The organism is Vibrio fortis (assembly GCF_024347475.1).
GTDB classification, from domain to species: domain Bacteria; phylum Pseudomonadota; class Gammaproteobacteria; order Enterobacterales; family Vibrionaceae; genus Vibrio; species Vibrio fortis.
The window spans coordinates 1730144-1960829 of record NZ_AP025487.1; the positions used below are offsets into that span (position 1 = coordinate 1730144).

196 protein-coding genes, 2 tRNA genes and 1 pseudogene (2 of these 199 cut by a window edge) are annotated in these 230686 nt (G+C 44.3%); 81 read left to right on the top strand and 118 right to left on the bottom strand.

The genetic code is table 11. The features are described 5' to 3' along the window. A protein-coding gene (locus tag OCV50_RS07425) for an arylsulfatase (RefSeq protein WP_390905071.1) crosses the window boundary here: on the bottom strand, positions 1-386 show its beginning. It extends 1195 nt beyond the left edge of the window; only the first 386 of its 1581 coding nucleotides appear in the window; it begins with the start codon at positions 384-386; its stop codon lies off the left edge, out of view. Positions 387-600: 214 nt separating this feature from the next. Here OCV50_RS07425 and OCV50_RS07430 point away from each other — a divergent pair, with 214 nt between their 5' ends. The 5 genes from OCV50_RS07430 to OCV50_RS07450 all read left to right on the top strand — a co-directional run bounded on the left by OCV50_RS07430 (position 601) and on the right by OCV50_RS07450 (position 5659). After that, a complete protein-coding gene (locus OCV50_RS07430; protein WP_261902632.1) occupies positions 601-1380 on the top strand; it encodes a response regulator transcription factor in 780 nt (259 codons plus the stop codon). A 230-nt stretch (positions 1381-1610) separates the two neighbouring features. Continuing rightward, entirely contained in the window at positions 1611-2438 is an 828-nt protein-coding gene (locus tag OCV50_RS07435) for an SDR family NAD(P)-dependent oxidoreductase (protein WP_261902633.1), read from the top strand. 233 nt (positions 2439-2671) lie between these two features. Then, on the top strand, positions 2672-2995 hold the full coding sequence (locus tag OCV50_RS07440; protein WP_239840961.1) for an MFS transporter: 324 nt from the start codon (positions 2672-2674) through the stop codon (positions 2993-2995). A gap of 2 nt (positions 2996-2997) precedes the next feature. Further along, positions 2998-4221, top strand: a complete 1224-nt coding sequence (locus OCV50_RS07445; protein ID WP_239840962.1) for an HlyD family secretion protein — start codon at positions 2998-3000, stop codon at positions 4219-4221. Positions 4222-4468: 247 nt separating this feature from the next. Further along, entirely contained in the window at positions 4469-5659 is a 1191-nt protein-coding gene (locus tag OCV50_RS07450) for an OmpP1/FadL family transporter (protein WP_239840963.1), read from the top strand. A gap of 49 nt (positions 5660-5708) precedes the next feature. Here OCV50_RS07450 and OCV50_RS07455 read toward each other — a convergent pair whose 3' ends face one another. Beyond that, positions 5709-6530: a hypothetical protein gene (locus OCV50_RS07455; protein WP_261902634.1), complete on the bottom strand. Its 822-nt coding sequence runs from the start codon at positions 6528-6530 to the stop codon at positions 5709-5711. A 148-nt stretch (positions 6531-6678) separates the two neighbouring features. Between OCV50_RS07455 and OCV50_RS07460 the strand changes: the two genes are divergently transcribed. After that, positions 6679-7632 carry a LysR family transcriptional regulator gene (locus OCV50_RS07460; RefSeq protein WP_239840965.1) on the top strand — a complete coding sequence of 318 codons (954 nt, stop codon included), beginning with the start codon at positions 6679-6681 and terminating at the stop codon, positions 7630-7632. A 243-nt stretch (positions 7633-7875) separates the two neighbouring features. Then, complete coding sequence (locus OCV50_RS07465; RefSeq protein WP_239840966.1) at positions 7876-8286, top strand: hypothetical protein; 411 nt, start codon at positions 7876-7878, stop codon at positions 8284-8286. Between the two features lie 136 nt (positions 8287-8422). Here the strand turns inward: OCV50_RS07465 and OCV50_RS07470 are convergent, their stop codons facing one another. Further along, positions 8423-10612: an immunoglobulin-like domain-containing protein gene (locus OCV50_RS07470; RefSeq protein ID WP_261902635.1), complete on the bottom strand. Its 2190-nt coding sequence runs from the start codon at positions 10610-10612 to the stop codon at positions 8423-8425. 619 nt (positions 10613-11231) lie between these two features. Here OCV50_RS07470 and OCV50_RS07475 point away from each other — a divergent pair. Then, complete coding sequence (locus OCV50_RS07475; RefSeq protein ID WP_261902636.1) at positions 11232-12797, top strand: EAL domain-containing protein; 1566 nt, start codon at positions 11232-11234, stop codon at positions 12795-12797. A 122-nt stretch (positions 12798-12919) separates the two neighbouring features. On the opposite strand, the gene OCV50_RS07480 is transcribed toward OCV50_RS07475, so the two are convergent. The 5 genes from OCV50_RS07480 to OCV50_RS07500 all read right to left on the bottom strand — a co-directional run bounded on the left by OCV50_RS07480 (position 12920) and on the right by OCV50_RS07500 (position 18181). Then, positions 12920-13345, bottom strand: coding sequence for a universal stress protein (locus OCV50_RS07480; RefSeq protein ID WP_261902637.1), 426 nt, complete (start codon positions 13343-13345; stop codon positions 12920-12922). 1 nt (position 13346) lies between these two features. Beyond that, on the bottom strand, positions 13347-14669 hold the full coding sequence (locus OCV50_RS07485) for a TRAP transporter large permease (protein ID WP_261902638.1): 1323 nt from the start codon (positions 14667-14669) through the stop codon (positions 13347-13349). Beyond that, on the bottom strand, positions 14666-15244 hold the full coding sequence (locus OCV50_RS07490; protein WP_261902639.1) for a TRAP transporter small permease subunit: 579 nt from the start codon (positions 15242-15244) through the stop codon (positions 14666-14668). The genes OCV50_RS07485 and OCV50_RS07490 overlap by 4 nt, the downstream gene beginning before the upstream one ends. Before the next feature lie 111 nt (positions 15245-15355). Further along, positions 15356-16390, bottom strand: coding sequence for a TRAP transporter substrate-binding protein (locus tag OCV50_RS07495; protein WP_261902640.1), 1035 nt, complete (start codon positions 16388-16390; stop codon positions 15356-15358). 345 nt (positions 16391-16735) lie between these two features. Further along, positions 16736-18181 carry an NAD-dependent succinate-semialdehyde dehydrogenase gene (locus tag OCV50_RS07500; RefSeq protein ID WP_261902641.1) on the bottom strand — a complete coding sequence of 482 codons (1446 nt, stop codon included), beginning with the start codon at positions 18179-18181 and terminating at the stop codon, positions 16736-16738. A 153-nt stretch (positions 18182-18334) separates the two neighbouring features. Between OCV50_RS07500 and OCV50_RS07505 the strand changes: the two genes are divergently transcribed. Further along, a complete protein-coding gene (locus OCV50_RS07505) occupies positions 18335-19279 on the top strand; it encodes a LysR family transcriptional regulator (RefSeq protein WP_261902642.1) in 945 nt (314 codons plus the stop codon). 80 nt (positions 19280-19359) lie between these two features. Here OCV50_RS07505 and lhgO read toward each other — a convergent pair whose 3' ends face one another. Both lhgO and glaH read right to left on the bottom strand, forming a co-directional pair. Then, positions 19360-20634 (bottom strand): L-2-hydroxyglutarate oxidase, encoded by a 1275-nt coding sequence (gene lhgO / locus OCV50_RS07510; protein ID WP_261902643.1) that lies wholly within the window; start codon positions 20632-20634, stop codon positions 19360-19362. 115 nt (positions 20635-20749) lie between these two features. Further along, positions 20750-21709 carry a glutarate dioxygenase GlaH gene (glaH, locus tag OCV50_RS07515; protein ID WP_261902644.1) on the bottom strand — a complete coding sequence of 320 codons (960 nt, stop codon included), beginning with the start codon at positions 21707-21709 and terminating at the stop codon, positions 20750-20752. A 195-nt stretch (positions 21710-21904) separates the two neighbouring features. Here glaH and OCV50_RS07520 point away from each other — a divergent pair, with 195 nt between their 5' ends. Then, positions 21905-22792 (top strand): LysR family transcriptional regulator, encoded by an 888-nt coding sequence (locus tag OCV50_RS07520; protein ID WP_261902645.1) that lies wholly within the window; start codon positions 21905-21907, stop codon positions 22790-22792. A gap of 103 nt (positions 22793-22895) precedes the next feature. Beyond that, positions 22896-24209, top strand: a complete 1314-nt coding sequence (locus OCV50_RS07525) for an aspartate aminotransferase family protein (RefSeq protein WP_261902646.1) — start codon at positions 22896-22898, stop codon at positions 24207-24209. A 68-nt stretch (positions 24210-24277) separates the two neighbouring features. Here the strand turns inward: OCV50_RS07525 and OCV50_RS07530 are convergent. The 4 genes from OCV50_RS07530 to OCV50_RS07545 form a co-directional block, all read right to left on the bottom strand. Further along, positions 24278-24354, bottom strand: a tRNA-Val gene (locus OCV50_RS07530). A 75-nt stretch (positions 24355-24429) separates the two neighbouring features. Then, positions 24430-24506, bottom strand: a tRNA-Val gene (locus tag OCV50_RS07535). Positions 24507-24814: 308 nt separating this feature from the next. Next, positions 24815-25315: a hypothetical protein gene (locus OCV50_RS07540; RefSeq protein WP_261902647.1), complete on the bottom strand. Its 501-nt coding sequence runs from the start codon at positions 25313-25315 to the stop codon at positions 24815-24817. Between the two features lie 869 nt (positions 25316-26184). Beyond that, entirely contained in the window at positions 26185-26847 is a 663-nt protein-coding gene (locus OCV50_RS07545) for a DUF2726 domain-containing protein (protein WP_239841998.1), read from the bottom strand. Positions 26848-27097: 250 nt separating this feature from the next. Here OCV50_RS07545 and OCV50_RS07550 point away from each other — a divergent pair, with 250 nt between their 5' ends. Both OCV50_RS07550 and OCV50_RS07555 read left to right on the top strand, forming a co-directional pair. Further along, positions 27098-27283, top strand: a complete 186-nt coding sequence (locus OCV50_RS07550; protein WP_239841999.1) for a hypothetical protein — start codon at positions 27098-27100, stop codon at positions 27281-27283. A gap of 436 nt (positions 27284-27719) precedes the next feature. Continuing rightward, entirely contained in the window at positions 27720-28829 is a 1110-nt protein-coding gene (locus OCV50_RS07555; RefSeq protein ID WP_261902648.1) for a M20/M25/M40 family metallo-hydrolase, read from the top strand. 73 nt (positions 28830-28902) lie between these two features. Here OCV50_RS07555 and OCV50_RS07560 read toward each other — a convergent pair whose 3' ends face one another. The 4 genes from OCV50_RS07560 to OCV50_RS07575 all read right to left on the bottom strand — a co-directional run bounded on the left by OCV50_RS07560 (position 28903) and on the right by OCV50_RS07575 (position 31931). Next, the gene (locus tag OCV50_RS07560; protein WP_261902649.1) at positions 28903-29922 is read right to left on the bottom strand and encodes a DUF4382 domain-containing protein; all 1020 of its coding nucleotides are present in this window, start codon (positions 29920-29922) and stop codon (positions 28903-28905) included. Positions 29923-30172: 250 nt separating this feature from the next. Next, positions 30173-30430, bottom strand: a complete 258-nt coding sequence (locus OCV50_RS07565; RefSeq protein WP_239842002.1) for a hypothetical protein — start codon at positions 30428-30430, stop codon at positions 30173-30175. 623 nt (positions 30431-31053) lie between these two features. Further along, positions 31054-31476, bottom strand: a complete 423-nt coding sequence (locus OCV50_RS07570) for a DUF3859 domain-containing protein (protein ID WP_261902650.1) — start codon at positions 31474-31476, stop codon at positions 31054-31056. 86 nt (positions 31477-31562) lie between these two features. Continuing rightward, entirely contained in the window at positions 31563-31931 is a 369-nt protein-coding gene (locus OCV50_RS07575; protein ID WP_261902651.1) for an ATP-binding protein, read from the bottom strand. 286 nt (positions 31932-32217) lie between these two features. Between OCV50_RS07575 and metA the strand changes: the two genes are divergently transcribed. Next, positions 32218-33159 (top strand): homoserine O-acetyltransferase MetA, encoded by a 942-nt coding sequence (metA, locus tag OCV50_RS07580; protein WP_239842005.1) that lies wholly within the window; start codon positions 32218-32220, stop codon positions 33157-33159. Positions 33160-33334: 175 nt separating this feature from the next. Beyond that, positions 33335-34069, top strand: a complete 735-nt coding sequence (gene pilW / locus OCV50_RS07585; protein ID WP_261902652.1) for a type IV pilus biogenesis/stability protein PilW — start codon at positions 33335-33337, stop codon at positions 34067-34069. A 124-nt stretch (positions 34070-34193) separates the two neighbouring features. Here pilW and rlmF read toward each other — a convergent pair whose 3' ends face one another. Continuing rightward, entirely contained in the window at positions 34194-35378 is a 1185-nt protein-coding gene (gene rlmF / locus OCV50_RS07590) for a 23S rRNA (adenine(1618)-N(6))-methyltransferase RlmF (protein ID WP_261902653.1), read from the bottom strand. A gap of 3 nt (positions 35379-35381) precedes the next feature. After that, the gene (locus OCV50_RS07595) at positions 35382-35879 is read right to left on the bottom strand and encodes a YgjP-like metallopeptidase domain-containing protein (protein WP_261902654.1); all 498 of its coding nucleotides are present in this window, start codon (positions 35877-35879) and stop codon (positions 35382-35384) included. Between the two features lie 127 nt (positions 35880-36006). Between OCV50_RS07595 and OCV50_RS07600 the strand changes: the two genes are divergently transcribed. Beyond that, entirely contained in the window at positions 36007-36243 is a 237-nt protein-coding gene (locus OCV50_RS07600; protein WP_032549688.1) for a glutaredoxin family protein, read from the top strand. 451 nt (positions 36244-36694) lie between these two features. Here the strand turns inward: OCV50_RS07600 and OCV50_RS07605 are convergent, their stop codons facing one another. Then, complete coding sequence (locus OCV50_RS07605; protein WP_261902655.1) at positions 36695-37567, bottom strand: LysR family transcriptional regulator; 873 nt, start codon at positions 37565-37567, stop codon at positions 36695-36697. A 108-nt stretch (positions 37568-37675) separates the two neighbouring features. Here OCV50_RS07605 and OCV50_RS07610 point away from each other — a divergent pair, with 108 nt between their 5' ends. Both OCV50_RS07610 and OCV50_RS07615 read left to right on the top strand, forming a co-directional pair. Beyond that, complete coding sequence (locus tag OCV50_RS07610) at positions 37676-38881, top strand: MFS transporter (protein WP_261902656.1); 1206 nt, start codon at positions 37676-37678, stop codon at positions 38879-38881. A 95-nt stretch (positions 38882-38976) separates the two neighbouring features. Beyond that, a complete protein-coding gene (locus tag OCV50_RS07615; protein ID WP_261902657.1) occupies positions 38977-39549 on the top strand; it encodes a DUF1415 domain-containing protein in 573 nt (190 codons plus the stop codon). On the opposite strand, the gene OCV50_RS07620 is transcribed toward OCV50_RS07615, so the two are convergent. Further along, entirely contained in the window at positions 39542-40621 is a 1080-nt protein-coding gene (locus tag OCV50_RS07620; RefSeq protein WP_261902658.1) for a sensor domain-containing diguanylate cyclase, read from the bottom strand. The two genes, OCV50_RS07615 and OCV50_RS07620, sit on opposite strands and share 8 nt — an antisense overlap. Positions 40622-40831: 210 nt before the next feature. Between OCV50_RS07620 and OCV50_RS07625 the strand changes: the two genes are divergently transcribed. Further along, positions 40832-41407 carry a nucleoside triphosphate pyrophosphohydrolase family protein gene (locus OCV50_RS07625; protein WP_032548874.1) on the top strand — a complete coding sequence of 192 codons (576 nt, stop codon included), beginning with the start codon at positions 40832-40834 and terminating at the stop codon, positions 41405-41407. Positions 41408-41498: 91 nt separating this feature from the next. Here OCV50_RS07625 and OCV50_RS07630 read toward each other — a convergent pair whose 3' ends face one another. The 10 genes from OCV50_RS07630 to OCV50_RS07675 form a co-directional block, all read right to left on the bottom strand. Next, the gene (locus OCV50_RS07630) at positions 41499-41993 is read right to left on the bottom strand and encodes a GNAT family N-acetyltransferase (RefSeq protein WP_261902659.1); all 495 of its coding nucleotides are present in this window, start codon (positions 41991-41993) and stop codon (positions 41499-41501) included. Positions 41994-42236: 243 nt separating this feature from the next. Then, positions 42237-42995, bottom strand: a complete 759-nt coding sequence (gene btuD / locus OCV50_RS07635; RefSeq protein ID WP_261902660.1) for a vitamin B12 ABC transporter ATP-binding protein BtuD — start codon at positions 42993-42995, stop codon at positions 42237-42239. Then, the gene (btuC, locus tag OCV50_RS07640) at positions 42982-43977 is read right to left on the bottom strand and encodes a vitamin B12 ABC transporter permease BtuC (protein ID WP_261902661.1); all 996 of its coding nucleotides are present in this window, start codon (positions 43975-43977) and stop codon (positions 42982-42984) included. The genes btuD and btuC overlap by 14 nt, the downstream gene beginning before the upstream one ends. Positions 43978-44094: 117 nt before the next feature. After that, positions 44095-45123: a succinylglutamate desuccinylase gene (locus tag OCV50_RS07645; protein ID WP_261902662.1), complete on the bottom strand. Its 1029-nt coding sequence runs from the start codon at positions 45121-45123 to the stop codon at positions 44095-44097. Between the two features lie 240 nt (positions 45124-45363). Continuing rightward, positions 45364-47160: a M3 family oligoendopeptidase gene (locus tag OCV50_RS07650; protein WP_261902663.1), complete on the bottom strand. Its 1797-nt coding sequence runs from the start codon at positions 47158-47160 to the stop codon at positions 45364-45366. Between the two features lie 76 nt (positions 47161-47236). Then, positions 47237-47860, bottom strand: a complete 624-nt coding sequence (gene cobC, locus OCV50_RS07655) for an alpha-ribazole phosphatase family protein (RefSeq protein WP_261902664.1) — start codon at positions 47858-47860, stop codon at positions 47237-47239. Positions 47861-47870: 10 nt separating this feature from the next. After that, complete coding sequence (gene cobU, locus OCV50_RS07660; RefSeq protein WP_261902665.1) at positions 47871-48425, bottom strand: bifunctional adenosylcobinamide kinase/adenosylcobinamide-phosphate guanylyltransferase; 555 nt, start codon at positions 48423-48425, stop codon at positions 47871-47873. Between the two features lie 9 nt (positions 48426-48434). After that, positions 48435-49244, bottom strand: coding sequence for an adenosylcobinamide-GDP ribazoletransferase (locus OCV50_RS07665; RefSeq protein WP_261902666.1), 810 nt, complete (start codon positions 49242-49244; stop codon positions 48435-48437). After that, entirely contained in the window at positions 49244-50290 is a 1047-nt protein-coding gene (cobT, locus tag OCV50_RS07670; RefSeq protein WP_261902667.1) for a nicotinate-nucleotide--dimethylbenzimidazole phosphoribosyltransferase, read from the bottom strand. Before cobT ends, OCV50_RS07665 begins: the two co-directional genes overlap by 1 nt. Positions 50291-50412: 122 nt before the next feature. Further along, complete coding sequence (locus OCV50_RS07675; RefSeq protein WP_261902668.1) at positions 50413-51024, bottom strand: flavin reductase family protein; 612 nt, start codon at positions 51022-51024, stop codon at positions 50413-50415. A 676-nt stretch (positions 51025-51700) separates the two neighbouring features. On the opposite strand from OCV50_RS07675, the gene OCV50_RS07680 reads away from it, so the two are divergent. Continuing rightward, on the top strand, positions 51701-52396 hold the full coding sequence (locus OCV50_RS07680) for an NAD(P)H-binding protein (RefSeq protein WP_261902669.1): 696 nt from the start codon (positions 51701-51703) through the stop codon (positions 52394-52396). A 185-nt stretch (positions 52397-52581) separates the two neighbouring features. After that, positions 52582-53955, top strand: coding sequence for an L-cystine transporter (locus tag OCV50_RS07685; protein ID WP_261902670.1), 1374 nt, complete (start codon positions 52582-52584; stop codon positions 53953-53955). 107 nt (positions 53956-54062) lie between these two features. Here the strand turns inward: OCV50_RS07685 and OCV50_RS07690 are convergent, their stop codons facing one another. Then, entirely contained in the window at positions 54063-54458 is a 396-nt protein-coding gene (locus OCV50_RS07690) for a GlcG/HbpS family heme-binding protein (protein ID WP_239842026.1), read from the bottom strand. Positions 54459-54467: 9 nt separating this feature from the next. Then, entirely contained in the window at positions 54468-55442 is a 975-nt protein-coding gene (locus tag OCV50_RS07695; protein ID WP_390905073.1) for an aldo/keto reductase, read from the bottom strand. A 121-nt stretch (positions 55443-55563) separates the two neighbouring features. On the opposite strand from OCV50_RS07695, the gene OCV50_RS07700 reads away from it, so the two are divergent. Next, entirely contained in the window at positions 55564-56454 is an 891-nt protein-coding gene (locus tag OCV50_RS07700) for a LysR family transcriptional regulator (RefSeq protein WP_261902671.1), read from the top strand. Between the two features lie 279 nt (positions 56455-56733). Continuing rightward, positions 56734-56922 (top strand): hypothetical protein, encoded by a 189-nt coding sequence (locus tag OCV50_RS07705; RefSeq protein WP_261902672.1) that lies wholly within the window; start codon positions 56734-56736, stop codon positions 56920-56922. 206 nt (positions 56923-57128) lie between these two features. Here the strand turns inward: OCV50_RS07705 and OCV50_RS07710 are convergent, their stop codons facing one another. The 3 genes from OCV50_RS07710 to OCV50_RS07720 form a co-directional block, all read right to left on the bottom strand. Continuing rightward, on the bottom strand, positions 57129-58733 hold the full coding sequence (locus OCV50_RS07710; protein WP_239842029.1) for a BCCT family transporter: 1605 nt from the start codon (positions 58731-58733) through the stop codon (positions 57129-57131). Between the two features lie 424 nt (positions 58734-59157). Then, positions 59158-59679: a DUF2058 domain-containing protein gene (locus OCV50_RS07715; RefSeq protein WP_239842030.1), complete on the bottom strand. Its 522-nt coding sequence runs from the start codon at positions 59677-59679 to the stop codon at positions 59158-59160. Positions 59680-59787: 108 nt separating this feature from the next. Then, positions 59788-60849 (bottom strand): AraC family transcriptional regulator, encoded by a 1062-nt coding sequence (locus OCV50_RS07720; RefSeq protein WP_261902673.1) that lies wholly within the window; start codon positions 60847-60849, stop codon positions 59788-59790. A gap of 196 nt (positions 60850-61045) precedes the next feature. Between OCV50_RS07720 and OCV50_RS07725 the strand changes: the two genes are divergently transcribed. The 7 genes from OCV50_RS07725 (at position 61046) to purT (ending at position 68284) form a co-directional block, all read left to right on the top strand. Next, complete coding sequence (locus OCV50_RS07725; protein WP_261902674.1) at positions 61046-62083, top strand: DUF2804 domain-containing protein; 1038 nt, start codon at positions 61046-61048, stop codon at positions 62081-62083. A gap of 64 nt (positions 62084-62147) precedes the next feature. Next, positions 62148-62996, top strand: coding sequence for a sterol desaturase family protein (locus OCV50_RS07730; protein WP_261902675.1), 849 nt, complete (start codon positions 62148-62150; stop codon positions 62994-62996). 198 nt (positions 62997-63194) lie between these two features. Then, positions 63195-64619 (top strand): exodeoxyribonuclease I, encoded by a 1425-nt coding sequence (gene sbcB / locus OCV50_RS07735; RefSeq protein WP_261902676.1) that lies wholly within the window; start codon positions 63195-63197, stop codon positions 64617-64619. A gap of 46 nt (positions 64620-64665) precedes the next feature. After that, positions 64666-65037, top strand: coding sequence for a CidA/LrgA family protein (locus tag OCV50_RS07740; RefSeq protein WP_261902677.1), 372 nt, complete (start codon positions 64666-64668; stop codon positions 65035-65037). 1 nt (position 65038) lies between these two features. Beyond that, entirely contained in the window at positions 65039-65716 is a 678-nt protein-coding gene (locus OCV50_RS07745; RefSeq protein ID WP_239842037.1) for a CidB/LrgB family autolysis modulator, read from the top strand. A gap of 336 nt (positions 65717-66052) precedes the next feature. Beyond that, complete coding sequence (gene cdd, locus OCV50_RS07750; RefSeq protein ID WP_239842038.1) at positions 66053-66940, top strand: cytidine deaminase; 888 nt, start codon at positions 66053-66055, stop codon at positions 66938-66940. A gap of 168 nt (positions 66941-67108) precedes the next feature. Further along, complete coding sequence (purT, locus tag OCV50_RS07755) at positions 67109-68284, top strand: formate-dependent phosphoribosylglycinamide formyltransferase (RefSeq protein WP_261902678.1); 1176 nt, start codon at positions 67109-67111, stop codon at positions 68282-68284. A 111-nt stretch (positions 68285-68395) separates the two neighbouring features. Here purT and OCV50_RS07760 read toward each other — a convergent pair whose 3' ends face one another. Continuing rightward, on the bottom strand, positions 68396-69049 hold the full coding sequence (locus OCV50_RS07760) for a thiopurine S-methyltransferase (RefSeq protein ID WP_261902679.1): 654 nt from the start codon (positions 69047-69049) through the stop codon (positions 68396-68398). Positions 69050-69328: 279 nt separating this feature from the next. Here OCV50_RS07760 and OCV50_RS07765 point away from each other — a divergent pair, with 279 nt between their 5' ends. Further along, complete coding sequence (locus OCV50_RS07765; RefSeq protein WP_239842041.1) at positions 69329-70102, top strand: RelA/SpoT domain-containing protein; 774 nt, start codon at positions 69329-69331, stop codon at positions 70100-70102. A 140-nt stretch (positions 70103-70242) separates the two neighbouring features. Here OCV50_RS07765 and ihfA read toward each other — a convergent pair whose 3' ends face one another. From ihfA to OCV50_RS07790, 5 genes are all read right to left on the bottom strand, one after another. Further along, a complete protein-coding gene (gene ihfA / locus OCV50_RS07770; protein ID WP_004734853.1) occupies positions 70243-70539 on the bottom strand; it encodes an integration host factor subunit alpha in 297 nt (98 codons plus the stop codon). A 409-nt stretch (positions 70540-70948) separates the two neighbouring features. Then, positions 70949-73090 (bottom strand): diguanylate cyclase domain-containing protein, encoded by a 2142-nt coding sequence (locus OCV50_RS07775; protein ID WP_261902680.1) that lies wholly within the window; start codon positions 73088-73090, stop codon positions 70949-70951. Positions 73091-73243: 153 nt separating this feature from the next. Further along, on the bottom strand, positions 73244-73663 hold the full coding sequence (locus tag OCV50_RS07780; protein ID WP_261902681.1) for a hypothetical protein: 420 nt from the start codon (positions 73661-73663) through the stop codon (positions 73244-73246). A 299-nt stretch (positions 73664-73962) separates the two neighbouring features. Further along, a complete protein-coding gene (locus OCV50_RS07785) occupies positions 73963-75378 on the bottom strand; it encodes a sensor histidine kinase (RefSeq protein ID WP_261902682.1) in 1416 nt (471 codons plus the stop codon). After that, positions 75362-76036: a response regulator transcription factor gene (locus OCV50_RS07790; protein WP_261902683.1), complete on the bottom strand. Its 675-nt coding sequence runs from the start codon at positions 76034-76036 to the stop codon at positions 75362-75364. The genes OCV50_RS07785 and OCV50_RS07790 overlap by 17 nt, the downstream gene beginning before the upstream one ends. Before the next feature lie 209 nt (positions 76037-76245). Between OCV50_RS07790 and OCV50_RS07795 the strand changes: the two genes are divergently transcribed. Beyond that, a complete protein-coding gene (locus OCV50_RS07795) occupies positions 76246-76743 on the top strand; it encodes a GlcG/HbpS family heme-binding protein (RefSeq protein ID WP_261902684.1) in 498 nt (165 codons plus the stop codon). An 86-nt stretch (positions 76744-76829) separates the two neighbouring features. Here OCV50_RS07795 and OCV50_RS07800 read toward each other — a convergent pair whose 3' ends face one another. The 5 genes from OCV50_RS07800 to OCV50_RS07820 all read right to left on the bottom strand — a co-directional run bounded on the left by OCV50_RS07800 (position 76830) and on the right by OCV50_RS07820 (position 82667). After that, positions 76830-77672: a metal ABC transporter permease gene (locus tag OCV50_RS07800; protein ID WP_261902685.1), complete on the bottom strand. Its 843-nt coding sequence runs from the start codon at positions 77670-77672 to the stop codon at positions 76830-76832. Between the two features lies 1 nt (position 77673). Beyond that, positions 77674-78594 carry a metal ABC transporter permease gene (locus OCV50_RS07805; RefSeq protein ID WP_315974643.1) on the bottom strand — a complete coding sequence of 307 codons (921 nt, stop codon included), beginning with the start codon at positions 78592-78594 and terminating at the stop codon, positions 77674-77676. Further along, positions 78594-79475, bottom strand: a complete 882-nt coding sequence (locus OCV50_RS07810) for a manganese/iron ABC transporter ATP-binding protein (RefSeq protein WP_261902687.1) — start codon at positions 79473-79475, stop codon at positions 78594-78596. Before OCV50_RS07810 ends, OCV50_RS07805 begins: the two co-directional genes overlap by 1 nt. Positions 79476-79537: 62 nt before the next feature. Further along, positions 79538-80431: a metal ABC transporter substrate-binding protein gene (locus OCV50_RS07815; RefSeq protein ID WP_261902688.1), complete on the bottom strand. Its 894-nt coding sequence runs from the start codon at positions 80429-80431 to the stop codon at positions 79538-79540. A gap of 319 nt (positions 80432-80750) precedes the next feature. Continuing rightward, entirely contained in the window at positions 80751-82667 is a 1917-nt protein-coding gene (locus OCV50_RS07820; RefSeq protein ID WP_261902689.1) for a methyl-accepting chemotaxis protein, read from the bottom strand. Between the two features lie 409 nt (positions 82668-83076). Here OCV50_RS07820 and OCV50_RS07825 point away from each other — a divergent pair, with 409 nt between their 5' ends. Then, complete coding sequence (locus OCV50_RS07825; RefSeq protein WP_261902690.1) at positions 83077-83571, top strand: YcxB family protein; 495 nt, start codon at positions 83077-83079, stop codon at positions 83569-83571. A gap of 62 nt (positions 83572-83633) precedes the next feature. Continuing rightward, positions 83634-84359: a metallophosphoesterase family protein gene (locus tag OCV50_RS07830; RefSeq protein ID WP_261902691.1), complete on the top strand. Its 726-nt coding sequence runs from the start codon at positions 83634-83636 to the stop codon at positions 84357-84359. Here the strand turns inward: OCV50_RS07830 and OCV50_RS07835 are convergent. Beyond that, a complete protein-coding gene (locus OCV50_RS07835) occupies positions 84350-85255 on the bottom strand; it encodes a LysR family transcriptional regulator (RefSeq protein ID WP_261902692.1) in 906 nt (301 codons plus the stop codon). The two genes, OCV50_RS07830 and OCV50_RS07835, sit on opposite strands and share 10 nt — an antisense overlap. A gap of 125 nt (positions 85256-85380) precedes the next feature. Between OCV50_RS07835 and accD the strand changes: the two genes are divergently transcribed. Then, positions 85381-86241, top strand: a complete 861-nt coding sequence (gene accD / locus OCV50_RS07840) for an acetyl-CoA carboxylase, carboxyltransferase subunit beta (protein WP_261902693.1) — start codon at positions 85381-85383, stop codon at positions 86239-86241. Positions 86242-86267: 26 nt separating this feature from the next. Here accD and OCV50_RS07845 read toward each other — a convergent pair whose 3' ends face one another. After that, positions 86268-86885, bottom strand: a complete 618-nt coding sequence (locus OCV50_RS07845; RefSeq protein ID WP_261902694.1) for a LysE family translocator — start codon at positions 86883-86885, stop codon at positions 86268-86270. Positions 86886-86999: 114 nt separating this feature from the next. Between OCV50_RS07845 and OCV50_RS07850 the strand changes: the two genes are divergently transcribed. Continuing rightward, the gene (locus OCV50_RS07850; RefSeq protein WP_261902695.1) at positions 87000-87986 is read left to right on the top strand and encodes a GlxA family transcriptional regulator; all 987 of its coding nucleotides are present in this window, start codon (positions 87000-87002) and stop codon (positions 87984-87986) included. An 80-nt stretch (positions 87987-88066) separates the two neighbouring features. Here the strand turns inward: OCV50_RS07850 and OCV50_RS07855 are convergent, their stop codons facing one another. Then, a complete protein-coding gene (locus OCV50_RS07855; RefSeq protein WP_261902696.1) occupies positions 88067-89878 on the bottom strand; it encodes a trans-sulfuration enzyme family protein in 1812 nt (603 codons plus the stop codon). Between the two features lie 142 nt (positions 89879-90020). On the opposite strand from OCV50_RS07855, the gene OCV50_RS07860 reads away from it, so the two are divergent. Both OCV50_RS07860 and OCV50_RS07865 read left to right on the top strand, forming a co-directional pair. After that, positions 90021-90476: an Lrp/AsnC family transcriptional regulator gene (locus tag OCV50_RS07860; RefSeq protein ID WP_032548816.1), complete on the top strand. Its 456-nt coding sequence runs from the start codon at positions 90021-90023 to the stop codon at positions 90474-90476. 113 nt (positions 90477-90589) lie between these two features. Beyond that, positions 90590-90925 (top strand): hypothetical protein, encoded by a 336-nt coding sequence (locus OCV50_RS07865; RefSeq protein ID WP_261902697.1) that lies wholly within the window; start codon positions 90590-90592, stop codon positions 90923-90925. A gap of 76 nt (positions 90926-91001) precedes the next feature. Here OCV50_RS07865 and OCV50_RS07870 read toward each other — a convergent pair whose 3' ends face one another. From OCV50_RS07870 to OCV50_RS07880, 3 genes are all read right to left on the bottom strand, one after another. Continuing rightward, positions 91002-91358 (bottom strand): hypothetical protein, encoded by a 357-nt coding sequence (locus tag OCV50_RS07870; protein ID WP_261902698.1) that lies wholly within the window; start codon positions 91356-91358, stop codon positions 91002-91004. Between the two features lie 33 nt (positions 91359-91391). Continuing rightward, on the bottom strand, positions 91392-92264 hold the full coding sequence (locus OCV50_RS07875; RefSeq protein WP_261902699.1) for a patatin-like phospholipase family protein: 873 nt from the start codon (positions 92262-92264) through the stop codon (positions 91392-91394). Positions 92265-92535: 271 nt separating this feature from the next. Further along, positions 92536-93090, bottom strand: a complete 555-nt coding sequence (locus tag OCV50_RS07880) for a hypothetical protein (protein ID WP_261902700.1) — start codon at positions 93088-93090, stop codon at positions 92536-92538. A gap of 631 nt (positions 93091-93721) precedes the next feature. On the opposite strand from OCV50_RS07880, the gene OCV50_RS07885 reads away from it, so the two are divergent. Further along, positions 93722-95230 carry a DUF3360 domain-containing protein gene (locus tag OCV50_RS07885; protein WP_261902701.1) on the top strand — a complete coding sequence of 503 codons (1509 nt, stop codon included), beginning with the start codon at positions 93722-93724 and terminating at the stop codon, positions 95228-95230. 84 nt (positions 95231-95314) lie between these two features. On the opposite strand, the gene OCV50_RS07890 is transcribed toward OCV50_RS07885, so the two are convergent. Both OCV50_RS07890 and OCV50_RS07895 read right to left on the bottom strand, forming a co-directional pair. Then, on the bottom strand, positions 95315-96241 hold the full coding sequence (locus OCV50_RS07890) for a hypothetical protein (RefSeq protein WP_261902702.1): 927 nt from the start codon (positions 96239-96241) through the stop codon (positions 95315-95317). 299 nt (positions 96242-96540) lie between these two features. Continuing rightward, positions 96541-96879, bottom strand: coding sequence for a hypothetical protein (locus tag OCV50_RS07895; RefSeq protein WP_032548803.1), 339 nt, complete (start codon positions 96877-96879; stop codon positions 96541-96543). A 191-nt stretch (positions 96880-97070) separates the two neighbouring features. On the opposite strand from OCV50_RS07895, the gene OCV50_RS07900 reads away from it, so the two are divergent. From OCV50_RS07900 to OCV50_RS07910, 3 genes are all read left to right on the top strand, one after another. Then, on the top strand, positions 97071-98309 hold the full coding sequence (locus OCV50_RS07900) for a ferredoxin reductase family protein (RefSeq protein ID WP_261902703.1): 1239 nt from the start codon (positions 97071-97073) through the stop codon (positions 98307-98309). An 81-nt stretch (positions 98310-98390) separates the two neighbouring features. Continuing rightward, positions 98391-98540: a hypothetical protein gene (locus OCV50_RS07905; RefSeq protein WP_261902704.1), complete on the top strand. Its 150-nt coding sequence runs from the start codon at positions 98391-98393 to the stop codon at positions 98538-98540. A 60-nt stretch (positions 98541-98600) separates the two neighbouring features. After that, a complete protein-coding gene (locus OCV50_RS07910) occupies positions 98601-98723 on the top strand; it encodes a hypothetical protein (protein WP_009846997.1) in 123 nt (40 codons plus the stop codon). A gap of 101 nt (positions 98724-98824) precedes the next feature. Here the strand turns inward: OCV50_RS07910 and OCV50_RS07915 are convergent, their stop codons facing one another. Further along, a complete protein-coding gene (locus OCV50_RS07915) occupies positions 98825-99697 on the bottom strand; it encodes an alpha/beta fold hydrolase (protein ID WP_261902705.1) in 873 nt (290 codons plus the stop codon). Between the two features lie 454 nt (positions 99698-100151). Here OCV50_RS07915 and OCV50_RS07920 point away from each other — a divergent pair, with 454 nt between their 5' ends. Together OCV50_RS07920 and OCV50_RS07925 are read left to right on the top strand one after the other, a co-directional pair. Next, on the top strand, positions 100152-101210 hold the full coding sequence (locus OCV50_RS07920) for an AAA family ATPase (protein ID WP_261902706.1): 1059 nt from the start codon (positions 100152-100154) through the stop codon (positions 101208-101210). Continuing rightward, positions 101211-102218 carry a DUF4435 domain-containing protein gene (locus OCV50_RS07925; RefSeq protein ID WP_261902707.1) on the top strand — a complete coding sequence of 336 codons (1008 nt, stop codon included), beginning with the start codon at positions 101211-101213 and terminating at the stop codon, positions 102216-102218. Positions 102219-102777: 559 nt separating this feature from the next. Here the strand turns inward: OCV50_RS07925 and pheT are convergent. From pheT to OCV50_RS07965, 7 genes are all read right to left on the bottom strand, one after another. After that, positions 102778-105165, bottom strand: a complete 2388-nt coding sequence (gene pheT, locus OCV50_RS07935) for a phenylalanine--tRNA ligase subunit beta (protein ID WP_261902708.1) — start codon at positions 105163-105165, stop codon at positions 102778-102780. 18 nt (positions 105166-105183) lie between these two features. Continuing rightward, positions 105184-106167, bottom strand: coding sequence for a phenylalanine--tRNA ligase subunit alpha (pheS, locus tag OCV50_RS07940; RefSeq protein ID WP_032548794.1), 984 nt, complete (start codon positions 106165-106167; stop codon positions 105184-105186). Positions 106168-106453: 286 nt separating this feature from the next. After that, on the bottom strand, positions 106454-107563 hold the full coding sequence (locus OCV50_RS07945; protein ID WP_261902709.1) for a GGDEF domain-containing protein: 1110 nt from the start codon (positions 107561-107563) through the stop codon (positions 106454-106456). 202 nt (positions 107564-107765) lie between these two features. Then, entirely contained in the window at positions 107766-108962 is a 1197-nt protein-coding gene (locus OCV50_RS07950; protein ID WP_261902710.1) for a hypothetical protein, read from the bottom strand. Positions 108963-108971: 9 nt separating this feature from the next. Continuing rightward, positions 108972-109745 carry an outer membrane lipoprotein-sorting protein gene (locus OCV50_RS07955; protein WP_390905147.1) on the bottom strand — a complete coding sequence of 258 codons (774 nt, stop codon included), beginning with the start codon at positions 109743-109745 and terminating at the stop codon, positions 108972-108974. Between the two features lie 136 nt (positions 109746-109881). Beyond that, entirely contained in the window at positions 109882-112275 is a 2394-nt protein-coding gene (locus OCV50_RS07960; RefSeq protein WP_390905076.1) for an efflux RND transporter permease subunit, read from the bottom strand. Positions 112276-112463: 188 nt separating this feature from the next. Continuing rightward, positions 112464-113252 carry a TetR/AcrR family transcriptional regulator gene (locus tag OCV50_RS07965; RefSeq protein ID WP_239842070.1) on the bottom strand — a complete coding sequence of 263 codons (789 nt, stop codon included), beginning with the start codon at positions 113250-113252 and terminating at the stop codon, positions 112464-112466. A 479-nt stretch (positions 113253-113731) separates the two neighbouring features. Here OCV50_RS07965 and OCV50_RS07970 point away from each other — a divergent pair, with 479 nt between their 5' ends. Continuing rightward, on the top strand, positions 113732-114505 hold the full coding sequence (locus OCV50_RS07970; protein ID WP_261904140.1) for a hypothetical protein: 774 nt from the start codon (positions 113732-113734) through the stop codon (positions 114503-114505). Beyond that, complete coding sequence (locus OCV50_RS07975; RefSeq protein WP_261902712.1) at positions 114426-115184, top strand: hypothetical protein; 759 nt, start codon at positions 114426-114428, stop codon at positions 115182-115184. Before OCV50_RS07970 ends, OCV50_RS07975 begins: the two co-directional genes overlap by 80 nt. A 220-nt stretch (positions 115185-115404) precedes the next feature. Here OCV50_RS07975 and OCV50_RS07980 read toward each other — a convergent pair whose 3' ends face one another. Beyond that, complete coding sequence (locus OCV50_RS07980; protein WP_239842072.1) at positions 115405-115899, bottom strand: outer membrane beta-barrel protein; 495 nt, start codon at positions 115897-115899, stop codon at positions 115405-115407. A 136-nt stretch (positions 115900-116035) separates the two neighbouring features. Continuing rightward, positions 116036-120037, bottom strand: a complete 4002-nt coding sequence (gene hrpA / locus OCV50_RS07985) for an ATP-dependent RNA helicase HrpA (protein ID WP_261904141.1) — start codon at positions 120035-120037, stop codon at positions 116036-116038. Positions 120038-120233: 196 nt separating this feature from the next. Between hrpA and OCV50_RS07990 the strand changes: the two genes are divergently transcribed. Further along, positions 120234-120818: an FMN-dependent NADH-azoreductase gene (locus OCV50_RS07990; protein ID WP_261902713.1), complete on the top strand. Its 585-nt coding sequence runs from the start codon at positions 120234-120236 to the stop codon at positions 120816-120818. Between the two features lie 121 nt (positions 120819-120939). On the opposite strand, the gene OCV50_RS07995 is transcribed toward OCV50_RS07990, so the two are convergent. From OCV50_RS07995 to OCV50_RS08045, 11 genes are all read right to left on the bottom strand, one after another. After that, entirely contained in the window at positions 120940-123096 is a 2157-nt protein-coding gene (locus OCV50_RS07995) for a glycoside hydrolase family 3 N-terminal domain-containing protein (protein WP_261902714.1), read from the bottom strand. A gap of 3 nt (positions 123097-123099) precedes the next feature. Then, positions 123100-123585 carry a hypothetical protein gene (locus OCV50_RS08000; protein ID WP_261902715.1) on the bottom strand — a complete coding sequence of 162 codons (486 nt, stop codon included), beginning with the start codon at positions 123583-123585 and terminating at the stop codon, positions 123100-123102. Continuing rightward, complete coding sequence (locus tag OCV50_RS08005) at positions 123585-124406, bottom strand: carbohydrate ABC transporter permease (RefSeq protein WP_261902716.1); 822 nt, start codon at positions 124404-124406, stop codon at positions 123585-123587. The genes OCV50_RS08000 and OCV50_RS08005 overlap by 1 nt, the downstream gene beginning before the upstream one ends. A 2-nt stretch (positions 124407-124408) precedes the next feature. Continuing rightward, positions 124409-125284 (bottom strand): carbohydrate ABC transporter permease, encoded by an 876-nt coding sequence (locus tag OCV50_RS08010; RefSeq protein ID WP_261902717.1) that lies wholly within the window; start codon positions 125282-125284, stop codon positions 124409-124411. Positions 125285-125306: 22 nt separating this feature from the next. Continuing rightward, positions 125307-126554 (bottom strand): extracellular solute-binding protein, encoded by a 1248-nt coding sequence (locus OCV50_RS08015; protein ID WP_261902718.1) that lies wholly within the window; start codon positions 126552-126554, stop codon positions 125307-125309. 7 nt (positions 126555-126561) lie between these two features. Continuing rightward, positions 126562-127551 (bottom strand): LacI family DNA-binding transcriptional regulator, encoded by a 990-nt coding sequence (locus tag OCV50_RS08020; protein ID WP_261902719.1) that lies wholly within the window; start codon positions 127549-127551, stop codon positions 126562-126564. A gap of 96 nt (positions 127552-127647) precedes the next feature. Further along, positions 127648-131019 (bottom strand): GH36-type glycosyl hydrolase domain-containing protein, encoded by a 3372-nt coding sequence (locus OCV50_RS08025; RefSeq protein WP_261902720.1) that lies wholly within the window; start codon positions 131017-131019, stop codon positions 127648-127650. Between the two features lie 17 nt (positions 131020-131036). Further along, positions 131037-132161 (bottom strand): ABC transporter ATP-binding protein, encoded by a 1125-nt coding sequence (locus OCV50_RS08030; RefSeq protein WP_261902721.1) that lies wholly within the window; start codon positions 132159-132161, stop codon positions 131037-131039. A gap of 154 nt (positions 132162-132315) precedes the next feature. Continuing rightward, entirely contained in the window at positions 132316-133290 is a 975-nt protein-coding gene (locus tag OCV50_RS08035) for a hypothetical protein (RefSeq protein WP_261902722.1), read from the bottom strand. Between the two features lie 14 nt (positions 133291-133304). After that, positions 133305-134606, bottom strand: a complete 1302-nt coding sequence (locus tag OCV50_RS08040; protein ID WP_261902723.1) for a hypothetical protein — start codon at positions 134604-134606, stop codon at positions 133305-133307. A 347-nt stretch (positions 134607-134953) separates the two neighbouring features. Continuing rightward, on the bottom strand, positions 134954-136252 hold the full coding sequence (locus tag OCV50_RS08045) for a MipA/OmpV family protein (RefSeq protein WP_261902724.1): 1299 nt from the start codon (positions 136250-136252) through the stop codon (positions 134954-134956). 98 nt (positions 136253-136350) lie between these two features. Between OCV50_RS08045 and OCV50_RS08050 the strand changes: the two are divergent. The 3 genes and pseudogenes from OCV50_RS08050 to OCV50_RS08060 all read left to right on the top strand — a co-directional run. Then, a pseudogene (locus OCV50_RS08050) lies at positions 136351-136756 on the top strand (VC1380 family protein); the annotation flags it as partial. Positions 136757-136805: 49 nt separating this feature from the next. Continuing rightward, positions 136806-138761, top strand: coding sequence for a metallophosphoesterase family protein (locus OCV50_RS08055; RefSeq protein WP_261902725.1), 1956 nt, complete (start codon positions 136806-136808; stop codon positions 138759-138761). Positions 138762-138930: 169 nt separating this feature from the next. Further along, entirely contained in the window at positions 138931-139380 is a 450-nt protein-coding gene (locus OCV50_RS08060) for a tellurite resistance TerB family protein (protein ID WP_261902726.1), read from the top strand. A 59-nt stretch (positions 139381-139439) separates the two neighbouring features. Here OCV50_RS08060 and OCV50_RS08065 read toward each other — a convergent pair whose 3' ends face one another. The 4 genes from OCV50_RS08065 to OCV50_RS08080 all read right to left on the bottom strand — a co-directional run bounded on the left by OCV50_RS08065 (position 139440) and on the right by OCV50_RS08080 (position 141750). Further along, a complete protein-coding gene (locus OCV50_RS08065; RefSeq protein ID WP_239842078.1) occupies positions 139440-139880 on the bottom strand; it encodes a hypothetical protein in 441 nt (146 codons plus the stop codon). Between the two features lies 1 nt (position 139881). Next, positions 139882-140631 (bottom strand): transcriptional regulator, encoded by a 750-nt coding sequence (locus tag OCV50_RS08070; RefSeq protein WP_261902727.1) that lies wholly within the window; start codon positions 140629-140631, stop codon positions 139882-139884. A 63-nt stretch (positions 140632-140694) separates the two neighbouring features. Continuing rightward, positions 140695-141375, bottom strand: a complete 681-nt coding sequence (locus OCV50_RS08075) for a hypothetical protein (protein ID WP_261902728.1) — start codon at positions 141373-141375, stop codon at positions 140695-140697. Between the two features lie 12 nt (positions 141376-141387). Beyond that, positions 141388-141750, bottom strand: a complete 363-nt coding sequence (locus OCV50_RS08080) for an antibiotic biosynthesis monooxygenase family protein (RefSeq protein WP_261904142.1) — start codon at positions 141748-141750, stop codon at positions 141388-141390. A 310-nt stretch (positions 141751-142060) separates the two neighbouring features. On the opposite strand from OCV50_RS08080, the gene OCV50_RS08085 reads away from it, so the two are divergent. Together OCV50_RS08085 and OCV50_RS08090 are read left to right on the top strand one after the other, a co-directional pair. Then, a complete protein-coding gene (locus OCV50_RS08085) occupies positions 142061-142531 on the top strand; it encodes a hypothetical protein (RefSeq protein WP_261902729.1) in 471 nt (156 codons plus the stop codon). 12 nt (positions 142532-142543) lie between these two features. Further along, on the top strand, positions 142544-144229 hold the full coding sequence (locus OCV50_RS08090) for an LruC domain-containing protein (protein WP_261902730.1): 1686 nt from the start codon (positions 142544-142546) through the stop codon (positions 144227-144229). Between the two features lie 89 nt (positions 144230-144318). Here OCV50_RS08090 and OCV50_RS08095 read toward each other — a convergent pair whose 3' ends face one another. After that, positions 144319-144849, bottom strand: a complete 531-nt coding sequence (locus tag OCV50_RS08095; protein ID WP_032548762.1) for a 3'-5' exonuclease — start codon at positions 144847-144849, stop codon at positions 144319-144321. Between the two features lie 79 nt (positions 144850-144928). After that, a complete protein-coding gene (locus OCV50_RS08100; protein WP_261902731.1) occupies positions 144929-146479 on the bottom strand; it encodes a sensor domain-containing diguanylate cyclase in 1551 nt (516 codons plus the stop codon). Between the two features lie 348 nt (positions 146480-146827). Here OCV50_RS08100 and OCV50_RS08105 point away from each other — a divergent pair, with 348 nt between their 5' ends. From OCV50_RS08105 to OCV50_RS08115, 3 genes are all read left to right on the top strand, one after another. Then, complete coding sequence (locus OCV50_RS08105; RefSeq protein WP_239842084.1) at positions 146828-147460, top strand: DUF2760 domain-containing protein; 633 nt, start codon at positions 146828-146830, stop codon at positions 147458-147460. Continuing rightward, on the top strand, positions 147460-149412 hold the full coding sequence (locus tag OCV50_RS08110) for an Hsp70 family protein (protein ID WP_261902732.1): 1953 nt from the start codon (positions 147460-147462) through the stop codon (positions 149410-149412). Before OCV50_RS08105 ends, OCV50_RS08110 begins: the two co-directional genes overlap by 1 nt. 242 nt (positions 149413-149654) lie before the next feature. Next, positions 149655-152492: an Hsp70 family protein gene (locus OCV50_RS08115; protein WP_261902733.1), complete on the top strand. Its 2838-nt coding sequence runs from the start codon at positions 149655-149657 to the stop codon at positions 152490-152492. A 125-nt stretch (positions 152493-152617) separates the two neighbouring features. Here OCV50_RS08115 and OCV50_RS08120 read toward each other — a convergent pair whose 3' ends face one another. From OCV50_RS08120 to OCV50_RS08155, 8 genes are all read right to left on the bottom strand, one after another. After that, a complete protein-coding gene (locus OCV50_RS08120) occupies positions 152618-152833 on the bottom strand; it encodes a hypothetical protein (RefSeq protein WP_261902734.1) in 216 nt (71 codons plus the stop codon). Positions 152834-153029: 196 nt separating this feature from the next. Next, positions 153030-153506, bottom strand: a complete 477-nt coding sequence (locus tag OCV50_RS08125) for a DUF2947 domain-containing protein (protein ID WP_239842088.1) — start codon at positions 153504-153506, stop codon at positions 153030-153032. Between the two features lie 99 nt (positions 153507-153605). Continuing rightward, the gene (rimJ, locus tag OCV50_RS08130) at positions 153606-154184 is read right to left on the bottom strand and encodes a ribosomal protein S5-alanine N-acetyltransferase (protein ID WP_261902735.1); all 579 of its coding nucleotides are present in this window, start codon (positions 154182-154184) and stop codon (positions 153606-153608) included. 9 nt (positions 154185-154193) lie between these two features. Beyond that, on the bottom strand, positions 154194-155738 hold the full coding sequence (gene tyrR / locus OCV50_RS08135) for a transcriptional regulator TyrR (protein ID WP_261902736.1): 1545 nt from the start codon (positions 155736-155738) through the stop codon (positions 154194-154196). A gap of 105 nt (positions 155739-155843) precedes the next feature. Next, positions 155844-156896, bottom strand: a complete 1053-nt coding sequence (locus OCV50_RS08140; protein WP_261902737.1) for a YcjF family protein — start codon at positions 156894-156896, stop codon at positions 155844-155846. A gap of 11 nt (positions 156897-156907) precedes the next feature. Beyond that, positions 156908-158281 carry a YcjX family GTP-binding protein gene (locus tag OCV50_RS08145; protein WP_261902738.1) on the bottom strand — a complete coding sequence of 458 codons (1374 nt, stop codon included), beginning with the start codon at positions 158279-158281 and terminating at the stop codon, positions 156908-156910. A 206-nt stretch (positions 158282-158487) separates the two neighbouring features. Beyond that, positions 158488-158673, bottom strand: coding sequence for a hypothetical protein (locus OCV50_RS08150; RefSeq protein ID WP_032548748.1), 186 nt, complete (start codon positions 158671-158673; stop codon positions 158488-158490). A gap of 140 nt (positions 158674-158813) precedes the next feature. Further along, positions 158814-160325, bottom strand: a complete 1512-nt coding sequence (locus OCV50_RS08155; RefSeq protein ID WP_261902739.1) for a fumarate hydratase — start codon at positions 160323-160325, stop codon at positions 158814-158816. Positions 160326-160592: 267 nt separating this feature from the next. Between OCV50_RS08155 and pabB the strand changes: the two genes are divergently transcribed. Continuing rightward, positions 160593-161963, top strand: coding sequence for an aminodeoxychorismate synthase component 1 (pabB, locus tag OCV50_RS08160; protein ID WP_261902740.1), 1371 nt, complete (start codon positions 160593-160595; stop codon positions 161961-161963). Between the two features lie 122 nt (positions 161964-162085). Next, positions 162086-163290 (top strand): IS3 family transposase gene (locus tag OCV50_RS08165; RefSeq protein WP_261902741.1). Its coding sequence is split into 2 segments (ribosomal slippage): positions 162086-162455 and positions 162455-163290, totalling 1206 coding nucleotides; the frame shifts between segments, so codons are not numbered across the junction. Between the two features lie 83 nt (positions 163291-163373). Here OCV50_RS08165 and OCV50_RS08170 read toward each other — a convergent pair. Together OCV50_RS08170 and OCV50_RS08175 are read right to left on the bottom strand one after the other, a co-directional pair. Then, positions 163374-165089: an ATP-binding protein gene (locus tag OCV50_RS08170; RefSeq protein ID WP_261902742.1), complete on the bottom strand. Its 1716-nt coding sequence runs from the start codon at positions 165087-165089 to the stop codon at positions 163374-163376. 4 nt (positions 165090-165093) lie between these two features. After that, positions 165094-165633, bottom strand: a complete 540-nt coding sequence (locus OCV50_RS08175) for a heme NO-binding domain-containing protein (protein ID WP_261902743.1) — start codon at positions 165631-165633, stop codon at positions 165094-165096. Between the two features lie 340 nt (positions 165634-165973). Between OCV50_RS08175 and OCV50_RS08180 the strand changes: the two genes are divergently transcribed. The 3 genes from OCV50_RS08180 to OCV50_RS08190 all read left to right on the top strand — a co-directional run bounded on the left by OCV50_RS08180 (position 165974) and on the right by OCV50_RS08190 (position 169631). Further along, positions 165974-166573, top strand: a complete 600-nt coding sequence (locus OCV50_RS08180) for a CoA pyrophosphatase (RefSeq protein ID WP_239842097.1) — start codon at positions 165974-165976, stop codon at positions 166571-166573. Positions 166574-166882: 309 nt separating this feature from the next. Then, positions 166883-168136, top strand: coding sequence for an aromatic amino acid transport family protein (locus OCV50_RS08185; RefSeq protein WP_239842098.1), 1254 nt, complete (start codon positions 166883-166885; stop codon positions 168134-168136). Between the two features lie 133 nt (positions 168137-168269). Further along, complete coding sequence (locus OCV50_RS08190; RefSeq protein ID WP_032548739.1) at positions 168270-169631, top strand: L-serine ammonia-lyase; 1362 nt, start codon at positions 168270-168272, stop codon at positions 169629-169631. Positions 169632-169718: 87 nt separating this feature from the next. Here the strand turns inward: OCV50_RS08190 and OCV50_RS08195 are convergent, their stop codons facing one another. Beyond that, positions 169719-170873 (bottom strand): amino acid permease, encoded by a 1155-nt coding sequence (locus OCV50_RS08195; RefSeq protein WP_261902744.1) that lies wholly within the window; start codon positions 170871-170873, stop codon positions 169719-169721. Between the two features lie 87 nt (positions 170874-170960). After that, complete coding sequence (locus OCV50_RS08200; protein ID WP_261902745.1) at positions 170961-171134, bottom strand: hypothetical protein; 174 nt, start codon at positions 171132-171134, stop codon at positions 170961-170963. A 524-nt stretch (positions 171135-171658) separates the two neighbouring features. Here OCV50_RS08200 and OCV50_RS08205 point away from each other — a divergent pair. Next, the gene (locus tag OCV50_RS08205; RefSeq protein ID WP_261902746.1) at positions 171659-173281 is read left to right on the top strand and encodes a methyl-accepting chemotaxis protein; all 1623 of its coding nucleotides are present in this window, start codon (positions 171659-171661) and stop codon (positions 173279-173281) included. A gap of 267 nt (positions 173282-173548) precedes the next feature. Continuing rightward, positions 173549-174949, top strand: a complete 1401-nt coding sequence (gene asnS, locus OCV50_RS08210) for an asparagine--tRNA ligase (RefSeq protein WP_239842102.1) — start codon at positions 173549-173551, stop codon at positions 174947-174949. A gap of 83 nt (positions 174950-175032) precedes the next feature. Here the strand turns inward: asnS and OCV50_RS08215 are convergent, their stop codons facing one another. The 4 genes from OCV50_RS08215 to OCV50_RS08230 form a co-directional block, all read right to left on the bottom strand. Then, positions 175033-176211, bottom strand: coding sequence for a trypsin-like serine peptidase (locus OCV50_RS08215; protein ID WP_261902747.1), 1179 nt, complete (start codon positions 176209-176211; stop codon positions 175033-175035). A gap of 2 nt (positions 176212-176213) precedes the next feature. Next, positions 176214-176903 carry a hypothetical protein gene (locus OCV50_RS08220; protein ID WP_261904143.1) on the bottom strand — a complete coding sequence of 230 codons (690 nt, stop codon included), beginning with the start codon at positions 176901-176903 and terminating at the stop codon, positions 176214-176216. A 376-nt stretch (positions 176904-177279) separates the two neighbouring features. Beyond that, positions 177280-177486, bottom strand: coding sequence for a hypothetical protein (locus OCV50_RS08225; protein ID WP_239842104.1), 207 nt, complete (start codon positions 177484-177486; stop codon positions 177280-177282). A 106-nt stretch (positions 177487-177592) separates the two neighbouring features. Continuing rightward, complete coding sequence (locus OCV50_RS08230; RefSeq protein ID WP_239842105.1) at positions 177593-178999, bottom strand: aminotransferase-like domain-containing protein; 1407 nt, start codon at positions 178997-178999, stop codon at positions 177593-177595. 211 nt (positions 179000-179210) lie between these two features. On the opposite strand from OCV50_RS08230, the gene OCV50_RS08235 reads away from it, so the two are divergent. The 3 genes from OCV50_RS08235 to OCV50_RS08245 all read left to right on the top strand — a co-directional run bounded on the left by OCV50_RS08235 (position 179211) and on the right by OCV50_RS08245 (position 182682). Next, positions 179211-179510: an SMI1/KNR4 family protein gene (locus OCV50_RS08235; protein ID WP_261902748.1), complete on the top strand. Its 300-nt coding sequence runs from the start codon at positions 179211-179213 to the stop codon at positions 179508-179510. 252 nt (positions 179511-179762) lie between these two features. Beyond that, positions 179763-181265: an HD-GYP domain-containing protein gene (locus OCV50_RS08240; protein WP_261902749.1), complete on the top strand. Its 1503-nt coding sequence runs from the start codon at positions 179763-179765 to the stop codon at positions 181263-181265. Positions 181266-181491: 226 nt separating this feature from the next. Next, complete coding sequence (locus OCV50_RS08245) at positions 181492-182682, top strand: amino acid aminotransferase (protein ID WP_261902750.1); 1191 nt, start codon at positions 181492-181494, stop codon at positions 182680-182682. 106 nt (positions 182683-182788) lie between these two features. Here OCV50_RS08245 and OCV50_RS08250 read toward each other — a convergent pair whose 3' ends face one another. Next, on the bottom strand, positions 182789-183430 hold the full coding sequence (locus OCV50_RS08250) for a porin family protein (RefSeq protein WP_261902751.1): 642 nt from the start codon (positions 183428-183430) through the stop codon (positions 182789-182791). Positions 183431-183579: 149 nt separating this feature from the next. On the opposite strand from OCV50_RS08250, the gene OCV50_RS08255 reads away from it, so the two are divergent. Together OCV50_RS08255 and OCV50_RS08260 are read left to right on the top strand one after the other, a co-directional pair. Then, positions 183580-185469 (top strand): DUF294 nucleotidyltransferase-like domain-containing protein, encoded by a 1890-nt coding sequence (locus OCV50_RS08255; RefSeq protein ID WP_261902752.1) that lies wholly within the window; start codon positions 183580-183582, stop codon positions 185467-185469. 5 nt (positions 185470-185474) lie between these two features. Further along, on the top strand, positions 185475-186191 hold the full coding sequence (locus OCV50_RS08260) for a 3'-5' exonuclease (RefSeq protein WP_239842109.1): 717 nt from the start codon (positions 185475-185477) through the stop codon (positions 186189-186191). A gap of 121 nt (positions 186192-186312) precedes the next feature. Here the strand turns inward: OCV50_RS08260 and OCV50_RS08265 are convergent, their stop codons facing one another. The 4 genes from OCV50_RS08265 to OCV50_RS08280 form a co-directional block, all read right to left on the bottom strand. Continuing rightward, on the bottom strand, positions 186313-188250 hold the full coding sequence (locus OCV50_RS08265; protein WP_261904144.1) for a GGDEF domain-containing protein: 1938 nt from the start codon (positions 188248-188250) through the stop codon (positions 186313-186315). 23 nt (positions 188251-188273) lie between these two features. Further along, positions 188274-189473, bottom strand: coding sequence for a sugar ABC transporter substrate-binding protein (locus OCV50_RS08270; RefSeq protein ID WP_261902753.1), 1200 nt, complete (start codon positions 189471-189473; stop codon positions 188274-188276). A 302-nt stretch (positions 189474-189775) separates the two neighbouring features. After that, entirely contained in the window at positions 189776-190870 is a 1095-nt protein-coding gene (serC, locus tag OCV50_RS08275) for a 3-phosphoserine/phosphohydroxythreonine transaminase (protein ID WP_261902754.1), read from the bottom strand. A gap of 211 nt (positions 190871-191081) precedes the next feature. Continuing rightward, on the bottom strand, positions 191082-192344 hold the full coding sequence (locus tag OCV50_RS08280; RefSeq protein ID WP_261902755.1) for a YdgA family protein: 1263 nt from the start codon (positions 192342-192344) through the stop codon (positions 191082-191084). Between the two features lie 185 nt (positions 192345-192529). On the opposite strand from OCV50_RS08280, the gene OCV50_RS08285 reads away from it, so the two are divergent. The 3 genes from OCV50_RS08285 (at position 192530) to OCV50_RS08295 (ending at position 195693) form a co-directional block, all read left to right on the top strand. After that, positions 192530-194473 carry an ATP-binding protein gene (locus tag OCV50_RS08285; RefSeq protein ID WP_261902756.1) on the top strand — a complete coding sequence of 648 codons (1944 nt, stop codon included), beginning with the start codon at positions 192530-192532 and terminating at the stop codon, positions 194471-194473. Beyond that, the gene (locus OCV50_RS08290; protein ID WP_261902757.1) at positions 194466-194963 is read left to right on the top strand and encodes a response regulator; all 498 of its coding nucleotides are present in this window, start codon (positions 194466-194468) and stop codon (positions 194961-194963) included. Before OCV50_RS08285 ends, OCV50_RS08290 begins: the two co-directional genes overlap by 8 nt. Before the next feature lie 187 nt (positions 194964-195150). Next, a complete protein-coding gene (locus OCV50_RS08295) occupies positions 195151-195693 on the top strand; it encodes a hypothetical protein (RefSeq protein ID WP_032548717.1) in 543 nt (180 codons plus the stop codon). A gap of 116 nt (positions 195694-195809) precedes the next feature. Here the strand turns inward: OCV50_RS08295 and OCV50_RS08300 are convergent, their stop codons facing one another. Beyond that, on the bottom strand, positions 195810-196391 hold the full coding sequence (locus OCV50_RS08300) for a TfoX/Sxy family DNA transformation protein (protein ID WP_150868835.1): 582 nt from the start codon (positions 196389-196391) through the stop codon (positions 195810-195812). Positions 196392-196755: 364 nt separating this feature from the next. Here OCV50_RS08300 and OCV50_RS08305 point away from each other — a divergent pair, with 364 nt between their 5' ends. From OCV50_RS08305 to OCV50_RS08325, 5 genes are all read left to right on the top strand, one after another. Beyond that, a complete protein-coding gene (locus OCV50_RS08305; RefSeq protein WP_261902758.1) occupies positions 196756-197676 on the top strand; it encodes an HDOD domain-containing protein in 921 nt (306 codons plus the stop codon). 34 nt (positions 197677-197710) lie between these two features. After that, positions 197711-198616: a lysine exporter LysO family protein gene (locus OCV50_RS08310; RefSeq protein WP_261902759.1), complete on the top strand. Its 906-nt coding sequence runs from the start codon at positions 197711-197713 to the stop codon at positions 198614-198616. Between the two features lie 207 nt (positions 198617-198823). After that, positions 198824-199351, top strand: coding sequence for a hypothetical protein (locus OCV50_RS08315; protein WP_261902760.1), 528 nt, complete (start codon positions 198824-198826; stop codon positions 199349-199351). A gap of 133 nt (positions 199352-199484) precedes the next feature. Continuing rightward, positions 199485-201128: a pyridoxal-dependent aspartate 1-decarboxylase PanP gene (panP, locus tag OCV50_RS08320; RefSeq protein ID WP_261902761.1), complete on the top strand. Its 1644-nt coding sequence runs from the start codon at positions 199485-199487 to the stop codon at positions 201126-201128. 371 nt (positions 201129-201499) lie between these two features. After that, positions 201500-202354, top strand: coding sequence for a MurR/RpiR family transcriptional regulator (locus OCV50_RS08325; RefSeq protein ID WP_261902762.1), 855 nt, complete (start codon positions 201500-201502; stop codon positions 202352-202354). 73 nt (positions 202355-202427) lie between these two features. Here OCV50_RS08325 and OCV50_RS08330 read toward each other — a convergent pair whose 3' ends face one another. Continuing rightward, on the bottom strand, positions 202428-203708 hold the full coding sequence (locus OCV50_RS08330; RefSeq protein WP_261902763.1) for an iron-containing alcohol dehydrogenase: 1281 nt from the start codon (positions 203706-203708) through the stop codon (positions 202428-202430). A 438-nt stretch (positions 203709-204146) separates the two neighbouring features. Between OCV50_RS08330 and OCV50_RS08335 the strand changes: the two genes are divergently transcribed. After that, entirely contained in the window at positions 204147-204410 is a 264-nt protein-coding gene (locus tag OCV50_RS08335) for a GrxA family glutaredoxin (RefSeq protein WP_239842121.1), read from the top strand. Between the two features lie 232 nt (positions 204411-204642). Then, positions 204643-206325, top strand: a complete 1683-nt coding sequence (locus OCV50_RS08340; RefSeq protein ID WP_150894274.1) for an aspartate:alanine antiporter — start codon at positions 204643-204645, stop codon at positions 206323-206325. A gap of 340 nt (positions 206326-206665) precedes the next feature. Here the strand turns inward: OCV50_RS08340 and fabV are convergent, their stop codons facing one another. From fabV to OCV50_RS08360, 4 genes are all read right to left on the bottom strand, one after another. Then, the gene (fabV, locus tag OCV50_RS08345) at positions 206666-207868 is read right to left on the bottom strand and encodes an enoyl-ACP reductase FabV (RefSeq protein WP_239842122.1); all 1203 of its coding nucleotides are present in this window, start codon (positions 207866-207868) and stop codon (positions 206666-206668) included. A 209-nt stretch (positions 207869-208077) separates the two neighbouring features. Further along, a complete protein-coding gene (locus tag OCV50_RS08350; RefSeq protein WP_261902764.1) occupies positions 208078-210360 on the bottom strand; it encodes an acyl-CoA dehydrogenase in 2283 nt (760 codons plus the stop codon). A 55-nt stretch (positions 210361-210415) separates the two neighbouring features. Further along, the gene (locus OCV50_RS08355; RefSeq protein WP_239842124.1) at positions 210416-211045 is read right to left on the bottom strand and encodes a TetR/AcrR family transcriptional regulator; all 630 of its coding nucleotides are present in this window, start codon (positions 211043-211045) and stop codon (positions 210416-210418) included. A gap of 429 nt (positions 211046-211474) precedes the next feature. Then, on the bottom strand, positions 211475-216340 hold the full coding sequence (locus OCV50_RS08360; RefSeq protein ID WP_261902765.1) for a VCBS domain-containing protein: 4866 nt from the start codon (positions 216338-216340) through the stop codon (positions 211475-211477). A 285-nt stretch (positions 216341-216625) separates the two neighbouring features. Here OCV50_RS08360 and OCV50_RS08365 point away from each other — a divergent pair, with 285 nt between their 5' ends. Further along, positions 216626-217933 (top strand): TolC family outer membrane protein, encoded by a 1308-nt coding sequence (locus tag OCV50_RS08365; protein ID WP_239842126.1) that lies wholly within the window; start codon positions 216626-216628, stop codon positions 217931-217933. Then, positions 217933-218541 (top strand): OmpA family protein, encoded by a 609-nt coding sequence (locus tag OCV50_RS08370; RefSeq protein ID WP_239842127.1) that lies wholly within the window; start codon positions 217933-217935, stop codon positions 218539-218541. The genes OCV50_RS08365 and OCV50_RS08370 overlap by 1 nt, the downstream gene beginning before the upstream one ends. Before the next feature lie 157 nt (positions 218542-218698). Here OCV50_RS08370 and nhaA read toward each other — a convergent pair whose 3' ends face one another. From nhaA to OCV50_RS08395, 5 genes are all read right to left on the bottom strand, one after another. After that, on the bottom strand, positions 218699-219862 hold the full coding sequence (gene nhaA, locus OCV50_RS08375; protein WP_261902766.1) for a Na+/H+ antiporter NhaA: 1164 nt from the start codon (positions 219860-219862) through the stop codon (positions 218699-218701). 275 nt (positions 219863-220137) lie between these two features. Continuing rightward, positions 220138-221274 carry a lipocalin-like domain-containing protein gene (locus tag OCV50_RS08380; protein WP_261902767.1) on the bottom strand — a complete coding sequence of 379 codons (1137 nt, stop codon included), beginning with the start codon at positions 221272-221274 and terminating at the stop codon, positions 220138-220140. Beyond that, positions 221275-223728, bottom strand: a complete 2454-nt coding sequence (locus tag OCV50_RS08385; RefSeq protein WP_239842130.1) for an ABC transporter permease — start codon at positions 223726-223728, stop codon at positions 221275-221277. It abuts the gene before it with no gap. After that, complete coding sequence (locus OCV50_RS08390) at positions 223709-224380, bottom strand: ABC transporter ATP-binding protein (protein WP_239842131.1); 672 nt, start codon at positions 224378-224380, stop codon at positions 223709-223711. Before OCV50_RS08390 ends, OCV50_RS08385 begins: the two co-directional genes overlap by 20 nt. Positions 224381-224502: 122 nt before the next feature. Then, positions 224503-225876 carry an MATE family efflux transporter gene (locus tag OCV50_RS08395; protein WP_261902768.1) on the bottom strand — a complete coding sequence of 458 codons (1374 nt, stop codon included), beginning with the start codon at positions 225874-225876 and terminating at the stop codon, positions 224503-224505. A 264-nt stretch (positions 225877-226140) separates the two neighbouring features. On the opposite strand from OCV50_RS08395, the gene OCV50_RS08400 reads away from it, so the two are divergent. Then, positions 226141-227619: an SDR family oxidoreductase gene (locus tag OCV50_RS08400; RefSeq protein ID WP_261902769.1), complete on the top strand. Its 1479-nt coding sequence runs from the start codon at positions 226141-226143 to the stop codon at positions 227617-227619. A 205-nt stretch (positions 227620-227824) separates the two neighbouring features. Here the strand turns inward: OCV50_RS08400 and OCV50_RS08405 are convergent, their stop codons facing one another. From OCV50_RS08405 to rsuA, 3 genes are all read right to left on the bottom strand, one after another. Next, the gene (locus tag OCV50_RS08405; RefSeq protein ID WP_261902770.1) at positions 227825-228487 is read right to left on the bottom strand and encodes a DUF2913 family protein; all 663 of its coding nucleotides are present in this window, start codon (positions 228485-228487) and stop codon (positions 227825-227827) included. Next, positions 228487-229698, bottom strand: coding sequence for a Bcr/CflA family multidrug efflux MFS transporter (locus OCV50_RS08410; RefSeq protein WP_239842135.1), 1212 nt, complete (start codon positions 229696-229698; stop codon positions 228487-228489). The genes OCV50_RS08405 and OCV50_RS08410 overlap by 1 nt, the downstream gene beginning before the upstream one ends. Positions 229699-229823: 125 nt before the next feature. Further along, a complete protein-coding gene (rsuA, locus tag OCV50_RS08415; RefSeq protein ID WP_239842136.1) occupies positions 229824-230519 on the bottom strand; it encodes a 16S rRNA pseudouridine(516) synthase RsuA in 696 nt (231 codons plus the stop codon). A 95-nt stretch (positions 230520-230614) separates the two neighbouring features. On the opposite strand from rsuA, the gene OCV50_RS08420 reads away from it, so the two are divergent. Then, on the top strand, positions 230615-230686 hold the start of the coding sequence (locus OCV50_RS08420; protein WP_261902771.1) for a DEAD/DEAH box helicase. Its footprint extends 1671 nt past the window's final position; only the first 72 of its 1743 coding nucleotides appear in the window; the start codon lies at positions 230615-230617; the stop codon falls past the right edge of the window.

The window sequence follows — 230686 nt, forward strand, 5'->3', positions numbered from 1 at the left end:
GTCATGTAGCCTTTTTCTTTAAGCATTGTTGCAAGTGTTGGATCCTCTGGCTTCATGCCTTGTTTCGCGCCAGGCATACCAACTTTCGTCAAGCCAGTACGAATCGGGTGTTGACCAGTAATGAACGAAGAACGACCTGCAGTACATGATTGATCACCGTAAAAATCAGTAAACAAAACACCCTCGTTCGCGATTCTATCGATGTTTGGCGTCCAGTGACCGGCTTGCCCACGAGTGTATGCACTCACGTTATCGATACCAATATCATCACCCCAGATAGCTAGGATATTTGGACGACTTGTATCAGTGGTCGCATAACTTGCCATTGCAGCAGAAGCAAGTGCTGCTCCCATAGCAAGTTGTAGGAAGGTTTTCTTTTTGAACATAGCTCAAGACCTTTTGTTTTTTTAAACGTAATTTCTTTCCGTGAGCTATTATTTAAGAATCATCGAATGGCGTAATCAGTAGTATTACTGATTCGTCTCAGTCGCCTATCTCTAAAGAAGTAAAATATCCATGAATATGGCGAAGTATTTGACTTATCGTTTAATTAAGCGGTAATTTATTTATATTGCACTGTAATAAGGCGCGCTGTTTACAATGAAAAACATTTCCGATATCTCATTCGAAGAATTAGTCACAGAACAATCCAACGCCCTCATTGGCTCATTACCAAAAGATTTTGATAACACTTGGAAAACCATTGCCAAGCCCGTACTGACTTGGTTTGACATTGACCGCGTCACTCTATTTCCTAACTCCATGATCATGCTAAATGATGGTAAAACGGTATCCGTTTCTCGTGATGGGGTTCCCGAACTTAACCCTCAAATCTTCATCAGTGGAAACTACTTAGATTACTTCAAGTTGCTACGTACCAAAAAAAATTGGCTTACGTTTAGTGAGCAAGAAATGGGCAACCATAAAATTTCCGTAATCAAGACGCTTCATACTGAAGGAGGACGATGGCACGGTATCATACCGCTTAAACTGTTTGGGCAGGACTGGGGAGCGTTATCATTCTCTAGATTTAACAATGAATTAGAACCACTTTCAGACAAAGACATGACACGACTCAAGCTCATCTGCGACATTTGGTTGTGTTATTGGCAACATTCAACAATGGTAAGGAACTTAAAACAAGACCAACCTACCAACGCCAATGAAAGTGAAAAACTACTGTTATTGACTCCTAAGCAGTGCTCTGTACTTACGTTATTGGCTCAAGGTTTTACTGCAAAACAGTGCGCTGAAAAATTATTTCTCAGTCCAAGAACCATTGAATCCCACAAGTATCGAATGATTGATATTCTTGAACTTGAAAATAACACAGAGCTGATCCAATTCGCATTAAGAAACGGACTAGGAATAGAACACTAGAACGCCTACCCGACTCGCTCTATTATATAATTGCTGTAACAACACCATATACGTTACAGTAATTATACTGATTACTCTTAATTTATACTGTTCGATACTGTCTCCATTAATCGCTAGATCTCATCAATTTATTTTCTATGAATATGACTCGACTCATTACACAGCCAATGCGTTCTGGGTTTCTTCAGACAATAAATTACACTTTGCATCGATTTAATTGGAGTATTCTTATGCCTTCAAAAAATGTCTTAGTCGTTGGCGCTTCTTCTGGTATCGGAAAAGAGCTTGTCATCCAACTTATAGACTTAGGTCATACCGTTTATTGTGGTGCGAGACGACTAGAGAAAATGGTTGACCTCGAAGCGATCGGAGCGAAGATCATTAAAGTGGACATTCGTAACGAAACTGATGTTGATTCCATGGTCGCGACAATGATCGAAGAAGTGGGTCACATTGATATTGTTTACGCCAACGCAGGTTACGCCATCGCAGGTCCTGTCGAAGAAACGCCGATATCTAAAGTTCAACAACAATTTGATACCAACGTTTATGGCGCTGCACGCCTTGCACGCGCGGTATTACCCCACATGCGCGAGAGAAATTCAGGTCGTATTATCTTCACCAGCTCTATCGCTGGACGCGTCTCTACAAGCATGAATGCTTGGTATTCATCAACAAAACACGCTCTAAATGGCATGGTTAAAGGTCTAGCGCAAGAAGTCGCCGCCTTCAACATTTCAGTATCGACAATAGAACCCGGTGCAGTCCAAACTGAATTCGACGCGATCCAACTTAGTGATATGAAAGCCACATCTTCCAAGCCAGAATACCAAGAGGTCGTGGCTAAGTCGCACAACTTTTTAAACAACGCCTACCGCTCTGGCTCTAGCCCACAATCTACAGTGCAACACATGATAAAAGCAGGCTTCGATAGAAAGCCGAGGCTTTGTTACCAAGCCACTCATGATGCAAAACTCATGTATTGGGTGCAGAAAATATTTGGCGAACAGGCTATGGGATCATTATTTACAAGGCTAATTCAAAGAACATCTTTATAAACAAAACCTTACCCCCCTACCTCATCATTTTAAGCCAACACTCGTTGGCTTTTTTACTCTCTATCAATCTAGTTTAATAACGTGAGATCATAGTATTGGCTCACCAAATATCTAATCCGTATTTTTACTGATTCCCTCTTCGCACACCCTCCGTAACATTTCTACATAGCTCACTCACGGTGTGAAGGAGCAACTCTAGCTAAACAATTTTTTGAACATTTTAGGAAAGCATTATGAGTTTAATCACAATGCCTTTTGTCGATACAGGTTTCGATACAGGCTTACACGTTGTTGCGGGGATCGTTCTTATAGGCACGATAGTTGGTGCACTTTACGCCTTTTGGAAGTTCCACGAACTACCCATTCATCATGCTGACAAAAAGAAACATGGGCAGATGGGCTTGGTGACCATACTCACTTGGATAGGCTTTATCTGGCATTGGGTGTGGGTACTCGCCGTTATTATCGCTTTTGTCGACACTGAACAGAGCATTCGCCGTCTTCGTCATGTTTGGAATGACACAACCCCTTCACAACCAGAACAAACAGGAGAATAACGATGCTTGAAGGTTTAGCTGTTTGGGCTCTATTTATCTACTTACTTCGTCTTATTGGGGTGCCTTGGAAAACACCATTTAAGGTATTTGCCTACGGAGGTGGGTCTATTTGGTTAGTCTTTGTCTGGGTTGGTTTGATCACTTGGGCGCCTATGGATCTATCTGGTGGTTCAGTGGTTCAATCACCTCATATTCAGCTCCGCCCTGGGTCGACACGTGTAACGGGAAACATTGACGCTCTTTACATCTCTCCAAATGACACCATTGAAAAAGGTGAACTGATCTATGAGATTGAGGATGATTCTTACGTTATTGCAGTTAATAAGGCAAAAGCGCAACTCGCGATTGCTGAAATGGCATACAACTCAGCAGTTCAAGATATCAATATTGCTAATACCAATTATCAAACCTCTCTTGAAGATATTGAGATCTTAAAAAATCAAGTGGCTGCTGCGCAGCAAGATCTCACTCTCAAACAACGCACCCTAAAACGCTACGTAGACCAGAATGCCAAGGTGAAAAACACCATAACTGAAAGTGTGTTAGATCAACAACGCACCTTAGTGGAAGTAGCCAAAAATCAACTTACGATTATTGAAGCCCAATACTCAAAATCACTTATCACAGCGAGAAAAAACCTAAACCTTATTGAGAAATCGCAGATTTCGGTAGTGAGTAAAGAAGCAGATCTCCAAAATAAACAAGCATCGCTTGCTCAAGCTGAATGGGACTTGTCGCAAACCAGAATTTACGCACCCACAGATGGTTATGTGACTAATTTTATGGCGCGTGAAGGCCAGTTTGTTGGTGCTATGCCTCGCTTAAAAATGTACAGCAATGAAAAATTTGTTTTGATGCGCATTAACCACCAAGCTTTCCGTAACATTAAAGTGGGACAAGAAGCCGAATTTGCTACTGCGATTTACCCAGGAAAGGTATTTCAAGCCGAAGTCGAAGGCATTGTAGAAGCAACAGGTGAATCGCAAGGCTCTCTTCTTGCGCGAGAAACAAATGTACGTGCAACCACAGGTAAAAATGTGATGAACAAGCACCATTTCGTGAGACTACGCATTACTGAACCAGACGGATATGACATTCCTGTTGGCGCTGTTGGTTTAGCTTGGGTCAATGCAGAAAAGCCGATTCCATTTCTCAATTTCCTTAATGTAATCCGTGGCATCATTATTCGTATGAAAGCACAGATTTACTACTTGTACAGTATGTAGGTTTCCCATGAATACATTTCAAAAGGTCTGTGATTTTGTAGACAAAACACACCGAAAAAAAAGCCAAATGGTTCTCTTTGTTGTTTTCGTATTTTTGATCCTCAACATGCGTTAACACCACAACTCTATTCGAAGCCCAGCTCTTTCTAAGATGACCACCTCCCCCTATAGGTGGCTGGGCTTCAATCCATTAGTTCAATTCTCTTTTATGGGTCGTTTAATTTCGCCCCTAGGTACAATGATGATTATGAAAAAATCCCTATTACCCCTATTAATTTGTTCTTCGGTTGCCAATGCAAGTGGCCTACTTTTACAAGAAGCTGTTACCGCGAACGCGGGCACGGCTGGTGCTGGCGACGGTGTTTATACTGAAACCGCTACTGCAAGTTGGACCAATCCTGCAACAATGAGTCACATGGGCGAGCAAAAAACCACGATCAACACCATGGCTCTTTATCTACAAATGGATTACACCGATGGTTCACAAGATTCATCAACTATTGATACTCCAGAAGGCGATGCAAGTGCTGAAACACTGATGCCCTCAGTAGGCATATTCCACGTTCGTCAGATTGCTGAAGCAACTCACATTGGAGTGAATTTCGGTGCTGTGGGCGGCTCATCCATAGAATATGGCGACGATTGGGATGGTGCTAACCATTTAGACAAGGCATTCCTTTCAGCATTGCAACTCAACCCAAATATCAGCTATCAAATTGACGACAACTGGTCTATCGCAGCAGGCATGCAAGTTAACTACGGTATGATTGAGGTAAGTACGTCTGGGTTCGAATCGGATATGGGGAGCGATTGGGCATTTGGGTACAACGCAGGTGCCATGTATAAAGCCAACACGTGGTCCATTGGCCTTAGTTACCGTTCAAAATTGGTTCACGATTTCGACGATATCACTGCTACCCTTACCAATGGTAATGAGGCACTCGTTGGAACAGAGTTGATCGTACCTGCAATAACCGACTTAAGTGCAAGTTATAACCTCAATAATCAGCTAACCATACTCTCTTCAATCCAATACCATCAATGGAGTGAATTCGCAGAGACTCCTGTATACAATGACACATTGAACGCACGCCCAACCCTACCTCAAGCAATCGACCGCGATTGGGACGATGTATGGAAGTTTGCGATCGGTGCCGACTATCAGCTTAATACTAATTGGGCTATAAAAGCGGGCTTCTCATACGAAACATCTCCGCAAGACGACCCGACAAAACAGTGGGTCGACCTACCGGTGGGCGAACAATATCGCTATTCGTTGGGTGCTAGCACATACTGGGACGATACCCGCATTGACCTCTTCTATGAGTATGCTGACTTTGGCTCTATGGATATCGATCGCTCAGACAAAGCGTACACTCAAATCCAAGGTACATTTGTTGGGAATATCCACTTTATCGGTGCCAACTTCACCTTCTAGTACGCGACATAAAACGCTGAACTCCAAGTTCAGCGTTTTACTTTGATTGTTAGAAGCGATAATCAATACCTATCGAAGCTGTCACTTCTTCCGACGTCTCATCAATACCAAGTGCTTCATTTTGAATCGACATAACATCGTATTTAAACTCAAACATGATGTTGAAATCTTTGCCTTTTACTTTGGTTTTTATGCCCTGTAGCCACATCAAATTAGCGACTTGCATTTCTGCGCCACCATAAGATGAACCAAGGTTAATGTTGAATACGGAAAAGTGGGTGTCATTCCAAGGGTGAAGCGCATACATGTTGACTGAGCCTAAATGAGCCTCACTATCACCCAGTAATGTGGTCACATTGTTCGCTGATACACCATTGGGAAGATTGTCTGGATACCCTCCATTCAATGACAATCGTGAATTTAAGACATCAGCAAGATCGTTTGTTTGGAAATCAACATAGGTATAGTTTAACGAAGGGAAAAATAGGGTTCCATCATCACTTCCCAACGGCAACATGTAACCCGTCGTATACATGTTTGCAGCGCTTTCCAAATGATAGACATCAACATAGACGCCACCAAACGAATCAAAGTGAGCTGCCCTCAATCGTGCATTTTCAGATTGGGTGTAGTACTCCGCAAAACCCACAGTCTGAGAGATATCACTCGTTAATCCAGAAGCACCACCGCCAGCCAGTAATTTGAGCTCACCTTGATCGTCAGAAAAAACGGCGGCCCTTAAGCTACTATTTCGTGGATCTGCATCATGGTATTTATGACCTTCTGCCCCCTGCTCCGCCAACACTGGAGAAGACGCGAATGCCAACACAACACTGGCTAGTGTCGTTGATGCTGTTTTTATATTTATCATTTTAAAAATCCAATTAGGTGTTTAAGAACTTGGTAAGGAATATAAATCAAATAAAACTCACCAAGCTACTTATACGAAAAATTAGATTTACTTATTTCTTATTTATAGTAACTAAATTAAAGTAGATAAAAACAATGAGGCTAGCGTCATGTATAAAAGATACAATGAACAAATTAATTTAAACCACTTACGTATATTTGATGCAATCTATATTCATAGAAGTACAAAATTAGCAGCGTCTGCATTAGGAATAAGCCAATCCGCTGTCAGTCAGACCCTAGCAAAACTACGCGAATATACGGGCGACAAACTGTTCTATTCGTCGAATGGGAAGCTGCAACCCACTCATCGAGCAGACGCCATAGGCTTAGGATTGAACGAACAGATTGAAGCACTTGATAACCGTATATTCGCAGACATTTTTGAAGACCCAAGCACCTTTAACGGGGAGCTGACCATTGCTGTATCGAGTGTTTTCTTAGAAGCTATAGCAACAGAGTTAACCAGCTCCGTTGTGTTTAACCTGTTTCCACAAGCCAAGCTTAAGTTGACGACTTGGACAGACAAGACATTCGAAGCGATTCAGAATAATGAAGTACACATTGGGCTTAATTTTTATCCTATTGATACACCTCAATCAATTCGCTCGGTGCCACTCACCTGCAGCGAACCTATTGTTATTATGAGAAATTCTCACCCTTGGGAAAAAGAAAACTTCGATATCAACTCATTTAACCAATACCCCACAGGTGGAATACTCGTGCCTGGGTTGACCGATTTCAATGCTCTACTTGAGAAACAACACCCTAGTGTATTCGACTTTAAATATCGATCAGCTAGCATGTCAGTTTTAGCGTGTTTAGCAGAACATTCTGATACCTTAGCTATCACTGAATCACTTGCCGCATCAATGTGCAAAGACACAATCACTTGTGTTCAACCGCAATGGTTAAAAGCGATGATTCCTGAAAAAATCAACCACGCGATTTATTACCTTGAGCGCAATCATAATCACCCTCTTTATCAATTTTGTGTCGACGTAGTTAGAAGTTCACTCCAAGAAAAACTCGACACCTTAAATCTAAAGACCATCACGATTTAAATATATCAATAAACTCCGTAAATTTACTGATGACAATTAACAATAAACTCTACCTAATAAGTTTAAATATAAAAACCAACAATCAGTAATTTTACTGATTTTAAATCCTTATTGTTTATATAAAATATTTACACCCCCAAAGATAAGTCAGCTTCAATAGATTATATAGAAGCTGACTCATCACCATAATCTGAACTGATAATTTTATTCGTTCATAGAAAAATGGAATCGAGGAATCTAACTGTGTTCTTTCATCGCTTTTTAAAACCATTCTTGGTGATCGGTGGTCTCGTCACTATGTATGCTGGAATCTACGCCATCAACCCAGAGACTGCACTGCATGATATGAATAATCTGCCTTATGACTCTAACTATGTATTTCTATTTAGACACTGGGGAATTATGGTGGGATTGATGGGCTTCTTTATTGCCGCTTCTGCGTATGTCACTAAATGGCGAGAATCAATCATACTGTACTCATTCCTTGAAAAGCTGTTCATGGTTTACTTATTCGTTTCAAATTTCTTTAACCCAGAGACGGCGCACCTTAACGCCAGTTTCATTCCATTTGCGATCACTGACATTACAATTTGTACATATACGCTTGGCTACTGGTATGAAAATTACCAATTAAGAAAAACCGTCGTAGTTTAAGTCATAGCCGCAATGCGAAACTTGTGTTCAATTCACTAGCGATTTTTATTCAAACCAATTACTTCTAGCTTTCAGTAAAAGGCCGACTGCAGTTCCAGTCGGCCTATTTTTTAAGATTTAGCTGTGCTCTGACTTGCTACAGCTTAGTCCAAGCATCCTTCCAATATAGACTGTCTCCTGGTGCGTAAGATGCGCTTGCACACCACGCTGTATAAGGCCAAGGCTTACATTCATAAACGCCATTGTCAGCACCAATGACGCGATCCCCTGCTTGATACGCTGTGCCTGCTACATAATCAGGGTACTCTCCCGGTGGAGGTGTTGTCGTTTCATCGGTAACAGAAAAGCTGTTTTGTGATGAAACCATTTCACCATCATCTGCGACACCCTCAAGTAATAACTGGAAAGTGCCTGCTTCAATGCCTTGCAATTCAATCGTTAAAGGTGATTGGCCATTTACCTCAGTCTGAGATTGCTCCACCACTTTATTTGATGCATCACGAACACTCACATCAACCGTTAACGCTTCATTGCTAACCAATTGCAGGCTTAGAGTCACTTGGCCATTATTCAGGGCGTATGAAGACGCTAATCCAGTTACATTCAACGTAGGATCGACATCCGGATCGGGAGTCTCACCTCCACAAGAACTGTCAGAAACCTTGCTCCAGACACCCCATTCGCCTGTGGTTCCCGGCTCTTCGCCTCGCGTCCACCAGCCTGCTTTCCACGTTGAACCATTATGCGATACTTGGTCACCTTCAATATAAACCGTTTGACTGTTCCACGCGTTGGCACAGCTTGAGCCGTCTGTTACAGAGACTTTTCGGTCAGCTGTCGTCGTTTGGTTCGCACTGTCAGTCACGCGATATACAAGTGTGTAGTTACCGACCTCGTTGACATCAACACTGCCTGTTTGCACGATACTACTGGTTAGGTCACCATCTTCAGCATCACTTGCAGACACGCCAGCCATTGAGTCAAACGTAGCGCCAAGTGCAACCGTAGTATCCGAAACACCATCAAATACGGGTTTTTGGCTGTAAACTTCGACCGTTCTCGCTTGGGTTGTCTCATTGTTATCAGTATCTTTCACACGATAAGTCAGGATATAAGTTCCAAGAACACTGGTTTCCACATACCCTTCCACATCAATTGATGAGGTTAAATCGCCGTCTTCTTTGTCTGTTGCTGTGACACCTGCCATTGGATCAAACACCGTATTGTGAAGCACGCGTGCATTCTCAATGCCCTTGAAAATTGGCTCACCTTCAACCGGCGGAGGCGTTACTTGACCATGAACAAATGGTCCATAGTCTTTAATGAACTGCTCGTTATATTGCTGGCCATTTTTGTTAGTGCCCATATCCCAGTTGATAGACCACGTCATTACGCCGCGTAACGGCTGCCCTTGAGACGTCAAGCTAGTAAAGGCGTCGTACAAATCTTGTGGATCTTTCACAAAACCTGTTGCTGCAGCATCGATACTTGAAGGAATACCAAACACAAGTTTATCGTGCGGAATCTTATGGAAGCCACGTGTGCCGTTGATCAGCGAATCTGAGATGTAATAAATAAACTCTTCTTTCAACTCGTCGTTGTTCTGCGCGATCCAGCCGACGCCATCAACCCAAATACCGTCACCACCTTGATTGTAGAATTGAGGGTTAATCCAATCGTAGTAACCTTCCAAATTATCAATGTAAGGCACATATTTTCCACCTGTCGTTAGGTACGGGAACTCTGGAGCCATGGTAATAAGGAAGTTTTTGCCTTCAGCACGATAGTGTTCTTTCACTAACTTAAGGGCATCTGGAATGACTGTTTGGTTATTTGCTGCTGTTACTGCAGCTTGCTCAAGATCGATGTCTAGGCCATCAAAGCCATAGCGCTCGGTCAGACGAATGATCTCATCAGCAAACGCTCGTTCATCACCGGTTTTAAGCTCTATGTGTGCGTCTGCACCACCTAATGCCAACAACACCGAACGACCTTGTTTATTTAAGTCAGAGATTTGGTCGATAAATTGTTCTTCTGAGAGTCCAATTGTTGGATCTAGTTTAAAGGTTGGAATTCGACCATCCGCCACGTTATACACTTTCATGAACGACACATTCACGATGTTGTACATAGGGTTAACTTCATCCAGGGTGACGCACGGAGCATTACCACCTTGATAACCACTGCCATCACACCAGTTATGCCAATAACCTACTACGACACCAGAGTCTGGATTTGTCATTGGTGTACTACTCGCACTAACCATACTCGGCACTGCCACCATTCCCATAGAGATGGCTAGCTGTAACATCGATCGCTTCATCATAAAATTCAATACCTCATCAATTGCTGTGCCTATCACAGCATTTGATAATTATTCTATGCATGAATATTTATCAACGAGAACGGGTATTTTTATAAAATAATGTGCATTTATTTGAGTTGTGATTTTAAGTCACAGATTGAGACAAATAATAATATTAGTTTTGACTATTAATAGTGAAATAGACTTGCGATTTTCGCCCCAATAAATAAGAGAAATAAATAACTTATGACATCCTTATAGGTGGTAACAATACCTATCTATTATCCCAACATAGAAATTCAAGCTCAGCTCACCGAAACGTCTTACTTGGTGATTCCGTCACCTTGCTTCCTCATACCCCAAGTTGGATATGATTGGCTGATCATTTGCTACACTGTCACGCACCATCAAGCCACATATGCAACACCTTACATTAAAAACCTCAACTTAAAAGTGGATAAAAATCAAACAAATACAAAGGATACAAATCTGTTTAAGTAAAGCGCACATTCAATAATTCTCTCAATAATTTACAAAGTTATGGTTACATTCACAGTATTGATGTTTTTATTTGTTTACATAGCAAATGGTTTTATAAATTAGATTGAATATCCTTTGACTTGGTAAGCCCTTCATACCTATGACCATCAAATACCAGAGTTTTACCAAAATCACGCTACATTTTATTATCTCATTCTGTTGTTCCATGGCGCTGTTGTTGCCCATTACGCCATTTCACTACAACAAAGAAGTCGAAAAGTCCGCTCAAATCGTTGAACAGACATTCGATCAAATTAAATCGAAGTTCGAGCATTTTTTGACACCAGAAAATGTGAGTCGACCATGTACCGCTATTATTAGAGAGTTACGCCAAGCTGTATTTAATACCGATTGGATAAAAGAAGCCGCAATATTTGATGGTCAAGATCGCTTCTACTGTTCAACAACGGATGGAGATGTCTCTTTCCCTTTGTTCCAAACCATCAGCAACCGCATGGAGCAAGATCCCAATAACACCACACTCTCTCATACAAGTTCTGCGATCAGTCAGTCTAAAGCTCTCATGCTTATTTTTCGAGACCACAGAACAAAAGAGGGAGTGAGTTTAATGATACCTCCCCACTACATCTCGGATATGGTTCAAGACCATCTGGCTCAATTTGGTCTCGACTCAAAGGTTGAAATCATCCACCGCGATATTTCAAACTCAGATGCCGTTACTTTTCTAAAAACCATTAAAATTGAATCAGAAACCTACCCACTCACGGTTATCTCGTATGTCGGTTATGGTTACTACTTAAATTTCCTACTCAAGTATTCATGGTTTGGTTTTCTTTGCGCAGGTATCGCCACAATCACGTTTGTGCAAATCAAATATAAAAGGCAGGAACGCCGAGGCTTAGAGTCGTCTTTAACTAATGCGTTAAAGAACAAACACTTACAGGTACATCTTCAACCCATCGTGAACCACCACACTTCCAAGATCGTGGGTTGTGAATCTCTATTACGATGGAACGATCCTGTTGAAGGTAGTGTGTCTCCTGCGATCTTCATCCCGCTCGCCGAGAGTTTAGGCTTGATCGAAGATCTTACGTATTACGTGTTACAAGATGTCCTAAGAACATTAAAGAACAATGTCGAACTGTTTGAGACTCGCTACATCAGCGTCAATATCAGCCGCAACGTTGTTTCTAACCCTAACTTTGCTAACAAAGTCATCAGCATCTACAAAAGAGAGCCTGAGTTACTTCGTAAAGTCGTATTTGAGGTGACAGAAGATGGCGAGTGCTTAGAAGAAGACATGCGTAAAATTAAGGCAAATCTGGCTAAATTGTCTGAGTTAGGTGTCAAAATTGCGATTGATGACTTCGGGACGGGTTATTCTGGCCTCGACTTCGTTCGTCAATTTCCGTTCAGCATCTTAAAAATCGACCGCGTTTTTGTTAAAAACATCTCGGATGAGTCGAGTTTAGGGGTACCGCTTCTAGAATCTATGCTGCAACTTTCTGACAGCCTCGATATGGAAGTCATTGTTGAGGGTGTGGAAAACGAGTCTCAGCTCAATACTCTATCAAAACTGGGCGTTACCTATATCCAAGGTTTCTACTTCTACCGCCCTATGCCGACAAATCTCGCGCTCGCGATGATTAGACAGCAAGACCTCGTTAAATACAGTGGTGTAAAACTCATTCCATCGCAACTTTAACGCTAAGCTCGCACTATCTATACAATTCGTTTTACCTACGCTGCTCAATATAGGCTGCCTTCCGTTCAGACCAACAACGGAAGGCAGCACTGAATGACATTCAAACCCTAGAATAACTCAGACTAGCGCACCACAAACACTGAACAATGCGCATGGCGAACGACCTTCGCGGCATTTGAACCCAAAAGATATGAGCGAAACTTCGGCTTCGCTGATGCCATCACGATCGCGTCAGCATTCGACTGTTTTGCTTGTATCACTACTTCGTCAAAAACAATCCCATTACGTATGATGCTTTTGCCACGGTGCGGCCTTGGGACCAGTTCCTCTAACATGGTTTGTACACTATCAAACACACTTAAGTGCTTATCAGAAAAAGCCGAGCCTGTTACTGTCGGTACCATGCTGTGATGAACCCTTGCATCGTCCACATAAAGCATATCGATCACCCCATTGTCAGCGATCAGCTTGAGTGCCATTTCGACTTCTCTTTTCACAACGTCGGGATACGCAAGGTCGATAGGCATTAAGATTTTATTAAGACTCATATCAATTGGCTCCCATAACCTTATTAGGTAACCACATCACCATTTCTGGAAACAACATACAGGCGATTAAGACGCACAACTTCAGCAAAATGAACGGCAAAATTGAGCGATAAATGTCCATCATACTCACGCCAGGCGGCGCTATGCCTTTTAGATAAAACAGAGCAAAACCATAAGGAGGGGTTTGCACCGCTATCTCGATATTTAGGATCATCAAAATACCAAACCAAATAGGGTCGTACCCTAGTGATACAACTATTGGCGTGAACAGTGGCGCGCACATCAAAACAATGATCAGTTCGTCGATAATAAAACCGAGTAACAACATGATCACTTGCAATAAGATAATCACGCCCAGCGGAGGCAAACCAAGGTCTTGTGTAATTTGTGCAACCATGTTTTGCACCCCACTCAGCATGTGGAAGTTGCTAAACAGAGAGGCACCTAAAATGATCCACATCGATACACTGACCAGCATCGCTGTTTCAAAACCGGACGACTTAAACATTTCGAAGCGAAAGCGTTTAAAAACGACAGCCAGAAGAATTGCACCAACAACGCCAATGGCTCCAGACTCGGTCGGCGTCGCTATGCCGGTAATGATGCTTCCCAACACAGCCACTATCAGTAGTAGCGAGAACACACCATCACGGGCTGTTCTTACCTTCTCTTTGCCTGACATCGAACTTTCTGCACCGGTGCCCAAAGGTGCTTTCTTTGGATTTAACTTACAGCTAATAACAACATATGCAATCAACAGTGTTATTGAGATCAAGGCAGGAATAATGGCTGCTAAGAACATACGACCGACAGAGTTTTGGGTCGTGGCTGCATACATGATCATCGGGATACTTGGCGGGATTAAAATACCCAAACCACCACCCGCCATAATCACGCCCAAGGCGAGGCGTTTATCGTAACCACGTTCTAACATCGGCTTAAGAGCGATGCTGCCTGATGTCATGATCCCTGCCCCAATGATACCGACCATGGCACCAATCATTGAACAGACACCAATTACGCTAATCGCCAGCGAACCCCGAATACGTCCTATCACCATCTGGCTCGCATTAAACATTGCATCGCCGATGCCAGAACGCGTTAAGAGTTGCCCCATATAGATATAAAGCGGAATGGCCAACAAAATGAAGCTGAAGAAGTTACTTTCAATGGTGGTTGGCACCAAATTAAAGATACCTTCTCCCCACGTTAGATAGCCCATTCCCATAGCAATACCACCAAGCGCTAACCCAACCGGTGCGCCCAGTGCAAAACTGAATAAAATACAGCCGATGAGCAGCAGCGTTAATACTTCTATACTCATGCGTCCCCCGCTTGTTCAATCAACTCTTGAGGTTGTTCACTGCTTTCTACTTCTCGCTCAATCAGATCTCTTCCGGTTGCAACAAAGTACATGTCTTGAACCATGTCACTGGTAAATTGAGCAATAAACACCGCGCTTGCACCTATCATCATCACCCAAAAGTGTGCCATTGACGGCGCCCATTCAGATTGACGTCGATAATTGAACTCCACGGCTTCTTCGAACTTGCCAAACGCCATCATCATCACGACACAAAGAAAGAAGATTGCCAGCGAATAAGAAAACAGATTGAACAGTGATCGAACTCTTGTGGAGACAGAAAGATAGAGAACATCCACATTGATATGGGCTTTATTTTGTTGTGCTAATGCGCCACCAAGCGCAGCAATATAGCCAAACAAAAACAGTGATACGTCGTATGCCCAAATTGTGGGCTCACCCAGTACATATCGAGAAAACACCTCAAAGGCGACGGTTGCCGCGAGCATTGGCATCAAAACCGACGCCGACACTCCAACCCAATACACAACGCGATTTATGCCCAAACAACAAGCAGCTAACACCTTAGTAAACATAACCTTCATCCCTGGCAGCAATAGGAAAAGGGGGCAAGCCCCCTAGATTGGCCATTTCACTGATCATTCGACATCTACCCTATGAACTGAAATCAGTGATAAGCCAAATTTTTATTCGTTGTTTTGTACAATTTTGATCAAGCGTTGGCTGTATTTATCAGCGTCAGCATATTCGCTCCATAAAGAACCTGCTGCACCGTTCCATTTAGAAATGTCTTCAACACTTGGTTCTGGGCTCCACTTCATCCCTTTCGATTCCATGTCGGCAATCGCTTGAGACTCCCACAAGCGAGATTTAGTCATCTGCTCACGAGCGTGAACCGAGCTCGCCGCTCGAACAATGGCTTGAAGATCTTCAGGTAATTTATTCCATGCGCTTTTGTTAACAACAATTGGCAGTGCTTGAGCGCCCGCAATTGGTAAACGGTACATGTACTTCGCAACTTCAACGTGATTACCGTCGCGGTGGTCAATTAGGTTGCTACCGATCGAGCCGTCAATAACACCAGTAGCAAGGCTGGTATAGATTTCGCTCCAAGATAGTGAAGCTGGAGAAGCACCTAGATTGCGTAGGAATTTGCCGTATGCGCCTGGTGCACGGATCTTAAGGCCTTTAAAGTCTTCAACAGAGTTAATCGGCTCTTTGGTCAATACATAAACTGGCAGTTGGATATAAGGTTCCAGCCACACTAAGTTCTGTTTGTCGTATGCTTCTTCAAGTACCTCGCCCCAACCTTTCTCATGGAACAGCGCACTAAGCTCGCCCACATCGTCTGTCATACCTGGCAAACCCACTTCAACAACACCAGCAGGGAATTCGCCTGCATGCATTGGTTGGAAAGGTGCACCCATGGTCATCAAACCAGATTTAACTGAACCCAGCACGCCCGTCTGACCGACGCCTTCTCCGGCATACATCACTTGAACGGCAATACGCCCGTTAGACATGGTTTCAATGTTTTCTGCAAAGCTCTTATACACTTCACCATAAGCGGTACCGCGAGAGTATAGGTTCACAAATCGCCAGTTATGCTCCGCCGCAAAAGCCTGAGACGCCGTAAAAAAAGTACTAGAAATCGCCAATGCATATCCAGCAACAAGTTTCGTTACACTTCGTTTGCGTAGTTTGCCTAGGGTTTTAAACATGAATAATCTCCTTGATGTAATCTCGCTGTTCTAGTTACTCCAAAACAGTGCTAAGTGACGCTTCATTTCCTGGTTGTCACCTTGTGAACAATGATTACAATTCATTTACATTTGTTAAATTCATATTTATCCACCTAAAGTTTTATAAATCTCAAACCTTTGCAGTTTTAATAACTGACTATGCAAAAACACTTAGCAAGCATTCCGATAATTTCTGAGATTGAGAACGAAAAAAGCAGCACATTAAGTGCTGCTCTATGCGAAGTATCCAAATCAATTTCTCGATACTGCAATAAGATAAAAGGCATGTTTTAAACAAGATAGTCTGATGTAACTAACTGACTCTTAAATACCTTGGCATAAATATTTGATCTCCAAGTAATCATCAATCCCATACTTTGAGCCTTCACGACCACTCCCCGACTCCTTAACTCCACCAAACGGAGCCACTTCTGTTGAAATAATTCCCTCATTGGTGCCTATAATTCCGTACTCAAGGGCTTCGCTAACGCGCCACACTCGGCTCTGATTTTGCGTATAGAAATACGCAGCGAGACCATAAGGTGTGTCATTGGCTCGTTGGATAACATCATCTTCGTCTTGGAAGCGGAAAATCGTCGACACAGGACCAAATAACTCCTGGTGCGCAATCTCCATCTCTTCAGTCACGTTAGTTAAGATTGTCGGTTTATAGAACTGCTTGCCCACCTCAGAGACTCCGCCACCTAAGACAAGCGTTGCCCCTTGTTCAATCGCTCTTTCGACTAAACCATGCACCTTATCAATGGCCTTTTGATTAATTAAAGGTCCTATATCTGTACCATTAATGAGGCCATCTCCAATCGCTAGCCCACGCACGGCTTGTACATAGAGCTCAACAAATTGGTCATAAACCGATTCATGAATATACAAGCGATTGGTACATACACAGGTTTGTCCTGCGTTTCGATATTTTGATATCAACGCGCCTTGGACGGCTTTCTCGATGTCTGCGTCTTCAAAAACAATAAACGGCGCATTGCCACCCAGCTCAAGGGAGACTTTTTTCACCGTATCTGCCGCTTGACGAAGTATATGTTTGCCAACCGGAGTTGAACCAGTAAACGAGATTTTGCGAACCAGTGGATGCTGGCAAAGCACTTCTCCCACGCTTGCGGGCTCCGATGTTGTTACTATGTTGAGCACACCCTTGGGGATACCTGCCTGTTCTGCAAGTTTTGCCATTGCAAGCGTGCATAATGGCGTATCTTCTCCCGGCTTAACCACCACGGTACAACCTGCGGCCAGTGCTGGTCCTACTTTGCGAGCGATCATCGCGATAGGAAAATTCCAAGGCGTTACGGCTGTCACGACACCTATCGGTTGTTTGATTGTCAGATAACGAGTGTTGGGGTTAGCCGATGGAATAATGTCACCATAGACACGTTTTGCTTCCTCTCCAAACCACTCGAGAAAAGAAGCACCGTACATCACTTCGCCGTATGCCTCTTTGTAAGGTTTACCTTGCTCTGAGGTCAGTAATTTTGCTAATGAATCAGCGTTCTCAACAATCAAATCAAACCACTTTCTCAATAAGCCCGCTCGATACTTTGCGGTTGTTTTTTTCCAATCCATAAACGCATCATGGGCGGCTAACACGGCTGTTGTCGCTTCTTGTTGTCCCATGTCTGGCACATGCGTTATTACGTCTCCGGTCGCTGGGTTTACAACCTCAAACTGTTTGCCGCTGATCGACTCCACCCATTCGCCGTTAATCAGGCATTGAGATACTACTAAATCTAATTGCTTCATCACTTCGCTCCCTAATTTTATAAATCCCTACAACTTCAAAGATTCTTGAATTTATTTCACGCATAATCACTCACTTACATAACAAAATAATAACAAACACTTAATCGGGATAAATGTTCCCCTTTAAACATGAAGTTTTATGAGCCTAAAACAATGACAAAGAATCCTTCGCCTGTCGGTCAAATTGGTGACTACGAAATAAAGCAGTTGAAAATATTTAAGGTTGTCGCTGACTGCGGTGGCTTTTCTGCTGCAGAAACGGAACTCAACATCAGTCGTTCAACGATCAGTATCCATATCTCTAACCTAGAATCTCGACTCAACCTCATTCTGTGTAGACGTGGCCGCGCAGGCTTCGCACTAACGGAAGAAGGCGTTGTTGTCTATGAAGCGACGGTTAAGTTATTGGGAGAACTGGAAGACTTTCGAAATACAATCAACCATTTAGATATTCAATTATCTGGAAGTTTGACTGTGCTGTTTAGCGATACGATCAGCTTAGATAAACGCGCTAGCATTCCCACCGTGATTCGTAAGTTCTCTAAACTGGCACAAGAGGTCTACCTAACAGCTGAAGTAGCCAGAATGACCGAGATTGAAAGGATGGTAATGCAAGAAGAAGCAGATATCGGCTTCATCCCTTATCACAGAGCACTTGATGGGCTTGAATATGAGCATATCTATACGGACATCTGTTACCTCTATGCCAGCAATAATAACCCACTCGCACAACTTGATGATCATGAGCTGACCGACGAGGTTATTGACGGGTTTCCTGTGGTCTATGCCGGGATTAAAACTCAGGAGCGCATTAACGGGCACTTAGCCAATATGAATTTAAAAGCTACAGCCTATAACTATGAGTCAAGAATGGCGTTGTTACTCTCTTCTCGCTTTATTGGCTACTTACCTGAGCACTATGCGCAGCCTTATGTCGATTCTGGTGAGCTTGTCACTATCGCACCCGACCGCCGTTACTATCATTTAGAGATCATGGCGATCACCAAGAAGACCTCTGGGATTAATAAAGTACGAGCGCTGTTCACCAAAACCATGCGCGACTACTATCGTAAGCAGGCTACTGAGTTAGCTGTGTAATGAGAAATGAAAATGCCTGAGCATTGCTTCACAGGCATTTTTATTGATACGAACATGACGAGTTTCACTCTTAGTTCGACTTAAGCCACTTCTGACACTGTTTTATTATCTTGTTGTGCGCGCGAATCTGTACTTATCTCAATGTTCTGTTTTTCAACAATCTTATCGCAGATATAACCGCCAATCGGTATTGCCGATGTTGCTGCAGGAGACGGTGCATTACACACATGCAGGCTTCGCTCGCTTTCAGCAAACAAAAAATCATGCACTAATGTGCCGTCTTTAAGTACCGCTTGAGCGCGAATACCCGCAGGATATGGTTCCAGATCTTCTACCTTTATCTGAGGGCAATATTTGTTCACCAGTTTCAAATAGCCGGGCTTCCACCACGAGTTCTTAGTCTCAATCAACCCCGTCTTTAAGTGTTTTGCAGTCACTCTCCAAAATCCAGGGAAACGAACCATATCCAGAACGTCGCGAACGCTAAAATTGATTTTTCCGTACCCTTCTCGTTTCCAGCCCTGAACCGCGTTTGGACCTACCGTAACCGAGCCATCAATCATTCGAGTCAGATGTACTCCCAAGAACGGTAAATCCGGATCTGGAATTGGGTATATCAGGTGATTCACAATATCGTTGTACTTTTCTGGTAATCGATAGTATTCACCGCGATAAGGAACGATCTGGAAATCGGTTTCAATGCCCATCATACGTGTTAGACGGTCAGCCATAAGACCTGAACAAACCACCAAAAAGTTACCAGCATAAGATACCGTTTGTTGATTGGTGTTCGCTGCTACGAGGATGCGTTCTGGCGATTCATTCAACCCATTCACTTCGGTATTTAATGACACCGTGCCACCAGCCGACACAAACTCTTCGGCCATTTTTTCTGTCACAAGGCGATAGTTAACAATACTAGTCGTAGATACTGCTATCGCGCCCAAGCCGACAATGTTCGGTTCACGGCGCTTTAATTCCAGCTCATCGATCAGTTCAACGTCTAAACCGTTTTCATGACAACGCAAATACAACGCATGCATACGTTCGACTTCTTGCTGAGAGGTTGCAACCAGCAATTTGCCGCAGTTTTCAACAGGGATATCATGCTTCTCACAAAATGTCGTCGTTGCTTCCACACCGGCTTTGCAGAACTCTGCCTTCAAGCTACCCGGCGCGTAATAAACGCCAGCATGAATGACGCCGCTGTTATGGCCTGTTTGGTGGTGTGAAAAGCCCGATTCTTTCTCGATCAACAGAATCGATTTATCTGGGAAACGGCTTTGTAACTGCCAAGCGGTCGATACTCCGACGATGCCACCGCCGACTACGATGTAGTCATACACTTTTTCCAAAGTTGGTGCTCCTTCACTCTCTTCGTTTTTATCTACTTTCTCTGTTTTTATTATAGTTAAGCGACTTAAAACTTTACTGTCGTTCAAGTCGCTTATTGGTCATCATTAATGAAAATTAGCGAGTAAAATGCCCACGTTGACGCAGTAACTCGCGCTTAAGACCCGGGTCTGCAACAAATTTATCTCGGCCATGCAGCCAACAATGATTTTGCACCACCAGCATGCTACCGACGTTGACACGGACATTAAAACAGTTGGTATCACTTTCTAGAGATTCACTCATCTGGTGAAGGTAGAGGCCTTGCTGCATGTTTTGAGGCTGAGCGAATTGGTCGATAAATAGCATATGAGGCTTGCCATTTTTGTCCTCTTCAAAGAACACTGGGTGCTCTACTGTGTAACCAACATTCTTGCTCGGCGGTGCGCCCCAAACAATGTCTTGCTTCGCCATAGGGTGATGATAAAAGCGCTCCAAGTCATCCCAATCATCAACATGCAATAATAAGGAGTCGCCCATTTGCATGTTCTTTTCGTCCATCTTCATCATCAACACGAAATCGGTTCGCTCTTGAACGTAAGTACCATCATTATGAAGCTCCATACGTCGATGTGCTTGGCGCAAATAGCTGTCACTGTTGTCATCATTCTTCACAGTGAAACGCGCGTAGTACTTCCCATACATGGCATCGAAGTTAGGAATGCCGATCAAATGGGAAATCGCTGTCGACAGAATCACAAAGAAATCTCGTTGTTCGTCACTGTCGTCAAAGGCCGCTTTCGCTTCCGCGTCGGGTTCTAACAGAAAAGCGCCCGTTTCTCTGTCTTCCATTGTCGCCACAAGAAATTTACCTAGCTGATAGTCACACGCATTATCAAGAGCGTCGGCCACAGCAAAACGAAGAAAGGGTTTATATTCAAGAGATTGAAGATTGTACTCTTGGGTGAATTCAGAAAACTTATCTAGCGTTGCTTTCGCCAGTGTCACTACTTGTAGACGTGGGTTTTCTGGATGTTGCGAGATGATAAATCCACTTTTCTCTTGTACGTTTTCACTAAAAACCGTCGCGATATTCATTGTTTCACTTCCTTTTGACTGAGCCGCTGGGCGACTTTTTCATTATGTTTTGTTGTTTAATGTTTGAATTGCTGGCCGATGTTGAGCGTCAAATATCAGCCACGCCCTGAGTTAACAAAACTATAACGACAGCGAGATCATATTAACAATATATGGTAGATATAGTTTTCATATACAAAATAGATGGCAATAAAAATGGATTTGAAACGTCTCTACTATTTCAGCCAATTGGCGAAGACAGGAAATTTCACCAAAGCCGCTGATCAACTTGGGATCGCGCAGTCAGCGCTGAGTACCAGTATTAAGAAACTTGAACAGCAACTGGAGCTCAAACTCATTAACCGAACCGAGCGACAAATGAGCCTGACCGCAGAAGGACAAGTGCTACTTCGTCACACCAAAATTATCTTGGAGGACGTTGAACAAGCAGAAAAAGAGCTGCAAGAATTGAAAGGACTCGCTAGTGGAGTGATTAATTTTGGTGCTCCTGCCATGCTGGCTTCTTACTACCTGCCTGACGCACTGGAACAGTTTAAAAAGGCTTATCCAGGAATTCAAATTAATGTACACGAAGCCGGAACAGCGACATTGGCGCAGATGCTGGTTAATGGTGAGCTCGACTTGGCGCTGATAAGAGGCGATCGAGAACACGAACAGATTCGTCATACGCTTCTCGCACAAGACCAAATTACCGCCCTCGTGCCAAACAGTCATGAGTTTGCATCAAGAGAGAGCATTACTTTGGAAGAGTTTTGTCTTCAGCCATTAGTATTATTCAAAAATGGCTATTTCCTGCGTGAAACAATCAACAGCTACTGTCAGCAAAATAAGGTTCAACCTAATATTCACTTTGAAACCAATCTACCAGAGCTACTCAAATCCATGGTGCGAAGGGATATCGGAATTGGCACCTGTTTGCCTATTTTGGTCGCCAACGATCCGCAACTCAAAGCCGTCCCCTTTGATCCCCCTATCCCTTTACAACTTGGAATAGGTTGGAAGTCGAGCCATTATCTTTCGACTGCCGCCAAGGCATTCGTTAGTTTCTTGCAAGGAACATTGCGCGACCAAGAACACGACTAAAGTTTGATGACGGTAAAACTTTATATTTATTCGGGATGATTTTATCGCCCCAAAACCGTGGATAACATTCTCGTTACATTTTCAAACACAGAGCATGTCGACCATGGAAAAAAAAGTAAACTACGACGCATTCTGGATGCCGTTCACTGCAAATCGCGACTTTAAAGCTAATCCTCGTATCATTAATCGTGCTGAAGGCATGTATTGCTATTCGGATAGAAACGTTAAACTGCTCGACGCGACAGCGGGTCTTTGGTGCGTGAATGCAGGCCACGGTCGTAACTCGATAGGCGAAGCGATGGCAAAACAGGTCGCGGAGCTAGACTACAGCTCACCGTTCAATTTCGGGCATGACATTGGTTTTGAGTTCGCAGAGCGTCTTATCAAGCACACACCTCCTGGTTTGAATAAGGTTTTCTTTACCAATTCAGGCTCTGAAGCCGTTGAAAGTGCCCTCAAAATTGCCTTGGCCTATCAACAAGCTAAGGGCAACACTGGCAAATTCAAACTCATTGGGCGCGAACTCGGCTACCACGGGGTTAACTTTGGTGGTATTTCTGTGGGTGGATTAACACCTAATCGTAAGGGTTTCGGACCATTGCTCTCGACTGACCACCTCGACCATACTCTTGATATCGAGCGCAATGCGTTTAGCCGAGGTATACCAGAACATGGCGTTGAAAAAGCCGAGCAACTTGAGCGTCTAATACAGTTTCATGGTGCCGACTCCATTGCTGCGGTTATTGTCGAACCTATATCTGGAGCTGGTGGCGTGATTCTTCCACCGAAAGGCTACTTACGCCGTCTACGAGAGATTTGTACGCGTCATGATGTAGTCTTGATTTTTGATGAGGTGATTACAGGTTGGGGCCGTTTAGGTTCTTCATTTGCAGCCGAGGAGTTTGACGTAGTCCCTGATCTCATCACTTCTGCAAAAGGAATTAGTAGTGGCGTTGTCCCATTAGGCGCGGTTTTCTCGAGTGAGCACATCTACAATACTGTGGTAAATAGTGCTCCAGAAGGCACCGTCGAATTTTTCCACGGTTACACCTACTCCGGGCACCCTGTCGCGTGTGCAGCTGGGCTAGCGACTCTCGATATCTATGAAAAAGAAGGATTGCTTACCCGATCAAAAGGAGAGATCGGACAGTATTTCGAGCAAGGGCTTCACTCACTCAAAGGTACGGGAAACATTGTCGATATCCGAAACTATGGTTTAATCGGTGCGGTACAGTTCGCAGATGCATCTCATGGCAAACCGATTGGCTTCGATATTCTTAAGCGCTGCTATGACAAAGGCGTTATGGTTCGCAGTATGGGCAATACTATCGCCCTCTCCCCTCCGCTTATCATCGAAAAAGAGCACATTGATGTCATTGTTGACACCTTGTCGGATGTGGCGAAAGAGTTTGCTTAGGATTGATTTTCAGACACAAAAAAGCCCGCATAACTGCGGGCTTTTCGCCATACCGAGGTATGAAAATTTGGTGGGTCCGGGCGAACTCGAATCGCCGACCCCTACCATGTCAAGGTAGTACTCTAACCAACTGAGCTACGGACCCAAATTTTGTGTTCTTTTGCTTGATTCAGTCTCGTGTGACTAAAGCGGTTGTTTTGACAAGAAACAACTTAAGGTATGGTGGGTCCGGGCGAACTCGAATCGCCGACCCCTACCATGTCAAGGTAGTACTCTAACCAACTGAGCTACGGACCCATTCCTTAAGAACGAGAAAGATATTAACGACAGAGATGAATTGGTGCAAGTATAAATTTGCTTGAAATCAACTGTTTGCTCTTTATATCAACAAAGCGTTGCTTTTTTAGACTTAAGCTTGTGGTTTTATTGAGTTAGGTCACACTCACAAGCCCTAAACACAAAGCACTCCGTATAGAGTGCTTTGACTTAGTGTGTACTTATATCCTTTCCATTGATTGGCCTATGCTAGCCTAACTCTATTAGGTAAATCCCCATTAGACTAAACACAATAGCCAAGCAAATAATAAAACTCTCTCTATCCAAAATTAGCCCAGACTATTTTTTATTCTTGGAAGCGTATATTCTTTTGGCGTTGTGAGAACCAAAGACTGCATTTTTTGTCCACGATCATAGTAGTTAAACAGCGTAATGATTCCGACGATGAGGTTAAATCTTCCTAGTCGGTCTGAGCTAGGAATCGAAGACAGTAGCCTGTCTAAGTGTACGATTGGGTCGGATGCATGTGTCCACCTTCTATTTATCAGCTTATCAATGAACATAAAGTACACCGATGGCCTCTCTATGCTGATAATATAGAAAGCGACAACCATTTCTGAGGTTGGTTTGTACTTATCTAAAATCTCTCCGATCTTTCGTATTTTATCACACTCATTAGAAATGGTGAGAAGTTGTTGATTATGAACCAGGCGATACATCGATTCGAAGTTTCGCTCTTTATCATTATTTTTGTAGTTATAGATCAGCTTCATTGCGCCCAATAAGTAGCTGTCTTTAAACAATGCATCTGCACTTGTTGTTGTGTTCATACCGAATTTCTCGTTATTTTATTTTTTCGATGGCTAGCGGGTGTTTGTTTGAATAAAAGTTAAGCATTTAGGTTAATTTTAAAATACGTATGCTTCTGTTCGTTTATTCAGTGACCCAGACATGACGGCTTCATGCTTTTGGTCAAAACTGTTGTTCAGTCTCTTAGCGAAAGTCTCCTTAAGTAGTGAGTAAAAAAAAGGGTAGAATTGACTACCCTTAAATGCCGAGACGTTGTTGTTTTTGTTTTACTGAGCGAGTTGCAGAAACGCTCGAACAGTGAGCTTATTATAATAATTAAAGACTATTTCATATTATTAACATTTGTTAATAACGTGTAGCGTGCTTTTATCCTATCTAATTTTGATAATCTTATTACAAATATTACATCGGTACTTTTTCTTAATAAGCAGTAGTTTGTCTATATTTGTCCGATGTATTCGAACTGTCGATTTGTGGTTGCAATTTTTCATACTTCTCCTAGTTATATTTTTCAACTAGACGTTTTATTATTTTTATTTTGTTTGAAAATATTATTTACAAAAACAATCATGCAATCAATCGATTTTACTTAAGTTTATCCACCCTTACATGCGCTTACAAACGCAGACAATTGTAATTATTGACTCTATAGATCAATAGAGCTAGGAAGCGAATTTTTAACGTTAAATATCAGAATGATTTAAATATTAAATTGATAAATTTTCATTACCATTATGAATTTATTTCATAAAAATAAAGGAAAAGCTAATCCACACTATATGTAAGATTAAAGAAAAGAGAGGGAATAGATTTTTGATTATGAGGTGAGGTTTAACAATTATTGGGAAGGTGCACCTTCCCAAATAGAGGAAACAAAATTTAGAAACGGTTACTCTTCGTCAGATTCAAATACGACATTGTAGTTTTCGGTATAAGTGCAGTTAGGTTGACGACTGCATGTGAAGAACCGACGACCTTTGTGTTCACCTTGGCTCGCAAGCTTAATAATCATTGGTGAGCCGCACTTCTTACAAAAGCGCACCTCTTTAGAAGGTTCAATCAGGTCTATGTGTGCAGCAAGCAATCTTTTTAAACGGCTCACTTGATAACTGTGTTTAATCGAGGCACCGATTAAAGGCAAACCCGCAGACTTACACACATGGATGAGCAGCTTTTCTCGGTCCACTTTACCTTTGTTGAGTTCCTTGCCATTGTCTAATTCAATGATGACTCGCGGCTCTAGCGTTCGTGGGTCACAAACAACAAAGTCGAAATAACTACGAGAGATTTTATTATTGGCAATAAACCAATTCTTTTTTGAGTTTGACTTGGCTGGAGCCAACACAGTTGTCATGCTCACTTTAGCAAAAACTGCCCCATGATTCCCCACAGCGGATTTCAGCGCATTATAAAAGGCTGCTTGCTGCATGTTCAGTAATGCCCCTTTCTTTTGGTAAGCATGATCTTTCGTATCATCATGTTTAACCACATATTTTTGTATGAAGTAAAAGAACACAACCAGAAGAACTACAACAATAAAAATATTCGTCATTTTGCCATTGCTTAACTAGGAACTAGAACCGTTAGCGTATGTATAAACGCCGTTATAGGCAAGAAAAAGCATCAGTTTTACAGCCCTGAACACGTCTCTATTACTCATTTATCAAGCTAAATACGGTATATAGAACACGTTCTGAACAATTCCCATACAGAAAAACGCCTCAGTATTGATTTAGATCAAATTAGCATTATATGTAATCAACTAACTTAAAATTAGTTACACAAATGTTAAGGAAGACAATATGGAACTAAAACAAGACCCGAGATGTTATACCGATGTGTGTGTCGATGGAAAATGGTTCCATTATGACCATTGCAGTACTCGTGCTTACATGTTGAAAGGCGGTGCTTCAGCAGTCTTTGAACTTGCAAAAGAACCGTCTACTGAAACGGAACTGGTTGAACTGCTGCAAGGTATCGCTAAATAGTCAAACGGCTTTGGCTTCAACTGACAGCAAACTTTATTTCCTCCAAGTAAGGTTTGCTATCACTCCCTCCCCTTCTTGAACTCGACGCCCCCTTTGAACTGCTACAATTCTGGTAGCGCCTCTTGAATACCACCATCGAGGTCATCAACCACCAAATACAAAAAACGTAACCAAGAATGTAGAGCGACTTTTAGGTGTGAGCGTCATGCACATTGCAATTCACTGGCCGTTGATAATTCACCAAGGTGATAGCAACCCTCTTACAATCATAACCCTCATAGATTCGAGCCTAGAATTTTTAGAAATCTAGAAGATTCAGAGCATTTTCTTGATTTAACTCAGACATTGTACCGTGTAGTTGGCGTTATATTGAATTTCCTGTTCCTACAGACCACTATTTCAGACGAAAAAGTGGTCATCATAATGAGAGTTAAAAATGACCCAAGTTAATGAGCAACGTCTAGTTGAGCACTTTTGCGACCTAGTAAGAATCGATAGCGAATCACGTAACGAAAAAGCAATTGCTGAAACGCTAGCAGAGCAACTCGGTGAGCTTGGCTTTACTGTTCACAAATTGCCTGTACCTGAAGAAGTCTCTAATGGTTTCAATATTTACGCACGCCTAGAAGGCTCGCTAGAAGGTAGCACCGTGTTTAGCTGCCACATGGATACGGTAACACCTGGAATTGGCATCGAACCAGTCATCGAAGACGGCATCATTCGTTCGAAAGGCAATACTATCTTAGGTGGCGATGACAAATCTGGTATCGCAGCGATCATCGAAGCGGTGCGTTGCATTCAAGCTGAAGGTCGCGAACACCAAACCATTGAAATCGCATTCACTGTTTATGAAGAAGGTGGCCTGTTCGGGTCATTGAACTTCGATATGTCTTATATCCAATCAGACAATGCCATTGTGCTAGACACAGGTGGCCCGATTGGCACCATCGTTAATGCGGCTCCTGGTCAACAAAAGATTGTGGCTAAGATTAAAGGTCGCCCAGCCCACGCAGGCCTAGCACCAGAAGAAGGCATTAGTGCGATTCAAGTCGCGGCAGATGCTATCACTAAGATGAACTTGCTACGCATCGACGAAGAAACAACGGCTAACGTTGGTATTGTTGAAGGTGGACAAGCGACTAACATCGTAATGCCTGAGCTAACGGTTGTTGCTGAAGCCCGTTCGTTGAATGGTGAAAAACTGACTAACCAAGTTAACCACATGATCTCTACATTCGAAGAGAGTGCTAAGCAGTTCGGTGCAGAAGTGGAAATCGAGTCTACTCGCGCGTACGACGCATTTGTCATTGCTGACGATCACCCACACATCCTATCAATCAAATCGGCATTTGAAAAACTCGGTGTTACCGCAGCAACCAAAGGTACTGGCGGCGGTAGTGATGCAAACAATTTCAACGCCAAGGGTTTAACTACAGTGAATCTTTCAACTGGTATGGCGAAAGTTCATACAACTGAAGAATACATCGCCGTTAAAGACATGGTTTCAATTACCGAGTTTGTAATGACTTACGTCACTCAAGGCTAATCAGTCTCTTAACCTCACAATAAAAAGCCGACCTCAATAAAGTAGGTCGGCTTTTTTATCTATTCAAAGCAAATTAGAAAGTCACATTGCTGGTTTCATTCGCGTTTACAATCACTCCTGATTGAATACTGTGGATGCTGAACTCATCAGGCACAACCATTTCTTCATCACCCGTATCGAGTTGAGCATTACAAGTGTAGCCAAGCGTATACATACCTGGGTCTAAATAACCTAATGAGAATGAAAAATCAGACGAGTTTTCAACATCTTGAACAAGGGCAGTGGTAATCGGTTTTACTTCATCGGTTCCGCCTACAGGTGCCATGTCGTCTTGCGCAACATCTCCCTCATACAGATAAACCGCTTGAACCCCCGCTTCACCACTTTGACACGCGTCATTCGTCGCGGCTAGAACTTCACCCTCGATGTGGCCAGTTTCTGCATTGTTGATCAAAGAGATTGAGGTGCGTTGAATCGTATAGTTTGGATAAGCAGATGTGTTCTTCAAGCCTCTTCTCAAATCAAACTCAATCGTAAAGTCATTGGTTTGCTGATTAACATTAAACGAGTTATTGAAATACAAAACACCGGTATTGGGTTCTTTCCCAACACCTTGAGGACACGCTCCATCGCCTTTAACAGTCAGCTCTCGTACCGTGCTATTGTCCTCTGTAACGTAAGAAGGATACTCGTCATGATCGCCATCTCTTGCAAATACGCACAACTTGTAGCTACCGACTGGCACTACTTCACCAGAAATCAGAGCAAGTGAATCACTGCCTTGGTAATCTAATAAATTAACGCTTAATGGAAGTGGATCGTCTCCGTCCAAGATAGGATCACCATTTTCATCAATTGGGTTACCCTCTTCGTCCATCAAATAAACGTCATACACTAACGGCTCACTTCCGTTTTGGGGTAGTAATGCGACTTTGTCAAACGTCACAACGACATCTTGTACATCATCAACTGGGGCATCAGAAACACTAAACGTTACCGGTGTCGTCGCTGTTGACGAGTCTGACCCGCCTCCACAGCCAGCAAGCCCAAGTACCACTGTCGCCGCAGCCGCTAATCCTACTTTATTATTCATCTTCCGTACCTCATTCACTCGTTTTTGAATAAATTGAACTTTCGACTCCCCTCAGCCAAATACAAAAGACACGATTCAACCACCACCTTTTAATTATCAGGAGGTGACGTTGGATCATGGTATTAGACTAAGTTTAGATTAGGAGAGCGAATTTCGCGGGAGATATTGACAATTGAATCAATAATATTTGTCAGTGCTAAGCAAGCCACTGACAGGGCAATGAAAATAAAGAGGTGACACGAGAAGATTGCTAAGTTTTTTGGGATGACGCTTCCATTCTTGCCATAACGTCAAACGCTTCTTTGATATCTTTAGCGGCTACTTGATTCCCCTTCTCTAGCTGAGTGAAGATAACACTTAAAAAATCATTCTGACTAAAAAGCTCTTCATTGGTCATATAGCTCTTTAGGTATGAATCTTTAAGCTGCGCTGCTTTGATTCTACTCTTTGAATTGGCGACAAAGACACAGACCGCTATAGCAATAGCTATAACAAGTACATACAACATTAACTTTCCTTTCTTGGTTTGATTTCTAGCCCTAAATCGGCCTCTGATAATATTATCAATATTTACAGAATGGGTTCTTTATAAAATGTTCAAAGTGTGCATTCGCCCCATTTTTTGAACGTTTATGTGCTCTTAATCTGTGACCGCAGTCATCACAAATAAAACATGTTTTATCACGTAATCTTAGAGCTTCATCAATGGTGATCGGTTGGTTATCATTGGCAGAGATTGCAGTGAATATATTCTTAGCCGTTTTATTTGCTTTGTGACTACCCTTGGAAGAATGCTCTACCGACCGAAGAGTGCCGATCGACAGTGATCCTAACAGTGCTGTATCTATCGTTATCATAACTTCACCCAAAAAATGACATTCATAAGGCTTGGCCGCCCTATCTTGGTGAAGGTGTAGTATCCATATTGCTTTCAAGGGTCTCTATTATTTATAGAAAGAAAGAGACTTTTTTATATCAATGAGATAATTAAGCGAACAAAATCAATACATTAACATCAAAAACAAACGTATCTTATTGAGATTAAATTTAACGCTCGACCAAGATCAACAAAGCCAAGCGTGACGGCTTGGCTTTGTTGTGTAACAGAATTGGGAGAACCTCGACGACGGTTTAGAACCCTCGTCTTTTCCAAAATTGGCCTTCGTCTTTCGCAACTAAATCAAAAGTCTTATCAGCAATCACTCTTCCTTTAAGCTCGACCGTCATTCTCCACTTTCCGATCTTATTGTCGATAGGCGCCCAAATAGTGTCGCCTAGATAGAAATCCCAATCGTTGCTGCCGACGTATTCTTCACCGTCAAAAGGCTCAAGTACCTCTCCTTTATCCGTGGTGATATTTGGGTGATAGATGCAGTAACGAATCTTTTCTCCTTTGGCCTTTTTGATGTTGATGATGTAACCAAACTCAACATCGATCTCCGCTTCTACTCGATGAGTAAATTCCTGAATCTTAGGTAGGTCTTTAGATTTTGAATCCCAAGTTGAGTAGATACCATAAGACATCATATCCACGACCACAGAACGTTTTGCCATTGATCATTTAACCTTTAACTAATTTCTTTGGATGTATTATTAAAACAAGACATTTTGGATACTCGAATCCGATGTTAGTGCTTTTATTATTCTTGCCACTCTTTCTTCATGCGCTTTACAACAGACTCTGGCACACCGTGAATGTTGCCATACTGTTCACGGCATACTTCAATCACTAGTTCAGCACCATGCCTGCGTGCCATGTTTCGGTACGCCTTCATTTCCCATCGTTTAACAAACGTGTTGGATACCACCACATCATTTCCCTGTTTTAAGGCATCTTCCGCACGATTTTGACACCACTCATGCGCTTTAGGGAGTAACGCCGGGTCGAAACAGTAATCACCGTCACTGTTCACGAAGTACATATCGGCTTCAACATGAAAAGCATCCAGAGATCTTGCTCTGGTCGATTTGCCAGAACCAGGCAAGCCTCGTATTAATATAAGTTTCAACCTCGCACTCACCCACAACCAAAAATTACGTGAAAGCAGAATGTTAACGTATCTGAAGTCATAATCATAAACCTAGATCATTAAGCGCTACTTTAAGCAGCAAAGACTCAATTGTGCTCATGCACTTTCGCAACACCACTTATTTAACCGCGCTAAACTGCGGCGAGACTCTGCAGATTCGATAACGAAATATTTACAAAGGTGCGTTTTGTATGTCGACAAGCGTCACAATATATTATAGATTCAGAAGTATAGACGTCTAAATATCTAGCTTAGGGAGAAAGCAGTGCCTATTCGCATTCCAGACCAATTGCCAGCGAGCGATGTTCTTCGAGAAGAAAACATCTTCGTTATGCCGCTATCAAGAGCATCGACACAGGAAATTCGTCCACTTCGAGTCTTGATCCTCAACCTAATGCCGAAGAAAATTGAAACTGAGACTCAATTCTTACGCCTACTGTCAAACAGTCCGCTACAGGTAGATGTAGAGCTACTGCGCATTGATGACAGACCTAGTAAAAACACACCCACTGAGCACCTTGATAACTTTTATCGTCAGTTTGAGATGGTAAAAAACCGCAACTTTGATGGACTGATCATCACTGGTGCACCACTAGGTTTGGTTCAGTTTGAGGATGTTATCTACTGGGACCATCTAAAAACCATCATGGAGTGGGCAAACAAGCACGTTACCTCAACCCTTTACGTTTGTTGGGCGGCTCAAGCTGGCTTGAAACTGCTTTACGATCTACCAAAGCGCACACGAAAAGAGAAGTTATCTGGCGTTTATCATCACGAGATTCATAAGCCATACCATCCAATCTTGCGAGGCTTTGACGACACCTTCTTAGCTCCACACTCTCGCTATGCAGATTTTTCACCTGAATATCTATCCGAACATACGGATCTCGATATTCTAGCGACGTCGGATGTTGCAGGCGTGTACTTGGCGGCTACCAAAGACAAGCGAAATGTATTTGTCACTGGCCACCCAGAATATGACGCTCATACACTCCACAATGAATACGTTCGCGATCTTGGAGAAGGTATGGAGCCAGTCATTCCGATCAACTACTACCCGAACAACAACCCTGACAACAAGCCCGTTGCGAGTTGGCGTAGTCACGGTCACCTGCTATTTTCAAATTGGCTAAACTATTGTGTTTATCAACAAACACCATACGACTTGGAACATTTCAGCGAAGAAAACTTCACCAAGGACGACTGATTCACCCAAGTTGACCTTTAAAACAGATAAGTTCACTAGAGCCGTTTGTCACTACTCGCTTTAGAGTTGATAACAAACGGCTTTTTATGGTGAGTGGATCGCATTACCTCCCCTTTTTACCAATCCATGGTTCGAGTTCTCATATCATGTTCTGGTAGCTAAAAGGAGTTTCGCAATGCCCTCACCCAAGTTAATCAAGCCATCATCAGTCTTGCTGTTTGTTGCACTCAGTGGTTGTGTATCAGTCACAGAAGGAGAGCCACAGAGAGTGGAAGCGGATCCTATTTCAATGTCTGAATCGAGAATCGCACTTGGGCTAGGTTATATGGAACAAGAGAATATGGTGCGGGCGCGAGAGAACCTCGAACTGGCGATCCAGCACGCTCCCCGCTACTACCGAGCTCGCCTCTCTATGGCTCATTATTATGAAACCGTTGGAGAAACCGATGAGGCAAGAAAACAATATAAGTCCGCATTAAGACTAGATTCTAATAACGGTAACGTCCTTAATAACTATGGCACCTTTCTCTGTAAGCAGGGCGACTATGAACAAGCCGACCGTTATTTTAATCAGGCGATCAATCAGCCTTTCTACTATTTGGTTTCTGCAAGTTACGAAAACGCAGGGTTTTGCGCACTGAAATCTGGCGATAGTGATAGAGCAAAATATTACTTCACGCGTGCCCTCGACCATGATCCAAACCGTATTAAATCGATCCTCCAATTAACAAAGATTGAGGTGTCACAAGATGAGTATCGTGACGCAAGATTACGTTTGTTTAAGTTCCACCAGCGATATGGATATCAAATCCCCTCTCTTCAGATCTTAGTTGAGTTGGAATCGAAGTCAGGTAACGAAGCCCTACGCGATAAATACCAATCCATGCTTGATGAAATGAAAGAAACTTAATAGAAGTTAGAGAATAGTAATTAAAAAAGCCGATGATTGAAACCATTCAACCATCGGCTTTAATAACTGTCTCGACTTGTTTAATGTCGATCTCTACTTCGGCGTGCCTAACACCTTATTATGGTTATTTAAGAGAAATCCAAGTCTGACGCTGCTGTTTATCCATAAAGCTCCACGCAACGAAGCGACTGATTTTCTGTCCTTGAGCCATCTCAACGACTTTAACTTGCTTCACATTAAGTTTGGCCAGTTGGCTCTTTAACACCGCAACGTTTTCCTTCTTAGAGATCAAAGTCGTGAACCACAAAACTTGAGTGGCAAATTCCACACTCTCCTTGGCTAAACCAGTAATAAATTTTGCTTCGCCTCCAGGACACCATAACTCCGCTTTTTGACCACCGAAGTTAAGATCAGGCTTACTTTGCTTATTCGCCATTGCACTCGGACGCGAAGCTTTATTGTCGAGATTACCCTGCTTCTTTGCTCGGTTGGCAGCAAGATTATCCAGTTTTCGTTGAGTCCCCTTCTGTGCTTCTTCTAATGAGCTGTGAAATGGCGGGTTACACGTTGTGACGTCGTAACGTTCATTTTCTTTAATTATCCCTTTAAAGAAAGCTGTTGAGTCATGTTGCAGTCGACAGTGAATCTTACTTTTCAAGTTATGGTTGCTTTCAGCTATGAAATTCGCTGCTTTAACCGAAACCGGATCCACGTCACTTGCGTTGTAACGCCATCCGTATTCCGTCGTTCCTATGATTGGGTAGATACAGTTCGCGCCTACGCCAATATCAAGAGCTTTGACCTTGTCATGTTGGTAAGGCTTACCTTGACTCTCGCTATTTAGCAAATCGGCAACTCGATGAATGTAATCAGCGCGCCCAGGAATTGGTGGACATAGGTAGCCAGCAGGTATATCCCAGTGCTGAACTCCGTAGTGATGAGCAAGCAACGCCTTATTCAATAGCTTCACTGACAGCGGGTCAGAAAAATTAATGGTCGATTCACCCACAGGATTTTTGATCAATTGGCTTTTCAGTTCTGGCAAGGCTTTCACCAGAGCATGAAAGTCATATCGACCACGGTGTTGGTTGCGCGGGTGTAAACCACTTTTAACTTGTGGTTTCTTTCCTGTAGCTTGATTTGAACTCTTGTTGCTCTTACTTGGCTTGTTAGACGTAGCACGCTTCTTTGATGACGTGTTTATTTTACCTTTAGAGACAGGCTTTTTACCGTCAGAAACGGTGGCTGACGCTTTTTTCTTCACATTACGGCTTTCAGAGGCAAAGCTGCGTTTCGGTTTTTGATTCATCGATTATTTCTTTAAGTCTAAATAGATCATAAACAAGCGAGCATCTAACTCTAGCTGGTGATACTCAGGTTCCATGTGACAACATAGTTGATAAAAGGCTTTGTCGTGCTCTTTCTCTTTAATATGTGCGAGTTCATGAATCACGAGCATTCTTAATAAAGGCTCTGGGGCATTCTTAAATACACTGGCAATACGAATCTCATTCTTAGATTTGATTTTACCACCATGGTTTTTTGCCACATACGAATGTAAACCCAGTGCATTATTGATTAAGTGGATCTTACTGTCGTACACCACTTTACTGATCGGCGGTGTCTTCTTCATGTAGCGATTTTTGATTGCCATCGCGTAATCAAATAGCGCTTTCTCGCTCTTAATCGTGTGGTTTTCTGGGTACCGAGATTCGAACCACTTTATCAATCGGCCAGACTCAACCAATTTGGTCACGGGTTCAATAATGTGTTGCGGATAACCTTGAATATAACGTAGTGATGAGTGCATGAAGCTACGCCTTAAAAGAGCTCTTTAGAGAGGACACAAACCAAAGCCGTGTAGTGTAACTGATCACACTTTTCTAATCACCCCAGATTCGCTACACTTTGCCTAGAACCATCAAGAGAGAACCTAAATGAAACGTGTTGTATTGTACGTAGCGGATAAATGCCCTCACTGTAAAGACGCTCAGCGCTACTTAGATTCAAAGAACATTACCTACCGCCTAACTAACGCAAAAATGCAACGTGGCCGTAAGGAATTACAAGCAATGGGTGCTCGCTCAATCCCAGTACTTAAGATTGGCGATCAGATCATGGTTGGATGGAATCAGAAAAACTTCGATAAAATGTATAACGCCAACTACAACTAAACTCCTGTCGGTTTAGATTGCCCCATAAAAAAGCCCGCACATAATGCGGGCTTTGTCGTGTAAGTCACACGAAAATAAAAGTTATAGAGTCAAACTAGCCTTTGATTTTAAAGATCGCGTTACATTTTACGCACTTGTACTTCGCTTTAATCCCTAAAACCTTATCAAACAAAGTTCTGTGTACTCTTACAACTTGCTGTTCTTTACATTTACATTTCATAATATAAGTATGCTGTACCGTCAACAATTTGAATTATACGTAACCAATACTGAAAGTAAACTTCAATTTCTATTTATTTCACAAAATCAAGCTCTAAGGCGATCGATACCTCATTTTAATTGCGGGATTTATGTGATTTTCAGTCAGTAATTATCAAAAAGTTAACTACTCAACAAATTCAACTCAAATCATCTGTTGTTCCCGATGACAAGTTATTGACGAAACTATTAACTAAACATAGCGTTTAACGAATTCAATGAACGTTTTATCGGCCCTCGACAAATACCCTTCTTTTCTCCACGCTAGCGACAGGTTAAGCTTTACCGGTTCACTGAATGGAATGCCCACAACATCTGATTCATATTCAGTCACCAAACTCAGCAACGCGGTAATCGCAAACTCTTGTTTAACTATGGAGAGAATCATCGGTAGTAGGTTGGTCTCAAAGGCGATACTCATATCAAGGTCGTGCTTTATGCGCATTTGATCAATGAAGTCACGATGAAAGTAGCCAGACTTAAACATGATCAAGTCTTGCTCAAAGAACTGCTCAAAAGTCAGACTTTTCTGCTTGGCAAAAGGATGGTCTTTGCCGACAACAGCCAGCATTTCTGATGCTAAAAGGTGGTCTGTTTCTAAGTCTTCAGGAACATTGTCATGATTAACCACACCGATATCGAGTTCGCCATTCAGGAGCATTTCTCGAATAGAAGCGGTGCCAGCGTCGATCAAGGTAATTTTGAGGTTGGGGAACTGGCTTTTAAACGCCATAACAACTCTCGGAAAGAAATAGCTGCCCATCATACTTGGGGCGCCTAACCGAACCTCTCCTTTTTCCAAACCTTTTAATTCATTCATTGCCAATTGAGCATCTTCGAACTGTTGGCCAATGCGTTTGGCATGCTCATAAAGCACTTTACCCTCTTCCGTTAAAGTGACCTGTTTTTCACCACGACGAAACAGCGTGAGCTCAAGTGTTTGCTCAAGTTTCTTTATTGAAATACTGAGTGCGGGTTGCGCGATATGAAGTGACTTAGCCGCTTGGGTAAAGTTTCCATGATCGGCAACGGAAATAAAATGACGAAGTGATTTAGACTCAAGCATGATGATATAAAAATTATATTGAGGTGATATTTTTAATATATTTCTTTTATCAAGGGTGAGTTGCTACTTTGTTCACAAGTTGGTAAATAATAATACAAGGTTCACCTCATGTTTGACGCAGGCACGCCACAGTACAGAAACATCACCCGTTCACTGGCGATTGGCTCGTTTATTATTTTTTGTAACCTCTACGTGTTCCAACCTATTCTTCCACACATGGCTGAAGTCTTTTCAGTCAGCGAAACCCAGGTGAACTGGTTGTTTGCTGCTACAACATTGGGTTTATCATTCAGCCTTGTTCCATGGGCAATTGCATCAGAAACCTTTGGCCGTAAGCCCATCATTTTACTTAGCCTATTTTTGATTCCATTAGTTGGGCTATCTATGGTGTACACCACGACGTTGTGGGAGTTAGTTGCAGCACGAGCTATCATGGGAATAGCCGTCGCTGCTTTTGCCGGAGTTGCTGTTGCGTACATGGTTGAAGAGTTGACACCCAAAGCCTTTGCTATCGCAATTGGAGGCTATATTGCCGCTAACTCGTTAGGAGGAATCTTTGGTCGTGTACTCGGTGGACTGATTACCGACTATTACAATTGGCAGTCAGCGATCATCTTCTTTGTCGTCAGCTCATTCATTGGTGCTTTATATATCGCTTGGAAACTACCAAATCAAAAAGGATTCAAACCCCAAAAAGGTCTGTTCTTTCACCATAACCGAGCGGTGATCACTCACCTAAGAAACCCGATTTTGTGGACCGCAATGCTCATCGGTGGCGCAAACTTCGCGCTCTTTGTTAACTTGTATTCGGTAATGGGTTTCCGACTCGTGGCAGAGCCTCATTCGCTAGCCGTTAGTGTGGCGTCTTTTATCTTCCTTTGTTATCTAGCAGGCACCATCAGTTCGAAATTCTCTAGTCGTTGGACACAAAGATTTGATCCGCTCGCGGGTATAGCGCTCGGCGCTGGAATCAGTCTGCTTGGAATGCTTATCTCGGCAGTGGAACAGATTCCTTTCATGATTGCAGGTCTATTGTTGATAAGCTTCGGTGCTTTCTTCGCCCACACACTGGCATACGCTTGGGTGAGTCAGAAAGCCACAAAAGCAAAAGCAACCGCTACGGCGCTTTATTTGGTTCACTATTATATCGGGGGAAGCCTAGGAGGGTTCTTACTTCTGTACTGTTGGCAGCATTTCGGTTGGAACGGTGTGATGGCCGGTGGATCGCTGTTATACGGTTTGATTTTTATCTGGCTCTATCAACTGCACCAGCATCAAGGTACTAAACCAGCGATGACAGAGGCGAATGTTTGATGAGCATTAAACGCTGATTATCGACATAAAAATAATTTAGGGTTTTGATTGCGAGTGATTTTGTTATGCTACGCAAAAATTATTCGGAATAAGTCATGTCAAACCCATCTTCAAACGAGTTACAGATCATTCACGATCAAGTTCAACAATGGCTGAACGATGTAGTCATTGGATTAAACCTTTGTCCTTTTGCCGCGAAGCCTCAGCGAAACAAACAAATTAAAATATTTGTCAGTGAAGCGACAACTGAAGAAATGTTGCTAGAAGACATCATGACCCACTTTGTCGAACTCGATAATACTCCACCTGAAGAGCTAGAAACGACGCTAGTTGTCGTACCTAACATGCTGCAAGATTTCTTTGACTACAACATGTTTATCGATTGGGTCGAAGCACTGATCAAACAGCAAGATTGGGAAGGTATCTATCAAGTGGCGACATTCCACCCCGATTATTGTTTTGGTGGTGCCGATCCAGAAGATGATGAGAACTTAACTAACCGCTCTCCTTACCCTGTGTATCATTTGATACGTGAAGAAAGCATGGAAAAGGTGTTGAAGCACTATCCAAACCCAGAAGCAATTCCAGATACTAACATCGCACGCGTTGAATCATTGACACCAGAAGAGCGACGCAAACTGTTTCCTTATCTGTTTGGTGCTAACTAATACTAACCTTCTGCGGATTCATAATATAAGGGCGAGACACGTATTGGTCTCGTCCATTTTCTTTGGCGAGATACAAACACTCATCGGCGACTTTAATCAAGTTATCTAATGTCGACATTTTATTAATCTGTTCGTCTTGGTTTGATAACTGAAAATGACAAACACCAGCGGATATCGTTACAGGCTCTCTGTCTAACGTGATGTTCTTTACGGCCTGCAGTAATTGTGTCATCCGACTCTCGGCATACTCAGGTGTCGACTGAGGGTAACAAACAATAAACTCTTCACCACCAAATCGAGCCGCAATTCCGTGTCCATGGGTATTCTCTTTTAACACCTTGGCAATTTTTTTAAGAACATCATCACCAATCTGATGGCCATACTTATCATTTACTTTTTTAAAGTGGTCGATATCAATAACGGCAAGACTGCCAATCCCCTCTCCCTCTCTGAGCTTAGCTACCTCAGCATTGAGTTTTTTAAACAAGCAGCGGCGATTAGGCAACCCTGTCAACGGATCGTAAAGCGCTTGATATTCGAGTTTTTCATTTAATTGCTGCAGGCGTTGTTCTTGAGCTCGTCTAACTAACTCCACCTCGATCCAAGAAGCCATCAGCTTCATCACGTCGATATCTATCTCTTTGAATTTACGATAGTAAGGTGTCGGGCTCGAAAAGTTTAAGGTGCCATAGATTTCATTATCCACATGAATTGGAATACCGATATATGACTCTAAACCGAAAGCTTGATAAGCAGGATGGCGGGCGTGTACGTCATGCTCACCGCAATGCTCGATTGATATAGGACCGCTTGAGCGACAAGTAATCTCACAATACGTCGCGCGATAATCAAAAGAGTCGCCCTGTTTAAGCGTTACATCTTCTGGAGTGACACAATGCTGAACAGTGTAATTACTCCCATCTACTTTAGAGAGAATACCAATATCCAGCTCAAATCGTTGCAAGCCCATTTCCAAAAGCTGCACAATCTGTACATCAAACCCTTTTTTGTAGTCATTGGTAATTTGATATAAGCGTCGAATAACAACTTCGCTCTCACTGGCTCTACTCATAAATCGATTCTCTAAGCTCGTAGACGGCACTCATCTAACCATTTTATATATTTCACGAGTAAAGAGGAAAACCAACTAATATTCAAACATTTTAATAGCAATCAGAGACATTGATACGAAGAATATAAGCGAGAGAGTGCGCGTTACGAATAGCGCGCTAGTTCCAGCTTTGCTAAAATGCCGACCTACCAAATACAAATGGATAGGAATATGACCCTTTCTCAACTAAACCAAACCATCTTCGATCACCTTTATCGCGACATCAAAGAATTCCGTAGTACCTTCGACCTGCCTGTTGCAGCGCCAGAGACTATGGACGACAAAGGCGATACGCTTCACACCTCTTTAGCTATCGAAGAGCTGACTGAACTTGCAGAAGCAGATTCAAAAACAGAACAAGCCGATGCAATCGTAGACAGCGTCTATGTATTGATGGGTCGTTTAGTCCACATGGGCCAAGACAAAGTTGAAGATAACCTAGCGATCAGCTACCTGATTGACTTGTTGCTTAACGTCGCCAAGAACCGTGCGATTGACTTCCTACCATGTTGGGATGAAGTACACTCAAGCAACATGAGCAAAGTATGTCGTAACGAGAAAGAGTACGCAGAAACTGAAGCGTTCTATGCTGAACAAAACATCAAGCTGATGGCTGTACAGAAAGGTGATTACATCATCGCAAAGTGCGCTGAAGATTTCGTTTCAGAAGAGAAAACCATTCGCCAAGGTAAAGTACTTAAGTCGGTTTACTACCGTCCAGCTGACCTTGCGCCACTAACGGTTTAAAATCACTTTCCTACAAGCGGAATTTGTTAAAAAGCGCCTCAAATCCTGAGGCGCTTTTTATTTGGTTCAGTGCTTCAATAAGTAGACTCTGTTAGCTTAGCTGGATTCTAGCCATGTGGTAAGCCGCAACATATTCGCCATCACGGAATGCAAATGCCGCTGACTCCCCTTCAATTTGAAAACCAAACTTCTTATAAAGATTAATCGCTTGCTCGTTGTCGGTGTAAACCGTCAGTTCAAGGCGCTTAATGTTAATCCAGTTATCACAAAGGTCGACGGCTGTTTTTAATAACGCGCTTCCAACACCTTTTCCTGCGAAGTTATCTTTAACCCCCATACCCAATGAGGCAACGTGCCGACGTCTTGGGTTAACACAGACTTCTAGGCCAAGATTTCCAATGACCTCACCTTGATACAGTGCCACGTAAGAATAGACATGCTCTGGAATATGGGTGAGACGCTTCTCCCAGAGTTCGAGCGAAGGGTGTGGGAGTTGCAGGGTACCGCGAAACGCGTTTGGGCACTCATAGATCTCTTTAACACTTCTTGCATCACTCGGTTCTGTGCGTCTTACTTGTATTTCCATTTCATTTCCTTCTTAGTTCATGTTGTTTTATCGCTCTAATTACTGTTCCTTTCACAGTAACAAAATAGCGTTAAATAACAACAGGCCAGAAGAAAAATAATAAAATTAACAAGTTACATAGTAAAAGGTGCTAGCGAGCATTGTTAGTTGAGGAGACGAGCCAATAATGGTCGGGTTTTAGCTATCAATTCAGGCGCAAGAGAAACACAATTTCGCCCAATTGAAAATCAACCAGATGATCGGTCATTCGAACAGTAGATAAGTCGCGTTATCGACAGTAATACTTTTAATTCGTGTATTAAACACCTGCTCTAGCTGCTCTGGAACCATCACCTTTTCAGCCGTACCCGCCTTTTGCAACACACCTTGATCCAGCAGTAGCACTTGATCGGCATGCCTTAAGGTACGATTCAAATCATGATTTGCCATTATCACGGAGATCCCCTGTTCCGCGATACGACCAATCAGCTTATAAAGGAGCGCCTCCTGCCCAATATCTAGAGGAGCAGCCGGTTCATCTAAGATAAGTAATTTGGAATAAGGATTAAGAGACGGCCAAATTTGCAGGCACATACCCGCTAAGCGAACGCGCTGCCATTCTCCGCCAGAAAGCGTCTGTATTGAGCGGTGCAGCTTATCGCTTATCTCAAGCAACTGACTCACCTCTGTCAGCACCTTAGATACAATCGCACTATGAGGATCAGTAGAACTTGGCAGCGACAAGGCAAGAAACTGAAACACCTCAAGATTGAATGCAGGCCTTGCGCTTTGGCTTAAATAGGCCCGCTGCAGAGAAAGGTCTTGCAATGAAAATTCTGATAGCGGCTTGTCATGCCAAACAACCTCCCCTGTGTAACCTTCCCCGATACCAGAGATGGCTTCTAACAACGTGCTCTTTCCACTTCCATTTGGCCCTATCACGTGAGTCACTTGCCCAGGTTTAAGGTTAAAAGAGAGTGGTAGCAGCCTTGAACCGACGCTTAAGCTTTTAATTTGAATCATGATTTTTCACCAACATCCAAATAAAGATTGGCGCACCAATCGTGGTTGTCATCACACCCAGCGGCAATTCAGCCGAATCTAAAAGTGTACGAGCGCAGATATCGGCAAACACCAAGAGTGCAGCGCCAGACACAGCAGAAAGCGGGAGCAGATATCGGTTATCCGTGCCTATCGCTAAGCGCAACAGGTGTGGAACGACTAAGCCCACAAAGCTGATCACCCCCCCAAGGGCGACGGCACACCCGACAAGTATTGAGACGGCGAAAATCAAACGCCAACGCAGTGCTGGTACGTTGATCCCCAACTGAGCAGCATGTACTTCGCCTATCATCAATTTATCGAGTTTACTGCCTTGTAAGCACAACCAAATGATCACGGGAATCATCACTAAAGTGAGTGTGTGTTGATACCAAGCAACACCACCTAAACTGCCCATCAACCAATACATAAGTTGGCGAAGGCTTAGGTCGTCACTAAAATAGAATGCCCAAGTCACCATTGCACCTGACAAAATGCCAAGCGCAACACCAATCAACAAGAGTTTTGCCGTGGTTAAACGCATTGCTCTCACCATGCCCACTAGCAGGATTGTAAAACAGAGTGAGCCTATCACGGCTGCTATCATGAAGAGTTCGGGCGTAGGGGCAAATGGTAAGAAAAACAGCACAATAACCATCGCTAGGCTTGCGCCGCCTGAGATCCCGAGTACACCGGGCTCGGCTAGTACGTTCCCGAGTAAGACCTGTAAACTCGCCCCAGAAACCGCGAGCGCAGCACCTATCGCAATCGCGGCAAGCAGGCGTGGTAATCGCAAATCGACAAGTAACTTTTCTTCAAGTGGAGAGAGTGTATTCAACGGGGAAATAAACAGATCACCGACCATTAAGTAAAGGCCACTGAGGACAATCAACGCAGTAAGCATCAGATAAATGGCACGAGTCCAGCGTCGCTGTTTTTGTTGAATAAGGTGTTGGAAATCCATATCAAGCTACTTTAACTAAGTTCGCGTAACCTTACCTGTATCCCCCAATAAAAACAAGGTTCGCAATAACGTGCGAACCTTGTGATATCAATCGTTTGGGATTATTTACGTGTGGTTTTAATCGTAAACTAACTGACCGTGATCGAAGCGAGTTTCAACCTCACACACCATCAGTGCAGCACGTTGACCGATAGCTACATTACGATTTGGGAATACTACCGCTTCGTTTTCATTTTTCGCCATCAGCGGCTTATCACCGTCGTGGCCAAATACTTCACCATGCTTAAACGCGGTGAAGTTCTCGACTGAGTCAGAGAACATAAAATCGAAATCGTCATGTAAGCGAACAATAGTACGACTTACGCGATACGTAATGGTTTTCTTTGGAAGATGTTCGGGCTCACACTCGGCGATAAGGTTACGCATCGCGAGATCGAACGCAGTCAGTTTATCCAGTTGGTTCTCACCAATACGCGCGACCTGCCCTAGTTCCATTGTTAGCGCCTGTGCGCCAAAGTTTTCCGCACTGTACCAACTGAATGTACTGGTTGGAGAGTTCGAAAGCAGCAAAGCCTCTACGTGCCCACTGTTGATAAAATCAATGAGTTCTTGGCTGCGAACGGGGTGACGAACTTTAGGGCTCACGGCAAATGAGTAGTGCTTCGACAAACGAATTGCACAGTGAAGATCTAAATGCCAACGCGTTTCCGGCTGAGTATCTTTATAGAACTCGGTGACTAAATACTTCAGATGGTTCGCAATCTTGGTTTCGCGGTTTACTTCATACTCCTTGTCATCAAAAAGACGGTTCATGTTTACATCGAGAAAACGAGTATGAGCGTTGGTCGCTTCTGGGTGAGCGATAATAAACAAACAGCGAGCTTTTACTGATTGGAAACCTGTTTCAATATCTTCGATTATCTTATCAACCAGCTCCATTGGTGCGGTTTCGTCACCATGAACGCCTGTTGAGAAAATGATGTTCTTGGTCTGTTGATCGTAATCCGCTGGAATTACTTCAAAAACACCACGTTGATGGACTTTTAGCTGTACTCCATTACTTAGTACGGTTTGTCCTGCAAGCACTTCTTGTTCAAGATCTAGGCTGTCCAAAAGAAATGATTGGCGAAAGAGAGATTTCGTCATGCGCTACTCCTTAATTGCACGGCCGTATGTTAATAAATTGTACAAAGAAATTGTGTTGCTATGATCGCACTTATCAACAGAAACTCCGTTATCACTCACAAATACTGCCCATAAATAGTTATATTGGCCCTGTTCAAAGCAGGGAGAATTAAACCTTGCGAGGTTTTTAAGCTATATCAATCAGATAAGAGCCGTGTAACCTACCACAGCTCTTATTGAGTATGAACCGATTAAGATCAATTAATCTTCCTGATTGAGCAGTCTTTCAAACTCATCGATTTGTGCAGACACCATATCGATACTCTGTTGCCAGAAGTCCGCTTCTGTTAGATCCATACCTAAATGTTTCGCAACCACATCCTCTGCCATCATGCTGCCTGTGTCTCTGAGCAGGGCTACGTAATCGCTGTAGAAACTGTCACCTTTCACTTCACGTTGCGCGTATACACCCTTACTGAATAGGTAACCGAACAGATATGGGTAGTTATAAAAACTGACCTGAGCGATGCTAAAATGCAGTTTACTCGCCCAGAAGTATGGATCAGCTTCGCTCATCGCATCGCCGTACCACGCCTTCCAAGTTTTCTCCATTAAGTCGCATAGTTGCTTGGCTGTTAATTCCCCTTTCTCGCGCTGTTCGTAGAAGGCTTTTTCAAACTCGAAGCGCACTGGAATATTGATCATTAATGCCAAAGAAGAAGAGAGCTCTTCCCATAGCATTTCCAGCTTTTCATCACGCGTTTCTGCTTGTTTGAGCAAGTAGTCACGAACAATATTCTCTGCAAAGATCGAAGCCGTTTCCGCCAATGTCATCGGATAACGAGTCTGACACAATGGCATGTCGCGCATGACCCAGTTATGGAATGCGTGGCCAAGCTCATGAGCAAGTGTCATAAGATCAGAACGGCTGCCGCTCCACGTCATGAATACCAGTGGAGAACGTGTTGCTGCGAACTTAGTGCAGTATGCGCCTAGGCGTTTGTTTGACGCTGGAGCTGCGTCAATCCAGCCATTTTCAACCATAAGATCAACAAACTGTGCCATCTCCGGATTCACTTCAGCAAAGGCTGTTTTAATCACATCGATCGCTTCATCAAACGGGTAGACCTTAGATTCGGCATCACCAAGCGGTGGCATTGCAGCAAGATGGTTCCAAGGTTTCATCTCGTCTAGACCATGAACCTTTGCCATCAACAAACCCGCTTTCTGACCTACTGAGCGATTGGCTTTTGCTGTCGCCATCATGGTGTCTAGTGTTTCAGGAACAATACGACTGCCATGCAGACTTGGCGCTAAAAAATGTACATCACAGATCTTCGAGCGTTTTTTGTTTTCCGTTAAACGCCAACCTGCCAGTGCATTAAGAATGGATGCAAATGACTCTTGGTGAGTGGCCATTGCTTGTTGAACCGCGCGCCAAGCCGGTTCTTGTTTATCAAATTCACTGCCGTAAAGAAGACTCGCTGCTTGTGAAAAGCCAAGCTGTTCCTCTTCACCTTCAAGTTGCAGTGAAAGCTTTAGTGAACCTGTCAGGTTGTCGTATAGACGTCCCCACGCATCACGACCATCGACTTCCATCGCAGCAAGCAACTGCTCTTCGGCAACGCTTAGACGAGTTGCAGCTAGTTTACGAGAACTCTCGATAGCAAAACCTTGACCCGCAACGTCTGGGCTGGTGTGGTCTAGTACTTTTGTGATGAACTCAACATCAGCGTGAACTAGAGTGTCTTCATATGGGCTAAATGCTTGAGACATCTCCGAGTTGAGCTTTGCAACTCGCCCTAAAAGCTGCTTCGCTTCAGTATGCGTCGCATCCACAGAAGCGTGACAGTTTGCGAACGTGTGAATCGTCCCAAGTAGTGTGCCTGCTGCTTCAGAGGTTTGGATCGCATTCTGCATAGCGATCACTGTGTCGCGCTTTTCGACATGAAGGTAAAGCAGTTCAATACACTGCTCAATAAGTTCAATATCTTGTTCAATCTTTGTATCGTCTAGTCCACGATATGCAATGCTCAAATCCCAACTTGGCGTTGTCATGAGTTCTGTCCTTATTCTGTGCGATGTTCTATCGATAAATTGGTAAAAATATAAATCCAGTTTTCACTGGTTGGTGCTAGGTCACTAACAATGGCTGCCCTATCACCTTCACACTGATGTAGTTATTGTCTGTTTGTGTGATTTGAATGTGTGTCAAAGACGCATTACCGATGGCTAGGTTGGAATAGAGCGTTGGCTTTCTCCAATCTATATCCAAACAGTGCGCCAAAATCATTCGGATTACGCCACCATGCGTAACCAATAAGATGTTGTCATTGGTGCTGCTTATAAGTTGCGACCAACCTTGAATTACTCGCTGATGGAACGCCTGTAAACTTTCCGCTCCAGTGAGCTGATGATTTGCTGGATCTTGCCAAAATGATTCCAAACTCTCCCACTGTTCACTAAGAAGATCGAACGGAACCCCATCCACATCACCGAAATTCATCTCTTGCAGTTCGTTAATGCTTTCTAAGTTTAGTGATTTAGTCTGCGCAACTCGCTCTGCTAAATCATGACAGCGGCTCAGCGGTGATGTGACGACTGCATCCAATTTAAACGGCAGCGATGCTATTGCTGTACAAATCTTATCTTGAACTGACGAGTCAACCAGCACGTCTGTTCGGCCATTCAATGCAGCCTCTCCGAGTACTTTGCCATGACGAACGAGGTATATGTGTTTGGTGCGTATCTTGTTCAATGTGAGCTCATCAACCTTCGTTTTTTAAAACCATAGGTAGCCCAGCGGCGATGAAAGTGACCTGCTTAACCACTTTGGCCAAGGCTTGATTCATTCTGCCAGCGTTGTCGACAAATAAACGAGACACTTGCCCCATTGGAACAACTCCAAGACCAACTTCATTGGAGACCATAATGATACTCGCAGGGCTTGCTTCGACCGCACTGACGAGTTCTTGTATCGACTCTTCGATCTGCTCGTTAGTCGCCTTCTCTCCAAGCTGATAAATCACGTTATTCAGCCAAAGCGTCAAACAGTCGATCAAAACCACATCAGATGAACTCAGACTGCGCAAGTGTTGTGCAAGTTCAATTGGCACTTCATGCTCTTGCCAACGATGATCACGTCGTTGTTGATGATGACGAATACGCGCTTCCATCTCTTCGTCAAAACTAATGGCCGTTGCTATGTAGTGCAGTTGACGCTGCTGACTTTCCGATATCGTGATCGCCTGTGTTTCAGCAAAGCTCGACTTTCCTGAACGCGCTCCGCCGAGAATTAAATGTGTGGATTTTCCCTGCTTCATGATTCGTAGTTACCCAATAAAACCGTTATAAAACGCGGCAATAAACAACAAGTAAGTTGAGAGCTCAACCAACTGCTGCGCTGCGCCTAAACAATCTCCAGTAAAACCACCAATACGTACTGTTAACCAGCGTTTAAGTAGTGTACGAACGACATAGCCTATAGCTAACAACACAATGCTGAATTCAATACCAAACCAAAGACTTGGAAAGAGTCCAATAGCAATCAAAAATAGGGTTTCAGAGCGGGTCTGTTTATTTGCTAACGGCTTACTTTTGCTGGTATCAGGGTCACTGACATAAGGCATATCGTAAATAAGTGACGCTGCGATGGCTCGGCTAAATGCGTAGCTAGAAACCAATATCATAAAGAGATCTGCGGTTCGGGTCTGTTCGATAAGCTCGCTTAAAAAGACCCATTTGCCCAATAGAGCCGTTATCAAAGCTGACGCACCGTAGGTACCAATACGGCTGTCCTTCATGATAATTAGGCGTCGCTCAATCGTCATGCCACCACCAATGCCATCAGCCATATCTGTTAGGCCATCTTCGTGGAATGCACCCGTCAGCATTAAACTAAACGCCATGATGAGTATCAATGCGACATCAGCCGGAAAGAACAAGCTCAGTAAAACATAAACCGTGGCGCACAATAGACCCAGCAAGATACCGACCGTCGAAAAGTAACGTCCTGCTCGATTCATTCGCTCTTCAGAATATGGCGTATCGTGTGGTACCGGTAGACGAGAGAAAAAGCCCAATGCCAATAAAAACAGTTGCCATTGATATTTAATGCCGCGGTCCGCTTCGAGCTGACTCATTACACCGTCACTCCAGCGCTCTCAAAGCTTGCCATATCATTGTAAAACTCTGCAGCAGCCTTAATCAGAGGCAGTGCCAATGCTGCGCCAGTGCCTTCACCCAGTCTTAAACCTAAATCCAATAACGGTTCGGCATGTAGTTCATTCAATACGTGTTGATGCGCGTTTTCTTGAGATTTATGCGCAAACAGCATGTAGTCGCGACATGATGGATTAATTAAGTTCGCCACATACGCCGCAACTGAGACAATAAAGCCATCAACCAGAACCGGAGTTTGCATTTTTGCCGCGCCTAGGAATCCACCAATCATTTGTACAATCTCAAAGCCGCCCACTTCAGCGAGCACTTCTTCGATGGCTTTGCCCTTACAACGAGCAACACCGTTGGCAACCACTTGCTGCTTACGCTTGAACTGTTCGTCATCGATACCAGTACCAAGTCCAACACACTCTTTTGAGTCTAAACCTGATAATGCACTTAGTATTGCTGAGGCGCTGCTTGTATTGCCAATTCCCATTTCGCCAAACATAACCAGATTACAGCCTTGCGCGATTCTTCTTTCAATCAGTGACAGACCATAGTTGATCCCTTTCTCGACCTGTTCACGTGACATCGCTGCTTGTTGGTTAAAATTACGAGTACCGTTGCCCAATCGTTGCGTCACCAGTAACTCAGAGTGGCTACCTGAAATCGCACTCATATCGATGGCTTCTAGAATGCCTGCATCGACAACCGTTAAGTTGATGTCGTTGAGTCGACAGAAACAATTGATCGCTGCTCCGCCGTATAAAAAGTTCAATACCATTTGTTGCGTTACGGCACTTGGAGCAATACTCACCCCTTCATCCGCAATGCCATGGTCACCGGCAAAAACAAACATTGAGGGCTGAGTGATTTGAATTTTTTCAGGTGGTGTTTGGCTTTGTTGGCTTTGGATAAGTGCTAGTTGAAAAGCGGTCTTCTCTAACAGGCCTAATGCGCCCAGTGGTTTGGTTTTCTGATCAATTTGATTTTGGATAAACGCAGAGTGTTGAGTGTCTAGCATGGACGTGACTTACCAATGTGATGTTCTGAAGATTTAATAACTAATTGACTGTTTTATAGCGAAGCGCATTTTGTTTGAGCGCATAACTGAAAGACTGAGCCGATCGTCGACTCAGCTTTGGATTATTTTGGTCGCGCTACCGAAAAAACATTAGAGAGCGTCGCGTATTCACCACCACCTAGGCGTGACAACGGGTTCAGCGCTAGTGCATCTATTTTCAATCGCTCACTGGATTTATCAATGATGTCCTCAGCAATGTATACCGTTTCAACTTTGGCAAATACCAAGCTTTGAGGCACATCGCCGACCTCTTTAACCTCAAACAGCGTACAGCCGAACGCAACAGAGCAATTCTTAACACGCGGTAAAGAGAAACCATCGAACTCTACTAGCTCAATGTCGTTCGCTTGTACTTCAGATTGATCGTGATCCAGCGTTGCCGCCGTAGCCGTCATAACTTCCGCACAAGATTCAGACGCAATATGGATCACTAACTTGCCGGTTTCTATCGCATTTTTGGCGGTATCTTTGATCTCACCTGTCGGCTTTTTACCTACAGAAAGCATCAAAAGGGGTGGCTGGCTCGATACTGGGGTGAAATATGAAAATGGGGCTAGGTTATACACATCACCACTTGATTTGGTGAGTGCCCACGCTATCGGACGAGGGATAACCGTTTGAGTCATCAGGTGGTAGATTTCATTTGCAGAGAGAGTATCGAACTGGAGGTTCATCGCGCATCCTTGGCTGTGACAAATTAATAACCAGTTTACTTGCTATCGTCTTATCTATCTATCGATAACTCGCCTTTGAACCCGTGTTTGTTGTCGAATTGAACAAAATCGACTCAAAAATCTCAATTTGACTGTCAATTTGAACAATAGTGACCCATTAGAAAACGCATTCTAATAAAATCAAACACTTAAAAGTTGGCATTAGTTATGCTTTATTTAAAGTGCTTTAACTCACTCACTATGAAAAGCCAAGTGTACGGTTATCAGGGAACGAAAACAGAGGTACACATTTAGCAGTATAAGATTTAGGAGGTCTCTATGTTCGCTAACCAAAGTAGAAAAAAACCGAATAAATCTGGAAAACAAAGCAAAAAGGTGAAGAAAATCCCACTCTCCTTCACTTAGGCAAGCGTTAGTCTCCAGCGCAAGCCAGAAAGCCCGCCCCACCCCGCGGGCTTTTGTTCTTTTTAACGACACACTTTCTAATATCCAAACCAGTTTAGATCTTACTATTACTCAGTGCCTATTCGGTCAATCCTCAGCGCCAACTCACTGTAAATATGAATGATTTGTAGAGTTCTTCACGGAATTTTCTGGATCTTATGCGTAGATTGAGCCAAAACTAAAAGACTCAACATCAAAAGCTGATTATTCCGCCACTCACTAAGGAGCTCGCATGTCCATTCAAGGAGATAACTCTTCCGTTATCGTAGCCGGTGCTACAGGGTTGATTGGTGGTCATGTAATGGAGCAGCTACTTGCTGAACCTTCAGTTCAAACCGTATATGCTCTCACTCGTTCTCAAATTAAAAGAGAGCCAGCTTCAAATAAGCTGATTCAAATCATCAACAATGACCTGGATATAACACAGTGGGATGAAGGGCATCCAAGGCCGACTCTTGGTGTTATCTGTTTGGGGACGACCATCAAACAAGCAGGCTCAAAGGCAGCCTTGCGTAAAGTTGATGTCGAGTTGGTCACTCACGTAGCTCAAACCATGAAGTTTTTGGGCGTAGAACGCGTTGCAGTAGTATCCAGCTATGGGGCCTCTCAGACTTCCTACTCACACTACTTGAAGTGTAAAGGACAAATGGAGCAAAACCTCATTCGTATTGGATTCAAGCAGTTGTTTATTGCAAGACCTGGACCACTGCTTGGCAATAGAACAAAGCCAAGATCCGATGAAAAGTTCCTGCAAACGCTCTCACCTCTTTTCAAACCTTTTATGATCGGTCGTTTAAAAAACCTTCGCCCAATCGAGTCAGAATGGGTTGCCAAAACGATGCTGTTTAAATTATTCGAAAATAATTTTAAAAATGTCGAAATTTCCAGTTCGAGTGAGATGCTTAATTTTTTGGCGAAATATCGCTAAATTGGTGGCTGAACCATCACTCTGTTGAATATCCGAACAACCGCTCTTTTAGATATGACTAATTGATCTATCAAATTACTTTTCCTTATTTTACGTTTTGTTACAGAACGTTATTTTACCTAACAGTACTCATGCCTATATATCTAGGCTTCCTATTGTTCTGAAGTAATTCATAAGGAAATTCAATGTCATTCCCTGCTATCGCTGCCTTAGCGGTATTTACTGGTATTCTCTTTTTTCTCTACGGACAGCAGAAGAAAGAACACACACTTTCACGTCTAGTACTGCTTGGTCTTGTTTTTGGTAGTGGTTTTGGTCTAGGCCTTCAACTGCTATTCGGCGAAGGCAACCCAATCATCAAGGAAACCTTAGACTGGGTTAACATCGTTGGTCGAGGTTATGTTGGTCTATTAAAAATGGTCATCATGCCACTGGTACTGGTCTCTATGATCGCAGCTGTTGTGAAACTAGAGAAAGGTGGTTCACTGGGTAAAATTTCAGGTATCACCATTTCAGTATTGCTTGCAACTACAGCAATTTCCGCAATCGTTGGTATCATTGTGACACAGGCATTTGGTCTTTCTGCTGAAGGTCTAACAGAAGGCGCACGCGAAACGGCTCGCCTTGCGGCACTTGAAACTCGCGCTGACCGTGTCTCTGATCTGACTATCCCCCAGATGTTGGTAAGCTTCATCCCAACCAACCCATTTGCTGATCTTACTGGTGCTCGCTCAACGTCCATTATCGCGGTTGTTATCTTTGGTGTATTAACGGGTATTGCTGCGCGTAAGGTAATGGCTGAAAAAGAAGAGTTAGAGTCGCCAATCCGCACTTTTGTAGAAGCGGCTCAATCAATCGTTATGCGCCTTGTTAAGATGATCATGGCTCTAACGCCATACGGCATCGCAGCGTTAATGGCGAAAGTTGTCGCGACGTCAAGCGCATCTGACATTCTAAGTCTACTTGGCTTCATCGTAGCTTCTTACGTGGCTATTCTACTGATGTTTGTTGTGCATGGCGTATTGGTTTCTTTTGTGGGCGTTAACCCGAAAGAATACTTCAAGAAGATCTGGCCAGTACTAACGTTTGCATTCACTTCGCGCAGCTCTGCGGCAACAATTCCGCTAAACGTCGAAGCGCAGATCACTAAGCTTAATGTTCCACCAGCGATTGCTAACTTGTCTGCTTCTTTCGGCGCAACAATCGGTCAAAACGGCTGTGCTGGTATCTACCCTGCAATGCTAGCGGTAATGGTTGCACCGACTATGGGCATCAACCCTATGGACATTAACTTCATCCTATCGCTGATTGCTATCATTACCGTAAGCTCATTTGGTATCGCTGGTGTCGGTGGTGGCGCAACGTTTGCAGCTCTAATCGTACTGCCAGCAATGGGGCTGCCTGTAACTATCGCGGCACTGCTTATCTCTATCGAACCACTTATCGATATGGCTCGTACTGCGCTTAACGTTTCAGGAGCGATGACTGCAGGTACTATTACAAGTCGTATCCTAGGCAAGAAAGAAGAACAGAAAGATCTACAACAAGCTCAAGCGTAATTCACTAAAGCAATTCGACTTAGATTAAGTGGCTAACGCTCACTGAGATTTAAACCAAAAAACCGATGCGCATGGCATCGGTTTTTTAGTTAAAGAGAAACAAAAAGCTATAGCTCTAGAACAGAGATACTTGATTGAGCAAGCTGTTCATCTTCTTCCTCACTCAGCCCGCTGATCCCAATTGCTCCAACGACCCGATCCTCACAAACTATAGGCAAACCACCTTTAAAGCCTGTGATCTTAGAGTCATTCCAATAACTAATATCCTTCCCTGTCGAGCGCGCCCACTCACCTAAGTGGCCACTTGGTTGGCGATCGCGCGCGGAAGTGTAAGCTTTACTTTTTGCCAGCACACCCGCCTGAACACTCACATCATCCATTTTGGCGAATGCGATTAATTCGCCATGAGTATCACAAACAGCAACCGCGACTTGCTGTTGATTCTGAGTGGCGATTTCAATTGCTGCCGAGACCGCTTGTTGAGCCTTATTTAAAGTCAGCATGATTACCACCTATGGTAGAGCTTGGCCACGAGAATAAACAAATAGGTTGTACCACTCTTCTCGAGTGAGATTAACCTTTGTCGCCGCAACACTTGCTTGGATTCGCGCAAGGTTGGTTGTACCGATTACTGGCTGAATACCCGCAGGGTGGCGCAGAAGAAACGCTAATACGATTGCTTCGCTAGTCACGCTGTATTTCTCAGAGAGCTGTTGAACGTATTTGGAAGTCGCTCGTACACTTTCGTCGTCAGAGTTTAGTCCTTGCACTGAGAAGCGCCCTTGTGCCAGACACCCCCACGCTTGAAGTTGAACACCCTTAGCTCGGCAGTATTCTAATGTACCAGGCGCCCAGTCAGACTCGTTCAAACCCTGAGAGTTAACTAAAACAACATCGTTAAGCCAATCCAGTTTTGCAAGGCTCATCTCCATTTGGTTTACCACTAACGGCTTATCAAGCGCTGATTGTAGATATTCGACCTGGTGACCACTCATATTAGAGACACCAAAATGCTCCACCTTACCCGCCGCATGCAGATCTTGCAGTGTACGTGCTAGCTCATCCAACTCCATCAAAGGATCAGGACGATGCAATAAGAGTACATCTAACTTCTCTGTATTTAATCGCTCAAGAATGCCTTCAACTGAGCCTTGTACCCATTGTGCTGAAAAATCATAACGTCCTACGTTGCCTTCACCTTGAAAACGAATACCGCATTTTGACTGTAAGAACATGTGATCTCGTAATTCAGGTTGGCTCTTTAATACTTGGCCGAATGCCTGTTCTGCTTTGGAAAATGTGTAAATGTCAGCATGGTCAAAAAGATTGATACCTGAAGCCATTGCCGTTTCAATAATGCTCTGCGTTTGGTAGACATCATCTTGTGAAACTGGACTATCGTTCCAACCGCCACCCAGCCCCATACAGCCGTAGGCAATCTCACTGACATTGGTCAGATATTTAGACAAAGGAAGTACGTTTTTCATTAGTCATTCTCGTATTCATAAACTCAGTCTTAATCATATTGTTCTACGAGAAAAACAGAATAGCCTGAATCCGAAATGATTGTTCGTTATAATGAACAAACTAAAAACTGGAGAGTTAAGTATGAATGAGCACAAACGGATTGAAAGGTTGATGTTATTTGTTGAGCTTGCTCAGCATTTAAATTTCACTAAGGCTGCAGAACAGCTTGGAATTTCAAAAAGTTACTTATCTGAACAGATAAAACGATTGGAGAGCGACTTAGAGTGTCCGTTACTCGTTCGAACCACACGCAGTGTTAGGCTCACACTCCAAGGCGAGCGTGCGCTTGCTCAAGGATTGGTGATTCGATCACAAGTGCTCGACTTAGAACGCAGCGTATCCGACGAGCATGAAGCGATTAAAGGGGTATTAAGAATCACCGCCCCAAAAATGTTCACTGAGGTATATCTGTCCGACCTATGCCAACGCTTCCAAGAACGTTACCCAGAGATCTATTTCGAGATCAACAGCAGCTATACCACCTATAATCTCAATCGAGAAGATATCGATATCGCATTTCGCGCCACGAATACCCCACCGGAAAACATGGTGGCCAAAAAACTGTTTTCGTATCAGCATGATTTGGTCGCAGCGCCGAGCTATATTGATAAGTTTGGTTTGCCTACCTCTTTAGACGATCTTCAAAATCACCAGTGTCTTGCAACTTTGCATCAACATGAATGGCCTTTTAAAAGTGGTAATGTGCATGTTTCAGGTTGGCTATCGAGTAATGAAAACCACCTATTAAAGCAGCAGGCTATACGCGGCAGTGGCATCATTCGTATCGCCAGTTACTATGTCGCTGAAGAGATAAAACAAGGCCACCTAACACCGCTGCTCACCGATGAGTGTATTGAACACGGCAATTCCATCTACCTGTTCTATCCTCAAATGATCTACCCAGCCAGAAAACACAAAGCGTTTGTACAGTTCGTGCAAGACTACTTCGAACAACTTCAAGTCGGAGGTTAGTTTAATAACGCATCAGACATAGGCTCGATTGCCCCCTGAAACCTCATCGACCTTGAACACAGCAATCATAAAGACATACTTTGTTACCTTTGCAATCGGACTAAAGTGATCGTCTGTTCTCCCAATAGCGAATAACCTAACGATAGCCAAAGTGAATATGTATACATTTGAATGCACATCACTAGATTAAGTCGTGACTTAAAAGTGCCATCAAATCGAAATATCAATTTGCGTTACTGGAGTTACCCATTGAGACAATGAGTACAATCAGGAGGATGTATGAAATACTGCCCGTTCTGCTCGACCGAGTTAATCGAAAGACACCATGTGCAGGTGTGCCCACGAAATGAGATTGGCGAATGCCGCTTCGATGGCTATGAACAGTACGAACAGCGTGTGTTGGCCGAACTCTCGTCTGACAGCCTTAATGTGAATAGCAATGTCTACAGTCGAGTCCCTGAAAGGTAATCCTCAGCCAAAGTCTGTAACGACTTAAAGCTTATCGTCACTGACACTTTCGATTGACCATCGCCCTTTTAGACATACTTGATAGCGATGGCTAGACAAATAAAAACGCCCTTGCAGATACAAGGGCGTTTTTCATCTATGTGATGTTACGATTTTTAGTAGTATCACTTAAGACGACAAATAGTCGCCTAAGCACCCACTCGTCATTATTTCGCAGTATCAGCAGCCACTGTTGGCTGATCCACTTCAGTCAAAAGACCTTTAATTAAGCTAACACAGCCCAATAGCAGGATAATTGTGAACGGAAGTGCCGCAATGATGGTGATCGATTGCAGTGCTTGAATCGACTGCGTACCACCAATCCATAGCATTACCATTGCGATTGCACCTGAGATGACTGCCCAGATAACCTTTTGACGAACTGGAACTTCGAGTTTGCCACCAGCAGTCATGCCATCGATAACGATAGAGCCTGAGTCGAGCGTCGTTACAAAGAATACGATAATCAGCGCCACAGCAATAACCGATAGAATGTTACCTAGAGGGTAAGCATCTAGCATGTAGAACAAGCTCAGAGATACGTCTGCAATGCCTTGATCAATTCCCAACTGACCGACCTTGTCGATCACTTGCTCAATAGCGACACCACCGAAAATAGACATCCAAGCCGTCGTTACTAGCGTAGGAATAATCAGCACACACAATAGGAACTCACGAACCGTACGCCCCTTAGAGATACGCGCAACAAACATACCGAAGAACGGTGCGTATGCTACCCACCATGCCCAGTAGAATACCGTCCAACCATGCAACCAAGTTGTGTCTTCACGACCTGTAGTTTGGCTCAGCGGGATAATGTTCTTCACATAACCCGTTACCGCTGTCGCAAGCGAATCCAAAACAGTGGTGAAGTTAAGTACCGCAATCAGACCAAGGAAAACAAACGCGATAACCATGTTTAGGTTACTCAACAGTTTTACACCACCGTCCATACCACGCAGTACAGATACAATAGCCAGTACCATGATCAGTACAATGATTAGCTGTTGTAAGAACAGATTGTTCTCTAAACCAAATACATGACTAATACCACTTGCTGCTTGCGTACCACCTAGACCAAGCGATGTCGCTAAGCCGAACAGTGTTACTAGTACCGTCATTACATCGATAACGTCACCTGTTTTACCCCAAACTTTGTCTCCAAGAATTGGATAAAACACCGAACGCATTGATAGCGGTAAACCTTTGTTGTAAACAAAGTAAGCAAGACACAGCGCCGCCATGCCGTAGATAGCCCATGCGTGCAAACCCCAGTGGAAAACAGTCGCGCCCAGCGCCGCTTCACGACCTGCAGCAGTGTAAGCTTCTGCGTTTAGCGGTGTTCCATACCAGTTGGTAAAGAACGCAGTTGGCTCAGCTACACCCCAAAAGATAAGGCCGATACCCATGCCTGCAGCAAACAGCATCGCAATCCAAGATGCCATAGTGTAGTCAGCCGTTGCGTTTTCACCACCTAAGCGAATTTTACCTAGTGGAGAGAATGCTAAGCCAATAGCGAAAATAAGGAAAAGGTTCGCGCCCCACATGAATAGGAAATCGAAGTTCGCGAGTACTGCGCCTTTCACCGCGTCGATAGCCGCTTTTGCATCGCCGGGTGCCATTGCGAGAAGAGTTACAATGAAGAGAATTGAAAGGCCTGCTGAAGCAGTGAAAACCGTGTTGTGGACATCCATGCCCCACTTATTGATGTTGTCTTGACCGACTTGATAATCTGTTGAATCTATACTGTATTTTTTTGACTTAAAACTCATAAATTATGATGTACACATATTCGACAATCCGAATATAAGGACCAACTCCATATCCAATTAAAATTTGATCAGCGCGCCATACCATATACATGGTTAAAAATAAGTGAATTTAATCAATCACTTATGACGTCTTACTCAATCCCGAGGGCGCTATTATAACACAAAATAAAATACTTTTTTGGCAAGCTCTGCGCACAATCTCACCAACAACAGCATAACCAACTGATTATAAAGAACTTAATAGTGGTTACTTTTTTGAAAAAATAGTTAGAGTACAAATTAAATTTCTTGCTCAAAGTCACCTCAATAAGCGGTTAATGCTGCCATCGCATTTGGAACGATTACCTTAGTCGAGGCATAAAAAATGCAGTTGACTCATTCGAGTGCAACTGCATTTTTAATTCGTTATTGGCTTATTGTCGTGTTACCACATCAAATCGTCTGGTACTACGAAATCTTTGTACGGATCATCTTCATCAACCGCTTCTTCCGATGCTGCCTGAGTATCCACGATCGACTCTTCGTCACGCATCGCAATCTTGTTTGCAACGCTGGTTGGGATAATCACATACCCTTCACCGTCACGAGCGATACTTAAAATACCTTTGCTCAGCTGCTTTTGAGTCAACTCTTCAACGTACAGGTGCTTCACTAACGTACCATCAGTAAAGTTATATTTGATCTCGCCATCTTTTTGCTCGATCTTGTTCATTGCTATCAACTGTTTCACCTGAGCTTTGATCTCTTTGCTCAGCTGTTTCTCTTTCATCTGTTGATTAAGCTCTTTGTCTTTCGCTTGCTGCGCTAGACGATTCTCTTCCGCTGCTGCTTTTGCTTCACGAGCTTGAACGCGTGATTTTTTAGAGCCTTTCTTTGCTTTTTTCAGCTTTTTCTCATTAACCAAGCCAGCTTTTAGCATCTGCTCTTGGAGTGTTAACTTTGCCATGACTTTCCCAGTTCAGGATTAAAAACGGCACTATCATACCTGTTTTTTGTCACTCTGTTTATATCTCAGAGCGGGTTTATGACAAGCATAAACGGTGAAAATGCCAAACTAATTCGACAAGCGCTGGCGAAACTCGGCTGGGGACTGATTCATCCAACGCTTGAATGCTCGTCTAAAGTTGGCGGAATCACTGTAGCCAAGACGCTCTCCTATATCTTCTACGCTCATATCGCTGCTCAGTAACAGCTCTTTGGCAAGCTCTTTGCGAACTTCCGCAAGCAGTTCATGATAACTGGTCTTCTCTTTGGATAAGTCACGACGCAATGTTCGTGAAGAACAACCAAACTCGTGAGCTAATTGCTCAATCGAAGGAAATTGACCCAATTCTCGATAAAGCATCGCTTTCACTTGATTACTGAGAACAGAAGAAGAGCCTAAACTTGCCATAATGCTATGACAGGATGCCAAATAATGTTCCAGGGTTGTCGCATCATGGCTAGGTAATGGTTCAAAAAGTACCGCACTGCTAAAGCGCAGTTCACAAAACGTTTGAGCAAACGTCACATTACAACCAAAGCGCTGCCGATACTTATCCCCATTAACTGGTAAAGAGTACGTGGGTTCAAGATAAGAAAAGCACAGGTCATTGAGCTGTAGATTTTGGCGGGTTAACTGATAAAACAGAGAAACCAATGAGCTAAAGAAGTACTCACAACAAAATGGCAGCATTTCGCCGATATCTAAGGAGTTCTCAATTCGGATAACGGCTTCATCTGAATCTTGGATAAGTACGACAGAGAAGATAGGGCCATTTAGACGAAGATATTTAAAACCACTTTTTATTGCTTCCAAAACGTTTTCGCTCGTCGCTAGCACGTAGCCAAGCACCCCAAAATGGCTAAGCTTTGCCTGTTGACCAAGCCATAACCCCACCCCTTCCTGTGGTAATAGACGATTTACTGCCTTAAACACCATCAGTTTGTCGGCGAAACTCAGTTGGGTATTAGGATTTTGCCAATCAATGTTGGATAAACCAAGCGAAGACAACAACGCTTTACAGTCGATACCACGCGACTCCAAACCATCAAACAGTAATGAAATGTCTAATGTCCCCAGTGGTTGATGGACACTACTCGGTTCATAAGCAGCGAGTATTTTCTCTTTTGTCATTGCTCTTCCTTAATCACTTTTCCACTGCTTTTCTCATCCACAACATAAGTCGGTTTATTGTGTTTCACTCAATTTGTGTATTTCCAGTTTGAGGCAAAAGCGTGACAACAAATCCTCTAATGTCCGTTAATGACCTAACGTTGAGCTTTTCGGCTAACTAGAATAGCTATTATGTTAATGCCATGTAAATATCATCATGATTAAACCTGAAATCATCCGACACGCACCCACCACTATTATTGACGCTCATGGCAAACCTGTTTTTGGTCAGTTTGATACGATCCCTCACCAACTGAACATAGAGAGGTTCGATTATCGTAACGCCATGGATAATCGTGCCAATAAGTTACAGCGCTACTTTCATTACAAGCAGTTTCAATTCGTTAGCGTAGTTACATCAAGCCATGTCATTGGTGTTGCCATTGCTGACATTCGTTATCTAGGTTCAGCCTTCTGCTATGTATACAACATCAAAGAGAACCGAATCGAAGAGCAGTCTTGGCTTCGACCATTGTCATTCGACAAAGTTACGACCTCTTCTCCCTTTCAAGGCGACACTCACATAGCATGCGGTCAGATTCTATTCAGCATTAACCAAGGTAAATGGACGGCAGAGATAAAGACCAAACAGGTACAAGCTAGCCTCGAATTTTTATCCGAAAACAATAGCCACCCACTCTCAATGACAACGCCAACGGGTTACTCAGGTTGGACCTATACCCAGAAACACAATGCCCTTGCAGTCAGAGGAAAGCTAATCGTTGATGGGAATGACGTAAATCTCGACAACGCATTGGGAGGGTATGACTTTTCTGCTGGTTATATGCGCAGAGAAACCAGTTGGCGCTGGGCGAGCATAAACACACACCTTTTCGATGAATCTTCTCAATCCACTCGTTTAGGGTTGAACCTGGCTGCAGGAGTTAATGAAACCGGAACCTGCGAGAACGCACTGTGGGTGAATGGTATTAAGCACCTACTTCCTTCGGTCTACTTTGAATTTGATCGCGATGACATCACGCAACCTTGGCAGGTTCACTCTGAAGATCGCCGAATTGATCTCACTTTCACGCCTTGCAATAAACGCAGCGAAAAACTGAACTTCCTCGTACTCAAGAGCAATTTTCGTCAGTTCATCGGCCACTTTTCAGGTTCAATAAAAGACAACAATGGAGTCATCCACCAGCTTGATCATGTGCTTGGTTTAACCGAAGACCACTTTGCTCGTTGGTAAGCCCATATCAATTCACTAACCCACGCAATAACCCAACTGTTACTACTACACACTGAGGCATCAGATGAATATAGAGTCACTCATTAATAATCCGGAATGGTTACTCGTGGTACTTGCACCGCTTTTTATCGTTTGTATGCTGGCAGAATATTTCATTGGACAAAAACAAAACCATCTACCCGAAAACTCTCGCTACACTCTTCCAGAAGTTGCCTGCAATTTTACGCTAGCTGGAATGCATCAACTATCGGATTTGCTCACGGGCTTATTGGTCGCACACCTCTACCTTTGGCTCTTTGGTTGGAGGTTAATGGATATAGAAATGGGGCTAGCTAGCTTCCTATTATTAATGGTACTGCAAGACTTTTTCTATTACTGGTTCCACCGAGCCAGTCATCGAACACGCTGGATGTGGGCATCGCATGTAGCCCACCATAGCTCTGAACGAATGAACTTCAGCACTGCGTTTCGTCAAAGTTTGATGTACCCAATATCAGGCATGTGGGTGTTCTGGTTGCCTCTGGTAATCATCGGTTTCGAGCCAAAATGGGTGGTATTCGTCGTGCTTCTCAACCTCGGTTTGCAGTTCTTTGTTCATACGCAATGGATACGCACGCTAGGTCCTTTGGAGTGGGTTTTCAATACGCCTTCTCACCACCGTGTACATCATGGTCGCAATCCGCAATATATCGACAAAAACTACGCTGGCGTGCTCATCATCTGGGACAAACTATTCGGCACGTTTGAACCCGAGGTGGAAACCGTTCGCTACGGTACGACAAAACCAGTCAACAGTGACAATCCAATAACCGTTACTTTTCAAGAGTGGAAACTCATTTTCCAAGACTTGCGAAACAGTGAATATAGCTGGCCTAAAAAGCTCAGAATGATGTTTACACCCCCATCCGATTAATATTGATATATTCCTAAATTTAATAGGATTAATGAGTTTTAATACCATCAGCTTTGCTATTTGGCTTAATTGAATAGTAATGCATCGATTTGATGAAATTTATTTACAATGCGGCTTGCACCGTCACCGCTTCCTGTCAGATACTGAGGAAAAGTCACCTTCAGTCACAGTAGACCCTATCTACTGTCAGGATATTCAATGAGCTCAGATAATCAGCCGACCTATTTCTTCTTCGACTACGAAACTTGGGGTACGAGCCCAGCTAAAGATCGACCAAGTCAATTTGCGGGTGTCCGCACCGACCAAGATTTCAACATCATTGGTGAGCCACTGGTCATCTATTGCCAACCACCCGCTGATTATCTACCTGCACCTGAAGCTGCATTAATCACACGAATCACGCCACAAAAAGCGATGTCACAAGGTCTACCTGAGCCAGAGTTTATCGCGAAGATTCACGCTGAGTTATCTAAACCAAATACCACTAGCCTTGGTTACAACAGCATTCGTTTCGATGATGAAGTGACACGTTATACCTGTTACCGAAACTTCATTGATCCGTATGCATGGAGCTGGCAGAACGGCAACTCTCGCTGGGACCTATTGGATGTCATGCGTGCTGTCCATGCATTACGTCCAGATGGCATTGTTTGGCCAGAAAATGAAGAAGGATTCCCGAGCTTTAAGTTAGAGCACCTGTCTGTGGCTAACGGTATCGAACACGAAAATGCCCACGATGCGATGGCTGACGTAGTTGCCACCATTGAACTGGCGAAAAAGATCAAAGCTGCACAACCGAAAATGTTCGACTACTTGTACAACATGCGCCACAAACGCAAGCTCAACGAGCTGGTCGACATCGTAAACATGACACCACTGATGCACGTTTCGGGCATGCTTGGTAAAGAGTGCAACTACACCAGTTGGATTGTGCCAATGGCTTGGCACCCGACCAATCAAAATGCAGTTATCGTGGTCGACCTAGCGAAAGATCCAAGCCCTCTGCTTGAGTTAGATACAGACGCGTTACGTGAAAGGCTTTATACCAAACACAGCGAACTAGGCCCTGATGAACTACCAGTGCCGATCAAGCTGGTACAACTCAACAAGTGCCCGATTCTCGCGCCTGCGAAAACACTCACAGCCGAGAATGCAGAGACTATTGGTATTGACCGTCAGCAATGTCTAGCCAACTTAGCGCTTCTTCGTGAGCATCCAGAGATCCGTGAAAAACTCATCGGGCTTTATTCGGTAGAACGTGAGTATGAAAAAGACAACGACGTCGATACTCAATTGTACGATGGTTTCTTCTCGCCTTCTGACAAAGCGGCGATGGACATCATTCGCCAAACAGAGCCAAACAATCTTGCGGCTCTAGATATTAGTTTTGCTGACGAACGTATTGAACCTCTACTATTCAGGTATAAAGCGCGCCACTATCCTTGGACGCTTGATGAATCAGAACAGCAAAAATGGGCCAATCACTGCCGTGAGTTTTACGAAAGTCGACTTGAAGATTACATGCTTAACCTTGAGAATCTTGCTCATGAGCATGAAAACGACGAGAAGAAGATGGCGATACTGAAAGCCGTATATCAATACGTAGAGAAGTTGGCTAGCTAATACATCGACTTAACTTCACAACTTAACCTAACTACAGAGACACCTTTTGAAAGAAAGACTGATCCAACTCGTGTACCTGATGATCTCCTTTACCTTGATCATCGGCTCACTGACAGCCGGTAATGCCATACAGAGCCTTCTTGATACTTCGATTCCTGGAAGTATCTTTGGCATGCTGCTGCTTTTCTTTGCGATGGTGATCGGAATCATACCCCCTCACTGGGTACAACCCGGTGCGAGCCTGATCATCCGTTTCATGATCCTTTTGTTCGTACCAATCAGTGTCGGGCTGATGGAACATTTCGACATGTTAGTCGCCAACGCTCTACCTATTTTAGCCAGTGCCATTGGCGGTACACTGATCGTTTTAGTATCACTCTCTTGGTTTTTGGACCGAATTATTGCGAAGGGTAAATAACATGTGGATTCTATTGACCATTGTTGTATTTCTATTTGCCCGTTGGATCAGTCAAAAGGTGAATTCACCTTTGTGTAATCCTCTATTGATCAGTCTCGCCATTATTATTCCGATACTGACCTACTGGCGTGTACCATTCGAAGAGTATTACGCAGATAACACTTGGATTACCTACATGCTGCAACCAGCAGTGGTTGCCTTAGCATATCCATTGTATGAACAACTGCCTCAGATCCGCGCGAATTGGCGTATCATCACTCTCGCTTGTGCAGTCGGTAGCTTGATGTCGATGCTGAGTGCTTCTTTAATTGCCGCCGCATTTCATGCAGACCTTGGACTAATCGCTAGCTTGTTAGGTAAGTCCGTCACAACGCCAATTGCAATGGAAGTCTCCAGCCATTTAGGTGGTGAAGCTGCAATCGCTGCAATATTGGTTCTGCTTGTCGGCCTGTTCGGTGCAATATTCGCTTACCCGATCTACAACCTGATTGGTATTAAGAGTCCAATCGCTCGTGGATTGACTATGGGCACCGTTTCTCACGCCTTGGGCACTGCGACCAGCGCCGAGAAAGACCCGCGTGATGCGGCATTTAGCTCATTGGCTTTGGTTTTATGTGGTGTGATCACGTCAATACTCGCGCCATCGGTGTTTTCTTTGGTGCTGTGGTTGTACTCATGAACCTCGATATCCAGCCAACAACTTATGCTATCGAAATAGTGAGCCACTACTGAAGACGTATGCCACTACCATTTTTCTATAAAAATTAGAGCGCTTTTCCAACAACACATTGGAAATTGCGCTCTTTTTTTCCGCTAAGCTATTTATTAATGCAATGTGATGCACCTGACAATTTGTGACATCAATTACACTTTGCCGGCTGCAAACGATTTCATTTGTGACCTCACTCTAATTGTGCAACACAATGTAACAACCGACATACAATAGTGACAATGATCACAGAAAATTCCTGAGTATTGCATAAACTTAAAGCCTAAGGTCAATTAAGGATTCAACATGAACAGTCGTATTACCCTGGCGCTGGAAAGTGCTCCAGCTTCATTGAAAGCACTTTTAAGTGACATCGTATTAGCAGACAACTTTGACGCCACTATTTCTAAAGAGCAGTTTCAAAGCTTGCTGGATGCAAGCGGTCTTTCTGATAAAGAAGTTCGCCTAGCTTTACTGCCAATTGCAGCGGCATTCTCATATGCCCCACTTTCTGATTTCTACGTTGGTGCAGTGGTGCGCGGCCTTTCAGGTCACCTCTACTTCGGTGCAAACATGGAAATTGCAGGCGCCCAGCTTGGACAAACGGTTCATGCTGAACAAGCAGCGATCAGCCACGCTTGGATGAAAGGCGAAAAGGGACTTACTGATGTCACCATCAACTACAGCCCTTGTGGCCACTGTCGTCAATTTATGAATGAGCTGACGACAGCAAAAGAGCTTAAAATCCAGCTACCAGAACGTGAAGAGCGTTCACTACAAGATTATCTACCAGACTCTTTCGGCCCTTCTGATCTGGGTATCACCGAAGGCCTAATGACAGAGCTTGACCATAAGTACACGACTGAAGAGACAGCACCTATCGTAGTCAAAGCTCTAGAGTCGATGAACCGTAGCCATGCTCCATACACCAAGAACCTAAGCGGTGTGTCTCTACAATTGGCTAACGGTGACATCTTCACAGGTGCCTACGCAGAAAACGCTGCGTTCAACCCAAGCTTACCTCCACTTCAAGTGGCGATGATTCAAGTAATGCTTGCTGGTTTTGACTTCGACCAAATTGAGAGCGCAGCTCTGGTTGAAAACGCAGAAGGCAAGATTAGCCACCTAGCGGATACTCAATCAACACTTGAAGCAATTAACCCTGATATTCCAGTAACTTACTTAGCAATCTAATTGCAATAAGTTAACATGTAATTTACATCAGCAGCCCGATTCCAATGGGCTGCTTTTTTTATGCTTAAAATTCACCAAAATCATTGCGCAAACGTTTGCTTTTGGGGTTGGAATAAGTATGATCACCCCGTTCTCAATTACTCGTTCAAAAGATCGGAAGGAATAACTATGTTTGGTACCGCCACTCGTGACAATGCTACTCGTGTACTTCTACTTGGCTCTGGTGAGCTTGGTAAAGAGGTCGCTATTGAGTGTCAACGTTTAGGTCTAGAAGTGATTGCATGTGATCGCTACCCAGATGCCCCTGCAATGCAAGTCGCTCATCGCAGTCATGTGTTAGACATGTTAGATGGCGATGCACTTGAAGCAATTATCGAGCTAGAAAAGCCGGATTACGTAGTACCTGAAATTGAAGCTATCGCCACCAATAAACTGGTTGAGTTGGAAGAGAAAGGCTTAAATGTCGTCCCTACAGCTAACGCAACCAAGCTAACGATGAATCGTGAAGGTATTCGTCGTCTTGCGGCGGAAGAGTTACAACTGATGACATCGCCATACCGCTTTGCCGATACATACGAAGATTTCGCAGCAGCAGTAGAGTTCGCAGGTACACCATGTGTGGTTAAGCCTGTAATGAGCTCTTCAGGCAAGGGGCAAAGCGTTATTAAAACAGAAGAAGACATTCAAAAAGCGTGGGATTACGCACAAGAAGGTGGTCGTACTGGCGCTGGGCGTGTGATTGTTGAAGGCTTCATCGACTTCGATTATGAGATCACTCTTCTCACTGTTCGTGCAGTGGACGGCGTTCACTTCTGTGCGCCAATTGGCCATCGCCAAGAAGACGGTGACTACCGCGAATCATGGCAACCACAAGTCATGTCTGACAATGCATTAAAAGCTGCACAATACACGGCCGGTAAAGTGGTTGACGCTCTAGGTGGTTACGGCATCTTTGGTGTTGAACTGTTCGTTAAAGGCGACCACGTTATCTTTAACGAAGTATCACCACGACCACATGACACCGGCCTAGTGACACTACTGTCGCAAGACTCTTCTGAATTTGCACTGCACGTACGCGCATTTACGGGCATGCCGATCAAGGGAATCACTCAATACGGACCATGTGCTTCTGCTGTTGTTCTTGGACAAGGCACTTCAACTAATATTCGTTTTGAAGGTTTAGAAAATGCGTTGAGCGCGCCTCAAACGCAGGTTCGCTTATTTGGTAAACCAGATATCAATGGCCGACGCCGCTTGGGTGTTGCTCTAACTCGTCGTAACAGCATTGAATCTGCGATTGAAGATGCTGTAGAGAGCGCTTCGAAGGTCAAAGTGATCTACTAATTTGTAAAGTAATTATGCTCGGTCGTTCATATTACTGAGTACAAAAAAGACGGGCTAATGTGCCCGTCTTTTCTTTTTCGACGTTAAGCTATGCGCAACTCGCTATTCGTCTTAACCCTGACACTCGATCAAGTAGACCTCTTCACTAAAGCGAGATAGACCTTTTTTAGCAATCTTAGGATGATCTTCATCCGCAATATCTTGATTCAATTGCGTAATCTTATAGCCAGAAAACAGTTGCTCGACTTCGTCTCTTGGTACACTAAACGGAGGGCCACTCATCTCTTCCTGAATATAATCTAAAGTGACCAGAAGAATCTTACCTCCGGGTTTCAATAGCTGCTTTAAACGCTCGACATACTGAACTCGCATCTCTTTCGGCAATGCCACTAAAGAAGCACGGTCGTAAATAGTATCAACGGCTTGAATTGGCGCTGTGAAGTAATCGCCTGTGTAGATACTCAGCTCATCAAACTGGTACAGCTCATGTTGACCATTAACCTGCGTCACCATCGGCGTATAAAAGTGTTCAGCGAAAAACGCGCGGACAGCTATTTGGCTTAGCTCAACGCCCTGCACTTCAGCATGCTTTGATGCCAACCACACTAAATCTTCACTCTTGCCACACAACGGGACAAAAACGCTCTTCTCATGACTAGGCTCGGTATGCTGCCAAAACTCAACTAGCAGTGGGTTTACATCTTCTAAGTGGAAACCGATTTGGTTTGCGGCCCATTTATTGTGCCAAAATTCAGGATTATTCATCTTTCGTTCATCTTGTTCAGTCATAATGCAAGGGTACAGGATAGACAGGTAAGAGCAACCTTGGCAGAGCTCAAAGTTCTTGAAAATGTGGAACTAACGCTTCTTTAATTTGTCTATATGTTCACATACTAAAACACGAGAAAACGTTAAGGTTGGTTTCTGTTCAAACGGCCCCATATAGTATGTAGAGACACCGAGTTTGAACAACAATTTGCTCTTAGCGTTACTGGTTACCCCTTTTAGTTTCACCGTTTTGTAACCTCGTATATTGGAGTTTGAATGAGTGTATTTCTCCGTACCACGGCACTAATGCTTCTTGTATTGAGCCGCGCGCCTGCATTCGCAGCAACTGTATCAACTAACTCAGCAGAACCAACTCGCACACCGGCACAAAACCAAGTGTCATCGAAAGTATTCCGTCACAGCCTAAGCGGCCTATATGGAATCAAAGCGTTCGATTCAAAACCAACTCAACCTTATACCGACTTCGACGTGCTTTACAGCAAATCACACCAAGCTCAAGCAGAGCTAGAAACAATCTGTAAAAGTACTGCCCTACTGACTAATTCTGAAGCGCTTTTTGCTGGCGTAAAATCTCAAGCTCGTGCTGAAGAAAAGATCGCTCTAGAACTCAACGGCGACGTGACTAGAATCACTGACCTTGCTCGTGCAACCATCATCGCTAACGATGTAGAGAGCCTGGTAGAAGTCTATGAAGCAGTAAGCCGTGAGGCGGATGTCGTTAAAGTGAAAAACAAATTTAAGTCTCCAGCCGATTCTGGTTACCGTGACCTTAACTTACTGGTTCGTTTACCAAAAACTAACATCATTGCAGAAGTTCAACTTCACCTAAAAGCTATCGCTGATGTGAAAAGTGGCCCAGAACATGAACTGTATGAGATCATTCAAGGCATTGAGCGCAACGCGTTAGCGCAAAACCGCCCTATTAACGATATTGAAGCGGCACAAATCAATAACCTAAGAAGCCAGTCTCTGGAGTTGTATCAGCAAGCTTGGCAGCCTTACATTACAACTCATATCAAAGCGGCATAAACACACTCATTAGTTAACTAATAACGTCCAATTCAATTAACGCAAAAGGCGGTCATCAAGACCGCCTTTTTAGTATTCATCATGCTTCAAAGATGCAACGAGACAAAAAAAGACCACGCTAGGCGTGGTCTATTGCTTGGCTACTTCTCGATTTTAATATTTTCAACGCGGGCTTTTAATTTTTGACCCGGTCTGAAAGTAACAACACGTCGAGCAGAGATTGGAATGTCTTCACCAGTTTTAGGGTTACGACCTGGACGCTCGTTTTTCTCGCGAAGATCAAAATTACCAAAACCTGACAGTTTTACCTGTTCGCCATTTTCTAGTGCTTTACGAACTTCTTCGAAAAACACTTCAACCGTTTCCTTGGCATCCCGTTTGCTGTATCCGAGTGTTTCAAACAGGTTCTCAGCCAAATCGGCCTTCGTGAGTGCCATAAAACTTTCCTCAAAGCTATGTTAAACCTTGCTACTATCGTCAGTAGCGCCGAAGCATTTACCCTATCCAATCAATGAGATAAGGCTGTTTACAAGGAAAGTGTATGCCAAGCTTCTGATTTTCGCCAACTTTTTTATTTGAACTCTTTAATTATTTATGCAAATCAAGAACATAACACTCTTAATTAAGTGGATATTAACCTAAAAAACATCTAACCACTGAACGCCAATCAGAACTAAACACCAATTTATTCTCACAATTAAGAATATAAAACTTAATTAGTACTTTTAGTCAAAACCGAGACTTTACGCTTATCCCCAATAAAATCAGCCACTTGATTTAACATTAATCTCAACAGAGATGATAATTCGAACACCGAATTTCATGCCATTAATGAGTCAGCAGAATTTAATTCGAATGCTCATATCGTAACAATCGATTACGTTGGTGTTTCTTAGCTTTGATTAATGCTCGTTCTCTGGTGAGAACTTGTTGTTCAAAGGTGACGATATCTTGCATATTTGATGATTCAAGCACTCCTATCGTACAAGTGACAAACTCTTCTGTGTTAGCCCCCAGATTCTCTATAGCACTACGTTTCAGATGTGCTTTAATCGCTTGTCCAACTTCGATGGCCTTATCCACTACCGGATGCGGAAACAGTATCGCAAACTCGTCCCCACCAATTCGAAATGCTTCGCCCTCTCCTCTAGATACATGACGAAGAACATCGGCTATTGTCACCAACAGATCATCCCCTTTCGCCATGCCGTAGTGGTTATTAAACGCCTTCAGATAGTCAACATCGAGTAGAACGGTAGCAATATCAAAGCCCGAACCATATCGGTTCATAAGTTCCTCTAAGTAAGGTCTCAAACCAAAGCGATTCTTCAAACCTGTTAAATGATCGGTTCGATAGATCTGCTCCATATACTGACGGTTATCTTCTAACTCTTGGCGTTGTAACTGATTTTTCAATGAAACAGCTATATAGTTCGCCAGTTGCATGACCACCTGAACATGAAAGTCTTTGTATGCATAACTCTCATTTTTCTGAACACTGATCACGCCCAAAGTCTCGCCACTAAAAATGACCGGCGTACAAATCACCGACATACCATTCTGAGCAGGCTTTTCGTCTTTGTTGACCCAAGTATTGTTTGCTGAACAACCATTGTCTAAGTACAACTCCAACTCCTGATCGCTACAGGTATCAAGCACCAAGGTCTCATTGTTCTTGAGTGTATAGATTCCAATTCTCGACACGCAATCGCACTCAACCTCAAACGCAGGTTGAAACTCACCCTCATCAAGCAAATATTTGTAATCGAGTACATCTCGATCTGCACGATATAAAGCCAAACTAAAGGCTGAGCATGGGACAATCTCACCTATGTGTTTAAACAGTTTAAGTACATCAGTTTGATGATCTTCTGTACTTGCGATCATCTGCCCTAATTCATTTAAATAACCGAGGTTGCGCGTGAACAGATCTGAGTTCTTAGCTTCTACTTGAACACGGGTATGCTCAAGAATGGAGTCGATATAACTAACTTCGTTATCTTTACTCTGATTAATTAAGGTTTGATAGGCTACACAAGCCTCGCGAAGAACCTGGCACTCTTGCTCCACTTCGCCAAGTTTCTCTAAACACTGTGCGAGTGTATTAAGCAATGACAGTTTTATACGAACATTGTCTGCCAAGCCTTTCGCTGCGAGGGACTTCTTACAGAACTTAGCGGTAAAATCATAATATCCACAACTCAATAGAAACTGCGCGTACTTATCGTAGAACTCAATACTCAAATAGGTATCTGCGTGCTGTTTAACTAGTTCAAAGCTCTCTTTATACGCCTCATATGCCTGCTTTCTTTGACCTTTCATCGACAAAATCAATGCGTAGTAGAAGCGACTGTAGGTGTAACCATGCCAGTTTTCATTGGATAGAGATAATTGAGAAGAGCGTTCAATCACTTCGAGTGCTTGATCGAGTTTATCGGTGTAAGCAAAAGCGATGGCTTGATTACACAACGCTAGCGATAAGTTAACCGGATTCGCTACATGCTTACTGTGCTCCAAAGCAAGTTCACTGTGTTCTAGTGCTTTGGAATACTGTTCTAGATCGATATAAATACCACCTAGGTTAATATTCAAAAACAGCCCTAGCTTATGATCTGAACCTCTTCGAAGGGCTTCAGCTGCTTTGAAGTAGTCGAGTGAGCGATAAAATTGTCCTTTGGACGCATATATGGTTCCAAGATAGACATTAGCGTATGCGAGTAGAATGTCGTTATCAGTCTCCGACTCTAAACGTTCCAAAAAAACCATAAACCGGTTTACGGCTTCATCAAGTCGATCACAGCGAAACGCCTCAACAGCCTTTAAATACTGACTATAAACCTCATTCAGCTCAACACTGTAACGTCGCTCTATATCCTTCAACTGTTGGTGAGCGTCTTCAATCGCATCGATACTACGATCGCCACGAAGTTGGGTTAGCAGAGTCATCGCTTCTAGCTCGGCTCGGGATGTATTTGGATTGTCTTGCATCAGATTCAGTCGCCAAACGAATTTATTAACATAGCATACCGAAAAATTACAAAAAGACCACTAACCGAGCTTCCTACACTTCTAAAAACGAAAAAGGCCTCGCACACCGCGAGGCCTTCGATTTCAATTACGCTAAAGCAACTTACTCATACGCTACTTAGATAACGTATCTCTAAACAAGTCTTGGTCGAGTTCCAACTTTTTCAAACAAGGGCCGATATCATCAAGCTTATCTAGGTGTGTTGTTACATGAGAGGTTACAAGGCACATAGCGTAAAATTGCGAATACTCATCCACCTCGTCAAATGTCTTGTTCGGAAGCTTCTTCTCAACTTTTGCTACGCAAAAATCATCGTTTTCTTCCATTTCACTAATACATTGCTGCTGCGTTATATCAAAGCACGCCAAATACTCTGGTTGTACACAAAATAGATCGTTTCCATTTGTATGCAATTTATCGAGGGTTGTCTCAGCTACCATTTCTTTGATTATATTATTTTTCTTCGGTTTTTCAGCCGTTGTAACACAACCACTTAAAAACACAGCCAACGTCACTGCTATATAGAACTTCATTCTTACCTTTCTTTTTTGAATTATTGTCACTTAACAAGTAAGGATATGCGCGATCAGCCAAATCAAAGATATGTCATCATGAGCAAATAATTATAAATCACCTTACTATTCAAGAGATTGTACATAAATACCTAGCCATTGATAAATATTTAATAAGTAAAATCAATAAAACAAAATGAAAGACATAAATTCAACAAATAATATAAGTAATCAGTAAAACCATAGATGATCTTCTAGCCCTGCGAAATCAAGTAATCCGTATCGTGCTTTAATTTCGTTCTACTTGTGTTCAAACAAAACTACAGCGAAATAGTAAAAGTGCTTCCCTCGCCTACTGTGGACTCGACAGTTAAGTCGCCACCGAGGTTCTCAACCATAGCCAAAGCGAGGGAGAGGCCTAGCCCGTAGCCTTGTACATTACTTCTACTACTATCGACTCGATACAAGCGCTCAAAAATCAAGGCTTGAAATTTAGGGTCGATACCGATGCCCGTGTCTTGAACTGAAATGCTCACCGAATCATTGCCCACTCGTTCAGCAATCAATGTGATATGGCCATTTGGTTCAGTATATTTAATCGCATTATCCAGTAAGTTAACCAACACCTGCGTCAACTTATCTGGGTCCGATTGAAGGCTCAACTCGATTGGCGCATCGACAATCAACGTAATCTCTTTGTCTTCGGCGACGTCTTCATACCAACTCACAACATTACGAATAACGTCAGATACATTAGTTTCCGTTTTCTGCGGTATGCGCTTGCCCGTAAGTTCATCGTTTAGCTTCATCAAAGCTGTCAACATATTGCTCGCTTGTGTTGCATGCTCGGCACAGTCGGCTAGCGCTTCCTTCATTGAGCGCTGATCGCCATTATTAATCAAGGCGGTTTGAGAGGCTAAGGTGATGCGTGAAAGAGGTGTACGAATATCGTGAGCAATAGCATCAACCGTAGTATTCAAGGCCGTTGTAACATGGTGGAGTCTCGCCACTGAACTGCGGACACTTGAACTGATCACCTCTAACCCTTGTGCTGGCTCTGTGTCGATATCTTTAAGCTCCAGCTGCCCTTTCTGGAGTTGGTCTAGCAAGTCACCCAATGTGATCAGCGGAGACATAGCGTTTTGGATAATTTTACGAGTAAAGACTGCCGTTACGATCAACAAAGTCACAAGTGCATAGAGTGTCATTAACCATTGATTAAACGCGACATGATCTCTAGCTCGATTGTCCAATACCAACCAAAAGTCGTAATCTTCACCTGTCATTCTAAGCGACATGTAGGGACTAACAACAAAGCTCTCGAGCCACATTTTTGAATCGTCAATCTGATACTCTAGAAGTGAACGGACAGAATCGCCTCCACTCAAGTTCGATAAGCTATTTGATACATTTGTGTCGCCCGCAACAAACATAGCTTCATTTGTTCTTTGATTGTTCACAACATAGGCCGCAATATTATTCTCTATAAGTCGATGCGGATTGGCTTCCAGTACATGAATCAGTCTCTCAGGCGAATCGTAGGTCAAGATTCGTTGATATTCAGCCGACATTGAGGTCATGATCTTCTTTTCGGTTTGGTAAAGATCGAAAAAGAAAATTGCCCCGACGATCAGTTCAACCAGCAACAAGCAGAGTAATAGCGTCGCCATAAGTCGCAGTAACAGATGATTTTTAGCTTTCGCCAAAGCCTGTTCGATATTACGACTTGAGGACATAGCCGACACCTCTCAATGTGTGAATCAGTGGTGTTGAAAACCCTTTATCTACTTTGCTTCGCAAGCGACACACCAGAACATCAACAACGTTCGTTTGTGGGTCGAATTGATGTCCCCATACGTGTTCTAAAATGGCGGTTTTAGACATTACCGCTTCTGGGTTCTCAAGAAGTAGCTTCATCAACATAAACTCACGTTGATTGATAGTAATCGTCTGTTGGTCACGACATAGGGTGTGTTTGATGAGGTCAAGACTAAGAGGACCATACTCAAGCGACAAAGCCTGAGTTACAGGTTGTTTTCCGCGACGTGTTAAAGTCTGACAACGAGCTATAAGCTCAGGGAAAGCAAAGGGTTTTACTAAGTAGTCATCCGCTCCCGACTGTAGTCCCTGTACACGCTCTTCTACTGAATGCTTTGCACTTAGAATAATCACTGGCGTTGCGTAACCTTGCCCTCTTAGCTCAGCCAATACCTCAAAACCATCTTTTTTTGGCAACATAATATCGAGAATAATGACGTCAAACTCTTCAGTCATCGCTTCATGCAGACCATCAATGCCATCTTTCGCATGAGTTACGCTAATCCCTTGTTGTTGAAAGCCATTCACCAAAAATTTGGCGATATGAAGATCGTCTTCAATCAATAGTATTTTCATTAACGTCCATTTATCCATTAGCCTCGTTCTCAATACACTCTATCAACATCCTTTCTCGAATATAACCAAGATTACAACTTTGTAATGTTTCGGAAAGGCTGCCGCAATTATGTGTTCGTTAGTATGACCATGTTGATTAAAAACACCTTGTTGTCGAAACACAGGTACTTAAACAAATCCAAACAAAAATATGTATTAACGGAGTAAACATGAAAACAATGACACGAACTTTTATCGCCGCAACCTTCGCTTCTTTTGGTATCTCTAACTTTGCATTGGCAACGGAAACTCAAACCGTATCTGTTACACAAATCTCTTCTAAAGCAGCATTCCAACTGGCTCAAGAAGCGGTAAATCAATGTGAGGCAGACGGTTACAAGGTTTCAGCAACCGTTGTTGATTTGTCGGGAAACGTGATTGCTCAATTACGCTCGGATGGTGCTGGTATCCACACGCTAGACAGCTCGCGTAAGAAAGCCTTCACCGTTGCCAGCATGAAACAGCCATCTGGTAATTTGATGAAGCTCATCGCTGATAAACCTATCATGCAGCCTCTACAGAACATGGATGAGAATCTACTGTTCTTGGCGGGTGGTGTTCCAGTACAACTGAATAACGCTATGATTGGTGCTATTGGTGTCGGCGGCGCACCGGGCGGACATTTAGATGTTGCTTGTGCTGACAAAGCAATTAAGAAGTTCTTTTAATCACAGCTTTCTAGAACCTCTTCATAAACAAAAAGCGCTCTAGTGTGAGCGCTTTTGACGATGTACGGTTTCATACTCCGACCAGGTTATGCCGTCGTTGTACGGAGCTTTTGCGACTGCTTCTTAGTAATCGAGATACGTCGTACAAGTGCAATAACAAACACTAAGCTTTGAATCAGAACGATTGTTGGGGCTGGTGCACTATCGATATGGAAACTTAAGTACGCGCCTAACACCATAGTCGTTAGGTTCACTAAACACGCAATCCACAGCATGCTTGAAAAACGCTTCACCAACAGAAACGCTATCGCGCCTGGGGCAATCAACAAGCTAATCGCTAAGATAAGTCCAATCGCACTCAGCGTCGCAACAATCGTCAGCGAAAGAAACGTCAGCAAGGTGTAATGCAGCACGGTCACATTTAAGCCGCTCACTTTAGCTTGAACTTCGTCAAAGGAGTGCAACAGGAAATCTTTCCAGAACAATACAATACCAAGAACAACCACCGCTGAGATGATTGCTGCGGTACTTAGCTCTTTTGCATCGACGCCTAACATATTGCCAAACAAGATATGATCTAAGTGCGCGTGAGTATCTAACGCTACATAAAGAACAATCCCTAGCGCGAACATGCCAGAGAACACCACACCCATCACCGTGTCGTGTTTTACTCTTGAGTTTTCAGCTAAAAAACCTGTAAGGAAGCTGCATAACATGCCCGCCAGAAATGCCCCAAGCAATAACGGCAAACCTGTTACATACGCTAGAACAATGCCCGGAAGTACCGCGTGACTCACGGCATCCCCCATTAGCGCCCACCCTTTCATCACCAAAAAGCAAGAAAGAAGCGCAGTCGGCAGAGCAATAATCAGACAGATAAGAAAAGCGTTCTGCATGAAGGGGAATTGGAATGGCAACAACAAATCCATACTAATACTCCTTTACCAAAGACGTGTGCTCAAGTGGCGAATCAGAAGAAGTGAGCTCGTCTGCTCTTGGGCTCTTTACTCGTGCTTTTTTCGCCCTTAAGTGTACAGCCAGATAACCATGCTTGGGAGCAAAGAAAAACGCAAAAAGGAAGATAACGGTTTGCAAGCAAATGATAATGCCACCTGTCGCTCCATCTAAGAAGAAACTAATGTAAGCACCTGCAAAACTCGTGCTGCTACCAATAATGACGGACACCAAAATCAGTCGAGGGAAACGGTCACACAGCAGGTATGCCGTTGCACCCGGCGTCACCACCATAGCAATAACCAACAGCGCACCCACCGTTTGCATCGCGGCAACAATCGATGCAGATAAAAGAGTAAAGAAGATCGCCTTTAAAACGCCCGGATTAAGCCCTATTGAACGCGCGTGGTTCTCATCGAAGAATGTCACCATAAGATCTTTCCACTTCGCCAATAGAACCACCAGCGTGACCACACCAATAACGACGAGCTGAAGAGTATCTTCTGGCGTAATCGCGAGAATGTTACCCATGGTGATGGTTTGAACACTGACAGAGATAGGATTGATGGAGATAAGGAAAAGACCAAGTGCGAAAAATGAAGTGAAGACTAAGCCGATGATCACATCGATTTTCAAGCCCGAGCGTTCAGACAAGAACAGCATAGTGCCTGCCGCTATCCCACCAGAGATAAAGGCACCAAAAGCGAATGGAAGTCCAATCATATAAGCCAATGCGACACCCGGTACAACCGCATGTCCCAGAGCATCCCCGATTAAGGACCACCCTTTAAGCATCAGATACGCAGAGAGAAATGCACACACGCCACCAACTAAGGCAGACACCCACATGGCGTTAGTCATATAACCGTAATTGAATGGCTGTAACAAAAGCTCAATCATAATTGAGGCTCCGTCTTTTTCGCTGTTAACGCCTTGCCATCATACTGAATGAATGGTCTTTCATCGTCCGTAAGTATGGTCAGTTCCCTCGTATCTTCATCGTGATGAAGTGCATTACCACCTAATTTGAAGTGTCTTAGTGAACCACCAAATACGCGCTGGAGGTTTTCCTCTGTGTAAGTCGTTTCAATTGGACCAGAGGCCAGAACCGTTTTGTTGACCATGATGGTTCTATCGCAGAATTCAGGCACAGAGCCAAGATTATGCGTCGATACCAGCATTACATGCCCTTCATCGCGAAGCGATTTAAGCAGGTCGATGATTTGATGCTCAGTTTTTACATCAACACCGGTAAAGGGTTCATCCAACAGAATCACTTTTGCTTCTTGTGCTAGTGCTCTCGCCAAGAACACGCGCTTCTTCTGCCCTCCAGATAGCTCTCCGATTTGACGCTTTCTAAACTCCAGCATATTGACACGTTCAAGAGCTAGGTCGACAGCAAGATGATCAACATCTTTGGGTCTGCGAAGCCAGTTCATGTGACCGTAACGCCCCATCATGACCACTTCTTCAACCAAAACAGGAAAGCTCCAGTCAATCTCCTCTGACTGAGGCACATAAGACACCATGTTACTTTTGAGCGCTTTTTTAACGCTTTCCCCCAATATTTGGATCTGCCCTTTGGACATAGGAACAAAGCCCATGATTGCCTTAAAAAGAGTCGACTTTCCTGCTCCATTCACACCAACCAGTGCCGTCACTGACCCTTGCGGTACGGTAAAGTCCGCATCATAAAGGGCTGTATAACCGTTCCGATAAGTAACCGTTACATCGCTGACTGAAATACCAAGGTGTTCCTCATTTTTAACATCACTCATAACAGATGCTTTACTCCCAATATCGGTTGAATTCATTGTGTCAAATATCGTGGAAATATGTCTTAGTTCGTCGCAGTCAGACCATTTGCTACAGTAGTCGACGTCACTTTTAACAAATCTAGATAAGTGGGAACCGGACCATCAGCAGTTGATAGCGAATCGACAAACAGCTCACCGCCATACTGGGCACCGGTATCTCTTGCCACTTGTTTTGCTGGAGAGGTATTGACGGTTGATTCACAAAATACGACAGGGATATGGTTTTGTTTTACGCCATCGATAACTGAACGTACTTGCTGCGGTGTACCGACTTGATCTGCGTTCATTGGCCATAGATACAGTTCTCTCAAGCCGAAATCCTTAGCAAGGTAGCTAAACGCCCCTTCGCATGTGACTAGCCAGCGATTACTGTCAGGGATCTGAGCGATCTGGTCTTTTAGAGGTTCGATGGTTGCTCTGAGTTTGGCTTTGTAAGCAGCTGCGTTCTTTACATAAATCGCCGCGTTGTTTGGGTCGTGCTCAGCGAATGCTTCTACGATGTTATCGATATAGATAAGTGCATTATCTAAGCCCATCCAAGCATGAGGGTTTGGCTTACCTTCATAAGAACCAGAAGCGATTGGAATTGGATTGATTCCTTTGGTCAGCGTTACCGCCGGAACGTCCTTCATATTTGAGAGAAATTGCTCAAACCACAACTCAAGATTCATCCCATTCCACAAAATAAGATCAGCATCAGATGCGCGAACAATGTCTTTCGGCGTTGGCTCGTAACCATGAATCTCAGCACCAGGCTTAGTGACAGACACGATCTCAGCGGCATCCCCTGCTACATTTGAAGCCATATCAGCTAAGACCGTGAATGTAGTCACTACCTTCATTTTGTCACCAGCAGCATTTACCAATGGTGATATCGCCAACAATAGTGATGACACAGCCAATGCCAATTTCTTCATATCCTTCCCCTTGATAATGAGACGTTCTAATACTGTGTAAACACACCAGCACTTTGCGAGTGATTCGCATTTACAATACATATTAATGCGAACAATTCTCATTATCAACGTTATTTTATTTTGGGAAGACTATTTACGGACTTGTACTGTGTGTGACTACGAGAGAAAGGTCATGTTTGAATAGCAATCGAGCCCAAGCTAGGATTTAAATCACTCTGCATACTGCTTCAAAAACAACGTCACGGATCAAAAAGAGCCATCACACAAATCATTGAGTGATGGCTCTTATCAGCTTTTGGTTGTTATTTTTACAATCGTGTTAGCGGTTTGACTCTTCGACTTTAAATTTGCTCATTAGGTCATCAAGCCTGTTATTCACCTCAACAAGCTTGGCTGCACCTTCATCCATCTCAATACCTGATGCTTTGAGTGCAACAACGATATCGTTGATCTGATTGGTATTACGGCCAATTTCATGGGTCACACTGCTCTGCTCTTCTGCGGACGTCGCAATCTGCATGCTCGCATCGTTAATCTCGGTGATATGTACAGACACTTCGGCCACACTCGCCTCTAAACCATTGGTACTCTCTTCCGTATCATTACATCGAGCCTTGGTGCTCTCCATCGCTTCAACCATGGTTTTACTGCCAACCAAGAGTTCATTCAGTGCTTTTTCAATCTCTTCGGTGCTGGTTTTAGTACGCCCCGCTAAGTTTCTTACTTCGTCTGCAACCACGGCAAAGCCTCTGCCCTGCTCGCCCGCGCGCGCAGCTTCAATTGCAGCGTTAAGAGCTAATAGATTGGTTTGTTCTGCGATATCGCTGATGACCGTTAAGATAGAATAAATACTCTCTGATTTGAGATTCATGTCTTGAACACGTTCCATCGCAGTATCAATATCTGATCTCAACTCAACCATACTCTCTTTAGAGCGCTCGATGGTAGCGATTGAAGCATGGCCGAGAGACTCAGCTTTCTGCGTCAGTTGAGCCGTTTGAGACGCACTCAGTGCCACAGCTTCCGCAGTAGAGTTCATCTCTACAATCGCAGTGGCAACTTGTTCAGTCTCTGCAGCGTGGTCAGTCAATCTTTCCGCACTCACACGTGACTGCTCTGATAGATTAGCCGTTCTGCTTTTTAGTTCTGATGAAAGTAACTTAACCTCAAGCACCATATCTTGCAGTTGAGAAACGAAGCCATTGATTCCTTTAGCAATTCGACCTAAATCATCATTGGAGTTCTCCGGTAAGCGCTTTGTTAAATCGCCATTACCTTGCGCCAAACCCTCTACCAAATCTCGTAATGCTAAAACAGGGCGGTATAAGTAGTTAAATACAGCAGTCAGAATCAAAACAGTAAACAAAATGACTAACAAGACACTAACGATTTTCTCTTGGCGCAGATCGTAAAGTTCAGCGAAAGCAACTGACTCATCAACACGAATCGCGAAGTACCATGTTTTGTCCGCCACCTTAAAGGCATTCGAGAAAAGCAGTTTACCCGTACCATTAAACTCGTACTCTTGAAGTGCAGACGGCTGGCTCACTGCGTTAAGAGCCACGCTACCAAACCCGTCTAGCTCCGACGCCTTAACACCATTTTTGATTTCCGGTGAAGAAGAAGCCAGTACGGTCGTGTTTTGATCCATCATGATCGCCACAGCTCCAGGAATATCAGACACCTGTTTTACTACTTCGTTAAGGTAGTCCAACGTTAAATCGGAAGACAATGTGCCATCAAATGCTTTCTGTACAAAGCTGATCCATATGACGCCATCGCTCGCAATGTAAGGTTCTGTAACCGACACGCCAGCCTGTCTTTGCGCCAGTAAGTACCACTCTCGCGTTGTAACGTCACCCTCATATTTATGGTTTGGCCAAGTATTGGCGCTCTGATTCCAGTAACCATCGCCATTATCTAATGAGATAACTACACTGCCGATGTCCATTGCTTTGGCCAGTATTTGAGTTTGTTCTACGTAATTTAAGGGGAAAGGCTTGTTGTTATAGTGGTTGGCAATGCTTGAAACGCTGGATGCCTTTTGAGCGAAGTATTGCTCGACGGTGAGAGATTGTTGCTTGGTATAATCCGTGAAATACCGCTCTACATCCCTAATCACGAACTCTTCTGTTTGTTTGTATCCATAGAGCTCGCTCGCCATTAATAACACCGTCATTAACAAGGCAACGGAACCTAACAGAATTCCCTTAAAACCCAGACTTCCTTTTCTCATATACATCTCCCGACCTAGAGTACTGACCTGATTACTGCGGACTCTATAAATCATTCACAGAACCAATACCATTTCGGTTATAACACAACATAGATAAATAAAACTATCAGTAAGAGTGTGAAGGTTTTATGACAATAACGAAGAGAGTGATCTAGAGTCACATTTTGACAGATATTCAGATGAGCCCCCCTATAAAGAAGGCTTGCGGATCATAAGAAACGGCTAAACAAGCTCCGTAATTTATCGGGCTATCGTTGGTTATCCCCACCCACTGAAAAAGAGTAACTCGCTTCTTAGAAGTATCGATTTACAAAAGAGGGACAAAATCACTAAGGAAAGCGAATAAGAAGAGATACACTACCTCTATTGCAAAACCATCAATCCACTAAGAACTTTAAAGTAGCTACACATGTCTAAAGAACCCGGTTTCACCACAGAGTACACGCTCGACAAAACTTTCTTTGCTGAGTGTTATGACCAAACGAGCGTCCCTGTCCAGTTTCCTAAAGCCTATTTGAAGGCGTTCCTGTTCCTTATCTTTGGCGTGGTTCTATTAGAGTTTGAACTACTTCCAAGCGGCTATGTTGGTTGGTTCTTTATTGTGCTGAGTGTCATTGAAGCATTCAGTGTCTACTGCAAAAGAACATGGTGGTTGTGGCGACAAAGAATCAGCTCAGGCGCGGGAAGCAAAGTGATCTTTTCAGGTGACGAAAACGGCGTGAGTTACAAAAACTACAAAACCACGAACACCATCAAGTGGAGCCAAATCGACGAGCTTGAACAGACAGACCTAGGCTTAATCATCCATATTGGTAAACAACGTCAATACGTGAGTAAGTCGTGCTTAAATGATGAAGCAATTACCTTCATGTTTGAACAACACACAGCTGCCAAAGCAAATTGATCTAAATCTGCGCCTGCCTATCGGTAGGTGCTCTTCTTCATTGTCATGACTGGACTATAACAATGACTATCGTATACCAAATCAGTGACTGTCACCTATCCGATGAATCCAGCTATGAAAACCTACGCCGAGCATTGGAATACGCTGACAGCGATCCTGACTGCACAGCGATTTTTCTAACCGGTGATATTTGCTGTAACCCACAGTTAGGCGACTACATTCGGCTAGAAGCGTTCATAAAACAGTATATTGGAAACAAGCCAATTTACGCGATTGCAGGCAATCATGACGACTCTTCATTAATGCGCGCAGAATTAAAAGGCTCAACGATTTGCGTTACCAACAAAGCCACTGTTTGTGGGCGAGAGTTTGTGTTTCTCGACTCGAGCTTCAAACCGCTCGATAACCAACATCCACTAGGTTCAGGACGTATTGATAACCGTGGCATGGCGCAGCTTAAAAAGCATCTTAGAAAGTCTCACCATCCGATCGTCGTCGTCCACCACCCTGTTATCCCCGTTGGTGCCGAATGGATGAAGGCGATTCGCCTAGAGAATGATACAACGGTGATGAAAGTGCTTACGCAGTATCAAGTCCGTGACGTTATCTGTGGACACGGCCATGACGGCATTACAACCACACACTTGGACGTAACTCAGTACATGGCCCCAGCAACAGCCTATGGATTTGACCACTCAATCGATGAATACAATCGCAGTGAGAAAATTGGATTAGGTAAAATCTCGCTCTCTGCAAACTCTGTCGATTACCAAGCAATCTATTTGTAGTCATTCTGGCCTGCATAACTATGTAGATGCTCGATAAACGCAGGAACTTTCTTCGCTATATGCTTTCTTGATGCGTAGAAGGCGTACAAAACTAAGTCTTCGGGTTGATATTCCAACTCAATGACTTCTAGATCTCCTGCGTTAATCTTTTCCTCACACAGTTCGGCTGGCAGGATTGCAAAACCCAAACCCGCTAGTCCACCAGCCATAGCAAGTTGCCCGCTATTGACCTTAAATGCTGACTTTACTCGCTGTGTTACCAGTTCACCTTTGTCATTTTTAAACACCCAAGGCGTGCCGTTGAGAGCGGTAAAACTAGTGATACAAGGTACGTGTTTTAGGTCTGTAATCTTCTCTGGTTTGGTGCAGGTTTGCAGAAGCTTAGGTGATGCGACAACAACACTCGACCAGCGTTTAATCTCTTTGGCTATCCAGTTGTTATCATCAAGCTTTCCTCGGTGGAAACTCAAAATCACATCGAAGCCATCCAAAAAGTCCTCTTTAGGGCTGATACTAGTGTCACAGCACAACGAAATCGAAGGATACTTTGTGCAAAAGGACACGACTGCTTGGGCAAGCTCCGGAGAATCTGGCATCAAAATATTGAGCTGCCCCATTACCTCATGTGATTGTTGCGTTACTTCTTCGAGTGCGTCGCTAAGCTTGTCCAACAATGGTTGAGTGCGTAGATAGAGTTGTTCGCCGACTTCGGTTGGCGCGATGCGACGAGTGGTTCGTTCGAATAATCGAGTATCCAGTTGCTCTTCCAATAACGCGATGTGGCGACTGACATTTGAAGTTGGCAAACACAGGAACTCCGCTGCGCGTTTAAAGCTATTGTTCTCGTAGACACAGTGAAAGGTCTTAAGCCATTGTTGATCAATTTTATCTAGCACCTTGTTATTTCACCCCTAAAACAATCCCAAAAAGTTGGATTATAAAACCAATACTAGACACTTTATTACCAAAAATTGGCTTATACAATATTCATCATTCAAAGCATTGATAACAAGGTTTATGTATGAGCTGGCTAGAAAAACTATTAAATAAGAAGAACTTAATCAGTACTCACAAAGCTTCAATCCCTGAAGGCATTTGGACTAAGTGCCCGAGCTGCGACCAAGTCTTGTATCGTATCGCACTCACAGAGAATTTAGAGGTGTGCCCTAAGTGTAATCACCACATGCGAATGTCAGCACGAAATCGACTAGAGAGCTTTTTGGACAAAGGCGAACATACGGAGCTAGGCAAACAATTTCTGCCACAAGATCTACTCAATTTCAAAGACAAAAAGCGCTACACAGAACGTCTAACACTTGCTCACAAGAACACTGGCGAAAGTGACGCACTGGTTGCGATGCAAGGTGAGCTATTAGGGCTACCTATTATCGCCTGCGCTTTTGAGTTTTCATTTATGGCTGGCTCAATGGGTTCGGTTGTTGGTGCACGTTTTGTGGAGGCAGTCGACACAGCAATTAAAACCAATTGTGGTTTAGTCTGCTTTTCCGCTTGTGGAGGTGCACGCATGCAAGAATCACTAATGGCATTAATGCAAATGGCAAAAACCAGCGCCGCGCTAAAACGTCTGTCTGACGCAAAACTTCCCTACATTTCAGTACTCACTGACCAAACCTTCGGTGGTGTATCCGCAAGCTTGGCAATGCTTGGCGACATTAACATCGGTGAGCCCAAAGCGCGCATTGGTTTTGCAGGCCGCAGAGTAATCGAACAAACCGTTCGTGAAAAGTTACCCGAAGATTTCCAACAGAGTGAATTTCTACTAGAGCACGGCGCACTCGACATGATTGTAGAAAGGCATGACATGCGAGAACGCGTTGCTAGACTCATCGCGATGATGACGAATAGGCAGATTCAAAGGTAGATGCTTTGCGTATTCTAAATTACTCCTCAAGACAAGCTCTTCACTATCGCCATCACACCCATTGCTAAGAAAAGTGCGCCGCAACATTGGTTGAATACGCGGCCATTTTTTAGGAGCATCACCTTGACCTTATCTGCGACTCTCGCAACGCCGAACTCAACCGCAAATTCAATGCACAGAAAGGTCACTGTAATCACTACGAACTGAGGGAAAAAGGCCTTGTTCGGGTCGATGAACTGAGCCAAAAACGCGGTAAAGAATAGCAACACCTTTGGGTTGGATAATGCGGCAAAGTACCCTTGCTTGAAGAGCTGTCGCGGTAAGAGTATGACCGCTTCAGCTTTGTCTTCAACATCAACGCTCGGCGCATAGAATAGCTTCAGACCCAAGAACCCGAGGTAAAGTGCGCCTAACCATTGAAGAACAATCATCAGCTCTGGTTCAGCTTCTAATAACGTGCCTAACCCAAGCATGGCTATGGTGATTAATAAAAAGAAGCCACAAACGCCACCATAAATCGTCCATAGGGTCTTCTTGTAACCAAACTGAGCACCATGACTGAGCGCCAATAAAGAGTTAGGACCAGGAATACACGCTAACCCAAAAGCAGACAAAATAAACAAACACCACACTTCAAACGTCATAACTAACCTTCAATAAGATAACTGAATCTGTCGCTAGTATGTGTCGAAAAGCAAATTGATAACGGAAATATATGGACGTAAAATATGACTATATAGACATTCGAGATCACTGCTATGGACGAATCTAAGAGCGTCAGGTTTCTATTAATCCCGTTAGACAACTTCAATATGTTTCCCTTTGGAGCATTTCTAGACAAACTACGCTTCTCCGCCGATGACGCGGATCTTAGTCAGCAACGTTACTGTTCGTGGCAGGTCATGTCTCATACTCAAGGAGTCGTAACGTCTAGCAGCAATATTCCAGTCACGGTTGAGCACACTCCTGAGACAATTGAGCTAAAGGACGTTGATTATGTGGTCCTGTTTGGCAGCCGAACGGCTCAAGACTCACAACAACAAGCTCCTTTGTATCGCTCATTTTTTAAAAAGGTCGTATCAGCTGGCATCAAGATCGTGAGCATCGACAATGCCTGTTTTACCCTCGCTGAGTTAGGGTTACTAAACAACCACCAAGTCGTGGTTCACTGGCGACATCATCATGAATTTAAAGCGAACTATCCTAAGGTGGTGGTGCGTGATGAGCAGTTGTATCACTTCGACAAAAAACTCATCAGCTGTACAGGCGGCGGCGCGACTATCGATCTTCTTATCGCGATCTTGCAAGATCATGTTGGCCAGATTAGAGCTGAAAAAGGGCTAGCTGATATGCTGGTCGACGAAAGCCGTAGTAATCATCACCGATTAAAATCATCTCAGCACGGCAGTTACCAAAACCGTCATGTCGATCGCACGATTTCATTAATGCAGGAACATTTAGGACTGAGCACCAACATTGATGATATTGGTGGCCTGATTGGAGTGAGTCGTCGCCAACTAGACCGACTCTTCCAACAACAGTTTGGTATGTCTGCTCACCAATATTGGCAAGAGTTGCGCCTACAACACGTACATTGGCGACTCATACACTCCGGCCATAGCTTGATACAACTAGCAGATGAAATCGGTGTGAAAGACACCAGTTACCTGTGCAAGATTTTCCGAAAAAGATTTGGGATGACGCCAAATCAGTGTCGTCGTAATTCTTTGAAACCAAAACAATAAAAACACCCTGCCGACTCTTAATCTAACAGGGTGTTGCTTGTGTTTTGTCATAGCCTACTGGCTTAGATTACCAAGCAAATTTACTGACTCAGCTGTCCAAACTTCGGCAGGCTCTTCACGAACCTCTGGTGCACGTCCATATAGGTCTGCATATAGATCTCATCGATGCGTTCGTTGCTTGGGAAGCTCGATGAAAAATCAACATGCTTACGATCTATCGACAACTTAGCCGCTTCAATAATATGTGCAATGAACATACGAGGATCTTCTAAACCAATCGAAATACGCATAGTCGTAGGTTTAATGCCTGCTTCATTGAGAGCCTCATCACTCAGCTCTGAGTGAGTAGTCAGTGCCGGACACAGCGCTACAGTATTAGTTTGCCCAAGGCTTACTTGCATACCGATTGCAGGTTCCAACATATCGAAGAACTGTTTAAACCCATCGCGATTGATTGGCGCTCGAGCACCGTTGCCTTCCATATCAATAGTAAATAACGCCGCAGGTAACCCTAAATGCATGTTGTTCTGACAGTGTTCGTAGTTATCGCTGTCTGGTAGAGCGGGACAAGAGACATTAATGTCTGGGTGAGCATCAAAGATCTTCGCGAGAGTGAGCGTATTGATGGTTTTTTGCACCACACGCATCTCGTAAGTTTTCATGCCGTTGAGTACTTCAAACGCTTTGTCCGCATCTAAGAATGCGCCTTTGATGTAATACACATTCCAAAACAGCGTCTCGTTCCATGGAATCGTCGTCTCATCGCCATTGGGTTTAGTGAAAGTCACCTCCTCCCCTTTTGGTACAAACATGGTTTCATTGCGGCCAATCACGACGCCTGCTGTCGTGGTACCTGAACCTGCCAGTTCTTTAGTGTAGGAGTGAATCACATAATCTGGCCTTTCCATAACATCATCACGTTTGAGTACTGGGTGTAGCAGTGGCGTGCCTACTGTTGAATCAACAATCACATCCCATCCGCGAGCATGAGCGACCTTACTGATGTTGGCAACATCTAACACGTAGCCATGTGGGTTACACGGTGACTCCAGATAAACATAGATATTCTTACCCGCTGCAAGACGGTCTGCGTATTTATCAGCAACCTCATCAAGGCGAGTTGCGAATTCATCACCTGAGTAACCATCCACCCACTCTACCGCAACATTCAAGTTCGAAGGCTTGCCAAACCAGTCTTCCAGTAGTTGATACGAACCGCCGTAAATATTGCGCGAGGCCAACACTATATCCTCATGCCCTAGTAAGTGACTGAGTAAGCCATCAATAGCCGCCATACCGGAGTTGAAGTTCCATGCAAGATACTCGTTAGCTCTCGAACCAGCCTCAAGATCAACCATATGGTTGGCGAGTGAGATTGAGGTTGGATTTAACAGTCGAGAATAAATATCGTGCAGCGGCTCTTTGCCATTGAACGCATCTTCGATCCATTCTGTACAGGCAAACAAATAAGTCGCAGTGCGCGTAATTACTGGGCTTGCCGAGAAGATAGCCGCGACATTGTCGAAGATAGGGTACGCACCTTTAGACGCAAAGTTACCATTGTTAGTCGCAATAGATTGGTATGTCGCGCGCATTGGGTTTTGTAGATTATCGAGAATCTTAGCGATCTGGAATGACAAGAAACGTTTGGCGTTAAACCAAGCGATTCGGTCACTCTTATCCAGCTCCGAAAGACCATCAACCGTTATTGCCCAAAGATCGTGTGTTTTGGTGTTAGCTTTGTACAGCGTCGTCGCCAATTCCACCAGCGTGGTGCCATAATCGCTATTTGGGTCAATACCGAAGTGTTTTGCTTGCTCAATCGCAAGGGCTTCTGCTTGTTCGTGTTTGGTTGTTTTGCGCAGCGGGCTCAGTTGAGTTGAAGTATTCATAATTGCTCAATCATTCCATCCTTGTTGTACCTCCTTTAATTTTAGTGTTACATAGATGTTAAAGATTGCTATTTGCGAAGTAAGACATACACTTTGAGCAATAATATTGCCGACTTAACCCTAATATTAGTGGAATATGCCAATGGATGAGATCGACAAAAAGATACTGGCTGAACTGCAAAGCAACGCACGGCTCACCAATCAAGAGTTAGCCGATCGCGTCGCGCTTTCTCCCTCCCCTTGTTTACGTCGAGTACGAGCATTAGAGAAACAAGGGATTATTCGAGGCTATCACGCCAGTGTCGACCAAGAAGCGTGCGGCCTACCCGTGAATGTTTTTGTATTGGTGAAGCTTGAAAAACCGACTGAAGAAAACATGCGAGACTTTGAGCAGCACATCGAAGCCATCGATGAAGTGTTAGAGTGCTTTTTAATGACGGGGAATCACGACTATCTACTGCATGTGGTGAGTGAGTCTTTAAAAAGCTACGAGCAATTTATCCGCAAGCAGTTAACCCGCCTACCCAATATCGCTTCTATCGAATCCAGCTTCGCCTTTGGTCAGGTAAAAACAAAGACCAAGCTGCCAGTGAGGTGAGTTGGTGTGGTTGTTTTTAGAGGTTAGAGAATTTAAAGAGTTTCCGATCTCAGATCACATCATAACCAATTGATTTTAATTACAATTCCCATTTATAAATCAAAGGGATTTTTATGAGATTTGTAATCATCACCATGCTGTTTGTTTCTTTAACAGGTTGCATGGAAGTAGCAGGCCCCAAAATAACGAATAGCATGGATAAACAAGTTACGGTAACGGTCACTTATAAGACTGGTCGTATTCATGAGATAACGTTTGATCCATGTAAAATAGGTTTTGTTGGCCATCCAGACGACATGGTCGCAAGTGTAAGCTTTAACAATTCCATCGTAAAAATGCCGTATTCGGATAATGATGAACTTGAGAAAATCACGAATATTCATGTTTTTGAAGATCGACTTTTAACTCTGCCAACCAGTGTTTGTATCCCAACGCAGCAACAAAATTAAGTGACTACGTTGGTGTTATAACAGCGCTAAGGCCTCGTTCATGCGAGGCCTTAATTTTATCTAAAATGACTACAAGCTAAAAACTACTAAACGACTGTGGGAGCCTCTGCTCTTCATCCCAGTCCGATAGCTCAATATTGATCAATGATTTGCGCTTCTCATTACACAATGATGCGATATTGATGATAGGAAGTTGGCTACGAAATTGGGCGGTGAGGATGACCTTTTTACCTTCGTGAAGACCGCTTCGGCATTGCGACAGAATCGCTTCAGTATCTAGCTGATGTGCGTTCTCGATAATCTGAATATCAGCGTTTTTGTGACAGTAACTGGTTAACCAAGATATCGCCTGCTCTTCTACGCTGGTGAGCACAATGACATCTTTCGTTGCCATCAGATCGTTAAGTTCAAGTTGTTTGAGTTCAGTTGACATAAATACTCTCTTCGTTGCGTCAGCGGCCAGTCATTAAAGCCGGTTGCCCAATTTCGCTTGTGCCAAATGATAGCCTCTATCGATCATCTCTTGTGAGCGATCAAACTCTAGAGTGCCACAGGCATTGCGGGGAATTTCAAGGGTAATATCGGCAGGATAAGCGGCCAATTTCTGACGAGCAATGGTCGATTGCATCGCATCAAATGCTTGGTTGGCAACATCGTACGCAACAAAGTTGAAGTTCATTTTGCTTTTTACGCTACTGCCTAGGTTATCGATAAAATGAACAACCTTGTCGTGCAGGTTACTCTCTTTTGTTGGTGGGGAAATAGGTATCACTTCCTGTTTAAGCGTCTCAGGTTCACCACCTAAGTTCACCGCCAGAGTAACGTCAGTATTGTCTCCAAAGGTAGGTGCAATCGGTACAGGATTAAGGACTCCGCCATCAATCAGCGCTTCACCGTTGATAACATGAGGAGTGAAGAACAGCGGCAAAGAGATAGAGGCGCGAATGGCATCAAACAGAGATCCAGATTGCAGCCAAACCTCTTTTTCATCAGCAACGTTGGCAGCAACCGCGGTGTAAGGAATAGGCAACTCCTCAATTGAGATCTCACCGATCAGTTGACGCAGTGTATCGATGATCTTGTCACCTTTGAACATACCACTCGATTGCCATGAAAAGTCCAACATCATCGCCATATCCGTTTGGTCGATACTGGTGACCCACTCTTCAAATTCATCCAACTTGCCCGCAGCGTAAACACCGCCGATAAGTGCACCAATTGAACAACCTGAAATAGACTTTATCTGATAGCCATGTTCGATCAGCCAGCGGATAACGCCAACATGGACTAAGCCTCTAGCACCACCACTGCCAAGTACCAAGGAGATTGTTTTTGCCATCGTACTAATCCTTTAATTCATCAGATCTTCATAGCTTTAAGCAAAAATTATATCACTTCGTATAACCGCACGCAGTGCAATACTATGAAAACTAACTCACTTGACCACTTAAATATATTGGGTAAAAACGAGTCATTCCAGCAAGCCTAAGCGCGACTAGGAATCTGGTTTCTAAGTACGCTGATACCAAAAAGGTCGCCCACTTAAAAAGCAAGCGACCTCCTGTTGATCATTCTGTTTTTAAACTCATTCTGTTAATAAAAACAAGGAGCTACAGCACACGCAAGCACTCTTCAGGCGACAACCTCAACAGTGTATTAGCAAAGTTGATCTTCTCATCACGCCATCTCAATGCTGCTTCTCGACCATCTTGTGAATGTCGGTCAGCTTCAAAATAGCTTTTGCTTGGTAGTCCGTTGGCTGGCGTCATCACCATAGATTGCTCGTTCAAGCGAATCGTAAACAAGAACTGACCACGTTGCCCTGTTTGCGCGGCTGGGTGGTGCAATGTGGTATCACAGCAATAACGTCTATCACGAAGTGCGCGGCATGTGTACTCGAAGGCATCTTGAGCACCACGACCAGGGAACGCGGTATAAATACTAATGCCATCACGTTGCAATGACTGGTCACCTGCCGCGAGTTGCACCGCGTGTTGGATCATCCTAAAGCCCAGAACTACGCCACCAATGCTGTTCAATCCACTGTATTGAATTGCGCCTTCTAAGCTCAGGTGAAGTTTGTCTTCCCCTTCATAAAGAAAGAGATCAGGCGATGCCCAATCGCTCTTTGGAATAAGCAGTTGAGTAATATCCGTGTGTTCCATGTTGGTCTCCGCAACAATGAGTGTGTTTGAGACCACAAAATAACGTAATGAGAATTATTATCAATAAATTTAATTCAAAAACGTTATTAAGAAACAGATCTAAACTTTGGCTTGGAAAAACTAAAGACAACAAGTGCCGCCCTTCCTTTAGAGTTACTAAAAGTTGCCTTCTAGCGTATACCTTGGTCTCAAACGTATCGGTTACTTTTCAGACAGCTTCACCATCCAACCACACCCAAGAATGCCAGAAAGCCCTCGTCAATGGACTTTATCGGATGCTTTAGCACCAAGCATTGTTTGTTAGATATTCGTTTATTACCCATCAAGTTCATCCCTTACTAATAAACTTCCTCACCTAATTTACAGTCTTTCATTCTAGCACCTTAACCCTACGACTAATGTCTAACCGACTGAGTCTATTTGTTTTTTTGGGTTTGGTATTAGGTACTAGCAACCGAATGTTAATGACTTTTTAAATATAAGTTGATGCATTGTTTACTTCACTAAGTGAGTCATCACGTTCTGTGTAGAAGAAAAAGATATAGCTAACTACTCCGCTCAATCTTCGTATCGTGAGTAAATTACGTTTGTTGGAACAACGCACCTTAGAGTGTGAAAGAAAGGAATCAAAATGAGCAGTACTTTAGAGTCCGTAAATATACCAAGAGAGGAGCCTCAAACCCATGAGGACGAGCTCTCCTATGAACAACAACACAAACCAAGCTCAGAGTTTGAATCCCGAGAACAATATCTAGAGCACGAATTACAAATCATGTCGCCTAAGCGCTGGCGTCCAAACCTACCTTTTAAAGACTACCGATTTGAGATAGAAGACACCATCCCAGCGATGGCCGCGACCATTGGTAAAGTGGTTATGGTGGGCGCTATTGCTGCCACGTTCGCAGGTGCTTTAGGATTGGGTGAAGGCTTCATCCTAGAAAACGTTCGTTATGAACTTCTCATCGCCTCTGTATTTATCATCCTTTTCTCTGGCTTCTTACTACCAACCGCTAACCTTGCAGGTACCCATGGCCCACTCATTCCATTAATCCCTATTGTGGTTGCAGCCGGCGGACACCCAATGGCGTTTGGCTTGCTGATTGGCGCTTTTGGTTTAATGTTGGCCATCAGTAAAGGGGGCAGTATGTTGGCCAACCTCACCAGTAAAGGCGTGTGTGGCGGCTTGTTACTCTACCTTGGCTTTGTGGGCACTGCTTCTCAAGTGAAAAAGCTGTTCGCTTGGGCTGAAGGTATCGGCATGAGCCACATCGCTTTTGTGGTGATCTTCTGCACCATTATTCTATACGCACTACTAGAGCACTTCCGTAAACGTTGGTTAGCTGTGCCTCTTAGCTGCTTGCTAGGTGGTACGATCGCATTTGCTATGGGTGCGCCATTCGCTTTCCAAACAGAGCCAGGCCTGCCGAACATGAACCCTATGTATTGGTGGGGAGAAGACACAGGTTGGATGCTAGGATTACCGACAATTGAACACTTCATGGTAGTACTGCCGTTCGCGATTCTGGCAGTAGCGATGTGGTCACCAGATTTCTTGGGGCATCAAGTATTCCAAAAGATCAGCTACCCAGAGCGTACTGAAAAAGTACACATGAACATTGATGACACCATGACCACAGCGTCTATTCGTCAAACGTTCGGCTCGCTACTTGGCGGTACTAACTTCACGTCTTCATGGGGTACTTACATCGTACCTGCGGCGATTGCTAAACGCCCTATTCCTGCGGGTGCTTTGTTAACGGCTCTGTTCTGTATCATCGCCGCGATTTGGGGCTACCCAATGGATTTAGCTATCTGGCAACCGGTACTTTGTGTGGCACTAATTGTTGGTGTATTCGTTCCACTGCTAGAGGCGGGAATGGAGATGACACGTGAAGGTAAAACCACTCAATCAGCAGCGATTGTTGTGTTCTCATCAGCGCTTGTAAACCCAGCGTTTGGTTGGTCACTCACTATGCTGCTAGACAACTTAGGCTTAGTCGGCTGTAAAGAACGTAGTGGCGAACTGAGTAAGATGAGCCGCTGGGTACTACCAGGCATTATGTTTGTTGTACTAACAAGCGTGATGGCATTGGTTGGTCTTCTACCGGGGATTCCAGCAATTATCCCGAGCTTCCGCTAAGCTCAACTCACTTTAGTTTGAATGCAAAAGGCCTCGCACACGCGAGGCCTTATTGTATCTATCGCTATATTTCATCTATAGAGATCAATTCGAGAGCCATTCATTTAGCACTGCAATGAATTCAGGGTGGATGAGATAGCCTATTGAAGCATGAGGGTTACTTTTCCCGTTGCGAATATTGAGATTATAGATTGGGTAAATGTCTTTCATTCCGCCGGGTACTAAACCCAGTTCAAGCATCTCCTTATAGTCGTTTTTGATTTTACTATCGTGAGAGATAAAATCATCTTCTGCCGATATGTTTATCCATTGTTGAATATTTAAAGGATACTTCTTATCACCTTTTAGGCGGCTGCCTTTAAGCCTGCCTTTTACGTTTTCATCACCAAGCGGTGAACCGAGCGTAACCAATAAGTCTACCTTCTTATCGGCGCCATAGTCGTGCCTATACTCTCCGTAGTGAGATAACTTCCATAACACGTCATAGCTGATCATCGAACCAAGGCTGTGTGATACGATCATTACGTCATCTTGATGATCAAGCGCCTCCTTCAGTTCGACCATCAATCTATGCCGAACATCGCTACCAAAATAGGTATCTTCATTCCAGTAGTGAGCCATATCGGGAGCGACCATTGTAACTAGCGTTTCTGCCACACCGATTCGCCCCAATATCGCGGAAAAAGTGTCTGCTAAGGCCTCTTTAAGAAAGCCTATTTTAGATACATCATCATACGTTGCTTCGTTGAACTGGACAGTTTGGTACTCTTTAAGCTCCGCCAATGCCTGTTGTCGACTTACAGGGTCTTCGGTTGGCTTTTTTAGCAATGTGTTTGAAAGCTCGCCGTAGTAGACAAACCGTTTATCGACATTTCTAAAAGCTTGTAATGAGCTTGAGTCTCCACAATCTCGCTGCAAGCCATGCTCTATCGCATCGTACCAGAGTGCTTGAAGTGATACTTTGTCGGGCTTTTGAGCGCGACCATGAATGAATATGATTTTCTTAGCCATAGAAGGACGTCCTAAATTACACAGTTAAAGTTATTATTTTCAATAACAAACACCCTCTAGGTTCGCTCAGCACTCTTACCAATAAGAATGCTGCTGATTACCCATCTAGTAGGTGATTGATAAATCTTTTGTATAACTATGAGACAGCCGTTTTAGGCGATTAATGGGTGAAAGATTCCGTCACGACTCGCAAATTGCTGATGAATTTATCTAGCAAAACCTTCCACACACAAAAAAGCCCCGCAAACGCGAGGCCTTAGTTTTCTATCAAGGGTTACAACCGCCCTACTTCACTGGCTTTAGTCCATTCGAGTAATGAAGGTTTGCTCGTCATCGACAAAAGCCACGTAGTCGCCGTGGTAGATGAACACGCGACCACGCCCTTCAACGATACACGCTAGCTGCGGGTTCAAGTCTTCTTCAAGATCTTTACTTTGATAGGTGCCGGTGTCTGTGATAACGCCGCGAAGTGTCGGCAAAAAACCATAGCTGCGCTTAGCTTGGTCAATTAGGCTCAATTCGCTGTTGATAGAGAAGTACGATGGGATTGGGCCAGCATCTTCGATAAACATCGGTTTCAGTTCTTCAAAGGCGGTAATTACCAGCCAGTCGATGCCGTTTACATGATGGATAAACATAGTGGTTCTCGATATTTCTAATGAGGGGATTCTATCACTATCGAGTAGTGAGCGTGGGAGAAATTGAGTGATTAAAAACAAGGCCTGACCCCGCTGTCATTTCTCCTTGAAACATAACCGAATTATTCAGCTCGCATTCACACTTGATATTGCATTCTGATTAAAGAATCCATTGATAAGCGGCGAATAAAATGAAGCTCTCCCCCCGATTAAAGACCCTAATATCGATCACTTTAAGCAGTGTAATTGTCTGGTTCCTTTTACCTGCTGACCTTGAGTTAGCCCGAAAGATCCCAGCGTTTTTTGCCACAGTCTCGATGATCGCTATGGCGGGAGCGATGTTGTTGAGCTGCAGACCAAAATGGATAGAGTCACTGGTGGGAGGGATGGACCGTGCGTACATCTGGCATAAATGGTTAGGTATTTTCGGCCTTGTTGGTGCTTCGTTTCATTGGTTGTTGGTACCCGGCCCCGCTGGGAACGGCATAGATCCTTCATTCGCTGAGTTTGGAGAAGAACTGGGTCAATGGGCAATGTATGGATTGCTGCTTCTTGGTAGCGTAAGCATGGTTAAAACACTGCCTTACCGTCTCTGGTACTACACGCACAAACTCATGGGGCCAATATTTCTAATAGCGGTTTACCATACGTTTTTCTCGGATGTCCCTTTCGTCATCGAGAGTGTCACTGGTATCTCTCTGGTCATCGTATCGCTTGTGGGTAGTTTAAGCTGGATATACAAGACCTTCATCAAGCCAACCACCTATCCAGACTACTTTGTTACTCATGTAGAGAAGCTTGACGGTGCCCTTGAGATTACACTTAATACCAATGGTAAAGGCATTCACTATCATGCAGGGCAATTCGCTTACCTCGATTTTGGATACGATAAAGTAGAACACTTTCACCCTTTTACCATCGCCTCAGCACCACATGAAAAAGAGCTGAAATTTGTTATACGCTGCCTAGGCCGTCACACAAGTGAACTGTACTCAAGAGTGAAAACTGGAGACAAAGTTAAAATTGATGGTGCATACGGTCGATTACACGCTGAAAAGGATAGTACTAAACCGCAAATTTGGATTGCTGGTGGTGTCGGGATCACTCCTTTCCTCTCTTGGCTTCAAACTGTGAAGCCATCACACCAACCTATTCACCTATTTTATGTCGGCAAAGATAAATTTTATTCGCAAATCATAAAAAAACTATCAGGGTTAATACCGAGCAAAAACGTAACGCTACATACACAAGCCGATTTTGATGGGCGTTTGAATGCCCAAGTGATCACTGAACTTGTCGAAACGCCTGTGAAACATCATCAGTTTTTCGCATGTGGACCCGAGAAAATGATGAAGGATTTAAGAGAACAACTGATCTCTGACGGGATGTGTCCAACGCAATGGCACAAAGAAAATTTCTCTATGAGATAACGCTATGCCAACAACCATAGATAAGTATCGTCATACCCATCGCCTTGAGGAAGTTCCTCTCTTGCGCGTAAACAAGGCTTAATGTTCAATGTATCTCAAGAAGTTGAAAAGTTTCTTGAGAAGGAAGTAAAGAAAGTGGAACGTCAGTTATCAATCGATGAGGAGATTAAGAACAACCTCGAGGATCTTGGTGGGCTTAATATCGACAAAATGATGAAATCAATGGATTAGTCAAAACACTAAGGTATTGATTAAATTCAATTTACACAATAGCAAAGCGTGGAGATGATTATGGGCACAATAATTGGACTGTTAATTTTGGCTGGTATCAGTGTATTCCTACAGCGTCAAACAGGGCTTCATTTGCATGAGTGGATTGCAAAAAAATATAAAGAGTCTCAAGACAAAAAATAATGGGTTGTCACAGAGTGGCAGACTCCATCGATTAGACTTAAAAGACTAAGGCCTCGCACTAACGAGGCCTTAGTTTTATTTATAGAGTAATTACAACCGCCCTACTTCACTGACTTCACCGCTTTCATCAAGGTTGTGTTGAACTGCTGTGGTTGTTCAAGCATTGGGAAGTGGCCTGAGTCTTCAATGTAGTAAATGCTGTAATCCTTGATGTGTTTCTCGTTCGCTTCTGAATCCGTTGGCCATAGGCGAGCGTTCACCAATATTACTGGCACATTCACGTTCTCATACACGCGGTGAGCTTCACCCGTCACGTATTGACCTAGATAATGGCGGAACTGGTTTATCGCGATAGCTGGCGGTGCTGATGCCATGTCTTGCGTTACCCAGTAAAGTAAATCCATGTCTACGTCTTTTGGTAGCGAGTCTTTCACGAACATAGTAATACCCACTTGGAAGTCTGCTTCAAACGGTTTGGTCATTGCGTCTAGATCGCTTTGTGAAACCGCTAGTGCGACGTTTTGCGATGTGTCGACACCAATAATGCCCTTCACTCTTTTCGGCATCAGTTTTGCAGCTTCTGCAATAACGCCACCCGCCATGGAATGCCCGACTAAGATGACGGATTCGAGTTGTTCTTTCTCGATGACTGCTTTTATGTCTTCAGCGAAGGCAACCATGGTGTACTCTTCACGGTTGAACGATGAGTTACCGTGCCCTGCTAAGTCCATAGTGATCACTTGGTACTGTTTTGAAAACTCACTCACTTGGTTCTGCCATAGCCTGCTGTCCAAGCTCCAGCCGTGAATGAAGATCACCGCTGTATCCCCACTGCCACTTTTGCCATACGCAATTTGCTCACCATCGTGAGATATCGCAATACCGTACTCAACCGTTGAATCATGAGCCATGGCATTAAAGCTACCAAGCGCCATGAATACCAAGAGTGTGATGTTTAGAATTAAACGTTTCATAGTGTCTCTCTACTTACTTTGGAGGGAACACCAAAAGCGCCCCTCTCAATCAATATAGCCACTATAAAGTGTGAAGTTGTGGATGGGTCAAGGGATTGGGGACTTTCCTGAAGTAATGACCTTCGAACTCATTCTTGCCTCATTATCAGACAGAGTAGATACTCATTCATACCCTGTTGATTGGATTTTACCTCACTAAAAGTTATCCATTCTTCTAATGCTGTTAGTTGTGAGTCCCATTGTCGTATCACAGGGGAAATGAGACATGGCTATAACGTTTACAGAACCAAAAACGAACTAGTCACCAGTTAAAACTAGGATAAAATTTGAGTTAATTGGGATCCACGTATCTACACGCACAACATAAAGTCAACGAGGTCTAATTTTATGGTTCAATTCGCTATATAATAGTGTAGTATTTTTAAAAACGACTAACAGCAAGGCGTTGAAGCTAGTGAAGAAAATTAAGAGTTTTACAATCTACAATCTGTGGAACAGAAAAGAGGTCTCTATAGATTTAAATGAGCAAGTTACTTTTCTTACAGGCTACAATGGTAGCGGAAAAAGTACCGTTCTCAATATACTCTTTGACACACTAAGCCAAGAGTACTACTCAACCTCTAAACACCGTTTTTGGGCATGTACCGTTAAATTTACTGATGGCTCATATAAGTCAAAGGCTTGCTTACCTCATTCTTCTCATTCAATAGAAATTGCAGAAGATATCAATTCATATGTTGAAGGTGATGTGTTTAGTTTTGATGGAATAAGAGCTGTAGAATTAGCTTATGAAAAGAAAATAGAAGAACAACGTTACAATCTTTACGATAGTAAAGAGCTCGGTGTTATATCAATAGAAAACTATAGCGGCACAGAAACAGTCGAATCAGATCCGTTTTTATTTCAAGACGAACGTAAATGTATGCACAATATGAAAAACTCAAGCATAGATTTTGATGGACAGTATTGGAGTCATTACGGAATAGAACTAGATCAAAAACTAATTTATGTTCTAGATAAGTTACAAGTATACGAAGCAAAAACAAACAAACTATTATCTGAAGAGATATTTAGTTTGAAAAACAACATGACTAAAAAAGAAATGTTGAATATTTTAAAAAGACATGAAGAATCTCGACATGACCTGAAAAAATTATTTTCAGTTCTTAACTCATACTTCGAACCATTAGGTAAAGTCATCGTCAAGGATGAGTCTGAACGTATAGAGCTCTGTGTTAAAAAAACTAATAGCCGAATTCACTGGTATAATTTATCTAGAGGCGAAAAGACCCTTATTTATTTATTTTTGGTGACATTCTTGTATAAAGATAAAACAGAATTGTTTATTTTCGACGAACCCGATATTGCCATACATATTGAGTGGCAAGAGCGACTTGTTTCAGACTTAGTATCTATTGCACCTAATGCTCAATATTTTATCGCAACCCATTCTCCTGCATTGATAATGAATGGGTGGTTAGATAATACGAAAGAACTGAAAATGGCTCAATAAATGAAACTGACATCTAAATACATGGCAGCGACAGCCAAGTTCGGTGCTGACAAGCGAGAAACTATCGTAGCTTATGTTGAGTCATATGATGATCAGCGCCTTTGGAGTAATATCCTTAAAAATGAAATAGTTACAAGCAAAAATATAAAAATAGTATTCAAGGTTCCTTCTCTCGATAGCGAAGCCAATGGTAAATCAAGTCTCGTAAATTCGTTCAATCAAGGGGATTTAGTTCCAGGTAAAAACTTGATTATTTGTATTGATAGTGACTTTGATTATGCATTTGGGTGTGTTCAAGGCAGCATTAAAGAAAGTTTGTATGCAAATGATTATGTATTTCAGACTTATGCTCATTCTGCTGAGAACCATTATTATACGACCCGTGGTTTAGAGCATATATGTGAAATGGCCTGTTGCTCAACACTAACACTTGCCTTCTGTATTGAGCAATATACGAAATCTTGGTCAGAAGTCATCTTTGAACTATATACTAAAATTTTATTTCTAAGAAAAATTGGTGAGCATGGAAAATATAAACTCTATACTGAAAAGATCAATAAAATTTTAGAGACAATATATTCAGGACGACTCAATGTAAGCAAATTTGATGCTCTTTTGGTAAGAACTGATAAAGAGGTATGCTTAATAATAAAGGATATAGATAAAATTCACAATTTTGACGCCAGTTATAACAATTTTATCAAAGAATTAGATAGTAAAGGTTTTAACAAGAATAACATTAATTATCTATTCAGGGGTCATGACTTAGAAAACAGATTTTTATCTAATATTTGCGTATCGCTGTGCAACTTCATGATAGCAAATAAGAAAAAGGCTATATATCAAGCTAACGTTGGACCAAAAGCACAGCAACAAGTTGATGAGTATCAGAATACAGTTGCTAACGTTCTTGATTCTATTAAACAGAGAACTAATTTTTTAGGTAACCATTTCTTTCAAAAAGTCTACTCTGAATTTAAATCAATGTGTGAAATAAGCTTTGCTTAAGTATTTTAAAAAAGGGAGTTATGTTAACTCCCTTTTTATTACTTAAATTTTGCTATAGCACGTGCGGTCTTTAATAAATAACTTGATGTTTTAATCTCCAATTCTGACCGTTTCCAGCCTTCACTAATACTAAGTTTCCTACCTTTAACCATCCTCATAATTCTTTTACACTAACGTGGGATTGGATTCTCCTCACTCCAACCCGTGACAGTTATCACAGATTTAAAACACAGTTCAGCAACCTCCTCCTTGATCATTTGGCACTCTAACTCTCCTAAAATGTAATTCTAACTCATTTCGCGACACTTCGATGATAAAAACTAAAAATACAAGGGGTTATACTGATTTCCATAATATATGCACCACCACACATACTGCACACTGTACGGAAAAATACTATTGGCAAATTTGCTTTAAAAAAGTTATTCATTAATCACTAATGTTAGAATTCCTGAAACACATTTATGTCCAATCTTGAGTTTTCCCCTACTCCTTTGGAACAAAAACAAAAAAGGCCTCGCAATGCGAGGCCTTTGGTTTTTCTATCTATCAGAAGAGATTAGTCGCGAAGTGCTGCGCCGAATTTCTCTGAGATTGAAGCTACGATAGCATCTACTGAACCAGCGATGTCTGCATCTTCTAGTGTGCGCTCTACAGACTGTAAAGTTAGTGCGATAGCTAGGCTCTTCTTGCCTTCTTCTACGCCCTTACCTACGTAAACGTCGAACAGTTTAGCGTCTGTTAGGAATTCGCCACCAGCTGCGATACACGCTTCTACGATGTCGCCAGAAGCTACTGCTTCGTCAACAACTACTGCGATATCACGACGGTTTGCAGGGAACTTAGATACTGCTACTGCCTCTGGAAGCACGCGAGTGTTGATAGCTGCCCATTCGATTTCGAATACGATAGTACGGCCGTTAAGACCAAACTTACGCTCTAGTTCTGGGTGAACAGTACCAATGATACCCACTTCTTTACCGTCTACTACGATAGCCGCAGTTTGACCTGGGTGAAGTGCTGGGTGCTTAGCTGCTTTGAAGCTGTAAGCTTTTTCGTTCGCTGTTAGCTCTAGAACTGCTTCTAGGTCGCCTTTCAGGTCGAAGAAGTCAACAGTGTTAGTTGCAACGTCCCAGTGCTCTTCACCGCGAGTACCAGAGATAACGCCCGCTAGCATTACTTCTTGGCGCATGCCGTTTTCAGCTGATGCTTCTGGGATAAAACGTAGGCCAGATTCGAATAGACGAACGCGTGGCTGTTGACGCTTCTGGTTGTGAACAACTGTATTTAGAAGACCTTGAATTAGGCCAAGACGCATAGCTGACATATCCGCAGAGATTGGGAATGGCAGGATTAGCGGCTCAACATCTGGAACGATCAGTTTTTGCTGCTCTGGCTCAACGAAGCTGTATGTGATTGCTTCGTGGTAGCCACGGTCAACTAGAAGATCACGAACGCGCTTAAGCGGTTGGTCAGCTTCTTTGTGGTCGTTCATCTTAAGTGCCGCTTTAGGCGCTTGGTTTGGAATGTTATCGTAACCGTAGATACGACCTACTTCTTCAATTAGGTCTTGCTCGATTGCGATATCGAAACGCCAAGATGGAGACGTTGCCGTCCAACCTGCGTCCGTAGTCTCAACTTCACAACCTAGACGAGTTAGGATTTCTACCACGTCTTCAGATGGGATTTCATGACCTAGTAGGCTGTCTAGCTTAGCGCGACGTAGAGATACTACGTTTGCTTTTGGTAGATCAGCTTCAGATTCGCTGCCGTTTACTGGCGCAACTTCACCACCACAGATGTCAACTAGAAGCTGTGTTGCACGCTCCATTGCTGCTGCTTGTAGTGTTGAATCAACACCACGCTCGAAACGTAGAGAAGAATCAGTGTGTAGGCCGTAAGCACGTGCGCGACCACGGATGTGATCCGGTGCGAAGAATGCTGCTTCTAGAAGTACGTCTGTCGTTTCAGTTGTTACACCAGACTCTTCACCACCAAAGATACCAGCGATTGCTAGTGCTTTGTTGTGGTCAGCGATAACAAGTGTGTTGCTGTTTAGCTCAGCTTCGTTGCCATCTAGAAGTGTTAGTTTTTCGCCCTGCTCTGCTAGACGAACCACGATGCCACCTTCGATCTTAGCTAGATCAAATGCGTGCATTGGTTGGCCTTGCTCTAGCATCACGTAGTTTGTGATGTCTACAACTGGGTCGATTGAACGGATACCACAACGACGCAGTTTTTCTTGCATCCAGATTGGAGTTTCCGCTTTCACGTTTACGTTCTTAACCACACGGCCAAGGTAACGTGGACATGCATCAGTTGCTTTGATTTCAACAGATACTGTGTCTTCAATGCTTGTAGCAACAGCTTCAACTGCTGGCTCTGTAACGTCTGCGCGGTTTAGTACGCCAACTTCACGAGCAAGACCACGGATGCTGAAACAGTCAGCGCGGTTAGCTGTTAGGTCTACGTCGATCGCAACGTCTTCTAGGTCTAGAAGTTCACGAACGTCCATACCTAGAGTTGTACCTTCTGGTAGCTCAAGGATGCCGTCTGACTCTACGTCGATACCTAGCTCAGAGAAAGAACAAAGCATGCCGTGCGATGGAACGCCACGTAGTTTTGCTTTCTTGATTTTGAAGTTACCAGGAAGTACTGCGCCAACTGTTGCTACTGCTACAGTTAGGCCAAGACGACAGTTAGATGCACCACAAACGATGTCTAAAAGCTCTTCTTCGCCGATATCAATTTTTGTAACTTGTAGTTTGTCTGCGTCTGGGTGCTGGCCGCACTCAACCACTTTACCTACTTTAACGCCGGTGAATTCACCAGCAACAGGTTCTACATCGTCAACTTCCAAACCAGCCATAGTGATTTGGTGAGCTAGCTCTTCGCTGTTAATTGCAGGTTTAACCCACTCGCGTAGCCAAGATTCACTGAATTTCATAGTTTTGACTGCCCCGGATTACTTGAATTGTTTTAGGAAACGAAGGTCGTTCTCGAAGAACGCACGAAGGTCATTTACGCCGTAACGAAGCATTGTTAGACGCTCAACACCCATACCGAATGCGAAACCAGAGTATTTCTCAGGGTCGATGCCTACAGAGCGAAGTACGTTAGGGTGAACCATGCCACAACCTAGAACTTCTAGCCATTTGCCATCTTTACGTTTCACGTCAACTTCTGCTGAAGGCTCTGTGAATGGGAAGAATGAAGGACGGAAACGCACTTCTACTTCTTCTTCAAAGAAGTTACATAGGAAGTCGTTCAGAATACCTTTCAGCTGAGCGAAGTTTACGTTCTCATCTACCAGCATACCTTCCACTTGGTGGAACATTGGCGTGTGAGTTTGGTCGTAATCGTTACGGTAAACACGGCCCGGAGCGATGAAACGGAAAGGAGGCTTGCCGTTTTCCATTGTACGGATTTGAACACCAGACGTGTGCGTACGTAGCATTAGGTCTGGGTTAAAGAAGAAGGTATCGTGGTCAGTACGAGCTGGGTGATCTTCTGCGATGTTTAGTGCATCAAAGTTGTGGAATGCATCTTCAATCTCAGGACCAGACTCAGTGTTAAAGCCTAGCTCACCAAAGAACTGTTCAATACGCTCAACTGTGCGTGTCACTGGGTGTAGACCACCGTTCTCAATGCGACGACCTGGTAGGCTCACATCGATTGTCTCTTCAGCCAGTTTCGCTTCTAGCTCTGCACGTTGTAGTGCGTCTTTGCGAGCTGCGATCGCTTGTTGAACAGCACCTTTCGCTTTGTTGATCTCTTGACCAGCAGTGCGACGCTCTTCAGGTGGTAGTTTACCTAGGCTTTGAAGTTGTGAAGTTAGTTCACCTTTCTTACCTAAATACTGAACTCGCACTTCATCAAGTGCGACTAACGAATCAGCGCTTTCAATCGCTGTCGTTGCATTAGCAATGATCTCTTCTAGATGTTGCATCGTTTCCTCATCTACCTTCTGGTAGTGTCCGTATCGGATGATTAGTTTTTTCGATAGCTACACATAGTAATCAAACCAGCTACTAATGCCAAATTGAATTGCCAAAAGAACAAGTTATTGACTAAAAACACGGCAACTTTAACGGGATATGAGTAAGAAGGATGAAGAAGTGGCACAAACAGAGGTACCACTCCTTAATTTAGAGGTGAGTAACATCAGAGATGAGAAGTAAGTTACCCTCTAGAATATAAGTAATCGATATTCTAAAACTGGGAGGAAATCAGCACTAAATCTGTATCGAACACACGCTGTTTTTGCCCGCATTTTTCGCTAAATAAACAGATTCATCGGCGGCTTTGATCAACTCATTCATTGTTTCGAACTCTGAGGTTATTTCTGCCACACCGACACTAATACTGCCTATCCAAACTTGAGCACCGGTTTCAACCTTTAATTCAGACACTTTCTGCCGTGCTGTTTCCGCGATGTACATTCCCCCTTTCAGGTCGGTATCAGGGCAAATAACCAAGAACTCATCGCCCCCTAACCGGCACACAATATCATCGTTGCGGAATGTGTTTTTCAGTTCACGAGAGAGGGTTTTTAGCACCAAGTCGCCGGCATCATGGCCGCTGGTATCGTTAATGCTTTTGAAGTGATCCGCATCGATCATAATGCAAACCAAAGGCAGGCCAAACTCTTGGGATTCTTGCCAATGCACTGCGAGCTGTTTAAACGCACAGCGACGATTAGGTAGTTTAGTAAGCGAGTCTGTTAACGACAGCTCTTCAAGTTTCTTATTTGCTCGTTTTAATTCAGCAGTGCGCTCCTCGACTTTATCTTCAAGCAACTGATTGAAACGTAACAACTGTTTATTGCGCTCAGAAACCTGCTCAAACAGGCCTTTAAGTGCAGCTAATAAGGGAATGGTCGAAGAGTCTTGCTGCTTTTCTTCTGCTTCAAAGGCTTGCAGAGGTGTTGCGCCCTCTTCTATCGCCGCCATTTGTCGCGCCATGTTTTGGTCGATGCCAAGGATATGATAGGCAAGCCAATGGATCAGAAAATCAAGTAGCTGCTCTGCTGACGACTGATCCTCTTCTAAGATGAAAGCTTGCATGCTGTAGATGTCTTGCATAAAGACACGATGTACTTTGATGTGCTCTTCTATGTGTTGTTCATGCAATCCACACTCTCTCATCAAACACTCTTCTTCCTTAAAATGGAATTCGGCATAGCGTGTAAGATCGAGCAAAGCGACGTTAATATCACCGATAGAAATCGTATTCTCGGATAACAGGTTGCCGTAGTGGTTGATAAAGCCAACAAGGTATTGATGCTGTTCGTCTACGACATCAATACCTGTTTCAAAATTTTTATCCCAATTAAATGAATTCATAAATCCCTTAGGGCCAATGCTGCCAGCATAAATCATATGCATATCCGGCCATTATAGGTGGTCAATAAACATAACCACCTTACCTTCAGGGCTATTCGTTTTCTCGCCAATTTTATAAAAAGACGACCTTGATCGTTATAAAGACAAGTCCTTATTCGATTAGAGGTGTTTTGTTCAACAACAACGCCTCAATTAACCAACATTAGAAGTAATACTCCAACGCCAGTTCAACAAAGTCGTCCTTTCTTGCAAAGAAGAGTAAGTCTTCCGGTGTTTCGTTCTCGAACAGCCAGCCGTTCAATCGCCATTTGAAATGGTTGTTGATTCGAGCTGACGCTTCTAAACGCGCACTGTAAACATCACTGTTGTCTAAGTCTTGCGTCATGCCAACGAGAACTTCGGTGCCGTCTTCATCGTTAAGCGCAAATCGCGTTCCGACAAACACATCGTTTTGGCCCACGTTTTGCGCGTTGTTGCCGCGGCTGTCATACAGATACTCTGCAAGAAAGCCGATGTCCCAATACGAATCTAACGCCCCAACCCAGGTGTATTCAAAGCCTGTAACTAACCCGGTGTGGTTATCGAAGCTGTCTCGATAGACGCTTTCAAGCTTGAGTAGCCAGTCACCGACAATGCCTTGAACGTCTAACCCGACATGCTGCATTTGCGCGTAGTAAGGCTTGAGCTTATTCCCTTCAAATCGAAAGTATGGATCGCGATTTGTGCCCGCCAAGTAGCTCAAACCGACGTCCCAATCTCCATACATTTGGCTATAGCGCAGCGCGACATCGACATGCTTTTCTTCTCTCGAAGATTCATACAGCGCATCATCAGAAACTGGGATGGTTGGTCGTAATCTTCCATCTTCGCCCGCAAAAGTTCGCTCTCTGAAATACGGCAGCAACATCGCATCTACGGTGCCCCACTCTTTAACCGACGTAAAGTGCACCATAGGTTGGCCAAGCTTGGCTTCCCCATCCACCGATTCAATCGCATCGGTCTGGTTCACCACATCCACCAAGTGCACCGATTCGGTCACGCCCCAGAACACTTTGCCGACGCCGGCACGCAGTTCGTAGTCGTCCCAATATGTAAGATACAACGCCTCACGAATGTCACCGTGGGTTCGCTCATCGTCTTGGCTATCTATGCGATAAAACGGGGTAAAGGTGAAGCTGCCATTGCCGTCTTGCTGCTCCCAATAGAGTTCAGGTTGCAGCACCAGCGAGGTTTGATCTTTGCTCTGCCCTTGTAGGCCATCACTGAAGAACTGACGATGCTCCAGATTAACTTGTCCGGCTAGCTCAACCGAATGACACATCGCAGAGACACTCATTAAACCGAGTGTCGAGGCAATAGTTAGCGCCAACTGCGAGCCGAGTAACACATTCCTTTTCATATCAATGCCCTACTTCGCTCGCTTAAGGGTGTTCTTTTGGAAATCGCGATCTTCAAGTCCGTTTTGGAACACCAAATCTGTTGTGGTTAGCACGGTGCTTTTACCCGTTTGGTGGTTCTGCATCGCCATAGTGTGAGCACGCCAATATTGGTTTAGGTACTGTTTGTAATCTTGGAACGATAGAGTTTTCAACAATGCACCTTTGCGGTCGTAGAATTCTACTTTGATTGGGCGGTAGTGCTGTTGGTCTAGCCACACTTTCTGCTTGGTATAACCGGAGTTTTTGTCAGTTGGCACTTGCTCCAGTACAAAGGTATCTAACCCATCAAGTTTGGCGTCTTCCACATAGTTAAAGGTGTACTTTTCTAGCTCAAACGAACTCAAATCTTCATACGCAAATTCACTGCCCATGAACGGGCCCGACTTGTTACGTGAAGAGATACGTTTTACACGTTTTAGAGCCGGTAGATACAACCATTGGTCGTCTGGCTTAGTGATGTGCGAATGGTTAAGGAAAGCTGTGCCTTTTACATCGCGAGGTTGGTCAAAGATGGTTAAGCCTTTGTCGCCATCGTTATCCACCTCTAAAGATTTAAGACGCATTAAGCGGGTACTGCTCTCTCCTTGTTTATTTTTAAGCAGCATCTCCATAGTCGCGATCGAATCGCCCCAGCCAGTGTCTAGGCTTTTGCGTTTCTCCGCAATTTCTAGCCCTTTTGCTGGGTCAGCCAGCGCAGGTAAAGCCGTGAATGAGCCTATGGTTAGCGCACCCATTGTTATCATTGACGTTATTAGTGTTTTCTTTGCTTTTGTTTTGTTAACCGTTGTTTTGTTAGCCATTGTTCTGTTACTAATTAAGTGATTAAAGCTTTTCATAATGTTCTCCTTGGTCAGCCCGCATCTGCAGACTGACATTTCCTTATTTGGTCGAAGTGGATAACTCAGCAGTTGGGTTAGGCTGTGTTTCAGCGGTGTGCTTTTTTGCGTCGCTCACGTAGTAGTTTTCTTTGTCGAAAATCATCAGCAAAATTGGTAGCAAGATGAAATCCACAACCAGTGCGATGAAGATAACAATGGCGCTCAATAAGCCCATGTCGGCGTTTAGCCTGAAGCCAGAAAGAGCGAGTACACTAAAGCCAGCAACAAGCACTACTGTGGTTATCCACAATGCGCGGCCAACGGTGTGGAAGGCGTAACGTACTGCTTGTTCAGCCGACTGACCTTCTTTGCGTGCGCGCTGGTATTTACTTAGGAAGTGAACCGCATCATCCACCACGATCCCCAAGGTAAGCGTGACAACGACTGATAAACCAAGGTTGATTTCGCCAGAGATAAGCGCCCATAAACCAAAGCCAATGATCGCTGGTGCAATGTTTGGGACTAGGCTAATCACCCCTAAGCGAACCGAACGCAGAGCAAAGATCATCAACGCAGAGATAAGCACGAGCGTGATTGGCAAAGTAGAGAGCATGCTCGCCATGTTGGTTTCACCGATATGGGCAAACATCAGTGATGGACTAGACGCGACTACTTCATATTGAGGTGCATTCGCTGCGAACCATGTGTAGATACGTTCTTCAAGCTCGACTAGCTCCACGCTGCCGAGGTTATCGACGGTGAGTACCATTTTGATCGAAGACTTATCAACATTGATTTGGTTGTTTAGGTCTAACCCATAAGGCAGAGACATCTCGTAAAGAAGCAGGTATTGCGCCGCAAGTTCACGGTCGAGTGGCAATTGGTAATAGCTAGGGTCATCACCGTGCATGTTCTTGTTCAAACGCTTATAAACGTCTGAGAGTGTCGCGACATGATCGGTTTCTGGTTGAACGCGTAGCCATTCACTGAAGTCACCAATCGCTTGCAAGAACACAGGATCAGCAATGCCTTGAGACTCATTGGTTTTTATCGCGATACTCAGGTTGGTCATGCCGCTGATGGTCTGCTCCATAAAGTCGGCGGCTTGGCGAAACTCATTCGAGGTATCGAAGTATTTCACTGATTCATCGTTGACTTTATTAAGTGGTATCAACGCCGCAGCAATCACTATTACTAGCGCAGAAGCAGGCAACAAGGCTTTGCGATTATTCACAACGAAATCGCCTAACTTGTCCATGAAGGTCACTTTGTCTGACTCATTGGTGGTTGGCGCAAGGCGCTTCACTGGTAACAGGTTAAGTAGCGCAGGCAACAGAGAGACTGACAGCAAGCATGCGATCATTACACCCAGTGCAGATAAGTTACCGAAGTCACGCAGCACTGGAGAGTCCGACATATTCATCATCAAGAAACCAATCGCAGTGGTCACAGAGGTGATTAAAATCGGAATGAAGTTAAGCTTGATGCTGTATTGAATTGCCTCTGCTTTGGTCATTCCACGCTGCATCGCTTGGCGCATGGTCACAATCACGTGCACACAGTCTGCCACCGCTAGGGTTAGCACCAGTGTTGGAACATTCACGGTTGCGGTACTTAGGAACATGCCTGCCCAGCCAGACAAACCCATGGTCGCGAGGATGGAAGAGATGATCACCACAAGTGTCGCGACAACGCTAAAGAACGAGCGCAGCATAAAGGTGAGGAACACCAACACCACTAGCAGCATTAACGGCACCAATGTCGAGCTGTCCTCTTGAGCGGAAGTCATAAAGGCGTTGTTCATGGCAATGATGCCCGCTTTATGGAATTCAACATTCGGATACTGATCTTGGTATTTACCTATCATGGCGTTGATGGCTGCGATCACTTCTTGAACTTCGGCCGTCTTATCCACTTCTGGCAGTTGCACGGTCACATTCACAATCGTCACATCGCCAGACGCCGACACTAAGGCATTCTTGAGCAGTGGTTCATTTAGAGCGATCTGTTTTACTTTGGCGATTCGTTCCGGCGTATGCTCATACTCTTCATACAAGAGATCTTCTACTAAGAGGTCATCTTCGAACGCTTCGGTATGCTGGTAGTTAGCGATGGAGTCAACACGGCTAGAATACGGGATCTGCCATGAATCGACGGTGAGGTTTTGAACCAGAGTCAGAGTCTCTGGAGTGAATACATTGCCATCGTCTGGGGCGATCACAATGGAAAGGTTGTCTGTTTTAGCGAAGGTGGTTTGAATCTCGTCAAACGCCATCAACTGTTTGTTGGTCCCTTCGAAAAAGATGTTGTAGTCACCTCTGAAATAGAGATTCTTGGCGCCGAACGTAGCAACGGCGATCACCGCTAACACGACAAACAGCGTTATAAACGAGCGTTGGGTGGGTAAGGTATACCAAGCACTCTGTGTTTTTGATGGTTGGTTTTGGGGTTCCATCACAGCCTCCATATGTGACGATTCGTCATAAATGTATATTTAAAAACCAGCAATTCGCTGGCAAACATACAAAATGAGGTCAAAATCAGGAACTGATTCGATATAACCTAAATCAGCCTCTATTTTTGACGATTCGTCACTAATGGCGCTAAAATAACCCATCGGCTTAGGCCATGGGCTATTAAAACTTAACGACCAACAGATTCTAAATAAGCAACTTCTTCACTGAACAGCTCTTGCTCTACTCGGCGCCAGGTCTTTTTATAATCCCATTCCGAAGAGAGCGGCTTCCAGTTCAAGCCATCTAAAAGCATATTGGCGTTATGTAACACTGAATATGGGTCTTGGATTCGTTTAATACAGTGGCTGTTAGATGCATTTTGGTTCAAGGCGTTTGAGCCAAAAGCGATCGACCAGTTAGCAAAGACAATAGCGTCAGAACCAATTCCAGAAGAGAACTTCAGATCCCCAGCTTCAACAGCACGATTTACCAAATCATCGGCATGCTGAATTACCATCTCTTCAAGTTGATTAAGCTCTTGCACTCTTGTTGGCGAGGCCTTTTCTAGTATCCAAGGGCTCTTCGCCATAATTGCACACGTTGATAATACAGGTTCCATGCGAGCATAGATTCGGTATGCAACGTGCAGTGCCATTACTTTTTCACGGCTTGTGCCTTCAAACTCTCCAGAGCGCGCAAACAACATCGCCTCTGTTTTAAGTGAATGAATACACAGGGCTAAAACAACGTCTTCTTTGCTGCAAAAATGATTGTATATCGTCCCTTTCGAGTAAGAGCTTGCTGCGGTTAACTTGTCCATAGTTAAGTTACCAAAACCCTGCTCTCGAACGATATCTCTTGCCAACAACATCAGCTCTACCTCGCGTTCTGCGATCGCTTGTTGTTTTTTAGTCATGCCAGAGACGCACCCTAGCATTCCTTTTATTTCATCTTTGCAACCTAAGCCAAACTTCATGTTTAGTCCGTACCTTAACTCAGCTTATAAAACTCGGTCTGTACAACCCGTCTGCATATAAGCATGGTCTGTTTTAAACCTTGTTTGTATTAAACAATACTCCTACTCAATATAATAACATGAATCCCATAATCATGTACGCTGACATTTTGTGACGCTTCGTCATTTTTGACTTATCGTCATAATAGCTCAATCATTGATCAAATCAAGTCTCATTTATAAATTTATTCGACCAATGAATCATTTCTTCGATTTATTCAACCACGCTCATACAATTTCAATACCTGATATGACGAACTGTTCACTCTTAGTTCTTTAGGAGACTGAAACCCGTCGTTTTGAAAGTGAGGCAGTACTTTCAGTGCTCAGCAATGCTTAATATTTGTTTAGCTGACATTGATTTAGGTGAAGTTGCTATAAATTCCGGTGTGGGTGGCTTACAATGGGAACATGAGTTGTACTTTATCAAGAGCATCATTTTGAGCGCCAAATTTACCTATCTTACTTGGAAAATTAATACCAGCAGCCCAGCTGAAAAGTTGGTGATGCTTTTACTCGCAGACAATGCCGATGATGAAGGCTACGCAACGATTGAACTTAACAAGGCTTCTACGCTGACTGCGCTATCTGTTTTTGGATTAGCAGACTGCTTAAAAGCCTTAGTCGACAATGGTTGGCTAAACAAAGTGAAAGTCGAGCACAGAGACAACCAAGAGATTCACGTGTTTAAGATGCTGCTGGAACAAGAGCAACCTGCGCAACAGGTAAACTCCATTCCAGTTTATTCACCTGCACCTGCACCTGCACCTGCACCTGCACCTGCACCTGCACCGAAATATCAGCCTGCTCCAGCGCCAATGCAAGTGATGTCGACCTCCCCTCGTCCACAAAGCCGTGGCGGTATGAATGGCAACACTATTTCAACTCACGATCTGGATGAAGAGAACATTCCATCGTGGGCAGAACGTGCGTTTAAGTTTTCCGGATTGTCCGGTGACCATAATCTAATATGGAAGAAGTTTGTCCTTTGGTACAAAGCCAAAGCCAATGAATTAATGCCAATATCTCGAATTGAATCTAAGTTGCAGTACTGGCTAGTTAACGAGAAGCAAAATGAAAGACAACAACCGAAAACCGCTCAATATTCAGGAACTTCAGGACAAACTCAAGGAAATGGGTATCGACAAAAGCTTAGCCCATCTGAGCGCTTCAGGCAGCAACTCATCCAGAAAGGCAAAAAGCCAACTTTCTGATCCTGAGCCTGCTGTTGTTCCAGAAGTTTTACCGGTCGCTGCTTCGCCATCGGTTCCTGTTGTTGAGTCAAATACAGGCTCAAATCAGCAAGTGCCCGTCGTTGACCAAGATCCGGCAGAACTAGAGCTGTCTGACTGGTGTATTCACGTATTCGGTTCATTCTTGAGTGTGTATGAAACACAATGGGAATACCAATACGGTAGTGAGCCAAGCGGTAAGTTTATCGAGTTCGCTAATACCATCGACTCTGACGGCTTAAACCGTGTACTGATGCACTGTCATGAACGTATTCAATTAGGTAACAGCTGGCCGCCACAAATGGGTGAGCTATGGATCCTAAAAGACTCACTGACAGAAGAAGAGCTATTGGATAGCCGTATTCGTGTGCTTTCTCGCACTGCAATCAACCCAATTGAAAAGTGGCTGATTCAGAACAAGCTCTACGACTTGAAACGCACGGCTGAGAACAAACTTGATGCCTTATTCAAGAAGTACTACTTGGAAGCGAAAAGACTTGATGAAAAAGGCATGCTTCATACGGAACTGCCACAACATTTGCTGGCCGCTAACTCGGTGAAGAATCTCAACGACTTGAAACGTGAAGAGTACGAAGAGAAGCACGGTAAGGCTCTGAACCCAAGAATCCAACAGATTCTAGACAGTAAAAAGCCTCGCTAATCTAGTTGGTCGCAATAGAGATAGTTAGTCGCAATGGAGATAGTTAGTTGTAATAGAGCTAGTTACTTACAATGAACTAAGCCACTTACAATAGACTCGCTACTTAAAGCCTAAATACAAAAACGCCAGCAATGATGCTGGCGTTTTTATTAATTCGTTATTTTTGGTACGTTTCAAATCGAAAGCGCCAAAATGACGACTCACTACATAGGTAGTCAGATTATAGTAGGTGGATTGTCGCGTTTAGCGTGAATACACCTGAGTCATCGTCTTTCATCTTGAAGTTCTGGTAGCTTGCACCAACAGATAGTGGGCCAAAGATGAAGTACTCTGCACCAACACCGTACATGATATCAACGTCGTCTTGCTTGAAAGAATCGCCCTTCAGCTCATAAGAGTGCAGACCGCCTTTCGCGTAAACGTGTAGAGGGCCGAAGTCGATGCTTGGTTTAACTGCAACATAAGCTGTTGATGCATCAATGCTTTGAGCTGCACGGTTGCCGTATTTAGTGTTGCTGAAAGAACCTAGATCCCAGTAACCCGCTTCTAGACCGATGATCGGTAGAATGCCAGTACCCACGTGAACACCCATCGCATTCTCGCTTTCGCCAGCAAATGAGTTTTGACCACCCATTACACCACCGTATAACCATGAATCAGCCATCGCTGTTGAAGATGCACCTAGCAGCGCTAGCGCTAATAACGTTTTTTTCATACTTGACCTTCTCGTCCTAGCGACGCTTAAGCGGTAAATGATTGCCACTAAAACGTCTTTTTGTAATTACTATCCAATTAACAAGAAAATAAGCAAGATTCATACCTGAACCTTGCTCGATTATCTCGTTCTATTCTTAACAAGCATCGATAGCGTTTTTAACACGCTTATCCGATACTGGGTACGGCGTGCCAAGTTGCTGTGCGAAGAAGCTTACACGAAGCTCTTCTATCATCCAACGCACCTCTTTGACATTTTCTGGAACCGCGATCCCTTTTGGCACCTTATTCAGTAACTCTTTGTAATCGTTCATTACTGATTCGACTTTAATCATGTGTAAGCGATCTTTGTTCGGATCAATCGGCAGTTTTTCCATACGACGCTCAATCGCGCGCATGTAGCGTAAGATGTCCGGCAGACGCTTCCAACCACACTCAGTCGCGAAGCCCTTGAATATTAACCCTTCTATCTGCGCTTTGATATCCGACAAGGCAAATGCCATCGACAGATCAACACGCCCTTTCAGCTTTTTGTTGATGCTGAACGCTGTCGTCAGGATGGTTTCTACCTGTTGAGCAATCTCTACAACGGTATCACCTAGCTCAGCTCGAACATGCTCTTTCAGCGCTTCAAACTGCTCAGGTTCCCAAACCAAGCCGCCCTTCTCTTCGATAAGTTTATCGATACCACAAGCAATACAATCATCAATCAAATCAAGAACTTTTCCGTAAGGGTTAAAGTACAGACCTAGCTTAGATTTGTTTGGCAGGTTCGAGTGTAGGTACTTAATCGGCGACGGCACGTTAAGCAAAATCAGACGACGCTGACCCGCTTTCATTGCCGAGATCTGCTCTTGCTCTGTTTCGAACAGTTTAATCTCGACGCTGTCTTTGGTGTCCACTAACGCAGGGAACGCTTTTACGTCGTAACCACCACGTTTTTGTTGGTATACCTTCGGCAGTTCACCAAAGCTCCAAGTGTGAAGGTTCTGCTGCTCGATATCGTCATCTGCCACTTTCGACAGTGTCTCTTGAACCTTGTCTTTCAAGCTCTCTTTCAGCTCGTGCAGATCTTTGTGCTCTTTCAGCTTACGGCGACGGTGGTCTACCGCGCGGAACGTTACTTTCAAGTGCTCTGGGATTTGATCAAGTTTCCAATCATCACGTACTACTTCGACACCTGTCATACGGCGTAGCTCTTTCTCTAGAGAATCCAGCAGCGGCGCTTCAAGTGGTGTCACTCGCGCAAGGAATGCATCTGCATAGTTTGGTGCAGGCACAAAGTTACGTCGTAACGTTTTAGGTAGCGATTTAATAAGGCTAATGACAAGTTCTTGACGTAAACCTGGGATCTGCCAATCAAAGCCACTCTGCTCTACTTGGTTCAGAATCGGTAATGGAACATGAACCGTCACACCATCGTTGTCGTCGCCCGGCTCGAACTGGTAGCTCAGTTTTAGCTTCAAGCCATTCTGATGCCAGAAGTTCGGGTAATCTAAATCGGTAACATGGCTTGCATCACCACGGAACAGCATCGATTTCTCGAAGTTGAGTAGCTCAGGCGTTTGCTTGCTGGTTTTCTTCCACCACGTATCAAAGTGACGGCCAGAAACTACCTCTTCACCAACACGCTGGTCGTAGAAATCAAACAGCTCATCGTCATCAATCAAGATGTCACGACGACGCGATTTATGCTCTAGCTCTTCCACTTCTTGTAGAAGCTTGCGGTTCTGTTTGAAGAAGGCGTGTTTGGTTTCCCACTCACCTTCAACCAGTGCGCTGCGTACAAACAACTCACGGCTGACAGTTGGGTCAATTGAACCGTAGTTCACTAAACGCTTAGGTACGATTGGAATGCCGTAAAGCATCACTTTCTCGTGCGCCATGACCGCCGCTTGTTTCTTCGACCAGTGTGGTTCGCTGTAGCTGCGCTTAATTAGGTGCTTAGCTAACGGTTCAATCCACTCAGGCTGAATCTTGGCAATGATACGACCCCACAGTTTTGAGGTTTCCACCAGCTCAGCGGACATGATCCACTTCGGCTGCTTCTTAAACAGGCCAGACGCTGGGAAGATATGGAAGCGAGCGTTACGTGCACCTTGGTACTCGTTCTTCTCTTGGTCTTTCATACCAACGTGCGATAGCAAGCCCGATAACAACGACTGGTGAATACCATCGTAGCTACCCGGTTCGTCATTGAGCTTGGTATCCAATTCACGCATCGCTTGGTGAATTTGGAAGTAGACATCTTGCCACTCACGAATGCGCAGGTAGTTCAGGTAATCTTGCTTACACTGTTTACGGAACTGGTTGCTCGACAGCGCTTTTTGCTGCTTCTTGATGTAGTCCCAAAGGTTCACGAATGTAATGAAGTCTGAGTCTTTGTCGAAGAAACGCTTGTGTTTGTCGTCAGACGATTGCTGCTTGTCAGACGGACGCTCACGCGGGTCTTGAATCGACAGTGCAGACGCGATAACCATCACTTCGTGCAGACAGCGGTTGTTTGGTGCTTCAATCACCATACGTGCTAAACGCGGGTCGATTGGCAGCTTAGATAGCTTACGACCAATCGCCGTTAGCTTCTTAGTATCATCACCTTGGTTCTTGTTCTTGCTGTTTGGTTTGCCTGATGCAATGGCACCTAGCTCTTCAAGCAATCTTACACCATCTTGGATGTTGCGTTTGTCTGGCGCTTCTACAAACGGGAAGGCTTGGATATCGCCAAGGCCTAATGCCGTCATCTGTAGGATTACCGACGCTAGGTTGGTACGCAGAATCTCAGGATCGGTAAACTCTGGGCGTGATTCGAAATCTTCCTCTGAGTACAGACGAATACAGATACCTTCCGCGACACGACCACAACGACCTTTACGCTGGTTCGCACTCGCTTGAGATACTGGCTCAATCGGTAGGCGCTGAACTTTGGTGCGGTAGCTATAACGACTAATACGCGCGGTACCAGGGTCAATAACGTATTTAATACCTGGAACCGTTAGTGATGTTTCCGCGACGTTGGTTGCCAGTACGATGCGACGACCTGTGTGCGATTGGAAGATACGGTTCTGCTCACCCGCTGACAAACGTGCATACAGCGGCACGATTTCAGTGTCACGCAGGTTACGCTTATTCAGCGCATCTGCCGTATCACGAATCTCACGCTCACCGTTCATGAAGATCAGGATATCGCCCAAGCCTTCATCGCAAAGCTCATCAACCGCTTCGAAGATGCCTTCCATCTGATCACGATCAGAATCACTGTCTTCACCACCGAGTGGGCGGTAGCGTGTTTCTACTGGGTAAGTACGACCTGATACTTCGATAATTGGTGCATTGTTGAAGTGCTTAGAGAAACGCTCAGGGTCGATGGTTGCCGACGTGATGATCACTTTCAGATCAGGACGCTTTGGTAGCAACTCTTTCAAGTAACCCATGATGAAATCGATGTTCAAGCTACGTTCGTGCGCTTCATCGATGATAATGGTGTCGTACTGGTTTAGATAACGGTCGTGCTGAATCTCCGCCAGTAGAATACCGTCGGTCATCAGTTTGATTTGAGTGTTGTCAGAAATCTGGTCGTTAAATCGAACCTTATAACCAACAAACTCACCCAGCTGGGTTTCCATCTCTTCTGCAATGCGGTTCGCTACAGAGCGAGCAGCCAGACGACGTGGCTGAGTATGACCAATTAGGCCATAGCGGCCGCGTCCAAGCTCTGAACAGATTTTAGGAAGCTGGGTTGTTTTACCCGAACCCGTTTCACCCGCAACGATCACCACTTGGTTCTCTTCAATCGCTTTAGCGATATCGTCACGCTTTTGGCTTACTGGCAGGATTTCTGGGTATTCGATGGTTGGCTTTTGCGCAGCGCGCTGGGTTGCCGTCATCATCGATTGGGCAATATCTAGTGCAATCTCGTCAAAGACGGCGTGTTTCGATTTCTCGTTTTTAATTCGGCTAGCACCTGCAATTCGCTTACTCAAACGGAAGCGGTCGCGCATCATACATTCTTTGAGCGCTTTACGAAGAGAGGCAGGTGTATTTTGAGAGGCTTTAGTAGCCTGAGAAGCAGAACTCTTGTCTGCCGCGTCCGAACGCGCGGCGTCTTGATTCTTATCTGCTTTTTCCGGAGACGAAGTCAAAGCGTGTCCTATTCTTTTCATTACATAAAACTTTGCGAATTGTAGCACAGAAGGGCTGGAACAAGATAACGGAAAGCAGCCCCCTGACAGTCATTCAATTTTTTCGAACAAGTTAAGCGAATCTATCGCCTTTTCGGCTCTGTTGGATTTCCTATAATGCCCCCATAGCAAGAGCACTTATTCAAGGAAAACCATTATGTCTCGTGTATTAGCCCTAAAATCAAGCATCCTAGGTGACTACTCTCAATCAACTAAACTGGTAGAAGAGTTCATCAAAAATGTAGACCAAGATAAACTGACCGTTCGCGATCTGGCTGCAAACCCACTTCCAGTATTAGACTTCTCTGTGGCAACTGCTCTTCGCGCAACTGAAGACCTTTCGCAAGAACAGCAAGCGGTTGTTGATCTTTCAAACACTCTAATTGAAGAGATCAAAGCAGCAGATACGCTGGTGATTGCGGCACCTATGTACAACTTCACTATCCCAACTCAGCTTAAAAACTGGATTGACCTAATTGCTCGTGCAGGCGTGACGTTCACTTACACCGAAACTGGCGTTAAAGGTCTCATTGAAGGTAAGAATGCGATTGTCGTAACGACTCGTGGCGGTATTCATAAAGACGCAGCAACGGATAGCGTAACGCCTTACCTACGCACGGTACTTGGTTTCGTTGGCATCACAGATGTGGAATTTGTTTACGCAGAAGCACTCAACATGGGTGAAGATGCCGCAGCAAAAGGCATCTCAGATGCACAAGCTCAGCTCGCTGAACTGGCTTAAACTAAGGCGACGCAACAAACATTAGCATCCATCTGATAGATGTAAAAAGAGCCCCCTTATGTGCAGAAGCTTAAAGGGGGCTCTTTTGTTTTCTATTTGAATTGACTAAAGCATGTTTGGGTTATTTCAGAGTCACGGTAACCTTGTCTGTCGCTAAACTGCTTCCACCGATATACACATCTAATTCTCCCTCTTCATACATAAAGCATGCTTCGCTGCCATAGAACTTAAGGTCTTGAGCATCAATTTCTAACCTTACTGTTTTGCGCTCATTCGCTTCTAAATGGCACTTAACAAACGCTTTCAGCTCTCTCTGAGGACGAGTTGTCGAAGAGACTTTACGTGAGATATAGCATTGAACGACTTCTTGCCCAGTAATCGCAGAGGTGTTCTCAACTTCAACCTCGACAATTAGGCTCTCATTCTCTGTGATTTCAGGCGTCACCGCAGTCAACTTTCCATACTCAAACTGCGAATAACTCAAACCGAAACCGAATGGGTAGAGGGGCATATCTTTCTCATTCTTGTATGCCATGTACTCTTGATAAGCCCGCATTTTACCAATCGGCTTACGACCGTAATACATAGGGATTTGCCCTGTGCTTCTTGGTACTGTCATTGTTAACTTGCCACTTGGGTTGCTATGACCAAACAACAAGTTGCCGACTGCGTTACCTGTCTCTGTTCCGCTTTGCCATGCATAAATCAGTGACTGAGCATACTGCTCTACCTTAGGTGATGGAACAGGTCTACCAGTACACTGCACCACAATCAGAGGCTTACCTGTTTTTCCAATGGCTTCAATCAGCTCTTCTTGGCCCGGTGGTAACACAAGTTCTGCAATATTGCGTGCTTCTCCCGTTCGACGATGACTTTCTCCAACGCACAGCACCACCACATCACTGCGATGCGCACACTCCATCATGTCATCACTAAAGGCGCTCGAATCAGTGATCACTGTATTGTCTGGCGCTGCTGATTGGATACCATCGGCAATCGTTGCAACGTCGTCCGCATTGCCATCTAAACACCACGAACCAAGGTGCTGCCTTTGTGAATGCGCATGTGGGCCAATCACAGCAATGGTTAAGCCTTGCGATTCCAACGGTAGCAAATCACCGTCGTTTTTAAGCAGTACCATACTCTCTTCGGCAAGAGCTAACGCTTTACGCTTATGCTCTTCGAGACCTAGCACGCTCTTATGCAGTTCTGGGTCGATATACGGTCGTTCAAACAGACCTGCGCGGAACTTGGTAAGCAGTACTCGATAAACCGCTTCATCTAGGTTTTCTAGTAAGCTTGGGTCGTTTTTCACTAAATCTTCAAGAGTCTCTTCGTAAGCCTCGTGCGTCATCGCCATATCAACACCCGCATCCAATGCCTTTAACGCAGCTGCAGATGGGTCTTTCGCGACTTCAAAGTATTCAAGATCGGAAATTGAACCCCAGTCGCTCACGACCATACCATCATACTTATTCTCGCCTTTGAGCCAGTTTCGAATTAATGGGCGAGAACCAGTTACCGGCGTGCCACCAAGGTCGTTAAATCCAGACATCACTGTTGCAACACCTGCCTCTACTGCTGCGGCAAACGGCGGCAAGTGCACATTGTGCAAGGTGTTATTGCTCAACTCCGTCGTGTCGTAGTCTCGACCACCTTCGGAAGCACCATAGCCAACAAAGTGTTTAGCACACGCCACCAGTTTATTCGGCTGCGAAGGGTCATCACCTTGAAAACCTTTCACTACTGATTTTGCAAACTGACTGGTTAAGTATGGGTCTTCACCCGAACTCTCAATTACTCGGCCCCAGCGAGGGTCTCGAACAATGTCGAGCATCGGAGCGAACGTCCAGTTGATGCCCAAAGAGGCCGCTTCAGCAGCAATGCACTCGTAAGCCTCTTCAACTAGTGTTGGGTTCCAAGAACATGCTTGAGCCAAAGGAATGGGTAGCACTGTCTTTTGACCATAAATCACATCACGAGCGAATATGATGGGAATCCCAAGGCGGCTTTTTTCCATCGCCACCTTTTGGATCTCATTTAACTGGTGCGGGTCAACCGATTCACCTGGAGCATTACCCGCCCACGCCGTGTCAGCAAGGATACGCGAGCCATACGCACCCTGCTCCACTTTCATCAAATACTCGTGCTTATTGGCGTCATAATCCAACATTGGAGATTGGCAAAGCTGACCCACTTTCTCGGCAAGCGTCATTTGAGACAATAAATCTTGCGCTCTGGTTCGGTAACTCGCAGAGCTATCTTTGTATAGAGTCATCGGTTAGATCTCTTTCAATTTGTAACGTGGGAAAGCTTCCGTTAGAAACTCGGTCATCTCTTGGTATAACGCGTCATTACCTGACTGTTTCGCTAAGCGTCGCAGTTGGTCGGCCGCCGTTGGCACATAACGAGAATCAAGCTGAACGTAGATCTCAATAAACTCCATTAACTGCTGTTCGTTAAGTTGCTCAATGATCAATGCGGGTTTTTCTAACGATTGATAGTAAGCATCTGGCTTAGGTCCGAGCGTTGCGCTTCGCCATGTTTCAATCACTTGCTGATAGCCACCCAAATACTCGTCTTCAATTCTGAGTTCGAGTTTGTTCATCCCTTTTAACGCTGTTATCAACTCACCTTTTTCATATTGCTGCTCTGCGTATGCAAAGTAGTTTTCTGATAGCGAGTAGGCTTTCAACCACGCCGAACCGTAGGCGATTAAAATAACCGATGCTAGCGCTAATAATTTATATCCTGTCGATACTTTCATTACTTAACCCCTACGCCAGTAAATGCCTTGATGAAGTTCTTCTGTAGGCAGAAAAAGACAATAACCACAGGAACAGCAATCATGGTAGTCATCGCCCACAGTTGCTCTAGGTTGGTTCCCGGTACTTCAGTTTTAAAGTTGTACAGAGCAAGCTGCAGCGTCATCAGAGAGTCATCTCTCACGTAAAGTAGCGGCCCCATAAAGTCGTTCCATGCCCCCATGAAGGTCAAGATACCAACCGTTGCTAGAGCCGGTCGCATCATAGGCAGAATGATTTTGAAGAAGATACGCATCTCACTCGCACCATCAATTCGAGCCGCTTCCAAGTAGGCGTTGTCTATCTGCTTCATAAACTGCACCATCAAGAAGATGTTGTATGCACTGATGGCACCCGGAATGATCAGTACGCGATAGGTGTTAATCCAGTTCCACTCATACATCATCATATAAGTTGGGATAGTGAACAGAATCGCCGGAATCATCATCGAACCAAGAATCACTTTCAGCCAAAACTCGCGGCCAGGTAAGTTGGTTTTGACAATCGAATACGCAACCATCGACGAGAACAATGTGTTCAGTATCGTGACAGTCACTGAGATAAAGATGGTGTTGAAGAACACTCTCCCCAAATTCACTGAATCAAACACCTTGATGTAACCCGCAAACGACCACTCTTTCGGTAAACTGTTCGGGCTGTGCATGATCTCAGGGCCCGTCTTAAATGAGTTGATCACCATGTAGAAGAACGGATACAACACAATCAGGGTGGCAACCAAAAGTGTGCCGTAAATAAGTAGATTTTTTTTCTTATCAGCATTCATGATTAGTCTTCCTTACTGGTGATTTTTAACTGCATCATCGTCAGCAGGTAAATTACGCAAGCGAGCATTAAACCAATGGTTGAAGCCTCACCCATTTTCATCTGCTCAAAACCGGTTTGGTAGAGGTAGAGCACAGGGGTCAGTGCCGATTGGTAAGGACCGCCGTTTAGGTCGAAGTTCATGAACACTTCGATAAACATCTGCAGGCCATTGATGATGTTCATTGTCATCACGAACACAATTTGCGGCATAATCATCGGCAGAGTGATTTTCTTTGTCTTACGCCACCACGATGCGCCATCAATATCCGCCGCTTCAAAAAGAGACTTGTCGATGCTAGCGATACCACCAAGGAAGATGATCATCTGCACACCAAACCACTTCCATGCGCTGAACACTGCAATCACCGGCATTGGTAACCACTCTTCAAACTTCCAGAATACAGGTTCAGAAAGAAGGTTCGCGCCAACTATGGTGTCTTGAATTGGGCCCGATGGGCCTGACACGAAGTCGAAAATGATCATTGCTACGGTAATTGAGGTCACCACTGGAATAAACATGATGGTGCGGAACATGCTCGACAAAAACTTAATCTCATTGAGCAGCAAGGCCAAGCCCAGTCCAATCACAAAGCTCAATGACACAAAGATGACTTGGTTAAACACCACATTGAACAACGACTTCCAGAACAAGAAGTCAGTGACTACGGTAATCCAGTTGGTTAAGCCGATGAACTTGGTGTTCTCTGGCATCAAGATATTTACGCTTAGAAAGCTACTCTCAAACGACAAGAAGAACGGGTAAATCAAAAAGACTGCGAAGTACACAATCCATGGTGCAAGGAACACGTAGCTGGTTATAAGGTTATTTTTTTTCATAGTTTCACTTAGACCTATCACGCTATTCGTTAATGAGTTTTTCAGCTTGCTTCGCCGCTGCTTCCACCGCTTTCTCAGGCGAAACATCTTGCTTAACCACGGCTTTTGAATACTGCTCTAGAATGACGCCTGCCATGTCTGATGAAAGCGCAAAAGGCTCATTCAGTTTTGCATTTGGCAGTTGTTCAACAAATGGTTTGGCTTCTGGCGTGTTGTAGTAAGGTCGATCCTTTAGCGAAATCAATGTTGGCAGTTGTCCCAGAGCCATATTGGCTTTGTGGTTGAACTCGTCTTCCATCATCAGCTCTAAGAACGCCCAAGACAGCTGCTCTTTCTCGACACTGTTTTTGAAGATCATCAGCGCGCGGCCATCCAGTGTCGAATATGAGGTATCACCTTTATTCAGCGTCGGAATCGGTGCTAAACCAACATCTTCACCCACCACCATTGGCTTACCCGCCGCTTCAGTGAGGTTAGCTTTCCAACCAAAACCAAATTGTGGCCACATACCAATGGTGCGTGAGAAGAAGTTCTTCTCCATAGTCAATGGGGCAAACTGCTGCGCCTTCGCCATGGTTTCAAAGAACAGTGCGAGATTGGCCTCTTCTCTATCGAAGATAGGGTTAGTGCCGAAACGATTAAGCAAGCCGTATTGGCCGTCGTTGAAGTTGTAGTACATCTGAGCCAGCATGCTCCAATACCAGCTGCCCCACGACAATGCTTCGTTCCAAAATACGGTGCCGTACACAGGGCTACCATCTGCTCTTGGAGGCAGTTGGCTGATTTTTTCTGCCGCGTGTAAAAATTCATCCCATGTTTGAGGTGGGTTTTCTGGGTCTAAGCCTGCTTCAATGAACAGCTCTTTGTTGTAGAGCATCAGTGTCGTTGTTGCATTCCAAGGGATGTAGTAGTTTCGACCGTAGTTTTTTTGCATAAAAACAGGGTCGATCCTATCTTCCATCGCATTAAAACCTTCAAACTGCTCTAAATAAGCGAGCTTACCCATTTTTGCGTATTTCGCTGGCTGATAACCAAATACACCAGCATATAGGTTTGGTACATCACCTGCTGCCATGCGGGTTTCTAGGTTTTCATCGTTTGATACAACGACATCTACATTTGGATATCTTTTTTTGAACTCAGGAACTAACTCAGAACGAACAAAGTCCATGTAGTTACCCACTGGGGTCATGACTTCGATACGGGTATTTTCTGCGAGTGACACTTGCGAACTTAGCGCAAGAACACATCCAATCAACCACTTTTTCATAACTATCCTACAGAGTTTCACGTAAAATTAATGAGGTCGGCAAAATCGTTAATGCTTTGGATTCCTTAGCTTTATCGTCAAGTGCATTGATCAATGTTGACGCGGCCAGCTCCCCCATTCCCTCTTTCTCATGGGTAATGGTGGATAAACTCGGAATCATTAACTCTGCCATTCTTATATTGTCGAAACCGACGAGCTTCATTTCGCTCGGGATGTCTATTTCATAACGCTTTGCTGCGCGAATTATGCCGATCGCCATTTCATCATTGGCCGCAAATACCGCGTCGGGTCTGCGCCCCTGTTCCAATAACTCCTTCATCTGCTTGTAAGCGGTCTTTTCTGTGAAATCGCTTTTGATCAAATGATGGTTTTTAACTGGCATATTGAAATAACCCAAAGCTGAGATGTAGCCATCCAGTCGTTTCTTGCTGTCGTATGAGTCTTCTGGCCCAGTGAAGAAATAGATGTCTTTGCACCCCTTAAGCACCAACTCCTTGGTTGCACTAAACGCACCGCCAAAGTTGTCGATTAAGATGTTGTAAATACCGGGAGCGCTTAACTCTCGGTCTAAAACCACCATTGGGAAATCCGGACCCGCAACCGATTTTAGAAACTCAGTATCAAATGAATTGGTTAACACCACGGCACCATCAACGACACGGTCTCGAATATACTTGTGAGCAGTAGAGTCTTCATTCCCGTACATGCTGCAGGCCACAAGATCATAGCCACGCTGGTGACATACTTTTTCGATACCTTTAACAAGCTCGCTGTATATCGGACCAAACCAGTTATTTAGAAACAGGCCAATGGCATAGCTACGGCGCTGCTTCAATTGCTTAGCGTTGGTGTTAGCGACATAATTCATCTCGTTAGCAATATTGAGCACATGCTGACGCGTTTTTTCACTCACGCGATTACAGTCATTCATTGCATACGAAACGGTCGCGATGGAGACATTCGCCTTTTTAGCAACGTCTTTAATGGTCACTTTCATTTCACTTATTTCCTTTCAGAGCCCTGCTCTTCACACCTTGCATTTTTCTCATACCCAGCCTTTTGGGTTGGGCCCATAACTGAGCCCAACTGTTTTTTAAAGGGAGATATGAAGGGTGTTATCTTCACTACTCAATCTTTGAAGTAGCCATTCACGGGAGATCTTCGCACCACCAGAGCGGTAGCGGTTCTCTGTGAGTTCGAATGGAACCGTTTCACCATTTATCGAGATAGCTTTCGGAGTATGTGAACCCTCTACCAAGTCGATCACTAAAGTCACTGGCTTCTCATCAAGCTCAAACTGGATCTTGGTTTGCCCAACTCGCGGAGAGATAACCGGATCAATAATCAGATCGTTTTGTGCGAATCGAACACCAAATACATTTGAGATAAGTTGGTTCACGTAGATACCTGGGCCACTTGAGTAGATTCTCCAACCACCTTTCACTGCAACCTCACCGTTCTTCACTTGGTCAAAGTTGTCGTAAGCCGTTGGTCGGTCGTTAAACTTGGCATCTGAACTTGAGAAGTACGCGTTTGATTGACGAAGCTCTGCATTTGGCACATGGTCTTGAATACCCACTGGGATAATTTTGTACAGGTTATCGAAAACTGCTTCCGCGTCACCCAACTTACACAATGCTTCGATGAATCGAATATGAGCGTGACAGTATTGAAGACCGACTTCACGCCCAAGGTTAGCGGCCAGTTCTGCGCGCTTAAAGTAGCTCTGCTTACCCGCTTTGTACTCGGCCATTTTATCCATCAAGCGAACACCGTCAGGATGCACAAGGTTTTGCTTGATGATGTCCATGTGAGTTGTTGCCATGTCTGGATCAAACACTTCTGAAATGATTGAACGGCTTGCTGGCAGTAGTCGGTAGTTGATGCCTGTTTTTTGATCCGATGGGTGCAGCAAGTGTTCGATTTGCTTAACGCTGCCCTCTTCATCACGGTCGAAATGGATAAAACCTGCTATCACACCATCTTTAATCAAATAGTGGTGGTAGTCACTTTCCATCTTGTCGGCCAATTCCATCAACGAAACCGCGTAATCTTGATGCGCGCTGCCTTTCAATGCTTGGTACATGCCTTTAAGTGCTTGCAGCGTGAGTGGAATTGTCCAACCACTCACCATGTTCTCACGCAGTGATTGGTTTGCTGGTTGTAGCGTATCGTCCCAGTCTCCATCGCCATAGCAAGAGAGCGATGTGCCCGGTACAAGATTATCAAGCATATGTTGAACTTGAGTCTGTACGTGGTGCATTAACGTGAAGCGGCTTTCGCTCTTTACAAAGCCCTCTTCTGCTAGCGTGTACGGCAGTTCAACATCCAAAATACTGATATCGCCCGTCGTGTTTAGGTAATCAGCTAGCGCTTTGAGCGGCCACACCACGATGTCACCGTGCGCTTCTTCTTGTTGAATAGTTGCGTATTGGTCGAACATGAACCATTGAGGCCAAGTGCCCGTCTCTTGATACTGGTGGCTGTAGATCTCTTCTAGTACCGCTTTTGCTTTTGCGTATTCCTGCATCGACATAAACAGTTCGAATGGTCCTTGAGACACATCGCGCGTTCCCCATGCTGCACCTGAGTATTGCTCTAAACCGTGTGGTGTTGAGTAGTGAACTAAGGCGTTATGGGTGAACCAGTTCAGACACGTATTGATGCGCTGGCTGTTTCCATTATCGTTACTGAAATCAACATTGAAGCCTTTAGTCAAAGACTGAATACCTTTTTGGTATTGCTCACGTTCTGCCTCAAACGCCATAAATTGTGCGGTAGTGTCTAGCGCGTCCGTCTTACCGCCAATCGCGATTGAACAGTGGCTTTCAAGGGAACCGTTAAGTACCAAATACTCCACTGAATCAGAATCCGCACCTCCGATCGTTTCAGCCGTTACGTCCATACCTGAAACTGCAAGGCCATAGCTCAATTTCGGCATGAATTGATCAATCAGTTCATTTTTGCCTGTAACTGTGAACAGTTCGCCATCTCTTGCAATATCTACACTGCCTTCGCCTTCGTTGTTGCCGAAAACAAGTTGGTGTGACACTTTGATTGAAAGCGGAGACTCAATGCCGTGCTTAGTGATATCTAACTGAATCATTGGGCTTTGCGCGTTTGAGAATGAAACGATCTCTAGGTAGCCGCCAAGTAGTTTATAGATCCAACGCGAATAGTTTTGGCCAGTTTCGTAAGCCGAAGGCATGCCCAATACGCGGTAGGTTCCGTCCACTTCAACCCATACTCTTTGCCCTGCATGAGTGAATTGGTTTAGCGGGTTTCGGCACACACCCAATAGTTTATTGAATGAGGTATTACCAAGCGTTAGCTGTGAATTGAAAACACCACTGATGTAGTGTGTCGAGCTCATGATAGATTGCTGGTAATCTTGGTTATTTCCTGATGCAATAACATGGCCAGTCATACGTTCAAGATGCTTCTCTTTTTCAGGTAGCGTGACGTATTGGTTGTCGCCATAGAAGAATGAAAGCAGTTCACCGTCTTTAACGTCTGCGAATGTTTGATCATCACCGAAGAACTCTGTGATCTCTTTCTTGCTCAGCTTTTCACCCTGCAGGTACTCACCTTTAGGTTGATGCACACAAGATAAAGGCTCACGCTCCATCTCTTCAGATAACGTCAATTGAGCGTGCTTAGCTGCAATCTCTTCCAGTTCAATAGGCTCACCTGAATTTGATTTTGGGAAATCGGGAGTGACAACGCCGTAGAACACCACCTCTTCAGATGCATTGGCTGCAAGCGTGATTTCTTCGGTTTGAAGTCCGATGTAACCCATCTCATATTGATATTTTTGGTTTTCAAGTTGAGGTTTACTCAGAGCTACAGCCTCGCCTGTCAGCTTGAACTCTTTACCGAAAAACTGGAAACCATCGGTGCTATAGCCAAGGACAGGAGAAAGAGAGCCCAATTGAATACGCGGGTTGCCTGAAGATTGAGGCAAGTTCTGACGGCTACAAACCACATAACCCATCTGTTTTTCAAAGATTTGATGGTCGAGGTACTGAGAGCAGTACAGTTCATTGGTTTTAACCGCGCCTTCATCCGCAAGGCCAACATCCTGACCGTAAATCAGGTCATAAGTCAGTGGCTGCGAAGAGAGGTTCGTGATGCTCACATCGTAGAAGAACGCATGGTCCGCAGTTTTAATCGATACTACGGCTTCAAAGTCTTCCGTTGTTGTTACCCACTGTAACGAACCATCGCTCTGCTTAAACGTTTCAATCTTGTTATTAAAAAAAAGCAACGGTGTGATATTTAATTTACCTTCACCCTTAACGCGAAGGAATACATTCGAGATAGCCATTTCAGAGTCAGGCGTATCAAACAAAGACACCATTAAACGATCACTGCGAATCGCGCCTAGCACGCCATCTGCATTGAATGTGAGGTTTAGGCTTTCGTTGCCAACGCTCATTTGTGATCCTGGTTGAATGTGGTGCATAAAGCTTTACTCCAAACTTATTTTGATTCTGCGTAGTGGATATTTTCTTGAGAAGCGTCATCAAAGACGTGGCATTTCTCGACTTGAAGTTGAATGTGACAGTGGGTGCCGACATCAGGTGTGTGTTCGGTATCGAGTAACTTACAAACCACTGGTTTATCGAAGATGGTGACGTGTAAGTAGACTTCTGACCCTAGCTCTTCTTTCGCTTCAACTTTTGCAGGTAGCGTGTTGTGATTCGCTTGTGTGGATACCGACAAATGCTCTGGACGAATACCGAGATGAACACGATGCCCTACCCATGCTTGCGCTTTTTCTTGATGCGCTTGCGACAATTCGATGGTGTGCTCATTGAGTTGAACGCACGCTTTCCCGCTTTGTTCTAATAAAGTGCCTTCAAGCATATTCATGGCTGGAGAGCCAATGAACTCTGCAACAAACTTGTTTTTCGGGTTGTGATACACATTCATCGGCGTATCGACTTGCATGATGCGACCTTGATTAAGAATGCAGACGCGATCGCCCATGGTCATCGCTTCCACCTGATCGTGGGTTACGTAGATCATGGTTGCAGGCTTACCCGATTCTTGAAGTTGGTTATGCAAACGAGTAATTCGACGACGCATCGACACACGCAATTTGGCATCAAGGTTAGATAGTGGCTCATCGAACAAGAACACATCTGGGTTGCGTACCATTGCGCGTCCTAAAGCAACACGCTGTCGCTGACCACCTGACATCTGCTTTGGCTTTCGATCAAGCAGGTCTGTAATTTCGAGAAGTTCCGCCGCTTTGGTTACGCGCTCTTTGATTTCCGCTTTTGGTTTCTTTGCCGTTTCTAAACCAAATGCCAAGTTTTCGTAAGCCGTCATATGCGGGTAAAGTGCGTAGTTCTGGAAAACCATCGCGATGCCACGATCTTTAGGCGGCAGGTCATTACACTCTCGGTCACCAATCACAAGCTGCCCGTCGGTAATGCTCTCTAAGCCAGCAACCATTCTCAGCATCGTGGACTTTGCACAGCCGGATGGACCAACAAGCACCATGAATTCACCATCTTTGATATCTAGGCTGACATCGTGAATAGCATGGAAGCCGTTGTCATAGACTTTGTTTACATTTTGTAGCGTTACTTTCGCCATGATTCTGCATTCCTATCTGTAAATGCGTTCACTATTTAGGTCATACCTTCCTTCGCGGTATATCCAAACAATAGTGCAAGTGGTTAAGTGTGGGATTGTCAAATTCGCGTTTGTTTCAACTGAATCGCAATCCCACGATAACTAAAGTTGTTTATTAGAACTTCCAAACAATCCCGACTTTAGAGAACCAAACCAATTGGTCTCCAGTCCAAGGGGCAGGATCCGCATGACGATCTTTTACCTGAATGTCTGCCAAGAAGGAGAAGTGTTCATTGATTGGCAAGTCGGCATATAGCGCATAAACATCATAGTCAAAATGGTCACGATTATTTGGATCTGAACCCATGTCTAACGTACCTCTCTCATAACGCAGCTCTAAGTAGTTGCCGTTATCAAAGTTGAACTGAACCAAAGGCTTAACGGCAAACTCGACGTAGTTGAAGTCGTTATGCTCTTCGACATAGATGACCTTTGCACCGATATTGATGCCGTTATCTAAGCGGTAAAGATATAAAGGCTCAGATTCAATGAACGCGCCTCGGCTGCCCGGGCCTTGTCTTTCATCTTTGTAGCCTAGCTCTGCACTTAGATGTAAGAAGTGACGACCAAAGCTAAGGTCAATGCCTGGTTTTGCCATGTATTTGTCGTAGTGCCATTCACCGATCGTTTTTTCGTACGACAACATCAGGTTGTAAGCAACATTGTCATTTTGACGCCAGTAAAAGCTCGGGATGATTTCCGAGTAGTTACTTTGACCGGTACTCTCTCCTCCGCGACTGTGGTGTATTTCTTTAAATACATAGCCCATGCTGAAGTTGTCGGTCACACGCGTGAAACCATCAGCGTAGATATAGTGAAGAAGCTCTTCGTTTGGTTGGTTTTCGTTATCAATGTGCTCGTATTCAATACCCGTCAGCGCCCGAGTTCGCGGCGCAGCATTGCTGCTCTTTGCCGATTCAGTGGTCAGAATCAACTCGCGGTATTGGTGGTCGCTCCACAAACCCACTTCTGCCTCTTCTTGTGCTTCCTCTTGCACTTCATCAGCATAAGCAACCGAAGGGATAGCCATCGCCATGAATGGGATAATGCTCGCGGTCTTAATAACGTTCACTGCTTTTTGAAAATTCACGACTCAATTCCTTTCTATTTGTTATTCGGTTCAAAGGTCTCGTACATATCAACGACGGCTGCGTAGTAATTCTTACTTTCTAAGTACTTACGCACGTCTTGGTTGATTGCCGGTGAAAGGAATGCACCTACAAACATGCCTTGATCAAGAGATAGGATTTTTGTCGAGGTTTCACCTTTGCCATTAATCGCGTCATACCAGCCATATGGCGTTTCAAGTTGTGGGTAATAGTCGATCACGGTGTTCAACAGGTTGACGGCTTCAAATGGATTCACCATGTAAGAAAGTGCAAGTGCATGAGGTGTACCGGTATCGCCACCAGCAATGTCAGTGTTATTAAAGCGAACTTTAGACTCAGACAGTTCTGGGACACCGAATGCGGCGTAGCCATCGTCAACCGTTGCCGCTGACGAGACAAAAGGAATCTGGTGTTTGATTGCGTGATACTTTTGGATCTCTGTCATATCTTCAATCATTGAAAAATCAGGGATCAGTGAACGCTCTTCCAACCAAATCATTGAAAGCATGCCTTGGAAATAAGCACCATCCCAAGTCAGCATTGGCGAGTACTTCTTACCATCTAGGTAGTAGTCTTGCGTATATAACTCCATGTTATTAAATGCAGTTTTTGGCACTGTGTTTTCTGAATTCTGAGTGATCAGGTGTGCCCAAATTGGCGCGAGTCGGCTTTCATTGGCTTTGCGATCGATATGGTAAGTCAGTGGCGCTTGTTTGGTCGTTGACCAGCCCGAGTAAAGTAATCCTCGGTTCTCATCATAAAGCTCAGCCCAGCCGTCTGCCTGACTATTAAGAATGGATTCAACCTTAGCAACGACTTGTTTTTCATCCGCTTGTTTTGAGTCAAGGTAGGCCCCTGCTACACCTGCAAGCGCAAAGGCAAGATTGGCATTATCTACCGCAGGAACAATACCGTCTTTATTCGGTTTAAGTTGATCACCTTCGATGTCATAAGGCCAGTAGAATAGTCCATTCCAAGTTGGAGCAGCGGCTAGAGCATCTAGGGTTTCATGAATACGCACTAACGCATCGGCATTACCATTTTTGTGCGCTTCAACCAGTACGTTTAGGTACAGACCTATCTCTGTTGTGTTGACGTAATACGCGTGTTCAATCTGGCCATCTTTATCGACAAAAATCGTGTCGTATGGGACTTTGGCTTTTTGATCTACACCTACACCATCAACAAAGAAGTCCAAGTTTCTTTGTAAATGCTGTTCAAACCCTACTGGGTAGAGTTGTGGGTTAACGGTAAGTTCGGTGATAGTGACATCAGCGAACGTTGACATGCTAGCCATGAGGGTACAGGTGGCTAAAAGGCTTTTTTTAATCATTGCTCGTATCGACCTTTATGTATAAACGTTTCACCACGGATATTCCCATCTGGGTAATATTGTCAGCAATGTGCTCATATACCTTTTGTGATTACGGGATTGCCAGATCGAAACTTACTGCTTAAACCTTTAAGCATTTAAGCTAAAACATGTGAGAGAACTATCAACTTTGTGCCAGTGACCGCACGGCAGTAATAAATGAAATGTATCGGTTTGAAGGCTTATTCTGAGCATAAAAAAACGCCAACTTAGTGCGACTAAGTTGGCGTTTGAGATATCTAAATAGGTGTTAGTCAGGACTCAGAGTCTATTTAAAACTCATACTGGAAATAGACCGTGTTGTAGTTACTGCCGCCTTTGATACGACCAAACTGTGAGGCGTTCTCGAAGATTGCGGAACGGTGATGAAGTGAATAGCCAAACCAAAGATTATTCAAATCGTTCTTGCCAAACAGGTCGCCTACGTTGACATCAAACGAGAAGTCTAAGTAGTTGAGTAGATGGCTTGCCGTGTAACCCTTCTCTTCCATTTCTGTCGCTTCAATGTAGGTAATGGAATCGATGTATGACATACCCTCTGCGACACCAAAACGCCATTGCGTTGGCCAGTTGAAGGTGTAGTAAGCCTTAATCGCAACCACATATTCCGTACTGCTCGATTGAACATCTGAGCTCCAGTGGTGAACGATACCCGGCGTTAGATAGATATCCAACGGGAAACCAAACACTTCATCAGTTAATGGGTGCCCATAGAAGAAAGAAGTCAGTTGGTTATTAAACTCATCTTTCTCCGCGTTGAACTTCATAATGTCGCCAATATTTGATGGCGTTGCCCAACCGTGTGCGACACGTAGATATGCAGGGTTACTCAATCGTGGTTTTGGTGCTTTCTCTTTATCGTTAAAGAAGCCAAAGCCTAGATAGAGCTCCCCTTGATAACGGTCTTCTACAATCGACGATTCATAAGCATTGTCATCCAGACGAGTCACACTGGTAGAACCGAGTAAGTACAAGTTAGAGATAACGTGATACTTGGCTTCCACCCCCACATTAAAGTCGGCACCTGCACCTATAGATTTGCCACCAACCTCGTAGTATTCCGTATTAAAGTCAGCGCCTTTATAACGAAGGGTCGCGCTTGGCGTAAATTCCCAATCACCGACTTCATAGTAACCTTTGGCTCTAAAATTACCGTGAAAACGATAAGAGTCATCACTCATGAATTCTGTTTCAAAGCGCCATTCATCATTCAGTTGGTAGGTTAATTGCGCACCAAAATCAGCGGTATCGCCCTCTATTGCGTTTTGCTCTGATGCTGGAATATCAATAAAACGCATACGCGAAATAGCATTCAGTGACCATTTCTCATCTTCAGACTCAAGCAGGTATGCACCCATTTCTGTGCCATCAATAAAGACGTAGTCATTTTTAAAAAACAACATCGGCACGAACGAGCTCACCGATTGGTCGCCACCGGATGTGTCGTAGGGGATGCTCGCCGTTCGAAACATCGCGGCTATCCCCCACTCTTGCTCTTCGATCGCTGCTGCATTACCACTGCTAAGTAGCGCACCCGAGCTAACCATGGTTGCTATTAATTTGTTCTTCATTATTGTTTTTTCTCTGTTGAGCCGTTTTATGCTACCGAATAGACATTTATTAACCAATTGTGGTCAACTATCTTAATTTTAAGCAACTAACTTTAGGTTTGATCGTCATTGACCGTTACAATGAAGATCACCCTATGGTCAATTTAAAGTATTGTGAAAGTTTCCGAATTACAAAACATTATAAACCAGCTTCCGAGCGATGCCGATCCTGACGTTGTCATGGGAGAGGCTTGGTTACCAGAAAGACTCGTTGACACCACGCTTGATGGTGAGTTGTTGTTTCTTCAATTTGATAACGCTCCTGAAGAAACGCAAGGAGACGAAGAAGGCCGTGGTTTTGTGGAGCACGAAATTACCATGATCCGAGAAAAACTCGAACAAATACTTGATGCTCCTTCAGATACCAAGACAAAAGCCGATGCGATGCTGGCTCTATTTTTAATGGGTCATGAACTTTCTAGCTCAGAAGTTATCGAAATACTCGAAACACCCGATCTAGATAACGACTTAATATAATTAAAGAATAGTCCACTACCACCATTTTAGGAACACTGTGAAGCTTTCGACACCTCAAACACTCCCTTTGCTAATTGCTGGCCCAATATTACGTAAAACGACCAAAGAAGAGATTGTCATCTGGGTCGTAACTAGCCAACCGCTTTCTGGCATGGTTTCGCTTTACCATCGCGAGCAAGACCAGGCTTTTCATCAAGCCGAGTTAGATGAACAGCAAAGCTTGCAAATCGGTGTTTCAGCGTGGGTAACACTGCTTCAGCTTCACGGTGACTTCCCAACCAATACGCCGCTCGAATATGATATCGAGACCAAACAAGGTGGGCTCAAAGCTCTTGCTCCCCACCTCACATATAATGATAACCAACGGGTTGAGTTTGTTGTCTCTGAAGAGTCAAACTACATTCTGCATGGCTCTTGCCGTAACCCACATCACCCGAGTAAAGACAGCTTAGTTGCGGCTGACAACAAGGTAGAAAAGCAAACACCATTAGAGCGCCCAGACTTGTTAATGATGAGCGGAGATCAGATCTACGCTGATCATGTTGCGGGCCCAATGTTGGATGCAATTTGGCAAGTCATTCAACTGCTTGGCCTTCCAGATGAGCGGCTACCGACCGATGCGCAAATCAATGATATTGATAGCAGCCAATCGCTGTTTGCAAGTGCGTACCATCTTTATCAGCGCCATCACTATTTGCCTCATCATCCGCAATCAGAGTCATTATTGGATAAGCTGTTTCCGAATCGAAAAGTTCCAATTTTTAGTTCTCGTGAATGTGAAAACCATTTAGTCACTCTCTCTGAGTTCGTTGCCATGTACCTGTTGGTTTGGTCACCGACTCTGTGGCAGTGCATTAACCGTGAACGCCTGATTGAAAACAACTTTGAGCAAGGTGGCAGAAAACTCACTCCGCTAGAGCAACAACAATGGCGTGATGAAACAGAGATCATTAACGACTTCATCAAGGGGTTACCACAAGTACAACGCTTACTGGCGCATATCCCAACCTATATGATTTTTGACGATCACGACGTTACTGATGATTGGAACCTCACCGTCGGATGGGAACAAGCCGTTATACAAAACCAACTCGCTACACAAGTGATTGGGAATGGTCTTGCTTCCTACTGGCTTTGCCAAGGCTGGGGAAATGCTCCTGAAAAGTTTGATGATCTGTTTTTCCAACACGCGAAGTCCGTCTTTAATGTTCGAACCACTGAAGAGACTCAAACAGCGCACCCGATGATCGACAAAGAAGCGCACCAAGGATTTGTTGAATATCTTAATCGCTTTGAAGATTGGCATTACACCATCGATTTGTCACCCAAAGTGATCGTCTTAGATACGCGAACTCGACGCTGGCGTTCAGAATCGCGCATGAATAAACCTTCTGGCTTAATGGACTGGGAGGCTCTGATTGAGTTTCAACACCAACTCATGCATCAAGATAAAGTGATCATCATCTCGGCTGCGCCAATGTTTGGGGTTAAGTTCATCGAGGCATTGCAAAAAATCATGACGACGTGCGGTCAGCCATTGGTAATTGATGCAGAGAACTGGATGGCTCACCCGGGCAGTGCAAACACTCTGATTAGCATTTTCACGCATACTAAGACACCGACCAATTTTGTGGTGCTCTCTGGTGATGTGCACTACTCCTTTGCTTACGACATTAAACTTCGTTATCGCAAAAACAGCCCGAACATTTATCAGATCACCTGCAGCGGCATTAAGAACGAGTTCCCCGCAGCTCTGCTTAAGTTTTGCGACGTATGTGATCGCCTGCTCTACAGCCCACGTTCAATACTTAACTACTTCACCAAGCGTAAGCGTTTGAAAATCGAGAAACGAAGCCCGGATAACCAGAACTTCTACCGCCTTTCAAACCGAAGTGCCATTGGTGAGTTGAAGCTCGATGAATCGGGTAAACCAATCTCAATCACCACATTAAGCGGTGATGGCAAAGTCACTCGATTCCCGGAGCCTGATTAAGGCTAAATGCATCGCCAGACTACCTATAGTTTTGTCAGCATAGTGTAAATCCACTTGCGATCAGCCAAGGTAAGCCCAATATTAATAGTATTAGGCTTACCTATATCTCTACATTATCAATCCGGTTGAGCCTGCAATTTAAATCTGTTTCGCACTATTGGAGCTTATTATGTTTAATTCCCTTACTTCACTGTTCAAACAACTGATTGAAGGCGAAGACCTTAGTAAAAACGCGAAAGCGTCACCCAATATTGCGATTGCAAGCTTACTTTGTGAAGTTGCAGGTGCCGACCACGAAATAGACGAGAACGAACAAGCCGCAAAACTGATGCTGATTCAACGCTTACTGGGGCTGACAGAAGAAGAAGCCGGAGAGCTGCTCAAGAAAGCACAACCGCAAGTAGAACAGTCCGTTTCTCTCTATGACTTTACTTCGCAGCTTCGTGAACTTTCGCAACCTGTACGTATCGATCTAATTAAAGCGATGTGGGAAGTAGCGCATGCCGATGGCGAGATCGACCCAATGGAAGATGCAGTGATTCGTAAAACAGCGGAACTGCTCTACGTTGACCACAGCGACTTCATCAAAACAAAACTAAGCGTACTCGGTGAAGAGTAGCGCTACAGTTCACAGAGAATAAATCCGCTCCATAAAGGCTAAGTTTAAAAGGGTTGGCCTTAGTCGCGAGATAACGAACGCCCATAAAAAATGCCCTTTAACTGTAAAGGCAGCCCATCTTGATTGATAAACAACCCTCTTTGGTCGGATACCATCACGCTACGCTTATTCTCTAACTCTCGAATGTATAGGTTTTTTACGTTAAAGGTTTGAGGGTTCGATGCCTGATCTTGTTCTATTTGATAGAGATAATAGTGATCTCCCCAACGAAGAAAGACACCAAAAAACTGCTTAACATGCAGCACCTTTCCATATCGGTCATAGCCAATATAATGCATTTTAGCTCTGCCATTTCGCAGACGCAGTGTCACCTCTTCATGGCCCAACCCCTCATAAGCGACCTTAAATTGATAGGCATTGTTCGTCGACATACCCGAGACAAGTCCTACCGACAAAATCAGCACAGTGACAAAAATAATAGGGATTAAAAAATGTCGCATCTTAGGATTCTTCTCGGCAAGAGAGTGAGGAAAATTCAGGCGAAATATCTGCCCACTCGCCATCAATGAGAGCGACAGCCTGAATGTTGTTACAGCCAACCCCTCGATCATGTAGGTACAGACGAGTCACACCAAGATTTGAGAGTTTATTGAACAGTGCTTCATCTTTGCTCACGATCTTAATGTCGTCATGAACCACCTCGATACCAGCAATAGTTTCATCACTCATGAAAAATGCCATTTGGTAGAAGGTGATAGAGAGCCCTAAAGCAATCAAAGAGCCTAATGCTCCTTTTATGAGCTGTGCTCCCGTTAAGCCAAACATGACGCTCTCTGGGGAAGTAAGTGGCTCACAAGCATCTTTGGTGTTCAAATTACTCTGAGTGCTTGTTTTTTCCTTAGTTTCCGACTCCTCCATAGCAGGAATAGAAGCTAAGGAATCGAAAGCTGGAATGCAGTAGCCCTCTTTTTGCACCGTCACCACCTTAAACGGTGCATCAAACGTCATCAATGCATTACGTAAATTCTTAATCGCTACATTGAGCGAGCTATTAGTGACGATTTTCCCTGGCCAACATTCTTCGAGAAGAACATCGCGCTTGATGGTTTTAGGGGATTCTTTATACAAGAGATTTAAAATCAGGCACTCTGAATAAGAGAGGCTAACTTGGTGGGAAGACGTCGTGCTTCGCAAGGTACAAGTATCAAGCTCAAGAACTAAGTCATTTAAGGTTACTTTATTATTATCCATACCGTAGACAAACGAATGTGCTAATCGTTATAGATTAGCACATATAGAAATATTATATCAGAATCAAAGCTTTAGCTTGAAGCCCAACTCGCTAACGTGAATATCCGCAAAGCCTAGTTTTACTGCTTCTAATTCGTTCGCTACTTGTCTTGCATGCTCTTCATCTTTAGCAAGCACAGCAATAGAGTAAACAGGGCGAATCATTTGCGTCCCGCCATCCGTTGACGCTGAAATATCCTTGTTAAAGAGGTACGCCGACGTAATGGTGCTCGTTGCACTCCAATCAACAATTTTCTGCAGATCTCGGCCAATCACCTTATCCACCAGCAATTTGTCTTCTGGCTGTTTCCAACTCAACTCGACAGCATAATTAGTGAAGGCAACCTCCGAGTTCAGCCATTTATTGCCTATCTCTCTAACCTCAGTGATTTCTGCCAGCTCTTTATATTGAAGTGGCAAATTGCCTATCGTATTTCGAACTTCTTGTTCACTGTTGGCTTCCATCACAAACTTAATAATCGGAAACGACTTATCGCCAATGAAGCTCTCACTCACAAACATATCGTGAATTAGGCCTGCATCAATCAAGTTAGCAAAGGCTTTCTTTTGATTTGGCATTGCATCAAATACGGCCTGCGCATCGTCCGTTTTCCACGCAACTGCGACACCGAAAGCCGCCGCATTAATATTAAAAGATAAAAATAAGCTAAAAAAAGCTAAAGTCATCGGGGTTATGTTTCTCATCAGCGTCATCTCTTAGTCTCGTATAATCTGGTATAAGGCAGGATCAGCAGATACACCTTGTATCATCATTGGCGGTAACTCGTTTCTCATGGTCGCAATTGCACTTTTGAACATGGCCTCGCTCTCCCACTGCGCGACGTTGATGAAACGGTAAGTCGCATCATCATTGAGTGAACGATGCAATTTAGTCGAGATATAGCCCGGTTGTTGCTCCAGAATGTCTCTCGCAGCCTCCCAATACTCAAGTGTCACTTCTTCGCTTGACTCATCTACGGCAAAGGTATTGATCAACACTACTGGCTTAGCCATTGCCAAGCTGCTCACGGTTAACGTCAGAACACTGAGTGCGAGATTGATAGACTTTCTTATTTTCATTGGTTTCATGGTCACTCCCTTGTAAAAGCGAGAGAAACTTAACACAAGATTTGGCGATAAAAAGACCGCGAGGCGATGTTTAATATTAATTAAAAGCTGATTCGTTGATGGAGCATCAAAACGTTCCAAAATCCATTATTACAATCACCATTCATCCCTCTTCCATCATTTTGATTCTCATATTGATATATTCACCCACACTCTTATCTCCAAAATAAAAAACCCAAATAAAAAGCATAAATTTCAACCACTTATTTTTTGGCACTCTCTTTGCTCTATTTAGGTTTTTAGGGATAAAAGGGAACCGACCATGAGAAAGCTAATTCCGACAATATTGACGACAGCCGTTGCTCTCACCCTACATGGATGTGGAGGTGGCGGCGGTGGTGGTGGAAGCACCTCAGCACCAGCTCCAACACAGAGCTTTTCCGACATCTCCGTACCGAGCTCGTTTGAGTGGAGTGGCTCAACCACTCGTGATTTGACCATTAACGTAGTCAGCGAAGTATCGCAACGTGACGGCCAAGCCGCAGCAATTCGTGGCTCTCACATCGTCAAGCTTTACAGCATGAGCAGTAACGGCACAGATTCACAGCCCATCTTCACTGGAATGACGAACAGCGATGGTCAACTGACGAACAGCTTAAGCCTCTTAGATACTTGGCAAGGAATTAAGCTGGTAGCACTTGTGCGCGGCGGTGAGTGTATTTCGCAGGTTGAGTCCGCTGACATTATGAACGATCTGTATGTCAGCTGTGACATCGTTTTAGACGCAGATTAAGGAGTGGGAATTATGGATAACTTCAAAAAATCACTGCTTGTGGCTAGTTCAATTGCTGCGTGTAGTTTTTCCAATCAAGTATTAGCAGCAGCTTCGGAAAACCAAACGACAGATAATGGCGATGGTTCTACGACTGTAACTCAAAAGATCAATGCCAGCAGTACCTCTCCTCATTATGTTGCGCCTTCTGGGTACGGGTTTTCGATCTACAGTAATAAAAACGAAGACTACTCTTGGCAACACGATATTTCGATTCCATCTGGTGCACAGGTGACTTCTGCAACCCTTACTATCTATGCCTATGATGTAGATTCAGAAGCTCATCACGGTGAAAACGGCGAATACGATAGTGTTACCGTAGACGGAACCTTGCTCAACCCTGGCTTCCTTCAAGGAACCAACAACAATTGGTCGACAACTGTTTTTGACTTACCCCTTGCTTCGCTGGATGACGGGTTAGTTAATGTCGACCTAGACATCGACGTTAATGGTGACGGTTGGTTAACCACACTTGATTACAGCTTGTTGACCGTCACCTATACCGAGATTGAAAACGATCCTCCATTCACGCCGACCTTATCTCGAAGCAGTGGTTTAGGTGATAACGACCCGTTAGTTGTTTCTGTAACAGGGCCTAACCCAGCCGATCCAGACGGAGATTCCGTAACTTACACTTACCGTTGGTTTGTGGATGTTGGCCAAGGTTTCTATGTAGATGATGAGTTTGTCGGCAAGAATGACAACAACGGCGCAACCCTGCCAGCGAATCAAACTGCAAACGGAGAGCTATGGAAGGTTCAAGTTACTGCTGTCGATTCCAACGGTTTAATAAGTAACTTTGCTGAAATCAGCTGGCCTGAGATTGGCGATAGTGATGGCGACGGTGTCGCTGATGCCAATGACTACGCTCCAAACGATCCGAATATTGCGTTCTACAGCCGCACACCAACAACTGGCTGGCACACATTAGCATATGAAGATCTATGGCCTTATGAAGGTGATTACGACCTCAATGATTTCGTTACCCGTTACGCTTACGGTGTTTACACCAACGCAAGCAATGAAATCACTCGATTCGAATACTATGGCCAAGCCGTAGCGCGTGGTGCTGCTGATGACAACAGCTTTGCTATTTCTTTAGCTGGATTAGAAGCGTCTGATGTCGGTACGTTGACTCGCACCATTAACGGTGTCACCACAACCGTCACTCCTGAGTCTGGTCACAGTGGTGAGATGGTATTCGTGTTGATTGACAGTGTAAGTGACTTGCTACCAGCCAACGGCTCATCAAACTTCTACAATACTGAAGCGGGTGACAACCGAAGTGCAGTCGATTACAGCGCATCACTGGTGATTAATGGTTCAATGAGTAGCTTAGCGCCAAAAGCGTTCAACCCATTCATTTTCAAAGTTGGTTCTCGAAACAAAGAGATCCACTTGATGAACTACCCTAGTACCGACCTAGCCAACACCAGTATCTTCGGTGTCGGTGATGATGATAGTGTTGCCGAGAATAATGAGTTCTATCAAACCCAAGCTGGTCTGCCGTGGGCACTGGATATTCCTGCAAACTGGGCTCATCCATACGAGAGAACAGATACTAGCCAAGCGTACCCAGACATCAAACCTTGGGCGGAAAGTGGTGGCGTAAATAAACCTAACTGGCATGCCAACCCAAATGCGAACAAAACATGGTAAACACAAACCAAAAACCTGAATGACAATCCAGGACACCAATAGCAAAAAAGCCATCAATCATGATGGCTTTTTCGTTTATAGCGTTCGCTTTAAAGCATGGTCAACGTCAACTTAGCGAGATTATAAGCATCAACATAACCCGAATGCTGACGCCCTTCCCACTCGATATTTTGCGCTTCTTGAGCCGCCCGGTGGCCAATACGTTTATCTTTAAGACGATGTTGAATGCGATATAAGGTCGCGATATTCAGGAACTCGGTAAACGGAGGTTCAATCCCCTTTTCAATACACTCTTTGTGTAAGATTAGGTCGTCACGTCCCCAAGCTGCGTAAATCTTATTAGGACCACCAAAATTTTTGATCATCGACTGAACCACTGACGCGAGTGGACGCCCTTGCTTCTCAATTTTACGCGGTGTAATACCCGTCAACTCAGCGCAGAACAAAGAGACTTCATCTTTCTCAGGCTTAACGTAGTACTGCGCTCGTTTCACGATTTCTCCGGACGCTAGATCAATCTCGGCCAGACCCACTTCAATGATCTCGCCCGTTGTTCCCACTCCGTCTTCGTTCCAACAGCACATTTCCAAATCGAAACAGACTACTCGATTGTGATTCATACGTTGCCTAATTATCCCGTCAAAAATTTCAAAGGACCGATTGTACCTGAGCCGCTGCAAGATCTCGACCCTGGAGGTTTCAAGTGCTCAATTCACCTGCAATTGTCACTTGGTTTCGTCCATTTACTTTACTTTGATAAAGCATACTATCGGTCAGCTGTAAAATTTCTTCCGTATCTTCACTGACACGAATAGCCGCGCCAATGCTCAATGTGCAATGCAGTTGTTGATCTTTGTGTTCACAAACCGTTTCACGAACTCGATTAAGAATGCAGTCCAAGTAACCTGACAGTTGCTCTTTTTCGGCGATTGTAGAGAGAATACAGAACTCATCCCCACCAATTCGGAATAGATTATCGCCAGATTTTAGACTCACAGAGATAACTTTAATCACGTGTACTAGCAAAGCATCACCGGCAGGATGACCGAATTCGTCATTGATCGCTTTGAACTTATCGATATCAAACCCAATCAAGCTGAAAGGCTTGTCGCTTCTTATGGCACTGTCGAGCATTTTATTGAAGGCGCGACGATTATAAATCTCGGTCAGGCTGTCATGATTGGCAAGAAAGCGCAGCTCTTCCGTTCTCTTGTCTAGCATTTGATAGAGACGCTCTTTTTCTCGTACTTGCAGGTTTACTATGTACGCCAACAACAGTGAGATCATCGTCCCTACAAGCGCAATGCCCGCCAACACTAGGTAACCATCAAAAGATATGTATGAGTTGATCTTGTAGTCAATCGTCCATTGTCGATTCGTCAGCATGATGTGTTTCGTTATATGCTGGCCATCAACGCTTTCAAAACCATCAGATTCAAACAATAGCGGCGCATCTTCCGCTTCGAATCCATGATCCGTAACACGAACGTACACATCCATATCACCCACAGTCGATGCCAATAGGTTTTCAAAATAGAAGGTTGTACGTATCACTCCAATAACCACCCCCAGCAGATTGTCACTTTGACCATCAAACACTGGGTGGTACACCAACATACCCGTTTTCGGTAGATCTCGACTCAAACCATCTTGAAGTAATCGAACTTTATCCGAGATGTTCGCTTCGCGTGTCTCGCGAATGTTTTCCACGATGCGCTTAAAGCGTTCACGGGAGGAGTAGAACCCGAGTACCTTGTTGTTACGCTCTGTGTTTGGGTAAAGGTCGCTTGCGATGAAGGCAGGTTCACCACCTAGCACATAGCCGTAAGTCTTGGGACCGTGTTTAGGAATGGTATAGAGTTCAAAAGATGGGTGGATCGCTTTCATTTTCTCAGTGTGCTGTTCAATTTCGTCTGCGGTGACTTTTTGCATCCATTGCAGCCCGATAAGGCTTTTAGAGCCATTGATAGTTTGCTCTGCAAAACGATCGAACTTGTCCCAGTTTTGAGGATCATTGGAGTAAAAGAAATTGGCACCAGAGCCAATGTAAGCCACATCGTTGTCTATAAAGGCTTTCAAACTCAACGTTTGATGATCAGCAAAGCTGTCTAAATTTGCCTTTAAGGAACGACTCTGGCTTATAGCAACGAGTACGAGACACAACACCGTTATCAAAAATGTGACAGAAAAAGCAACTAACGGGAGCGTTCGTTTTTTCAACCCGGTTGTAGGGTCGATAGTATGGGGCATAGAGCTTCCAAAACATGGTAATTGATTCGAAAGTATACACTGACAACATGGCAGTCTCTATTCCTCTTTAGGGATGATTCTGGAATAGAACTAACACTATTTACAAAGCACGGACATTAATGGTCATTAAACCAACATAACTCGATGGCTTTTCAAGCTAACAAACCAAAAAAAACGTTTATCAAAAACATTAAATAAAGCTCTTAGACCTTGAATATGCTAGTATCCGTCCATATTTATAGCTTGAAAGAAGCGCATTTACCAAAGTGTAAAACTAGATTCTTTCCGACCAGTATATTCATCTATACAAGCGAATATACCGTTAAATCAATCTAAAGAGAAATCACAATGAACTTTGATTTAAACCTTATCCCACAAACGTTTGATATGCTTCACGCAGGCCTCACAGCATCGAGCGTTTTACTACTGTTGATCGCTGTATCTCGCAAATCTAAAGTCGTCGAGAAAGTGGTTGAGAAACCAGTAGAGAAAATTGTTGAAGTAGAAAAACCGGTTGAAAAGATCGTAGAAGTTGAAAAAGTCGTTGAAGTAGAAAAAGTCATCGAAAAAGTAGTAGAAGTTGAATCTAAACTAGCAACCGCATCAACAGATTCTGCAATGCAACTTCTGTCTATCATGCAACAAGAAGCTCGCCTAATCGACTTCCTAAAAGAAGACCTAACGTCATTCTCTGACGAAGAAGTAGGTGCAGCAGCTCGTGTTATCCACACTGGCGGCCAAAAAGTACTAAGCGACTACGTTACTCTTTCTCACATCCGTAATGAAGACGAAGAAACACGTATTACTGTAGCTGAGGGCTTCAACCCACAAGAAGTTCGCCTAACCGGTAACGTAACAGGTAGCGCACCATTTAACGGTACGCTAGTACACAAAGGTTGGAAAGCAACTGAAATGAAGCTTCCTAAGCTTGCTGAAAACTACGATGCATCTGTTATTGCACCTGCAGAGGTAGAGCTATAATGGAACAGCATAACCACTTATCTCAAGACGCTGCGTCTCAAGAGCTACAAGAGCAAGGCGCTAAGTTCAGCGTCGGTATCGACTTAGGTACAACGCACTGTGTTCTTTCGTTCATTGATACAACCAATGAAGATGCACGAGTTGAAGTAATGCCAATTCCTCAGCTTACTGCACCAGGCACTGTAGAGACACGTAGCCAACTAGGTTCATTCCTATACCAACCGCACGAACATGAGATGAACGAAGCGTCACGCGTTCTTCCTTGGTCAACAGAGCCAAAAGCATTGGTTGGTGCGATTGCACGTAACCTAGGCTCAAAAACGCCAATCCGCCTTATCGCAAGTGCGAAATCTTGGCTATGCCACGGTGGTGTTAATCGTCGTGATGCTTTCCTTCCTGCAGGTAGCCCTGAAGAAGTTGAAAAAGTATCACCGCTAAAAGCGACTGAACTTTATCTAGAACATCTAAAAGACGCTTGGAATCACGCAAATCCATCACACCCGCTTTCTGAGCAAGATGTGACGATTACGGTTCCAGCCTCTTTCGACCCTGCGGCTCGTGACCTAACGGCAGAAGCAGCACGTAACGTTGGCTTCACGCACCTGACTCTACTAGAAGAGCCTCAAGCTGCACTGTACAGCTGGATTGATAACAGCAACGATCAATGGCGTGATGAAGTTGAAGTTGGCGACATCGTTCTTGTTGTCGATATCGGTGGTGGTACTACCGACCTTTCTTTGGTTGAAGTTACTGAAGACGACGGCAACCTAACGCTGAACCGTATTGCGGTAGGTGAACATATCCTACTTGGCGGTGACAACATGGACTTGGCTCTTGCTTACCGTCTGAAGATGAAGCTAGCCCAAGAAGGTAAAGAGCTGGCTCCTTGGCAAGTTCAAGCGATGACTCACGCATGTCGTGATGCAAAAGAAGCGCTACTGAACGATGCCGAACTTCAAGCTGTACCAATCGTTGTACCTAGCCGTGGTTCTAAGCTACTGGGCGCAACGCTGAAAACTGAGCTGACTCAACAAGAAGTTCAACAAACATTGGTTGATGGTTTCTTCCCTAAAGTTGCAGTGACAGATCACCCAGTTCAGAAAACACGTGGCGCACTGACTCAAATGGGTCTGCCTTACGCTCAAGACGCGGGAATTACTCGTCATATTGCCGCTTTCCTATCTAAACAGGCAAACGCGCTTTCAGGTAATGACGAAGCAGCTCAACAAGATTTCAACCCATTCGCAAACATGCCAGGCATGCCGGGTGCAGAAACACCAGCTGCCGATTTCATCAAACCAACAGCGATCCTGTTCAACGGTGGTGTTCTGAAATCGAGTCTATTGGCTGATCGCCTTTCAGACACGATCAACGAGTGGTTGATCAACGCCGACGCCGAATTTGCTAAGCAGCTTTCTGGTCTGGACCTTGACCTTGCCGTTGCAAGTGGCGCTTCTTACTACGGCGCGGTTCGTCGTGGTCAAGGCGTACGTATTCGCGGTGGTATCGCTTCGGCTTACTACGTAGGTATTGAAAGTGCGATGCCAGCGATTCCAGGTATGGCTCCTCCTATGGAAGCACTGTGTGTTGCACCATTTGGTATGGAAGAAGGTTCGAGCGTTCAAGTACCAAGTCAAGAGTTCGGCCTAGTAATCGGTCAACCGGTTCACTTCCAATTCTTTGGCTCAACAACACGTCGTGATGATGAAGCTGGTACTCACCTTGATCACTGGGCACCTGAAGATCTAGAAGAGCTACCAGAGATCCAAGTGACTCTACCTGTGTCTGAAGGTCGTCGTGAAGGTGAAGTAGTTCCTGTAACACTTGCATCACGCGTCACAGAGCTAGGTACGCTTTACCTAGAAGCTATTGCGACCGACAACGGTCAGAAGTGGCACGTTGAGTTTGACGTTCGTGAAGATTCGAATCAAGACTCAATCGAACAAGCATAATGATTCAACGGCACCTTAGCGGGTGCCGTTATTTTATCAAAACGTGATTCCCTGCCGCGGTTGCGGTGAATTAGAGAATCTGTTTTAACCGATAGATTTAAATCTACAGTGATGATATTCCCGACTCAGCTGTGTACTAAAATTTGTACGACTCCATCTATCGGGAACGACGTTTAAAATAACGACAATAAGATCCACTCTTTCAATAAACTGGTCATCACTTAAGAAGAATAAGGTTTTGTATGGCATCTCCTCGTTTCTTAGTCGGTATCGACTTGGGCACCACCAACACAGTGGTTGCTTACTGTGAAATCACCGACGACTTACAACAATCCCCTGTATCTCTGTTCGACATCGACCAACTTATTGGCCCTGGTGAAGTCGTTCGTAAACCCCTACTCCCTTCTTTCCGTTATCACCCAGCTCAAGGGCAGATTGCACAGAACGATCTTACCTTGCCGTGGGACGTTGAACCTGTATCTGGTGATATCAGCAATGTGATTGTTGGTGAATGGGCACGTGAGCTTGGTGCGAAAGTAGAAGGCCGCCAAGTGTCTAGTGCAAAAAGCTGGCTTTCCCACCAAGCCGTAGACCGTAACTCAGATATCTTGCCGTGGGCGGGTGCGAGTGACGTTGATAAGGTCTCGCCTGTTGTGGCAAGCGCTAGCTACCTTAACCACATCCGCCAAGCTTGGAACTACCGCAACCCAAGCAACAAACTTGAAGATCAAGATGTGGTAGTCACTGTGCCTGCATCGTTTGATGAAACCGCACGTAAGTTAACTTTGGAAGCGGCTAAACTGGCTGGTCTTAATAAGATCTTACTACTCGAAGAGCCTCAAGCGGTTTGCTACGACTGGTATGCACGCCACCAGCAAACAGCGGCTGAAGAGCTTGAACAGCTACCACTGATCTTGGTGTGTGACGTTGGTGGTGGTACGACCGACTTAAGCTTGATTGAAGCACGCTTTAATTCCAGCAATGGTAGTGAAGCAGAACTCGCCCTTGATCGTATTGGTGTTGGCGAACACTTAATGCTTGGTGGTGATAACCTCGACTTAGCCCTAGCTCACCTTGCTGAACAACGCTTCAACCAAAGCAAGAAACTGAATGCCTCTAGTTTGACTAAGCTAATTCAGCAGACTCGTAGTGCAAAAGAGAGCCTTCTCTCAAGCCAAGCGCCAGACGATGTGAAAATCACCATGCTTGGCAGTGGTTCGAAACTACTTGGTGGTACAAAGAGTATTGGTTTGACCAAAGCGGAAGTTCACCAGATCGCGCTTGAAGGCTTTTTCCCTCTTTCTGACTTCAATGAAGTGCCAGACAAACGCCGCAGTGCAGTAGTTGAATTCGGTCTTCCTTATGTGGCAGATCCAGCGGTGAGTAAACACATCGCCGAGTTCCTAACGCAGCATCAGCAAGTGTCTAAAGCGGCTCTAGAAAACTCTGCCATTGAGTACGATGAATCCGCACCCGCGATTCCGGTCGCAATCCTATTGAATGGTGGTGTGTTTAACAGTGATTTGGTTACCGAGCGTATCACTCAATTAATGAGTGGTTGGAAAGGCTCTGAGATCACTGTGTTAGATAACCCTCATCCAGACTGGTCGGTAGCTCTAGGTGCGGTCGCCTTTGGTAAAGCACGACGTGGCGCACAACTTAAAATTGGTGGTGGTGCTGCACGCTCTTACTTCCTGCATCTGCAAGAAAAAAACAAAATGGGCAAAGCACTTTGTCTATTGGCTAAAGGCACCGAAGAAGGCCACGAGATTCGTCTAAGCAGTCGTCGTTTTTCGTTGACTCTGGGCGAGCCTGTTCGATTTAACCTATTAACGTCAACCCATGATCAAATCGCTCACGATACTGCGATTCAAAATGGTGTGATGGTCAATGTTGATGCCGATCTTTTCTCACCGCTGCCGCCATATATATCAACACTTGAAAGCTTTGATGAGAAAGAGCTACAAGCGAACCAAAAAGAGCGCGTTGAAGTACAGCTCGCTTGCCAATTGACCGAAGTCGGCACACTTAAGATGGAGTGTGTAAGCGTAAATGATGATACTCAGCGTTGGTCATTGGAGTTTGAGGTTCGTAATAAGCAAGGTGACGATGCAGAGCAAGAGAAGCTTCACCCTCGCCTTGAAGAGTGTAAAGAGCTCGTTTCTCGCCTCTACAGTGGTAACAAGAAAAGTGCAGAGTCAAAAGAGATCAAAACTCTCGCGAAAGATCTGGAAAAGCGGTTAGGTAAACGTGATGAGTGGGACTTCACCACCCTGCGTCACCTGTTTGATACCTTCTCTCTAGGTAGAAAACGTCGCCGTCGCTCTGAAGCACATGAGAAAAACTGGCTTCGCTTAGCTGGGTACTCAATGCGCCCTGGATTTGGAGATCCAACAGACTCTTGGCGTATGGAGCAACTTTGGGGTTTATACCAGCAAGGTATTCAGTTCAAGAATCACCAAGGTTGGACAGACTGGTGGGTATTCTGGCGTCGCGTTGCTGGTGGGTTAAACCAAGAGCAACAAGAAACCATCTTGGCGGATATCGCTAAGTACCTACACCCAGGAGCGATGAAGAACCCGAAATCAGCAAAAGATGCGCAAGACCACGGTTATGAATCTATGGTTCGTTTGGCGGCTTCTTTAGAGCAATTAGAGGTGGAAGACAAAGCGCTACTCTCTACTTGGTTTCTTAACAAAGCGATTAACCATAATCAATTTGAACAAGCGCACTGGTGGGCTCTAGGTCGCTTGGCGTCACGTACTCCTCTGTATGGCAGTCAACATAGCGTGATTCCTCGTGAGCAGGCTGAGCAGTGGCTACCTAAATTGCTTGATCAAAACTGGCACAAAGAGCCAATGATTGCGTTTGCTGCGGTAATGATTTGTCGTAAAACGGGCGACCGTTTGTTCGATATTTCTGATGATTTCCGCGAACAAGTCGTTGAGAAGTTAAAGAGCAGCAAAGTGCCAGACTCATGGTTAACGCTGGTAACTGAAGTGACTGAGCTTTCGGAGAGTGAGTCTAAACGCGTGTTTGGTGATGCCCTGCCAAGCGGCCTGAGTTTGATTCATAGCTAATGATATAGCCATATTCGGTTTGAAATAAAAAAGCCACTTTCTGTTATTGAAAGTGGCTTTTTAGTTTATGTTGGTTACCTTGTTTAACCTTTTAACTCGTTGAACCATTGAGTGGTTTGTCATTGCTAATGTTTTGTTCCGGTTGGGTTAATCGTAAATTCCGTGTGTTCGTAAATATCAGACAGTTTTTTGGGCTTCTTCAGTTTTGCTCCTTTTTTTGTTGGCTGATGAGTCTCATTTAATATCCACTCCTCATGCATTTTTGCCGAATCCAAGAAATCTGGATCTTCCATTGCTTCCTTGCGAAGTTTATTTACACGTTCGAGAGTTTCCCAAATCATAATACTTCACCTCCACTAAGGCAGTACTATAAATTTAGTTCATAAGGGAAAAACTTCAAATAAACTAATCAGATAGCGATCTCATTTTGAGAGTATTTCCTCTTAACACACCAATGTATGCCCTTTCATCAGGATCAAAAAAGCGAGCATTGAGCCCGCTTTTTCATCTGTTCACGCCAAAGCAAATACCAAGATCTTACTCAGCGCGATTACCGATCTTCACCGTACCGTTAGTAGCAAACCACAGTGCCTGTGAGCGACGGCGCCCCAGTAAAATTGGGCCATCATCGTAGAACAAAAAGTTCTTCCAGTGTTTCTTAAATACCGACCATTTGGTCTCAAGAACATTGTATTTTTCGTAGCAAAAATAAACAGTTACGTCGTCTTGCCAGTCAATGAAGTCTAAGATCTCTTGTGGCATGTCTGGTTCGTCAGCTTCCCAATTTTCCATCCAGCTGATCTCTTGTTCCCAGTTAGATGGCTTGCTTGGCCAATCTTGCGAGCTCAGTCTATCAGCGTCTGGACTCTGAGGGCTTACGTTCTCTTTCCAGAACTGAGAGGCACGCGCCTGTGTCATAGGTTTGATCTTTTCTAAGTCTTCAGCAGGCAATGGCATTGACTGATGAGTGAAAATCCATTTTCTTTGGTATTCGTCCAAAGTTGTGTATGACATCAAATTTCCTTAACTATTAAAAAGCCGTGTTTATCCGGCTTGATATTCTTACTACCGAGCTCAAAAAGCTCAGCAAATTTTAATTCTAAAACATCGCGATTACTTCTCGCGCCAATTCGGGTTGATCAATGAAGTGAGTATATGGTCTCGCCACTGACCATCGATCAGGAGGTAGTCTTTAGCAAAGCCCTCTTTCTCGAAGCCTAAATGTTTGAGTACCGCAGCGCTTTTTTCATTGTGCGGGATATACCCAGCCATAATTCGATGCATCTTCTGCACCTCGAACATGTAGTCCAACGCCATTCGAAGTGCTTTGCGCATATATCCATTACCCTGAGCATCTTTCGCCAGAGAATAACCCAGATTACACGCGTGAAATGGGAATCGAGATAGGTTGCTGAACGATACAGTTCCAAGCATCTCGTTGGTGTCTGCATGAATAATCAAACAGTAGTAAGCCAAACCCATTCTATGTAGCTCATTGAGCTTAATCAGGCGTTGAGCCCAACCAGTGCGCTCAAAAAACGCCTCTTCGCGTGTTGGCTCCCAAGGCTTCAAATGTTCACGGTTTGCTTGAAAATACCCACTAATCAAGGACGCATCGTCTATTTCTGCGGTGCGCACAATAATGTTCCCTGAGCGTTTGTATAGGCGCTCAGGAGTGCTCCTATCTTCCATCAAACGTCCCTAGTTCTTTCGGATACCGTAGTCTCGAAGCTTATTAGCGATCGAGGTATGCGACACATTCAGGCGCTTAGCCAATTTTCGGCTCGATGGGAAAGATTGGTATAGCTTTTCCAATATTTGCGATTCGTAATCTTTCATTATCTCGTCTAGTGAACCATCTAGGCTTAAATTCGCCATTCCAGAGTTCATTGTCTCTAGTTGAGGTAAATGGAACTGTTCAATCGCTAAGGTATCACCCTCTAGCTCAGTCAGTGCACGCAGTACCATGTTATCCAGCTGACGGATATTTCCTGGCCACTGGTAGTTACCGAGCTGTTCAACCAACTCAGCCGTTAGCTTAGGTTTGAGCATTCCAAGTTGTTGCGCGTATTTGGCGACGAAAAGCTCAAGCAGCGGTGCAACGTCGTTAGAGCGCTCTCTCAATGCAGGAATAGAAAGCGTCAGTACATTCAAACGATAGAACAGGTCTTCACGGAATGAACCCGAATCAGCCAGTTCAGAAAGCTTGTGACGCGTTGAAGCGATGATACGAACATCTGCGTGCATCTCTTCTTCTTCGCCAACACGTCTAAAACTGCCGTCTTGTAGGAAGCGCAATAGCTTAATCTGAAGGTGTGGGCTCATCTCGCCGATTTCATCAAGGAAAACCGTGCCGCCATTTGCCTGCTCAAAGATGCCTTTGTGGCCCTGCTCGTGATTGAATGAACCCGGAGCGTGACCAAACAGTTCCGTTTCCGCAACATCATCTGGCATAGAGGCACAACTCAAGACAAGGAAAGGCGATGAAGAGCGGTGAGAGCGATTGTGACACGCCTTCGCCAGCATCTCTTTACCTGTACCTGTATCCCCTTCAATAAGCAGAGGCTGATCAAGCATAGCCAATTTCTTAGCTTGGCTAATGAGCGCTTTGTGACGGTTAGAGACACCGACAAAATGTTCAAAACCTAGGTTGTTTTGCTCCGGTAGAGAGTCTTGCTGCGCCTGACCTTGCTGACATGAACGAATCGTCATTACGCCACTCGCCAAAACTGGCTCATTCACATCTCCGCCTAGGTAAACAGGAAGGATCTCGATAGAAAAATCTAGACCATCCAACACCACCACTTCACGGTGTCGTTTAACGTCACCGTCAATCCAACGTGTGAAGTTAAAGTTAGGGACGAATGTAGAGAGCGGTTCACCGACAACGTCTTTTTCTTCTTTACCAAATAGATTCAGCGCGGCATGGTTCACCATATCCACCGAACCTTTTAGATCGATAGAGATAACGGGATCAGGGAGGTTTGCTAATAGTGCAATTAGCTCAGTGTTATGCCTTTCGCTTGGCATAAACTGAATTTTTCGGACGTCCTTTACACCAGAAATTCGACGAATTTCAGCCATAAGTTCACTAAAGGCATCAAAATCGATATCTGGACAGTTCAGATAGATAATGCCTTTAACATCAATCTCGATACCACGTAGATCGATGCTTTTGGTTGCTAAAATATCAAGCAGCTCGCGAGTTAAGCCGAGTCTGTCTTCACACAATACTTCAAGACGCACAAGTATTCCTATTCAAGGTGTCAGGATAAGTTGACAGTAGTGTGAATTAAGGCCTCTATTCAGTCAAGAAGAAGAGTAAACAGATGTTTACTCTTCTCTCAATAATTACTTGATTGCGATACGTTTGAGCTCGTGAACCACCGCTTTACGCATATGAGACAGCTTCACTTTGCGATCTTGATGCCAAGGCATTGGTCGAAGCAGTGCCATCGCTTTTAAGCCCAAACGTGCGGTCAGTATACCCACGCCCAAACCTTGACCAGCACGAGCTGACACCTTACCGGCTAAGTCCATTGAAACAAGATCCATACTTGCGTCGATAGCCAGCTCACTGGCACCCGCGGCAGCCATATTCACCAACACCAACTTGAACAGCTTCAAGCGAGACCAGTAACCTAGCTCGATTCCATATACGTCGGCCAATTTATCAATCATGGTGAAGTTACGCCAAGCGACCAGCAACATATCAGCTGCGGCCAATGGACTCACCGCGACAAGTGCTGCCGATTCGGTTGAATAACGCGTGACAAGGTTGGTCGCAATCTTATCCTGTTGTGACACCACGATAGCATCGTACATATCTAACACTTCGGCATCGCTATGCGCTGGATTGATGCTGTTCTTCCATTTATCAAACGATGGTGATTCTGCAATGATGCCACCTTGCTTCGCGATATCTTCACAGAAGGCTTTACCCTTGCCTACACTGTCGCTTTTGAGTAGTAATTCACTCTGCTCTTGCACACTGAAGTGGTTTCTCAATGAACGCAGTTTCCACAGCTCTTTACCCATCGCGCTAAGGCCAAGGGAAGCGATCGCCGCCATAAAACCAGCCCAACCAAGTGATAGCCAGTCTGCGGTTTGAATAGCAGTGACAACACTGTCGATAGCTTGCCAGCCCACTAAGCCCGCAAAAGCGGTTAGCATACCCGAAGCCAACCATTTACGGCCGCGACTTGGACGGATGATCTGCTCTAGTTGTTTCTCTGGCTCACCTTGTTGTTCGCTATCTTGTTCTACAGCAGCAGGAACAAACTTCTCTTGCTCTTCAAATACGGTTTGCGCATTCAGCTCAGGCGTCTCCTGACGCTTTTCTTCATCAGCGAATTCACTGTTCAATGGTTGGTTGAAGACTTGTTTTGATTTCAATTCACTCATTCTTTTACCCCCTACTTCAACTTATCGCCAATCAGATATTCAAGCGCTTTGTCCATTCTCACATGCTGACAAGGTTCATCAGAATGCTGAGGCATAGGCCTGAAGCTGGTAAAATCAAAGCTGTTCTCTTGCCAATAATCTTTATGTGGCAGTTTCTTTGGTACTTCGCCCGGGTACATCGTTTGGGGTTGTCCATCTAACGTCGTGCCCTGAAGTGCTGGTTGACTGCTTGTCCCAGAGGCGATAAAGCCTGCACTGGTCGCTTGAATCGATGCGATGCTCATACAGCTCATCTCAATATGTTCAAATGCCGCTTGCTGCCAAGCTGGGTGCACCATCTGTTGTAACAAGGAGACAAGATTTGGATGCTGATCCGGTGTCACATGATCCGCTTTGGTCGCAGCAAATAAGATCTTATCGATCTTAGGGGCAAACAGACGGCGCAGGATATTGCTACGACCATACTTAAAGCTCTTTAATAACTGCTCTAGCGCACCACGCATATCCATAAATGAATCATGACCCGCATTTAATGGCTGCAAACAGTCAACCAACACGATTTGACGATCGAATGTCGCGAAGTGATTCTTATAAAACGCTTTGACGACTTTTTGTTGATACTCTTCATAGCGCGCTTTGAGCACTGCGTAGTTACTCTCTTTGCCATACTTCTGCGCTGGCTCTAAACATGGGAAGAACTGGAGTACTGGAGCACCTTCTAATTCACCCGGCAAAACAAATCGACCCGGTTGAACCCAATGCAAGCCCTGCGCTTTACAGCCATGTAGGTATTGAGTGTATGTCTCTGACATCTCTGCTAAACGCTTTTCGTCAACATCAGCGAGCAAATCGAGAGCGCTTGCTTGCTCTTTCCATACTCGTGCCAATTCATCACGTTGCCCTTTGAGCGCAGCAAACTGAGATTGACTCCAAGTATCGAAATCCATATCCAATAGTGGAAGGTCTAAAAGCCACTCGCCCGGATAATCGATGATATCGAGATACAGCGTGCTATTTTTGCTAAGGAGCTTTTTTGCCCCGCTCGCAGGCTTGTATTTGAGTGCCAAGCGAATTTCACTCACATCGCGCGTTGGTACCGGCCAAAAAGGCGGTTCTGCATGTAGTGCATCCATCGCCTCATCATAAGAAAAGCGTGGGATCATCATGTTGTGCTGCGGGATTCGCTTTGCGCCAATCACGCGCCCATCACGCGCCGCTGTAAATAGGGGCAAGTTATTGTGCGTTGAGGTGTGAAGCAACTGATTCACTAAGGATGTGATAAAGGCGGTTTTACCGGCACGAGATAAGCCTGTCACCGCAACTCTGATATGAGAATCCGTTCCTCGACTGATAAAGTCACTCACTTCTTGTGTTATTTTTTTCATTCGAACGACTCCGTTATACTTAGCTAGGCATGCGAGTAGCACACCAGCGTATTTCAAAAACAGGGGATAAGAAAGAGAAGTAAATGAATACATCCGTCCTGTTTATGCGAGGTATTATCTAATATCGTTTCTTAATGCTAGATGAATAAAAGCCCCTGATTATGACAATAATCAGGGGCTTTGAATACTTCAGGTCTTATCTAAGACTAATCGTCTTCTATCAACTTGTAGATAACAAACAGTGCGATCTCTGCAATCAACCACAAGGCACAAGTGATCGTAACGTATTTATTATCGAAGATGCTAATCCCTTTCAAGATCAGATCGTAGCCAACAAAACCACCAATCACCACGGCCAAAATAATCTGTAGGATCTGAATAAAACGAGGCATCCGTTTCTCCTATTCTTTTATATCAAACTATGTGTTTATCACTATATCATTGATAATAAGACAAAAGTGCAGTAGTTGCTGCACTTTTGTCGTTTTCGAGCAATAAATCTAGATTTTTTGCCCTAATCGCTTACTGATTACTACTCAGCTCCTGCGATTTTCACTTTCCAAGTATCTGGGCCAATTTGGTGAGCGTTAGCGCCTGTTGAGTCTACCGCCACTGTTACTGGCATATCTTCTACTTCAAATTCGTAGATAGCTTCCATACCTAGATCTTCAAACGCCACAACACGAGCCTTCTTGATTGCTTTCGCTACGAGATAAGCTGCACCACCTACCGCCATTAGGTAAACGGCTTTATGCTCTTTGATAGATTCAACGGTTGCAGGGCCACGCTCTGCTTTACCGATCATGCCCATAATGCCCGTTTCATTTAGCATCATGTCAGTGAACTTATCCATACGTGTTGATGTTGTTGGGCCAGCAGGACCTACCGCTTCGTCGCCTACTGCGTCCACAGGGCCTACGTAGTAGATAAACTTACCTTTGAAATCGACGCCTTCAGGTAGACCTTCGCCATTCTCTAGCATGCCTTGAATACGCTTATGTGCTGCATCACGGCCAGTCAGAATTTTACCAGATAGTAGAACCGTCTCGCCGGTTTTCCACTCTTGAACGTCTTCTTTAGTCACTTCATCAAGGTTCACGCGACGCGTATTTGCGCCCGCTTCCCATGTGATGTCTGGCCACTCTTCTAGCTTAGGTGGTGTTAGCTCAGCTGGGCCGCTGCCATCTAGTGTGAAGTGTACGTGACGCGTCGCCGCACAGTTAGGAATCAAACATACTGGCTTAGATGCTGCGTGTGTTGGCGCAGTCTTGATCTTCACATCAACAACAGTTGTTAGACCGCCAAGACCTTGCGCACCGATACCCAGTTTGTTTACACGGTTGAAGATGTCTAGACGAAGTTCCTCTTCAGCATTCTCTGGACCTTTTTCGATAAGCTCTTGGATATCGATGTGTTCCATTAGAGACTCTTTCGCCAGTACAGCCGCTTTCTCAGCCGTACCACCAATGCCTATACCTAGCATGCCCGGTGGACACCAACCTGCCCCCATAGTCGGTAGTGTCTTCTCTACCCATTCTGCAATGTCATCAGACGGGTTTAGCATTACCATCTTAGTTTTGTTTTCACTGCCGCCGCCTTTCGCTGCGATCTGGATTTCAACTTTGTTACCCGGAACCATATTGATATGAACAACCGCAGGTGTGTTGTCTTTGGTATTAATACGTTTACCGGCAGGGTCCATCAGTACTGATGCACGCAATGGGTTATCTGGGTTGTTGTAAGCTTGACGAACGCCTTCATCAACCATCTCTTGAACTGTTAAATCTGTTTCCCACTTCACATCCATACCGATGTTCACGAAACAGGTTACGATACCCGTGTCTTGACAGATTGGACGATGACCTTCTGCCGACATACGAGAGTTAATCAGAATCTGAGCAATCGCATCTTTCGCGGCTTGGCTCTCTTCTTTCTCATAGGCTTTTTCTAGGGCTTGGACAAAGTCTAAAGGGTGGTAATAAGAAATGTACTGAAGTGCGTCAGCGACACTGCTGATCACATCTTGCTTACGAATAACCGTCATTGCATGCCTCTTTATTGTTCTAGTTCCATGTTGGGCTCATGGCTCTATGGGTGTTTAGCTTTTTATAATGTTGAGCTTAATTTAGTTGCTTTGACACTCGCTTATCTGAACTAGTAATTTACCCAGATAATTGACTGCTTCGCTTTACACTAATCCCCTTGTTTTGAACTGTGTGAATCAAGAGCCCATTTTAATTTCAATTTATGATACTCTTGCTTCCTCTCACACGCCATGCAGTGATCGAACTCTTTGTCACAAATTAAACAAATGAATAACAACGAACTCCAGTCTATCCAAATCAAGCCGCTCGAATATCAATCAACTTTAGCTAAACAGCTGTTTTCAGGTATAGAAACCCTACCCTGGGCAATGCTATTACGCTCAGCGTCAGAAAGCCATGTTGATAGTCGTTTTGATATTTTGGTTGCTCAACCAGTGGCCACTTTCGAGACTATTGGCCACAAAACAACGATAAATGTTAATGAAAAAACTATCGTTTCAGAAGATGATCCGTTTGACTTGCTTCACCACCATCAACAAGCGTTGATCCCTGACCTTGAGTGTGAACATGACCTTCCGTTTGTCGGTGGTGCCCTAGGTTACTTCAGTTATGATTTGGGACGCCGCGTTGAGAATTTACCAGAGCTGGCTAAACACGATATCAGCGCACCGGATATGGCCGTTGGCCTGTATGACTGGGCTGTCATTGTTGACCACAAACTAAAGACAGCGTGTGTGGTTGGTTTAGATGTAGAGGCACGACTCACTTGGCTGCAAGATCATAATGCAGTGGCGCATACGCCGTTTACACTGACACGTGAATGGCAATCCAATATGAGTCAGGAGAGCTACGGCAATAAGTTCGATTCTGTTCAAGAGTACCTGTTATCCGGTGACTGCTATCAAATCAACTTAGCGCAACGTTTCAATGCACAATATCAGGGGTCAGAGTGGCAAGCTTACGAAAAGCTTGAGCGATACAACAGCGCACCGTTCTCTGGCTTTATTCGCCTTGAAGATTGCGCCATTTTAAGTGTTTCTCCAGAACGCTTTCTTGAGCTTAAAGACAACACTATTGAGACCAAGCCAATCAAAGGAACCCGCCCTCGCTCAGAGCAAGCTCAAATCGATGCTGAATACGCGAACGATTTAGCCAATGCAGAGAAAGACCAAGCAGAGAACCTAATGATTGTTGATTTGCTACGCAACGACATTGGCCGCGTGGCAAAACCAGGCACAGTGCATGTTCCTAAACTGTTCGACATTGAAAGCTTCCCAGCTGTTCATCACTTAGTGAGTACGATTCGTGCAGAGCTAGATGATCAATATCATGCAACAGATCTGTTGAGAGCTTGTTTTCCGGGTGGATCAATTACTGGAGCACCGAAAGTGAGAGCGATGCAGATCATTGAGGAGCTGGAGCCGCATCGACGCTCCGCATATTGCGGCAGTATTGGCTATATCAGCCGTCATGGACGTATGGATACTAGCATCACGATCCGCACCTTGGTCGCAGAAGATAAAACGCTCTATGCATGGGCTGGTGGCGGTGTTGTTGCAGACAGTGACTGTAGGTCTGAATATCAAGAGACGTTGGATAAGCTGAGTCGAATCCTACCAGTACTTGCTCAAGACTAGCCGTCGGTAAGATTGAATCGCTAAAACATAAAAAACCAGAAGTCAGCTTCTGGTTTTTTGTTTAGGTAATGACCCGTCCTAAATAAGGTTGACACTCCCCAAGTAGAAAATTGGAGAGTGTTATGAAATCAGTAACTAGACGAACTCAATGTGATTACTCCCTCGCTTTTAAATTGGATGTTGTTGACCAAGTCGAGCGAGGTGAACTGACTTATAAACAGGCACAAGACAAATACGGAATACAAGGTTGTTCTACAGTATTAGTGTGGCTCCGAAAGCACGGCCGACTCGATTGGTCTGGAGGCACACCTCGATTCCTGAAGAAAGGTTTACCTATGTCTGAATTCAATTCACCACCCACGCCAGAGCAACGTATCAAAGAGCTAGAAAAGCAACTTGAAGATACCAAACTGAGAGCCGACTTCTTTGAAGAAGTAGTAAAAGTTATGGAGCGAGACCATGGTGTCCGTGTTGTAAAAAAGCACAGAGGTGCGTCGTCCAAGAGCAAAACATAGCTCAGCTCACGGTGACTAGATTTTGCCAAATCATCAACATCTCTAGGCAAGCGTACTACAAACAATGCCTTATTGACGATCGTGGTAAACAGCGTGACAAAGCTCTTCTGAGCTTTGTCCGTGAAACTCGCATCAAACAAGCTCGAATAGGAACGAGAAAGCTTAAATACATGATGGAAAAAACTGGAATGAAAGTAGGTCGGGACTATCTATTTTCTCTGCTTAAACATCATCGGCTGCTTGTGAAGGTTAAACGTGCTTACCATCGAACAACGGATAGCCATCATAGGTTTTACTGTCACCCAAATAAAATAAAGGATGGCTTTAAGCCCGAAAGACCGGAGCAGTTGTGGGTTGCTGATATTACTTACCTTCCGACCTATGAAGGAAACAGTTACGTCAGTCTTATCACTGATGCCTATTCCAGAAAGATCGTCGGATACAGTGTGGATGACAACATGCAGACGAAGGCTGTAAAACAAGCTTTTATAAGAGCTTTGAGAGAACGTCGAAATCAGGACACCCTAATCCATCACTCAGATAGAGGCTCACAGTACTGTTCAAAGGAGTACCAAGACCTACACTCTAGGCACAAGGTCGTGTGTTCCATGACGGATGGATATGACTGCTATCAAAATGCGTTGGCAGAAAGAGTAAATGGTATTTTGAAAATGGAATACTTGTTGAAGAAACCTAAAGATGTTGCTCAGGCGAGAAAAATGGTCGCCGAGTCAGTAGAAATCTATAATCAAATGAGGCCACATACGGCCTTAAAATACAAAACGCCCGATGAAGTACATCGAGCGTTTTGACTAAAAAGTGTCAACCCATATCAGGACGGGTCATAACGATATTGCTGTATTCAACTCTAGGCTTGATGTGAGATTACCCTAGACTACTGAGCGAGCGAAGTTACTCCCCACTTTTTCAGCATCTCTTTGAGGTCGTTAGCCGTGTACGGTTTGCTCAGTATGTCGTCCATCCCACACTTAATGCATCGTTCACGCTCTTCTAGAGTCGTCCCCGCCGTTAGCGCAACAATAGATTTGGTGTAGCCTTTTTCACGCAGCTTTTCAGTCGTTTCAAAGCCGTCCATGATTGGCATTCGACAATCCATAAAGACCACGTCGTACTCATTGGTACTTGCGAGTTCAAACCCTTCTACTCCATTATTAGCAATCGCGGGCTCTATCTCATGCTTTCTCAACATCTGTTGAATGATGATTTGGTTCATCTTGATATCGTCTACCACAAGGACTTTCAACTGTGATAAGCCGGTATCAGATACGATGCTCTCTTTTACTTTCTCTTCATAGTGAGAGGTTTCCACCACAATCAAAGGCAAGGCAATAGTAAACGTAGTACCGACACCTTGTTCACTCTTCACTGAGATGTGACCATTCATTAGACTGACTAACTTGCGGCATATGGCGAGGCCTAATCCAGTGCCTTCATAGTTTCGCTTACTAGATCGGTCTGCTTGGGTAAACGGGTCAAACAGAGTATTTAGAGCAGTCTCAGCAATCCCGACACCGGTATCTTCCACTGCAAATACGAACTGGCCATCTTTCCAACTCACATCGACACGAACGTACCCCTCTTCAGTGAACTTAATTGCGTTGCCAATCAAATTCACAAACAGTTGGGTAATACGCTCTAAGTCACCATTGAAATAGGCAGGAACCTGTTCACCAATCGAGATAGTAAAGTCGAGCTGTTTCTCGGCTGCGCGATTAATAAAAATACTCTCGATGGTATTTTTCAAATCACGCAAGGCAAATGTTTTCGGAATCAACTCCAACATACCCGCATTAATCTTACTGTAGTCGAGTAAGTCGTTAATGATGGTTCTTAGAAATTCACCAGATTGGCTCAGGTTATTGATGATCTCGCGTTGTGAATCGGTCAATTCTGTATCACTAATCAGCTCCGCACTTCCCAATAATCCATTGAGTGGTGTTCTAAGCTCATGGTTAATCATGGCCACGAAATCCCGTGTCGAGCGCTCCGACTCTTCTGCTCGTCGTCTGGATTCGATATTTCGGTTAATCGCGAGTTGGTGGGTAATAGCACTGCAGATAAGGTCAGTGACTAACATGAGCTGGCTTTGAATAAAGTCGCCTTCTTGATCACCAAGATTCACAATAACAATTAGTGAACCAATAATGACCTTTTCCACTTCTAGCGGAATCATCAAGACATCGCCATCCCACGTGAGCTCTTGAATATCTAAATCGGCACCGCCGAGCGCAGCATCTCCGTAGTCATTGGTTTTTAGCTCAGGCAGGAGCTTAGGTGGCAACACTAATCGGCTAGCTTTGATCAGATAACTATTGGTGATGTTTGTGGTCAACTCTTGGAGCATGACGTCGTCTAGATCGCTACGTAAAAATGCGCGGCCAAAATCAATCAATAAATTATCGATCTGCTCTTGGAATTCAATCCGTCGAATATTAGCGTTAGAACGCTTCTCGAGTTGGCGCATCGCTAACTCAAGCTTTTGGTTCGCCTCAAACAGCTCTAGGCTTTTCTGCTCTAGTAGCCTTTCAGCTTCTTTTCTCGCTGCAACTTGTCGTTTGAGCTTTCGCTCAATGGCCGACTCTGAACTCATATTGCTATTCTACTCTCAAGTTGAAACGTACGACGCTTTGGTCTTCATTTTGCGGGATCATCTCTATCGCGATGGATTCGTTATGATACTCCGCGCAGCCTTCTATCAACCCCAAGCAAACATGAGACATACAACGGGCACTTTTATAGTCAAAGACCAACTGCGCTTCATCAGTGGTTAAGAAGGTAAATTGAGGCGGTTCAGCGTCTGGGTAGAGCTTTTTCACTTCTACGTGAATATAACGCTCTACGTGCTGGATAAATTGAAAAGTGGTATTGCTGTGGTTTAGGCTGGCTTTGTCAGGCAGTGAATCGAGCAGATTCTTAAATACAGACTGCCCAAATACACGTTGCAGACTTGCAGCATCGATTTCGGTTTTTTTGCTTAGGTTAATAATGAGTTTAACTAAGTCTTTGTGATCATAACTGCCGACAGAGGTATAGATACCTTCGTCATCAGACATTTCAAGAACCTCTTCAAGAAGCTCAAGCCCAAACTTATCTTCAACAAGCTCTAAGAATTCGGTAAATATGATTCCTTTCATCGCATACCTTCATTTTTTTAGTTTTTAGAATTATCCCACACGCCTTGTTTGCTGAGTACTTGGTTTGTTGTGTACGTTGATTCCTGCGTGCTTTGGGTGTTACATGCTTCAATTTCTGAGTGCTTTAGCCACTAAGTGATTTAACTTCTAATTACTTCACTGTCTAAGTCCTTAGCAGCCCTACGAAAACTTACAATATCGGTGAGGGTTTCTATCAATATAGCAAATATGCAACACTTCGCACCCCTTCTTCCCTAAAACTGTCGAGTGTTACTGATTGGTGTTGAGCCAGAAGTTGTGCTTATACTTATTAGCATAATAATCAATACATTGGCTCGATATGAATAAACAGAACTTCTTACAACAATTCCAACTTAACCCGATTGTCGGCTATCACCCAGAATCCATCGAGCGCGTGGCGCAGATTCGTGATGAAGATCTACGCCAAGCCGCAGTGGTTGTCGGATTAGTCGAGCGAGATAATGGGCTTAACGTAATTTTTACTAAACGAGCTGCACATCTTAAACATCACCCCGGCCAAGTGAGCTTCCCCGGTGGAAAATATGAACAAACCGATCCTACATTGCAGCATACCGCCTTGAGAGAGCTGCAAGAAGAGATAGGAATTGTTAAAGATCAGGTAGAAGTGATAGGGCAACTACCAGCTTTAAGTACTATCAGTAAGTTTTCAGTCACGCCGATCGTGGCACTGATTGATCCTGACTACCAACCTGTCATCGACCACAACGAAGTAGACTCTGTTTTCGAAGTGCCAGCTGAATATGTGTTTGACCAAACCAACCTTCACAGTCATTTAGTCAACTTTAAGCAAGTCAAGCATCGTGTGTTTGCAATGCCGTTCAAAGACCAGTTGATCTGGGGAGTAACTGCACAAATCGTCCAATCAATGCAGCAGCATGTAGTGAAACAAGTTACATAAAATAGCCGTTTCAGTTATTTTTTGTTAACAAATGCTCAAATTTCCATGGAACAGATTTATTAATACATTTTTACGCAAACGGTTACCTCGTATAAATCTAAATCAGCCCACCCTTCAGATTAGTAAAACTAATATCAGACATGAGCAAAAATCACCTGTAGCACGCCAAAATCGTGATCATAAAACCGTTTTTCGCATATCATATAACAAGCCGTTTCATTACATGATTTAGATCTATTTTTTGCCGAAGAAAATTCTGCAAAATTAGCCCCGACTTATTTCCTGTTCCCAAAAAATGAGTAATTTAACATGAACACAACAACTTCTTCGGCAAATGCCGTAAAAGACTCGAGCAAGTTTACTTATAAAGATTTTACTTGGTGTCTTTCTCTGTTCGGTACAGCAGTAGGTGCCGGCGTACTATTCCTTCCAATCAAAGCTGGTGCGGGTGGTTTTTGGCCATTAGTTATCCTAGCTCTAATTGCAGCACCAATGACTTGGTTTGCACATAAATCTCTAGCACGTTTTGTACTGTCTGCAAAAAATCCTGAAGCAGATATCACTGATACAGTAGAAGAACATTTTGGTAAGACTGGCGCGAACCTTATTACTTTCGCTTACTTTTTCGCTATTTACCCAATCGTTCTAATTTACGGTGTTGGTATCACAAACACTGTAGATTCATTCCTAGTAAACCAAATGGGTATGGAATCTATCCCTCGCCCTCTTCTTTCTGGTGCACTTATCCTAGCTATGACAGCAGGTGTTGTATTCGGTAAAGAGCTGATGCTTAAAGCAACTTCAGCGATGGTTTACCCTCTAGTATTCATCCTACTAGCGCTATCTTTCTACCTAGTTCCTGACTGGAACACTTCTATGATGGACGTAAGCCCAGAATGGTCTGCAATGCCTTCTATCATCTGGCTAGCAATTCCAATCATCGTGTTCTCTTTCAACCACAGCCCAATCATCTCTCAGTTCTCTAAAGAGCAACGTCGTGTACACGGTGACAACGCAGTTAAGAAAACTGACGCTATCACTGGTGGCGCAGCAATGATGCTGATGGGTTTTGTAATGTTCTTCGTATTCTCTGTTGTACTTTCTCTATCACCAGAGCAACTAGCAACAGCGCAAGCGCAAAACATCTCTGTACTTTCTTACCTAGCTAACGTTCACGAGTCTCCACTTATCTCTTACATGGGTCCTCTAGTAGCGTTCGCAGCAATCACTTCTAGCTACTTCGGTCACTTCCTAGGCGCACACGAAGGTCTAGTAGGTCTAATCAAATCTCGCTCTAACACTCAAGTAAGCAAGATTGAAAAAATCTCTCTAGCGTTCATCGTTGTAACTACTTGGATTGTTGCGGTAGTTAACCCAAGCATCCTAGGTATGATTGAAACAATGGGTGCTCCAATGATTGCAGCTATCCTGTTCCTAATGCCTGTATTCGCGATGAACAAAGTACCAGCTATGGCTAAGTACAAAACTTCAGCACCTGTACAAATCTTTACAGCTTTATGTGGTCTAGCGGCTATTAGTTCTGTAATCTACGGCGCTCTTTAATCTCAGCACCATTACACTGACGCACATGAGTGAAGTATTACTCATTGAGCAAGCTGAGCATTAAAACCAAATATAATGATAATAAATGAGCCTCCCTACTCCCCTTGGGAGGCTCTCTTTTGAGGTAATCACTATGATTAGTGTTTTTGATATCTATAAAATCGGTGTTGGTCCATCGAGCTCACATACAGTTGGACCAATGAAAGCGGGTAAAGAGTTTATTGATGATCTTCGTTCAATGGGAAAATTGCGCGACATCACTAAAATCACCGTTGACGTATATGGATCACTATCACTGACAGGGAAAGGTCACCACACAGATATCGCTATCATCATGGGTCTTGCTGGTAACACCCCTGAGAAAGTAGACATCGATTCTATTCCGGGTTTTATCGCTCGCGTAGAAGAAACTGAGCGCCTTCCTGTTGGCATGCACTGTCACACAGTATCGTTCCCGAAAGACGGTGGTATGAACTTCCATACTACTAACCTTGAGCTACACGAAAACGGCATGAGCATCCACGCTTGGATCGATGACGAAAAAGCGTACTCAAAGACTTATTATTCTATTGGTGGTGGCTTCATCGTTGACGAAGAGAACTTCGGCAAAGAAGAAGAGAACCCAATCAAATCGCCTTACGAATTCACAACTGCTGAAGAGTTAGTGAACCAGTGTAAAGAGAGCGGCCTTTCTATCAGCACACTTGTAATGAAGAACCAAGCTGCCCTTCACTCTGATGAAGAGTCTCGCACTTACTTCGCGAACATCTGGAAAACGATGCGTGAATGTATGGATCGCGGTATGAACACTGAAGGTATTCTGCCTGGTCCACTGCGTGTGCCTCGTCGTGCTGCAGCGCTTCGCCAACAGCTAATGACTTCAGAGAAGACAACGAACGATCCAATGTCAGTTGTTGACTGGGTAAACATGTTCGCTTTCGCTGTTAACGAAGAGAACGCAGCAGGTGGTCGCGTAGTTACAGCACCAACTAACGGTGCGTGTGGCATCATCCCTGCAGTTCTAGCTTACTACGACAAGTTTATCCAAACGGTGACTGAGAAAGACTACATCCGTTACTTTGCGGCTTCTGGTGCTATCGGTGGTCTGTACAAGCGTAACGCGTCTATCTCTGGTGCAGAGGTTGGCTGTCAGGGTGAAGTTGGCGTAGCATGTTCTATGGCTGCTGCAGGTCTTGCTGAGCTTATGGGTGGTAGCCCAGAGCAAGTATGTATGGCTGCAGAAATCGCGATGGAGCACAACCTAGGTCTAACGTGTGACCCAGTTGCTGGTCAGGTTCAAGTACCGTGTATCGAACGTAACGGTATCGCGGCTGTGAAAGCGATCAACTCGACTCGTATGGCACTTCGTCGTTCTTCTGCTCCTACTGTATCTCTAGATAAAGTTATCGAAACCATGCTAGAGACTGGTAAAGACATGAACGCAAAATACCGTGAGACTTCTCAAGGTGGTCTAGCAATCAAAGTGGTTTGCTAATTAGCACTCGCATTTGATTTGCTTGTAAAGAAAAGGAACGCCGAGGCGTTCCTTTTTTGTATCTACTGTTTACGGGATCGCGTCTAGTTATATCACTTGAGAGATAAGCAAGAAGCAACCAAACAGCAATGAGAACAACATCATCACACTACCGCCTTCCGCTGAGTACCTATCTTCCGCCACTTTCATGAAACGCTGCTTGTGCACCATGATAAGTGGGATAAACACCGCTAAGAACACCAAAATGATACCTGCGTAGTTCAACACCTGTAGGAATTTATCCGCCGCCAGCAGTGAGCCAGCGAGTGGCAGAATAAAGCTAATTACATACGTTACCGCAGTATTCTGATTAAACATATCTCGGTTTTGGTTGAACAGTGCCATTGCCACACCAAAGAAAGAGGTCAATAGCGCTAAACCTGTAAAGGTCGATAGGATATTTCCAATCCACGGCGACTTAGTCTCAAACGCGGCCATTAGGTCTGAAACGTTATGGAAGCTTCTGAACTGCTCTTCACTTAGGTTACCCACAACAGCAAACAACCAACACAGGTAACACACTAGTGGTATAAGAGAGCCCACAATCACCATATTGCGTAATTGCTTGTCGGTCGCTTCTTGGTTGTAAGAAACCAAAGTCGGAATCACCACCATAAAGCCAAAGCTGGTAAACAAGATTGCACTGGTTTTGATAAGCGCGACATGATCATGACTCGTAACTTGCGTTAGGTTTTCTTGGGTCATGCCCGGAGCAAGGAAGGTCATCGTGATAGCAAGGCTTGCTAGCATCACAAAGAATAGCGCTCGGTTGAGTTTATCAATCACACCGGTGCCACACGCAACAACAGCACCCGCAATAAGCGTAAATGCAATTTGTCCTGTGGTCGCATTAATGTTAATGCCAAGGCTCGCGAGCAGTTGGCTTAACAGATCGCCAGCACCTAGGATGTAAGCCATCAACAGGCAGATAAGTAAGGCGTAAAGCAGACCATTAGTGATCAGCTGCCCTTGTTTGCCTAGCGTTTTGCGCGCAATTGAGTTCAAGCCTAGTCCGCCACCAGCCTTGATAGTCGCTTCAAGAAGCAGAAGCGCCGCATAAGTCGTACCGAAGCAAATCAGTACCATTAAAAGTGAACCGTATAACAATCCAAATTGAGCAAGAACCATTGGAATTGCAAGCATACCAGCACCAAGAGCGGTACCAGCGATAATTAGGGAGCTCCCTATCATTTTAATATTCATTGTCTTTAACTTATTTATTTAGTTTTTAATAGGTGTACTTCTCTGTCATCAATCAAGATGCAAAGAAAATTCGAAAGAAGTTAAGCTTTAAAACGAATATCGATAGGAGCGATAAGCGGAGTTAAATCGCGAAAAGGCAGTAGAAAACGAGCTGTGATAAAAGCGAGATTGTAGAGAAAGAGAGGCAAATGAAGAAATCTGCTCTTGGTGTGGTGAACCTTCTGTCGGTTCGATGATTGGTGATGTGATTTTGAATTTCATCTATGTGTCCAAATTAATCACATTCCGTGTTATTGCAAGCAGCGATCCTTTACTGCCCTCCTCAAGTATTGAGGTAAATTCATCTTAACGAAAGACAACTGAAAAACAACGGGGCAGCCTTATTTTCTGCTATTTTTTGTTCGTTTGTCTGTAATTCAAACAATCAGAACTAAAAAGCATCACATATATTCTAAATTGCTCGCTCAAATGATCCTATTAGCCACATTTATCGCAAAATATTAACCGATATTTACATGTTATTTTCATTCCTTCTCCCACACCTGTCGCTAAAAATAGATATATCAATTAAAAGCCCAATTAGTTGAAAGAAGATCAAAATATGACGCTAAGTGCGCTATTTTTATGACGTTTTCACGCCAATATTCCATCACAAAGCTGCTACATCACATAAACATAACCACAATCGGAGTATGGTCACACAATTACCCCTTTATGGTAGGTACCGCATATTTTTGCCGCTACAGTATGCTCGTCATTATAACTAATAAAAATATGTGTTCGGTATGCGCTCAACAATAACGTTTAAAATACTGGTAGCACTGGCGGTAGTATTCTCCCTACTCCTCGCTATCTCTACATACTTTCAATACACCCAACAGAAGCAACTTGTAAACTCAGTCTTGAGTGAGCAACTGCACGACAAAGCCAGCAACTATTTCGACAGCCTAAACATGATGATGCTGACAGGCACAATGTCGCAAAAAGAGACACTACGCCATAAGGCATTAGCCCAAGAAGGCATCGAAGATGTTCGCGTGCTTAGAGCAGACACAGTAAGCAAGCTTTATGGCCCAGGTGGCGCTGATCAGCAACCAAAAGACTACATCGATAAGCGCGCACTGGCAGGCGAAACGGTTATTGAACCGTTCAGCGCAGATTGGGGCAAAGGACTGGTCATCGCCCTACCCATGAAATCAAGCGAAAACTATCGCGGAACCAATTGTGTCTCTTGTCATATGGCACCAGAGGGAGAAGTACTGGGCGCAATTCGTCTAGAATACAACTTGAGCCATGTAAATGACCTTATTCATACTCAAACCGTTACTGCTATCGCCATCATGGCCGTGATCTCTTTTGTAGGCTTTGCTTTAACCATGGGCCTTATCCGCAAGATCATTGTTCGTCCTCTTCAGCAAACAGCACGCTTTATGACTCAAGTGAGTGACGATAAGAACCTATCAGAAAGACTGCCAATTGAGCGTAATGATGAGATTGGCTCTCTATCAGGTGCCATTAACTCTTTCATGAAGACGGTTTCGAACAGCTTAGGTCAAGTACAAGAGACTTCGCATAAGCTGAACGCGTCTGCCAATCAGTTGACCAGTGTGGCTCACATTACTGAGACCGCTGCCAGTGATCAGCAAGGTGAAACGGCAGAAGTGCAAAGCAACATAGAAGGGATTCAAGCGCAGCAAGTCAGTGCCGAGCAGGCGACGGTTACTGCGTCTAACCTTATTAATCATACTGCTGATGTCGCGTTCAAAAGCGCAAACCAAGCTCATGACGCGAGTAATGAGATTAAAAACCTTGTCACCAGTATCGAAGAAGTAAAAGAGAAGATCTCTTCACTCAATCAACAAACGGGTGAAGTGTCTTCGATCTTAACCGTAATTCACGGAATCGCTGAGCAAACCAACCTACTTGCACTCAACGCGGCCATTGAAGCTGCGCGTGCAGGTGAGCAAGGGCGTGGATTTGCAGTGGTTGCTGATGAAGTTCGTCACCTAGCCTCTCGCACAGCGGAAGCAACGGGTAATATTGAGTCAATCATTCATCAATTCCAGCAAGGCAGTGAACAGTCACTGCAGTCTGCAGACCATGTCTGCGCTCAAGCTTACCAAAGCTCGACAGATATCGAAGCGCTTGCAGCAGAGATGAATGGCGTGGTTGAAGAGATGAAGCAAGTGCTAGCACACGCTCAAGACATTCAGCACCAGACTCAATCTACAACATATGCGACCAAAGATGTGCAGAATAAGGTTGAAGCGATCACCTCACACGCAAACAATACCTCTCAGTCAGCTGCAAGCACGCGCGACATCAGTAATGACCTTGAAGATCTTTCAAATCACTTAGAGAGCTTAATTAACCAATTTACATTGTCTGATAAGCAGCAAAATCACTAAGTACCTACCCCAACAAAACGAACAAAGGCCGACAGATAGAGTAAAAAGTCGGCCTTTAACGAAAATTTAGTCCATATAGGGAATATTTCTTTCTTCAACTAACAATAAAGGTTGAAGCTCTCTGTGTGACAGGTAATATGTTCCATTGATTTAAAAAGTTTATACAACTCAATGTTTCGATTGTTTTTTGTTCAAGTATCAGAAAATTAAAACTATCGTGAATTAGCATTGGGTTGAATTTGTCCCTCAATGGAGAATGAAACCAACATGACTTACGCGCCTGTAAAAGACGTACTTGGCGGCAAGCTAGCGGTAGACAGTGAAGTAACTGTTCGCGGCTGGATCCGTTCACGTCGTGATTCCAAAGCTGGAATCTCTTTCCTTGCCATTTATGACGGCTCTTGTTTCGACCCGATTCAGGCCGTGGTCCCAAATAATCTTAATAATTACGAAAACGAAGTACTAAAGCTAACAACTGGCTGCTCTGTTGAAGTAACTGGTAAGATTGTTGAGTCTCCTGCGAAAGGTCAAGACTTCGAACTTGCTGCAACTGACGTGAAAGTTGTTGGTTGGGTTGAAGACGCAGAAACTTACCCAATGGCGAAAACTCGTCACTCTATCGAGTACCTTCGTGAAGTAGCACACCTACGTCCACGTACTAACGTGATCGGTGCAGTTGCACGTGTTCGTAACTGTCTATCTCAAGCGATTCACCGCTTCTACCACGAGCAAGGTTTCTTCTGGGTATCTGCTCCGCTGATCACAGCTTCTGATGCAGAAGGTGCAGGTGAAATGTTCCGCGTTTCTACGCTAGACATGGAAAACCTACCTCGCACAGAGAAAGGCGATGTTGACTACAACGAAGATTTCTTCGGTAAAGAGACATTCCTGACAGTATCTGGCCAGCTAAACGCAGAAGCTTACGCTTGTGCACTGAGCAAAGTTTACACGTTCGGTCCTACGTTCCGTGCTGAAAACTCAAACACAAGCCGCCACCTAGCTGAATTCTGGATGGTTGAGCCTGAAGTTGCATTCGCTGACCTAGAAGACGTTGCTAAGCTGTCTGAAGACATGCTTAAGTTCGTATTCAAAGCAGTACTTGAAGAGTGCCGTGATGACCTTGAGTTCTTCGCTCAGCGCATCGACAAAGAAGCAATCACTCGTCTAGAGCAGTTTGTTTCTTCTGATTTCGCACAAGTTGACTACACTGACGCAATCCAAATCCTTCTAGATTCTGGTCGTGAGTTCGAGTTCCCTGTTGAATGGGGTATCGACATGTCTTCTGAGCACGAGCGCTTCCTAGCAGAAGAGCACTTCAAAGCACCTGTAATCGTTAAGAACTACCCGAAAGACATCAAAGCATTCTACATGCGTGCAAACGATGACGGTAAGACGGTAGCGGCAATGGACGTACTAGCACCTGGCATCGGTGAAATCATCGGTGGTTCTCAGCGTGAAGAGCGTCTAGACATTCTAGACGAGCGTATGCGTGAAGTTGGTATCGACCCAGAGCACATGAGCTGGTACCGCGACCTACGTAAATACGGCACAGTGCCACACGCAGGCTTCGGTCTGGGCTTTGAGCGTCTAGTATCTTACGTAACTGGCATGGGTAACGTTCGTGACGTGATTCCATTCCCACGTACACCTCGCTCTGCGAACTTCTAATTCCGCTATAAGCACGAATTAAAAGAACGAAATCAAAAACCTCCGCATTTGCGGAGGTTTTTTTATTGGAATAAACCGAAGGACTATTCCCCCGCGTGTCGTACCAAGAAATGGTCCAATAGAATCTTTTCAACCGATCCTTTGCTTGCATCGACGTGGAGTGGCTTGAATTCAACAATCAATTGGTCACCTTTCTGTTCGAAAGCGTTCACCTTCAACAACAGACTCTCGTTGTCAGCCTTGATATTATGAGCAACCTGACGGCCATTGATGAACAGATCAAATGCTGGTGCTTTAGGGTTAGCTGGAATCACGGTTTCAAAGGTATAACGCTCGCCGTCCGCTGCATATACGGTATTGTAGATACCGCCATCTTCAGTCCAATACGTACCATTAAAGTCCATATTTTCTGCGCGCCAGTAGCTGTAAAACGCGTGGAGATCTTCAATGGTGTGCTGCGTTTGATGCGTCCATTTCACTTCACTCAGCTCAACGGTTTCTGTGTAGCTAAAGCCATGTGTTTTCATATCACGTTTCAGGCTGTCTAAACGACCAATAACGTCATCAAAAGTATCTTGCCAACCAAGCTCGCCGTAATATTGCAGGCCAATCTCGCCCAAAATGTAGTATTCGCCTTCACGCTCAATCGTGATGCCCGAACCGGAATCACCGTGAATCGCTAACCACTGAAGATCGCTTTGCGGCATAATGACTGGCTCGTACTTATATTCGGCCAACCATTTTTTGTCGGTCTCATTGTACTTAACAAACTTTTTGCCACCATTTCGGCCATTATAGTTTCCATAGCCAATGTTGTTCACTTCATAGATTTCGTCATAGCTAAACATGCCTTTTTCCGGAAGTTTAGCGGGCTTTATACCAGTTATTGGTGTATCTAATCGAACAAGAGCAAAGTCATAAAAGCCGTCCGTAAACTCGTATTCCCCCCATTCTCCGTTTGGATCAGTGCTTGCTCGTGATGAATGTACAACTTGATACACACCATTCTTGTCTTTTTTGAATGATGAGCACGTGACGGTATTTCGATAACCTTCGCTTTTTGACCCCGCGACATGATTCGCTGTGATAACCCAGTACGGGTCAATAAGCGTCGCAGAACCTGCATTCATGTGACAGGCAAAATCAAATTTGCTTTGCAGTGCAAACTCTTTGTGCTGAGTCACGGAGCGGTCCAGCTTTCCGATACCAGCGTGCGCTGAGAATGTCGCTAGAATAGCCGATGCAAGAATTAGTTTTTTCATAATTATCGTACCTCCATCAACTGAATGGCTTCTAGGGCGTGGTATCCCTTATCTTGCTCAAAATCGAACTGTCGAGGGCTACGTTGGTAACTAACAGTCAGTATCTCGTCCGGCGACGTCGCATGAAAACGAATCGTATTCTTTACGCTGGTCATATGGAAAGTGATGTCATTTTGAACTGTTGTGCAGTGGTTTCTTAGACAAGCAGTCACATCGGAAGATGACAACCAATTATGCGTGTAGAGCTCTACAACGAACTCACCCTCTTTTCCTGGTCGAACGGTAAACTCATAACCGCCAGTGCCATGAATCATGGCAGAATCCGCCAACTGGTCGCTGTAATCTAGAGAACTTCCTCCATCCCAGAAATAGCGATTGCCGACAGCGTTCTTAGTGGAGCTGTTCTTCACTTTCTCTAAATCACCAATTTCGCTTACGAACGAGATATAATTCACATCGGGCTTCGCTACGTGTTGATGTTCACCGTACCAAAAAGACCAATCCAATCCGTCTAGCTCAACCTCGTTAGCATAGCGATAACGACCTTCTTCAAGCTCGTAACCATAGAATTCACTCACCAAAATCAGTCCATGACTTTCTACTTCATTCACATTCGACAGATTGTTTAAATCAACAGCCAGTTCACTACTTTGAGCGGCACTAACCATCAACCCCATTGCTAAAATACTCATTTTATTCATGTTTATTCCTCTCAACTGAACAATACGATTGTATGAAAGAGAAATTAACAAGGTGTAAGCCACTGTAAGCACATCAACCGGTTTATTAATGGCCGCACGACCAATAATTGACGTGAATACAATGAGATTCTTCCACTGTTCAATTTGTTAGTAGCTTGAGGTTGGGGTCAACATTTTGGCGACAGCTAACATTTTCTTAGAAAGCACTTACTTAAGCTTACGTATAGCAGGGGTATTACATTTGGTAGGAGTCTAAATTGACGCGACTAAGTGAGATGTTCATCAATTTAACAAGGAAAATCAAAAGGAGCGAGGAAGTGATCTGTTCTCCCCAACTCCTTAGCAAGTGCGTACTATTGGTAATCGACTAGGATTGTTCTTGTTTTTCAGCGTAACGAATGGCCAACGCGCAAATACCAAACAAAACAAATGGGATAGCAGCCGTGGTGTATTCAGTCCATGCCATATCAGCAAAGGCTTTTGCCAATAACACATGGCCAAAAATCAATAGTACCGCACACACGATAGCGACTAGGATAAGTTTGATTTCATTTCCAGCAGGTGATTTCAACATAACGGTTTCTCCAATATTTGGTCTACCGTTATTCAAACACAGATTATGTTGTTAAAAGGCGTACAGTTATGCCTGATTCAAGGCGTACAGTTTTTTATCTCTAAGTTTATGACTGACGCGACAGTTGATGAGCTAATTGACCTACGAGTTTTAACGCCAAGCGGCGCTCTTGATTGAACTCGTGAGAAAAGTTAAGTCGAATGGCATGAGAGACCGAATCACTATCACTGAACAAATCACCCGAAGCGATACTGATCCCCTCTTCCATCGCCTGCTTGTAGAGTTTATGACTATTGAAGGATTCAGGGAAACGAACCCAAATAAAATAACCACCTTGTGGCTCTTCTAGTTCAATAGAAGCCGGAAAATATTCTCTCACGGCACTTATAAACTCTTGCTTTCGCGCTTGTAGGTGCTTGCGCAGCTTACGCAGGTGGTTATCGTAGCTTTCATGAGTCAAAAAGTGCGCTACGCCCAACTGTACGGGTGCGCTGCTTGATAGCGTTGAAAGAAGCTGCTGCTTTTGGATCTGATTATGGTAACGAGCGTTAACAACCCAACCTACGCGATACCCCGGACATAAGCTCTTAGAGTACGAGCCACACAACAAAACAGAGTCGTTAATGTCATAGGCTTTCAGTGGTTTAGGCTTTTCTCCGTCGTAATAAAGATCAGCATAAACGTCATCTTCGATAATAAGAGCCTGATGCTCTTGAGCAATCGCAACCACTTCTTTCTTACTCTTATCTGACAGGCATGTTCCAGTTGGATTTTGGAATGTCGTCATCAGCCAACAAGCTTTGACATCATGCTCAATCATCGCTTGTTCAAAGGCCGCGATATTCAAACCATTTTTAGGACAAACCTCTACCTCAACGGCATTAAGGCCAAGTCGCTCCACAGCTTGAAGCGCACCATAAAAAGCGGGGGCTTCAATCACAACAGTATCACCCGGTTTGGTGACAGTTTGCAGACTGAGGTTTAATGCCTCCATCGCACCTGAAGTAATCACGATATCTTGATGGCTGACAACAATTCCTTGCTGTAGATAACGTTGTGCAATTTGACGCCTTAGAGATTCACTCCCCGGAGGAAGGTTATTGATCACGCTCGCACCTGTCATCTTGCGCCCTGCGCTAGCGAGGTTTCTTGTCAATACAGGAAGTGGGAAGAGGTCTGGATCTGGGAAAGCAGAACCAAAAGGCACCACTCCCTCTGCAGAACTGGAGGTCAAAAAGTCGAACAGCCTATCGTTAATGGCTCGTTTGGGCGCTGAAATTTCAGGCCGCGTGACCAAACTTTCAATTTTGGGCGCAACAAAATACCCAGATTGAGGCTTAGCGATGATCCACCCTTCACTTTCTAAAAGCTGGTACGCCTGCAGTACCGTACTATTACTGACCTTATAGTTACGGCAACTCATACGGACTGACGGGATCTTCTCACCAGATCGCCAAGTATTATTGGCTATCTGAGTGCGAATATCCTTTGCCAGCTCTTCGTAACGTGCCATAAATTGTAATACCTAAAGAATCAATAAACCCAATACTCTAGCATTAACATGGGCTTAGGTTATAGCTATCCCACTGATTAAACGTCATTTATATAATTGTGTGAAAAACTTCACAGAACTACTGACGCGCTCTGTTAACTTTGATGCATAGCGAGAACTTTATATCGCTCTAAACTTATACAGATGTTCACAATAATAATGCGAGACCATAATGAAAAAGATAGAAGCAGAACACTTAGAGTACAAAGGTGAATCAAATGGTGTCCACAGCTGGACAACACCAAGTGGACAGCCTTACTACTGGCACCCAGATTGGCTACACATTGCAGAAGACGCGACAGGCTCACATCCAAAAGAGAAGCTTGATGTTGTCGATGACCAACCCGCGACTCAAAAACATGCTGTATCGGCGATTTTGAAACACATCAATAAATGGGCTGCTGACAAGCTTGCTTCACACCCAGAAATTGAAACAGGTTCGATTGAAGCAGAAATCAACCTTAAGAAGTAATACGTCTATGGTTCACTGATTAATCGATAAGATCAGTGAGCCTCATTCTTTTCCCCATTAACAGTGCTCAGACAAACGCTACACTTAACAATTCTATAAAAGCTTTCACTCAGTTATATCAATTGCCCTTCCTCACCGATAGAATTATCAAAATCCATACAGAATAACTATTAAAAAGAAATATTTTTTTGCCAGTCTCGTTCTACTTATAAGTCATTGGAAGCAGACTAGGATAATAACAAGGATTAATTGATGGATTCTTCACACCACAATACCAATCTAACCACAAAACTGTACGTGCTTGCTGGTGTTCTTTTTGGGACATATGGCAGTAGAGTTTGCCCGATGTTAGAAACATTAACAGCGATGGAAACGCTCACCCATGTCAGCATAGTATTTGCAATTTTGCTTGTTATAAGGCTTACCGTTGCCACTCGTTGGGCTGTTTATCAACAAGGGCAGTACATCAAACTTGATACGGCTCTATTTTTCCTTATCAGTATTCCACTCGCCACATACTACAACCTTGGCTATGAGTTCCCTCTTGATAGTAATCTGAAGGTTCTGTTTGGAATGGCTCTGTTTGGTTTCTTTACAGGCAGTATTCTGGAACTCGAGTCCAAACTTAAGCAGATGGAGACTTATCATGCTCAAGGGACGAATGACGTCCAACTCAGCGGCGTTCGCCAGTCTTTAGTTAAGCAGTTAATAAGCCTAGTGATGGTGCTACTCACATCTCTTACCCTGATGCTGAGCATGGTGGCAATCAAAGATGTTTTTTGGCTTGAGCATAATCCTGATCGCATCTTAGATGGCACGGGTAAAATCAGCATCATGAAAGAGTTTGCTTACCTATCGCTTGTTTTAGGTGGTTATGCCGTGGTGATCATGACCATGTGGAGCAAACTCATTAAGAAAGTACTCTTAAGTCATGAGTGTGCATTGATTGAAGTAACAAAAGGGAATATTCAATCTCGATTACCTGTCTTCAATCATGATGAGCTTGGCTCAATGGCTTTACTCACCAATAACATGCTTGATAGCCTGCAATCGGTTCAGCAAGAGGTCAAAACCACACGTGATGTGGCGATCGTCAGCCTATCTGCCTTAGCGGAATCTCGTGACAACGAAACAGGTGCGCACATTATTCGCACACAAGAGTATGTAAAAGCGTTGGCGGAGCATATGAGCCAATCAGAAAAACACGCGTCATTGCTCACACCCGAATACATTGAACTGCTCTACAAATCCGCTCCCCTTCACGATGTGGGTAAAGTTGGCGTTCCTGACAATGTACTACTCAAACCAGGGAAGCTGACTGACGAAGAGTTCGACATCATGAAGAAGCACCCTGAAATTGGTGCCGAAGCGCTGTCTATTGCAGAGAGTCAACTCGGTAGCTGCTCATTCCTGAGAGTCGCAAAAGAGATATCACTGACTCACCACGAAAAGTGGAATGGTCAAGGTTACCCAAATCAATTGGCTGGAGAAGATATCCCACTGTCTGGACGATTGATGGCGTTGGCCGATGTGTATGATGCCTTGATTTCGAAACGCGTATACAAACCCGCTTTTAGCCACGAGAAAGCGAAAGGCATCATTATCGAGGGGAAAGGCCAGCACTTTGACCCAGATGTTGTTGAAGCTTTTCTCGCGGTTGAACAACAATTTGTTGAAATTGCCGCAACGCATAAAGATGGCAAGTTAGACCTTAGTGAGCTCGAGAGAGAAAACCTTACTTTACAACCCGCTTAGCTAAGGTCTGCCGACTGCTCACAATTAAGTTAAAACACACTAATTTCTTACACCCTATTGGTTTATCCGTAGGGTGTTTTATTAGATATATTCGAGCTTTACTCATAAATTCCGTCGAAATAGATTTTTTTTCCGCTTTCTTCCCAATTCATATTGTCTTCAAAATTTCATACAGGTATAAATACCACTAGATACTATCCCCTCTCAATTGACATGGATGAAGATTATGTTTGAAAAAGTACTCGCTGCCCCAGCAGACCCTATTCTTGGCCTGACTGAAGAGTTTAAAAAAGACGCTCGTGCAGAAAAAATCAACCTTGGTGTTGGTATTTACAAAAACGAAGATGGCCAAACGCCAGTTCTAGCAACCGTTAAAAAAGCGGAAGCCGCTCTTCTAGAAAACGAGAAAACTAAATCTTACCTAACAATTGAAGGTACAGCTGAATACGGCCTAGCGGTACAGAAGCTTCTATTCGGCGCAGACGCTGAAATCGTGACTTCTCAACGTGCAAAAACGGCTCAAGCTCCTGGTGGTACTGGTGCTCTACGTGTTGCTGGTGAGTTCATTAAACGTCAACTTGGCGACGTGAAGATCTGGATCAGTAACCCAACGTGGGCAAACCACAACGGCGTTTTCTCTGCTGCAGGTATTGAGACAGCTCAGTACAGCTACTACAACGCAGAAACAAAAGACAAAGACTTCGCAGGTATGGTTGCTGACCTAGAGAAAGCATCTGAAGGCGATATCGTTCTTCTACACGGCTGCTGTCACAACCCAACAGGTATCGACCCAACTGCTGAAGAGTGGGAAGTTCTGGCGAAACTGGTTGCTGAGAAGAAACTTCTTCCACTATTCGACTTCGCTTACCAAGGTTTTGCAAAAGGCGTTGAAGAAGATGCTGCTGGCCTTCGCACTTTCGCTAAGTACAACAAAGAGATCCTTGTAGCGAGCTCATTCTCTAAGAACTTTGGTCTATACAACGAGCGTGTAGGTGCATTCACACTGGTTGCTGAATCTGCAGACGTTGCAAACACTGCATTCTCTCAAGTGAAGAGCATCATCCGTTCTATCTACTCTAACCCACCAGCGCACGGTAGTGCTGTTGTAACTCACATCCTAGGTGATGCTGAGCTGCGTGCAGAGTGGGAAGCAGAAGTTGCTGAAATGCGTGACCGTATCCAAGAGATGCGTGAGCTGTTCGTAGCAACACTGAAAGAGCAAGGCGTTGACGCTGACTTCACGTTCATCGAGCGTCAAAACGGCATGTTCTCGTTCTCTGGTCTAACTAAAGAGCAAGTAACTCGCCTGAAAGAAGAGTTTGCTATCTACATCGTAGGCTCTGGTCGTATCAGTGTGGCAGGTATGACTAAGTCAAACATGCTACCTCTATGTAAAGGCATAGCTGCAGTACTGTAAGCTTTAGTCCTTTCCAATATCAAAAAAGCCAGCGTATATGCTGGCTTTTTAGTATTTCGACGCTTTTAGCAAACGTAATGGTTATTTTTGGTGCTTATCGAAACCGCTAGTACTCTAACCTAAACTCTAGACCGAGCTCGTTAGTTCGCTCGCCACCGTCATCACCTTCGCCATCTCGATGCTGATATGCCCCTTCAATAGAGAACTTAGACGTCACCTTATAACGCAAGCCTAGATGGTAGATCTCTTCATCAAACAGATCACTTCGATTCGCTTGGATACTACCATTAGCAATCCATCGTTTTGCAAAGCCATAATTCAGTTCGACCTTACCGCCATGAATAAATTCAGTATCAGATTTGAGCGTCTTGTTGTTCGAATTAAGTTCAATTTCACCTTTGGTTATCCCCAATAGATACGATGCCACGATATCGAGATCTTTACGGATATTAAAGCGGTAGCCTGCGCCCCCCATAAGGGTATCAATTCGAGTCGTACTCTCGTCTGGATGAATAAAGCGCGCGGTGTAGTCACCAATAAGCAACCATTCATCTGTCATTTCGTAGCTAACACCCAGACCAAACACAGAGGCATTATTATTGCCGCCCGCATCTTCGTTTAAACTGCCGGAATACACCGAGGCAGTCACATAATTATAATCGAGTATTGTTAGCTCATTATCTTGTGCCATTGCCCCCACTGAGAATGCAGTACATACAGAGATCAAGCCCAGCTTCCATATCGACATTTAACTCTTCCTTAACACTGTCTTCTTTTTATCAAAGGTTAGTCTATCCATCAGACTTTAAAAAGGTTTTACCTCACAGAATGATTTGTCCCAGAAAATTATTATCAAATGATGTACCATGAAATCATATTAAATTACGGATGAACATTATGGATGCTGAGTTATTAGAGATTCAAAATTTCCTCGCCCAATACCCTCCCTTCAGTGAATTACCGGAAGAGATGCTCACTAAAGTCACGAGCAGCGTGGAAATTTCCTATTATCGTCAGGACACACCGATTATTCACTTTGGCGACCAAATTCACGACTTATACGTGGTACGCAGTGGAGAGGTGGAAGTTTACCGACGTAAAGGGGAACTCTATAACCGTCTAGATCAAGGTGACTTGTTCGGTCAAATGGGCCTTCTGACCAACAACAAGGTGCGTTTTCCTGTTAAAGCAATCGAAGATACCCTGCTTTACTGCATCCCAGAGTCAATCTTTCAAGAGCTCTACGACAACTACGATTCGTTTGCTGACTTTGTTGAAGTTGAAGACAACGCTCGCTTGCGCCAAGCCATTTCAAACAACAATGATGCCAACGATCTCACTACATCAAAGGTAAAAACGCTGCTGACTAGCGATGCACCAATGATTGAGAAATCACGCACCATTCAACAAGCAGCAACAATGATGGCCGAGGAGAACGTTTCTTCACTGCTAATTATTGACCCAGATATCGTAGAAGATGATGAAGATGATTCCACGCCAGTGATCGGCATCATTACCGACCGAGATTTATGTACACGCGTACTGGCCGAAGGTCTTGACCCGTCGGATGAAGTCTCCAGCGTGATGACTGCAGAGGTTATCTCGCTCGACCACAACGCTTATGTTTATGAAGCCATGATGACCATGCTTCGCTACAACGTACACCACCTGCCTGTTCTTAAAGATAAAAAGCCAATTGGTATTATCGAAGCGACAGACATTGTCCGCTACGAATCCCAAAACTCTCTTCTTCTAGTGAGCAGTATCTTCCAGCAGCAGAGCATTGAAGATCTCAAGGTACTGTCGGAGCAGGTTAAAGATAGTTTTGTGCGCCTTGTAAACGAGGATGCCAACGCTCACATGGTCGGTACCGCGATGTCGGTGATTGGTCGAAGCTTCAAGCAACGCATTATTGAGCTTGCCGAAGAGACGCTTGGCCATGCGCCCATTCCCTACTGTTTCCTTGCATTGGGCTCAATGGGACGCGACGAACAGCTGCTTGTTACCGACCAAGATAACGCCATTATTCTTGACGACACCTATGATGAAGCAAAACATGGTGCCTACTTTGAGGCCTTCTCTAAATTCATCTGTGATGGCTTAGATCAGTGCGGCTATAGCTACTGTACAGGTGACATTATGGCGACCAATCCAACCTGGCGCATGACTCGCACCGAGTGGGAAGAGTGCTTCGCAGACTGGATTGATAACCCAAATCCGAAAGCGCTGCTTAACGCTTCTATTTTCTTCGATCTTGATGGTGTTTATGGCCGATTAAAATGGGCAGAACAACTCAATAGTTTCATTGTGCGACGTTCACGTAAAAACAATCGCTTCTTGGCCTGTTTGGCTCGAAATGCACTCAACCGCACGCCGCCACTTGGTTTCTTTAAAGACTTTGTTATGGAGAAAGATGGTCGCCACAATAACTCCATCAACCTTAAACGACGCGGTACGGCACCATTAGCCGATTTGATCCGTGTCCATTCTCTAGCCGTCGCATCGCGCTCGAAAAACTCATTTGAGCGTCTTGATGACATCATTGATGCGGGTATCTTGCCGAAAGGCCGCGCTCAAGACTTGAAAGATGCGATGGAGTTTATTTCTATGGTGCGTATCCGCCACCAAGCGCTAGATGTCGACAACAACATCGAGCCGGATAACAACATTGAGCCAGAGAATTTGTCTGACTTTGAGCGTCGTAACTTAAAAGATGCATTCCAAATTCTCAGTAATGCCCAGAACTTCCTCAAGTTCCGTTACCAAGCTAACAACAACTTTAAGTAGAGACGATGACGAGAATATTTAAGTCACCCGCTGTGGATTGGCACTTCAAATTTGCTCAGAAGCTAGATCGTGTTCAGGATGAACGTCTCAAAGAGTATTACAGCAAACCGCTGCCAGCGGCTGAGACTCCGATATCCGAAGTCACGTTTTTGGCGTTGGACTTTGAGACCACCGGACTCAACCCATCTAAGGATGGCATCATCACCATCGGGTTAGTGCCGTTCACACTTAACCGAATCTACCTTAAACAGGCACGTCACTGGACTCTGAGACCAAGACAAAAGCTAGAGGAAGAGTCGGTGGTTATTCACGGTATTACTCACAATGATATCCTCGATGCTCCAGATCTAAACGAGGTTCTCGATGAAGTGCTTAAAGCAATGGCAGGACACATTCCTGTGGTTCATTACCGACGCATAGAACGCAACTTCCTAGATAACGCACTACGCTCACGTCTTGGCGAAGGTATCGAGTTCCCAGTATTAGATACGCTAGAAATCGAATCTCAAGTACAGCACAAACTCGCTGGCGGTCTATGGAACAAGCTAAAAGGCAAGAAGCCGGGCTCGGTTAGATTGGGGCAAAGTCGTCGCCGCTACCACTTACCCGACTATACGCCCCACCATGCTTTAACGGACGCGATCGCGACTGCAGAACTACTTCAAGCTCAGATTGCTCATCATTACGATGCGAGCAGGCCGCTGAAAGAGTTTTGGTTGTAGCGAATCTACTTCCTCACGTCAGCAGAGCTCTTGAAGCAAATATAAACAAGCTAAAAATAGAAAACTCAAAACCAAAAAAGGAGCAACCTTGCTCCTTTTTCATTTCTAACACCCAAAACAATTAAGACTCGTCCTGAGCCTCATAGAAACGACGTTTCTCTGTATACATATCTTGGTCTGCATGACTGAACATATCGTTCAATGCCGAGCTATCACTCTGCGAAAATCCGACAGAAAAAAGGACGGGGATCGGGTGACCCTTTATCAAAATATGCGACTGTGTTTGGTCAGAATATAACAGCTCTTTAAGAGCTTCCACTTCCGGCATAGCGCTCGGGGTCAAAGTCAGTACCGCAAACTCGTCTCCACCCAGTCGATACATATTGCTATGGCTTTGCAGGCGCTCCTGAACAATATCCACACACGCTTTAATGAGCCTATCCCCTGCCTGATGCCCGTGAACATCATTGGTCTGCTTTAACCCATTGACGTCGATGACCAGTAAAGACAGTATCCAGCCTTTCTCAATCACTTTGCGTTGGCAGTAGCTTAAGTCATCATCAAACGCTTTGCGGTTAAAGCATCCTGAAGCAAGGTCTACCCGTGTCATGTTCTCTAGTTCAATCCACGCCGCAAGCTGTTTCTGATATAGGTCGAAGATAAGTTGGTCTTCATCGCTCAACGTCAGGTATTCACTACTGTGATTAAAGTAGCCAATCACCTGTCCTTTCGAATCCAACAGAGATTGCACTCGGTTGGTATTCGAGACATCTAAAGTCGGTTTAGTAAACGAGAATTGGATACTCTTCCCTGAGAGCAAAGCGGCTAACTGGGTTTCGACCAAGTTGGGGATTAATCGATATTCGACACCTTGTCGCATCGACGCAAACTCGACGATCCTCATAATGTTACGTTTTTGGTCTGCTTCTCTTTGAAGAGAGTGAGTCAATCGATAGGTCTTCTCTTCAACGGTTTGCTCAAGCTGAACATTAAAGTTTTCAAGTTGTGCGTTGTTTACCTTTATCTGCTGATACGCAGATTTGAGCTTATCATTACGTATCGTGAGTTCATCTAACTGGTCCCCGATCCGCTGCCACATCTTGTCGAGTAACACACTGAATGCGTAAAACTCTGTAAACTTATGCTGTTCAGGTTTAATCGTGGGCAGCTTCTCTTTTGAGTACGACTCCACCGATTCCAACAACAAATTCAATTGACGTGAGAACCAGTGATTGAGGACCAGCGCAAACAAGACCGCGAGCAAAAATGTCGCAAATAGAATCCTTATAAAAACCACTTGTGCTTGCTGCATCTCTTGCTGGCGCGCTTCATCAGACACGTTATGTTTAACTTCAATCGAGAGTGGGTCTAAAAATAGTGGGTTGGCTATTTTGACCAGGTGTTCATGCTCGTTACCCGAGTTCAAATCGGCAGAGTGAGCGTAATGAAACGCAACCGACTCTTTATCATAAAGAAACGGAGCGACTTTGCTCTTCAAGAGGTCGTAGCCCATTAATACCACTAAATAGCCTTGCGGCGAGTATTCAGATCCTTCAACTAATCGATAAGGCAATATCGGTGCAACGATAGCGATACCCGATTCTGAATCGTTAGCCAGCGAAGGTTCAGCGAACTCACTGTGAAAGATCTTCCCTTTAATATAAGTAGACTTAGGACGCTTTATCTCACTCAACAATTGGCTATTTTCAAAGTGGTATAAGCTTCCTTTACTGTCATAGATAGGACGCCAACTCTTATCCAAGATATACGTCGCTGAAACGCCATCAGCAAGCTCGTTAAAGCTCGCCATTTTTTCCCACACCACGCTAGAGAAGAATACATTACTGCCGGCCTTTAACAGTGAGCGGTCTTGGGCGTACCATTCGGTTAAACGTAATGTCAGGTCGACTTGGCTCGCTACAGTTTGAGTAATGCCTTGAGTTGAGTTATTGAGGTTTATTGCCTTCTGTTCTAATAGCGTTTCAGATTGCTTGTTTAAAATCAGCTGACCTGCAAAATAAACAGGAAACACCGCACAACATAGAAGCACCAACCCCATGGTGTATTTGAGAGACAGCTTCATTAATGCTGCCCCCCTAACCGTTTCGCATAACGTTCAACAAAATCATCATAGAACGCGGGGATTTCCTCTTCCGGCATACCTAGCTTATAACGTTCTAACGCGCGGGCTGATGCTTCCCACACTATCGCCATATAGTAATCACTCGACATGATCTGTGCGGCTTGGAACTGTTGATACATCTGAGTAAAACTGCCTTCATTTGACGCCATACGCTTCTGATTTACGTCTATAAAAGGCGACATCATCGCATCACTTCGCGCTAAATAACTGAATCGATTTGACTGTAGAAAACTCACCATTTCACGCAATACCATCTGCTTATCAATATCTTGCATACCTTTTTCAGTTATCGCGAACACTTTGGCACCACTGAAAGAGGCCATCGGCTTACCTCGATACGTCGGCAAAGCGTTAATCGTTAAGTTGGGTTCGGATTGAGATAGCTCGTTATAGGCCCAATCGCCATCGATTAAGTAATCGACCTGCCCGCTTAAGAACCGTTGACGTGCGCAGTCATTATCACAACCTCCTTCAATCACGCCCTGTTGTTCCAGTTGTTCAATAAAGCGAAAGATCTCTAGCACGCTCTCGCCATTGATGCTTCTCGATGAGAACGGTTGATTTGAAAACAGCTGGTGAAAAGCTAGATAGAAGTACATGTTTGGATTTGGAAAAGCGATGGCTTCACGTGATGACTCTTGTGACAAGGTAATCAATTGCTCCCATGTCATCTGTGCATTGCTGGGATTTTGCGTCCCACTTTGATTTTGAGAGAGGTGTTGATGTCGAGCGTCATTTTGAACTCGAGAATAGAGAACAAGTTGGTTGCCAATAGCGACTGGAAGCGCCTTGAGCTCGCCATTAAGTTCAACGACTTCAAGGGCTTTTTCCTCATAGCGGCTTTCGTCAACCCAAGCAGTTGGAATGGTCGAAATATCAATATAGTCCGACAAGCCGAGGAAATCGGAAGGAACCCAAATCGCGTCTGGGAAAGCAGTGTCTCTCGGGTCCGCAACCACAAGCTCGGCGCGAATTGTATTGATGTCAAAACGACGAACCTCGACCGTATGTTCAGTCAAAGTTTCTATATGTTGCTTTACCTTTTGAGCTGTCTCAAACTCAATGCCAGCCCATATTTCAATGGTTGCCGCACATGCTATCCAAGGGAAAAACGCTACGAGCCCCGTTAGTATTTTCAAACCTGCCTCATCACCAAATCAAACACTGAAAATACCGCAAATTAGCGGCGATACGTTATACAGTATTTGTCCATTAAAAAGAAGAAAATTCGCTATTGGCTCTCCCCTTTCAAAGTTCGATACAAGGAGAAAACTCAAAGTCATTTACAATAACCCGTACGGTTATAATTGGCGAGCGTATTGTCATCAGGGCTTGAGCTAGCTCATCATATGTAGACCTTTGAAGTGAGGATTTTATAAAAGACACAAAAAAGGGTGTCACACTGTGACACCCTAACTAATAAATATTGTCTATTTAACGACTACGCGTTCTCTAGCTCGAACTCTTTCATAAAGTTCACCAACGCTTGTACACCTTCAAGCGTCATAGCATTGTAGATTGATGCACGCATACCACCTACAGCTCGGTGACCTTTCAGTGACTTGAGACCCGCTTTATCAGCAAGCTCAAGGAACTTACCGTCAAGCTCTGGCTTCGCAAGTTGGAAAGGTACGTTCATGCGAGAACGGTTTGCTGGGTGAACTTCATTACGATAGAAGTCAGACTCATCAATCGCATTGTAAAGCAGCTGTGCTTTCTCTTGGTTCACTCGCTCAACTGCTTCAACACCACCTTCCGCTTTTAGCCACTTGAATACTAGGCCAGACAAGTACCAAGCAAACGTTGGAGGTGTGTTAAACATAGAGTCTTTCTCTGCCAGAACCTTGTAGTTCAAGATACTAGGTAACACTGAGTTTGCTAGCTCTAGAAGGTCATCACGAACAATCACAATACAGATACCAGCAGGGCCAATGTTCTTCTGAGCACCTGCGTAAATCACACCGTATTTTGACACGTCAATTTGACGAGAAAGAATATTTGAAGACATATCTGCAACAATAGGTTTATCTGTTACAGGCAGCTCATTGATTTCAACACCATCAATGGTTTCGTTTGGACAGAAGTGCACGTATGCCGCTTCTGGATCAATCCTCCACTCGCTTGCAGGAATAACCGCTGCTTTACCATCTACTGTTGTTTTCGCATTGAATACGTCGATCTCGGCGTACTTGCTCGCCTCTGTTACAGCACTCTCGGCCCAGTAGCCAGCATCAACGTAAGTTGCCTTTATTTTGTCACCCAGTAAGTTTAGTGGAACCGCCGCAAACTGAGCACGCGCACCGCCCTGACAAAATAGAACCTTGTAGTTGTCTGGGATATTCAGAAGATCACGTAAGTCTTGCTCTGACTCATCCGCTACTTGAATAAATTCTTTGCTGCGATGGCTAATTTCCATCACGGATGTGCCTAGGCCATTCCAGTCAATAAAATCCGCTTGCGCTTGCTTCATTACTGGTTTTGGTAATGCTGCTGGACCTGCACTGAAATTAAAAACGTTATCTAAAGTGTTTTCCATGGGGGGTGATGCTCCTGCTCGATAATAACTGTGGCTCGATATAGCTATAAATCGATATAGCCGTAAACCGATATAACTATGCAAGTAATACCACGTTTTACTCAACATAAAAAGCAACAAAAGAGGTCTACAGACCTCTTTTGTTGTGTATCGATTAAAAACCTTAGCTTTAGCTAGCTAAAAGGCGTATTCACGATGCTTGTGATTCTAATTACTGCATTAAAGCAGGCATTAACAGTGCAATTAGTGGAATTTCTTGCCCATTTTCAAAGACTAAATTTCCATTTTCTAGTGCAGCACGAATTTCATAACCTGTATTCGTCTGTTCAATCATCTCCATAACGATCAACTCATCAATGCCTTCCTGAATAAATGGGTACTCTTGCACCAATTCATTCGAGAAGCTTGAGCTGATGTCACCCGTTAATGCTGGGATAATTCGACTTGGATCGCTACTGATGTTCTCTGTACCTTCTGGAACACTGACTAACCACTTAGAGTGGAACTCACCTTCACCTAAATCCAAAGAGATATTCTTCATAGAAAGATCGAAACCTTTCGCGAACAAGGCATCGATATAAGGAATGATCTGCTCAATATCTTCCTGAGTCAGTACAGGGTTTGACTGGTAAATTTCAAACACCTTTTCAAAAGACTGGCTGTCTAGCTTATCCATCTCAAAATCAACATTGAGGTTATTCACCTCACCGTCACTGGTTTGAATCGATGCAATGTTTAGCTTCAAGTTGCTACGTAGGCGTTTTGTTGCTTCATCAAGGTGCGATTCAAAGTCGTATTGCGAGTTTTGAATCGATACATACGGCTGCATTTGTGCATCCGTAATTGCAAACGAATCAATGGTAAAATTCTGGGTGCCTAACCAGTAGCCTTTTGCTTGCTTCCCTTCACCCACACCTTTCAGGTTCGACAATGTCATCTCTTCCCCTGATGGGAAATCAATCTGAATAGATGGGATATCTAGCTCGTAATCAATCTGCCCCAGTACAGTAGCGTGACCAGATACTGTCGACTTAGTAATTGAAACTGAGGTTTCATTTTCTGCTGTACCTTGGTGATTCAGCTGACTCAGTTCTAAATTAAAACTCGTATTGCCATTGAGCTCTGTGCTCGTTGTCAAAGTCAAAGGCAAGTTAGGTTGGTCTTCAAGAGTCGACAGCGCATCAAGGCCAATTAAGCCATGGCTAACATCACTGTTCACAATGTACTCGGTTGGCAAGCCATCGATGGCTAGCTGCTCTATGAGGCTCTCATCGACTACCGTAATGCGTGTTTTTACATTCGATGAAAAGTAGCCGCGGTCGTAATCAACAATTTCAGCTTGAATGCTAGAACTGTTCAATGTTGCGATACCATCTGTAATCGCATTCTGCCCAATCTGGCCTACGGCAAGCGGCCAGCAGAGTGCTAATGAAATGGCGCCACCAATGGCACCGATTTTTCTAAGCTGTTCCATGTGTTCTCTTTAATTACGATCGTTTGTAATACTCAGTCTAACCCAACAATAGCAATCAGGAAACATTGAGTTAAATCAGTCTATTGCTGAATACTTCAATTAGCTCAACAAATTACCAACTAGCTCTCATCCTTTACTGGTGCATATTGATATTCTAAGGCTAGGGAAGTTATAGAGGGAAAAACGTGAATCAATACGCTGTTATTTGTTTAGACAATAATCCAATTAGCATTGAGCGGATCCGGATTGAGCTCGCGCCACTCTCTGCGACGTTTGATATCTATACGGCTGAAGATCTCGACGAAGCTCATCAGGCTTTGAAAGACATTCACGACAATCACCAAACAGTCGCATTGGTGATTACCCACCATCACTCACAATTCGATGGGGTTCAATTCCTTATCGAGCTTGAGCAACTGCCTCATACTAATACGGCACGTACGATTTTGGTTAGCGCATCGTCAGATATCCAAATTATCTTAACCGCCGTGAATGAAGGGCGTCTAAATCACTGTTTAACCAAGCCCGTTCCCGACCAAGTGCTGTTCAAGTCTGCCCAGAAAGAGCTCACATCTTTTATCATCAAGTACGCAGCTGATGACCTACTCACTTACAGCCAGGTGTTGGACCAACAACGAATCTTACGTGCGCATATAGAGCAAAAAATTCGCTCATTCCAATCCGGCTTTATTCACGACTTCCATCAGCTATCCGATGCTGCATTGGCGGAAAAGGTGATCAGTGCACTGCGAGATTTCTTTTCTCAAGACGATAAAACCAAAGCAATTCGCGCCTACTCTTCCGATCACTTATTAACTAAAGAAGGCGAAGATAACCGGTTTTTGTGGTTTATCACCGAGGGCGAAGTGGCTCTGTATAAAAAAGATGAGTTAGGGCAGCAACGTGAAGTAGTGAGGCATACCAAAGGAAACATCGTTGGCGGCATGTCATTTGTGACTGGCGAGCCCTCTTTTTCAACCGCGATTACGCTAACGCCAACGCACGTTATTAAGCTAGACCGAGACGTATTCTCGCAAGTCATGCACTCAAACAGCACTCTACTGCCACTGTTCACGAATCTGTTACTACGCCATTTTAACCGCCGCTTGCAGCGCAGCATTACCACTAAACTTCGCCTGCAAGAGACGCTGGAATCATTAGAGTCCGCCCACCAGCAATTAATTGAGAAAGAGAAGATGGCAATGCTCGGGCAGCTGGTTGCGGGTGTCGCTCATGAACTGAACAATCCGATCGCCGCAATATTGCGCAGCATCGAAACCCTTTCTGACAATCTCGACTCAATACTGTTGAACTCAAACCTACCGAATTCAACATTAGCACCTCAAGTGCTCGACACGGCTAAGCTGTCTAAACCGCTCTCGACCGCACAAGAGAGGGATTTGGTTAAAGCCCTTTCCTCCACTGTTAGCGACCGAGCGTTAGCCAAGAAAACTGTGAGACTCAACCTTACCGATCAACAACAGGTTATAGAAACGCTGCAACAGTCCCCTGCCGCCGCAAAAGAGCTTCTCAGTGACTTAGAACATTACCACTTAGTCGGGAACTCTATTCGCTCAATCCGTGTTTGTAGCAAACGAATTGCCGATATGGTCAAAAGCCTAAAAGGCTACGCAAGACAAGATGACGAAGCAAGACTGCACGCTGACCTCCACGAAGGGATCGAAGATACGCTGGTGATTTTTGAAAATCGACTGAAAGTTCATACCTTAGAGAAACACTACGATACCAGCCTCCCTCGACTACTTTGTCAGCCACTGGCTTTGCAACAAGTGTGGACCAATCTCTTATCGAATGCGCTTGATGCCCTGCCCGAACGCGGCATCATTGAGATTACGACCTCTCAACAACATCGCGACCAGCAAGCTTATTGGGTCGTCGAGATAAAAGACAATGGACACGGCATCGACAGTGCCAATCTCGAGACTATATTTAGCCCCAATTTCACAACTAAGAAGGAAGGAAACTTCGGTCTAGGAATTGGACTTTCTATTTCACAACAAATCGTAACCGCGCACAGCGGATTTATAACGGTTGACTCAGAGCCTGATTGCTATACCTCGATGCAGGTATGGCTACCTCTCGAATCACAAGGAGCCTCAAATGAATAAGTACCTAATACTATGTGTTGATGACGAGCCTGAAGTGCTCAATAGTGTCCTTCAAGACCTTGCTCCATTTGAAGACGATTTTGTAGTTGAAGGTGCAGAGTCGGTTGATGAGGCAAAAGACGTGATCAAAGAGATGCAACAAGACGGCGTAAAATTGGCGCTTATCCTTTGTGACCATATTATGCCAGAAAAAACCGGCATCGATTTTCTGATTGAACTGAACCAACAACCTTCAACTCAGCCTACTCGGAAGCTTCTTTTGACTGGACAAGCTGGTCTAGAAGATACGGTGACTGCAATCAATAATGCTGCTCTCGATTTTTATATCTCGAAACCTTGGCGTGGCGATGAGCTCAGAAGCACCATTACACAACAACTTACCGACTATGTAATCCAGCAAGACGATAACTTATTGCAATGGACATCCATCCTCGACACAGAAAGAATTCTTACAACTATGGCGAATAAACGCACCAGTTTTGGCGAGTAGACTACAAATCTAGCAATCAAAGTTGCACAATGGCACTCAATTTGCTTACTTTTTAGCTAAATGACAAATGAATGACATTTAAAAGGATTACTTTTCTACAAGTTAGACTAGAATGTCTCGATATTTATTGTTTGTGCCACTGGGTGCAGACACAGGGAATTAACATTAATAAAGGTTTACTGTCGTTATGCGTAAAATTCTACTGACTACCGCTATGCTTCTGGCATCTAGCCAAGCATTTGCAGCCGATGACCAACCACAAGTAATGAGCAACTTCAGCTACGATTACTTTGAAGCTCGTATCGGCGCAAGCCCAGTTACTTTCGGTGGCGCGTTCAGTAAGTCAATCCACCCGAATGCTCACGCTGTAGCACGTATCGACTCAGAGTTTGAAGGCGATTTCGATTCTGGCGTTGGTCTTGGCTTCCACTCGCCAATCAACAACTGGGCAGATCTTACTGGTGAAATGCTAATGCGTATCGTACAACCAGAAGACTCTAGCTCGACTGATCTTGGTATGGAATTGAACCTAGGTGTTCGTCAATGGTTAGGTCCACAACTTGAAGTTGGTGGTAAAGCGGGTTACGTATCTATCGATGACAACGACGATTGGATCGGTTCTGTTTACGCTCGTTTCCACTCTACAGAGCTATTCTCTCTAGGTGCAGAAGCTCGTATCAACGACTTCTACGGTGATCAAATCATGTTCACTACTCGCTTCAAGTTCTAGTAGACTTTGAGCCGATGAATGTTGGCTCAATAAGCGATTGAATAGAAAACAAAAAACCGAGGATTATGTCCTCGGTTTTTATTTGTATTGAATTATTCTGAGCATATAGGTGGATTCTAGTGACAGCTCTTCAACAGCTGTTGTTTACGAGGCTCTTGAAGCAGTTTCCAGTGAATACCATCAATTGCACCAGCAAATTTCCAAAGTAGCTTTAGGTCGACATCATTGCCGTAAGTTTTACGAACCTTACTGAAAACTTCAGATGCGCCTAACTGCATAAACATAGAGACATCTTCAACACCAGCTTTCTTAACCATACGCTCTAACGTCAATTGCATATTGGGTAAGTCACGTAAACGACGGCTAGCAGTCGATTTTTTGAAACTACGTTGTTGAACCGAATTGTCGATAGAAGTTCGAATAATGCTATCCAGTTCAGGGTGCTCACACGTAAACAGATCGGTAATATCGTAGTAATTTACAGTGGCTGTTGTCTGCTTTTTGACATGGCGATATTTTTCACAGTCTAGATCCGTCAATTTTTCATCTAACGACTCACCACCGCGAATAAATAAACAACCTTCGCTAATCAGTGCAAACATCGCATCGCTCTGGAAGAGGCCTGTACCTCCAAACATTGAACGCTTTTGGTGCTCACCAAACTTACTTACGTAATTAATAAATGCTGTCTCGGTCATATCCATTGATCCTTAATCAAATTACCCCGATTAGTACGATCACCAGATAAGCAGCTTTTTGTATGCGAAAATAAAATGTTCTAAATATAGGTGAATATTATGAGTTGCTTGTCACCTTTGAAATAAATCATACTTCGAAAAGAAAATTAAGTCTGGACTTAGCTCACAGCAATTAAGTGACTATCACATTATTTCATGATTGATATCACATTACGCCATTATTCGGTGCTTTCATTTTGACGCCTAGTGTTACCCCGGTTCAAATTTACCTGTTTTTAGCCGAAACCGATTTTTACTTTTGTACTATTGCACGGCAGCATTGCGGCTTGTAAACTGGTGTCGTCTTACTATTTATTCCCACTATATGAATCATTTATCCTTTTATTGGCTTCCTGAGAACAAAGCACTTCTACTCGAAGGACTCGAGACTGAGTTCGCACAACTGGTTAGTAGCTCTATTGCCTCTGGTAAAATCAACTTACCTCCAATCCCAGATGTGGTTTTGAAAATTCAGAAACTTTGTACCCTTGAATCAACAGGAATTGCTGATGTAGCAACATGCTTGTTAGAGGATCCTGGTTTAACTGCTATCGTCATTCGTGTTGCCAACTCAGTGGTATTCAACCGCCGCAACATCACTTGCGTAGACATCATGACTGCGGTATCGCGCCTCGGTATTCTAAGAGTCCGTGACATAGTGACAGCACAAGCGATTGAGCAGCTAAAGCACACCGTCAACCTAAGCCAAGATTGCAATCAGCTGCTAAGACAAAGCGCGTCGATTTCAAAAGAGCTTGGGGCGACGATGGTTCTGGTCACCAACCAGTTCAAAGAGCACGAACCACAGGAATATAGCTATCTGGAACAAGAGAAAGCGCTCTTGGTAGGCTTGCTTGCCGACATCGGCCTGTTCTGTTTGGTTAGCGAATATCATAACTATCTAGAGAGAGGCAATTACCTCGATCAAGACATCGCATTACAGATCTTCCAAACTCAATGTTCAGCCACCAGCCAGTTGGTTCTGAAGCAGTGGGGTTTCGATCGAGATTTTATTGATGTCTCTTCCAATAAGTCCTCTATAAACAGTGAGAAAGACGTTTCTTACCTCGATATTGCACGAATTGCTAATCATCTCTTGATGTTTAGAAACAATGATGAAAACATCGACTCTCACGAAGTCGAACTTAACGTCACTGGAGCTGAAGTTCTCTATCAACTCAGCAACTTAAATGACAATGAGTTCCACGGACAGCTTAACGACGTTATCAGTGCCAGCGGTTTATAAGGCCATAGACCGCTAAGTCAGCATCGAGGGAATCATGTTTACAGGGATGATCTTCATTTTTGCCCCGCTTGTGGTGGGGTACCTATTTTCTATTTCTAATGAAAAGACGTTAGAGCTGATTAACCGCTCTACCTCTTATCTGATTTACGTCATTTTGAGCCTGATGGGACTTAGCCTTGCGGCATTGGATAACCTAGGCAGTAACCTACAAACAATCTTGCTCTACACGGCAACATTCTTTGTCTGTCTAAGTGCATGTAATTTGCTAGCACTGCCGCTGATTGATAAAGCGCTCCCTCTACAGACAGACAGCAGCCAGAAAAAGCTGCCTCTTTCTTCAATGGCGCTAGAGTCTGCAAAACTGATTCTGGTGGTTGGATCTGGCCTCATTGCAGGCCTATTACTGCCGATCAGTTTGGGCTGGGTCGACACCGCTAGCGAATGGATTCTATTCGCCCTCCTCTTCTTCATTGGTATTCAACTTCGTAACAGTGGCCTTACGCTACGTCAGATCCTTCTTAACAAGCATGGCATGGTGATCGCTGCTACCATCATTGTGACTTCTATGCTTGGCGGTGTGATTGCTGCGTACCTCTTAGATATTCCTCTTTTCCGCGCACTCGCTATGTCTGCGGGCTTTGGCTGGTATTCGCTTGCAGGAATTTTAATGGGCGATGCTTTTGGGCCTGTTTATGGTGGCGCTTCGTTTATGTTGGAGCTGCTGCGTGAGTTAGTGGCTCTAGTCGTCATCCCTATGTTAATTCGAAGCTACCCTTGCACTTCTATCGGTTATGCGGGTGCAACAGCGATGGATTTCACGCTCCCTGTCATACAGACAACTGGCGGCGTACGCTGTGTACCTATTGCGATAGTCAGTGGTTTCATTTTGAGCCTACTAGTGCCTGTATTGATGCTATTCTTTGTATCTCTTGCTAACTAGATCGCAGGAATGGCCGATGTTTTCCATTAGAATGCGTCGGTACACCATGACTCGCAACACTGAAATTGCCCAAGATACTGAAACAGTTACCGAAATAAAAAGGCACTAAGTGTCGTTGCTCAACAAATACTAACCACGGTAATCTGTGAAGACATAGTTCTACATAAAAATTAGTTCTAAAAAGAATAAACCCAAAAAGGAACCACTATGAAACGCCTTTGTGTCGCACTACTGCTAGCATCAACTTCTACTTTCTCTTTTGCAGCAGATAGCTTAACTGGAAACCAACAATGTCTTGCTGAAAAATACGATGCGTACATCGATGCATCTCTGAATTGGTATTCTGATCTTGCTGATCTCACTGCAAAAAAATACCCAGAGCTGAAAGAAGTGAGCCAATGGTTCCTTGAGGGTCGTCAGCACCACTTCGAGTTAAACCGAGCTGCTGTGCGTTACTACCTAGTTAACGATTCAAGTAAAGTCGCTACAGAGCAATCCGTTGAGGGCTGGCTAAAGCTAGAGCAACACGACATCAAAGCGCTATCGCAACGTGACGATGAACTAGGCAAAGTAGCGAAGACAACTTTCGATGATCGCCAGTCTAAGCCACACGCTCAAAACTACGAGCTACGTTCTGCATTTGCTGAGCTGCTAAGCCATCCAAAACAGATTGACACAGCCCTTCAGCGCTACAACCAATCTATCGCTAAAGTAGAAAATACTCAGTGTAAATAGCGACATAAACGTGACTTCTTATTAAAAGTTACGTTTATGGGAAGTGGGATTTCATAATTAAGACGGGACTTTGTTCCCGTTTTCGTTTAGATTGTCCCGCTCGCGTCAATATTAGAAAAATAACTCGCTTGCTATGGTTACGGAACAAAAAACAGCAGATGTAAGCTTTGACAGCCTACTGCGTATCTTTACGGTACCAGAGGGCCCAGACTCAACACTTACACAAATCGAAGACAAACTGTCACAGAATCTGAATCAATTTCTACGAGAACACATCGTGGCTGAAGAGAAGCCGCTTCGTGAGATTGAGAAGGACTTTTCCAATGCTCATATCCCTGAGCAGCCAGAGTTTGTTTCTGAACATACCGAGCACCTACTCGATTCGCTAGTTTCTCACTCAGTGCACACGTCAGCACCAAGCTTCATTGGCCACATGACGTCTGCCCTGCCGTACTTCTTGATGCCGCTGTCAAAGATCATGATTGCGCTCAACCAGAACCTAGTGAAAATCGAAACTTCAAAAGCATTTACACCGCTTGAGCGTCAAGTGCTGGGAATGCTGCATCGCCTTATCTACCAACAAGACGATACTTTTTACTCTCGCTGGATGCACAGTGCTAATCACTCGCTAGGGGCTTTTTGCTCTGGTGGTACCATAGCCAACATCACAGCTCTTTGGGTTGCACGTAACAATGCACTGAAAGCGCAAGGTGAATTTAAGGGCGTAGAGAAAGAAGGCCTGTTTAAGGCAATGAAGCACTACGGTTACGAAGGCCTAGCGATTTTGGTTTCTGAACGCGGCCACTACTCTCTTAAAAAAGCCGCTGATGTACTAGGTATTGGTCAAGAAGGCCTTGTTTCAGTTAAAACAAACAACGACAACCGAATCTGTACTGAAGATTTAAAGCGCAAGATCACCGAGCTAAAAAGCAAAAACATCAAGCCATTCGCTGTGATAGGTGTTGCAGGTACGACCGAGACCGGCAACATTGACCCTTTGAAAAAAATGGCTGAAATTTGTGCTGAAGAGGCGTGTCATTTCCACGTCGATGCAGCTTGGGGTGGTGCTACGTTAATGTCGAATAACCACCGCCATCTATTAGACGGCATTGAGTTAGCCGATTCAGTCACGATCGATGCCCATAAGCAGCTCTATATTCCTATGGGTGCAGGCATGGTGCTGTTCAAACAGCCTGATGCAATGACAGCCATCGAGCACCATGCGCAGTACATTCTGCGTAAAGGCTCAAAAGACCTAGGAAGCCACACTTTAGAGGGCTCTCGTTCGGGTATGGCGATGTTAGTTTATGCTGCGATGCATATCATTAGCCGTCCTGGCTATGAACTGCTGATCGACCAAAGCATTAATAAAGCACGCTATTTTGCAGACCTTATTAAACAGCAAAGTGACTTCGAGCTCGTTTCTGAACCTGAATTGTGTCTTCTGACTTACCGTTATGTGCCTGAAAGCGTTAAACTAGCGCTTGGAAAGGCCAACGATGCTGACCGTACAGAGCTTAACGAACTATTGAATGAACTCACTAAATTCATTCAGAAGAAACAGCGTGAAACGGGTAAGTCGTTCGTGTCTCGTACACGTCTCACCCCTGAAGCTTGGTCACACCAACATATCATCGTGTTTCGTGTAGTACTTGCTAACCCTCTAACGGGGAATGAGATCCTGACCTCTGTGCTTGAAGAGCAGCGAGAAATCGCTAAGCTAGCTCCGAATTTAATGGGTAAGATCACAGCCCTAGTCAGTAAGATTCAATCATAGTTATTCAAATTTAGTTGCACCAGATTGAAAATTTATTTCTTTTTGGTGTAACTAACACGTCATTTCCACGCCTATTTGCACTTTTTTCACTCAAATCCTCTTCCAGTTTTGTAGTTTTCTAAAATTTTGTTGAGGTTTGTCATATTCTGAAGCATTCATCCCGTGTTTTTGTATTAGTAAATAGTGTGTTAGGTTTATACTTATCCTATGGTGCTAGTTAAAAATATATCTATTTGAAACGGCAGTACTTAAAGAGCATTATCGTTATAGCTAGTTTTTGCTTGATAACTCTTCACTGCTATTTGTTTCAGCCATTCCCCTGGTGAGCAGATATTAACTGGCAAGTTGTTCTCTATACCCTCGTGAACACTATGAATACATTAGAAAAAATACAAAAAAACCTGGAAAATTTCAGCAAGTCTGAGCGTAAAGTCGCCGAAGTCATTATGGCTTCCCCTCAAACTGCTATTCATTCTAGTATCGCTACATTGGCAAAAATGGCCGATGTAAGTGAGCCTACTGTTAATCGCTTTTGCCGTCGTTTAGATACGAAAGGCTTCCCTGACTTCAAATTGCATCTAGCTCAAAGCTTGGCAAACGGAACACCTTACGTGAACCGTAACGTTGAAGAAGATGATGGCCCTGATGCTTACACGCATAAGATTTTCGAATCGACAATGGCGTGTCTGGATGTCGCTAAAAACAGCCTAGACTCAATGCAAGTAAACCGCGCGGTTGACCTGCTAACGCAAGCTAAACGTATCTCCTTTTTCGGTTTAGGTGCGTCTTCGTCTGTCGCAAAAGATGCTCAAAACAAGTTCATCCGTTTCAACATTCCAATCACATGTTTCGAAGACATCGTGATGCAACGCATGAGCTGCATCAACTGTAGCGACAACGATGTTATCGTTCTTATTTCACACACTGGTCGCACTAAGAGCCAAGTTGAAATTGCGAACCTAGCTCGTGAAAATGGCGCAACAGTCATTGCTATCACAGCTAAAGACTCTCCACTGGATAAGGCAAGCTCACTGTCTATTTCACTGGATGTACCTGAAGACACTGATGTGTACATGCCAATGGCAAGCCGCGTTGTACAAATGACGGTTATCGATGTTCTGGCAACTGGCTTCACGCTGCGTCGTGGTACTGGTTTCCGCGAAAATCTAAAACGTGTGAAAGAGTCACTGCGTGATTCTCGCTACGAGAAGTACTCTCAGTTCTAAACTGAATGTAGATTCATTGTAAAAACGGAGCCTTATGGCTCCGTTTTTGTTTTAACTGTGCTTGTTCAACGTTTTAGATTGTCCAGCTGTTGCCCTTCTCCACCACGCTATTCTCTGAGGCGTAAGAGTTAATAATCGTAAAACTCGATTCCACACCACTGTCGCTGTGGGTCTTATGTTGAAGTTGTGAAGAATCACAACTGCAGTCGCGGCAAACCTTCTCTAAAATGTGCACCAAACGAGCTTTGTTGAGCGGCAATGGATTCCCTTTGATCGCCACAGACTTCATCGCATCTTCCGCAACATCCTCAAAGGGTGTTTTGCATACCCCGAAGTGCAGCAGGCTTGGAATCTCAAGTGTCTCCAACACCTCAGACAACCAACTAACTGATTGCTCTTCAACTGCACCACTGTCTCCCGTCACGATTGCTGCGATACGTTGATAGCGAGCCAATATATCATCACGCCCCTGCTCTCTCGCAACCTCGATGTTCTCTAACATCACTAAGGGTGCTAAGCGCGCAGTAATCACACTGTGTGGCGCATGTATTTTTCCACCTAACGCCGACGCCAAGCCATGAGCCGCCCCCAACTTAGCATTCGTTATCGCCATGCCACCTAGCATAGAAGCAAATGCAAGATCTGCCCGAGCTTGAGGTTGGTCTTCCACACACGCTTTCACCACTGAAGCGCTTAGCTTTCTTAAGCCCTCTTCACAAATCATATCGGTGAGTGGATTTGGGTCACCACAAACATAGGCTTCCATTAGATGTGTAAAGGCATCCATCGCCCCACGCCCTGACAGATACAAATTCGTACCGTAGGTCAGCGTTGGGTCCACTATCGCTACGTCCGCTAACATATCCGGGCTACGTAGACTGATTTTCACTTGGTCTTGGCCTGATTTAAGTACCGCATTTTTCGTTACTTCGGCACCAGTGCTTGCCGTGGTTGGAATAGCAATAAAGGGTAATGGTTTTGTTTTCAAAGGTACATTGCGACCGACCACTTCAACATAGTCATACACGTTCCCTTGATTTGGTAAGACTGCAGCCAGCGCTTTCCCCATATCAATGGCACTGCCACCCCCCATTGCCACGACCATATCAGGCTTAAACCGACGCGCTGAAGTAGCGGCTTCTTCGACCATCTTAATATTAGGCTCGCCAGACACTGCTATATGCTGATAACGCATGCTTTGTGCATCGAGATATTCGGTAACAATAGTGGTTCTGTCTAAGTTGCTCCCAGTGACCAGTAACACGCTATACCCATACTGGTTAAACTGAGACAGTGAAGACTGTAATGCTCCTTCACCAAAGATGATCTTTGTAGATGTCATAAATTGAAACATGGTGCCTCCTGCGCCTATGACCAAACAATACTACGAACTCTTTGTTGTTATGGTTTTCTAAAAACGTTCTACACGCTTATCTAAACATTTAAATGCTATATGGTTTATCTAACTACAAGATGCCTGTAACTGAATCGATTTTTTTTGACGCGGTGCAACTTGTCGCATTAAAAGCGCCACAAAGTCGGATTCTTAGCGCTGATTCACATTCTGTGCCCTATCTCCTTGCGTCTAGCGAGGGCATTAGTAAAAAGCGAAGGGGTGAGTGAATACAATTTAAGCTGATAGGCAATACCTATTGCATTAACAGGCAATTCCATCTTTATTTCCCTATAGCATTGAGGCATAGTTGGTTTTAAGAATTTTGAGTCGTATCCCTTAAAGAATAGTTAACATATTTGGGTTAACGAGCCTCATCCCGTATTTAGGAGAAATGAAATGTTTGTAGTAATATTTGGTCGCCCTGCTTGTCCATACTGTGTTCGTGCTAAAGAGCACGCTGAGACTCTTAAAGCTAAGCGCGATGACTTCAACTACCGTTATGTTGACATTCACGCTGAAGGCATCAGCAAAGCTGATCTAGAGAAAACTGTAGGTAAGCCAGTTGAAACTGTTCCTCAAATCTTTGTAGACCAAGAGCACATCGGCGGCTGCGACGACTTCGAAGCATACGCAAAAGAAAACCTAGGTCTTTTCGATTAATCGAGAACATTGATTTAGATAGGTTTAGCAAGCTGCAAACCACAAAATCAACAATAAAACCTTATTTTAAAGCTCACGTGGTTCATGTGAGCTTTTTTAATGCATAGAACAAAAATGAATCACGTAAAAATCAAGTAAAATAGCAAATTAGCGCTTATAATTTATCTATAATTAGATACAATTCACACCTCTACACTACCTTATGTTTCACGCCTTATACTGAGCTGCTGCTGTGAATATCGACGTTGTACTTTTGCTTGAGCAAAACCCTATTCTTCTCATCTTTGTCGTATTAGCGATTGGCCTTGCCATTGGTAAAATCCGCTTTGGAAATCTTCAATTAGGTAACTCGATTGGTGTCTTAATCACCTCGTTGGTAATGGGTCACCTTGGCTTCTCTTTCAACGCAGAAGCACTAACCATTGGCTTTATGCTGTTTATCTACTGTGTAGGTATTGAAGCTGGACCAAACTTCTTTGGTATCTTCTTTAGAGACGGTAAACACTACCTAATTCTGAGCTTAGTCGTACTCTCAACTGCTATCGCCCTTACCTATTTCTGTAGCGAATACTTAGGGTTAGGCTTCGGTTTGTCTGCGGGTATGATGGCTGGTGCACTCACAGCTACACCGATTCTTGTAGGTGCCCAAGACGCCCTCAATTCAGGACTTGCTGAAGTGCCTCGAAACATGGACATCAGTCTGGTAATTGAAAACCTATCGGTTGGCTATGCGATGGCATACTTGGTCGGCTTGATCAGTATGATCATGTTCGCTCGTTTGATTCCGAAGCTACAAAAGGTCAACCTACATGACTCGGCAGAACAGATTGCGCAAGAACGTGGTTTAGGCGCCTCTGGTCAGCGTAAAGTATACCTGCCAATCATTCGCGCATACCGCGTTGGGCAAGAACTGATTGACTGGACAGACGGCAAGAATCTGCGTGAGTTGGGTATCTACCGCCAAACAGGTTGTTACATTGAACGTATTCGTCGTAACGGCATTCTTGCCCACCCAGATGGTGACGCAATTCTGCAAGAAGGTGATGAGATCGCGCTAGTTGGCTTCCCAGATAGTCACGCTCGTCTTGATCCTAGCTTCAGAAACGGCAAAGAGGTATTCGACCGTAACCTGCTCGACCTTCGTATCGTTGAAGAAGAGATCGTCGTAAAAAGTGACAGCATTGCTGGCAAGCGTCTTTCAGACCTGAACCTATCTGAATACGGCTGTTTCCTGAACCGCGTAGTGCGTGCTCAAATCGAAATGCCGATGGATTTGAATATCGTACTGGCTAAAGGTGATGTACTTCAGGTCAGTGGTGAGAAGAGCCGTGTTCATGGTCTCGCTGAGAAAATCGGTTTCATCTCGATTCACAGTCAAATGGCAGACCTAATGGCATTCTGTAGTTTCTTTATTCTAGGGATTCTATTCGGTCTAATTACCATGACATTCGGTCAAGTTTCGTTTGGTTTGGGTAATGCCGTTGGCCTGTTACTTTCAGGCATTATGTTAGGCTTCTTACGAGCAAACCACCCTACTTTTGGCTACGTGCCCCAGGGCGCTCTGAATATGGTCAAGGACCTAGGTTTGATGTTCTTTATGGTCGGCATTGGCTTGAGTGCCGGTGGCAAGATATTTGAGCATTTAACTCAAGTCGGCCCACAGGTAATAGGTATTGCCTTGATTGTGAGTGTATTGCCGGTAATCTTCGCTTACTTAGTGGGAGCGTATATTCTTAAAATGAACCGAGCGCTATTGTTTGGTGCCATCATCGGCGCTAGAACCTGTGCACCAGCGATGGATATTGTAAACGACCACGCTCGCTCAACTATCCCAGCTCTAGGTTATGCGGGTACATACGCGATAGCCAACATATTGATGACCCTAGCGGGTACTTTCATCATCATTATCAGCTAACGACTAGATTCGTTCAGACTTTTCCAATGCACTAATTCGCAAGAGTTAGTGCATTTTTTATTGCCCTAAATCTTGTCGTATCCGCAACTCATGTCCTTCATTTGCTCTTATCGCTCCCTTCTTATCTCGAAACTAGTATCCCGCATCCGCTCTTGGATCTTTTCGCATCCCGCCACTCGCATCACTCATCTGCTCTCAATTCCCTTCGCATCCCGCCACTCACATCTCTAATCTGCTTTTTAATCTTTTCTCATCTCGAAACTCGTATCTCGCATCCGCTCCTAGATCAAAAAAAGGCGCTCATTGAGCGCCTTTTCATATTTAAACCAAGCAAATTGGATTAGATGTCTGCTACATCAAACTCAACAGCTGGGTTAACGTCTGCGTCGTAATCTACGCCTTCAACGCCGAAGCCGAATAGCTTCAAGAACTCTTCTTTGTACTCTACGTAGTCAGTTAGTTCTTTTAGGTTTTCAGTCGTGATCTGTGGCCATAGGTTGCGGCAGTGTTCTTGGATGTCTTCACGAAGTTCCCAGTCATCTAGACGTAGGCGGTTCTTCTCATCCACTTCTGCTGCGCTGCCATCTTCTTTGTATAGACGTTGGCTGAACATACGGAAGATCTGTTCCATACAACCTTCGTGTACGCCTTCTTCACGCATCTTCTTAAATACCATTGCGATGTACAGTGGCATTACTGGAATTGCAGAACTTGCTTGAGTCACAACAGACTTAAGAACAGCAACGTTTGCTGTACCGCCAGTTTGACCTAGTTTCTCGTTTAGAGCCGCTGCTGCGCGGTCTAGATCCATCTTCGCTTTACCTAGCGCGCCATCCCAGTAGATTGGCCACGTTAGCTCAGTACCGATGTAGCTGTAAGCAACTGTCTTACAGCCGTCAGCAAGAACGCCAGCTTCAGATAGAGCGTTGATCCAAAGTTCCCAGTCTTCACCGCCCATTACGGTTACTGTGTCTTTGATCTCTTCTTCTGTTGCAGGCTCTACGCTTGCTTCAATGATTGTGTCTTTGTTAGTGTCAACCGCTGTTGAAGTGTACGTCTCGCCGATAGGTTTAAGAGAAGAACGAATAACTTCGCCAGTCTCAGGCATTTTACGTACTGGAGAAGCCAGTGAGTAAACCACCATATCAACTTGACCTAGATCTTCTTTAATTAGGTCGATTGTCTTTTGCTTAGCTTCGTTTGAGAAAGCATCGCCATTTAGGCTTTTCGAGTATAGGCCTTCTTCTTTTGCTAGCTTATCGAATGCTGCTGAGTTGTAGTAGCCAGCTGTACCTGGCTTTTTCTCAGTACCAGCTTTTTCGAAGAAAACACCGATAGTTGAAGCGCCGCCACCAAATGCAGCTGCGATACGAGAAGACAAGCCATAGCCACTAGAAGAACCCACAACAAGTACACGTTTTGGTGCATTTGCAATTGGGCCTTGAGCTTTGGTGTAAGCGATTTGTTCTTTTACGTTAGCTTCACAACCAACTGGGTGTGTTGTAGTACAGATGAATCCGCGAATTCGAGGTTTGATGATCATATTCAACTTCCTTAAAAAATCCCTGTTAGGATAAAAGTTTCGTCTGCAAATGGCATCTAATTTCTTCAAAAATGTGGCTAAAATGCAAGTGGTTGGAGCACTCACGATGTATTTGCTGACATTTGTTCAAAATTCTAGCAAAGTTCTGGTTGCGTGCCGTACAAATACAAAAAAGGCACCTCGAAAGGTGCCTTTTGATGATATTTCTATCAAGCAACGCTATTTAGCTTAGGTTTCAGCTCTTTTCGCGTCAAAGTTTCACTATAGTCGTGGCTAAAGTGGTCAACTTGAATCGCAGCGTAACGCAGTTTGTCTGCTGCTAAGATTTGATCCACTTCTGCTTGTGTTAACACCTCAGCAACCAACGCTTGCTCTAGGCGCTCAGTTAATAGACCTTTACGTGCAACCTTGCCTTCTTTCACAGCTTTGAAGATCTTACGCTCTAGTGGCTTGATGTCGTACATTGCAATAAACGCATTCTCCATCAAACCTACGCTGTCGTCTTCGTCTTGGCCAATGTAACAAAGGTGAGTTAGACGCTCACGGTGTGCACCAGGAGTCATTAGGCTTTCCGCAAGCTTCACTGTTAAGGTATCGCTTGGCTTCTCGAAGTGGTTGCCCACTGGGAAGATTAACCCTTTTAGAACTTTACCCACTACCTTGTTCGGGAAGTTACGGTATGCTTCCTGTAGCGATTTCGCTGCATGATGGAAACAGTGCTGAACCGCGTAGTGCAAGTAATCCAGATCCGCCTGTTGACGACCTTCATCTTCATACTTCTTAAGTGCAGCAGATGCCATGTATAGGTAACTTAGACCATCACCTAATCGTGCAGAAATCAGCTCTTTACGTTTCAACTCACCACCTAGCGTTAGCATCGCAAAGTCTGCACTTACTGCTAGGGCACGACTTAGACGAGTTAAGTCTTGATAGTAAGGTTTCGTTGGACCACTCATATCCGCTTTGATGAATTTAGAGCCTGTTAATGCCGCGCCAAAAGCACCAAATGTGTTCTTAGTTGCGTGAGAGATATGTTTGAACAGCAGGTCATCAAACTCTTTCGCACCTTGTTTCTCATCTGGGTTCGCTGCTGCTTCCATCTCACGTAGTACGTAAGGGTGACAACGAGTCGCACCTTGACCGAAGATCATTAGGTTACGTGTCAGGATGTTTGCGCCTTCTACTGTAATTGCCACTGGAATACCTAGATACGGTGCAGCCAGATAGTTCATCGGTCCATCTTGGATTGCACGACCAGAATGGATATCCATTGAGTCGTTCAAAATGGTACGTGCCATTTCCGTCATATGGTACTTAGCAATCGCAGTAACAATGCCCGGCTTCTCTTTCAAATCGAGTGATGTTGTTGTCAGTGTACGCGTTGCTTCAAGCAGGTAAGTTAAGCCACCAATACGACCTAAGCTTTCTGCCACACCTTCAAACTTACCAATCGACATACCAAACTGCTTACGTACGTATGCGTATGCGCCTGTTGTACGTGCAGTCAGGTGACCCATCGCTGTGCCTAGAGCCGGTAGCGAGATACCACGACCCGCAGACAGACATTCCACCAGCATACGCCAGCCTTTACCTGCGTAATCTGCACCACCGATTAGCCACTCCATCGGGATAAATACATCATGACCACGTGTTGGACCATTCATAAACGCAAGGCCAAGTGGGTCATGACGCTCACCAATCACCACACCTTCATGATCAGCAGGGATTAACGCACATGTGATACCGATGTCTTCTTTATCACCCAACAACTTCTCTGGATCGTGCAGTTTAAACGCAAGACCAAGCACAGTTGCTACTGGTGCCAGTGTGATGTAACGCTTATTCCAGTTAAGACGAATACCTAGTGTCTCTTTGCCTTCGTGCATGCCCATACACACGGTACCCACATCTGGGATACCACCCGCATCAGAGCCCGCTTCAGGACCAGTTAGTGCGAAACATGGGATGTCTGTACCATCAGCTAGGCGTGGTAGCCAGTAATCTTTCTGCTCCTGAGTACCATAGTGAGACAGTAGCTCACCCGGGCCAAGAGAGTTTGGAACCATTACTGATACTGCAGCACTGATACTACGAGTAGCAATTTTGGTTACGATGGTTGAGTTTGCTAGCGACGAGAAGTTTCGACCACCGTACTCTTTCGAGATGATCAGTGAGAAGAAACGCTCTTTTCGTAAGAAGTCCCAAACCTCTTTTGGAAGGTCACGGTCTTCTTTAACGATCTTATGGTCATCAAGCATCTCAAGTAGAGTCTCAAGCTCGTTGTCCATAAATGACTTCTCTTCTGCTGTCAGTTCCGGTTTTGGGTACTGATGCAGTTTTTGGAAGTCTGGCTTACCAGAAAAAAGCTCTCCATCCCACCAAACACTACCGGCTTCCATCGCTTCTTTCTCAGTGCTAGAAAGCGGCGGCAGTACTTTTTTGAAGAGTTTAAAAGCTGGGTCGCTCACCCATTTTTGTCTTAGAGAGCTCATAGTTCAGATCCTTTTGTTCACTATTTTTGGTGTGAATTTATGCTTCTTATTGTTCTTACTCTTTAGCTGACATGCCTGCCGCTAAATAAGGAATCAAGATATCGACAACAGCTTTCGCATCAACCTCTCTTCCATAATCATTTTCTGATATTTCCATCAGTGCTTGGCTTGACGCCATGGTGAATACACATGTCCCTAGGGTGAAGTGCAGTCGCCAAAATAACTGTTCTTGAGTGAGCTCTGGGTTGGCTTTCATCACCGAACTAGTAAATAGCCCCAAAACGTCACTGTAACGAGTGGTAATGAACCAACGTAAGTGCCCTTGAACATCGGTATAGCCGCGGCCAATTAACAGCATGAAGCGACTTGTACCATCCGGTCTTACATCGTTAAGAGAGCGTAGTGGCGATCTCAAAGATTCAAACACGTCACTCATCGTATACGTTTCGTTCAAATTAAGGTTCACTAGTGCATCCTGAAGAGCAGGCATGAACGCTTCCAAGTAACGATTGAGTACTGCTCGAACCAAGGTCTTTTTATCGCCGAAGTGGTAATTTACCGAAGCTAGGTTCACATTCGCTTTACTCGTTATGGTGCGCAACGAAGTATCATTAAAGCCATGCTCAGCAAACAATCCCTCTGCTACATCCAGTATCTTCTCTTTGGTCGAACTTCTTGGTGCCATTTCAATCACTCGTATTAAACAACTGTTTGAAATATACCCATAGAACATTTATTTAACAAGTAAGCAACATCACATTTTCACCCATTGGTCGTACCAGTTTAGAAAATAATTAGCTAACAGCCTGAATTGCCTGTGTTTTAGAAAATAAGAAAAAAAGAACAAATTTTCTTGGAACTGATTGGAAGTTCGCGGGTCATAACAAGGGTAACAAGAAGCGCATTTTTAAGTCTTTCTGGCCGTCAGACTTGTTTCACTCTCTTGTTACTCACTGCAATTTCCTTATTAACTCCTATACTTGTATCCGCCCAAACCGCGTTGGTTTGGGCTTTTTTTTGTCTACATTAAACAAAAAAACGCCCTACGAAATCGTAGGACGTTTGGTACCAAAGCCTAATGTTTTAGTGACTAGTGTATTAACTAATCTCAAGATTAAGCTGCATCGTTTTTAATCAGTTCACCTAATACGGCTAAGTCATCATTTATATCGATAGACATTCCTAACTCAGGCGCAACGTCTTGTATAACAATGGTTTGAGCATCACTGCCGCCTTCTAGAGGAATACTCAATTCAACATCGTCACCATTGATGCTCACATCTATCATGCTCAGTAGAGCCTCCATTTGATCGCCATCTTGTGGATCTTCGAGTAGATCGCTCAAGTCAATCAGATCGCCCGATCCATCGCTGTACAGTTCAAAGTCTTTGATGACATCCGTACCGTTATCCAACGCATCATCCAACCATGCGAAGATGTTATCTTCAGCATTACCAATTAACATGTCATTGCCGTAGTCAGCGACTAATGGCTCATCATTTTCAGCACTGATCACGTTATAGGCTTGTGGTTCTTCAATATCGAGCGTTACCGTTTCAACAGAACTTTCCGCACCGTTTGAATCTACCGCAACATAGTCGAAGGTTGCGTCTTCTGTGACCACTTCATTACCTTGGATGTAGCGAAGCTCCCAGTTACCCCCTGTCGATGACAGTTCCATAGAAACAATCGGATTAGAAGGAGAAGAATAGCTAAACTCATACAGAATCTGATCGTTACCTACGTCTCCTTCATCTTTTTGATACTGTTCTGTGTGTTGTGTTCCGTCTAGGAAGGTATATACAACTTCAATATAGACATTACTATTGGTGTTGAATTCGGCTCCCATGCCGTCCAAACCAAATGTTACGGTATCCAGTGGATTATCGGTTAAATCAACAATGAGGGTCTCTTGCATGTTCATGCCTCGACCATCAGTGTCTCCGATACCATAACCAACGTGTGGTTGTTCACCTTGATACTGTTTCAATGGCTTGTCATTGTTGTCTTCAATAGAGATGGTTATGGTTTTACCATTAGATAAGGTGATCAACCGCTCTGTCGGAGAAACTTCTTCACCCCAGTTGTAAAAACCATCGACCAGTTCAGGGAAGTCGTCACTCGATCCACTGTAGCCCAGCTCAAACTCTTCACCAGGGCCCGCAACAAAGCTGATGTTGTTAGGGACAAACAGGGTTTCATTATCAATATCGTCTTGTGTCACCTCTCGACTCACACCATTTTCATCGGTATAGAGCAAAGTGCCGCTACTTGGTAGGTCGACAATTTTAATGTTTAGAGGAATATCATCGTAGTCATCCTCTAAATCCGAGATGTAGTCAGGAATACCTTCGCTGTGACTATCAAAGATGATTGGAATAACAGTGTTGTCATTGTCGACGATAACGAAACTCTCTGCGACTGGAGCATCGTTCGCCCCATTAATGGTAATTTGAATCTCGTGGGTGACACCATCCGTTGAAGAGACAATGTAGTTTTCGATTATCGTGTCATCATCGTTTAGATATTGAATCGCGCTATTATCGAGTGTATACGTCCACGCACCATCCGGAGTTATGGTTAACATCCCCATCGCCATCGCCAACGTGGATCCGACAGAATTGAACGTACCGTTTGGCAAAAATGCCGGTGTATCACTCGTATCGACATCAGTGATTGTTAAGGTACCAGAAGTGGTTAACTCATTGTCTTGAGTAACATCCACATCCTCGGTGACTTCACCCATATCTGAGTCGCCTTCTCCAACGGTAATTTCAGACGGATCGTCCGCACCGTTAATGGTAATGGTCACTTCACTGGTGGTGCCGTCTGTTGCCGTTACCGTGTAGACCTCAACCACACTCTCATCGTCATCTAAGTACTGAACCAAGTCATTATTAACGACGTAGGTCCACGCGCCTTCTGGTGTAATGGTAAGTACTCCGAGGGCACTGCCATTAGTAGAGCCGATTGGATTAAAGGTGCCGTTCGGTTCAAAGGCTGGGTCATCACTGGTATCGACATCAGTAATGGTCAGAGTACCCGATGTAGTAAGCTCATTATCCAAGGAGACATCCACATCCTCGGTGACCTCACCCATATCTGAGTCGCCTTCTCCAACGGTGATCTCAGAAGGGTCATCTGCACCGTTAATGGTAATGGTCACTTCACTGGTGGTGCCGTCTGTTGCCGTTACCGTGTAGACCTCCACCACACTTTCATCATCATCTAGGTACTGAACCAAGTCATTATTAACGACATAAGTCCATGCACCGTCTGGTGTGATGGTGAGCATACCGAGTGCGCTGCCATTCGTAGAGCCGATTGGATTAAAGGTGCCGTTTGGTTCAAAGGCGGGGTCATCACTGGTATCGACATCGGTGATAGTTAGCGTACCTGACGTGGTCAGCTCGTTGTCTAACGAGACGTCCACATCCTCGGTCACTGCCCCCATATCTGAGTCACCTTCACCAACGGTGATCTCTGACGGATCGTCTGCACCGTTAATGGTAATGGTCACTTCACTGGTGGTGCCATCAGTTGCCGTTACGGTGTAGACCTCAACCACACTTTCATCGTCATCTAAGTACTGAACCAAGTCGTTATTAACGACGTAAGTCCACTCACCGTCTGGTGTGATGGTGAGCATACCGAGCGCGCTGCCATTGGTAGAGCCGGTTGGATTAAAGGTGCCGTTAGGTTCAAAGGCTGGGTCATCGCTGGTATCGACATCAGTAATGGTCAGCGTACCCGATGTAGTAAGCTCATTATCTAACGAGACGTCCACATCCTCGGTAACTTCACCCATATCTGAGTCACCTTCTCCAACGGTAATCTCAGAAGGATCGTCCGCACCGTTAATGGTAATGGTCACTTCACTGGTGGTGCCGTCTGTTGCCGTTACCGTGTAGACCTCGACCACACTCTCATCATCATCTAAGTACTGAACCAAGTCATTATTAACGACGTAAGTCCATGCGCCTTCTGGTGTAATAGTGAGCATACCGAGTGCGCTGTCGTTAGTTGAGCCTGTTGGATTAAAGGTGCCGTTAGGTTCAAAGGCGGGGTCATCACTGGTATCAACGTCAGTAATAGTTAACGTACCTGACGTGGTAAGCTCGTTGTCTAACGAGACGTCCACATCCTCGGTGACTTCACCCATATCTGAGTCACCTTCTCCAACGGTAATCTCAGAAGGGTCATCTGCACCATTAATGGTAATGGTCACTTCACTAGTGGTGCCGTCTGTTGCCGTTACTGTGTAGACCTCAACCACACTCTCATCGTCATCAAGATACTGAACCAAGTCATTGTTAACTACATAAGTCCAGGCACCGTCTGGTGTAATGGTAAGCATACCGAGTGCGCTGCCATTGGTAGATCCGGTTGGATTAAAGGTGCCGTTAGGTTCAAAGGCTGGGTCATCACTGGTATCAACGTCAGTAATAGTTAACGTACCTGACGTGGTCAGCTCGTTGTCTAACGAGACGTCCACATCCTCGGTGACTTCACCCATATCTGAGTCGCCTTCTCCAACGGTGATCTCAGAAGGGTCATCTGCACCATTAATGGTAATGGTCACTTCACTGGTGGTGCCGTCTGTTGCCGTTACTGTGTAGACCTCAACCACACTCTCATCGTCATCAAGATACTGAACCAAGTCATTGTTAACTACATAAGTCCACGCACCGTCTGGTGTAATGGTAAGCATACCGAGTGCGCTGCCATTGGTAGATCCGGTTGGATTAAAGGTGCCGTTAGCCTCAAAGGCTGGATCATCACTGGTATCGACATCAGTAATGGTCAGCGTACCCGACGTAGTGAGCTCATTATCTAACGAGACGTCCACATCCTCGGTGACTTCACCCATATCTGAGTCACCTTCACCAACGGTGATCTCTGACGGATCGTCCGCACCGTTAATGGTAATGGTCACTTCACTGGTGGTGCCGTCTGTCGCCGTTACGGTGTAAACCTCAACCACACTCTCATCGTCGTCTAAGAACTGAACCAGATCGTTATTAACCTCATAGTTCCAAGCGCCATCAGGGCTGATAGTAAGCACACCTAATGCACTACCATTAGTTGAGCCTACTGGATTAAAGACACCATTTGGTTCAAAAGTTGGTGTTTCACTGTCGACATCTGAAATCGAGATTTGGCCAGAAGTCTCCAAAAGGTTACCTTCAAGTGAAACATCGACATCCTCGGTTACACTACCCGAGCCTGTAGTCGCGACTGCTGCATCATCTGTGCCTATGATTGTCACTGTTACAACTTGCTCGGTACCATCCGATGTTTCCACGGTAAAACTATCTTGGATTTGCTCTCCGTCTGCCAATTCATTGAATGGACTGTTTGCAACAAAAGTCCACGTTCCGTCTTCATTAATGACAAAATCACCGTAACCGTTATCCCCTTCGCCTTCATCTGCAATAAAGGTTACTTCGGGATCATCGGTAATCAGATTACCCCCGGTTTCAATCGGAACATCTTCCTCAAACTCAATAACGTCAGATACCCCGGACACTAATGCAAACGCAATAATGTCAATTAGCTCTAGGCTTTGAGTCTCAGACAACCCCTGGCTTTCAAGACCATCTGTTTCAAAGTGGGTTGTTGCCTGTACTTCAGCACCCGTTCTGGTAATGGTTCCGCTGTTAACTAAACTTGACCCATCAGTTTCGCCACTGGCAGTGTCAAACTCTTCCCCTAAATCGGCCGTAGGGTCAAAGCCCTCTTCCACAGCTCTAATAACTTGTGCGATGGCATCATCAGTATCGACGACTCTATTTACTGTTTCGTCTTCGTAATACCGAACATTGATCGCTGGTTCACTTCCACTGCTATTGTCGACACTCACAACAACATCACCGGCACGCAGTGTCTCTCCCTCTGCTAACCGTCTTATTTGCCCTTGTGCATCCACAACCAAAGCGCCGCTCACCCCACTGAGTAAGCCAACATTGATAGTTCCCATAACTCACTTCCTTGCACAGTTCAGTCCGTTTTCCCACTCGACTGAACTTCGCTATAACACCCACTTAAATTTAGTTGCAATGTTATTGATAATCCACTCACTAACCGCGCCAGCTAACGCATAGTGACAAATATGTCAATATAGCTAGTTACTTAGATTCAAAAAAAAATTAGGTAAACTTCGCGTTTTGGTTCAAATGTCCTAAGCTTCGATTATGACTTTTGTTCCATTGAAAGCATCGACGAAAGTAAAAATAAGACATCTAGAAGTAGAAGGAGACCTACTTTGAAATTGTTTAAACTATCTATTATTTGCTGCTTTATGACTGGGGCTCCAGCTTACAGTCAAACCCTTGAGCAGGCAGTCGCCATCACTTTGGCAACCAACCCCGAGATAAAAAGTATCTTTAACGAATTTGTGAGCGTTAAAAAACAAAATGACGCTTCTGGAGGTGCTTATTTACCAAGCATAGATTTAGATGCGGGTATTGGATATGAGGGGATCAATCCAGCTCCCAATAATGGTCCTGATACCGATCTAACCAGAAAAGAAGCAACGATTTCTCTTACTCAACTCATTTGGGATGGTTCTGCGACTTTATACGATATGGATCGTACAGCCGCCGAAGCAGAGTCAGTAAGATTCCAACTCATTGCAGATGCGGAAGACAAAGCATTAGAGGTAACCCAGATTTACCTTGATGCTGTGAAAGCAACTGAAGTGCTTGCGCTGTCGGAAAGCAACTTAGCTGTCCATAAAAAGATCTATAAGGACATTAAACGAAGAGCAGAATCAGGAATAGGCTCCACGGCAGACGTGTCTCAGGTAGAGGCTCGTATTGCGAAAGCCCACGGTAACCTGTTGGCCGCACAAAATAACCTGGTTGACACACACACTCAATTTAGAAGGGTTGTAGGACAAGAACCATTAGGGTTGATTTACCCAAGAGCAGATATATCCAAACTGCCTTTATCTTTGAATGATGCAATCGTCTATGCATTTGACAATCACCCTGTGATCAAGATTTCAGCGGCTGATGTGGATTCTGCACACTTCCAATACAAACAATCTAAAGGGGTTAACTACCCAACCTTCTCTATTGAGGCTTCACAAACCTGGCGGGATGATGCAGGTGGTGATGAAGGATCAAGCGACGAGACACTGGCCATGCTGCGCATGCGTTATAACTTGTATAACGGTGGGTCTGATAGTGACAGAACCGAGGCGGCAGCTTACCAACTAAACAAATCGAAAGACTTGAGAGACCGAGCTTACCGACAAGTAGAGGAAGGGTTAAGGCTCTCTTGGAGTGCTTTGGATTTAACCCTACAACAGAAAAACTTCCTTTCTGACCATGTCGATTCAGCTGCGGAAACAGTCATTGCTTACGAGAAGCAGTATCGAATTGGCCAACGTACCCTACTTGATTTACTCAATACGGAAAATGAGCTTTTTGAGGCCCGTAAAGACTACCTCGATGCTCACTACTCTGAGCAATATGCGAAATATCGTGTGTTGAACGCAACAGGTTCACTTCTCAATGCGCTACTTGTAGACATTCCAGAAGAGTGGACACAACCTGTGGAGTATTAATGATGAAAGCTTTCTATTTATTACTTCCCATAGTAGCCCTAACTGTTAATGCAGCCGACTACCAAGAAGAGGATTACATTGAGACTCCTGAGGCGGAGCAAATATCCGATCTAAGAGATGATGATAAAGATGGCGTTGTCAATGCTAGAGACCTTTGCCCTGGGACCCCCGGTGCATCTCAAGTTGATAACGACGGATGTGGGGAAACTGTCCGCTCTCAAGAAGTGAGACAACTGAGAATATTGTTCGCGCACGACTCTTATGAAATAAACCCTATCTTCTCTGATCAGATAACAACGATGTCAGAGTTTCTTAAGAAGTACAAATCAGCATCCATTGAGATTCAAGGCTATGCGAGTAAAGTCGGCTCTAACGAATACAACCTAGAGCTATCGAAAAAACGAGCAAACCAAGTTCAAAATGAGATTCTTCAAAATGGTATCGCAGCGGATCGTGTGCGTATTGTAGGGTTTGGTGAATCTAGACTTGAAAAAGAGGGCGATGACGCAACCTCTCATGCCTTAAACCGAAGAGTAACGGCAACGGTAGTCGGCTTGGAAGAGCAAATCGTCGAAGAGTGGACTATTTTTACCACCCTAGAAAAATAGTCATAAGACGTGAGAACTTGTCACCATAAGGCAAGTAAACAATAAAGCCGTGATGAACATTCATCACGGCTTTTTCGTTTCTTTGTCATTATGTTTCTAAAAGTGTTGGCGGCTACTGTCCTAACCGGCCAACCCTTTCAAACATGTTTTGTAGTGATTACAGTTTAACTTCTTGATGCTTTGTCTTAGGTAACGAGATACTCAATAGTGCGTAACCCAAGATTGCCGCCGTCGTTGAGCCCATTAGGATACCTAGTCGAGCAAGCGTATCAAAATCTGCGTTCGTTGGACCAAATGCCAATGAAGAGATGAAGATAGACATTGTAAAGCCGATACCACACAGCACAGACACCGCGAAGATGTTCATGAAGTTCACACCTTCAGGAAGCTTAGCTACACCTGTTTTCACTGCGCCCCAGCTGAATAGGAAAATACCCAGTGGCTTACCAATCAACAGACCTAAAGCGATACCAAGCGGTAGCATACCTGTTAGGTTTGAAAGCGAGATACCTTCCAGTGAGATACCTGCGTTTGCAAATGCGAAGATAGGCAAGATTGCAAAAGCAACATACGGATGCAGAGCATGCTCTAGGTGTTTAAGCGGAGAATGCTCCCCTTTATTGCCTTTAAGTGGAATCGCGAAGCCGATAACCACACCAGCAAGTGTTGCGTGAACACCAGACTTCAATACTGCGAACCACAGAATTGCACCAACAATCAGATAAGCGCTCAATTTAGTCACATGCTTATTGTTGAGCATGAACAGCACACCTGTTGCGATGAAGCCAACCGTTAGTGCAAGCGTAGACAGATCACCTGAGTAGAACAGTGCAATGATAACAACAACACCTAGGTCATCGATGATTGCTAGCGCTAGCAAGAACACCTTCAAGCTTACCGGTACACGGTTACCAAGAAGTGCCATGATACCCAATGCGAATGCGATATCTGTTGCTGCTGGGATAGCCCAGCCTTGAAGCGCTTCAGGGTTGCTTGAGTTAAATAGCACGTAAATAAGTGCAGGAGCTAGCATACCACCTACCGCAGCGATAGCTGGGAAGATTGCTGTCTCTTTAGATTTTAATGCGCCTTCTAAAAGCTCACGCTTTACTTCAAGGCCGATAAGTAGGAAGAAGACTGCCATTAGGCCGTCGTTGATCCAGTGAGACACAGACATACCAAATACGTATGTGTGTAGCATACCCTGATACATTTCGTTCAGAGGTGAGTTCGCTACGAACATTGCAATTGCCGCAGCAATTACCAAAATGATGCCGCCAGCAGATTCCATTTTAAAGAAGTCACGGATGACGTCGTTCATGATTTCGCCCTTATATTTATTATTTAAATAAACGAATAACAAAGAATAGACACGAGTGTATAGCCAACTTTCGACGATACATAATCACTTCTTTGGATGTTTAACTTCGGTTTTTCCTACAAATACTAAACAATACGTCGTATATTCCATAATGTTGTTACTCACACTAAATTAAGTATAGATGACCAAAATTATAAGTGTAAGCTAGACGAACCCTCCATAAAGTGACCTAGAGTGCATAAAAAAGGCTATCGAATGATAGCCTTATATAAAAATCAATATCCTGTCAGTTGCATAAAGCCAGACGCTTCATGGCTTCCACTGGCCATAATAGGTCCTTCCCAATAAGGGATAACAAACGGCAGCCACATGTCCCTACGTTGAATCCGAGTTGTGAGGTTGATCTCATATTTCGGTACATTGATGATCCATTGAAGCGGCATTCTTCGCCCATTGAGCAAGGTACTGTTTGGCAATGGTTTAATGTCGATATCAGATTCAGACAGCTGATAAACTTTTCCTGACCGCGTTGCTAGCGTACCAAACACATACGGCATCTGATGGTTATTACGGTAACGACTAACACTCAGAGCAGCACCACCGTCTAGATTAAAGACGAACCAGTCCCAACCTTGTTGTCCTTCGCCAAGCAAACCACTGCCCCATTCTTTATGGAGCCAAGCATTGCCTGAGACTTCCACTTCAACGCCGTCAAGAGTCAGTGTGCCATTCAAAGCCAAGAACGGAGCGCTAAAGTTGTATGAGGCAATAGGAAGCAGGTCATGTTTCTTTTGATAACCATTTTCACCATTCAACACGTAAGGGCCCTTGGTGACCGAATCGAGCTCTAAACCGAAAGTGTCCGTCTCTACGCTCAAACGTCCAGGAAACGGGGTCGCGCCAAGTGCTCGCCAATTCCAGTTATCAATCCAGATACGAAATGGTCGGTTAGTCATACCTGCTTGGCCAATACCACCACGTGCAAGCCTTTGTTCTTTCCAAACTTGCGTCGCTGAGGTGACAACGACATTGGAGATATAGATCTGCGGACTTTGCCAGCCTCGAGCTTCGCGTTCGTCAGTTGCAATTCGAAAGAAGCTCCATTGAACGGAGTAATCTTTACCACTGGCGTCTTCTAAAGTTGCAAAGTAGTGCCACCATTCATGTTGGAACTCAGGGTGGAATTGGAAGTCTTTTGGCAGTGAAACAGTACGATCAGGCAAGACAGGTTCGAACACCTTAAATTGTTCACTCATCAATACAGAATTGACCTCGTTGACGCCCTCTTCGCCAACATCAGCGAAGTAAGAGTAATAAGACCAAATACCAATAAATAAGCCAAAAAAGCAGATCAGTAGAATTGAAGACAGCACATTGTTTCTTGGCTTTTTCACGCCTTTTCTTTGACCCATCTACAATGCATCCCTTAATGATTTCATCGGGGTATTACCTATCATTCGTAATACTGGCAACGCACCAGCAATCATCAAGGCAGCCATTGACCATGCGAAAGTAATGAAGTAATCCCAAGGAATGACTTGCAGTTCTAACGACCAACCAAACGACTGCTTAATCACGATATCGACAATCAAATTCGCCAATGCCAACCCGAGCGGTATTGCTATCAGCGACGAAATCAAGCCAAAGACAAACAGCTGCAAACTGCCAGTAAAGATCAGCTCTTTTGCAGAAACCCCTAAGCAGCGCTGCAGTGAAATATGACGTTGTCTTGATACCTCACCCGCTACTGTCGCGAAGAAGATACCAAACACAGCGATAACAAGGGTAATGTTGCCCAAGGTATCGGCGATGGCAAAGGTACGGTCAAAAACGCGCATCGCTTGGCTATGTATATTGTTGTTATCGAAGATACGCTCAGAGCTCAATCTAAACACAGATTCTAGACGGCTACGTAACCCAGTTGGATTCACATCTTCTTTAAGTATCACCCCTAAACCGACATTACCTCGCCCCGCGAAGCCGTAGAGCCAATTTCGATGTGACATCATGACCTGATGGTATGGATTGCCGTAATCGTAATAAACACCGACCACCTGCCAGCCAGAGCCTAGGCTATCGTACATATCGATGTAGTCACCCGGTCGTATACCCAACTTTAAAGACATCGACTCACTAATCAGTACGCCCTTAGAGTGATGCAAGTGGTACCAGTAGTTTGGGATACCTAGCTTAATCGTAAGCGCCTCTAGTTCCCCTTCAGAAGGGCCCGTGCTAACCACTTGGATACTGCCAACAGGAGAAGGAATGTCTTTTTCCCAACGCCACCATACCGAATCGACTTCAGGCTGGTCTGACAGCCAGTTACTCATACGTGCTGCAGAGTTATTGGTTGGGTAGATGTATAAGTCTGCAGCCAGACGCTGTGACAGCCATTTATCGGTCGTATCTCGGAAGCTACCCACCATGGTTTCAACACCAATGTTTGCTGTCATCGCAAGCATAAACGCCATCGTTGCGACACCACGATAGCTCATGCTGGCAGCGGCATCCGCAAAGAACCAGCGCGCACGAACCCAGCGCAAGGAGTATGAGAAACTATTGAATAGCTTCCACATCAAGAACGGTGTAAATAGAGCAACACTTACCAACATTAACGCTATGATCGCAAAACCAGATTCTTGCGTTTGCGGTGCTTGGTAAACCGCCACAGCAGCGACACAGAAGCCACAACCGATCAACGCCTGCCAGGTAAATTCAGTACCCGCGAAACGCATGAGTGATAGACGAGATGAAAGTCTAATCGGCTGAGACTTCAACAAACGGATCAGCGGCCAAGCACATGCTAAAAATGCGCCGATTAAAGCCATGCCAAAACTATATACGCTTGCTTTCCAGCTCCAATCGATACTTAAACCGACATTAGCGTCATAAAGATCGCCAAGGCTTGAAGACACCGCAGGTAGCAACTGGTTCGCCAACATCACACCAAAGACATTGCCGCAGATCCAACTCACCACAACCAGTGCTAGCAACTCAAAACAGAGCGCTTTCGTTAACTGCCAGCCGGATACGCCGGTTTGTCTAAGCACCCCAACCAAAGGTTGTCTCTGTATAAAAGAGAGCGACATGGCTTGGTAGAAGATAAATAGACCAACGACAAATGAAAGCATCCCCATCGCAGTTAAGTTCAGGTGGAATGCACTGGTCAGCGATTCAAGTTCTGCTTTAGAACTACGTGAAATCGTTAAACCGTTCGGCAGCATCTCTTTAAGACGCTCAAACTTTGCTTCCGACATATCTGAACAAGCGATCACGGATAGACCAGAACTGCGCTTCAACATCCTTAATAAAGAGATATCCGCAATTAAGCGCGTCCCGTTGATCATCTTATTTTGATCAACAATCAAAGGGCCGAGCTCTGAGCCGTCCATAAGATGAATATAATCGCCGTCACTCCACTCCATGTGCTTAGCCAGATCATCACTCACTAAGATTGGATATGGTGGTTTCATCAGGTTAAGCGTGGTGAGATCTTGAAGCGCGACACCCGGTTGCAATTGAAGCATTGAGACAGGATCTAAACCTATCAACATGAAGTTAGCGCCGTTCTCGTCGGTTACACGATGATTATCAAATGGTGCACACTGCTGAAAGCCCTCACGGCGCAATTGAATATAGAAGCCTTGCGGGATTTTATTGGCGTTGTGTTTTGGACGAATACGGTAAGGAAGCGGATTGGAAAACAGCTTTTCGCCATGAGCATAGCTCTGCTTGGCGTGTTGGTTAATAGCGGTAACACCAACCAAAAGGGAGACACCCAGTGTTAAACCGAGCCATACAAGAATAATTTGAAGTGGGTAGCGTCGATAGTGACCGAGTAGCGCTTTAACTACGGGCCATAACATGAAGCTGTCCCCCTTGTAGACGGATACAACCATCCATGTGCTGGGCAACCTTTTCACTGTGCGTTACTAGAAATAACGTACACTCTAGCTCGCGCGCTAATGACGTCAGTAGGCGCATTACCGCTTCAGCATTTCGTTCGTCTAAGCTACCTGTCGGTTCATCGGCAAGCAGAATCTTTGGTTCCATATAGAGAGCGCGAGCAATCGCGGCACGCTGCTGCTGACCACCAGACACCTCTTCAGGGTAGCGACCTAATAAAGGCATAAGATCAAGAGCAGACAGAATCTGACGCCATAAGCCTTTATCTTCAGGTAAACCCTTCAGTTGACGACAAAAGCGAATGTTGTCGGCAATGTTCAGTGTTGGTAGCAAATTGAACTGTTGAAAGATATGCCCGATGTTATTACGGCGGTAAGCAGTGCGATCACGCTCCTTTGCCATATGCATATCAAAGTTAGGAAATAGGATTTCCCCAGAGTCAGCAAGGTCGAGCCCAGCAATAAGGTTAAGCAGCGTACTCTTACCTGAGCCACTTTCCCCCATTAATGCAAGCTGGTCTCCTTGATTTAATGTTAATTCAGCACCTTGTAAAACGGGATGGAACTCTCCCCCGTCGACATAGCCTTTACATAGGTCTGATAGCTTTAACATTAAACAGCTCACATTAGTTAGAATTTGGAATGAGAATCTACACTAAATCTATGGTTGTAGGAAGTAATTTGAAAGATAGATCACATGCTAAGTATAAAGTCACATAAATCTTACGTCTGACTTCAACTTCCTATAAGATTTTTTATCCATTTCTTACTCTTCATGCGATAGAGTGAGCCACCCCATTTGATCACCTCTTCTGTTAGGAACATCAAATAGATCCATTCAGGTTTAACGCCAAAATAGATAGCCGCAATGGCCGCTAAAGGGATACTAATAAGCCACTGAGCAATCAAGTCTTGATAAAGGCAGAATTTCACGTCTCCACCCGCTCTTAATACCCCAACAATCACCGTCATTGGTATAGAGCGAACAACAATGCCTAAACTCAGAATCAAGATGAACTTTTCTGATAGCTCACGAGTTTCTGGAGTCAGTGCACTGAACGAATCCAAAATCGGAGCCTGTACAAAGTAGAGAACCAATGCAACGACAATACTGGTAAAGAAGGCAAAAATGCTGATACCCAACGCTTGGTAGTAGACTGCTTCGTTGTTCTTGGCGCCTAGTTGGTTACCCACCAGCACGGCTGCTGCGGTCGACATACCAATTAGAAGTGCCAAAGAGATAGATTCAACCGGCGTCATCACTGAAAGCGCTGCTAAGCCCTGTACGCCCGACTGGCCCATAATTGCATGATAAGCAAACAAACCCCCAGCCCAAGCTAAGAAATTAAACGTTGTCGGCAAAGAGAGTTTTAGAAAACGAACCACTTTCTGAATCGTTGCAGCCGCAGCAATGTCAGCTCGTTTAAATGCCAACAAATGCTTCTTCCAATAGAGATAGCCGTAAAGCGTTATCACCTCAATCGCCCCACTCATCACGGTAGCAATAGCCGCACCTTTGATACCCATTGCTGGCATACCCAGGTTGCCAAAAATCAGAACCCAGTTAAGAAAGATGTTTGAAAGAATGCCAATCCCACTAAAAAAGGTACTTAGCCCAGGTCGGTGCATAGCACGAAGCCCGACTGCCATGCTACTTACACAAGCCACAGCAAACATGCTGAATGCAGTAATTACTATGTATTCAGTACCTAGACCAATAACTTCTTGTGAATCCGTGGTCACACCCATGACTTGGGTTGGAAACGAAACAAAAAACACCACAGTCAACGCGGCAAAGAACATGGAAACAAGCCAAGTCAGCGCAGTACTTTCTCGTACACCTTGTCTGTCACCCGCCCCCCAGTACTGAGCTGTCAAAAGAGCGCCACCAGTGGTAACACCAACCAACATAATAGTGGTTACAAACATCGCTCGGCTCGCAACACCAACCGCCGCAATATCCGCCTCTCCTAACTGCCCCAACATCAACACATCAACCAAGCCCCTGCTTGAAAACATAATGCTCTGCAGGGTAATGGGTAGCGCAATCGCAATCAGCTGGCGTACAAAATCACCTTTGGTATGACGTATTATTGAAGCAAGAAGCATGTGAAACCTCAAAAATGGGGGGAATAAACCACAACGGTTGCCAAGATTATACTCATGATTGCTATTCATCCAATAACATAACTGGCTCTAAAGAAAGATAATTAACATCTATTGCTGTTTTACTAACTATAGGTCACCCCCTTTGCTAAGAAGAGCCACCATATTTCACTATCAAGATGCAGATACTATTGGCTTTTGTGCATATGACACTGGTAAATTAACATTTAGTGACGTCCCTACTTCATATCAACGAATGGAGTCTTTATGAAGAAAGTACTGGTGTTAGGCGCTTCTGGTTATGTTGGTTCTCAACTATTGCCTCAACTCCTTGAACAAGGCTATCAAGTAACGGCAGCGGCTCGTCATATTGACTACCTGCAAGCTCGAACTGAACCTCACCCTAACCTTTCACTAAAATATTTAGACCTTGCTGACGCAGACGCCACTCAAGAGCTAGTGCCTGAGTTCGACCTAATTTTCTTCCTCGTACACGGAATGGCAGAGGGACACGACTTTATTGATTACGAGCTCAAGTTGGCAAGAAACTTTGTCAACGCACTTGGTTCTCGCAATCAACATGTGATCTACCTAAGTTCGTTGCAGCCGCAAACCGCAGATTCCGACCATCTTCAAGCACGAAAGAAAACGGGTGATCTATTGAGATCAGGCTCTGTTCCTATTACAGAGTTGCAAGCTGGCGTGATCATCGGGCCAGGCTCTGCCGCCTTCGAGATCATGCGAGACTTTGTTTACAACCTACCAATCATGATCGCGCCGAAATGGGTCGATTCTAAAGCCAACCCTATCGCACTAAAGAACCTCAATTATTATTTGCTAAAGCTTGCCGAGGAAACGCCAGAGGCTCACCAAACCTTTGAAGTGGGTGGCCCTGATATCGTCAGCTACCGAAATCAATTCGCACATATTGCTAAAACCGCAGATAGACCACTAAGGTTATGGGCAACATCGCTCTTAACTCCGACAATCGCTTCATATTGGCTTGGCGTTGTAACGTCTGTCCCCTCAAATATTGGACGAGCCCTTCTTGCGGGTCTAAAGCATGACTTTATCGCGAACTCCACGTCGATCCAGGAGCGTTACCCACAACGCCTGATTTCATTCCAAACTATGGTTGAACAGGCAATTAGAGCAGAAGGTGAATTCGTTAAGAGTAACGTTTGGGGCTTCGACAAGACCGCATTTAAACGCTGGCAAGCAGGCTACGGTTACTACCCTAAACAGACCGGCGCAACCATTCAGTCTAGCGTTTCCAAAGAGCAACTTTGGCAGATAGCCCAGCAAATAGGCAGCCCAAAACAAGGCTACTTCTTTGCCAATGCGTTATGGCGTACCCGAGAGTGGTTAGATTTGTTCTTTGGTGGTGGCGTACCAAAAAGGCAGGAGCCGGAAGGCCCTAAGCTTAAGGTAGGTGACCATATCGACTCATGGAAAGTGATTCGCTGCGAAGAAAATCAGTTCCTATCGCTACTATTTGGCATGAAGGGTCCCGGTCTTGGACGCCTTGAAATCACGGTTTCCGACCTTGCCGAGAAAGACCACACAAACAATCAAAGCGAGCTCAACATTACCGCTTGGTGGCACCCAAAAGGCTTCTTAGGACTGCTGTATTGGTTTGCCATGATGCCAGCGCACCTCTTTATCTTTAAAGGCATGGTGAAGGCGATAGAGAAGCAGGCAAAAGAGCGGATGCGGGATTCGAGTGGCGAGTTAAGAAGAGATTAAGAGCAGATTCGAGTATCGAGTGGCGGGATGCGAAGAGAGTTAAAAGCGGATGCGGGATTCGGGTGACGAGATAAGAAAAGGCTTAAGGGCAGATTAGAGTATCGAGTGGCGGGATGAGAAGAGAGCAAGAGCAGATGCAGGCTTGAGGTTCGGGATAAAAAAAGAGCGGATAATTCCGCTCTTCGTATCTTTAAACTCGCTTCTGCTACTCAGCAATAAAGCTGATTGGAATCTCAGCTAGCTGATTACCTTGGTTAGCCGGGTAAACGATGTATTCGCCGTGATATTTCACTGCTGATTTGTAGTCTGTCACTTTATGAAGCATAAAGCCCGACTCCATAGCTGCTTGAACAAACTCAGCGTGGTTTCCGCGCACAAACCAGTTCATCGGTTTCGTCATTAGCTCGCCATCAAACGAGTCATCACACTGCTTACCACAGAGTGCAAATGAGTGCTCACCATCAGTGAAAAACTGGATCTTGCCGCCAGTAGTCAGCTCATCTTCACTTGATACGCTCCAGCCCATGTCATACATCTTGTCCATGAAGGCTTCAACATCACTGTCTTTCAGTTGCTTTGGCTCTTCACCTTGTGGGAAAAATTGAGCATAAAATGCAGAGATTCGACGGAACGTAAACGTTAGATCCGAGTTATTACCTTTAGAGCGACCCTGTTTCTGCCAACGAATAAGATCAGCAGCGACACAGCGGTCATAAGCTTGCGATTTGATCGCTTTAGTCACCCAACGAACCAAATAAAGGTTGTTAGCGATCGGTGCATCAACCGCTTTGCCAGATTTGTGTAGAGCCGTTAACTCATCTAATGCTGTGTTAACCAGCTTTTGAATTTCAATATAGTATTTTGACATTATGCCTTCTTTCCTAATGTCCAATAAAGTAGCGCTGAAAGTACGGCACACACTGCCATTACAATGACCATAGAGCCAGCACTGTCACTCGGTAGCATCGCAACAATTGCGCCCACTACCGAGCCTGTACCAAAACGTAATGTACCCGCAAGAGACGAAGCTGTGCCCGCCATATTTGGGTAACCGCTAAGCAGCAAACCCATGGTATTACTGCCGATAGTAGATAGTGTGCCAATGAAGAGCATCACAAATGGCACAATTCCCCAAAGGCCAAGATCTAAGCTCCAGCCAATGAACAAACCTATGCCTGCGAGTAGTTGAATCCCTAGCCCCACTCTCAACATAGTATGAGAGCCTACCTTTTTCACCATTCGACCATTGATACTAGTCATCAGGATCATCGCAACAATGTTCAATCCAAATAGGTAACCAAACAAGTCTGGGCGCACGCCATACACATCGATGTAAACAAAAGAGCCCGCCGTTAAGAACGCAAACATGCCTGAGAACGAAAACGCGCCTGAAAAGATAAGCCCCATCGCAGTCTTGTTTTTGCACAGACGGAAATAGTTACGCATTGTCGTTTTAAAGCGCAGCGGTTGACGCTTCTCTACTGGCAAAGTTTCAGGGATCTTGAATGATACCGCCAGAATCACGATCACAGCAAAGATAGCCAATACCCAGAAAATCGAACGCCAGCCAAACCACAACGCAAGATAACCACCAATCATCGGTGCAACCAGCGGTGCAACCGTCATCACCAAAGTAACGAACGACATGGTTCTTGCGAAGTCTTCACGATCAAACATGTCACGCACAACAGCTTGGATAATTACCGCTGCTGCAGCGCCTGCAAAACCTTGGGCTGTACGAACATAAGTCAAGGCTTCAATACCATGTGTTGTTGCGCTAACCACCGAAGCAATAGCAAACAAAACCACACCGATGAGGAGCACGGGTTTACGACCATAGCTATCAGCCAGCGGACCATGAAGTAGCTGCCCTAACGCAAAACCAGCGGTGTAAGCCGTAAGTGTGATCTGCACTTCACCAGCCGTCACACCAAGGTCTTTGGCGATGGTTGGCATCGCGGGCAGATACATATCTATAGCAAGTGGCGTCAACGCACCAATCGCTCCAAGAATCAAAAACAGCATTAAGCCTAGCTGAGGTGTTTCAGGTTGGGAACTGGGGGCAGTTTGGGTTTGCATAAATCTCCGACTAAATACTAAGAACTGCGCTTGAACGCAAACAGAATATTGGCTGAGACTTTCCTAGTACCAGTCAAAATGAATAGCCGACGCTGTCCTTGGTCAGCATTAAACAGAGAGGAAGATTACTTCCAGATAGAATCGACTTCTTCCTGAGTCAGGTAACGGTACTCGCCCAGCTCTAAAGATTCGTCCATCTCAATTTCACCGATACGTTCACGGTGTAGAGCTTCTACTTTGTTACCTAGTGCCGCGAACATACGCTTAACTTGGTGGTACTTACCTTCATGGATGGTAAGCAGCACTTCACGCTCTGCACGTACTTCAAGATGTGCAGGGAGAGTCAGACCATCTTCGCTTTTCAGCTGGATGCCCTCTTTGAACTTCTCTACGTAATCGTCTTCAACCGGATCCACCAGCCAAACGCGATATAGCTTCTCACATTTATGTTTCGGTGAAGTAATACGGTGCGACCATTGGCCGTCATCCGTCACAAGTACAAGACCTGTAGTATCCACATCTAGACGACCAGCAAAGTGAAGCTTATCCATCTTGATCTCATCAAGCAGATCAAAAACCGTGCGATTAGAGCTGTCTTCATGCGAGCAAACAAAACCTTCAGGCTTGTAAACCATGATGTAACGAGGGCCTTGAACACGCAGTTCATTGCCTTGCCATTCAACAACGCACTCTTCGGTAACCTTAGTGGCACCGCTTTTTTGCATGACGTCGTTCACTGTCACTGTTTTTGATTTTAAAATCTGTGTTGCTTCTTTTCGAGTGACGCCCAATGAGTCACATAGAAATTTATCTAAACGCATGAATACCTCAACTAATCTAAGTCAGGTATTATAGTCACCTTTGCTCAATTAGTTGAGCGATTTCACACTATTTTTGCCACTTTACAAGACGCAGTATGTATACACTCCGCCCATATCAAGCCGACTCCGTAAAATCTGTTATCCATTACTTTCGTAAACACCAAACG

Bases quoted from the DNA above. Each gene is read 5' to 3' on its own strand.
- OCV50_RS07430 (WP_261902632.1), top strand. From the start codon at position 601: ATGAAAAACATTTCCGATATCTCATTCGAAGAATTAGTCACAGAACAA.
- OCV50_RS07435 (WP_261902633.1), top strand. From the start codon at position 1,611: ATGCCTTCAAAAAATGTCTTAGTCGTTGGCGCTTCTTCTGGTATCGGA.
- OCV50_RS07440 (WP_239840961.1), top strand. From the start codon at position 2,672: ATGAGTTTAATCACAATGCCTTTTGTCGATACAGGTTTCGATACAGGC.
- OCV50_RS07445 (WP_239840962.1), top strand. From the start codon at position 2,998: ATGCTTGAAGGTTTAGCTGTTTGGGCTCTATTTATCTACTTACTTCGT.
- OCV50_RS07450 (WP_239840963.1), top strand. From the start codon at position 4,469: ATGAAAAAATCCCTATTACCCCTATTAATTTGTTCTTCGGTTGCCAAT.
- OCV50_RS07455 (WP_261902634.1), bottom strand. From the start codon at position 6,530: ATGATAAATATAAAAACAGCATCAACGACACTAGCCAGTGTTGTGTTG.
- OCV50_RS07460 (WP_239840965.1), top strand. From the start codon at position 6,679: ATGTATAAAAGATACAATGAACAAATTAATTTAAACCACTTACGTATA.
- OCV50_RS07470 (WP_261902635.1), bottom strand. From the start codon at position 10,612: ATGATGAAGCGATCGATGTTACAGCTAGCCATCTCTATGGGAATGGTG.
- OCV50_RS07475 (WP_261902636.1), top strand. From the start codon at position 11,232: ATGACCATCAAATACCAGAGTTTTACCAAAATCACGCTACATTTTATT.
- OCV50_RS07480 (WP_261902637.1), bottom strand. From the start codon at position 13,345: ATGAGTCTTAATAAAATCTTAATGCCTATCGACCTTGCGTATCCCGAC.
- OCV50_RS07485 (WP_261902638.1), bottom strand. From the start codon at position 14,669: ATGAGTATAGAAGTATTAACGCTGCTGCTCATCGGCTGTATTTTATTC.
- OCV50_RS07490 (WP_261902639.1), bottom strand. From the start codon at position 15,244: ATGTTTACTAAGGTGTTAGCTGCTTGTTGTTTGGGCATAAATCGCGTT.
- OCV50_RS07495 (WP_261902640.1), bottom strand. From the start codon at position 16,390: ATGTTTAAAACCCTAGGCAAACTACGCAAACGAAGTGTAACGAAACTT.
- OCV50_RS07500 (WP_261902641.1), bottom strand. From the start codon at position 18,181: ATGAAGCAATTAGATTTAGTAGTATCTCAATGCCTGATTAACGGCGAA.
- OCV50_RS07505 (WP_261902642.1), top strand. From the start codon at position 18,335: ATGACAAAGAATCCTTCGCCTGTCGGTCAAATTGGTGACTACGAAATA.
- glaH (WP_261902644.1), bottom strand. From the start codon at position 21,709: ATGAATATCGCGACGGTTTTTAGTGAAAACGTACAAGAGAAAAGTGGA.
- OCV50_RS07520 (WP_261902645.1), top strand. From the start codon at position 21,905: ATGGATTTGAAACGTCTCTACTATTTCAGCCAATTGGCGAAGACAGGA.
- OCV50_RS07525 (WP_261902646.1), top strand. From the start codon at position 22,896: ATGGAAAAAAAAGTAAACTACGACGCATTCTGGATGCCGTTCACTGCA.
- OCV50_RS07540 (WP_261902647.1), bottom strand. From the start codon at position 25,315: ATGAACACAACAACAAGTGCAGATGCATTGTTTAAAGACAGCTACTTA.
- OCV50_RS07545 (WP_239841998.1), bottom strand. From the start codon at position 26,847: ATGACGAATATTTTTATTGTTGTAGTTCTTCTGGTTGTGTTCTTTTAC.
- OCV50_RS07550 (WP_239841999.1), top strand. From the start codon at position 27,098: ATGGAACTAAAACAAGACCCGAGATGTTATACCGATGTGTGTGTCGAT.
- OCV50_RS07555 (WP_261902648.1), top strand. From the start codon at position 27,720: ATGACCCAAGTTAATGAGCAACGTCTAGTTGAGCACTTTTGCGACCTA.
- OCV50_RS07560 (WP_261902649.1), bottom strand. From the start codon at position 29,922: ATGAATAATAAAGTAGGATTAGCGGCTGCGGCGACAGTGGTACTTGGG.
- OCV50_RS07565 (WP_239842002.1), bottom strand. From the start codon at position 30,430: ATGTTGTATGTACTTGTTATAGCTATTGCTATAGCGGTCTGTGTCTTT.
- OCV50_RS07570 (WP_261902650.1), bottom strand. From the start codon at position 31,476: ATGGCAAAACGTTCTGTGGTCGTGGATATGATGTCTTATGGTATCTAC.
- pilW (WP_261902652.1), top strand. From the start codon at position 33,335: ATGCCCTCACCCAAGTTAATCAAGCCATCATCAGTCTTGCTGTTTGTT.
- rlmF (WP_261902653.1), bottom strand. From the start codon at position 35,378: ATGAATCAAAAACCGAAACGCAGCTTTGCCTCTGAAAGCCGTAATGTG.
- OCV50_RS07595 (WP_261902654.1), bottom strand. From the start codon at position 35,879: ATGCACTCATCACTACGTTATATTCAAGGTTATCCGCAACACATTATT.
- OCV50_RS07600 (WP_032549688.1), top strand. From the start codon at position 36,007: ATGAAACGTGTTGTATTGTACGTAGCGGATAAATGCCCTCACTGTAAA.
- OCV50_RS07605 (WP_261902655.1), bottom strand. From the start codon at position 37,567: ATGCTTGAGTCTAAATCACTTCGTCATTTTATTTCCGTTGCCGATCAT.
- OCV50_RS07610 (WP_261902656.1), top strand. From the start codon at position 37,676: ATGTTTGACGCAGGCACGCCACAGTACAGAAACATCACCCGTTCACTG.
- OCV50_RS07615 (WP_261902657.1), top strand. From the start codon at position 38,977: ATGTCAAACCCATCTTCAAACGAGTTACAGATCATTCACGATCAAGTT.
- OCV50_RS07620 (WP_261902658.1), bottom strand. From the start codon at position 40,621: ATGAGTAGAGCCAGTGAGAGCGAAGTTGTTATTCGACGCTTATATCAA.
- OCV50_RS07625 (WP_032548874.1), top strand. From the start codon at position 40,832: ATGACCCTTTCTCAACTAAACCAAACCATCTTCGATCACCTTTATCGC.
- OCV50_RS07630 (WP_261902659.1), bottom strand. From the start codon at position 41,993: ATGGAAATACAAGTAAGACGCACAGAACCGAGTGATGCAAGAAGTGTT.
- btuD (WP_261902660.1), bottom strand. From the start codon at position 42,995: ATGATTCAAATTAAAAGCTTAAGCGTCGGTTCAAGGCTGCTACCACTC.
- btuC (WP_261902661.1), bottom strand. From the start codon at position 43,977: ATGGATTTCCAACACCTTATTCAACAAAAACAGCGACGCTGGACTCGT.
- OCV50_RS07645 (WP_261902662.1), bottom strand. From the start codon at position 45,123: ATGACGAAATCTCTCTTTCGCCAATCATTTCTTTTGGACAGCCTAGAT.
- OCV50_RS07650 (WP_261902663.1), bottom strand. From the start codon at position 47,160: ATGACAACGCCAAGTTGGGATTTGAGCATTGCATATCGTGGACTAGAC.
- cobU (WP_261902665.1), bottom strand. From the start codon at position 48,425: ATGAAGCAGGGAAAATCCACACATTTAATTCTCGGCGGAGCGCGTTCA.
- OCV50_RS07665 (WP_261902666.1), bottom strand. From the start codon at position 49,244: ATGAGTCAGCTCGAAGCGGACCGCGGCATTAAATATCAATGGCAACTG.
- cobT (WP_261902667.1), bottom strand. From the start codon at position 50,290: ATGCTAGACACTCAACACTCTGCGTTTATCCAAAATCAAATTGATCAG.
- OCV50_RS07675 (WP_261902668.1), bottom strand. From the start codon at position 51,024: ATGAACCTCCAGTTCGATACTCTCTCTGCAAATGAAATCTACCACCTG.
- OCV50_RS07680 (WP_261902669.1), top strand. From the start codon at position 51,701: ATGTCCATTCAAGGAGATAACTCTTCCGTTATCGTAGCCGGTGCTACA.
- OCV50_RS07685 (WP_261902670.1), top strand. From the start codon at position 52,582: ATGTCATTCCCTGCTATCGCTGCCTTAGCGGTATTTACTGGTATTCTC.
- OCV50_RS07690 (WP_239842026.1), bottom strand. From the start codon at position 54,458: ATGCTGACTTTAAATAAGGCTCAACAAGCGGTCTCGGCAGCAATTGAA.
- OCV50_RS07695 (WP_390905073.1), bottom strand. From the start codon at position 55,442: ATGAAAAACGTACTTCCTTTGTCTAAATATCTGACCAATGTCAGTGAG.
- OCV50_RS07700 (WP_261902671.1), top strand. From the start codon at position 55,564: ATGAATGAGCACAAACGGATTGAAAGGTTGATGTTATTTGTTGAGCTT.
- OCV50_RS07705 (WP_261902672.1), top strand. From the start codon at position 56,734: ATGAAATACTGCCCGTTCTGCTCGACCGAGTTAATCGAAAGACACCAT.
- OCV50_RS07710 (WP_239842029.1), bottom strand. From the start codon at position 58,733: ATGAGTTTTAAGTCAAAAAAATACAGTATAGATTCAACAGATTATCAA.
- OCV50_RS07715 (WP_239842030.1), bottom strand. From the start codon at position 59,679: ATGGCAAAGTTAACACTCCAAGAGCAGATGCTAAAAGCTGGCTTGGTT.
- OCV50_RS07720 (WP_261902673.1), bottom strand. From the start codon at position 60,849: ATGACAAAAGAGAAAATACTCGCTGCTTATGAACCGAGTAGTGTCCAT.
- OCV50_RS07725 (WP_261902674.1), top strand. From the start codon at position 61,046: ATGATTAAACCTGAAATCATCCGACACGCACCCACCACTATTATTGAC.
- OCV50_RS07730 (WP_261902675.1), top strand. From the start codon at position 62,148: ATGAATATAGAGTCACTCATTAATAATCCGGAATGGTTACTCGTGGTA.
- sbcB (WP_261902676.1), top strand. From the start codon at position 63,195: ATGAGCTCAGATAATCAGCCGACCTATTTCTTCTTCGACTACGAAACT.
- OCV50_RS07745 (WP_239842037.1), top strand. From the start codon at position 65,039: ATGTGGATTCTATTGACCATTGTTGTATTTCTATTTGCCCGTTGGATC.
- cdd (WP_239842038.1), top strand. From the start codon at position 66,053: ATGAACAGTCGTATTACCCTGGCGCTGGAAAGTGCTCCAGCTTCATTG.
- purT (WP_261902678.1), top strand. From the start codon at position 67,109: ATGTTTGGTACCGCCACTCGTGACAATGCTACTCGTGTACTTCTACTT.
- OCV50_RS07760 (WP_261902679.1), bottom strand. From the start codon at position 69,049: ATGAATAATCCTGAATTTTGGCACAATAAATGGGCCGCAAACCAAATC.
- OCV50_RS07765 (WP_239842041.1), top strand. From the start codon at position 69,329: ATGAGTGTATTTCTCCGTACCACGGCACTAATGCTTCTTGTATTGAGC.
- ihfA (WP_004734853.1), bottom strand. From the start codon at position 70,539: ATGGCACTCACGAAGGCCGATTTGGCTGAGAACCTGTTTGAAACACTC.
- OCV50_RS07775 (WP_261902680.1), bottom strand. From the start codon at position 73,090: ATGCAAGACAATCCAAATACATCCCGAGCCGAGCTAGAAGCGATGACT.
- OCV50_RS07780 (WP_261902681.1), bottom strand. From the start codon at position 73,663: ATGAAGTTCTATATAGCAGTGACGTTGGCTGTGTTTTTAAGTGGTTGT.
- OCV50_RS07785 (WP_261902682.1), bottom strand. From the start codon at position 75,378: ATGTCCTCAAGTCGTAATATCGAACAGGCTTTGGCGAAAGCTAAAAAT.
- OCV50_RS07790 (WP_261902683.1), bottom strand. From the start codon at position 76,036: ATGAAAATACTATTGATTGAAGACGATCTTCATATCGCCAAATTTTTG.
- OCV50_RS07795 (WP_261902684.1), top strand. From the start codon at position 76,246: ATGAAAACAATGACACGAACTTTTATCGCCGCAACCTTCGCTTCTTTT.
- OCV50_RS07800 (WP_261902685.1), bottom strand. From the start codon at position 77,672: ATGGATTTGTTGTTGCCATTCCAATTCCCCTTCATGCAGAACGCTTTT.
- OCV50_RS07810 (WP_261902687.1), bottom strand. From the start codon at position 79,475: ATGAGTGATGTTAAAAATGAGGAACACCTTGGTATTTCAGTCAGCGAT.
- OCV50_RS07815 (WP_261902688.1), bottom strand. From the start codon at position 80,431: ATGAAGAAATTGGCATTGGCTGTGTCATCACTATTGTTGGCGATATCA.
- OCV50_RS07820 (WP_261902689.1), bottom strand. From the start codon at position 82,667: ATGAGAAAAGGAAGTCTGGGTTTTAAGGGAATTCTGTTAGGTTCCGTT.
- OCV50_RS07825 (WP_261902690.1), top strand. From the start codon at position 83,077: ATGTCTAAAGAACCCGGTTTCACCACAGAGTACACGCTCGACAAAACT.
- OCV50_RS07830 (WP_261902691.1), top strand. From the start codon at position 83,634: ATGACTATCGTATACCAAATCAGTGACTGTCACCTATCCGATGAATCC.
- accD (WP_261902693.1), top strand. From the start codon at position 85,381: ATGAGCTGGCTAGAAAAACTATTAAATAAGAAGAACTTAATCAGTACT.
- OCV50_RS07845 (WP_261902694.1), bottom strand. From the start codon at position 86,885: ATGACGTTTGAAGTGTGGTGTTTGTTTATTTTGTCTGCTTTTGGGTTA.
- OCV50_RS07850 (WP_261902695.1), top strand. From the start codon at position 87,000: ATGGACGAATCTAAGAGCGTCAGGTTTCTATTAATCCCGTTAGACAAC.
- OCV50_RS07855 (WP_261902696.1), bottom strand. From the start codon at position 89,878: ATGAATACTTCAACTCAACTGAGCCCGCTGCGCAAAACAACCAAACAC.
- OCV50_RS07860 (WP_032548816.1), top strand. From the start codon at position 90,021: ATGGATGAGATCGACAAAAAGATACTGGCTGAACTGCAAAGCAACGCA.
- OCV50_RS07865 (WP_261902697.1), top strand. From the start codon at position 90,590: ATGAGATTTGTAATCATCACCATGCTGTTTGTTTCTTTAACAGGTTGC.
- OCV50_RS07870 (WP_261902698.1), bottom strand. From the start codon at position 91,358: ATGTCAACTGAACTCAAACAACTTGAACTTAACGATCTGATGGCAACG.
- OCV50_RS07875 (WP_261902699.1), bottom strand. From the start codon at position 92,264: ATGGCAAAAACAATCTCCTTGGTACTTGGCAGTGGTGGTGCTAGAGGC.
- OCV50_RS07880 (WP_261902700.1), bottom strand. From the start codon at position 93,090: ATGGAACACACGGATATTACTCAACTGCTTATTCCAAAGAGCGATTGG.
- OCV50_RS07885 (WP_261902701.1), top strand. From the start codon at position 93,722: ATGAGCAGTACTTTAGAGTCCGTAAATATACCAAGAGAGGAGCCTCAA.
- OCV50_RS07890 (WP_261902702.1), bottom strand. From the start codon at position 96,241: ATGGCTAAGAAAATCATATTCATTCATGGTCGCGCTCAAAAGCCCGAC.
- OCV50_RS07895 (WP_032548803.1), bottom strand. From the start codon at position 96,879: ATGTTTATCCATCATGTAAACGGCATCGACTGGCTGGTAATTACCGCC.
- OCV50_RS07900 (WP_261902703.1), top strand. From the start codon at position 97,071: ATGAAGCTCTCCCCCCGATTAAAGACCCTAATATCGATCACTTTAAGC.
- OCV50_RS07905 (WP_261902704.1), top strand. From the start codon at position 98,391: ATGTTCAATGTATCTCAAGAAGTTGAAAAGTTTCTTGAGAAGGAAGTA.
- OCV50_RS07910 (WP_009846997.1), top strand. From the start codon at position 98,601: ATGGGCACAATAATTGGACTGTTAATTTTGGCTGGTATCAGTGTATTC.
- OCV50_RS07915 (WP_261902705.1), bottom strand. From the start codon at position 99,697: ATGAAACGTTTAATTCTAAACATCACACTCTTGGTATTCATGGCGCTT.
- OCV50_RS07925 (WP_261902707.1), top strand. From the start codon at position 101,211: ATGAAACTGACATCTAAATACATGGCAGCGACAGCCAAGTTCGGTGCT.
- pheT (WP_261902708.1), bottom strand. From the start codon at position 105,165: ATGAAATTCAGTGAATCTTGGCTACGCGAGTGGGTTAAACCTGCAATT.
- pheS (WP_032548794.1), bottom strand. From the start codon at position 106,167: ATGCAACATCTAGAAGAGATCATTGCTAATGCAACGACAGCGATTGAA.
- OCV50_RS07945 (WP_261902709.1), bottom strand. From the start codon at position 107,563: ATGAATTCATTTAATTGGGATAAAAATTTTGAAACAGGTATTGATGTC.
- OCV50_RS07950 (WP_261902710.1), bottom strand. From the start codon at position 108,962: ATGAAAAGGAATGTGTTACTCGGCTCGCAGTTGGCGCTAACTATTGCC.
- OCV50_RS07955 (WP_390905147.1), bottom strand. From the start codon at position 109,745: ATGATAACAATGGGTGCGCTAACCATAGGCTCATTCACGGCTTTACCT.
- OCV50_RS07960 (WP_390905076.1), bottom strand. From the start codon at position 112,275: ATGGAACCCCAAAACCAACCATCAAAAACACAGAGTGCTTGGTATACC.
- OCV50_RS07965 (WP_239842070.1), bottom strand. From the start codon at position 113,252: ATGAAGTTTGGCTTAGGTTGCAAAGATGAAATAAAAGGAATGCTAGGG.
- OCV50_RS07975 (WP_261902712.1), top strand. From the start codon at position 114,426: ATGGGTATCGACAAAAGCTTAGCCCATCTGAGCGCTTCAGGCAGCAAC.
- OCV50_RS07980 (WP_239842072.1), bottom strand. From the start codon at position 115,899: ATGAAAAAAACGTTATTAGCGCTAGCGCTGCTAGGTGCATCTTCAACA.
- OCV50_RS07990 (WP_261902713.1), top strand. From the start codon at position 120,234: ATGTCTCGTGTATTAGCCCTAAAATCAAGCATCCTAGGTGACTACTCT.
- OCV50_RS07995 (WP_261902714.1), bottom strand. From the start codon at position 123,096: ATGACTCTATACAAAGATAGCTCTGCGAGTTACCGAACCAGAGCGCAA.
- OCV50_RS08000 (WP_261902715.1), bottom strand. From the start codon at position 123,585: ATGAAAGTATCGACAGGATATAAATTATTAGCGCTAGCATCGGTTATT.
- OCV50_RS08005 (WP_261902716.1), bottom strand. From the start codon at position 124,406: ATGAATGCTGATAAGAAAAAAAATCTACTTATTTACGGCACACTTTTG.
- OCV50_RS08010 (WP_261902717.1), bottom strand. From the start codon at position 125,284: ATGAAAAAAAATAACCTTATAACCAGCTACGTGTTCCTTGCACCATGG.
- OCV50_RS08015 (WP_261902718.1), bottom strand. From the start codon at position 126,554: ATGAAAAAGTGGTTGATTGGATGTGTTCTTGCGCTAAGTTCGCAAGTG.
- OCV50_RS08020 (WP_261902719.1), bottom strand. From the start codon at position 127,551: ATGAAAGTGACCATTAAAGACGTTGCTAAAAAGGCGAATGTCTCCATC.
- OCV50_RS08025 (WP_261902720.1), bottom strand. From the start codon at position 131,019: ATGCACCACATTCAACCAGGATCACAAATGAGCGTTGGCAACGAAAGC.
- OCV50_RS08030 (WP_261902721.1), bottom strand. From the start codon at position 132,161: ATGGCGAAAGTAACGCTACAAAATGTAAACAAAGTCTATGACAACGGC.
- OCV50_RS08040 (WP_261902723.1), bottom strand. From the start codon at position 134,606: ATGGCTAGCATGTCAACGTTCGCTGATGTCACTATCACCGAACTTACC.
- OCV50_RS08045 (WP_261902724.1), bottom strand. From the start codon at position 136,252: ATGAAGAACAAATTAATAGCAACCATGGTTAGCTCGGGTGCGCTACTT.
- OCV50_RS08060 (WP_261902726.1), top strand. From the start codon at position 138,931: ATGTTTAATTCCCTTACTTCACTGTTCAAACAACTGATTGAAGGCGAA.
- OCV50_RS08065 (WP_239842078.1), bottom strand. From the start codon at position 139,880: ATGCGACATTTTTTAATCCCTATTATTTTTGTCACTGTGCTGATTTTG.
- OCV50_RS08070 (WP_261902727.1), bottom strand. From the start codon at position 140,631: ATGGATAATAATAAAGTAACCTTAAATGACTTAGTTCTTGAGCTTGAT.
- OCV50_RS08075 (WP_261902728.1), bottom strand. From the start codon at position 141,375: ATGAGAAACATAACCCCGATGACTTTAGCTTTTTTTAGCTTATTTTTA.
- OCV50_RS08080 (WP_261904142.1), bottom strand. From the start codon at position 141,750: ATGAAAATAAGAAAGTCTATCAATCTCGCACTCAGTGTTCTGACGTTA.
- OCV50_RS08085 (WP_261902729.1), top strand. From the start codon at position 142,061: ATGAGAAAGCTAATTCCGACAATATTGACGACAGCCGTTGCTCTCACC.
- OCV50_RS08090 (WP_261902730.1), top strand. From the start codon at position 142,544: ATGGATAACTTCAAAAAATCACTGCTTGTGGCTAGTTCAATTGCTGCG.
- OCV50_RS08095 (WP_032548762.1), bottom strand. From the start codon at position 144,849: ATGAATCACAATCGAGTAGTCTGTTTCGATTTGGAAATGTGCTGTTGG.
- OCV50_RS08100 (WP_261902731.1), bottom strand. From the start codon at position 146,479: ATGCCCCATACTATCGACCCTACAACCGGGTTGAAAAAACGAACGCTC.
- OCV50_RS08105 (WP_239842084.1), top strand. From the start codon at position 146,828: ATGAACTTTGATTTAAACCTTATCCCACAAACGTTTGATATGCTTCAC.
- OCV50_RS08110 (WP_261902732.1), top strand. From the start codon at position 147,460: ATGGAACAGCATAACCACTTATCTCAAGACGCTGCGTCTCAAGAGCTA.
- OCV50_RS08115 (WP_261902733.1), top strand. From the start codon at position 149,655: ATGGCATCTCCTCGTTTCTTAGTCGGTATCGACTTGGGCACCACCAAC.
- OCV50_RS08120 (WP_261902734.1), bottom strand. From the start codon at position 152,833: ATGATTTGGGAAACTCTCGAACGTGTAAATAAACTTCGCAAGGAAGCA.
- OCV50_RS08125 (WP_239842088.1), bottom strand. From the start codon at position 153,506: ATGTCATACACAACTTTGGACGAATACCAAAGAAAATGGATTTTCACT.
- rimJ (WP_261902735.1), bottom strand. From the start codon at position 154,184: ATGGAAGATAGGAGCACTCCTGAGCGCCTATACAAACGCTCAGGGAAC.
- OCV50_RS08140 (WP_261902737.1), bottom strand. From the start codon at position 156,896: ATGAGTGAATTGAAATCAAAACAAGTCTTCAACCAACCATTGAACAGT.
- OCV50_RS08145 (WP_261902738.1), bottom strand. From the start codon at position 158,281: ATGAAAAAAATAACACAAGAAGTGAGTGACTTTATCAGTCGAGGAACG.
- OCV50_RS08150 (WP_032548748.1), bottom strand. From the start codon at position 158,673: ATGCCTCGTTTTATTCAGATCCTACAGATTATTTTGGCCGTGGTGATT.
- OCV50_RS08155 (WP_261902739.1), bottom strand. From the start codon at position 160,325: ATGACGGTTATTCGTAAGCAAGATGTGATCAGCAGTGTCGCTGACGCA.
- pabB (WP_261902740.1), top strand. From the start codon at position 160,593: ATGAATAACAACGAACTCCAGTCTATCCAAATCAAGCCGCTCGAATAT.
- OCV50_RS08170 (WP_261902742.1), bottom strand. From the start codon at position 165,089: ATGAGTTCAGAGTCGGCCATTGAGCGAAAGCTCAAACGACAAGTTGCA.
- OCV50_RS08175 (WP_261902743.1), bottom strand. From the start codon at position 165,633: ATGAAAGGAATCATATTTACCGAATTCTTAGAGCTTGTTGAAGATAAG.
- OCV50_RS08180 (WP_239842097.1), top strand. From the start codon at position 165,974: ATGAATAAACAGAACTTCTTACAACAATTCCAACTTAACCCGATTGTC.
- OCV50_RS08185 (WP_239842098.1), top strand. From the start codon at position 166,883: ATGAACACAACAACTTCTTCGGCAAATGCCGTAAAAGACTCGAGCAAG.
- OCV50_RS08190 (WP_032548739.1), top strand. From the start codon at position 168,270: ATGATTAGTGTTTTTGATATCTATAAAATCGGTGTTGGTCCATCGAGC.
- OCV50_RS08195 (WP_261902744.1), bottom strand. From the start codon at position 170,873: ATGAATATTAAAATGATAGGGAGCTCCCTAATTATCGCTGGTACCGCT.
- OCV50_RS08200 (WP_261902745.1), bottom strand. From the start codon at position 171,134: ATGAAATTCAAAATCACATCACCAATCATCGAACCGACAGAAGGTTCA.
- OCV50_RS08205 (WP_261902746.1), top strand. From the start codon at position 171,659: ATGCGCTCAACAATAACGTTTAAAATACTGGTAGCACTGGCGGTAGTA.
- asnS (WP_239842102.1), top strand. From the start codon at position 173,549: ATGACTTACGCGCCTGTAAAAGACGTACTTGGCGGCAAGCTAGCGGTA.
- OCV50_RS08215 (WP_261902747.1), bottom strand. From the start codon at position 176,211: ATGAAAAAACTAATTCTTGCATCGGCTATTCTAGCGACATTCTCAGCG.
- OCV50_RS08220 (WP_261904143.1), bottom strand. From the start codon at position 176,903: ATGAGTATTTTAGCAATGGGGTTGATGGTTAGTGCCGCTCAAAGTAGT.
- OCV50_RS08225 (WP_239842104.1), bottom strand. From the start codon at position 177,486: ATGTTGAAATCACCTGCTGGAAATGAAATCAAACTTATCCTAGTCGCT.
- OCV50_RS08230 (WP_239842105.1), bottom strand. From the start codon at position 178,999: ATGGCACGTTACGAAGAGCTGGCAAAGGATATTCGCACTCAGATAGCC.
- OCV50_RS08235 (WP_261902748.1), top strand. From the start codon at position 179,211: ATGAAAAAGATAGAAGCAGAACACTTAGAGTACAAAGGTGAATCAAAT.
- OCV50_RS08240 (WP_261902749.1), top strand. From the start codon at position 179,763: ATGGATTCTTCACACCACAATACCAATCTAACCACAAAACTGTACGTG.
- OCV50_RS08245 (WP_261902750.1), top strand. From the start codon at position 181,492: ATGTTTGAAAAAGTACTCGCTGCCCCAGCAGACCCTATTCTTGGCCTG.
- OCV50_RS08250 (WP_261902751.1), bottom strand. From the start codon at position 183,430: ATGTCGATATGGAAGCTGGGCTTGATCTCTGTATGTACTGCATTCTCA.
- OCV50_RS08255 (WP_261902752.1), top strand. From the start codon at position 183,580: ATGGATGCTGAGTTATTAGAGATTCAAAATTTCCTCGCCCAATACCCT.
- OCV50_RS08260 (WP_239842109.1), top strand. From the start codon at position 185,475: ATGACGAGAATATTTAAGTCACCCGCTGTGGATTGGCACTTCAAATTT.
- OCV50_RS08265 (WP_261904144.1), bottom strand. From the start codon at position 188,250: ATGGGGTTGGTGCTTCTATGTTGTGCGGTGTTTCCTGTTTATTTTGCA.
- serC (WP_261902754.1), bottom strand. From the start codon at position 190,870: ATGGAAAACACTTTAGATAACGTTTTTAATTTCAGTGCAGGTCCAGCA.
- OCV50_RS08280 (WP_261902755.1), bottom strand. From the start codon at position 192,344: ATGGAACAGCTTAGAAAAATCGGTGCCATTGGTGGCGCCATTTCATTA.
- OCV50_RS08290 (WP_261902757.1), top strand. From the start codon at position 194,466: ATGAATAAGTACCTAATACTATGTGTTGATGACGAGCCTGAAGTGCTC.
- OCV50_RS08295 (WP_032548717.1), top strand. From the start codon at position 195,151: ATGCGTAAAATTCTACTGACTACCGCTATGCTTCTGGCATCTAGCCAA.
- OCV50_RS08300 (WP_150868835.1), bottom strand. From the start codon at position 196,391: ATGACCGAGACAGCATTTATTAATTACGTAAGTAAGTTTGGTGAGCAC.
- OCV50_RS08305 (WP_261902758.1), top strand. From the start codon at position 196,756: ATGAATCATTTATCCTTTTATTGGCTTCCTGAGAACAAAGCACTTCTA.
- OCV50_RS08310 (WP_261902759.1), top strand. From the start codon at position 197,711: ATGTTTACAGGGATGATCTTCATTTTTGCCCCGCTTGTGGTGGGGTAC.
- OCV50_RS08315 (WP_261902760.1), top strand. From the start codon at position 198,824: ATGAAACGCCTTTGTGTCGCACTACTGCTAGCATCAACTTCTACTTTC.
- panP (WP_261902761.1), top strand. From the start codon at position 199,485: ATGGTTACGGAACAAAAAACAGCAGATGTAAGCTTTGACAGCCTACTG.
- OCV50_RS08325 (WP_261902762.1), top strand. From the start codon at position 201,500: ATGAATACATTAGAAAAAATACAAAAAAACCTGGAAAATTTCAGCAAG.
- OCV50_RS08330 (WP_261902763.1), bottom strand. From the start codon at position 203,708: ATGTTTCAATTTATGACATCTACAAAGATCATCTTTGGTGAAGGAGCA.
- OCV50_RS08335 (WP_239842121.1), top strand. From the start codon at position 204,147: ATGTTTGTAGTAATATTTGGTCGCCCTGCTTGTCCATACTGTGTTCGT.
- fabV (WP_239842122.1), bottom strand. From the start codon at position 207,868: ATGATCATCAAACCTCGAATTCGCGGATTCATCTGTACTACAACACAC.
- OCV50_RS08350 (WP_261902764.1), bottom strand. From the start codon at position 210,360: ATGAGCTCTCTAAGACAAAAATGGGTGAGCGACCCAGCTTTTAAACTC.
- OCV50_RS08355 (WP_239842124.1), bottom strand. From the start codon at position 211,045: ATGGCACCAAGAAGTTCGACCAAAGAGAAGATACTGGATGTAGCAGAG.
- OCV50_RS08360 (WP_261902765.1), bottom strand. From the start codon at position 216,340: ATGGGAACTATCAATGTTGGCTTACTCAGTGGGGTGAGCGGCGCTTTG.
- OCV50_RS08370 (WP_239842127.1), top strand. From the start codon at position 217,933: ATGATGAAAGCTTTCTATTTATTACTTCCCATAGTAGCCCTAACTGTT.
- nhaA (WP_261902766.1), bottom strand. From the start codon at position 219,862: ATGAACGACGTCATCCGTGACTTCTTTAAAATGGAATCTGCTGGCGGC.
- OCV50_RS08380 (WP_261902767.1), bottom strand. From the start codon at position 221,274: ATGGGTCAAAGAAAAGGCGTGAAAAAGCCAAGAAACAATGTGCTGTCT.
- OCV50_RS08385 (WP_239842130.1), bottom strand. From the start codon at position 223,728: ATGTTATGGCCCGTAGTTAAAGCGCTACTCGGTCACTATCGACGCTAC.
- OCV50_RS08390 (WP_239842131.1), bottom strand. From the start codon at position 224,380: ATGTTAAAGCTATCAGACCTATGTAAAGGCTATGTCGACGGGGGAGAG.
- OCV50_RS08395 (WP_261902768.1), bottom strand. From the start codon at position 225,876: ATGCTTCTTGCTTCAATAATACGTCATACCAAAGGTGATTTTGTACGC.
- OCV50_RS08400 (WP_261902769.1), top strand. From the start codon at position 226,141: ATGAAGAAAGTACTGGTGTTAGGCGCTTCTGGTTATGTTGGTTCTCAA.
- OCV50_RS08405 (WP_261902770.1), bottom strand. From the start codon at position 228,487: ATGTCAAAATACTATATTGAAATTCAAAAGCTGGTTAACACAGCATTA.
- OCV50_RS08410 (WP_239842135.1), bottom strand. From the start codon at position 229,698: ATGCAAACCCAAACTGCCCCCAGTTCCCAACCTGAAACACCTCAGCTA.
- rsuA (WP_239842136.1), bottom strand. From the start codon at position 230,519: ATGCGTTTAGATAAATTTCTATGTGACTCATTGGGCGTCACTCGAAAA.